Annotated in this window: 231 protein-coding genes, 5 tRNA genes, 1 other RNA gene and 5 pseudogenes (2 of these 242 running past the window's edge); 178 read left to right on the top strand and 64 right to left on the bottom strand. The window is 68.0% G+C overall.

Annotation, left to right across the window (positions count from 1 at the left end):
* The 8 genes from prfB to ssrA all read left to right on the top strand — a co-directional run.
* Positions 1-129, top strand: the end of a protein-coding gene (prfB, locus tag IM25_RS21570; RefSeq protein ID WP_006550345.1) for a peptide chain release factor 2. 990 nt of this gene lie to the left of the window's left edge; only the last 129 of its 1,119 coding nucleotides appear in the window; the start codon falls outside the window, past its left edge; the stop codon is at positions 127-129.
* 21 nt (positions 130-150) lie between these two features.
* The gene (locus IM25_RS21565; protein ID WP_232333366.1) at positions 151-1,038 is read left to right on the top strand and encodes a mechanosensitive ion channel family protein; all 888 of its coding nucleotides are present in this window, start codon (positions 151-153) and stop codon (positions 1,036-1,038) included.
* Entirely contained in the window at positions 1,035-1,487 is a 453-nt protein-coding gene (locus tag IM25_RS21560; protein ID WP_033097115.1) for a hypothetical protein, read from the top strand. The genes IM25_RS21565 and IM25_RS21560 overlap by 4 nt, the downstream gene beginning before the upstream one ends.
* A 108-nt stretch (positions 1,488-1,595) precedes the next feature.
* Positions 1,596-2,285, top strand: coding sequence for a cell division ATP-binding protein FtsE (gene ftsE / locus IM25_RS21555; protein ID WP_033097116.1), 690 nt, complete (start codon positions 1,596-1,598; stop codon positions 2,283-2,285).
* Positions 2,286-2,334: 49 nt separating this feature from the next.
* Complete coding sequence (gene ftsX, locus IM25_RS21550; RefSeq protein WP_006550352.1) at positions 2,335-3,240, top strand: permease-like cell division protein FtsX; 906 nt, start codon at positions 2,335-2,337, stop codon at positions 3,238-3,240.
* A 69-nt stretch (positions 3,241-3,309) separates the two neighbouring features.
* On the top strand, positions 3,310-3,786 hold the full coding sequence (smpB, locus tag IM25_RS21545) for an SsrA-binding protein SmpB (RefSeq protein WP_024101458.1): 477 nt from the start codon (positions 3,310-3,312) through the stop codon (positions 3,784-3,786).
* Complete coding sequence (locus IM25_RS21540) at positions 3,783-4,640, top strand: DMT family transporter (protein ID WP_051121498.1); 858 nt, start codon at positions 3,783-3,785, stop codon at positions 4,638-4,640. The genes smpB and IM25_RS21540 overlap by 4 nt, the downstream gene beginning before the upstream one ends.
* 255 nt (positions 4,641-4,895) lie before the next feature.
* Positions 4,896-5,264, top strand: a transfer-messenger RNA (tmRNA) gene (ssrA, locus tag IM25_RS21535).
* Between the two features lie 31 nt (positions 5,265-5,295).
* Here ssrA and IM25_RS21530 read toward each other — a convergent pair.
* The 4 genes from IM25_RS21530 to IM25_RS21515 are packed head-to-tail and all read right to left on the bottom strand — an operon-like array spanning position 5,296 to position 8,058.
* Positions 5,296-6,591 (bottom strand): site-specific integrase, encoded by a 1,296-nt coding sequence (locus IM25_RS21530; RefSeq protein ID WP_065996396.1) that lies wholly within the window; start codon positions 6,589-6,591, stop codon positions 5,296-5,298.
* Positions 6,591-6,995, bottom strand: coding sequence for a DUF732 domain-containing protein (locus IM25_RS21525; RefSeq protein WP_033097118.1), 405 nt, complete (start codon positions 6,993-6,995; stop codon positions 6,591-6,593). The genes IM25_RS21530 and IM25_RS21525 overlap by 1 nt, the downstream gene beginning before the upstream one ends.
* Before the next feature lie 33 nt (positions 6,996-7,028).
* A complete protein-coding gene (locus IM25_RS21520) occupies positions 7,029-7,469 on the bottom strand; it encodes an ImmA/IrrE family metallo-endopeptidase (protein ID WP_065996394.1) in 441 nt (146 codons plus the stop codon).
* Positions 7,470-7,515: 46 nt separating this feature from the next.
* Complete coding sequence (locus tag IM25_RS21515) at positions 7,516-8,058, bottom strand: hypothetical protein (RefSeq protein WP_052040033.1); 543 nt, start codon at positions 8,056-8,058, stop codon at positions 7,516-7,518.
* Positions 8,059-8,281: 223 nt separating this feature from the next.
* Here IM25_RS21515 and IM25_RS21510 point away from each other — a divergent pair, with 223 nt between their 5' ends.
* The 52 genes from IM25_RS21510 to IM25_RS21270 all read left to right on the top strand — a co-directional run bounded on the left by IM25_RS21510 (position 8,282) and on the right by IM25_RS21270 (position 40,052).
* The gene (locus IM25_RS21510; protein WP_033097120.1) at positions 8,282-8,551 is read left to right on the top strand and encodes a helix-turn-helix transcriptional regulator; all 270 of its coding nucleotides are present in this window, start codon (positions 8,282-8,284) and stop codon (positions 8,549-8,551) included.
* 86 nt (positions 8,552-8,637) lie between these two features.
* Complete coding sequence (locus IM25_RS21505; protein WP_033097121.1) at positions 8,638-8,922, top strand: hypothetical protein; 285 nt, start codon at positions 8,638-8,640, stop codon at positions 8,920-8,922.
* Position 8,923: 1 nt separating this feature from the next.
* Positions 8,924-9,283 (top strand): hypothetical protein, encoded by a 360-nt coding sequence (locus tag IM25_RS21500; RefSeq protein ID WP_065996393.1) that lies wholly within the window; start codon positions 8,924-8,926, stop codon positions 9,281-9,283.
* Positions 9,284-9,479: 196 nt separating this feature from the next.
* Positions 9,480-9,833 (top strand): hypothetical protein, encoded by a 354-nt coding sequence (locus IM25_RS21495; protein ID WP_065996391.1) that lies wholly within the window; start codon positions 9,480-9,482, stop codon positions 9,831-9,833.
* Positions 9,820-9,957: a hypothetical protein gene (locus tag IM25_RS26155; RefSeq protein ID WP_157126978.1), complete on the top strand. Its 138-nt coding sequence runs from the start codon at positions 9,820-9,822 to the stop codon at positions 9,955-9,957. The genes IM25_RS21495 and IM25_RS26155 overlap by 14 nt, the downstream gene beginning before the upstream one ends.
* The gene (locus IM25_RS21490) at positions 9,954-10,214 is read left to right on the top strand and encodes a hypothetical protein (RefSeq protein ID WP_033097124.1); all 261 of its coding nucleotides are present in this window, start codon (positions 9,954-9,956) and stop codon (positions 10,212-10,214) included. The genes IM25_RS26155 and IM25_RS21490 overlap by 4 nt, the downstream gene beginning before the upstream one ends.
* The gene (locus tag IM25_RS21485) at positions 10,211-10,726 is read left to right on the top strand and encodes a hypothetical protein (RefSeq protein WP_033097125.1); all 516 of its coding nucleotides are present in this window, start codon (positions 10,211-10,213) and stop codon (positions 10,724-10,726) included. Before IM25_RS21490 ends, IM25_RS21485 begins: the two co-directional genes overlap by 4 nt.
* The gene (locus tag IM25_RS26540) at positions 10,689-11,381 is read left to right on the top strand and encodes a hypothetical protein (RefSeq protein ID WP_198162516.1); all 693 of its coding nucleotides are present in this window, start codon (positions 10,689-10,691) and stop codon (positions 11,379-11,381) included. The genes IM25_RS21485 and IM25_RS26540 overlap by 38 nt, the downstream gene beginning before the upstream one ends.
* Before the next feature lie 111 nt (positions 11,382-11,492).
* Positions 11,493-11,723 carry a hypothetical protein gene (locus IM25_RS21475; RefSeq protein ID WP_147430390.1) on the top strand — a complete coding sequence of 77 codons (231 nt, stop codon included), beginning with the start codon at positions 11,493-11,495 and terminating at the stop codon, positions 11,721-11,723.
* Entirely contained in the window at positions 11,723-12,043 is a 321-nt protein-coding gene (locus tag IM25_RS21470) for a hypothetical protein (RefSeq protein WP_033097127.1), read from the top strand. The genes IM25_RS21475 and IM25_RS21470 overlap by 1 nt, the downstream gene beginning before the upstream one ends.
* Complete coding sequence (locus IM25_RS21465; RefSeq protein WP_232333365.1) at positions 12,040-12,441, top strand: hypothetical protein; 402 nt, start codon at positions 12,040-12,042, stop codon at positions 12,439-12,441. Before IM25_RS21470 ends, IM25_RS21465 begins: the two co-directional genes overlap by 4 nt.
* A 14-nt stretch (positions 12,442-12,455) precedes the next feature.
* Entirely contained in the window at positions 12,456-12,752 is a 297-nt protein-coding gene (locus tag IM25_RS21460) for a glutaredoxin family protein (protein WP_335739980.1), read from the top strand.
* A 115-nt stretch (positions 12,753-12,867) separates the two neighbouring features.
* Positions 12,868-13,008, top strand: a complete 141-nt coding sequence (locus IM25_RS26145; protein ID WP_157126977.1) for a hypothetical protein — start codon at positions 12,868-12,870, stop codon at positions 13,006-13,008.
* Complete coding sequence (locus IM25_RS21455) at positions 13,005-13,283, top strand: hypothetical protein (protein WP_033097128.1); 279 nt, start codon at positions 13,005-13,007, stop codon at positions 13,281-13,283. The genes IM25_RS26145 and IM25_RS21455 overlap by 4 nt, the downstream gene beginning before the upstream one ends.
* On the top strand, positions 13,280-13,609 hold the full coding sequence (locus tag IM25_RS21450; RefSeq protein ID WP_033097129.1) for a hypothetical protein: 330 nt from the start codon (positions 13,280-13,282) through the stop codon (positions 13,607-13,609). The genes IM25_RS21455 and IM25_RS21450 overlap by 4 nt, the downstream gene beginning before the upstream one ends.
* Positions 13,606-14,013 carry a hypothetical protein gene (locus tag IM25_RS21445; RefSeq protein ID WP_033097130.1) on the top strand — a complete coding sequence of 136 codons (408 nt, stop codon included), beginning with the start codon at positions 13,606-13,608 and terminating at the stop codon, positions 14,011-14,013. Before IM25_RS21450 ends, IM25_RS21445 begins: the two co-directional genes overlap by 4 nt.
* A 287-nt stretch (positions 14,014-14,300) precedes the next feature.
* Positions 14,301-15,071 carry a hypothetical protein gene (locus tag IM25_RS21440; protein WP_065996386.1) on the top strand — a complete coding sequence of 257 codons (771 nt, stop codon included), beginning with the start codon at positions 14,301-14,303 and terminating at the stop codon, positions 15,069-15,071.
* Positions 15,072-15,193: 122 nt separating this feature from the next.
* Positions 15,194-15,919 carry a phage antirepressor N-terminal domain-containing protein gene (locus IM25_RS21435; protein ID WP_065996385.1) on the top strand — a complete coding sequence of 242 codons (726 nt, stop codon included), beginning with the start codon at positions 15,194-15,196 and terminating at the stop codon, positions 15,917-15,919.
* The gene (locus tag IM25_RS21430; protein WP_052040036.1) at positions 15,916-16,251 is read left to right on the top strand and encodes a hypothetical protein; all 336 of its coding nucleotides are present in this window, start codon (positions 15,916-15,918) and stop codon (positions 16,249-16,251) included. Before IM25_RS21435 ends, IM25_RS21430 begins: the two co-directional genes overlap by 4 nt.
* Positions 16,248-16,589 carry a hypothetical protein gene (locus IM25_RS21425; protein WP_157126976.1) on the top strand — a complete coding sequence of 114 codons (342 nt, stop codon included), beginning with the start codon at positions 16,248-16,250 and terminating at the stop codon, positions 16,587-16,589. The genes IM25_RS21430 and IM25_RS21425 overlap by 4 nt, the downstream gene beginning before the upstream one ends.
* 360 nt (positions 16,590-16,949) lie before the next feature.
* The gene (locus tag IM25_RS27395) at positions 16,950-17,084 is read left to right on the top strand and encodes a hypothetical protein (protein ID WP_257785278.1); all 135 of its coding nucleotides are present in this window, start codon (positions 16,950-16,952) and stop codon (positions 17,082-17,084) included.
* Positions 17,081-17,485 (top strand): hypothetical protein, encoded by a 405-nt coding sequence (locus IM25_RS21420; RefSeq protein ID WP_033097133.1) that lies wholly within the window; start codon positions 17,081-17,083, stop codon positions 17,483-17,485. Before IM25_RS27395 ends, IM25_RS21420 begins: the two co-directional genes overlap by 4 nt.
* A 185-nt stretch (positions 17,486-17,670) precedes the next feature.
* Positions 17,671-17,892, top strand: a complete 222-nt coding sequence (locus IM25_RS21415) for a hypothetical protein (RefSeq protein ID WP_033097134.1) — start codon at positions 17,671-17,673, stop codon at positions 17,890-17,892.
* Positions 17,889-18,233 carry a hypothetical protein gene (locus tag IM25_RS21410; RefSeq protein ID WP_033097135.1) on the top strand — a complete coding sequence of 115 codons (345 nt, stop codon included), beginning with the start codon at positions 17,889-17,891 and terminating at the stop codon, positions 18,231-18,233. The genes IM25_RS21415 and IM25_RS21410 overlap by 4 nt, the downstream gene beginning before the upstream one ends.
* Positions 18,230-18,895 carry a hypothetical protein gene (locus tag IM25_RS21405; RefSeq protein ID WP_052040038.1) on the top strand — a complete coding sequence of 222 codons (666 nt, stop codon included), beginning with the start codon at positions 18,230-18,232 and terminating at the stop codon, positions 18,893-18,895. The genes IM25_RS21410 and IM25_RS21405 overlap by 4 nt, the downstream gene beginning before the upstream one ends.
* 257 nt (positions 18,896-19,152) lie before the next feature.
* The gene (locus IM25_RS21400; protein ID WP_033097136.1) at positions 19,153-19,686 is read left to right on the top strand and encodes a helix-turn-helix domain-containing protein; all 534 of its coding nucleotides are present in this window, start codon (positions 19,153-19,155) and stop codon (positions 19,684-19,686) included.
* Between the two features lie 3 nt (positions 19,687-19,689).
* On the top strand, positions 19,690-20,973 hold the full coding sequence (locus IM25_RS21395; RefSeq protein ID WP_232333364.1) for a terminase large subunit domain-containing protein: 1,284 nt from the start codon (positions 19,690-19,692) through the stop codon (positions 20,971-20,973).
* The gene (locus IM25_RS21390; protein WP_198162515.1) at positions 20,970-22,571 is read left to right on the top strand and encodes a hypothetical protein; all 1,602 of its coding nucleotides are present in this window, start codon (positions 20,970-20,972) and stop codon (positions 22,569-22,571) included. The genes IM25_RS21395 and IM25_RS21390 overlap by 4 nt, the downstream gene beginning before the upstream one ends.
* Positions 22,543-22,836 carry a hypothetical protein gene (locus IM25_RS21385; RefSeq protein WP_033097137.1) on the top strand — a complete coding sequence of 98 codons (294 nt, stop codon included), beginning with the start codon at positions 22,543-22,545 and terminating at the stop codon, positions 22,834-22,836. The genes IM25_RS21390 and IM25_RS21385 overlap by 29 nt, the downstream gene beginning before the upstream one ends.
* 18 nt (positions 22,837-22,854) lie before the next feature.
* Positions 22,855-24,045 carry a phage minor capsid protein gene (locus tag IM25_RS21380; protein ID WP_052040039.1) on the top strand — a complete coding sequence of 397 codons (1,191 nt, stop codon included), beginning with the start codon at positions 22,855-22,857 and terminating at the stop codon, positions 24,043-24,045.
* Between the two features lie 98 nt (positions 24,046-24,143).
* Positions 24,144-24,782, top strand: a complete 639-nt coding sequence (locus IM25_RS21375) for a hypothetical protein (protein WP_065996382.1) — start codon at positions 24,144-24,146, stop codon at positions 24,780-24,782.
* Between the two features lie 12 nt (positions 24,783-24,794).
* Positions 24,795-25,730, top strand: a complete 936-nt coding sequence (locus tag IM25_RS21370) for a P22 phage major capsid protein family protein (RefSeq protein WP_033097138.1) — start codon at positions 24,795-24,797, stop codon at positions 25,728-25,730.
* Positions 25,727-26,014 carry a hypothetical protein gene (locus tag IM25_RS21365; RefSeq protein ID WP_157126975.1) on the top strand — a complete coding sequence of 96 codons (288 nt, stop codon included), beginning with the start codon at positions 25,727-25,729 and terminating at the stop codon, positions 26,012-26,014. The genes IM25_RS21370 and IM25_RS21365 overlap by 4 nt, the downstream gene beginning before the upstream one ends.
* A 48-nt stretch (positions 26,015-26,062) precedes the next feature.
* Positions 26,063-26,476 (top strand): hypothetical protein, encoded by a 414-nt coding sequence (locus tag IM25_RS21360; protein ID WP_033097140.1) that lies wholly within the window; start codon positions 26,063-26,065, stop codon positions 26,474-26,476.
* Positions 26,470-26,802, top strand: coding sequence for a hypothetical protein (locus IM25_RS21355; RefSeq protein WP_198162514.1), 333 nt, complete (start codon positions 26,470-26,472; stop codon positions 26,800-26,802). The genes IM25_RS21360 and IM25_RS21355 overlap by 7 nt, the downstream gene beginning before the upstream one ends.
* An 8-nt stretch (positions 26,803-26,810) precedes the next feature.
* On the top strand, positions 26,811-27,125 hold the full coding sequence (locus tag IM25_RS21350; RefSeq protein ID WP_033097141.1) for an HK97 gp10 family phage protein: 315 nt from the start codon (positions 26,811-26,813) through the stop codon (positions 27,123-27,125).
* Positions 27,122-27,319, top strand: a complete 198-nt coding sequence (locus IM25_RS21345; protein WP_033097142.1) for a hypothetical protein — start codon at positions 27,122-27,124, stop codon at positions 27,317-27,319. The genes IM25_RS21350 and IM25_RS21345 overlap by 4 nt, the downstream gene beginning before the upstream one ends.
* On the top strand, positions 27,316-27,753 hold the full coding sequence (locus IM25_RS21340; RefSeq protein ID WP_033097143.1) for a minor capsid protein: 438 nt from the start codon (positions 27,316-27,318) through the stop codon (positions 27,751-27,753). The genes IM25_RS21345 and IM25_RS21340 overlap by 4 nt, the downstream gene beginning before the upstream one ends.
* Before the next feature lie 12 nt (positions 27,754-27,765).
* Positions 27,766-28,275 carry a phage tail tube protein gene (locus tag IM25_RS21335; protein WP_052040041.1) on the top strand — a complete coding sequence of 170 codons (510 nt, stop codon included), beginning with the start codon at positions 27,766-27,768 and terminating at the stop codon, positions 28,273-28,275.
* A gap of 122 nt (positions 28,276-28,397) precedes the next feature.
* Entirely contained in the window at positions 28,398-28,862 is a 465-nt protein-coding gene (locus IM25_RS26140) for a DUF7426 family protein (RefSeq protein WP_157126974.1), read from the top strand.
* Entirely contained in the window at positions 28,745-29,062 is a 318-nt protein-coding gene (locus IM25_RS26135) for a hypothetical protein (protein ID WP_157126973.1), read from the top strand. Before IM25_RS26140 ends, IM25_RS26135 begins: the two co-directional genes overlap by 118 nt.
* Positions 29,063-29,458, top strand: a complete 396-nt coding sequence (locus IM25_RS21320; RefSeq protein WP_033097145.1) for a DUF7426 family protein — start codon at positions 29,063-29,065, stop codon at positions 29,456-29,458.
* Positions 29,459-29,749: 291 nt separating this feature from the next.
* Positions 29,750-33,523 (top strand): phage tail tape measure protein, encoded by a 3,774-nt coding sequence (locus IM25_RS21315; protein WP_065996380.1) that lies wholly within the window; start codon positions 29,750-29,752, stop codon positions 33,521-33,523.
* Entirely contained in the window at positions 33,524-34,336 is an 813-nt protein-coding gene (locus IM25_RS21310) for a hypothetical protein (RefSeq protein ID WP_033097146.1), read from the top strand. It abuts the gene before it with no gap.
* Positions 34,333-35,886 (top strand): Gp37-like protein, encoded by a 1,554-nt coding sequence (locus IM25_RS21305; protein WP_033097147.1) that lies wholly within the window; start codon positions 34,333-34,335, stop codon positions 35,884-35,886. The genes IM25_RS21310 and IM25_RS21305 overlap by 4 nt, the downstream gene beginning before the upstream one ends.
* A gap of 7 nt (positions 35,887-35,893) precedes the next feature.
* Positions 35,894-36,427, top strand: coding sequence for a M23 family metallopeptidase (locus IM25_RS21300; protein WP_052040044.1), 534 nt, complete (start codon positions 35,894-35,896; stop codon positions 36,425-36,427).
* On the top strand, positions 36,424-37,398 hold the full coding sequence (locus IM25_RS21295) for a glycoside hydrolase family 25 protein (RefSeq protein WP_065996379.1): 975 nt from the start codon (positions 36,424-36,426) through the stop codon (positions 37,396-37,398). Before IM25_RS21300 ends, IM25_RS21295 begins: the two co-directional genes overlap by 4 nt.
* Positions 37,395-37,730 (top strand): hypothetical protein, encoded by a 336-nt coding sequence (locus tag IM25_RS21290; protein ID WP_033097150.1) that lies wholly within the window; start codon positions 37,395-37,397, stop codon positions 37,728-37,730. Before IM25_RS21295 ends, IM25_RS21290 begins: the two co-directional genes overlap by 4 nt.
* Before the next feature lie 3 nt (positions 37,731-37,733).
* Positions 37,734-38,156, top strand: coding sequence for a hypothetical protein (locus tag IM25_RS21285; RefSeq protein ID WP_065996378.1), 423 nt, complete (start codon positions 37,734-37,736; stop codon positions 38,154-38,156).
* A complete protein-coding gene (locus IM25_RS21280) occupies positions 38,153-38,500 on the top strand; it encodes a hypothetical protein (protein ID WP_065996372.1) in 348 nt (115 codons plus the stop codon). Before IM25_RS21285 ends, IM25_RS21280 begins: the two co-directional genes overlap by 4 nt.
* Positions 38,500-39,747 (top strand): fibronectin type III domain-containing protein, encoded by a 1,248-nt coding sequence (locus tag IM25_RS21275; RefSeq protein WP_065996370.1) that lies wholly within the window; start codon positions 38,500-38,502, stop codon positions 39,745-39,747. Before IM25_RS21280 ends, IM25_RS21275 begins: the two co-directional genes overlap by 1 nt.
* An 11-nt stretch (positions 39,748-39,758) precedes the next feature.
* Positions 39,759-40,052: a hypothetical protein gene (locus IM25_RS21270; protein WP_033097154.1), complete on the top strand. Its 294-nt coding sequence runs from the start codon at positions 39,759-39,761 to the stop codon at positions 40,050-40,052.
* A 57-nt stretch (positions 40,053-40,109) separates the two neighbouring features.
* Here the strand turns inward: IM25_RS21270 and IM25_RS21265 are convergent, their stop codons facing one another.
* On the bottom strand, positions 40,110-40,478 hold the full coding sequence (locus IM25_RS21265) for a hypothetical protein (RefSeq protein ID WP_033097155.1): 369 nt from the start codon (positions 40,476-40,478) through the stop codon (positions 40,110-40,112).
* A gap of 113 nt (positions 40,479-40,591) precedes the next feature.
* Here IM25_RS21265 and IM25_RS21260 point away from each other — a divergent pair, with 113 nt between their 5' ends.
* The 13 genes and pseudogenes from IM25_RS21260 to IM25_RS21195 all read left to right on the top strand — a co-directional run bounded on the left by IM25_RS21260 (position 40,592) and on the right by IM25_RS21195 (position 50,523).
* Positions 40,592-41,077: a hypothetical protein gene (locus tag IM25_RS21260; RefSeq protein ID WP_033097156.1), complete on the top strand. Its 486-nt coding sequence runs from the start codon at positions 40,592-40,594 to the stop codon at positions 41,075-41,077.
* A 3-nt stretch (positions 41,078-41,080) separates the two neighbouring features.
* Positions 41,081-42,538, top strand: a complete 1,458-nt coding sequence (locus IM25_RS21255; RefSeq protein WP_033097157.1) for an SGNH/GDSL hydrolase family protein — start codon at positions 41,081-41,083, stop codon at positions 42,536-42,538.
* A gap of 511 nt (positions 42,539-43,049) precedes the next feature.
* Positions 43,050-43,400, top strand: coding sequence for a hypothetical protein (locus tag IM25_RS21250; protein WP_157126972.1), 351 nt, complete (start codon positions 43,050-43,052; stop codon positions 43,398-43,400).
* Positions 43,401-44,143: 743 nt separating this feature from the next.
* A complete protein-coding gene (pgm, locus tag IM25_RS21245) occupies positions 44,144-45,772 on the top strand; it encodes a phosphoglucomutase (alpha-D-glucose-1,6-bisphosphate-dependent) (protein ID WP_033097159.1) in 1,629 nt (542 codons plus the stop codon).
* A gap of 60 nt (positions 45,773-45,832) precedes the next feature.
* Positions 45,833-47,050: an MFS transporter gene (locus IM25_RS21240; RefSeq protein ID WP_033097228.1), complete on the top strand. Its 1,218-nt coding sequence runs from the start codon at positions 45,833-45,835 to the stop codon at positions 47,048-47,050.
* A gap of 26 nt (positions 47,051-47,076) precedes the next feature.
* A complete protein-coding gene (locus IM25_RS21235; protein ID WP_006550358.1) occupies positions 47,077-47,568 on the top strand; it encodes a MauE/DoxX family redox-associated membrane protein in 492 nt (163 codons plus the stop codon).
* A 41-nt stretch (positions 47,569-47,609) separates the two neighbouring features.
* Positions 47,610-48,359 carry a DsbA family protein gene (locus IM25_RS21230; protein ID WP_006550359.1) on the top strand — a complete coding sequence of 250 codons (750 nt, stop codon included), beginning with the start codon at positions 47,610-47,612 and terminating at the stop codon, positions 48,357-48,359.
* Between the two features lie 146 nt (positions 48,360-48,505).
* Positions 48,506-48,578, top strand: a tRNA-Ala gene (locus tag IM25_RS21225).
* A gap of 73 nt (positions 48,579-48,651) precedes the next feature.
* Positions 48,652-48,724: transfer RNA gene (locus tag IM25_RS21220), tRNA-Ala, on the top strand.
* Between the two features lie 163 nt (positions 48,725-48,887).
* Positions 48,888-49,028: pseudogene (locus IM25_RS27065) on the top strand (IS256 family transposase); the annotation flags it as partial.
* Between the two features lie 220 nt (positions 49,029-49,248).
* Positions 49,249-49,452: pseudogene (locus tag IM25_RS21205) on the top strand (IS1634 family transposase); the annotation flags it as partial.
* A gap of 156 nt (positions 49,453-49,608) precedes the next feature.
* On the top strand, positions 49,609-50,010 hold the full coding sequence (locus IM25_RS21200; protein WP_006550362.1) for a hypothetical protein: 402 nt from the start codon (positions 49,609-49,611) through the stop codon (positions 50,008-50,010).
* Positions 50,011-50,037: 27 nt separating this feature from the next.
* Entirely contained in the window at positions 50,038-50,523 is a 486-nt protein-coding gene (locus tag IM25_RS21195; protein WP_033097161.1) for a hypothetical protein, read from the top strand.
* A gap of 410 nt (positions 50,524-50,933) precedes the next feature.
* Here IM25_RS21195 and IM25_RS21190 read toward each other — a convergent pair whose 3' ends face one another.
* Positions 50,934-51,875, bottom strand: a complete 942-nt coding sequence (locus IM25_RS21190; RefSeq protein WP_024101449.1) for a GlxA family transcriptional regulator — start codon at positions 51,873-51,875, stop codon at positions 50,934-50,936.
* Between the two features lie 107 nt (positions 51,876-51,982).
* On the opposite strand from IM25_RS21190, the gene IM25_RS21185 reads away from it, so the two are divergent.
* Entirely contained in the window at positions 51,983-52,294 is a 312-nt protein-coding gene (locus tag IM25_RS21185) for a putative quinol monooxygenase (protein WP_006247389.1), read from the top strand.
* Positions 52,295-53,283: 989 nt separating this feature from the next.
* A pseudogene (locus tag IM25_RS26130) lies at positions 53,284-53,448 on the top strand (ISL3 family transposase); the annotation flags it as partial.
* Positions 53,449-53,460: 12 nt separating this feature from the next.
* On the opposite strand, the gene IM25_RS21180 reads toward IM25_RS26130, so the two are convergent.
* From IM25_RS21180 to IM25_RS21170, 3 genes are read right to left on the bottom strand one after another with little or no spacing between them, the layout of a single operon-like run.
* Positions 53,461-55,266: an oleate hydratase gene (locus tag IM25_RS21180; RefSeq protein WP_033097707.1), complete on the bottom strand. Its 1,806-nt coding sequence runs from the start codon at positions 55,264-55,266 to the stop codon at positions 53,461-53,463.
* Between the two features lie 45 nt (positions 55,267-55,311).
* Entirely contained in the window at positions 55,312-56,169 is an 858-nt protein-coding gene (locus IM25_RS21175; RefSeq protein ID WP_006550366.1) for a 3-hydroxyacyl-CoA dehydrogenase, read from the bottom strand.
* Between the two features lie 13 nt (positions 56,170-56,182).
* The gene (locus IM25_RS21170; protein WP_230826274.1) at positions 56,183-56,869 is read right to left on the bottom strand and encodes a TetR/AcrR family transcriptional regulator; all 687 of its coding nucleotides are present in this window, start codon (positions 56,867-56,869) and stop codon (positions 56,183-56,185) included.
* 190 nt (positions 56,870-57,059) lie between these two features.
* Between IM25_RS21170 and IM25_RS25700 the strand changes: the two are divergent.
* A pseudogene (locus IM25_RS25700) lies at positions 57,060-57,260 on the top strand (ISL3 family transposase); the annotation flags it as partial.
* Between the two features lie 350 nt (positions 57,261-57,610).
* Here IM25_RS25700 and IM25_RS21165 read toward each other — a convergent pair.
* Both IM25_RS21165 and IM25_RS21160 read right to left on the bottom strand, forming a co-directional pair.
* Positions 57,611-59,455 carry a siderophore-interacting protein gene (locus tag IM25_RS21165; protein WP_033097708.1) on the bottom strand — a complete coding sequence of 615 codons (1,845 nt, stop codon included), beginning with the start codon at positions 59,453-59,455 and terminating at the stop codon, positions 57,611-57,613.
* 89 nt (positions 59,456-59,544) lie between these two features.
* Complete coding sequence (locus tag IM25_RS21160; RefSeq protein WP_052040091.1) at positions 59,545-61,122, bottom strand: AMP-dependent synthetase/ligase; 1,578 nt, start codon at positions 61,120-61,122, stop codon at positions 59,545-59,547.
* A gap of 167 nt (positions 61,123-61,289) precedes the next feature.
* Here IM25_RS21160 and IM25_RS21155 point away from each other — a divergent pair, with 167 nt between their 5' ends.
* Complete coding sequence (locus IM25_RS21155; RefSeq protein ID WP_006550370.1) at positions 61,290-62,567, top strand: LuxR C-terminal-related transcriptional regulator; 1,278 nt, start codon at positions 61,290-61,292, stop codon at positions 62,565-62,567.
* A gap of 39 nt (positions 62,568-62,606) precedes the next feature.
* Here IM25_RS21155 and IM25_RS21150 read toward each other — a convergent pair whose 3' ends face one another.
* The gene (locus IM25_RS21150; protein WP_019288440.1) at positions 62,607-64,385 is read right to left on the bottom strand and encodes a cutinase family protein; all 1,779 of its coding nucleotides are present in this window, start codon (positions 64,383-64,385) and stop codon (positions 62,607-62,609) included.
* A gap of 333 nt (positions 64,386-64,718) precedes the next feature.
* Here IM25_RS21150 and IM25_RS21145 point away from each other — a divergent pair, with 333 nt between their 5' ends.
* The 3 genes from IM25_RS21145 (at position 64,719) to IM25_RS21135 (ending at position 67,531) form a co-directional block, all read left to right on the top strand.
* Positions 64,719-65,804: an S-(hydroxymethyl)mycothiol dehydrogenase gene (locus tag IM25_RS21145; protein ID WP_006550372.1), complete on the top strand. Its 1,086-nt coding sequence runs from the start codon at positions 64,719-64,721 to the stop codon at positions 65,802-65,804.
* Entirely contained in the window at positions 65,801-66,436 is a 636-nt protein-coding gene (locus tag IM25_RS21140; protein WP_006550373.1) for an MBL fold metallo-hydrolase, read from the top strand. The genes IM25_RS21145 and IM25_RS21140 overlap by 4 nt, the downstream gene beginning before the upstream one ends.
* A 72-nt stretch (positions 66,437-66,508) precedes the next feature.
* Positions 66,509-67,531, top strand: coding sequence for a CobW family GTP-binding protein (locus IM25_RS21135; protein WP_033097709.1), 1,023 nt, complete (start codon positions 66,509-66,511; stop codon positions 67,529-67,531).
* Between the two features lie 48 nt (positions 67,532-67,579).
* Here the strand turns inward: IM25_RS21135 and IM25_RS21130 are convergent, their stop codons facing one another.
* The 4 genes from IM25_RS21130 to IM25_RS21115 form a co-directional block, all read right to left on the bottom strand.
* Positions 67,580-69,019: a DEAD/DEAH box helicase gene (locus IM25_RS21130; protein WP_033097710.1), complete on the bottom strand. Its 1,440-nt coding sequence runs from the start codon at positions 69,017-69,019 to the stop codon at positions 67,580-67,582.
* 223 nt (positions 69,020-69,242) lie between these two features.
* Positions 69,243-69,656: a molybdenum cofactor biosynthesis protein MoaE gene (locus tag IM25_RS21125; RefSeq protein WP_033097711.1), complete on the bottom strand. Its 414-nt coding sequence runs from the start codon at positions 69,654-69,656 to the stop codon at positions 69,243-69,245.
* Entirely contained in the window at positions 69,649-70,647 is a 999-nt protein-coding gene (gene moaCB / locus IM25_RS21120; protein ID WP_024101436.1) for a bifunctional molybdenum cofactor biosynthesis protein MoaC/MoaB, read from the bottom strand. Before moaCB ends, IM25_RS21125 begins: the two co-directional genes overlap by 8 nt.
* Positions 70,644-71,849: a molybdopterin molybdotransferase MoeA gene (locus IM25_RS21115; protein WP_065996367.1), complete on the bottom strand. Its 1,206-nt coding sequence runs from the start codon at positions 71,847-71,849 to the stop codon at positions 70,644-70,646. Before IM25_RS21115 ends, moaCB begins: the two co-directional genes overlap by 4 nt.
* Positions 71,850-71,978: 129 nt before the next feature.
* Between IM25_RS21115 and moaA the strand changes: the two genes are divergently transcribed.
* The gene (gene moaA / locus IM25_RS21110) at positions 71,979-73,037 is read left to right on the top strand and encodes a GTP 3',8-cyclase MoaA (RefSeq protein WP_033097713.1); all 1,059 of its coding nucleotides are present in this window, start codon (positions 71,979-71,981) and stop codon (positions 73,035-73,037) included.
* Complete coding sequence (locus IM25_RS21105) at positions 73,030-73,308, top strand: MoaD/ThiS family protein (protein WP_006550379.1); 279 nt, start codon at positions 73,030-73,032, stop codon at positions 73,306-73,308. The genes moaA and IM25_RS21105 overlap by 8 nt, the downstream gene beginning before the upstream one ends.
* On the opposite strand, the gene nadE is transcribed toward IM25_RS21105, so the two are convergent.
* Entirely contained in the window at positions 73,305-74,141 is an 837-nt protein-coding gene (gene nadE, locus IM25_RS21100) for an ammonia-dependent NAD(+) synthetase (protein WP_006550380.1), read from the bottom strand. The two genes, IM25_RS21105 and nadE, sit on opposite strands and share 4 nt — an antisense overlap.
* A 77-nt stretch (positions 74,142-74,218) precedes the next feature.
* Here nadE and IM25_RS21095 point away from each other — a divergent pair, with 77 nt between their 5' ends.
* Both IM25_RS21095 and IM25_RS21090 read left to right on the top strand, forming a co-directional pair.
* Positions 74,219-75,019: a fructosamine kinase family protein gene (locus IM25_RS21095; protein ID WP_033097714.1), complete on the top strand. Its 801-nt coding sequence runs from the start codon at positions 74,219-74,221 to the stop codon at positions 75,017-75,019.
* Entirely contained in the window at positions 75,016-75,564 is a 549-nt protein-coding gene (locus IM25_RS21090) for a nucleosidase (RefSeq protein WP_033097715.1), read from the top strand. Before IM25_RS21095 ends, IM25_RS21090 begins: the two co-directional genes overlap by 4 nt.
* A gap of 21 nt (positions 75,565-75,585) precedes the next feature.
* On the opposite strand, the gene IM25_RS21085 is transcribed toward IM25_RS21090, so the two are convergent.
* Genes IM25_RS21085 through IM25_RS21075 form a run of 3 tightly spaced genes read right to left on the bottom strand, consistent with a single transcriptional unit; the run spans position 75,586 to position 77,470 of the window.
* Positions 75,586-76,005 (bottom strand): META domain-containing protein, encoded by a 420-nt coding sequence (locus IM25_RS21085; RefSeq protein WP_231912084.1) that lies wholly within the window; start codon positions 76,003-76,005, stop codon positions 75,586-75,588.
* 24 nt (positions 76,006-76,029) lie between these two features.
* Positions 76,030-76,821 (bottom strand): META domain-containing protein, encoded by a 792-nt coding sequence (locus tag IM25_RS21080; RefSeq protein ID WP_033097717.1) that lies wholly within the window; start codon positions 76,819-76,821, stop codon positions 76,030-76,032.
* 4 nt (positions 76,822-76,825) lie between these two features.
* Positions 76,826-77,470, bottom strand: coding sequence for a TetR/AcrR family transcriptional regulator (locus IM25_RS21075; RefSeq protein ID WP_024101427.1), 645 nt, complete (start codon positions 77,468-77,470; stop codon positions 76,826-76,828).
* 128 nt (positions 77,471-77,598) lie between these two features.
* On the opposite strand from IM25_RS21075, the gene IM25_RS21070 reads away from it, so the two are divergent.
* From IM25_RS21070 to IM25_RS21055, 4 genes are all read left to right on the top strand, one after another.
* Entirely contained in the window at positions 77,599-78,156 is a 558-nt protein-coding gene (locus IM25_RS21070; protein ID WP_006550386.1) for an NAD(P)H-dependent oxidoreductase, read from the top strand.
* A 222-nt stretch (positions 78,157-78,378) separates the two neighbouring features.
* Complete coding sequence (locus IM25_RS21065; protein ID WP_051121499.1) at positions 78,379-78,993, top strand: 2Fe-2S iron-sulfur cluster-binding protein; 615 nt, start codon at positions 78,379-78,381, stop codon at positions 78,991-78,993.
* Positions 78,990-79,991, top strand: coding sequence for an FAD binding domain-containing protein (locus IM25_RS21060; RefSeq protein ID WP_024101424.1), 1,002 nt, complete (start codon positions 78,990-78,992; stop codon positions 79,989-79,991). Before IM25_RS21065 ends, IM25_RS21060 begins: the two co-directional genes overlap by 4 nt.
* Entirely contained in the window at positions 79,988-82,111 is a 2,124-nt protein-coding gene (locus IM25_RS21055) for a xanthine dehydrogenase family protein molybdopterin-binding subunit (RefSeq protein ID WP_065996363.1), read from the top strand. Before IM25_RS21060 ends, IM25_RS21055 begins: the two co-directional genes overlap by 4 nt.
* Here the strand turns inward: IM25_RS21055 and IM25_RS21050 are convergent.
* Genes IM25_RS21050 through IM25_RS21030 form a run of 5 tightly spaced genes read right to left on the bottom strand, consistent with a single transcriptional unit; the run spans position 82,091 to position 87,026 of the window.
* Positions 82,091-82,558 (bottom strand): ATP-binding protein, encoded by a 468-nt coding sequence (locus IM25_RS21050; protein WP_082921110.1) that lies wholly within the window; start codon positions 82,556-82,558, stop codon positions 82,091-82,093. The genes IM25_RS21055 and IM25_RS21050 overlap by 21 nt on opposite strands.
* Complete coding sequence (locus IM25_RS21045; protein WP_065996361.1) at positions 82,548-82,883, bottom strand: STAS domain-containing protein; 336 nt, start codon at positions 82,881-82,883, stop codon at positions 82,548-82,550. The genes IM25_RS21050 and IM25_RS21045 overlap by 11 nt, the downstream gene beginning before the upstream one ends.
* Positions 82,880-84,835: a glycosyltransferase gene (locus IM25_RS21040; RefSeq protein WP_033097720.1), complete on the bottom strand. Its 1,956-nt coding sequence runs from the start codon at positions 84,833-84,835 to the stop codon at positions 82,880-82,882. Before IM25_RS21040 ends, IM25_RS21045 begins: the two co-directional genes overlap by 4 nt.
* Positions 84,832-86,070, bottom strand: coding sequence for a PP2C family protein-serine/threonine phosphatase (locus IM25_RS21035; RefSeq protein WP_033097721.1), 1,239 nt, complete (start codon positions 86,068-86,070; stop codon positions 84,832-84,834). The genes IM25_RS21040 and IM25_RS21035 overlap by 4 nt, the downstream gene beginning before the upstream one ends.
* A complete protein-coding gene (locus IM25_RS21030; RefSeq protein ID WP_033097722.1) occupies positions 86,067-87,026 on the bottom strand; it encodes a glycoside hydrolase family 26 protein in 960 nt (319 codons plus the stop codon). The genes IM25_RS21035 and IM25_RS21030 overlap by 4 nt, the downstream gene beginning before the upstream one ends.
* A gap of 393 nt (positions 87,027-87,419) precedes the next feature.
* Between IM25_RS21030 and IM25_RS21025 the strand changes: the two genes are divergently transcribed.
* The 5 genes from IM25_RS21025 to IM25_RS21005 all read left to right on the top strand — a co-directional run bounded on the left by IM25_RS21025 (position 87,420) and on the right by IM25_RS21005 (position 94,909).
* The gene (locus IM25_RS21025) at positions 87,420-87,650 is read left to right on the top strand and encodes a redoxin NrdH (protein ID WP_006550390.1); all 231 of its coding nucleotides are present in this window, start codon (positions 87,420-87,422) and stop codon (positions 87,648-87,650) included.
* Positions 87,651-87,759: 109 nt separating this feature from the next.
* A complete protein-coding gene (gene nrdI, locus IM25_RS21020) occupies positions 87,760-88,212 on the top strand; it encodes a class Ib ribonucleoside-diphosphate reductase assembly flavoprotein NrdI (RefSeq protein ID WP_006550391.1) in 453 nt (150 codons plus the stop codon).
* An 83-nt stretch (positions 88,213-88,295) separates the two neighbouring features.
* Positions 88,296-90,461 (top strand): class 1b ribonucleoside-diphosphate reductase subunit alpha, encoded by a 2,166-nt coding sequence (gene nrdE, locus IM25_RS21015; protein WP_019288422.1) that lies wholly within the window; start codon positions 88,296-88,298, stop codon positions 90,459-90,461.
* Between the two features lie 51 nt (positions 90,462-90,512).
* A complete protein-coding gene (gene nrdF / locus IM25_RS21010) occupies positions 90,513-91,514 on the top strand; it encodes a class 1b ribonucleoside-diphosphate reductase subunit beta (RefSeq protein ID WP_006550395.1) in 1,002 nt (333 codons plus the stop codon).
* 158 nt (positions 91,515-91,672) lie between these two features.
* Entirely contained in the window at positions 91,673-94,909 is a 3,237-nt protein-coding gene (locus IM25_RS21005; RefSeq protein WP_065996359.1) for an arabinosyltransferase domain-containing protein, read from the top strand.
* On the opposite strand, the gene IM25_RS21000 is transcribed toward IM25_RS21005, so the two are convergent.
* From IM25_RS21000 to IM25_RS20990, 3 genes are read right to left on the bottom strand one after another with little or no spacing between them, the layout of a single operon-like run.
* On the bottom strand, positions 94,903-95,376 hold the full coding sequence (locus IM25_RS21000; RefSeq protein ID WP_006550397.1) for an NUDIX hydrolase: 474 nt from the start codon (positions 95,374-95,376) through the stop codon (positions 94,903-94,905). The genes IM25_RS21005 and IM25_RS21000 overlap by 7 nt on opposite strands.
* A gap of 49 nt (positions 95,377-95,425) precedes the next feature.
* Positions 95,426-96,484, bottom strand: a complete 1,059-nt coding sequence (locus IM25_RS20995; RefSeq protein WP_033097724.1) for an iron-siderophore ABC transporter substrate-binding protein — start codon at positions 96,482-96,484, stop codon at positions 95,426-95,428.
* Between the two features lie 46 nt (positions 96,485-96,530).
* A complete protein-coding gene (locus IM25_RS20990; protein WP_033097725.1) occupies positions 96,531-97,538 on the bottom strand; it encodes an ABC transporter substrate-binding protein in 1,008 nt (335 codons plus the stop codon).
* A 269-nt stretch (positions 97,539-97,807) separates the two neighbouring features.
* On the opposite strand from IM25_RS20990, the gene ctaD reads away from it, so the two are divergent.
* The 3 genes from ctaD (at position 97,808) to IM25_RS20975 (ending at position 101,805) form a co-directional block, all read left to right on the top strand.
* The gene (ctaD, locus tag IM25_RS20985; protein ID WP_024101412.1) at positions 97,808-99,568 is read left to right on the top strand and encodes an aa3-type cytochrome oxidase subunit I; all 1,761 of its coding nucleotides are present in this window, start codon (positions 97,808-97,810) and stop codon (positions 99,566-99,568) included.
* Positions 99,569-99,740: 172 nt separating this feature from the next.
* A complete protein-coding gene (serB, locus tag IM25_RS20980) occupies positions 99,741-100,970 on the top strand; it encodes a phosphoserine phosphatase SerB (RefSeq protein WP_033097727.1) in 1,230 nt (409 codons plus the stop codon).
* Positions 100,963-101,805 carry a peptidyl-tRNA hydrolase gene (locus IM25_RS20975; RefSeq protein ID WP_006554579.1) on the top strand — a complete coding sequence of 281 codons (843 nt, stop codon included), beginning with the start codon at positions 100,963-100,965 and terminating at the stop codon, positions 101,803-101,805. The genes serB and IM25_RS20975 overlap by 8 nt, the downstream gene beginning before the upstream one ends.
* A gap of 27 nt (positions 101,806-101,832) precedes the next feature.
* Here the strand turns inward: IM25_RS20975 and glgX are convergent, their stop codons facing one another.
* Positions 101,833-103,995, bottom strand: coding sequence for a glycogen debranching protein GlgX (glgX, locus tag IM25_RS20970; RefSeq protein WP_024101410.1), 2,163 nt, complete (start codon positions 103,993-103,995; stop codon positions 101,833-101,835).
* A gap of 43 nt (positions 103,996-104,038) precedes the next feature.
* Between glgX and IM25_RS20965 the strand changes: the two genes are divergently transcribed.
* Genes IM25_RS20965 through IM25_RS20945 form a run of 5 tightly spaced genes read left to right on the top strand, consistent with a single transcriptional unit; the run spans position 104,039 to position 108,726 of the window.
* Positions 104,039-104,869 (top strand): ABC transporter ATP-binding protein, encoded by an 831-nt coding sequence (locus IM25_RS20965; protein WP_006554577.1) that lies wholly within the window; start codon positions 104,039-104,041, stop codon positions 104,867-104,869.
* Positions 104,870-104,913: 44 nt separating this feature from the next.
* A complete protein-coding gene (locus IM25_RS20960) occupies positions 104,914-105,747 on the top strand; it encodes an NUDIX hydrolase (protein ID WP_033097728.1) in 834 nt (277 codons plus the stop codon).
* 10 nt (positions 105,748-105,757) lie between these two features.
* Entirely contained in the window at positions 105,758-106,537 is a 780-nt protein-coding gene (locus IM25_RS20955) for an enoyl-CoA hydratase-related protein (protein WP_019288413.1), read from the top strand.
* A 53-nt stretch (positions 106,538-106,590) separates the two neighbouring features.
* Positions 106,591-107,568: a class I SAM-dependent methyltransferase gene (locus tag IM25_RS20950; protein WP_019288412.1), complete on the top strand. Its 978-nt coding sequence runs from the start codon at positions 106,591-106,593 to the stop codon at positions 107,566-107,568.
* Positions 107,569-108,726: a THUMP-like domain-containing protein gene (locus tag IM25_RS20945; protein WP_006554573.1), complete on the top strand. Its 1,158-nt coding sequence runs from the start codon at positions 107,569-107,571 to the stop codon at positions 108,724-108,726.
* A gap of 24 nt (positions 108,727-108,750) precedes the next feature.
* Here IM25_RS20945 and IM25_RS20940 read toward each other — a convergent pair whose 3' ends face one another.
* The gene (locus IM25_RS20940) at positions 108,751-110,067 is read right to left on the bottom strand and encodes an outer membrane protein assembly factor BamB family protein (protein WP_033097729.1); all 1,317 of its coding nucleotides are present in this window, start codon (positions 110,065-110,067) and stop codon (positions 108,751-108,753) included.
* Positions 110,068-110,160: 93 nt separating this feature from the next.
* Here IM25_RS20940 and IM25_RS20935 point away from each other — a divergent pair, with 93 nt between their 5' ends.
* Complete coding sequence (locus IM25_RS20935; RefSeq protein ID WP_033097730.1) at positions 110,161-110,919, top strand: acyltransferase; 759 nt, start codon at positions 110,161-110,163, stop codon at positions 110,917-110,919.
* A 34-nt stretch (positions 110,920-110,953) separates the two neighbouring features.
* A complete protein-coding gene (locus IM25_RS20930; RefSeq protein ID WP_033097731.1) occupies positions 110,954-112,456 on the top strand; it encodes an amidase in 1,503 nt (500 codons plus the stop codon).
* 13 nt (positions 112,457-112,469) lie between these two features.
* On the opposite strand, the gene IM25_RS20925 is transcribed toward IM25_RS20930, so the two are convergent.
* From IM25_RS20925 to IM25_RS20910, 4 genes are read right to left on the bottom strand one after another with little or no spacing between them, the layout of a single operon-like run.
* Entirely contained in the window at positions 112,470-113,012 is a 543-nt protein-coding gene (locus tag IM25_RS20925; protein WP_024101406.1) for a GNAT family N-acetyltransferase, read from the bottom strand.
* Entirely contained in the window at positions 113,009-114,256 is a 1,248-nt protein-coding gene (locus IM25_RS20920; RefSeq protein ID WP_065996357.1) for a glycosyltransferase family 4 protein, read from the bottom strand. Before IM25_RS20920 ends, IM25_RS20925 begins: the two co-directional genes overlap by 4 nt.
* Entirely contained in the window at positions 114,253-115,773 is a 1,521-nt protein-coding gene (locus IM25_RS20915; RefSeq protein ID WP_033097732.1) for a 1,4-alpha-glucan branching protein domain-containing protein, read from the bottom strand. The genes IM25_RS20920 and IM25_RS20915 overlap by 4 nt, the downstream gene beginning before the upstream one ends.
* Before the next feature lie 26 nt (positions 115,774-115,799).
* Positions 115,800-116,600 (bottom strand): class I SAM-dependent methyltransferase, encoded by an 801-nt coding sequence (locus tag IM25_RS20910; protein ID WP_006554566.1) that lies wholly within the window; start codon positions 116,598-116,600, stop codon positions 115,800-115,802.
* A 223-nt stretch (positions 116,601-116,823) separates the two neighbouring features.
* Here IM25_RS20910 and IM25_RS20905 point away from each other — a divergent pair, with 223 nt between their 5' ends.
* From IM25_RS20905 to ligA, 8 genes are all read left to right on the top strand, one after another.
* Positions 116,824-117,609, top strand: coding sequence for an electron transfer flavoprotein subunit beta/FixA family protein (locus IM25_RS20905; RefSeq protein WP_006554565.1), 786 nt, complete (start codon positions 116,824-116,826; stop codon positions 117,607-117,609).
* Positions 117,610-117,654: 45 nt separating this feature from the next.
* A complete protein-coding gene (locus IM25_RS20900; protein WP_006554564.1) occupies positions 117,655-118,611 on the top strand; it encodes an electron transfer flavoprotein subunit alpha/FixB family protein in 957 nt (318 codons plus the stop codon).
* Positions 118,612-118,759: 148 nt separating this feature from the next.
* Positions 118,760-119,590, top strand: coding sequence for a GNAT family N-acetyltransferase (locus IM25_RS20895; RefSeq protein ID WP_006554562.1), 831 nt, complete (start codon positions 118,760-118,762; stop codon positions 119,588-119,590).
* An 83-nt stretch (positions 119,591-119,673) separates the two neighbouring features.
* On the top strand, positions 119,674-120,477 hold the full coding sequence (locus tag IM25_RS20890; RefSeq protein WP_006554561.1) for a lysophospholipid acyltransferase family protein: 804 nt from the start codon (positions 119,674-119,676) through the stop codon (positions 120,475-120,477).
* Positions 120,478-120,535: 58 nt separating this feature from the next.
* Positions 120,536-121,771 carry a cysteine desulfurase family protein gene (locus IM25_RS20885; RefSeq protein WP_006554560.1) on the top strand — a complete coding sequence of 412 codons (1,236 nt, stop codon included), beginning with the start codon at positions 120,536-120,538 and terminating at the stop codon, positions 121,769-121,771.
* The gene (mnmA, locus tag IM25_RS20880; protein WP_033097734.1) at positions 121,768-122,847 is read left to right on the top strand and encodes a tRNA 2-thiouridine(34) synthase MnmA; all 1,080 of its coding nucleotides are present in this window, start codon (positions 121,768-121,770) and stop codon (positions 122,845-122,847) included. The genes IM25_RS20885 and mnmA overlap by 4 nt, the downstream gene beginning before the upstream one ends.
* Positions 122,844-123,869, top strand: a complete 1,026-nt coding sequence (locus tag IM25_RS20875) for a methionine synthase (RefSeq protein WP_033097735.1) — start codon at positions 122,844-122,846, stop codon at positions 123,867-123,869. The genes mnmA and IM25_RS20875 overlap by 4 nt, the downstream gene beginning before the upstream one ends.
* 37 nt (positions 123,870-123,906) lie before the next feature.
* Positions 123,907-126,015, top strand: coding sequence for an NAD-dependent DNA ligase LigA (gene ligA, locus IM25_RS20870; protein ID WP_033097736.1), 2,109 nt, complete (start codon positions 123,907-123,909; stop codon positions 126,013-126,015).
* Between the two features lie 37 nt (positions 126,016-126,052).
* On the opposite strand, the gene IM25_RS20865 is transcribed toward ligA, so the two are convergent.
* Positions 126,053-126,694 (bottom strand): hypothetical protein, encoded by a 642-nt coding sequence (locus IM25_RS20865; protein WP_033097737.1) that lies wholly within the window; start codon positions 126,692-126,694, stop codon positions 126,053-126,055.
* Positions 126,695-126,912: 218 nt separating this feature from the next.
* Between IM25_RS20865 and IM25_RS20860 the strand changes: the two genes are divergently transcribed.
* From IM25_RS20860 to IM25_RS20840, 5 genes are all read left to right on the top strand, one after another.
* A complete protein-coding gene (locus IM25_RS20860) occupies positions 126,913-128,148 on the top strand; it encodes an amidohydrolase family protein (RefSeq protein WP_442971906.1) in 1,236 nt (411 codons plus the stop codon).
* 58 nt (positions 128,149-128,206) lie between these two features.
* Positions 128,207-129,082, top strand: coding sequence for a hypothetical protein (locus IM25_RS20855; RefSeq protein WP_033097739.1), 876 nt, complete (start codon positions 128,207-128,209; stop codon positions 129,080-129,082).
* Between the two features lie 3 nt (positions 129,083-129,085).
* Positions 129,086-131,071, top strand: coding sequence for a YhgE/Pip domain-containing protein (locus IM25_RS20850; protein WP_033097740.1), 1,986 nt, complete (start codon positions 129,086-129,088; stop codon positions 131,069-131,071).
* A 54-nt stretch (positions 131,072-131,125) separates the two neighbouring features.
* On the top strand, positions 131,126-132,517 hold the full coding sequence (locus IM25_RS20845; protein ID WP_084295049.1) for a glutamate decarboxylase: 1,392 nt from the start codon (positions 131,126-131,128) through the stop codon (positions 132,515-132,517).
* A gap of 226 nt (positions 132,518-132,743) precedes the next feature.
* A complete protein-coding gene (locus tag IM25_RS20840) occupies positions 132,744-135,227 on the top strand; it encodes a LuxR C-terminal-related transcriptional regulator (RefSeq protein ID WP_232333363.1) in 2,484 nt (827 codons plus the stop codon).
* A gap of 36 nt (positions 135,228-135,263) precedes the next feature.
* On the opposite strand, the gene IM25_RS20835 is transcribed toward IM25_RS20840, so the two are convergent.
* Complete coding sequence (locus IM25_RS20835; protein ID WP_016691181.1) at positions 135,264-135,914, bottom strand: amino acid-binding protein; 651 nt, start codon at positions 135,912-135,914, stop codon at positions 135,264-135,266.
* A 367-nt stretch (positions 135,915-136,281) separates the two neighbouring features.
* On the opposite strand from IM25_RS20835, the gene gatC reads away from it, so the two are divergent.
* Both gatC and gatA read left to right on the top strand, forming a co-directional pair.
* Positions 136,282-136,581, top strand: coding sequence for an Asp-tRNA(Asn)/Glu-tRNA(Gln) amidotransferase subunit GatC (gatC, locus tag IM25_RS20830; protein WP_006554549.1), 300 nt, complete (start codon positions 136,282-136,284; stop codon positions 136,579-136,581).
* Complete coding sequence (gene gatA / locus IM25_RS20825; protein WP_006554548.1) at positions 136,578-138,053, top strand: Asp-tRNA(Asn)/Glu-tRNA(Gln) amidotransferase subunit GatA; 1,476 nt, start codon at positions 136,578-136,580, stop codon at positions 138,051-138,053. The genes gatC and gatA overlap by 4 nt, the downstream gene beginning before the upstream one ends.
* Before the next feature lie 84 nt (positions 138,054-138,137).
* Here gatA and IM25_RS20820 read toward each other — a convergent pair whose 3' ends face one another.
* Positions 138,138-139,418 carry an alpha/beta-hydrolase family protein gene (locus IM25_RS20820; protein ID WP_033097741.1) on the bottom strand — a complete coding sequence of 427 codons (1,281 nt, stop codon included), beginning with the start codon at positions 139,416-139,418 and terminating at the stop codon, positions 138,138-138,140.
* Complete coding sequence (locus tag IM25_RS20815; protein ID WP_006554546.1) at positions 139,415-140,026, bottom strand: hypothetical protein; 612 nt, start codon at positions 140,024-140,026, stop codon at positions 139,415-139,417. Before IM25_RS20815 ends, IM25_RS20820 begins: the two co-directional genes overlap by 4 nt.
* 167 nt (positions 140,027-140,193) lie before the next feature.
* Here IM25_RS20815 and IM25_RS20810 point away from each other — a divergent pair, with 167 nt between their 5' ends.
* The 7 genes from IM25_RS20810 (at position 140,194) to IM25_RS20780 (ending at position 148,480) form a co-directional block, all read left to right on the top strand.
* Positions 140,194-141,360 (top strand): sensor histidine kinase, encoded by a 1,167-nt coding sequence (locus IM25_RS20810; protein ID WP_442971516.1) that lies wholly within the window; start codon positions 140,194-140,196, stop codon positions 141,358-141,360.
* A gap of 11 nt (positions 141,361-141,371) precedes the next feature.
* The gene (locus IM25_RS20805) at positions 141,372-142,049 is read left to right on the top strand and encodes a response regulator (RefSeq protein WP_033097743.1); all 678 of its coding nucleotides are present in this window, start codon (positions 141,372-141,374) and stop codon (positions 142,047-142,049) included.
* Between the two features lie 213 nt (positions 142,050-142,262).
* The gene (locus tag IM25_RS27055) at positions 142,263-143,414 is read left to right on the top strand and encodes a hypothetical protein (RefSeq protein ID WP_156666038.1); all 1,152 of its coding nucleotides are present in this window, start codon (positions 142,263-142,265) and stop codon (positions 143,412-143,414) included.
* Complete coding sequence (locus IM25_RS20795) at positions 143,411-144,616, top strand: DUF4041 domain-containing protein (protein ID WP_033097745.1); 1,206 nt, start codon at positions 143,411-143,413, stop codon at positions 144,614-144,616. Before IM25_RS27055 ends, IM25_RS20795 begins: the two co-directional genes overlap by 4 nt.
* 53 nt (positions 144,617-144,669) lie before the next feature.
* Entirely contained in the window at positions 144,670-145,698 is a 1,029-nt protein-coding gene (locus IM25_RS20790; RefSeq protein ID WP_006554543.1) for a 6-phosphofructokinase, read from the top strand.
* Positions 145,699-145,740: 42 nt separating this feature from the next.
* Entirely contained in the window at positions 145,741-147,249 is a 1,509-nt protein-coding gene (gatB, locus tag IM25_RS20785) for an Asp-tRNA(Asn)/Glu-tRNA(Gln) amidotransferase subunit GatB (RefSeq protein ID WP_006554542.1), read from the top strand.
* A gap of 25 nt (positions 147,250-147,274) precedes the next feature.
* Complete coding sequence (locus IM25_RS20780) at positions 147,275-148,480, top strand: cation:proton antiporter (protein WP_065996354.1); 1,206 nt, start codon at positions 147,275-147,277, stop codon at positions 148,478-148,480.
* Here the strand turns inward: IM25_RS20780 and IM25_RS20775 are convergent, their stop codons facing one another.
* The gene (locus IM25_RS20775) at positions 148,481-149,626 is read right to left on the bottom strand and encodes a PQQ-dependent sugar dehydrogenase (RefSeq protein ID WP_065996353.1); all 1,146 of its coding nucleotides are present in this window, start codon (positions 149,624-149,626) and stop codon (positions 148,481-148,483) included. It abuts the gene before it with no gap.
* A 77-nt stretch (positions 149,627-149,703) separates the two neighbouring features.
* Here IM25_RS20775 and IM25_RS20770 point away from each other — a divergent pair, with 77 nt between their 5' ends.
* Positions 149,704-150,465, top strand: coding sequence for a DoxX family protein (locus IM25_RS20770; protein ID WP_006554539.1), 762 nt, complete (start codon positions 149,704-149,706; stop codon positions 150,463-150,465).
* Positions 150,466-150,543: 78 nt separating this feature from the next.
* On the opposite strand, the gene ilvD is transcribed toward IM25_RS20770, so the two are convergent.
* Entirely contained in the window at positions 150,544-152,385 is a 1,842-nt protein-coding gene (ilvD, locus tag IM25_RS20765; RefSeq protein ID WP_024101385.1) for a dihydroxy-acid dehydratase, read from the bottom strand.
* Positions 152,386-152,524: 139 nt separating this feature from the next.
* A complete protein-coding gene (locus tag IM25_RS20760) occupies positions 152,525-153,046 on the bottom strand; it encodes a PH domain-containing protein (protein ID WP_033097748.1) in 522 nt (173 codons plus the stop codon).
* 266 nt (positions 153,047-153,312) lie between these two features.
* Here IM25_RS20760 and IM25_RS20755 point away from each other — a divergent pair, with 266 nt between their 5' ends.
* From IM25_RS20755 to IM25_RS20730, 6 genes are all read left to right on the top strand, one after another.
* Positions 153,313-155,253, top strand: coding sequence for an acetolactate synthase large subunit (locus IM25_RS20755; protein WP_082920932.1), 1,941 nt, complete (start codon positions 153,313-153,315; stop codon positions 155,251-155,253).
* Positions 155,250-155,753, top strand: coding sequence for an acetolactate synthase small subunit (gene ilvN / locus IM25_RS20750; protein ID WP_006554535.1), 504 nt, complete (start codon positions 155,250-155,252; stop codon positions 155,751-155,753). The genes IM25_RS20755 and ilvN overlap by 4 nt, the downstream gene beginning before the upstream one ends.
* Before the next feature lie 50 nt (positions 155,754-155,803).
* Entirely contained in the window at positions 155,804-156,805 is a 1,002-nt protein-coding gene (ilvC, locus tag IM25_RS20745; protein ID WP_170318577.1) for a ketol-acid reductoisomerase, read from the top strand.
* Positions 156,806-156,922: 117 nt separating this feature from the next.
* Positions 156,923-158,695 carry a SulP family inorganic anion transporter gene (locus IM25_RS20740; RefSeq protein WP_033097750.1) on the top strand — a complete coding sequence of 591 codons (1,773 nt, stop codon included), beginning with the start codon at positions 156,923-156,925 and terminating at the stop codon, positions 158,693-158,695.
* Positions 158,696-158,823: 128 nt separating this feature from the next.
* Positions 158,824-160,416: a phosphoglycerate dehydrogenase gene (gene serA / locus IM25_RS20735; RefSeq protein ID WP_006554532.1), complete on the top strand. Its 1,593-nt coding sequence runs from the start codon at positions 158,824-158,826 to the stop codon at positions 160,414-160,416.
* 80 nt (positions 160,417-160,496) lie between these two features.
* Positions 160,497-161,507 carry a 3-isopropylmalate dehydrogenase gene (locus IM25_RS20730; protein WP_033097800.1) on the top strand — a complete coding sequence of 337 codons (1,011 nt, stop codon included), beginning with the start codon at positions 160,497-160,499 and terminating at the stop codon, positions 161,505-161,507.
* 99 nt (positions 161,508-161,606) lie between these two features.
* Here the strand turns inward: IM25_RS20730 and IM25_RS20725 are convergent, their stop codons facing one another.
* Entirely contained in the window at positions 161,607-162,803 is a 1,197-nt protein-coding gene (locus tag IM25_RS20725) for an MFS transporter (RefSeq protein WP_033097751.1), read from the bottom strand.
* Positions 162,804-162,913: 110 nt separating this feature from the next.
* Between IM25_RS20725 and IM25_RS20720 the strand changes: the two genes are divergently transcribed.
* The 5 genes from IM25_RS20720 (at position 162,914) to IM25_RS20700 (ending at position 165,833) form a co-directional block, all read left to right on the top strand.
* Entirely contained in the window at positions 162,914-163,690 is a 777-nt protein-coding gene (locus tag IM25_RS20720) for a fumarylacetoacetate hydrolase family protein (protein WP_006554529.1), read from the top strand.
* Positions 163,691-163,756: 66 nt separating this feature from the next.
* Complete coding sequence (gene gltX / locus IM25_RS20715; RefSeq protein ID WP_065996351.1) at positions 163,757-165,229, top strand: glutamate--tRNA ligase; 1,473 nt, start codon at positions 163,757-163,759, stop codon at positions 165,227-165,229.
* A 215-nt stretch (positions 165,230-165,444) separates the two neighbouring features.
* A tRNA-Gln gene (locus IM25_RS20710) sits at positions 165,445-165,516 on the top strand.
* An 86-nt stretch (positions 165,517-165,602) separates the two neighbouring features.
* A tRNA-Glu gene (locus IM25_RS20705) sits at positions 165,603-165,675 on the top strand.
* 85 nt (positions 165,676-165,760) lie between these two features.
* Positions 165,761-165,833 (top strand) — tRNA-Glu (locus tag IM25_RS20700).
* A gap of 53 nt (positions 165,834-165,886) precedes the next feature.
* Here the strand turns inward: IM25_RS20700 and IM25_RS20695 are convergent.
* Together IM25_RS20695 and IM25_RS20690 are read right to left on the bottom strand one after the other, a co-directional pair.
* Positions 165,887-166,399, bottom strand: coding sequence for a pyridoxamine 5'-phosphate oxidase family protein (locus IM25_RS20695; RefSeq protein WP_065996349.1), 513 nt, complete (start codon positions 166,397-166,399; stop codon positions 165,887-165,889).
* A gap of 105 nt (positions 166,400-166,504) precedes the next feature.
* Positions 166,505-167,206 carry an IclR family transcriptional regulator gene (locus IM25_RS20690; protein WP_006554526.1) on the bottom strand — a complete coding sequence of 234 codons (702 nt, stop codon included), beginning with the start codon at positions 167,204-167,206 and terminating at the stop codon, positions 166,505-166,507.
* Between the two features lie 116 nt (positions 167,207-167,322).
* Here IM25_RS20690 and leuC point away from each other — a divergent pair, with 116 nt between their 5' ends.
* The 3 genes from leuC to IM25_RS20675 all read left to right on the top strand — a co-directional run bounded on the left by leuC (position 167,323) and on the right by IM25_RS20675 (position 170,262).
* The gene (gene leuC / locus IM25_RS20685) at positions 167,323-168,750 is read left to right on the top strand and encodes a 3-isopropylmalate dehydratase large subunit (protein ID WP_019288377.1); all 1,428 of its coding nucleotides are present in this window, start codon (positions 167,323-167,325) and stop codon (positions 168,748-168,750) included.
* 28 nt (positions 168,751-168,778) lie between these two features.
* Positions 168,779-169,375, top strand: coding sequence for a 3-isopropylmalate dehydratase small subunit (leuD, locus tag IM25_RS20680; RefSeq protein ID WP_006554524.1), 597 nt, complete (start codon positions 168,779-168,781; stop codon positions 169,373-169,375).
* 170 nt (positions 169,376-169,545) lie between these two features.
* The gene (locus IM25_RS20675) at positions 169,546-170,262 is read left to right on the top strand and encodes an HU family DNA-binding protein (protein WP_033097753.1); all 717 of its coding nucleotides are present in this window, start codon (positions 169,546-169,548) and stop codon (positions 170,260-170,262) included.
* A 95-nt stretch (positions 170,263-170,357) separates the two neighbouring features.
* On the opposite strand, the gene IM25_RS20670 is transcribed toward IM25_RS20675, so the two are convergent.
* From IM25_RS20670 to cofC, 3 genes are read right to left on the bottom strand one after another with little or no spacing between them, the layout of a single operon-like run.
* Positions 170,358-171,314, bottom strand: a complete 957-nt coding sequence (locus IM25_RS20670; protein WP_065996557.1) for an NUDIX hydrolase — start codon at positions 171,312-171,314, stop codon at positions 170,358-170,360.
* A 13-nt stretch (positions 171,315-171,327) separates the two neighbouring features.
* Complete coding sequence (locus IM25_RS20665; protein ID WP_065996347.1) at positions 171,328-173,523, bottom strand: RNA degradosome polyphosphate kinase; 2,196 nt, start codon at positions 173,521-173,523, stop codon at positions 171,328-171,330.
* Entirely contained in the window at positions 173,520-174,221 is a 702-nt protein-coding gene (gene cofC, locus IM25_RS20660; RefSeq protein WP_065996345.1) for a 2-phospho-L-lactate guanylyltransferase, read from the bottom strand. Before cofC ends, IM25_RS20665 begins: the two co-directional genes overlap by 4 nt.
* Positions 174,222-174,460: 239 nt before the next feature.
* On the opposite strand from cofC, the gene IM25_RS20650 reads away from it, so the two are divergent.
* From IM25_RS20650 to holA, 14 genes are all read left to right on the top strand, one after another.
* Entirely contained in the window at positions 174,461-175,459 is a 999-nt protein-coding gene (locus tag IM25_RS20650; protein ID WP_024101374.1) for an NAD(P)H-dependent glycerol-3-phosphate dehydrogenase, read from the top strand.
* Positions 175,460-175,464: 5 nt separating this feature from the next.
* Positions 175,465-176,625: a cystathionine gamma-lyase gene (locus IM25_RS20645; protein ID WP_082920933.1), complete on the top strand. Its 1,161-nt coding sequence runs from the start codon at positions 175,465-175,467 to the stop codon at positions 176,623-176,625.
* A gap of 71 nt (positions 176,626-176,696) precedes the next feature.
* A complete protein-coding gene (locus IM25_RS20640; protein ID WP_198162513.1) occupies positions 176,697-177,803 on the top strand; it encodes a D-alanine--D-alanine ligase family protein in 1,107 nt (368 codons plus the stop codon).
* Between the two features lie 48 nt (positions 177,804-177,851).
* Entirely contained in the window at positions 177,852-179,135 is a 1,284-nt protein-coding gene (locus IM25_RS20635; RefSeq protein ID WP_065996340.1) for a glutamate-5-semialdehyde dehydrogenase, read from the top strand.
* 29 nt (positions 179,136-179,164) lie between these two features.
* A complete protein-coding gene (locus tag IM25_RS20630; RefSeq protein ID WP_006554514.1) occupies positions 179,165-180,061 on the top strand; it encodes an AAA family ATPase in 897 nt (298 codons plus the stop codon).
* A 1-nt stretch (position 180,062) separates the two neighbouring features.
* Positions 180,063-181,508 (top strand): vWA domain-containing protein, encoded by a 1,446-nt coding sequence (locus IM25_RS20625; protein ID WP_065996338.1) that lies wholly within the window; start codon positions 180,063-180,065, stop codon positions 181,506-181,508.
* 70 nt (positions 181,509-181,578) lie between these two features.
* Complete coding sequence (gene nadD, locus IM25_RS20620) at positions 181,579-182,241, top strand: nicotinate-nucleotide adenylyltransferase (RefSeq protein WP_019288365.1); 663 nt, start codon at positions 181,579-181,581, stop codon at positions 182,239-182,241.
* Positions 182,238-182,645, top strand: coding sequence for a ribosome silencing factor (gene rsfS / locus IM25_RS20615; RefSeq protein ID WP_024101369.1), 408 nt, complete (start codon positions 182,238-182,240; stop codon positions 182,643-182,645). The genes nadD and rsfS overlap by 4 nt, the downstream gene beginning before the upstream one ends.
* 89 nt (positions 182,646-182,734) lie before the next feature.
* Positions 182,735-183,313, top strand: coding sequence for a histidine phosphatase family protein (locus IM25_RS20610; RefSeq protein ID WP_230810365.1), 579 nt, complete (start codon positions 182,735-182,737; stop codon positions 183,311-183,313).
* Complete coding sequence (octT, locus tag IM25_RS20605) at positions 183,300-184,082, top strand: diglucosylglycerate octanoyltransferase (protein ID WP_006554509.1); 783 nt, start codon at positions 183,300-183,302, stop codon at positions 184,080-184,082. The genes IM25_RS20610 and octT overlap by 14 nt, the downstream gene beginning before the upstream one ends.
* A gap of 5 nt (positions 184,083-184,087) precedes the next feature.
* Positions 184,088-184,927, top strand: coding sequence for a DegV family protein (locus IM25_RS20600; RefSeq protein WP_006554508.1), 840 nt, complete (start codon positions 184,088-184,090; stop codon positions 184,925-184,927).
* A 145-nt stretch (positions 184,928-185,072) separates the two neighbouring features.
* Positions 185,073-185,912, top strand: coding sequence for a ComEA family DNA-binding protein (locus IM25_RS20595; RefSeq protein ID WP_065996335.1), 840 nt, complete (start codon positions 185,073-185,075; stop codon positions 185,910-185,912).
* On the top strand, positions 185,909-188,269 hold the full coding sequence (locus IM25_RS20590; RefSeq protein WP_052040096.1) for a DNA internalization-related competence protein ComEC/Rec2: 2,361 nt from the start codon (positions 185,909-185,911) through the stop codon (positions 188,267-188,269). The genes IM25_RS20595 and IM25_RS20590 overlap by 4 nt, the downstream gene beginning before the upstream one ends.
* The gene (gene holA, locus IM25_RS20585; protein ID WP_006554506.1) at positions 188,266-189,237 is read left to right on the top strand and encodes a DNA polymerase III subunit delta; all 972 of its coding nucleotides are present in this window, start codon (positions 188,266-188,268) and stop codon (positions 189,235-189,237) included. Before IM25_RS20590 ends, holA begins: the two co-directional genes overlap by 4 nt.
* A 148-nt stretch (positions 189,238-189,385) precedes the next feature.
* Here holA and rpsT read toward each other — a convergent pair whose 3' ends face one another.
* Positions 189,386-189,646 carry a 30S ribosomal protein S20 gene (gene rpsT, locus IM25_RS20580; RefSeq protein ID WP_006554505.1) on the bottom strand — a complete coding sequence of 87 codons (261 nt, stop codon included), beginning with the start codon at positions 189,644-189,646 and terminating at the stop codon, positions 189,386-189,388.
* 363 nt (positions 189,647-190,009) lie between these two features.
* Between rpsT and IM25_RS20575 the strand changes: the two genes are divergently transcribed.
* Positions 190,010-190,831: an aquaporin gene (locus IM25_RS20575; protein WP_006554504.1), complete on the top strand. Its 822-nt coding sequence runs from the start codon at positions 190,010-190,012 to the stop codon at positions 190,829-190,831.
* Between the two features lie 27 nt (positions 190,832-190,858).
* Here IM25_RS20575 and IM25_RS20570 read toward each other — a convergent pair whose 3' ends face one another.
* The gene (locus IM25_RS20570; protein WP_019288360.1) at positions 190,859-191,527 is read right to left on the bottom strand and encodes a type II toxin-antitoxin system PemK/MazF family toxin; all 669 of its coding nucleotides are present in this window, start codon (positions 191,525-191,527) and stop codon (positions 190,859-190,861) included.
* A gap of 63 nt (positions 191,528-191,590) precedes the next feature.
* On the opposite strand from IM25_RS20570, the gene lepA reads away from it, so the two are divergent.
* Both lepA and IM25_RS20560 read left to right on the top strand, forming a co-directional pair.
* The gene (gene lepA / locus IM25_RS20565) at positions 191,591-193,486 is read left to right on the top strand and encodes a translation elongation factor 4 (RefSeq protein ID WP_269466037.1); all 1,896 of its coding nucleotides are present in this window, start codon (positions 191,591-191,593) and stop codon (positions 193,484-193,486) included.
* Between the two features lie 35 nt (positions 193,487-193,521).
* Positions 193,522-194,455, top strand: a pseudogene (locus IM25_RS20560) (NAD(P)H-dependent flavin oxidoreductase).
* Between the two features lie 391 nt (positions 194,456-194,846).
* On the opposite strand, the gene IM25_RS20555 reads toward IM25_RS20560, so the two are convergent.
* The gene (locus IM25_RS20555) at positions 194,847-196,793 is read right to left on the bottom strand and encodes a glycoside hydrolase family 15 protein (RefSeq protein ID WP_033097756.1); all 1,947 of its coding nucleotides are present in this window, start codon (positions 196,791-196,793) and stop codon (positions 194,847-194,849) included.
* Between the two features lie 66 nt (positions 196,794-196,859).
* Between IM25_RS20555 and IM25_RS20550 the strand changes: the two genes are divergently transcribed.
* From IM25_RS20550 to IM25_RS20530, 6 genes are all read left to right on the top strand, one after another.
* Entirely contained in the window at positions 196,860-197,066 is a 207-nt protein-coding gene (locus IM25_RS20550; RefSeq protein WP_033097757.1) for a hypothetical protein, read from the top strand.
* Positions 197,067-197,237: 171 nt separating this feature from the next.
* Complete coding sequence (locus tag IM25_RS27505; protein WP_309568822.1) at positions 197,238-197,330, top strand: Ms4533A family Cys-rich leader peptide; 93 nt, start codon at positions 197,238-197,240, stop codon at positions 197,328-197,330.
* A gap of 153 nt (positions 197,331-197,483) precedes the next feature.
* The gene (locus IM25_RS20545; protein WP_019288356.1) at positions 197,484-198,509 is read left to right on the top strand and encodes a sulfate ABC transporter substrate-binding protein; all 1,026 of its coding nucleotides are present in this window, start codon (positions 197,484-197,486) and stop codon (positions 198,507-198,509) included.
* 114 nt (positions 198,510-198,623) lie between these two features.
* Positions 198,624-199,421 (top strand): sulfate ABC transporter permease subunit CysT, encoded by a 798-nt coding sequence (cysT, locus tag IM25_RS20540; RefSeq protein ID WP_016694104.1) that lies wholly within the window; start codon positions 198,624-198,626, stop codon positions 199,419-199,421.
* On the top strand, positions 199,418-200,224 hold the full coding sequence (cysW, locus tag IM25_RS20535) for a sulfate ABC transporter permease subunit CysW (protein WP_065996332.1): 807 nt from the start codon (positions 199,418-199,420) through the stop codon (positions 200,222-200,224). The genes cysT and cysW overlap by 4 nt, the downstream gene beginning before the upstream one ends.
* On the top strand, positions 200,221-201,219 hold the full coding sequence (locus IM25_RS20530; RefSeq protein WP_033097758.1) for a sulfate/molybdate ABC transporter ATP-binding protein: 999 nt from the start codon (positions 200,221-200,223) through the stop codon (positions 201,217-201,219). Before cysW ends, IM25_RS20530 begins: the two co-directional genes overlap by 4 nt.
* Before the next feature lie 34 nt (positions 201,220-201,253).
* Here IM25_RS20530 and IM25_RS20525 read toward each other — a convergent pair whose 3' ends face one another.
* The 7 genes from IM25_RS20525 to IM25_RS20495 all read right to left on the bottom strand — a co-directional run bounded on the left by IM25_RS20525 (position 201,254) and on the right by IM25_RS20495 (position 208,733).
* Complete coding sequence (locus tag IM25_RS20525; RefSeq protein WP_033097759.1) at positions 201,254-202,129, bottom strand: universal stress protein; 876 nt, start codon at positions 202,127-202,129, stop codon at positions 201,254-201,256.
* A 96-nt stretch (positions 202,130-202,225) separates the two neighbouring features.
* Positions 202,226-203,116: a polyphosphate kinase 2 gene (gene ppk2, locus IM25_RS20520; RefSeq protein WP_006554492.1), complete on the bottom strand. Its 891-nt coding sequence runs from the start codon at positions 203,114-203,116 to the stop codon at positions 202,226-202,228.
* A 105-nt stretch (positions 203,117-203,221) separates the two neighbouring features.
* On the bottom strand, positions 203,222-203,965 hold the full coding sequence (locus IM25_RS20515) for a sirohydrochlorin chelatase (protein WP_033097760.1): 744 nt from the start codon (positions 203,963-203,965) through the stop codon (positions 203,222-203,224).
* A complete protein-coding gene (locus IM25_RS20510) occupies positions 203,962-205,296 on the bottom strand; it encodes a sulfate adenylyltransferase subunit 1 (protein WP_006554490.1) in 1,335 nt (444 codons plus the stop codon). The genes IM25_RS20515 and IM25_RS20510 overlap by 4 nt, the downstream gene beginning before the upstream one ends.
* Positions 205,297-205,298: 2 nt before the next feature.
* Complete coding sequence (gene cysD / locus IM25_RS20505; protein WP_006554489.1) at positions 205,299-206,243, bottom strand: sulfate adenylyltransferase subunit CysD; 945 nt, start codon at positions 206,241-206,243, stop codon at positions 205,299-205,301.
* Positions 206,240-206,968, bottom strand: a complete 729-nt coding sequence (locus tag IM25_RS20500; RefSeq protein WP_006554488.1) for a phosphoadenylyl-sulfate reductase — start codon at positions 206,966-206,968, stop codon at positions 206,240-206,242. The genes cysD and IM25_RS20500 overlap by 4 nt, the downstream gene beginning before the upstream one ends.
* A gap of 49 nt (positions 206,969-207,017) precedes the next feature.
* The gene (locus IM25_RS20495) at positions 207,018-208,733 is read right to left on the bottom strand and encodes a nitrite/sulfite reductase (protein ID WP_019288351.1); all 1,716 of its coding nucleotides are present in this window, start codon (positions 208,731-208,733) and stop codon (positions 207,018-207,020) included.
* 392 nt (positions 208,734-209,125) lie between these two features.
* Here IM25_RS20495 and hemW point away from each other — a divergent pair, with 392 nt between their 5' ends.
* Positions 209,126-210,349, top strand: a complete 1,224-nt coding sequence (hemW, locus tag IM25_RS20490) for a radical SAM family heme chaperone HemW (protein ID WP_174556243.1) — start codon at positions 209,126-209,128, stop codon at positions 210,347-210,349.
* 210 nt (positions 210,350-210,559) lie between these two features.
* Here hemW and IM25_RS20485 read toward each other — a convergent pair whose 3' ends face one another.
* Positions 210,560-210,913, bottom strand: coding sequence for a type II toxin-antitoxin system VapB family antitoxin (locus tag IM25_RS20485; RefSeq protein ID WP_006554485.1), 354 nt, complete (start codon positions 210,911-210,913; stop codon positions 210,560-210,562).
* A 157-nt stretch (positions 210,914-211,070) separates the two neighbouring features.
* On the opposite strand from IM25_RS20485, the gene hrcA reads away from it, so the two are divergent.
* The 4 genes from hrcA (at position 211,071) to IM25_RS20465 (ending at position 214,976) form a co-directional block, all read left to right on the top strand.
* A complete protein-coding gene (hrcA, locus tag IM25_RS20480) occupies positions 211,071-212,114 on the top strand; it encodes a heat-inducible transcriptional repressor HrcA (protein ID WP_065996330.1) in 1,044 nt (347 codons plus the stop codon).
* A gap of 48 nt (positions 212,115-212,162) precedes the next feature.
* Complete coding sequence (dnaJ, locus tag IM25_RS20475) at positions 212,163-213,314, top strand: molecular chaperone DnaJ (RefSeq protein WP_006554483.1); 1,152 nt, start codon at positions 212,163-212,165, stop codon at positions 213,312-213,314.
* Between the two features lie 9 nt (positions 213,315-213,323).
* Complete coding sequence (locus IM25_RS20470) at positions 213,324-214,082, top strand: 16S rRNA (uracil(1498)-N(3))-methyltransferase (protein WP_065996323.1); 759 nt, start codon at positions 213,324-213,326, stop codon at positions 214,080-214,082.
* An 81-nt stretch (positions 214,083-214,163) separates the two neighbouring features.
* Positions 214,164-214,976: an alpha/beta hydrolase family protein gene (locus tag IM25_RS20465; protein ID WP_065996321.1), complete on the top strand. Its 813-nt coding sequence runs from the start codon at positions 214,164-214,166 to the stop codon at positions 214,974-214,976.
* On the opposite strand, the gene IM25_RS20460 is transcribed toward IM25_RS20465, so the two are convergent.
* A complete protein-coding gene (locus tag IM25_RS20460) occupies positions 214,920-216,533 on the bottom strand; it encodes an MFS transporter (protein WP_052040097.1) in 1,614 nt (537 codons plus the stop codon). The two genes, IM25_RS20465 and IM25_RS20460, sit on opposite strands and share 57 nt — an antisense overlap.
* Before the next feature lie 181 nt (positions 216,534-216,714).
* Here IM25_RS20460 and IM25_RS20455 point away from each other — a divergent pair, with 181 nt between their 5' ends.
* The 5 genes from IM25_RS20455 (at position 216,715) to era (ending at position 221,359) form a co-directional block, all read left to right on the top strand.
* A complete protein-coding gene (locus IM25_RS20455; RefSeq protein ID WP_170318574.1) occupies positions 216,715-217,317 on the top strand; it encodes a TetR/AcrR family transcriptional regulator in 603 nt (200 codons plus the stop codon).
* Between the two features lie 102 nt (positions 217,318-217,419).
* On the top strand, positions 217,420-218,478 hold the full coding sequence (locus IM25_RS20450) for a PhoH family protein (RefSeq protein ID WP_006554479.1): 1,059 nt from the start codon (positions 217,420-217,422) through the stop codon (positions 218,476-218,478).
* Positions 218,479-218,527: 49 nt separating this feature from the next.
* Positions 218,528-219,070, top strand: coding sequence for an rRNA maturation RNase YbeY (ybeY, locus tag IM25_RS20445; protein ID WP_006554478.1), 543 nt, complete (start codon positions 218,528-218,530; stop codon positions 219,068-219,070).
* Between the two features lie 58 nt (positions 219,071-219,128).
* Positions 219,129-220,445 (top strand): hemolysin family protein, encoded by a 1,317-nt coding sequence (locus tag IM25_RS20440; RefSeq protein ID WP_033097765.1) that lies wholly within the window; start codon positions 219,129-219,131, stop codon positions 220,443-220,445.
* On the top strand, positions 220,442-221,359 hold the full coding sequence (gene era, locus IM25_RS20435) for a GTPase Era (protein WP_024101353.1): 918 nt from the start codon (positions 220,442-220,444) through the stop codon (positions 221,357-221,359). The genes IM25_RS20440 and era overlap by 4 nt, the downstream gene beginning before the upstream one ends.
* 114 nt (positions 221,360-221,473) lie before the next feature.
* On the opposite strand, the gene IM25_RS27050 is transcribed toward era, so the two are convergent.
* The 3 genes from IM25_RS27050 to IM25_RS20420 all read right to left on the bottom strand — a co-directional run bounded on the left by IM25_RS27050 (position 221,474) and on the right by IM25_RS20420 (position 224,439).
* A complete protein-coding gene (locus IM25_RS27050; protein WP_052040098.1) occupies positions 221,474-222,232 on the bottom strand; it encodes a hypothetical protein in 759 nt (252 codons plus the stop codon).
* 231 nt (positions 222,233-222,463) lie between these two features.
* Positions 222,464-223,039 carry a TetR/AcrR family transcriptional regulator gene (locus IM25_RS20425; protein WP_033097766.1) on the bottom strand — a complete coding sequence of 192 codons (576 nt, stop codon included), beginning with the start codon at positions 223,037-223,039 and terminating at the stop codon, positions 222,464-222,466.
* Complete coding sequence (locus IM25_RS20420) at positions 223,030-224,439, bottom strand: amidase (RefSeq protein ID WP_065996319.1); 1,410 nt, start codon at positions 224,437-224,439, stop codon at positions 223,030-223,032. The genes IM25_RS20425 and IM25_RS20420 overlap by 10 nt, the downstream gene beginning before the upstream one ends.
* Positions 224,440-224,542: 103 nt before the next feature.
* Between IM25_RS20420 and recO the strand changes: the two genes are divergently transcribed.
* Genes recO through IM25_RS20400 form a run of 4 tightly spaced genes read left to right on the top strand, consistent with a single transcriptional unit; the run spans position 224,543 to position 227,112 of the window.
* On the top strand, positions 224,543-225,373 hold the full coding sequence (gene recO / locus IM25_RS20415) for a DNA repair protein RecO (RefSeq protein ID WP_072740431.1): 831 nt from the start codon (positions 224,543-224,545) through the stop codon (positions 225,371-225,373).
* A complete protein-coding gene (locus IM25_RS20410) occupies positions 225,330-226,136 on the top strand; it encodes an isoprenyl transferase (protein WP_050993415.1) in 807 nt (268 codons plus the stop codon). Before recO ends, IM25_RS20410 begins: the two co-directional genes overlap by 44 nt.
* Complete coding sequence (locus IM25_RS20405) at positions 226,133-226,558, top strand: hypothetical protein (protein ID WP_033097767.1); 426 nt, start codon at positions 226,133-226,135, stop codon at positions 226,556-226,558. The genes IM25_RS20410 and IM25_RS20405 overlap by 4 nt, the downstream gene beginning before the upstream one ends.
* Complete coding sequence (locus tag IM25_RS20400; protein ID WP_033097768.1) at positions 226,555-227,112, top strand: T3SS (YopN, CesT) and YbjN peptide-binding chaperone 1; 558 nt, start codon at positions 226,555-226,557, stop codon at positions 227,110-227,112. Before IM25_RS20405 ends, IM25_RS20400 begins: the two co-directional genes overlap by 4 nt.
* A gap of 18 nt (positions 227,113-227,130) precedes the next feature.
* Here the strand turns inward: IM25_RS20400 and IM25_RS20395 are convergent, their stop codons facing one another.
* Positions 227,131-227,547, bottom strand: coding sequence for a Fur family transcriptional regulator (locus tag IM25_RS20395; protein WP_006554468.1), 417 nt, complete (start codon positions 227,545-227,547; stop codon positions 227,131-227,133).
* Entirely contained in the window at positions 227,544-227,927 is a 384-nt protein-coding gene (locus IM25_RS20390) for an ArsR/SmtB family transcription factor (protein WP_006554467.1), read from the bottom strand. Before IM25_RS20390 ends, IM25_RS20395 begins: the two co-directional genes overlap by 4 nt.
* Positions 227,928-228,103: 176 nt before the next feature.
* Here IM25_RS20390 and IM25_RS20385 point away from each other — a divergent pair, with 176 nt between their 5' ends.
* Positions 228,104-228,267, top strand: the 5' end (the start) of a protein-coding gene (locus tag IM25_RS20385; protein WP_006554466.1) for a glycine--tRNA ligase. It continues 1,228 nt past the right edge of the window; only the first 164 of its 1,392 coding nucleotides appear in the window; the start codon lies at positions 228,104-228,106; its stop codon lies beyond the right edge, outside the window.

Genomic DNA, 228,267 nt, shown 5'->3' with positions numbered 1-228,267 from the left:
TACCAGATGGTCAAGGACCTGCGCACCGAGTACGAGGTCAACAACCCCTCGGCGGTGCTCGACGGCGACATCGACGGATTCCTCGAATCGGGCATCCGCTGGCGTATGCGAGAAGAGCAGAAATCGTGATCGGAAACAGGAGAGGGGCCTGTGCCGTTTCTTCCCGGAGCTAGACTGCTCGACTGGTTGTCGACGAGCGGGCTGCTGATCGCACTCACGATTCTGGGTGCGGTTCTGATCGCCCGGTTCGTCTCCTGGATCGGCAGCCGCATCACGCGCCGCATCGACGAGCGCTACACGCAGTCCGACGACCTCGTGCGGTCCGAGGCGACGAAGCATCGCCATTCGGTCGCCCAGGTGGTCACGTGGATGGCGATCTCGTTCGTGTACATCGTTGCGACCCTGAAGGTGTTCGACTATCTGCAGCTGCCCATCGGCAGCCTGGTCGCGCCGGCGACCGTGCTCGGCGCGGCGCTCGGCTTCGGTGCCCAGCGCATCGTGCAGGACATCCTCGCGGGGTTCTTCATCATCACCGAACGGCAGTACGGCTTCGGCGACACCGTGCAGATCTCCGTGACCGGTGCGTCCGAGGACGCGATCGGCACCGTCGAGGACGTCACGTTGCGCGTCACCCGGGTGCGTAGCACGGCGGGTGAGGTCATCACCGTCCCCAACGGGCAGATCAACAAGGCCGTCAACCTGTCGAAGGACTGGGCGCGCGCCGTGGTGGACGTGCCGATCCCGGTGACCGCCGACATCGCCGACGTCACCGAGATGCTGCGCGAACTGGGTGTCGCCGCATACAAGGACCCCCGCCTGCGGGAGCTGTTGCTCGACGAACCGAGTGTGATGGGTGTCGAGAGCCTCGAGGTGGATCAGCTCAGCGTCCGCATGGTCGCGCGCACGCTGCCCGGCAAGCAGTTCCAGGTGGGCCGTCTGCTGCGTGCGCGGATCGCGCGAGCACTGCGTGAACGGGGCATCACCGTCACGCCCCAGCTCGACACCGCCAGCGTGGTCGATCGAGTGGAGGCACAGTGACACCGGGTGGAGGGACGTCGGGTGGGGGCGCGGCCACCGAGCCGGAGGAGAAGCACCGCAGGCGCATCCCGTCGCACCTCCTCGGTGGGCGGATCAGGACCACGACCTTCGCGTTGTGCACCCTGTGGCTTGCGCTGTGGGTGACCTACCTGTTCCTCAACCCGCCCGAGGACACCCCCGATGCGCCGTCGACCGCCGTGATCATCTCCGAGACGCCCTACGTGCCGTACGTGCCGCCGGCGACCACGGCCCCGCAGGAGAAGTCCGTGCCGGAGACCACCGACACGCCCTATCCGCCGACGACCTCGTCGACCTTCCCGCCGACGACGGCGACCGGCGTGCCGGGCAGGGAACAGGGCGGGACGCCGCCGCAGGATGCCACGACGACTGCGCCCCCCACCACGACGAACAGGCAGTTCCCGTTCGACCTGCCCACGATCCCGGACTGAACGACCAGCAGGATCCGACGGTGACCGAGGACACCGACGCTCCGTCGTCGTAGAGCACCGACGAGCCGGTGCCGTAGGTCACCGTCCGGTAACGGTTAGCATGTCCACGTGATCCGGCTGGAGAATGTGTCCAAGTCCTACAAGACGTCCACGCGTCCCGCGCTCGAAGGGGTCTCGGTGCACGTCGAGAAGGGTGAGTTCGTCTTTCTCATCGGTCCCTCCGGATCCGGGAAGTCGACCTTCCTCCGGTTGCTCCTGCGAGAGGAGAAGCCCACCACCGGCGACATCCACGTGGCCGATTTCCACGTCAACCGGCTGCCGGCGCGTCGCGTACCGAAGCTGCGCCAGAATCTCGGATGCGTCTTCCAGGACTTCCGGTTGCTCCAGCGCAAGACGGTCGCCGAGAACATCTCGTTCGCTCTCGAGGTGATCGGTAAGCCGCGCGGAGTGATCGAACGGACGGTGCCGGAGGTTCTCGAGCTGGTGGGACTGTCCGGCAAAGCCGACCGGTTGCCCGCCGAACTGTCCGGCGGCGAGCAGCAGCGTGTCGCGATCGCGCGTGCGTTCGTCAACCGGCCGCTCGTGCTGATGGCCGACGAACCGACCGGCAACCTCGACCCCGAGACCAGCCAGGACATCATGCTGTTGCTCGAACGCATCAACCGCACGGGCACGACGGTGCTCATGGCGACCCACGACCACCACATCGTCGACTCGATGCGGCGACGGGTCGTCGAACTCGATCTCGGACGCGTCGTGCGCGACGAGGCACGCGGCGTCTACGGCGTCGGCCGCTAGATCCCGTCACCCGAGCATCCCCACCAGGCAACCGAAGGAATCCCACCCGATGCGTGCCAGCTTCCTGTTCAGCGAGGTCACCACCGGCCTGCGCCGCAACCTCACCATGACCATCGCGATGATCCTCACCACGGCGATCTCCCTCGCGCTGTTCGGTGCGGGGCTGCTCGTGGTCCAGATGGCGGGCAAGACGGAACGGATCTTCCTCGACCGGGTCGAGGTGCAGGTGTTCCTGACCGAGGACATCTCCTCGCTCGATCCGGAGTGCGAGCAGGATCTCTGCTCCACCCTGCGCAGCGACCTCGAGAGCACCGACGACGTGGTGTCGGTCCAGTACCTGAGCCGCGACGACGCCGTCCTCGACGCCACCGATCGTGTCTTCGCCGATCAGCCCGAACTCGCCGAACTCGTGAGTGCCGACAGCTTCCCTGCCTCCTTCAAGATCAAGATGTCCGATCCGGATCGATTCGCGGCGATCCAGGACGATTTCGGTACCCGGCCCGGCGTCGACAGCGTGCTCAACCAGCAGGATCTCGTCGAGCGTCTGTTCGGCGTGCTCGGCGGCATCCGCAACGGCGCGTTCGCCATCGCCACGATCCAGGCGATCGCGGCCGTGCTTCTGATCGCGAACATGGTGCAGATCGCGGCCTTCACCCGCCGCACCGAGGTCGGCATCATGCGGCTGGTCGGCGCGACTCGCTGGTACACGCAGCTGCCCTTCCTCCTCGAAGCGGTGATCGCCGCGATCGTGGGTGCCGCACTCGCCATCGGCGGACTCTTCGTCGCCAAGAGCATGTTCGTCGACGACATGCTCACCGAGGTCTACGACGCGAACATCGTCGCCCGCATCACCGACAGCGACATCCTTCTGGTCTCGCCGTTCCTGGTCCTCGTGGGCGTGGGAATGGCCGCTCTCACCTCGTATGTGACCTTGCGTCTGTACGTGCGTGAATAAGGTGTCGTGCGAGGTTCCTATGCTGGACGGTGTTCTGTTCGATCGATCGTGGACCGGAAAGGCCTGCACGTGAAGGAAAAGGGCCGGAAGGTCATCGCGACCAACCGGAAGGCGCGCCACAACTACACCATCCTCGACACCTACGAGGCGGGCATCGCCCTCGTCGGTACCGAGGTCAAGAGCCTGCGGGAGGGAAAGGCCTCCCTGGTGGACGCATTCGCGACCGTCGACGACGGCGAGGTGTGGTTGCGGGGTCTGCACATTCCGGAATACGGGCACGGCACGTGGACCAACCACGCTCCGCGCCGCACCCGCAAGCTGCTGCTGCACCGTCGCGAGATCGACGCGCTCGTCGGCAAGACCCGGGAGGGCAACCAGACCCTCGTGCCGCTGTCGATGTACTTCTCCGACGGCAAGGTCAAGGTCGAGCTCGCGCTCGCCAAGGGCAAGCAGGACTACGACAAGCGTCAGGATCTCGCCCGCCGGACCGCCGAACGTGAGGTGACCCGCGAGCTCGGCCGGCGAGTGAAGGGCATGAGCCGCTGATCGCGGTCGCGCTCGCGCTCCTCGCGGCGGTCGGGTACGGCCTCAGCGATTTCGCCGGGGGTGCCGCCTCCCGTCGCGCGAGCGCACTCGGCGTCGTCGCCGTCACCTACCCGGCTTCGCTCGTCGTGTCCCTGATCGCCGCGTCGATCGTCGGCGGCGACCTCACCGCGGCGTCCCTCGCGTGGGGTGCCGCAGCGGGCGTGGCCGGCGGCATCGCCGTCTGGTGGTTCTACCTCGCACTGGCGAACGGGCCGATGTCGGTCGTCTCACCGGTCACCGCTGTCGTCGTGGCCGGAATCCCCGTGCTGTTCGGGATCGCGACGGGGGACCGGCCCGGTCTTCTCGCCTATCTCGGCATCGTCGTCGCGGTGATCGCGGTGGGGCTGGTCAGCCGCGAATCCGACGAGACCGTCACCGGTGTCGGACACCCGCGCTTCACGTCGAGGATCGCGTGGTGGACGGTCGGATCGGGCATCGCCTTCGCGTTGTCGTTCATCGGCCTCGGTCAGGTCGGCACCGGCACCGGCCTGTGGCCGCTCGCCGCCTCCCGCGCGACCGCCACCCTCGTGGTCTGGCTGGTGATCGCCTTCTCGTGGCGCACCGTGGTGTGGCCGATCCGGTCGCTCCTGCCGATCCTGATCGGGATCGGCGTGATCGACGTGATCGCGAACGGTGCACTGCTGTTCGCCTACCAGCACGGCCTGCTGTCGCTGGTGAGCGTGATCGCGGCGCTGTATCCGGCGGTGACGGTGCTACTCGCCGTCATCGTGCTCGGAGAGCGCGTGAGCCGGGTGAAACTGCTCGGCCTGCTCGCAGCCGGACTGGCCGTCGCACTCGTCAGCCTGCCCGGCTGATCCGGGGTGGGGTGGGAAGAACACGAATCCTGGAGGCGCTGGACCCGGCATCGTGGAAAGCGCGTCACCGGACGGAGCGCTACGGGTGACACCCGGCGACGCCGGACTCGGGTCACCCCGACCCGGTTCCGTTGCCGGTGAGCGGCGGTGTGAGTAGGCTCATGACCCGGCAACGAATCGTTTTCGAAAATGGGAATGACATCGGGCCTTCGGGTCGTTACAGTAGGTAGTCCTGCGAAGGTCGCAGGCGCGTACGGGGCTGAACGGTTTCGACTGCGTACGTTGAGCAAGGGGAAGCGTGTCGGTGCAGGCAAGAGACCACCGTAAGCGTCGCTGCAACCAATTAAGCGCCGAGTCCACTCAGCGCGAGTACGCCCTCGCTGCCTAAGCGAGCGCGTCTCTGTCAGCCCGGGTTTGCTCTCGACCCGGATCCTGGCATCGACTAGAGAGCTCTACCGTACGGCTCGGTCGCGGAGACGTGCGGGACAACAAACAGCGACTGGGATCGTCATCTCGTCTTGTTCGCGAGAACGGGAGATCCGAGTAGAGACATAGCGAACTGCACACGGAGAAGCCCTCGCGAGGCGGCGGAGGACCCGGGTTCGATTCCCGGCAGCTCCACCAAACCCCAGGTGGGAGACCCAATAAGGATCTCTCACCTGGGGTCCTTTTTTGTCTGAGGGTGCTCGGATGTACCGGAAACGTACCGGTTACTCCCACCAACTACAGCATCGAGCGCATCGGCGACCACCGAGTGCGTCCGGCCGCGACCGAAGTACACATCGGTCGTCATCGACACCTGAGCGTGCCCGAGATGATCGGCCGCCCCCCGAGCCGACAACCCCTCCTCGTCGATGAGCGTCGCCACCGTCTTCCGGAACGTGTGGGTCGTCACCCACTCCAATCCAAGGGCCGCGCGCACCTGCCGCCACTGCCGCGACACCGTGTCGGGATCCCGGTACGTATCGACCGCCGACGGGAACACCATGTCCGCTCGCCGCTCCCGGGCCTCGAGCATCTCGACCGCGAACCCCGGCAGCGGCAACGTGCGCATACCGGCGGCCGACTTGGTGGTGCTCTCCCGGATGATGCCGGCCCGACGGACGCGGATGACCTTCCCGGAGATCGTCACCGACCGGGCCTCGAGGTCGAGGTCCTTCCAGCGGATGCCGAGCAGTTCGCTGATGCGGCAACCGGTCGCGGCGAACATGGTGATCACGTCGGCGAGGTCAGCGCCGTCGCAGTACTGGGCAACCGTGGGGATCTGACCAGGCTTACTGGTGGTGCGCAGCCCCTTCTTCTTCTGCCAGTCGGACAGGACCACCGGGCACGGCGCCGTGGAATGCCGGACGTCGTGGAGCAGCTGCGCGAGCGCGGCCGCGTCCATCGACTTCGAGCGTTTGCGGGCGGTGCGCCGGGACGCCAGGTCGGACACCTCGCGGACGGGGTTGGTGGTCAAGGCCCCGTAGCGGACGGCAATCTTGAACATGCCGGAGAGGATGCCGCGGGTCTTACGGGCGGTGGGCACACCGTGCCGGTCGGCCATCTCCCGCAGGAATCGGTCGAGTTGCTGGGTGCTGGCCTCACGGATGGATTGCTGTCCGATGCCGGCGCAGATCCTGGCGGCGAGCCGGTCGTAGTCCTCCATGGTGGCAGGGGAGCGGTCGCCGTCGACGAGTTGTTTTCGGTATTCGGTCCACAGCACTTCGACCTTGGTCGCTGCGGAGATCTCCCCGTCCTGCGGAAGGCCGCGTTCGAGGAGTGCTTCGAGGAGGTATCGCTCGGCGACGGCTCCGGTGCGGTCGCGTTGGCCGGCGGGGGTCTCGCGGTAGACCTTGCGGGTGACGCCGTCCATGTCGCGGATGCGGCAGCTTGCGCGCCACCGTCCGTCGGGGAGTTGGGTGCGGGCGATCTTGCCGTGGGCCCCGAGGGGCAAGCTCGGGCGGGCCATCAGGGCAGATGCTCCGTGCAGGCGGCGGCGATGGCCTTCGGCACGATGTCGCCGGTGTACTCCTCGGGGTAGCCCTCCTCGTTGAGGAGCTGCACCGCGTCGTAGGGGGAGTTGCCGGCGTCGAGGAATCCGCACATGGAGTCGGCGAACTCGAGGGCTTCGGCGCGGCTCGGTGCGGGTTGGCCGTTGGAGGCGTACATGTCGGCGAGTGCCCGGACGTAGATGTCGACCTGAATGGGTTGTCCGGGTTGGCGTCCTTCGGATTGTGGTGCGGCAGAGCGAGATTCGGATGCGACGGTCGTGGTCGTGGTGGTGGGTTCGGTGGGGGTGCCGGCATTGTCGGATGAGCAGGCCGACAGCGTGAGTATGCAGGCGATGGCAGTGGTGAGTGCGTATCTGCGCATAGTGATTCCTTCCAGGTGGTGATGGTGGGTGGGTCAGTTCGATCGACGGGCGATCTCCTCGTCGAACCACCGTCGTTCGCACGGGGTGAGGGTGCGGAGACGGGTCTGCAGGACGTCGAGATCGACCCACAGCTCGTCGGCCATCTCGTCGTCCACGCGGCCCTGGCACCAGATGTAGGCGTCGACGAGTTCGCGCAGGGGGATGAGTCGGCGGGCGGTGAGCTCTTCTACGGTGCGTTCTTCGCGGAGGGCGAAGTAAGGGTGGCGGGGGGCGGGTCCGCGTTCGATGTGGATCAGTTCGTGGGTGAGGGTGGAGCGTCGTTCGCGTTGCCGTGATCCTTGGTCGATTTCGATGCCGCGGCGGGTGACTCGGCCGAGGAGTCGGTGGGGTCGGAGGTCGACGAAGTGGACGTCGATGTGTGGGTGGTGATCACGCAGGTATCTCCATGGGTGCCATTTCCGGTTCGCTGTCATGCTTCGGATTAGAACACCAGTTCGAACGACATGGAATCAAAATCAACTACATGTCGTCGTGGGAGTTCTCATCCTCGCGCTCGGCCAGTGTCTTTCCCTTGCGGGCAGCGAGCTGCTCGGGGTCGAACAATTCGCCATCGAAGTCCTCGTCATCCTCCTCTTTCGAGTGGCCGACAAGGCTGAGGACTTGGCCGCCCGCATTCAAGTCTTCGTCCTTGACGTCATCGAGAGCGAGACGCTGGCTGACCATCACGCGAAGGAGTTCGACCACTGCTTCGCGCTCCTTCGCGTTGAGGTAGTCCACACCGGGGGGCAGGTCGTCGACGAAGGGTGCCAGAGGGGTTCGGCGACCGGCGGCTGCATAGGCGACTTCTTCGTCGACGCCGGCAAGCCAGGCGATGGCGCGAATGGTGTCGTCGGAGGGCTGCGACTTGTAGGTCCTGGCGCGGATCTTGTTCACCGTGGTGTGAGTCAGGTCGTAGCCCTGTTTCTGGGCGAGCTCGGCGAGTCGCCGGCCCGTGGCGTCGCGGACTTCGGCAGCTCGGTTGATGAGGTCTCGCAGGGACGGCTGGTGATGTTGTTCGGTCACGGCGGTAAAGGTCCCCTCTAGGCATCTACTTGTTCCAGTGCAGCGCATTTTCCAACACAAGTAGAGCGAGAGTAACCGCAGGGTGTGACCCACTTTCCGCTTGTTCTCTTGACAAGTAGTTGACGATTGGTGATGATTCCACTTGTCAACGGAACAAGTAGGGGGCAAGATGAGGAACGCAAGACGAACCAAGGTTCGGCGGATCTACCGAAGGAATGTGTGGATGCAGGTCAAAGACCTCGAACGCCTCAAGCGCGAACGCCAGCGCCGGGGCCTCGCGCAGTGGGAGCTCGCCGCTCTCGTCGGGTGCACCCAGCAGACCATCAGCCTCCTCGAGACCGGCAAGATGGCAAACCTCTCCGAGGAGTTGGCGATGAAGATCGCCAAGAAGCTCGACGCCTCCTGGGACTACCTTTTCGTCGCTCATGAGGTTATCGGCATGACCGAGGTGGCAAATGGAACTGACTCCAACCGGCAGCCGGTCCCGGCATGACGACGCCGAGAACGTCCCTGGACAAGAAAAAGGCCGCCCCGGTGGAGCGGGACGGCCAGACATCAACCACCTGGAAAGGATCGAAGATGCAGCGACAGCTTAACAGCGACGACTTGCTCGCCGCCATCGAGGGACTCTGCGAGTTCTACAACTGCCCGGAAACGAAGCCGATGTGCACGCCGGCGGATTCGGGCGGATGGCTTCTCACGCTTGCCGTGACCGACAGCTTCACGTCTGTGCCGAACGTCTACCGCGGTTCGGCCCGCACGATCATCGCCGTCCGCGGGGAGGTCCTGCGCGACACCCTCGAGGCTCTGCGCGGCGTCATCCTCGCCGCGGCCCCGTCCTACGAGATCCAGCGGGGTTCCTGAGATGTCGATCCTCACCCGCAAGCTCACCGAGCGCGAGCTCGCCGCCGTCGAGAACGAGTCGACCCCCGTGGCGCAGGAGACGTTCTCGCAGATCTTCTCCGTCGACCACGGGCAGCTCGAGGTCCTCGACCCGTTCTCGGCCACGCCTGTCGAGACCGAGTCCGACGAATACAACGAGCAGGCCGACGCACTGTACGCAGAAGGCGAGCGGTGCGACGACGCCGACCGTGATGTCCAGTCCGATGCGGACGAGGACCCCCCGCCGAACCCGATGCGCCTGACCCCGGCTGTAGTGGCCTGGATCGCGACGTACGGCGGCACGATCGGCGCGCTGATCTACCTCGCCGGGGGTGGGCGATGACCATCTTCATCGACGTCTACACCCCGCCGAAGGGTCCGCACGGTCCCTGCACGTGCGGCGGCAGCACGCCCGAGTTTCCGCAGCATGAGGGCTGGTGTGGCCTGCCTGAGCCGGTGGAGTCCGGGTCGTGGTGCTGCGGCTGGACCGACGGCGTGTGCGAGGGCTGCCCCGGCCGGTCGCGGATCTGGGGTGCCCGATGAGTGGGCCGGAGCGGTACATCGCCGAGTCTGCGATCTTCGGGGACACCAACCTCGTCGACTGGACCATCGCACCGGCCATGCGCACGGTCGCGGCCAACGCCAAGAGCGTCGAGGAGGCGCGAGGTCTGCTCGAGATGCTCGGCCTCATCGACCCTCGGCCGAAGTCCGACGCCGAGCCGGTGGTCGCCTGCAAGCGGCGCTGCGCGAGCTGCAACCGGCCCGGCCGGCATTCGAGCGAGTCGCTGCGGAAGTGGCCCGGGACTGTGGCGATCGTCGGCCGTGGGATGTGCCGCGCCTGCTACGACGTCGTGCTCAAGGAAGAGAAGAGGGCGCGCGATGACGTGGCGTGACTGCACCTGCGCCCGCACCGTCTTCGGGCACGAATACGACTGCGCGGCCCTGTTCGCCGACGACAGCGCCGACTACCACGCCGAGCTGTTGCTCGACGCCGAGCGAGAGGACGCCGAGCTGTGAAGCCGGAGAACCTGACCCAGGCGGATGTGCTGCGCCGCGCTCGGCAGCTGCACCTGAAGTTCCGTATCGAGCACGACGAGGACCTCGGCGCGTGGGTGGTGTTGGCGACGTCGAGCAATGTCGCCGAGCCGATCCGCGTCGGGAAGGCCGACACCCGAGAGAGGGCCCAGGCGTTCGTCGACGAGAAGTCCCGGCAGTTGCAGCAGATGCTTCCGGGGATCGTCGAGAAGGTCCAGGGAGAGGAGTTCCCAGGATGAGTGAGATCAGCAGTGCGGTCCGCAATCTGGCGGCCATCGCGGCAGCGAAGCAGCTGCTCGCCAAGGCGGAAGCTGCGGCCAAAGCCGAGTTGTCCGCCGAGTTGAAGCGGGGCACCGTCTACGCGCACACCGCGGCGGGGGAGGAGCTCGGTTACGCGACCGTGCCGAAGCCCTCGAAGCCGAAGCCGAGCATCGAGGTCGTCAACGAGGCGGAGTTGTTCGCCTGGATGGTCGATCAGTTCGGCGACGAGGTCATCGAGACCAAGGTGCAGCTGACCGAGCAGGGGCTGCGGTTGCTTTGGACGCACGTCGAATCGGCGGTCGCCCTCGCGGAACCGTTCGACGCGACGCTCCCTCCGGGGGTCGAGGTGTCCATTCCGCCGGCGAAGGTGCCGACGCCACGGTTCACGCCCGCGAAGAACGTCGTCGAGTTGGTGCAGGGCATGTACTTCCGCGGCGAACTGAACCTCTCCGATGTCCTGGCGCTCGAAGGCGGTGACCGCGATGACTGAGGAGCGTCTCAAGGCCCTCGCGAAGCTGCGGGAGCCGTTCGCCGATCACCAGATCAACGTCCTCCCGAAGCCGTACAGCAAGGACGCGCCGAAGGAGTTCTGCAGGATCTGCAACAGCAGGCACGGGATGCCCGCTGCGCACCTCGATTACGTCGGGCACGCAGCCCTGACCGACCGACTCCTCGAGGTGGACCCCGAATGGTCCTGGGAGCCGTTCGCTCTCGACGACTCCGGCCTGCCGCTCTTCGACCGCAATGGCGGACTGTGGATTCGGCTCACGATCTGTGGCGTGACGCGCATCGGGTACGGCGACATGGGTGGCAAGAATGGCGCCAACGCTGTGAAGGAAGCGATTGGTGACGCGCTGCGTAACGCGGGGATGCGCTTTGGTGCCGCGCTCGACCTGTGGCACAAGGGCGACCTGCACGACGCGGCAGAGGAGCGTGGCCGTGACCCCGAACCGGCGCCGCCAGCGGTCGATGTCGACGCCTTGCTCGTCGAGGTTGAGAACGCACCGGACAAGACGGCACTGCAGGACTTGTGGCGCAAGTCCGGTCCGATCGCCGACGAGGCCCGTAAGGCGGAGGTCCGCGCGCTGATTCAGGCGCGACTGCAGGACCTCGAGCAGCCCGAGCAGCAGACGCTCGACGCCTAACAAGACCCGCCAGGGGTGGTGTGTCGACGGAGTCCTGATCCGGCGCACCAGATGTGCGCACCACACCACCCCTGGCGCACCTACCCGAAACCACCTGAAAGGAACGGCTCGATGCGAAAGAGCCCCAACCCGGCCCACATGAGCCTCGAAGAGGTCGCCGACGCGATCGGCCGACGGCCGGACACGATCAAGAAGTACCGGATGAATCCGAACTGCCATCCGTTCTTCCGCAAGGCATTCAAGACGGGCACCGGCCGGAACTCGCCTCTGCGCTGGTGGCGGCAGGACGTCGACGAGTACCTGCGCACCGAGACCGGGCGTGGAATCGGAGGTGCGGCGTGATGCTCTCCCGGGATGAACTCGCCGACCTGATCGCCGAACAGTTGATGCCGGCTGCGGCGGAGCTGGTGATGGGTCCGGCTATCGAGCTGGCGAACGCGATCCTCGAGGGCTATGCGGTGGTGAAGCTGCCGGAGTCCAGTCACATCGACGAGCACGGTGTGTCGTGGAACAGCGCAGATGGGCGTCCGCTGGTGACGGTGGCGAACGAGGACGTGTGGGCGGGGGACGACATTCTCGACGCGGATGCGGCGGAGGGGGAGGGGCTCGCTCTGTTGGCGGCTGCTCGTGCTGCCCGCGCGTTCCAGGTGAGGCTTCCGTGAGCGTCGAGAAGGTGTGCGGAGTCGAGGTGTTCACTCTCGCGCTGCCGTACACGTCGCCGCCGTTGTCGATGAACGACCGGAAGCACTACATGGCCCGGGCGCGTCTCACGCGGCAGATCCGGTCCACGACGGCGTGGCTGGCGAAGCAGCAGAAGGGCCCGACGGGTCTCGAGCTGGCCGCGGTGTGCCTGCACTACCGGCCTCGGGACAACCGCCGGCGTGATTCGGACAACCTGATGCCGGTGCTCAAGGCCGCGTGCGACGGCCTGGTCGATCACGGCTTGGTGCCGGACGACACCCCGCAGTTCATGACCAAGGCGATGCCTGTCATCCATCCCGCCGAGAAGGGCTCCGAAGGCTCTCTCTGGCTCACCATTTCGATCGGAGATTCCCAGTGACCACCCCCGTTCCCGTGACCCTGTTCGCGAAGACCACCGGCTGTCAGCAGTGCGTGGCGACGAAGAAGCACCTCGACCGGCAGGGCACGCCGTATGCGCTGCGCTATGTCGATGAGGATCCGGCCGCGGCCGATTGGGTGAAGCTCCTCGGCTACCTGCAGGCCCCGGTCGTGATGGTCGGTGACATGCACTGGTCCGGCTACCGCCCGGACAAGCTCAACGCGCTGCAGAAGCTGCACACGATCGCTGCGGACATCGCGGACCTGGACGTCCCCGCCGCCGCGGCCATCGCGAAAGAGAGTGTGGCATGAAGACTCTCGCGACTGTCGCCGGGATCGGCACGTTGTGCACCGCGGGATGGCTGACCGTGGCCGCGATCGTGTGCGACATGGCCGGCACCGCTCTCGTGCACCTCGGTGGCGACTGATGACCACCACGGATAAGGCGGTGCTCGCCGTGTCCCTGCCGTTCACCATCCTCGCCGGGATCATCCTCGGCCGGTTCCTGTTCGTCGCGGCGTGCCTGGTCCTGCACCGGGCGCGCCGCCGGCGCGGAGACATCTCGTGACCACCGCAGAGGTGGGCGGCTGGGGTGACCCGGGGGCTGATCCGCCGCACGAGTGGGAGCGCACCCGCACAAGGCTCGAGGAGGCCGAGTGCGCGCTCGCTGGGATGGTGCACGAGAACAACGAGCTGCGGGCGATCATCCGCCGGGTACGGGAGTACGCGCAGCTGCAACACGACCTTGCGCAGGATTACCGCGACCACGGGGGCCTGTACATGGGGCGGACGCATGACGAGATCGGAACTGCGCTCGAACGCATCATCGGAGACCGGCCATGACCCCCGCGGCACGCCATCTCCCTGTCGCGTGGGACGGGCACCCCATCGAATGGGGCGAGTTCACAGCGGACCCGTTCGTGTGCCAGATCAACGCAGACGGCACCTCGGAGTCGGTCCCGCCGGGCTTGTGTTGGCACTGCGGTGTCCGCGCCGAACGTGTCACCGCCGAGGGGCGGGTCGTCATCCCGAACTGGCCCTATCGGCTCGTCCTACGCCGATGCACCCGCTGCGGTCACGACCAGGTGCGCAATCCGCTGACGGGGCAGGAATGGGATCTCGACGAGTCCGACTACGGGCCCGATGGGTCGTGGGAGGGCGCGTCATGACCCCCGATCAGATCCGGCTGCTCGGCGAGCTCAGCGACCACCTGGTCCTCGGCCTCGTCGACTACCCCGACTACTGGTGCGGCCACATCCGTGAAAGCCAAGGGAGCGGCACTACCCGTGACCAGCAGTGGTGGGACGCGCACCTGTTCCGTAAGACGTATCCGTGGGGCATCGCCATCACCACTGCCGGCGACTACACGTCCCAACGGAAGGTCGCCGATCCAGCGCATGTCGTGACGCTGACCTGGCGGCAGATCACCCGGTGGGTGGAGTCGCTCACCGACACCCAGCGTGCCGAGGCACGTCGGGCCCGCATGTCCAAGGACCAAGGGCAGGAACGCCACGCCGTGGACGCGCTGCTCGGGCGCGTCCCGGCCGAGCCGGTGGAGCTGACGCTGTGGTGACCGAATGCCCGGTGTGCCGTCGCCAGGTCCACGCCTCCGAGTACACGGGACGGGTGCGCCGCCACGACGACACCGCCGATCGAACGTGCCCGATGTCCGGGCACACCATCCCGATCGACCAGCTCGATGGAAGGCGGAATGTTCTCCACTTGTCGCTACGATGATGCGAGGCCGCGCGGTGCTGACACACCTCACGGCCTCTTACCCACTCACTGATCTAGGCAGAGAGGGGATGGCGAAATGCTACCCAACTCAACGCGAGGCGCTGACCGATGGAGGGCCGTCCGATGACGTGGTTCAAGGTCGACGACGCGCTCGCATTCCATCCGAAGGTGATCTCGGCGGGCAATTCTGCGATGGGCCTGTGGGTCCGGGCGGGCGCCTGGTGCAGCGCACATCTCACAGAAGGCGCACTGCCGAAGCACATGATCGGCACACTTGGCGCACAGAATCGCGACGCCAAACGGCTTGTTGAGGCGGGCCTCTGGGGGCAGACCGATGTTGGCTACCAGTTCGTCGACTGGGATGACTACCAGCCGACGAAGAAGCAGGTAGAGGCCGAAAGGGAGGCGAATCGGGAGCGGCAGAAGCGGTTCCGGGACAAGAAACGTAACGCCGTTACTAACGCCGATAGTCACGACGTGAGTGACGGTGCGACTAACGACACCCCGACCCGACCCGACCCGACCCGTCCTTCTTCTAGTGGTTACTTAGAGGGGGGATCTCACGTAAGCGACGCGCGCGAGATCGAACCCCCCTCCTCGAAATGCCCGAGGCACATCAACGAGCCGAACCCGCCGGCGTGCCGCGCCTGTGGCGAGGCCCGCCAGGCTCGTTCGGACTGGGAGGCCCGGAAGGCGAGGGAGTCGTCGCGGGCTCGTTCCGCAGAGGCTCATGCGCGTGCCCAGGAGCGCCGTAGGGCGATCGACGCGTGCTCGTTGTGTGACGGGGAGGGCTACATCGGCACGGACCTGTGTGCGCATGCTCAAGCCCCGTCGTCCCGTCCGAGCCTCAAAGTCCTGTATGCGCAGGCGGAAGCCGAGAAAAAAGCGCTATGACGAGGGGTGGAAAGTGGGTCGCATTCCGCTTTCCAGTCCCGTAGAGTGATCTTCCGACACACAAAAAATTGCCCCTCCGGAGCGGTAACTCCGAGGGGCCGGACACCGAGTTAGGAGCTCGAATGTCACTCACCAACGTTACCGGACAACTCGTCCAGATCGCAGTCCCCGGCACGAACGCCACCATCCCCGCAGCCGAGATCGACGGCAAGCCGATGGTTGCTCTCCGGCCGATGTGCGACGCGATCGGAATCGACGCCGACAGTCAGGCCCGCAAGCTCAAGGCCAGGTCATGGGCAACCACGGTCATGAGCACCGTAGTTGCGGCCGACGGCAAACCGCGCACCATGCTCCTGATCGACCGCCGCACGATGACCATGTGGCTCGCCACCCTCGACGAGAACCGCGTCTCCGAAACCGCGAAGCCGACCGTCGTCGCATTCCAGGCCGAGGCGGCCGACGCGCTCGACGCCTACTTCCACACCGGGCAGGCCACCAACCCGCGCGGAACGGCCCTGTCGACGTTCGACATCCTGCGTGCGCAGATCGACCAGCTCGAGGCCGCGCAGCGCACCGCCAACGAGGCCAAGGCCATTGCAGCCAAGACTGAGGCCCGCCTCGACGCGATCGAGGGCCGCCACGATTGGTTCGCCGCCGTCGGTTACGCCAAGACCCACGACATCCCGAACACCAGCACCCAGTTCCTCGCGAAGGTGGGGCGGCAGGCCGCGTCGATCGCGCGGGCGAACGGTATCGAGCCGGTGCCGGTGCAGCACGCGCTGTACGGCCGGGTGAACACGCTTCCGGCGTGGGTGTGGGAGATCGCATTCGAGGGACGTCAGGCATGAGCGAGTACGTGTGGAAGCTCGACGTCGAATACCCCGAAGGCGCACTCTTCCCCGAGGACTTCAAGCACTCCTTCTACGCAGGCCGGCCGCGCGCCGACTGGAAGCCCGAGGGCTGGGAACCCGACGACGAGTACCTGGAGCGCTTCCAGACCACCAGGTTCATCTGGCCGTCCGTCCGCCGCGTGTACCTCTCCCGCACCGCCGCGGTCGAGCGGGCGTTGCTGCTCGAGCACTACGGGGCGAAGGTGCGCCTCCTCCGGTCGAAGCCGATCGAGTTCGAGGAGCGTTCTTTCCGTCGTCCGCTTCGTGTGATCCAGGGCGGTGCAGCATGAGCGTGAGCGACGAGCTGGCCGCACTGCTGGAAGAGCATCGATTCGACCCTGAGACGCGAATCTGCGCGTGCGGAGTCGAATGCGGAGTGATGTGCGACAACCTGACCTATCTGGAGCATCTCAACCACGCCCTACGTAACCGCTTCTCCGTCGTCGAACTGCCTGAGCCGGACGGATATGCCGAGGAACAGCCCTACTGGGACTCGACCGACTATGTGGAAGCAGAGGACGGTCACGTCTACCTCATCGGGAGCACGGGATACCGCAAGCCCAATGAGGCCCGTGACCTCGCTGCCGCTCTCGTCGCTGCCGCGAACCGAGCGGAGGCGCAGTCGTGAACCACCCATGCCATCGGATAACCCACGAAGCAATGGCATGGCTCGCGCCTGCCCTCGGATTCGCTGAGCGAGCGGAGGCCCACGCATGAGCGACCCGACGACACCCGAAGGCCGAACGATCCGCGTGCAGGTCAGCGTCGATACCGACGAGCTGAAGAAGTGGGCAGACTGGCACGCCGACCACTGTCACCCCGGTGTGGCACAGGTGCTCTACAACGCATCGGACAGCCTAGAGACCCAGGCGTCTGCCCTCGACCGCGTGCGCGAGCTGCATCCGAACTGCAACGACCGGTGCGGGATCTGCCACGTCTGCAACGAGGTTTACCCGTGCCGCACCATCTGCGCCCTGGACGGTGACTCATGCCCCCGCCGCAGTTGGATGCCGGCGCCGCCCGCGAATCCGCCGACCGGCTCGCCAACCTCGCCGACACCCTCACCGGCTGCCACCACACGCCGGCCACCCACACCCCCACCCACACCGGGGAGACCCAATGAGGGAATACCACTGCACCACCTGCGACTTCCACATCACCGGCCCCGCCGATGATGTGGCCGACGAGATCGACGCGCACGAGGAACAGCACCACACCAGCGACACGGCTACCAAGGTCGAGATCACGCCCGAGATCCTGCGAGACGTCGCCGACGAAGCCCGACGCACCGCGCATCTCGGAGCCCACGGCACGATCAACGCGCTACTGAAATGGGCCGATTGGCTCGAACGCGAGCAGGCCGACGAACAACGCATCGACGAACTCGTGCACGCATTCGAGTGGGGTGCTGCGGAGTGGTGGCGCGCCAACGGGCGTCCTGACTTCACGCCCCAGCCGCTCCCCGACTCAGTTCGTGCCGGCATCCGGGCCGTACTCGCCAAACTCGACGAGGATCCCCGATGACCCGGCCACTCGACGGACCGGTCCGCGGCGCCGTCTTCACGCTCCCGTCCGCACTCCTGATCTGGGCGCTCCTCATCGGCGGGTTGGCACTCATACTCGCCGCCACCTGAGACCCCGGCCCCGTGCACAGCTTCCCGTGCACGGGGCCGGACCCACACCAACCACCGCGAGAAAGGACACGCCGGATGCCCGCCGCCTACACCGACATCGACGAAGCCAACGCCCGCATCGACGCACTCGAGCACGAACTCGGCCAAGCCGCCGAAGCCGCCCGCCAGGCACACAAGGCGAACGAGAAGCTGCGGGCCGAACTCATGGAGGTGCGGATGACGGCGCAGGCGGACCCGAGCATGTACCGGCCGTCTCCGGAGCGTGGCACCTACGCGGCCCCGGCAGGTGGACAGTGAAAGACCCCATCGTGCTCGAAGCTCGGATTGAGCAGGCTGCCTGCGCGGAACGGCTACAGGCGCAAGGCGTTGACCCGTACCTCACCGAGGACTTCCGGGATGGAATCGAGCGCGCAGCCCGCATTGCGGTCGGGATGCTCACGCCCCGCACCATCACCACTCACAAAGAACTCGCAGTCTTGCCTGACGGCACGGTGATCATCGGACCTGACGGGCTAGTGGGTGAGAAGCGGGACTGGCCCCTCGATCTCGCTGTCCGTTACGTCAATGGGACACAAGAAGCGAATGCCGACATTCCACTGCCCGCAACCGTCCTGTACGTCCCGGAGGCGCGACGATGAACGGCTACCTCACCAAAGCCGAACTCGCCAAGCTCGACGCCATCCTCAAAACCGTGCCCTGGCTCGCCCACAGGCTCGACGAAACCATCCTCCGACAAGACCGCATCGGCGGCGCCCCCATTCCGTCCCTCGGCGGCAACGACAGCACCGAACAACCCCTGCCCTACAACCACATCGCCAGCAACGTCCGCGACCAGCTGCACAACACGCTCGTCGGCTGGGCACGGCACGTCCTCGAACAGCGCGGCATGTACTACCAAGGCGACACCAGCACCGCCGGCACCTCCCGCTGGCTCCGCACCCACATCGACGCCCTCGCCCTCACCGAAGGCTCCGCAGAAGCGTTGTCCGACATCGACGCCGCCTCCCGATCCGCATGGCGCGTCATCGACCGACCCGAAGAACGCCTACGTCCCATCGACGAGCAGCGCCTCGCCGAAGCTGATCGGATGGTCCTGTCCAAACACGGCATCGCCGACCTCGCACGTCAACTCGGCGACCAGTACAAGACCCTGACCGCCCGACGGGTGCAGCACCTCCGCGATATCGGAGCCGTGCAGCCCATCCAGACAGCCGGACGAGCCCTGCTGTACCTCGTCGGCGACGTACGGCGCGCACATCTCCACCGACTCGAGCTCGAACAACTCACCGCAACAGCGTGACCAGCGACGGAAGATCATCTGATACGCTCAGCGCGTACGCGCGAGATGACCCCACACCGGGGCGCTCGCGCTTCGTCGTTTCCAGACACCCCAATCGTCCATCCTCGAGTGCCGACCCCCTCGCGCCGCTCGGATGGACCCGCCCCGCGTCCGGTTTCGCTACCTGGGAGCGCGGGGCGTCAACTTCCGAAGGAGGGATCGAATGGACCACCCGATGGGACGTCCCAGTCTCGGCCTTCGTGTGCGTGTAGTGGCTCATGGCTGCGTGGACCGATGAGGACAGTCGGCGCCTTCGTGAACTGCATGGGCAGGGCCTGTCGTTGCGTGCGATCGCCGAGAGGATGGATCGGCCGAAGGTCACGATCGGTCGGTGGGCGAAGAAGCTCGAGCTGACGTTCGGGACGGAGCGCACTGCTGAGGCGACGGCGGTGAAGGTGCTCAACGCTCGGGAGCGCAAGGCCGCCGCGGCCGAAGCAGAGCTGCGGATCCTGGAGCTGGCGCAGAAGCAGGTGCTCGACGTGCTCGACGGTGAGGACCTGTGGCCCACCCTGAAACGCGGCGAGGGTGGCTCGGAGCATGAGGTGTATCTGAGATTCATCCCAGCGCGGGATCTGCGGGAACACACCAACGCCCGATCTGGCAGCGCGGCGATCATCGACAAGCTCTCCGACCGCACCGCGGACGCGGCCGGCGCGAAGTCCACACTCGCCCAGATGCACGACGTCCTCACCAACCTCGTCACCAACGTGACACCGGAAGACATCGCCTCGCTCGAACCACCGGAGAAATAGCCCGTGACTGTCGAGGTGCTCGACCCCATCGACCGACTGCCCATCTCCCGCAAACAAGCCCTCTCCGTCGGACTCGCCCAAGCTGATGCAGCCAAGTCGCAGATGAACCTGTGGGAAGGCGCCGTCCGATCCGGCAAGACCGTCGGCTCACTGTTCGCTTACATGATGAAGATGGCGAAAGGCACAGGGGAAGGTGAAGCGGTCATCATCGGCCGCACACGGGACACCGCCTACCGCAACCTCATCAGCCCACTGCAGAACGTCACCATGTTCGGCGACTGGGCCTCGCAAGTGAAGTACAACCGCGGCGCCCCAACAGCCGAGATCCTCGGCCGCACAGTGCACGTCCTCGGCTCCTCCGATGTCCGCTCCGAAGGCATCATCCGCGGCATGACCATCGAAATCTCGTACTGCGACGAGATTACCCTGATGGCCGAAGAGTTCGTCAACCAGCTCAGGGCCCGCCACTCCATCGAAGGCGCCTGGATGGGAGCCACCACCAACCCCGACGGGCCGCGCCACTTCCTCAAGAAGGACTACATCGACCGCCGGCACGAACGCGGACACCGAGTGTTCCACTTCGAGCTGGAGGACAACCGCCGATACCTGCCCGACGGGTACATCGAGAACCTCTCGCAGCAGTACAAGGGCCTGTGGCACGACCGGTTCATCCGTGGCCTGTGGACCATGGCCGACGGCGTCATCTACCCCATGTTCGACCCCAAGGTGCACGTCGTCGACACCCTGCCCACCATGCAGCGCGTCCTCGCGATCGGCATCGACGACGGCGTCAACCACCCCGCCGCGGGCATCCTGTTGGGCCTCGGCACAGATACCCGCCTGTACGCCATGGCCGAGTTCGCGCCCCCCGCCGGCACACCCGCTGACCGAACCCGACTGTTGCGCCGCTTCGAGAACGAACACGGCACACCCGACTATCACTTCGTCGACCCCTCCGCAGCCGCCCTCAAGATGCAGCTCAACCGCGAAGGATTCGTCAACATCGCCAACGCCGCCAACAGCCACAAACTCGGCATCGGTGTCGTCGCATCCCTGCTGTCCACACAGCAGCTCCTGATCCACTCCTCGTGCTCGAACCTGCTCAACGAGATCCCCGGCTACGTATGGGACTCCAAAGCGGCGAAGAAGGGCGAGGACAAACCCGTGAAAGAGAACGACGACTTCTGCGACGCCCTGCGCTATGCAGTCGCGTCGTCCCAGTTCATGTGGCGCTACGCCGTTCCACTACCCGACGATCACCGATTCGAGAGCGAGGCAGCCGCGTGAGCAGCATCCGACCCGGCGTGGCATGGCCGCCCAAAGACATGGCGCCACTGTTCGCCCGAGTCGCCGAATGCCGCGTCCAATGGGAAGGCGCACCCGACCGCCTCGAGGACTTCTACGCGCAGCACCCCAACGGCAGCAACCCCGGCCGCATCCGAGCCGCCTGGAACGCCCTTTGGGGAAAGCCCATCCAGGCCGGACAGGACACCCCCGAACGGCTCCACGCACCCATCCCCGCCGACGTCGCCAGCCTGTCGGCGACTGCCCTGTTCGCCAAGCCGCCCACCATCCTCGCCGCAGCCGAGGCAGGTGAGCAGGTACAGAGGCGCATCGACGACATGTTCAATGCGCCGCGCTTTCATTCCGACCTGTACGCGGCCGGCGAATCCGCGTCCGCCCTCGGAGGTGTGTACGGGCGTGTAGTCCGTGACCGCAAGGTGCAGGACGATCCGTGGATCGAATGGGTCGACGTCGACCGCGCCATCCCCGACTGGCATCGCGGACGGCTACGGGCCGTCACGTTCTTCACCGAACTCGACGGCAGCGACTCGCAGGATGTGTGGCGGCACCTCGAGCGGTACGAGCGCGGCAGGGTCGTGCACGAGCTGTACCGCGGCACCAGCGGCAGTCTCGGACGCCTCATGCCCCTCAATGAGCATCCCGCCACCGCGGGCCTTGATGTGAGTCTCGCCGCCGACGGAGCGTCCTTCGTCGACGTAGGGCTCGATGAGCTGCTCGTCGAATACGTGCCGAACAAGATCCCCAACCCCGAATGGTCCGCAGACCCCGCCCTACGCAACATGGGCGCCTCCGACTGTGGAGCCCCAGACCTCGTACCGCTGTACCACAGCATCGACAGTGTCTGGTCCTCCCTGATGCGCGACGTACGCCTCGGCAAGACCCGCGTGTTCGCCTCCGCTGACGTTCTGCAGCACGGCGGCGCCGGCACCGGACTGACATTCAACGAGGATCAGGAGATCTTCACCCGCGTCGGCACCGGCATCGGCAAGGAAGGCGCCGCAGAGTCGATCTTCGAGTTCCACCAGCCCGAGATCCGGGTGCTGCAGCACGACCAGGTCGGCGAAATGCTGTTGCGTGAGGTGCTGCGCAAGACCGGCTACAGCCCCATGTCGTTCGGTCTGTCCGATCAGGTCGCGCAGACGGCGACGGAAGCGTCGGGCAAGAAGGAATCGACAGTCACCACCACCGAGGGCAAGGCCCGCCACTTCGGTGTGGCGTTGCAGCATCTGACGACGGCGTGCGCGCGCCTCGCCGGGGTGAGCCTGGTCGACCCCCTCGATATCGATTGGCCTCCGTTCGCTCAGGAGTCGGGTCTGGCGCGTGCTCAGACGGTGCAGGCGTGGGAGACCGCGCGGGCCGCGTCGACGCGCACGAAGGTTCGGTATCTGCATCAGGACTGGACGGAGGAGCAGGTCGACGAGGAGGTCGCGCTGATCGAGGCCGCGGGCGCGGTGGAGGCGCCGGTGTTCGGTGGCGACGCACCGCCGTTCGGTGGTCAACCCGCCGGCGACGAGCAGCCCGAAGAGGAGCAGGAGACCGAGGAGGAAAGCGATGGAGCGGTACCGCAAGAAGCCCGTTGAGATCGAAGCGAGGCAATGGGACGGCACGGCTGAACGATTCGCCGAGCTGCAGGAGTGGGGCGGCCTCGACACCTTCGTTGTCGAGTGCACCGCGACCAGCACGGGTGGTGGCGATCCACGGTGGCTCGAACGGCTGATAGTCCCGACGCTCGAAGGGCAGATGCGCGCCGATATCGGCGACTGGATCATCCGCGGCGTCAAGGGCGAGTTCTACCCCTGTAAGCCGGACATCTTCGAAGCGACGTACGAGCCCGTCGAGGAATAATCCGAGGAGGTGTAGCAGGTGGCACTCGACCCTGAAGACGCCCGCAACATCCCCGACGAACTCATCGCCCTCTACACGGCCGCCGAACTCGAACTCCTCACCGCCATGGCCCAAGCCATCGCCACGGGGATCGACACCGACGACTGGCTCACCACCCAAACCGAACAGCAGCTCCTGTTCCGGCAGCACGCCGAACAACTTGCACGCCGACTGCAGGAACGAATGCCGCGGCTCCTCGAGCAGGCCGTGCAGGACGCAGCCGAACTCGGCGAGGAGGCCGCCGATGCCGACACTGACGAATCCGAGACGGACCGCACGCCGACGGCTACCGCGGTCGGTGCTGCTGGCGCGGTCGGGGCGCCAGCAGCACGCCGCCGCAACACAGCCCGCACCGTCGCGCAGACGCAGCAGGCATGGTCGACCCTGGCCCGAGCCACTCAAGCCCTCCCTGCGAACGCAGGAGCTCTGTATTCGCAGGTCGTGACGGAGGTTCAGGTCCGCAACCGCGAAGTGCCGCGCGCGGGCAGGCCGACGGGCGGGATCCTCGGCGCGCCCGCGGCGACTGGCACGCGGTTGGATGCGGCACAGCAGGCCCTCGACATCCTCACCAAGCGCGGCATCACCGGCTTCCGGGACCGCGCAGGCAGGAACTGGTCGCTCACCAGCTACGTCGAAATGCTCTCCCGCACCGTGGTGAACGAGGCGATGCGCGAGGCTCACATCGAACGGGCCCTCGAGCACGGCCACACGCTCATGGTCGTCTCGTCGCACTCGAACCCGGCACCGCAATGCCAGCCGTTCGAGGGCCAGGTTCTCTCCCTGGACGGCCGCACAGGCACGATCACGGTCGAGTCCGCGACGACCGGACGGCCGATCCGGGTGCGCATCAAGGCCACGATGGACGAGGCCATCTCGAATGGCTTCCGGCATCCGAACTGTGGACACGCCCTCAGCCGGTTCGTGCCGGGCGCATCTCGGACGTTCAAGACCGAGCCGGACCCCGAAGGCTACGCAGCCACCCAGAAGCAGCGAGCGATGGAACGCGCCATCCGCGATACGAAGCAGCGCGCCGCCGTCGCCATCACCCCACAGGCCAAACGGGAGGCGAACGCCCGCCTCCGAGCGCAGCGCGAAGCGATCCAGCAGCACGTCGACGAGCATGGCCTGACCCGCCGGCCACGCCGCGAGCAGATCAACCGCGCCCGCTAACCCCCACAGACTTCCGCCCCTGGGCGGACACCCCGACACCGCGACGGTGCCCGGGGCGAACCGCAGCGCGACGCTGCACACCCTCAAGGAGCCCACCAATGCGCCGCACCACCGCACTCGCCCAGATCCTCGGATCCAGACACGGAATCGACCCCTTCGCCACTACGGGCCGTTGGCCCACCCGACAGCCCCCCCGCCGCGACGGCGAGGGGCATGACGGCGGCGACGGCGGCAACACCGACCACAGCGACGACGGTGGAGGCGCAAGCGACGGCACGCCCGACGACAGTGCGGGCAAGCCTGACGACGGTGACGACGAGAAGCTCGGCGAAGGCGGCAAGAAAGCCCTCGAACGCGAACGCGCCGCCCGCAAGGAACTCGAGAAGAAGCTCGCCGAACGCGACAAGGCCGACGAGAAGGCCCGACTCGCCAAGCTCGACGAGAAGCAACGAGCCGAAGCCGAACGCGATGCCGCCGCCAAGGAAGCCGAGAAGGCCCGCGCCGAACTCGCCGTCGAACGCGCCGCCCGCAAGCACGGCATCACCGACGACAAGGACCTCGAACTCCTCGCCGGCGTCCCCGCCGACAAAGTCGAGGCCCTCGCAAAACGAATCGCCGCAGCATCCAAAGGCAAGGACTTCGGAAGCGAAGCCGGAGGAGGCCGCAGCAACAGCTACGAAACCGACCCCCGCAAGCTCGCCGACGCCGCAGCCCAACGCCGCGGCACCTTCTACTAGGAGACAGCCACCATGGCAAACACCATCCTCAAGGCCGCGCAGATCGTCGCGTCCGGCCTCGGCGTCCTCGAACGCGAGATCGTGCTCCCGCGCCTGATCGCCTCCGACGCCAACGTCTACTTCTCCCAGCGCTCCCCGGCCAACGACACCGTGTCGCTGCGCATCGCCGGCCGCACCGTCGCCCGCGACTACGGATGGCGCAACGACCGCTCGACCGCCATCCAGGTCGACGACCTCAACGAGTTCAAGGTCGACGTGAAGCTCGATACGCACATCTACAACGCAATCGGCCTCACCGACGAGGAACTCACCCTCGACATCGAGGACTTCACCAACCAGGTGCTGCTCCCGCAGACCCGCGCGGTCGCCGAACGTCTCGAGGGCAAGATCGCCGACAAGATCTCCGACGCCACCTACCCGGCCGGATCGGTCATCGACATCGCCACCTCAGGCGGCTTCTACAACTCCCTCGTCGACGGCCGCAAGGTCCTCAATGACAACAACGTGCCCGTCGCGGGCCGCATCTGCCTCGTCGGCACCGGAGTCGAGCAGGTCGTCCTCAAGGATGACCAGTTCAAGAAGTTCGACCAGGCGGGCGATCAGAGCGCCCTCCGTGATGCGACCATCGGCCGCGTCGCCGGGTTCACCGTCGTCACCTCGAACAGCATCCCCGAGGACGAGGCATACGTCTTCCACCCCTCGGCATTCCAGGCCGTCTACCGCGCCCCGCAGGTGCCGCGCGGTGTCGCCTTCGGTGAGGCGCAGTCCTACGCCGGCCTCGCGATGCGGTGGATCCAGGACTACGACTCGGACTACCTGCGCGACCGGTCGGTGCTGTCGACTTTCTTCGGCATCTCCGTCGTGGAGGACCCGGACGACTACACGGACGCCGACTCCACGAAGTCGCTCAAGCGCGCCGTGAAGCTGACTCTGGACGCGACGCCGTGAGCGGGCGTGTAGAGGTGCCCCGGTTCACGAAGGGCGAGCCGGGATTCACCGCGAAGCTGAACCAACTGGGCGACGCGGTCCGCCAACTCCAGGACGCCATGCTCGAGCTCGTCGGCAACCCCGACGTCGGCGACGAGGCCACGGGCGCCGCGTTCAACCCGTCCGAGCACGACGTCGACGAGGTGAACGACTACCTCGCCACCGTCGAAGACAGCGACGAACTGAACCGCGTCCTCGAAGCAGAGAAGGCAGGCAAGGCCCGCAAGGGCATCCTGTCCCGCTGAGCCGGTGACGGTGCGCCGCGCGTGCACTGTCGCCACCAGGAGGCCACTGTGCTGATCTACGCCACACCCACCGACTACGAGGAGTGGACCGGCAGCCCGCCTCCACATAACGGCTCGGTGCTGTTGCGTGAGGCGTCCGGGCTTGTCGCGGATGCCTGCGTTGCAGACGTGTACGACACCGACTCGAACGGCCTGCCCACCAACCCATGGAAGCTGGGCGCGTTGCGCGATGCGACGTGCGCCCAGGCTGCATTCTGGGCGCAACACGGCATCGACCCCACCGCGGGCCGTGCCGGTATGGCCGAAGTGGTGACGGCCTCGTCGATCGACGGGGCATCGGTGTCGACGAACGCCGGGGAACTCGAGGCTGCGAAGGCCGAGAGCTTGGACGGGCTCATCCCGTCCGCGGTGCGAATCCTCCGCACCGCCGGTCTCGGCTCGAACCTGGTGCGATCATGGTGAGCGACCCGCTCGCCGTGTGGTGGGCGTGGCCCGTGCGGGTGGCCCGCAAGGTCGCTGACGGGCCGTACGGTCCGGTACACGCCGATCCGGTCACGGTCATGGGGAAAATCACCGCGAAACGCAAGAAAGTGCTCGCACCGGACGGCTCCGAGGTGATCTCAGAGGCCCGCGTCTCCATGCCGGCAACCACCGCGCTGATCCCACCGGGGTCACTGGTGACGCTGCCTGCGGAGTTTGGGGGTCGTGAGTGTGAGGTGCTCGCCGAGCAGCTGCACCACGACGGCCTCGGCCGCACGCCGAACTTCTACTCGATCGACCTCACCTAGGAGGTGTCGTGTCCCTGAACATCAACCTGGCGGCCATCCGCGCCGCAGCACAGCGGGGTCTCGACGACGCCGCCGAGGTCATCAAGCAGGAAGCTATCGAGCGGACGCCGAAGGAAACCGGGGCGCTGCGCAACGACTGCACCACCCACTCCGGGGACCTCGAGGCCGCGGTCTCGTACTCCCTCCCGTACGCGGTGCGTCAGCACGAGGAGTTGGGTTACCGGCACGAGCACGGTGAGGCGAAGTTCCTCGAGAATGCCGTCATTGCCACCCGGCAGACGGTGGGGCAGGTCATCGCCCAGGCGATCAGGAGCGCACTGTGACCGAATCCGAGATGGAGATATCGCGGATCACCATCATCCGCACGATCGACCAAGACGGCCGCGACGGCATCGCGGTCGAATCGTGCAAGCCCGACGGTGAGCCACTGATGATGATCGAAACCCTCGGCCTGCTCGAGTTCGCGAAGGCCCACCTCATCGCCCCCATGGTGCTCGACGCCCCGGAGGACGAATGACCACCGCCCGCGCACCGGCCACTACCGCGGTCGAGGCAGCCATCGCCGAGCACCTCGCCACCCTCGGCCTCGCCCGCTACACACCGACCGGCGTCTACACCGGCACAGGGCCACCCGCGGTCTTCTTCGGCGCCATGCCGGACAAGCCCGACGACGCCCTCGTCATCAACACCTACAACGACGACCGCAGCCGCGACGACCACAACCCCGACATCTACATCCAGATCCGGGGACGACGTGCCGGCCGCAATCCTCGAGCCGTTGATGACCTCATGGATGCGCTGTTCGACGCGCTCCACGACGCCGCCCACCAACAGTGGGGGAGCGTCCGCGTCCTGCTCTGCCGCCGCACCGTCCGCGCCCCGCGCGACCCCGATGCGAACGGCCGCTGGACACGCCCCGACAGCTACGTCATCACCCTCAACCCGTCCTAGGAGGACGACACCATGACTACCCCCACCCCGGTTGCAGCACCTCCGAACAGCTCCTCGCTCGCGACCGCGCTCGCCCGCGACTGGGTGCTGCGCGTCCGCGACGTCGGCGAAACCGACTGGCTGTTCGTCCGTGGCCTGTCCTCGGTCTCCCCGATCTTCGAGGGCGCCGCCCAGGACGCCTCCGACATCGACGGCGAAGGCTTCGGCGCCCAGGTCGTCACCGGCCTCAACTGGCGCGTCGAGGGCTCCGGTAAGCGCAAGGGCGAGAACACCACCGGATTCGTCGACGACCCCGGGCAGAACCTGCTGCGCCGCAAGGGCCGCCGCACCGGCATCGACAACATGGTCGAGTTCCAGATCTACCGGCGCGACGAACTGCCCGACGCCTACCAGGGCCAGGGCCCGGTGATCTGGACGGACACCGCAGCCGGCGACCCCAACGCCCTGCAGGAGTTCTCCTTCCAGCTGATCGGCAACGGCAAGCCGGAAGAGATCACCAAGCCCGCCCCGACGACCCCTTAGTCGGCCCGGCGGCATACGTCACCACCACTGACCTCGACCCCCAGCCAGACGATCTGGCGGGGGGCGAGGCAGTCGACACCGACACGATTGCCGACGGGCCCGAACCCACCGAGGAGGCGTAGGTGCAGGACCTCGACGCGCTCTTCGACCCGGACCTGCACCTACCCATCGCAGGCAAGGACTACCGGATCACCTGCAGCGCCTGGCAAGGCTTGCGCCTGCACCGCCTCATCGCCTCCGGCGCGGTCCTGTCCGACGACGAGGAACGCGCCGAAATCCTGCTCATGCTCGGCGACACCTACCAGCAGATGGTCGACGACGGCGTCCGCTGGCCCACCATCGTGCACGCCGCCCGCACCGCCATGCTGTGGTTCGGCCACTCCGAAGCCGCAGGCGCGGCCCTGTGGGAACGGCTCGGTGCGCCGGGAAATCCGATACCCCCATCCCCGAAGCAGGCACGGATGGGGGAGTGGATCCGAACGATCTTTCGGCGCCCGGCACGTACGGACCGGATGATCCTGGCGGCGGTCCGTACGACCCCGCCACCGGCCTGCGCGAGTGGTACCGCGTCGAACCTGAGAAGCTGAAACCGACCCGGGTCGAACGCAGCATCACCGACTGCCTGCATCACTGGAATCTCATCGAGCTCGACCTACAGGACGCTGGCATCGACGTCGAATCCGGTGTCCTGCGGTCCCGTTCCTGGCGATGGCTGCGCCTGCGCATCGAAAGCCTCGCCGCCGAACCATCCTCCCGCCTGCACAAGGCCCTACTGAGAGGCGTGTGAGTGGCGCTCAAGGACCTCACTGAAACCGGGTTCGACCCTGACCTGCATCTGCCGATCCGCGGCAAGCAGTACACCGTCCCGGCCCCGGACTACGAGACCGCCAAGGCAATGCGCGAGCAGACCACCGCGGAAGGATTGCCGCCGGTCGAGCAGATCGACCAGGCCATCGCCGCGTTGGGTCCGGCACTCGGCGAGATGGTCGCCGACGGCATCCCGTGGCCGATGATCCTGCACGCCGGCCGCACCACCATCCTGCACTTCGGGTTCTCCCCGGACCTCGCCGAAATCCACTGGGCGATGGCTCACCTCGGCCGAATGGTCGACCTCGAACAGGTCTCCGAGCGACTCGGGGACCTCGAGAAGGCGCGACGTAGCGCACGAAAGCAGCAATCCTAGGAGGGCAGAGCTATCGCTCTCGATGTCGGCGAGCTTGTTGCCCGCCTCACTCTCGACGACTCCCGATTCATCCAGGGCACCCAGCGCTCCGAGCAGCAGTCCCGGCAGGCCACCCAGCGCATCTCGAACAGCTTCCAGGACATCACCCGCGCCGCCCAGCGTGCAGGGCAGGCCGCCCAGGCCGTTGAGATCAACGACCAGCTCGAGCGCGAGGCCCGGCGTATTGCCGACCAGATCCAGGAGCTCGAGCGCAACGCCCAGCGCGCCGACCAATCCGTCGACGACATCGTCATGAACTCCAACCTCCTCACGGAGGCGCGGCGGGCAGCGGACGAGATCGAGCAGATCCGCGCAGCCGCACGCCAGGCCGCGGGCGCGATGGACGATATCGAACTCGGCAACCGCCTGCAGGAGGATTTGCGGGCCGCGCAGAACGAACTCGATGACCTCTACCGGCAGGCAGGGCAGGGCGGCGGCCCCGCAGGCGAGCAGGGCGGCAGCAACTTCCTGTCCGGGTTCTCCGACGCCATCGGCAACCTCGGCTCCAAGGCAGGCCCGATCGCAGGCTCACTCATCGGTGTCGCCGCCATCGGCCTCGCTGCCGGTGCCGCGCTCGCCGGGGCGATCAAAGACGGCATGGAAGCCGAACTGCAGCGCGACCTCTTCCAGGCCCAGACTGGCGTCACTACCGCCCAGGCCCGCAAGTTCGCGCAGGCCGCGGGTGAGGCGTACGCCAACGTGTTCGGCGAGTCCGTCGAGCAGAACCTCGACACCGCCCGCCTCGCTATGCAGAACGGGCTCCTCGACCCGGGTGCCACGCAGCGCGACGCCGAGCAGATGATCCAGTCCCTCGACGGCGTGGCGACCATCCTCGGCGAGGACATCCCGCAGGTGGCCCGCGCGGCCGGCAACGCCGTCAAGTCCGGGTTCGCGACCGACGTGAACGACGCCTTCGACCTCATGGTCAAGGGTGCACACATCGGCCTGAACGCCTCCGAAGACCTGATGGACACCATCATCGAGTACTCGGTGCAGTTCGAGAAGGTCGGCCTCACGGGCGCGCAGGCGTTCGGGCTCATGAGTCAGGCAGTGCAGGCGGGGGCGCGCGACACCGACACCGCAGCAGACGCGATCAAGGAGTTCGCGATCCGTGCGATCGACGGATCGACGGCCGCGGCGGATGCCTACCAGGCACTCGGGTTCAACGCCGAAGAGATGTCGGCGCGAGTCGGCCAGGGCGGCGAAGAAGGCGCCGCCGCGATGGAAGAGCTCCTGACGCGCATCCGTGAGACCGAGGACCCCCTCGTTCGTAACGCGGTCGCCGTCGGCCTGTTCGGAACCAAAGCCGAGGACCTCGGCAACGCGATGAATGAACTCGACCTCACCACCGCGGTGCAGGCGATGAACGACTACGAGGGCGCCGCCAAGCGGGCCATCGATGTCATGGGCAACAATGCCTCCACCTCGGTCGAGGGCGCTATGCGCGCCATCTCCCTCGCCGCCGACGGACTCAAGGCATCGCTCGCGGAAGCCTTCGGCCCCTACATCCAGCAGTTCGCCGACACCATCTCCAACAATCGGGCCGGTGTCATCCAGTTCTTCATCGACATCGGAAACACCGCCTTCGATGCAGCGGAGAAGGTCCTGCAGTTCGTCTCCGGTGGTATGCGTGGGCTCGGCGAGTTCGCCCAGGCGGGCTCGCAGATGTCCGCCTCGTTCCTCGAATCCCTCGCTGGGATGGTCGCCGGACTCGATGCCTTCATGGGCCCGTTCGACGAACTCATCCCCGGAATGCCGGACTTCGGGGACATGGCGGGCGATATCGCGAAGTTCGCCGACACCGCCCGCAGTGGTGGGACGTCGATCTCCGAGGCGATGAACGCCGGCGCCGACGCCATCGACAACAAACTCATCCCCGCACTCGGAGTCGGGCAGGAACGGTTCAACGAGTTCGCCGGGAATATGAAGCTCTCGGCCGCCTTCAACGACGAAATCCAGAAGGTGAACAACTCGATCGCTTCGGTGGGCGTCACTGCCGACGGCACGCAGATCAAGATTCAGGGCTGGACGGGCTCGCTCGACCAGGCGAATTGGGCGCAGAAGCAGATGCACGACACTCTGTCGGCGCTCCCCGCTGCGTTCGAGGCGCAGAACCGCACCGGCCTCGAGGCGGGGGCCACCGTCGAGGAGCTCACCCGGCAGTACGCCGCGAACCGGGACCAGTTGATCCAGCAGGCCATGCAGATGGGCCTGACCAACAAGGAAGCCGTGGCGCTGATCAACAGCTACGGCCTCGTTCCGGATCTGGTCAATACGCAGATCAGCCAGCCGGGGATGCCCGAAGCGCAGTACGCCCTCGACGTCCTGCATGGCAAGGTGCTCGACGTCCCGGACAGCAAGACTATCCACACGGAGGCGTTGACCCAGGACTCGATGGACAAGCTGGCAGCTCTCGGGCTGAAAGTGGAGACCCTGCCGGACGGCACGGTGCTCGTCACCGCGGACACCGACGACGGTCAGAACGCCATCGACAACTTCATCGCCCGCAACAACGGCAAGTCCGTCGACATGTACGTCGAGATCCAGGCGCGGCGTCGAGCGGGTGGTGTGGCCGATGACTTCGTCGGCCCGACGATCTACGACGCGGGCATGGCCGACGGTGGTGTCCGGCAGCGCGCGAACGGCTCCCTCGACCAGGCGCACATCGCACCCGGCCGCGGGAACGGCACCCTCACCTCCACTCCGCTCGGGCCCGTTCGGTACGCCGAAGGGGAAACCGGGTGGGAGGCGTACATCCCCGGCGCACCGTCGAAGCGCAGGCGGTCGGAGAAGATCCTCGCCGAAACTGCGAAGCGAATGGGGTTCGGGCTGCTCAAGCTCGACGACATCCTGCACATGGCGAACGGCGGCGTCGTCGAGGGGATGCAGTCGACCGTGGCTGCGAACTTCCCGGCGCTGTCGATGACCTCGGGGTACCGCAACACGAACGACCACCACGGGTCCGGGCTCGCTGCGGACTTCAGCAACGGGTCAGGGAACACCGACGAACAGCTCGCGCTCGCGAACTGGATCGCCGACAACTACCCCGATTCCCTCGAGCTGATCTACTCCGACCCTCGGTTCGACCGGAATATCAAGAACGGGCAGTTCGTCGACGGCTCGTTCTACGGCGCGGCGACGATGGCCCAGCACGAAAACCACGTCCACTGGGCACGCTCCTCGCCGCCTTCTCCGGGGGGGAGCGCGGAGGCGCAGGCACGCGCGGAACAGGAAGCCATCGATCGGGGTATCAGCACGATCGAAGGTCGCACGGGCACGTTCTCCAAGGAGGATCTGACCAGCGACCTCACGAAGGGCTCCACCTCGACCGGGGTGGCGATGTCCACGGACGGGCAGCGGGTGTTCGTCACCAACTGGCCCGACAGTCTCGGCGGCAAGACCACTGAGAAGCCGGCAGAGGAGGAGCGGCAACCGATCTGGTCGGCGTCGATTCGGGCGTTCGATCAGGGTGGTTTCCGGGACGCGCACATCGCCCCGGACGGTGCGGACCTGATCCGCTACGCGGAGAAGGGCACGGGTGGGGAGGCATACATCCCACTCTCCGCGGCGAAGCGCGGCCGGTCGGTCGGGCTGACCCGCGAGGTCGCGCACCGATTCGGGTTCGAGCTGGTGCCGATGGAGAACGGCGGACTCACCGGCTTCGGCGGGGATATCGGCGACAAGGGCTCCACCTTCGATGTGCCTCTCACTGCCGAGGGCTGGGCGAATATGTCGCCGAACAAGCGGCGGGCCACGATGTACAACCTCGCGGCCCTCGGTATCGGCGGGGCTTTCGCCATCGCCTCCGGGTTCGACGAGAACGGCGCGTTCACCGGCCAGTTCGACACCGGCGCCAACTCCCACCCCGGTTTGGAGAAGGCGTTCGGGGACTGGGCGGACCGGATCGCCGAGCAGCTCGAGGCGATCAAGAAGGCCGCCGAGAATCCCAACCCCGTCGACGTGCAGGTCGACATCGACAGTGGTTCCCGCACAGCACAGATCGAGATCACGAAGCGAGGTTTGTAGATGGCGGGGAGGCGGTACGTCCTCGAATGCTGGGACGGGCAGGTGTGGGACTTCACTGACCCCACCTGCCCGCTCTCGTTGCGCACCGATCCGACAGGTCTCGAGGGTGCCGGCTTCGCTTTCGATGACCAGAAGAACGTCGATCAGGCGGGCGTGACGATGCGCGCGCGCATGGACGAACCGAACCTCATCGGCCTCGACGTGAAGATTACCGAACCGGTCGCTCACCGACGCATCGAAACACTGCGCCGGTGGCGGCATTCCCTCGGCCGCGGTAAGCAGATCCACCGCTTCCATACCATCACGGACTTCGGTGGGGACCGCTTCCAGGACGTGCGCCTCGGAAGCAAGCTCGAGCCGCCGAATCTGACGTTGATGAAGGACGCCGGGGTGATCCTGTCCGACCCGGTGACACTGCGGTCGGACGAATCGTGGTGGCGGCGCCGCCCCGTCGTGAAGACGTTCACCCCGGCCGAGTTCGCGGGCGCGTCGATCGACTCGGACAGCGACGAGCCGGTGTGGCCGCACATCGTCATCACTGGCCCCGTCACACTGCCCACGATCGGCTGGCAAGGCGAAGCGGTGCCACTGCCGACCATCGCAGCGGGGGATCGCTGGACCATCGAGACCGACCCGGACTTCTTCCAGATCAACGACAGCGCCGGCACAGACCGGTCGTGGATCGGACGCCGCTGGTACAAGCAGATCCCCGCCGGCCGTAGGACCGTGCCGATCACCATCACCGGCACCGGCACCTCCTCGACGACGAAGGTAGAGATCACTGTGCCTCAGCTGCATTGGGCGGCCCTATGACCATCGTCTACGAGCCCGGCTATGCCCGCCCCAACACCGACGCCCCGGTCGGGTTCGACATCGAGATCGGCAACCCGATGGCGACGGCGTGGCGGCCTCTCGGTGGCTACATCGGCGCCGAGTTCGAGTGGGACTGGAACAAGCCGACCTCGGCCACGATCCGCATCAAGGGTGATCACCCGATGGCGGGGTATCTGGTCGACTGCCGGCGCAAGGTCATCCACGTCCGCACCGAACACAACGGCATCCCTTGGGATGGTCGTGTCCTGCGCGCGAACGTCAAGGGCAAGCCCGGCCGCGAGATCATCACCCTGACCTGCATCTCGAATCTGGTGTGGCTGATGTCGGGCCTGGTGTGGGTGAACAACACCCTGCCACCCGAGTTTCAGATCAACATCACGGGCAAGCAGAACGTGAAGTGGGGACCGTTCGACATGGTCTCCAAGCTGTACCTCGCCGAGGTGATGACCCGGCTACGCAAGCCCGTCTACGGCAAACTCCCGGTGCGCCGGACCGTGCCGGAGCTGCCGGACCTAGACGACATCGACACCCTCGACGACCTGCTCGACATCGCCGCCGAAGCGCTCGACGAGATGTGCGTCCTGCAGGCCCGGGCAACGCAGCTCGACGAGCTGTTCGACCAGACGGTGCAGATGCAGGAGATCGGCCTGTCCTGCCACCTGTGGTCGATCGCGGACGGCAAGCCCTCGCCGAAGGTGTTCAACACCGACACGATCGCTCAGCTGCAGTCGGTCATGGACTACACCTCCGATAACTTCCTGAACTTCACCAACCCCGGGAACATCCTCGGCCTGCAGGACCCGTCGACATGGAACAAGATGACCCGCTCCGGGTACGTCTTCGACACCCACGCCAAACGCGACATGCGGAAGATCCAATTCCGCACCGACTCGACGCAGGTGGAGTACTACGAGCGGGACGTCGCGCACGCCACCGCCCACAAAGTGCTCATCGGCGGCAAGGCACCCGAGATCATGAACCAGGTCATCGAGTGGGGCGCCAACTTCGCACTGCAGCTCCTACTCAATGCCCTGTTCCCGGGGCTGAATCTCGGAACGATTCTTGTCGGTGACCTGTTCGACGATGTGTTTTTTGCCTTCCAACAGTTCTGGGACCCCGACCTCGAGGACGACCTCGGCGAGCACGGCCTCGGCGAGAAGTTCGGGGACAACACCGCAGCCTGGTCGCTCGACGCCTGGGCGAACGGGCAATCGACGCTCAAGGAGAACTCCGGCTCCGACACCGTGAAAATCCAACTCTCGTCCGGCACCCCCGATGGTCGCGGCTACTCCATGGGCGTGGATGACGGCACCGGCCGGCGCTTCCAGGTCGGCGACATCGTCACGCTGTGGGATCGGGGCACCACGGTCGAGCAGTGGATCTCGAACGTGCGGGTGGCGGACAACGGTGAGCGGATGGTCGAGACGGTGACGCTCGGCCAGGACCGCGCGAAGGACGGGTGGGAGCGCGTGTTCGCGCACCTGCAGAACTACGCGGGCATCTTCCGCGGCATCGCCAACAGTCTCTAGGAGCACCATGGCACCCCGATATTGGCCGCTCAAACGCGGCCACATCGTCACGTCCGCATTCGGAGCCCGATGGGGCGGAATGCACTTCGGCGTCGACTTCGGATGGAACGGCGGCTCCGGTGGCCTACCCATCTACGCCGTCCAAGGCGGCACCGTCGTCAACGTCGGCCCTGCCTCTGGATTCGGGCAGTGGATCGTGATCGATCATCCGACCGCCGACGGCTCAGGCACCACGGTCTACGGGCACATCATCCCCGAAGTCCGGTACGGCCAGCGCGTCGAGGCAGGTCAGCGGATCGGGCACATCAACCCCGACTCGAACACGAACGGCGGCGTGGCCCCGCATCTGCACCTCGAGTGGCATCGGGCTGTGTGGTCACCGCCGGGTCCGAACCGACTCGACCCTCTTCCTCTCCTCGCCGGGGCGCTGTTCCCGGACGCGGCACCCCCGACGCCGGCGCCCACTGCGCAGCGTGAGGGTTACTCCGACTACGTGCGGGAAGGGTTCGCGCAACTCGTCCCACCGAAGGGAAACCGATGACCCTCTACGGCATCGACGTCAGCAATCATCAGGGCAACTTCGATTTCGCCGCGGCCAAGCGTGAAGGATTCGTGTTCGCCACCCACAAGGTCACCGAGGGCGACGGCTACCGCGACCCGTACTGGCCCCGCGCCCGCGACCAGATGCGCGAGCACTTCCCGGGCCTGTTCGGCGGATACCACTTCGCACGCAACAACATCGACCCCGACCGGCAGGCCGACGCACTACTCGCACATCTCGGCGACCCGTCGATCCCGGTGCAGCTTGACTACGAGGACACCAAGACACGGGGCTCGATCGACAACATGAAGGCCCTCATCCGGGCCATCGAGAAGCGCGGGATGCGGGTGTTCGCGAACTACCTGCCGCGCTGGTACTGGACCGGCCACATGGGCGCACCCCGACTGGACGGCACCCCGCCGATCTGGAACAGCCACTACGTGAACGGAACCGGCTACGCCTCCGTCCTCTACCCGGGCGACGGACACGCCGGATGGGCCGAGTTCCACACCGGCGCACCACCAGTCGTCCTGCTGCAGTTCTCCGAACGCGGACAGGTCGCCGGCCAGTCCATCGACGTCAACGCCTTCCGAGGCACCGAGCAAGAACTTCGCGCGCTGTTCGGCAGCGCCCAACCCAAGGGGGAACCCGTGACCGACATCGTCGAGCAAGGCGCCGGGCAGCTGCATCCACAGCCCGGCCGCCTGCGCCCGATCCAGCGTCCGCAGAACGTCAACCCGTCGACACGCCCCCCGGACGAGCCGTGGCCGTACGACGTGTGGTGCGACCTGTGGAATGAATCGGTGTGGGACGGCTACGACATTCGGCCGGAGTACGCCGACGTACCTGACGAGGTTGGCCGCTCCCTGGTGTCGCTCCTGCAGACCGTCGCGGCCCGGCAGGTCTGCGAGCGCGCACAGCTCGACCGCATCGAATCCAAGCTCGACCGACTCCTCGGGGGGGAGCAGTGAAGAACATCGTGAAGAACTACCCGGCTATCCGCCAGGTGATCTACGGCATTCTGACCATTCTCGGCGCGATCGCCGTGGGCGCCGGCCTGATCACCGAGAGCGAATCGGCCGAGTATCTCGGGTACGCCACGCTGGTGCTGACCACTCTCGGCAACTTCCTCGCCGGATTCTTCGTCGAGCGCACCTCGCCCGCGCAGGAGCAGAAGATCGAGCAGGCCGTCGAGGTCGGGTTCGAGCGTGCTGCCCAGCGCGCGCAACCGCACGTGCAGGCAGGCATCGATCACATCAACGATCTGCGGGAGCAGTACGTCGATCCGTTCATCCGGCGGTGATCCGTGCGTGAGATCAGCTGGCGCACCAGGCCCCAGCACCGAAAACTGCGTATCGCCGTCCTCCTCACCGCGGCCTGGTGCTCCCTTCTTCGCGGCATCGCCTACCTGCCCAGCACCGACGGCAACCCCATCTACCTCACCTACGTCGACTGGTGGCTCCCCATGCACGCCTGGGCTGTCCTGTGGATCACCGGCGGAATCGCCCTCGCTGGTGCCCCCGTCTACCCCCGGCTCGCGGTGCCCGCCATGTCCGTCTTCGTCGGCATGACCACCTTGTGGTCCGTCAGCTACCTCATGTCGTGGATCTTCCTGGACTCTCCGTCGTCGTGGCTGACCGGATCGACTCTCGCGGGGATGGCGGTGTTCGCCGCGATTCTCACTGCCCTCATCGAGCGCAGGGTACCGAGCCCGGAGGGGACCGAATGACATGGCAGGGGGCGGTGATCACCGGCCTGTTCGGTGTCGTCACGGCGTTCCTCACGGCGTACTTCGCGATGAAACAGCGCCGCCCCGAACAGAAGACGGCGGACTGGTCGTCGTTCACCCGCGAGATGCGGGAGTGGACCGAGGACCAGCTGCAGGAGCGGGATCGGCGGATCGAGGAGATCCGCCAAGAGCTCGAGACGGTGAAGTTGTCGCTGGCCGAGCTGCGCATCAAGTACCGGGCAGCGATCGATTACGTCCGCTACCTGGTGGGGATGTTGCGGCAGCACCGGGACCCGTCGGAGATCAATCCTCCTCCGCCTGAGATTTCCGAGGATGTGCACTGATGGAGAAACTTCCACGCCGACGCCCGTCGGGGCATACGGAGCGGACGCAGCAGACCGCCAACATCCCCGGCTTGATCATCGACTACGCGATCCAGCAGGTGAACAACTTCATCGGTGATCTGCTCGACGCCCTCGATGGCATCACGTTCGGGATCTTCAATCTCGACGCTCTCGCGGACCGATTCCGAGGTACCGAGTCCCGTCTCGAACGTGAGGTGGTGCGTCTCGACAATCGTATCGACACGCTCGCCGACGAGCTGGGCGTCGTGCAGATCGCGACGTTCGGATACTCGGGCCGCTGGTGGAAGCCTGCGGGTGCGTACGGCGACATCGTGCTCGACTGCATCGCCGGGGCGTCCGGCGGTGGCCGGTCGAACAACGGCGGCTCGGGCGGCACCTACCGCGGGGGCCTCGGTGGCTGGTCCGGCGGTTGGCAGAAGGTCATCATCCCGTACGACCAGTGCCCGCCATACATCGACATCGTCGTCGGCGAACCCGCACCGGGGGCCACGAGCGACGGCGGACACGGCACCACCGGAAAGACCACCACGTTCTACGCCCCGGACGGCACGATCCTTGCTCAGGCCACCGGGGGAAGTTCGGTGGACCGCAAATATGGTGAGGGAAACAACACGTACCGGGTGCGCGGCGGCAATGGCGGTGGATCCGGCAGTGCTGCCGATGGAACCAGTGGGTCGTCGGGATCCTTCGACCCTGGCGGTAAAGGTGGTGTGGGGTCTGGTGAAGGGGAGAATGGTGCCAGTGTCCCGGCAGGAAAAATCGGCGTCGGCTCAGGTGGGGGCGGCGGAGCGCGAGCGGATCTAACCGGCAACGGTGCCCGCGGGGGTGACGGGGGCTGGCCCTCGGGACCTGGAGGCGGTGGCGGTTCGTACGTCTCGTTCGGTTTCGCCGGCAACGGCGGGGGTGGGGCGGCGGGCGCCGGCTACATCTCCACCCGCATCAGCGACACCCGCGTCGTCCCACCCTCGGTTCCCGCCGGACTCGCCGCGACGGCGGTCACCGGCACGACGGCGACGATCACCTGGGCTCCGTCGACCGACGACTTCGGCGTCGACCAGTACGAGGTGCTCGTCAACAACGTCGTGCGCGGCTACACCGAAGCCACCAGCTTCCCGCTGACCGGCCTCACCCCATCGACGGCGTACGCGGTGAAGCTGCGCGCCGTCGACGACAACGGCAACTGGTCGGCCTTCTCGACCGTCCTGAACTTCACCACGACCGCATAGGAGAGCACTCGATGCCTACAGCACTACAGGTCGCCGACGGGCTCGGCGGATGGGCTGGGCCCGCGACCCTCTACCGCGTCGACCCGCCCATCGAGGGTAAGGATCATCTGCTGCTGTTCCATCAGCCGCCGATGTACGGGCAGGTCGGGAAGATGGTCGTGCTGCTCGCCGATGAGGACGCGCAGGTGAAGGACTCCCGCCCGACTGTGGGTTCGCACGAGACGAACGATCCGAATCATCCGTTCACATTGCAGATGGCCGGCGGGTATCGGCTCGTGCAGTCCGTCGATGAGATGGGGGCGTGATGGGCGAGCGCGTCGAGGTTGTGCCCGGCACTGTCGGGGCGGGTGGCGCTGGCGCGGCTAATCCGTATTGGTGTCTACATCTATCGGGATCGAGACCGAGCCAACCACGATGGAATATCGACCATCCTGCGGGACCTGAAAAGTCACCCGGGCGAAGAAGAATCCGGAATGTGTTCCGGTTCTGGTGATCTCCGGTATCGGGAGGTCGCCTCGCTGGACGTTCCCATCGGGCCCGTAGATCTCGATAGGCACAGACTCAGTGGCGTCACCGTCCTCTGCCTGGGTGAGAACCACCAGCATGGGCATGATCACGGGTGAGTGTTCAGGGCTGGGCCTGGTGAAGGACGTGAGTACTCCGCCCCAGACGTAAAGCTTTCCGTCGGCCGCAGTCGCATCGTCGGCGAGGAACGCGCCAGTCACTATCATCGATTTATCGACTCCTCAGTAGTCGGTCATACCCCCGGAGAGTGGCTGCTCTCGCGGGGGGTTCGCATTTCAGGAGGCTACATGCTCACTCCGTCAATACACGGAGGCTCGTGATGACGCGCATTACCGGCACGGTCGTCGACATCTCCGGCCGCAACGCCGACGGCATCCTTACCGTCTCCGCGCCCGCCCTCCGGCACAGCGCAGACGGCAAGGTCGTCGACCGCATCCGTGTCGACATCGGAATCTCGGGCGGCGCCATCGCCACCCACAGTCTTGATCCTGGCCCCGCGAAGCTCGTGCTCGACACCGGCGGCGGGTGGCAGGAGTTCGAGGTCGTCATCCCGGACGTCGCCACGATCGACTTGTACGACCTCGTCTCGCAGTACGTCGCCTACGACCCGCCGGTCGTATCCGAGGTTGCCGAGTTGGTGCGTCGCGCCGAGGAGGCCGCCGACCGCGCCGAGCAGGGCGGCGGCACTGGGGGTGGTGGCATCTTCCTCGACGCCGACGGCGTGCCCTACTTCGACACCACCGCGACCGGTGGCGGATCTATCGCTCTGGACGTCGACGGCGTCCCCTACGTGACGGGAGTCTGATCCATGACATCACCAGGTACTCGGCCGGCGTCACAGCGCCTGGTCACCGAGGAGACGGTCGACGACCACATCACACGGGTCGGGAACGCCACTTATGCCCCGGTAGATGCGGTCGATTCCAAGGTCGACAAGACCACGAGCAACGTCCGCCTTTACGGCACCGACGGGCTCGGAAACCAGGCCACGGTCGGCTACGGCACACCCGCGAACGCGAACACCATCGCCTACCGCACCACCAACGGACGGCTCAAGGTCGGCGCCCCGACCGACGCCGACGACGCGACCACGAAGGCATACGTCGATGCGCTGGGCGGAGGGGGCGGAGCAAGCTCGCTCGGTGAGCTATCTGTCGCATCGGCGCCGATCCCCGCGCCGTACGGTCCGCCGATCACCATTACCGAGGCAGCGGCGTCGACGACCAGCATCACCGACGGCGTGCTCACCGCGCGCGACAATCCCCTGTTCCGCTACGTCGGACTGAACAATCGTGGCGACACCGGATCGCACTACTACTTCGCTCGTCTCACAGGCTCCCCGGCCGGCACCGCCTCGAATCCGTGGCTGGTGATGTTCGACTACGAGGGCTCCGAGTTCGAGATCAAGGCATGGACCGCCAGCTCTCCGCGTGGCGAATACCGACTGTGGATCGACGGGCAGCCGACCACTCCGATGCTCACGGCGCTCGGGGCTTCGGGTGCGTGGGCGATCAAGGTGAGAATGCCGAATGCGCAGCGACGGCGCATCGTCCTTGAGGTCGACTCGGGTTTCAACTTCGGTGGCATCTGGACCCCTCCCGGTGCGACACTCTCGGCGTCCTCGGTTCCGGTGGGGGCGAAGAAGCTCGCCGTCCTCGGGGACTCGCTTGTCTGGGGCGCGGGCATCGTCGCATCCGGGCAGCAGGCGCTCGGGTTCGCCTTCCAGCTCGGGCGGCTGCTCGGCTGGGATGTGACGAACTTGGGCATCGGCGGTACCGGTTGGGCGACCGACGTGACCACCGGGGTCACCGCAGTGCGGTTCTCGCAGCGCCTCGCCGATCTCTACACGGCCGCTCCCGATGTGGTGCTCATCCCTGGATCACAGAACGACAAGGCTGCGGCAGCTGGTGCGATCAACACCGAGGTTTCCGCGTCGATCGCGGCGATCAAGACGAACCTTCCCAATGCGAAGATCGTCCTCGCGTCCACGCTGTTCCCTGCCACTCCGACCACGGCACGTGGCGGGTTCGACACGGCCCGGCGTGCAGTGATGGACGCGGAGGTCAAGAGTGCGGTCGACGCCACCACGGGCGTGTCGTACATCGACGCTTCCGGCTGGTTCACTGGCACTGGCCGGGTAGGTACCCCGGACGGGGGTAATGCGGATTGGTTCCGTACGGCGCTGGACTGGGCGCACCCGTCGGCGGAAGGGCACACCTACCTGGCACGTCGATTCGCTGCCGAACTGAAGCGAATCGTCGGCTAGCGGTTCGACCTCTGGTCGAGCAGTCGGTACATGTGGAACGGGTGGCTGCATCCGCAGGCTTCACCCCATCCGCTCGGACCCTCGACGCCCTCTGCGCACGCTGATGCGATGTGACGTTGGTAGAAGGGTCCGAGCAGGGGGATGCGGGATAGCCACGCGGGGGGAGGTTTCCCCGGCAGGTGTCCGCAGCGCGGGCACCTGGTGGAGTTGATCATGCAGTCTGTATCGCGTAAACAGACTGGTCGTTACGGGTCTTTGGTCCCCTGTTTACCTTCCTGGCATCGGGATGCCTCCAGGAAAGTTGAGCAACAGGATGACGAGGCCGACGAAGAGGCCGCCAGCGAGACCGATGAGAACTTCCTTCTGCCATTCCTTCACGTCGGACATTCTGGCGTAGTGGTGATCTTGGCGCAGAGTTTCCCGACCCGCCCGTAACGCATCCCTATGTGCGCCCCACGCCTGAACGGTGGGGCGCCTTTTCATGCCCCTCCGAGAGGAGGTGATCGCCCCCATGTGGCGATACATCCGCACCGCGCTCTTCGGCGAGGTGCTGTCCATGCTCGACCAAATCAGGAGGCTCACCATGAGCAACCAGGAACGCATCAACCGAATCGCCGACCAGCTCGACAAGGCCCACGGCGAAATCGTCGGAGGCATCGAGGACCTGAAGGCTCAGGTCGAACGCGGCGAGGAGCTCGACTTCTCCCGCCTCGAAGCCGGTGCCCAGGCCCTCGACGACCTGCACGCCGACGCCGAACCGGAACCGGAGCCCCCGGACGACCCAGCCGAGCCCGGACCGGCGCCGGCTCCCGAGCCGACCGACCCCGGTGGCGTCGAGGACGACACCGACCCCGCGGCCTGACGCAACAGAACAGCCCCGCCTCGATCCGGAGGCGGGGCTGTTCGTCGTTCCTATGGAAGGCGCGCGGGCGGTGCTTCCCGGGACCTTGGCCCCCACCGCCCGCGCGCCATCCACGGTACTCAGTGCACGATGCCCGCGCGATGTACCGGATACGTACCGGTAATTCGCGACACCGGTCGGAACGACCGGACGCGACGCGGAACTACATGGAATTGCCCGCTCGGAAAGTGACAACCCCACACCGAACCACTTGCCACTAGCCGACGTTGCCGGACCGTAGAAGCCCTCGCGAGGCGGCGGAGGACCCGGGTTCGATTCCCGGCAGCTCCACCATCGACCCGGGTAGGTGATCGACCATCGATCACCTACCCGGGTTTCTTGTTGTCCGGGTGAGCCTGATCGGCAGCTTCGGGAAACGGCAGTGCCCGCCGTCGAGACTCAGAGGGTGAGTGTTCTCGACGACGGGCACGGTCGCTGTCGGTCCCGGAGACGTCGGAGACGGCGCCGAAACAGCGAGAGCGAAACGAAGAAATGTCCTCCCCGGCATCGTCTTCATTTCGTTCACTGAAGTTAGCCCACCTAATTGTGAACGCCAATACTACTTTCGGGTCAGAAACTCTGGTCCCATGGCCGTGATGACCTTTTCGTCAGTATCCGTACCGACGCGCGGATCGGGGTACTCATCCCGCGCGTGCCGCGGATCGGCGGCAAGATGAGAACACCACCATCGACGAGGAGAGCACATGGCGCACGAACGAGCGGGACAGCCGGCCACCGCGGCGGATCTCGAAGATCTCGCACACCTTGTCACCGCCTACTACACCGTGCAACCGGATCCCGAGAACGCCTCGCAGCAGGTGGCTTTCGGCACGTCCGGTCATCGCGGCTCGAGCCTCGACGGTGCGTTCAACGAAGCCCACATCCTCGCGACCACCCAGGCCATCGTCGAATACCGCGCCCAGCAGGGCACTTCGGGCCCGCTGTTCTTCGGCCGCGACACGCACGCCCTGTCCGAACCGGCCTGGACGAGCGCGCTCGAAGTGCTCGTCGCGAACGGCGTCGAAGTGGTCGTCGACTCCCGCGACCGCTACACCCCGACTCCGGCCGTCAGTCACGCGATCCTGCAGCACAATTCCGGCTCCGGTGCCCGCGCCGACGGGATCGTCGTCACCCCCTCGCACAATCCTCCGCGCGACGGTGGCTTCAAGTACAACCCCCCGTCGGGTGGTCCGGCCGACAGCGACGCGACGTCGGTCATCGCCGCTCGCGCCAACGAACTGCTCGCCGCCGGACTCGACGGGGTGAAGCGGGTGCCGCTCTCGTCGGCGCTCGCGTCCGCCGGACGACACGACTTCCTCGCCGCCTACATCGACGATCTGCCGAACATCGTCGATCTCGACGTCGTCCGTGCTGCCGGGGTACGGATCGGCGCCGACCCGATGGGCGGTGCGAGCGTCGACTACTGGGGCGAGATCGCCGAACGGCACGCCCTTGACCTCACCGTCGTCAATCCGCTCGTCGACGCCACCTGGCGGTTCATGACGCTCGACACCGACGGGAAGATCCGCATGGACTGCTCGTCGCCGAACGCCATGGCATCGCTGATCGGCAACCGCGAGGCCTACGACCTCGCGACCGGCAACGACGCCGACGCCGACCGGCACGGCATCGTCACCCCCGACGCCGGTCTGCTCAATCCGAACCACTATCTCGCCGTCGCGATCGACTACCTGTTCCGCAATCGCCCCGGTTGGGCGGAGTCGAGCAAGGTGGGCAAGACGCTCGTGAGTTCGTCGATGATCGACCGGGTCGCCGCCGGCCTCGGCCGCGACCTGCTCGAGGTGCCGGTGGGCTTCAAATGGTTCGTTCCCGGGCTGAGCGACGGTTCGCTGGGCTTCGGCGGGGAGGAGAGCGCCGGTGCGTCCTTCCTCCGGCGCGACGGCGCGGTGTGGACCACCGACAAGGACGGCATCGTCCTCGCCCTGCTCGCGGCGGAGATCACCGCGGTGACGGAGAAGAGCCCGTCCCGCTACTATGCCGAACTCGTCGATCGGTACGGCGACCCCGCTTACGCGCGCGTGGACGCCCCGGCGACGCGCGAGCAGAAGGCGGTGCTGTCGAAACTGTCGTCCGAGCAGGTCGGCGCCACCGAGCTCGCCGGCGAACCGATCACCGCGACGCTCACTGCGGCACCCGGCAACGGTGCCGCGATCGGTGGCCTGAAGGTCACCACCGAGAACGCGTGGTTCGCCGCCCGCCCGTCCGGCACCGAGGACGTCTACAAGATCTACGCCGAATCGTTCCGCGGCCCCGACCATCTCGCCGAGGTCCAGCAGGCGGCACGCGAACTCGTCTCGTCCGTCCTGTCCTGAGCCCGCTCGCCCACCGCGCGACCGGGCGAGGTCGTGCGCCTCGCTAACATCGTGGGCATCATGCGGACACGTGATGCGGCTTTGCCGCGGGAAATCTGGGTTCTGGTCGTCGCGAGTTTCGTGATCGCGCTCGGCTTCGGTCTCGTCGCTCCCGCGCTGCCCCAATTCGCGCGAAGCTTCGACGTCGGTGTGACGGCGGCGACGGTCGTCGTGTCGTCGTTCGCGGCGATGCGACTGCTCTTCGCACCCGCGAGCGGGTCGCTGGTGCAGAAGTTGGGGGAGCGGCCCGTCTACATCACGGGCCTGCTCATCGTCGCCCTGTCGACGGGCGCGTGCGCATTCGCGGCGAGCTACTGGCAGCTGCTCGTCTTCCGGGCCCTCGGCGGCATCGGGTCGACGATGTTCACGGTGTCGGCGCTCGGTCTGCTCGTGCGGATCGCGCCCCCGGACGCCCGCGGGCGTGTGTCCGGCCTGTACGCGACCAGCTTCCTCATGGGCAACATCCTCGGCCCGCTCTTCGGCGGTGCCCTTATCGGACTGGGGCTGCGCGCACCCTTTCTCATCTACGCCGTGGCGCTGCTCGTCGCGGCCTCGGTCGTGGGGATCAGCCTGCGCTCGTCGGAACTCGCCCGTCCCGACAGTGGGGACGGCGTGCCCGTCATGCGCCTGCGCGACGCGCTGCGCTCGCCGGTCTACCGCGCGGCGCTGGGATCGAACTTCGCCAACGGCTGGGTGGTGTTCGGGGTCCGCGTGGCGATGGTGCCTCTGTTCGTCGTCGAGGCGCTCGACGAGGGTGAGGCGTTCGCGGGTGTCGCGCTGACCGCCTTCGCGGTGGGCAACGCACTCGTCCTCATCAAGTCGGGCAAGCTGTCCGACCGGTTCGGGCGGCGACCCTTCGTCCTGGCCGGTCTGGTGGTGTGCGGGGTCAGCACGATCGCCATGGGATTCACCGAGAGCGTCGTCTGGTTCCTCATCACCTCGTTCGTGGCGGGGATGGGGTCCGGGCTGTCGAATCCCTCGCAGCAGGCCGCCGTCGCCGACGTCGTGGGCAGCAAGGCCCGGGGCGGGCCGGTGCTCGCGACCTTCCAGATGGTCGCCGATGTCGGCGCGGTGATCGGTCCGGTCGCCGCAGGCTTCCTCGCGGACCGGTTGTCCTACTCGACGGCCTTCGCGGTCACGGGTGTGATCATGCTAGCGGCGACGCTGCCGTGGTTCGTCGTCGGACGCCCCCGGGTCGTCGAGCAGGCGACACAGGTGACCGACGACACGGCGCGGTGAGACGACCGCCCGGTATTGTCGCCGGCATGTGGGTCGGTCTCGTCTCCACGCTCGCCCGATACGGTCTGGCGGCGGTGTGGCTCGTCTCCGGTTGGGTGAAGTTCTCGGATCCGACGCAGACCGTCGTGGCGGTACGGGCGTACCAGATTTTGCCCGCCGGCTGGGTGCGGCCGTTCGCCGCCGCCTTCCCCGTTCTCGAACTGGCCCTGGGCCTGGTCCTGCTCGTCGGTCTCGCGACGCGCTTCGCAGCGCTCGTCAGCGCCTTGGGGCTGGTCGCGCTCGTCGCCGCGATCGCCTCGGCGTGGGCGCGCGGCCTGTCGATCGATTGTGGCTGCTTCGGGGGAGGAGGTGTGGTCGAGGGCGTCGACGGCCGCGACTACGCGATCGAGATCGCCCGCGACGTCGGCTTCCTGGCGATGTCGATATGGCTGGTCGTCCGGCCGCGCACCTGGTTCGCGCTCGGTCCGGGTTCATGTGCTTCCCTCTCAGCGGCCCCTCAGCCGTCGATGGCAGAGTGAGATCGTCCTTCCCCACCGACGAGCAGTAGAGGGCAGCATCCGTGAGCGCGAAGAAGGTCTCATCCGGCAAGTACACACCGCAGCCGACGTCGAACAGGGTCACCTACATTCTCGGCGGCATCGCGATCCTGGTGATCGGTGCGCTCGTCATCGGTGGTGTCCTGTGGTCGTCGGGCAGCGGCGATCCCCGCAACGATGGTTACGGCTCCGTGCAGAACGGCGCGGTGGAAGTGTCGATCGAGGACGACGGCGCAATCCTGCTGGGCCGCCCCGACGCCCCACGGACCGTCGACCTGTTCGAGGACCCGCTGTGCCCCTACTGCGCCGAACTCGAACACAAGCACTCGCAGGAGCTCGCCCAGGCGATCGACGACGGCCAACTGGCGATCCGGTACCGGATGCTCGCTTTCCTCGACCGGGCGTCGAGCAGCGGCGACTACTCGACCCGCGCGGTGGCGGCGGCGCAGTGCGTCGCCGAGAGCGGCGATGCCCGCGCGTTCTCCGCATTCCACGACGCCCTGCTGTCGCCCGACAACCAACCGGCCGAGGGTGGCGACGGTGACATCGACAACGCGGGTCTCGCGCAGATGGCGCGCGACGCGGGTGCCTCCGAGGACGTCGCGCAGTGCATCACCGACGGCGCCCGGATCGATCAGGCCTCGGCCGACGCGGAGGCGGGACGCCGTCTGCTCGCGACGACCGGAGCGGCCGGCACGCCGGCTGTCGTGTACGAGGGGACCGTTATCGACGCCCTCGGCGACGAGAACTGGGTGACCGAACTCGTCGGATAGACGGAGCGGTGGCGGGAGCTGCGCACGGTGCGTGCTCCCGCCACAGTCACGCTGTCTACCAGCCGATTTGTTGGCGTCGAGCGCGATGGTGTAGTTTTCTTTCAGCGCGAAGGGGTCAACCGGAGCGCAACGGTACAACCGAATACGGGGCTATGGCGCAGCTGGTAGCGCACCACACTGGCAGTGTGGGGGTCAGGGGTTCGAGTCCCCTTAGCTCCACAAGATCGCTACAGGCGAGAGTTCACGCTCTCGCCTGTAGTCTTCGGTGGCGGTCCCCGTCAGGGCCGTGCAAGGGGCTATGGCGCAGCTGGTAGCGCACCACACTGGCAGTGTGGGGGTCAGGGGTTCGAGTCCCCTTAGCTCCACGTAAGTTGAGAAAATCGAAACCTGCCCCGCCTGAGTGCGGGGCAGGCTCGTTTCTGCGGTCACCGGCTCGGGGATGTCGGTGTTGACGTGATCCGGGTCGGCCTGACACGCCGAGCAGCGAGCTTGGCGGAAGGATCGACCATGACGGAAACACTGGAGCCCATGGCGGACGAGGTGAACCAGCTGGAGTTGGCGCAGCAACTACTGGCCCAGGCCGAGGAACAAGGCGTCTAACTGATGGGCCCGAACGGACTGCTCGGGCAGTTGACGAAGACCGTGCTCGAAACCGCACTCGACGCTGAGGAACGAGCCGACGAGAGTGTCGACGCGGTCGAGGTTCAGCCCGGCGACGAATTCGTCAAACGGGTGCAGGGCATCAGCGAGGATCACCCCGTGTCATACCTGAGTTCCACAAGTTGACGTCGTTTCTAGCCAATTCGTTAGGATCGCTGCAGGTCACGAGTTCGAGCATGTGGCGCGCGGGTCACTAATCGAGCGGAGTATGGAGGTGGTGGATCTGTACGTGGTGCAGTCCAAGACCGCCTCCGGGGCCATCGGCGTGCAGATGTGGGAGAAGATCCGCGGTCGGCGCCAGATGATCGCGCACATCGGCTCGGCCCACACGCCCGGCGAGCTTGCGGCATTGATCGAGATTGCTAACCAACGAATCAACGCTAACCAGCACGAACTCGATCTCGGGCTGGAGGATCGAGCCTCGGCGGTGGTCCGAGGTGAGATAGTTTTGAGCCACCCACCGGATGGCTCTCGGGCATCAGAAGTTACCGTTGGATACAGTTCACTTGGCCCCCCGAAACCATAACCGAGAGATTCAAAAACGAGGCAAGCCAGACGTTTAGCCGATCAAAGATAAAGTGATACAGCAATGCCAACCACATTGACAGTTGATAACGAAACAGTCGAAGCTCTTGTCGAGAAACTCGCCAACGACCGCTATTTTCTCGCCGAGTATCCCGCAGACCACGCTGCCTTTATCCTCTTTTACGAGTCAAACACAATAAAACTCCTTGCCGCCGCTTATGGGCCTCAGCGTGAGGATAACGTCGGCGACATCCACCCCAAGACGTTTGGGATTCTAAAAGCGGTAGTCAACAACACTTGGCTCGACAACCGGGAAGACCAACCCGGCGAACCTGTCGCAGGGGTGATCCAGTGCGACCTCGAGGCGAAGTCCGCAACCGTGACCTACCACCTCGGCAACGAAGCCGAGGCCTGGCGCTTCAACGATGACAACTCCATGGAGCTTCGAGCCGCGCTGGCCCCCTGACCCGACCCCCACTGAGAGGACTTGGCAATGCCCGCTCCCCAGACGACTGACCCGACAGCGCTGCTCGGCCGGTGGGAATTGACCGGCTTCTCCGAACAGGACGCCGGACACCGCTCGGGCAGCTACGCGATCATCTTCCGCGACCGTTCGCTCTACACCCCGGAAACCATCTCCCCCGCCGGAGGCGAAACGCTCGAGATCACCGACTCCGACGGCGAGGTCCACTTCTCGATGCGAGGCGGCGCCAAGGTCCCCTGGACCTCCGCCGAGAAGGAGCAGGGCGTCCTGACCGACTCGATCGAGGACCAGGACGGACGCATCGTCAGCAGCGTGGCGCCATACCTCCGCATGGAGCGACTCGTGGACGGCACCTGGGTGAGCAAGTACTCCGACAGCGACCTCGACATGAACAGCAACCTGTTCACCGACGGCCCCGACCTCATCCTGATGGTCACCACCATCGTCGACGAACTCTACGTCACCAAATACTTCTACCGCTTCTCCCCAGCCTGAGCATTCCGTGCGACCATTACAGGCTCTTCCCAGATGACGGTGTAGGTCGGCCGGGCGCGTCGGTCCGCAGATAGACGTCGAGGTCTCCCGACGATGGAGGTTCCTACGCCATCCATCCGAAAGACCTCGACGTGTCCGACGCTACCCCGCCGGCCGGCTTCGGCCGCGCTGACCGCCTTCGCGGCTCATCCCAATCGACCCTGATCGGGTCTGCTGACCCCCTCGACGAGAACGTAGCGACACCACAGCCACCCGACCCCGACCGTCCGGGAAGCCGGGGCACGTCACATGGCCGGTGCTGCGGGCGTGTCGAGTGGGTCGTCCAGGGGCGACGCAGGAGCGTCGACGCGACGTGCTGAGAGGTGGTTCCAACCGAGCGCTAGGACACCGGCTACAGGCATGGCGATAGGTCAGGAACGGCGTCGCTCCCTGCGCAGGAGGGAGCGCAGAGTCTCGGCGTTCGCGTAGCCGACCCGTAGCGCGATCTCGGCGGAGGTGAGGTCCGTGGTTGCTGAGAGGTGCCGAGCTCGTTCGATGCGAAGCCGTTGGACGAAGCCGAGCGGAGTGAGGTTGAGCGCCGCACGGACTCGTCGTTCGAGGGTGCGCCGGCTGGTGCCGAGCGACTGCGCGACGAAGGCGACGTTGAACGGTTCGTCCAGGCGGGCGCGCACGAAGCGTTCGAACTCGACGACGATCGGGTCCTCGTGCCGGAGATGTTCGTAGGCGACGAAGGCCGCCTGCGACGGACGCTCGTCGATGATGAGGAGCTTGGCGACATGTTGGGCCAGGTCGGGGCTGATCGATCGCACGAGTGAGAGCGCGAGGTCGATGTGGGCGAACGCGGCGCCGGCGGTGACGAGGTTCCCGTCGACCACGACCATGGTGTCGAGATCGAGGGCGACGGTCGGATAGCGCTTCAGGAACTCCGGCCCCAGGAACCAGCTGGTCGTCGCCCGCCGATGATTCATCCGTCCGGTCTCGGCGACGGCGAACACGCCGGTGCACGCCGCGGCGATCCGGGTGGTCGCGTCGTCGAGGCGCCCGAGTGAGGCGATGACCGAACGTGCATCTCGGCTCTGGAGGGCGTCGTTGGTAGCGGCGGCCGTGAGGGTTCCAAGCGCAGGGACGATGACCACGTCGAACTCTCCGGACTCCGACAGCGGGTGGTCTACCGACAGGGTCATCGATGCCGTCGTGGTCACTCGCCGTTTCGGTCCGAGGATGGCGAGTTCGATCGGGTCGATCCGCGGGTCGACATCGCCGCGGGCTCCGTCGGCCACCCGCACGATGTCGATGACCGACGCGACAGCCGAACCGAAGCAGCCGTCGATCGCGATCAGTCCGATACGCATGGCGCGAACAATAGCAATACTGTCGTATACGCCACTCCCCACCGGCCCTCGCTCGTCATACGCTGAACTCGCCCCACGAAGAACCCCGACTTCAAGGAGAACCCCTCATGTCCACACCAGCATCACTTCCGTATGCATTCGTCGCCAAGATCGTCGCGGCCGATGGACAGCACGACGCGCTCGCCGATCTGCTCGCCGGCGCTGTCGCACTCGCCAACGAAGAAGTAGGAACGATTGTCTGGTTCGCGGCTAGGACCCACGCCGACACCTTCTGGATCTTCGATGCATTCCCCGACGAGGCCGCTCGCGACGCCCACGCCAACGGCGCCATCGTCGCAGCCCTGATGGCCAACCAGCACCTCCTCGGCGCAGCACCCGAGATCCTGGCGGCCGACGTCCTCGCGTCCAAGCTCCCGTAGTCCGCCAACGCACGAGACGATCGCGCCCCGCCGAGCCGTCGGACCCGACCGCCTCGACACCCGCACCACGTTGACGATCCCCGACGGGCCGATCACGAGGAGGCCAGGCAACACCAGGCGCAAGCCTGGAGCGGCACTGTTTCACCGGTGGTCGTCGAGAGAGCCAGCGCGGTTCCATGGCAGCGCAACTGTGTCAACTTGCCCTCCGTCCCGCGAGGCGCCGTGGGCGGGTCGTGGTTGCGATCCGTTGCCGTGACGGGAGACGCTTTGCGCGTCGCAGCGATGACGGGTCGTTGGCGTCCCGGGGCGTTGCGTTCGTGCGCGCCGCGCGTGCGGCATGGAGCATCTCGCTGCGCACACAACGATCGCTGCGCCGACGCACCGTTGACACCTCGCAGTTCAAGTCGCGACACAACGCCACGCCGCGTTGCCGAGCGGAGCGAGGCCTATCGGCACACGGGCAGGATGCCGGCCGCGAGCGCTCAGCCGGCGAGGGGTCCGTCGCAGAGGAGAGCGACGTCGGTGTCGGGCAGAGCCGTGAGGCCAGCGCATCGCGCGACCACCAGAACCGAACCGCCCCTGCCCTGCGTTTGCGCAGGTCAGGGGCTGTTTGCCGGAGCCGCCTGTCGGAATCGAACCGACGACCTAGTCACGTCGGCTTTGCGCCTATCGCTTGATGCGCCCACTGGGCGAACGAGCCGCTGACCTGCGCAAACGACGAGCGTGGCGGACGCTGCCATCCGGTGGTGACCGACGACGACCGACCAGTACCGACCATTTTACCGGAGCTCGCGGCGGCGTCGAAGCCGAGCAAGCTCCATTCTTTAGTTCACCGCGCCTTGCTCCTCGCCGGTCCCGTCGTCGTCGAAGACGTTTCAGGGCTCTTCCCAGATGAGGGTGTAGGTCGGCCGGGCGCGTCGGTCCGCAGATAGACGTCGAGGTCTCCCGACGATGGAGGTTCCTACGCCATCCATCCGAAAGACCTCGACGTGTCCGACGCTACCCCGCCGGCCGGCTTCGGCCGCCCTGACCTGACCGCCTTCGCTCGACTCGACGGCCTCGGTCTGAGCGTGACCGGGGAACGACTTGAACCGGATCGTGCGGTCCTTGCGTGCCGCGTGGTGGAACCAGATCAGTGGTGCCGACGGTGCGGCAGCGTCTGCGGGTCAGGCTCCGGCGTCATCGGCACGGACTCGTTTCGTCGTGCCGTCGAGCTCGGGGATGAGTCCGAAGTCGGTGAGGAGTTGTCCGATCTGAGTGTGGTCGAGGTGCTTGATGATGCGGTTGCCAACGAACTTCGGGCCGGGGAGCTCTATCTCCTCGCCGTCGCGCAAGCGCGCGGTGGCCTCGAGCAGGAACCTGAGATCATAGGTGGAGTTGAACACCTCCGGCACGCCGCGATCGATGCCCAGCAGCTGGTAGGCGGCCTCCATCGCAGTACGCACCGAGTACTCGGTGGTGAAGATCGTGTCGCGCGTGGTTTCGGCGAACTGGCCGATGAACGCGAAGTTCACTGCGCCCTCGGGCACCACGTCGGGGCGGTCACCGGCGGTGCGGGGCATGAAGAACGAGGTGACGTAGGGCATCATCACAGGCACGGTCTTCGCGCCGTTTGCCGCGAGCTCCGGGATGTCCTCGACGGGCACACCCAAGTGATAGAGCCATTCTTGGGTGATCTCTTCGCCGGTCGACTCCTGCATTGTCTTGCCGGTGAAGTCGCCGGGCACGTCTACGAACAGGCCGTAGACCCACACGACGATCTCGTCGGGTGCTTGCGCTTTGAAGTGCGGCTGGCGGTTGACTGTCCAGCTGAGCAGCCAGGACGAGTCTTTCGCGGTGACGATGCCGCCGGTGACGATGTTGCCGGAGAACGGGTCGCGCTTGGCGATCTTCTTGATGTACCTCGGGATCTCAGGGCCGATGGTGGTGACCGTCGCTGACTCCCACTTCGTCTTCGAGATGTCGCCGCAGAACACCTCGGGGCGTCCGAAAGAGGGGTGCTTGGCCGCGATGCGCCGCCACAGGTCCCACGCCGGCGCGGGACCTTCGTCGAGTCTGGCCGCATTGTGGTGGGTGCCGTCGTCGGAGTTCTCTGTGAGCGAACCGATCGTGGCGAGCACGAGGTCGTCGGTACCGAGGTCGACGCCGCCGGGCACGCCGCCCTTTGTCCAGTGGATGCGGGTGGCCTGTTTACGGTCGCCGTCGAAAACGAAGTCGATGTCGGTGACCTCGGTGGAGAACTCGAATCTCACGCCCTGGTCCAGGAGCCAGCGGTACATGGGCAGCACGAGCGATTCGTACTGGTTGTACTTTGTGAACTTCAGCGCCGAAAGGTCGGGGAGCCCGCCGATGTGGTGCACGAACCGGTGCAGGTAGAGCTTCAGCTCGAGTGCGGAGTGCCAGTTCTCGAACGCGAACATCGTCCGCCAGTAGAGCCAGAAGTTGCTGCTCAGGAACTCTTCACCGAAGATCTCGTCGATGCGCTTGTCTTCCATCTCCTCACGCGAGGCGAGAAAGACCTTGACCAACTCCTTCTGAGCTTTCTCGCTCAGGCCGAACTCATTGTTGGTGACGAACTCCTCGCCCTGCCGGTGTGTGACCCGGTTGAGTGAGTAGTTGGGGTCGTCTTTGTTGAGCCAGTAGAACTCGTCGAGGACGGATCCGTCGACCTCGAGCGACGGGATGGTGCGGAACAGATCCCAGAGGCACTCCATGTGGTCTTCCATCTCGCGCCCGCCGCGGATGACAAACCCTTTGTCCGGCTTCTTGATACCGTCCAGCGCGCCGCCGGGCAGGTCCAGGCGCTCGAGGATTGTGATCTTGTCGCCGGAGAGTTGCCCGTCGCGGATCATGAACACCGCCGAGGCCATCGAGGTGAGCCCGGCGCCGACGAACCAGGCGGTCTTGTTCTCGACTCCCTCGGGCTTGCGGGGGCGGGCGAAGGCTTCGTAGTTTCCACTGCTGTAGTACATCTGGCTTGCACGTCCTCTCGTGGACTGTTCTGCCGCGGTCGTGGGTCAGTTGTAGGTGTAGAAGCCCTCGCCGGTGGCGACGCCCAGCTTGCCGTGGTCGATGTACTCGCTCTTCAGCCAGGCCGCGAGCGCCTGGTCCTCCTCCCCGCCGTGGGCGAGGATGTTGTACGGGGTGACCAGGCCGATGACATCGGTGATCTGGAAGGGGCCCATCGGCGCTCCCGTGCCGATCCGCCACACGTTGTCGATGTCCTTCGGCTCGGCGTATCCGCCGGCGGCGAGTGCGTACCCGGCGTTGAGGAACGGCACCAGTAGCGAGTTGAGGACGTAGCCGGACTTCTCCTTGTACACGGGGATCGGAACCATCCCGATGTTGCCGGCGAAGGCGACGACCTCGTCGAACACGGCCGGATCGGTGTCGGCGGTGCCCATCACCTCGGCGGTGTTGAACTTCCAGACCCGGTTCGCGAAGTGCAGCGCGAGGAACTTGGCGGGGCGTCCGGTGGAGTCCTTGAGGTCGCTGGGCAGAAGTGTCGACGAGTTCGTTGCGAAGATCGTCTTCTCCGGTGCGAGCTCGCCGAGCCTTCGGTAGGTGTCCTGCTTGATGGACAGTACCTCGGGGATCGCCTCGATGACCAGATCCGCGTCCGCGACCGCGTCGGCGAGGTCGGAGGAGAACCGGACGCGGGTGAGCGCCTCGTCCGCCTTCCCCTCGGCTGCCCCCGCGACTCCGTCGTCCTTGTAGGTGGTGACGAGAGCGTCGAACCGCTTCTTGGCTGCCTCGATGGCATCGCTGCTGATGTCATATGCGGTGACCTGGAAGCCGCTGTAGGCGGTCTGGAAGGCGATCTGGGTGCCGAGGACTCCGGTTCCCAGGACGGTCACGTGTGTGATGTTGCTCATTGTTCTGTTTCCTTCATTCCTTCTCGGGCGGCGGATCCGGCCGCCGGGGTGTGTGCAGCACGCCGGTCACGATGAGCGTGACCTGACGTCTGAGGTCGTCGATCGCGTCAGCCTCGGGGATGTCCGAGGCCGTCATCCGAGCGATCGCGAGATGAGTGACGGCGAACAGCGAGGATCCTGCGACGCGTGCCTCCCCGTCGCTGAGGGTCGGAGCGGCGCGTCGTAGCGTGTCGGAGAGGGACGCCTCGAGCTCGAAGATCAACGCCATGCCCTCGGCCCGGAACTTCGCGTCGTGAGGGCCGAACAGCAGCTCCCGCTGGTACGCAGCACTGTTCTCCGGCTCACGTGCGGCAGCGACGACGAGGGGGTGCAGGCGGGCGAAGACCGCGGCGGCAGGATCCGGCGTCAACGCCGCACGCGCGGCGCCCTCATCTATCGATGCCCGGAGTGCCTCGTTGTAGACCATGAGCAGCAACTCGCTCTTGGTCGCTGCGTACCGGAACAAGGTCCCCGCTGCGACCCCGGCCGCGGCGGACACCTCCTGCGTCGTCACCGCGGAGAACCCGCGCGCACGCAACAGATCGGACGCGGCGCGAAAGATTCGCTCCCGCTTGAGCCGCATGTTCTGCTCGCGGCGGGACTCCATCTCCCGAACGCCCGGGCGCCGTCCGCGCTCTGAAAGCTGCTGCACCTCGCTCACATTAATGAGTGTACTCATTTTCTTGCGGACCGCAAAGGGCGTACGCACGCGATCGGCGACAGGTGTGGCCGGTGTTGTGGCTCTTCGCAGTTGAGGGGGTGGGTGGCTGAGCGCGTCGGTCGCCGGATGAAAGTCGAGGCCTTCCGATGATGGAAGTTCTCACACTGACCATCCGCCGGAAGACCTCGACGTGCACCACGCTACCTTCGCGCCCCCCGACCTGACCGTCTTCTGACACCTCGACGAGCTCGGTCTCGTGGCCGTCGGTCAGCTGCTCGAGCCGGATCGCGCGGTGATCGAGTGCCGCGTCGCCGAGCCGGACCCGTGGTGCCGGGGATGCGGTAGCCGGGCGCTCTCGCGCGGGACGGACACGCGGCGTCTCGCCCACGAGACATCCTCGCGTTCTTCGACCGGACCGGCACGTGCAACGGCCCGACCGGGACCGTCAACGGGTGCCTGGAGCGCCTCCGCGGCTCGGCCCTGAACTTCCGGAACCTGACGAACCTCATCCGGTCGAGACAGCTGAGGAAGGCTCCGCCTCGGTGCGCCTGGTGGACACGCACGCTTCGAATGGCCCTGTGGCTCGCGACCATCCGTGCCAGCGCTGGGGCAAGTTTCGACAAGCCTCCCGCTAGGTCCACCGTTCGGAAGACATTCCTCGCGGGAGACTTCCTCGCAGCAGCTCTTCTCGTCGTTCTGCAGCGGCCCCGCGCGTCGCGAGGCCGCTGCATTCTCACGATCTCAGCCCGCCGAGCCGGTGGACGTGTACAGCGTCATGCCCCAACCCACCGTCGTGCGCTCGGGTTCCGCGAGGCCGGCTGCCTCGAACAGTGCCAGGTGGTCCTCGTGCGTACGACCACCGCCGCCGCTGAGTGCGAAGTCGATGAGATCGTCCTCGTAGTCGTGCTCACCGGCGATGTCGTCGAGCACAGTGCCGAAGACGAGGACCCGGCCGTCCGGATTCAGTCCCGCCGCCGCCTGCTGCAGCACGTGCACGGCGTCGGCATCGGGCAGTTCGTTCAACCGCCCGGTCAGCAGCACCGCGTCGACCGGTTCGGGGCGGGTTTCGAGCATGCTGCCCGGCGTATAGGCGACGCGCTCGTGCTCGCCGTGGACGCGACGCAGGACCTCGATCTCCGACGGCGCGGCCACCACGGTCGCCCGTACCGACGGATTCGCCGTGACGAGGGCGTGGGCGTAGGAACCGGCGGCCTCACCGGAGACCGCGATCGTCGAGACATCGGAGGGCACCTTCGCCGCGAGGGCACTGGCGAAGTAGACGGCCATTTCGGCTTCCTGCTCGTACCGATCCGTCAGGAGAGCGGTGTCGTCTGTGACGCGCTGCGCGAAGCTCTTGCCGAACCGATGTGCGTCGTCCCCGCGACCCGTGCGGACGGCAGCGAGCAGTGCGAGCATGCCCGCCAGTTCCCGCTGCGCGTGCACACCGTCGAGTCGCAGTTCCTCGAGGTGGTGGTCGTCCTCGAGTTCACGGCCGACGCCGGTGAGCCGGAACCGGCCCTCGCCCAGATCCTCGGCCACCCCCACGGCGACGAGATAACGGAGAAGTTTGCCCAGACCGGTGCGGTCGGTCCCTGTCTTGGCCACGAGTTCGTCGAGGGTGCGCGGCGACGCGTCGAAGGCCGTCGCCAGTCCGATGGTCGCTGCGACCCGCAGCGCGAAACCCGGTGCGATCTCGGTCAATTCGTCGAAACGGTCGCGTTCGTCCTCGGTCGTCTCGAAATCGGGCAGGGAGGCGTCGGCCTCCGACACCGCGACTTCCTGACGACGCCAGTAGCCGGTGACCTCCACCTGTTCCTTCGGCAGGCCCTTCTCATTGCGCAGCCACCGCCGGATCGGGGTGAGCGTGAGGGCTTCACCGGCCACCCACGCGAAGACCGTGCCGTCCCACCACTCGGCGGCCCGGAGGGCATCGAACAACAGGGTGGTCGTGCCCGGCTCGGCGCCGTCGCGGCTCAGCCAGGTCAGCTCCACACCGGCGGGAACGGGAAGATCCTGCCGATTCGAGTCGTCGGCGATCTCGACGAAGATCCGGCCGCGTGCACCCTCCGGCCAGTTCTCGAGCCAGCGCCCGATGGCCGGCAGCGCCGTCTCGTCGCCTGCCACGAGCGTCCAGTCCACGCCCTGCGGGTGTCCGGCCGACGACTTCGGTCCGGCGATCTGGATGGTCTCACCGGGTTCCGCGCGGTACGACCAGCTCGACGCGGGCCCCACGCCGTGGCGCACGAAGTCCACGTCGATCTCGCCGGCGGCCGGATCCCAGCGCCGGACGGTGTAGGTGCGCATGAGCAGCTTCGGATCGCGCGGCCAGTTCACCACGCCGTCGGCCTGGGTGGGGCCGAGGGCCTCGTCGAGTTCGGGATGCTTGAACATCAGCTTGAACTCGTCGTCCACACCGTCGGACCGGAACGCCTCCACCGGGAATCCGTTCGGCGCGACGTGCGCCCGCAACTGTTCGCCCCCGAGGGTCACCCGCCGCATCCCGGGGCTCACGTCCGTCACGCGGAGCACCTTCAGGTACCGCGTGGTGATCGGGAAGACCTCGAGGGGGCGAAGACTACGGGCCATGGGTGCGTTCTCCTCGGCAGGGGATCGTGGACGGCGGAACGACCGGTCTCTCCGCCCGCGCGGTGACCTGCGTTTAGGCGAACCTTACTTCAGAGGGCATTCGTCTGCCGCGACCCGTCCTGGCCCGCGCGACGACCGTTCGCGTACATCTCGTCGACGAGACTGGCGTACCGGGCGAGCACGCGATCCCGGATCGGACGCCCGGCCGGGTCGAGATCGTCGGTCTCCGGCGGCTCGCTCACCGTGACGAAACGGCGGATGCGTTCCCACGGATCCGATCGGGCGTCGAGCTGTTCCAGCGCGGCCGCGACGACCGGTTCCGGCGCGGTGGTGAACACGAGACCGACGCAGTACGGGCGCAGCTCCCCGGCCACGACGAGTTCGCTGCCCGGACACATCCGGCGCCAGCGGTCGGCGAGCGCGGTGGGGCCGACGTACTTTCCGGTGCTGGTCTTGAAGGTGTCCTTGCGGTGCCCTGTCACGACGACGAATCCGTCGGCGTCGATCTCGGCGAGATCGCCCGTGTGGAACCAGCCGTCGGCGTCGAGCGCGGCGGCACTCTCCGCGGGATCGTCGTGGTAACCGGTCATCACTCCGGGACTCCGAATGAGGAGTTCGCCGGTGTCGGCGATCCGGACCTCCGTGCCGCGCAGTGGTCGGCCGACCGTGCCGGGGCGGTGCGCGCCGAGCAGGTTCGCGCACGACGGTCCGGAGGTCTCCGTGATCCCGTAACACTCGAGCACCGGTACACCGAGCTGCTCGAACCGCCGGGCGACGTCTTCGGACAATCGCGCCGATCCGGAGACGACGAAGCGGAGCCGACCCCCGAGCTCGTCCCGTTCCAGCCGGGCGATCTTCTCGAGCACGTGCGGGACCGATCCCAGGAAGGTCGGCCGGACCGTGCGCAGATTCGCGGTGACGCGGTCGGCGCGACCGTCGACGGCGGTGCTCACACCTGTGTGCATGGCCATGAGCAGCAACGACCGGCCGAAGACGTGCGCGAGCGGCAACCACAGCAACTGACGGTCGGACGACGAGATCATCCCGGTCTGCGCGACGGCACGGGCGCCGTAGGTCGTGCCCCGGTGGGTCAGGCACGCGCCCTTGGTGCGGCCGTCCTCGCACGCCGTGTATATCAGCGCGGCCTCGTCGTCCGGGGACAACGCCGCGATCCGTCGCTCCACGACGTCGGGGTCGGTGCGCAGCAGACGGCGCCCTTCGTCGGCGAGCTTGTCGAGTCCGTCGATGCCCAGGACGTCGGTGGCGGCGACCGGCCGGTCGGCGACGGTGAGGACGGTGTGCGCACGCCGGATCTGCGACCGCACCTCGTCGTCGCGGGTCGCCGGGTAGATCGGGACGGTGACGCCGCCCGCGCACGCGATCGCGAGGTCGGCGACGACGGTCCGATAACAGGTCGTCGCGCAGATCGCGACCCGCGATCCGGCTCCCACACCCCGACCGATCAGTCCCGCCGCGAGGTCGAAGACCTCGCGGCGTACGTCCGTCCACGTCGAAGGACGCCACCGTTCACCGTCCGGGCACAGGTAGGCGACGGAGTCGGGGGAGCGGGACACCCGGTCGAGCAGCAGACCCGGCACGGTCGCGGGGAACCCGTCGCGACCGTCGATCGCGGTCGCGGTGCCCGTCGTCGCGCGGGGGTCCGCCACTGTTCGCAGCACCTCCCACGGACGAGGAATCGAAGTCGCCCCAGTGGTCGGAATGTTACCGCCGGCCGGGGTCCGAGGGGCCGAAGTGGCGCAGTACGCGATGCACGCGTCGGCAGGGGCCGGGGCTCCTCCGGGAAGGCGCCGGTGGACGCCGATATCGTGGGCATGTGAGTCCCGCTGCCCGTCGCCCTGAGGTCCTGATCGCCGAGCTGCGCGACGTCCTCACCGGTCCGCTCGCGGAGATCGCGCAGCGATTCTCCACCTATGTCGACGACCTCGCTCCGCACAGTGCCCTGGTGATCTTCACGAGGGAATGCACCGGCCGGCCGCGGAAGGTGGCCGGCGACCCGTCGATCGTCGACCGGGTGACCATCGCCGAGCTGGACCGGGTGCGGAACGACCTCGTCGCGGGGGAGATCCGCCGCGGCAGCTTCCGTCTCGCTGGTCGCGATCGTGAGGTGTGCGCGATCCTCGACAGCACCGACACGCTCCTGGTGTTCGTGCCTCGCGGGGCCCGGGCCACCTCCGCGGCCCTCGTTCTCGTGCGGGCGGCGTTCGGCGTGGTCGCGACCGGCATCCGGTTGCAGGTGCACACCGCCAGCCCGGCATATCTCGCGGAATCGCGGGCCGCCTCCGCGGAGCGGGCCCGCACCGTCGCCGAGCTCACCGAATCCCATGCCGTGACCCTCGAGACGATCCTCGCGACCCTGCGGTCGAAGGATCTCGACGACACCCGTGCCCGGACCACGGCGCGGGAGACGGCGACCGAGGCCCTGATCGGCCTGCGATCGGCGGTGGACCTGCACCGCGAACTCGCGGAGGAGGCACTGACCACCGCGTTCGCGCGACTCCACGGTGAACTGCGCGATCTGGTGCGGCACCGCCCGCTCGACCTGCAGATGGTCGCTCCGCCGGTGGGTGGACGGGGACTGCCCGGAGAGGTCGCGCACGCGGCCCGCGCGATCGCCCGGGGCGCCGTGCTGGCGATGTCCGGTCAGACCGACGTGACGCGGGTGCGCGTCGCGTGGACCTGCGACGACTCGACCCTGCTGGTGGACGTGCGTGACGACGGCAGCGGCGAGATCGACGTCGTCGAACTCGGGCGCCAGCTCCGCGACCGCGTCGAAACCCTCGGCGGTGGAATCGAATCCGAGTCGACCCCCGGCTGGGGCACACGGATCGCGGTGAGCTTCCCGCTCGACCTGCCGATCGCTGCGACGGACGGACCCGCTCTCGATGCGCTCGCCGCGCTCGCGCCCCGGGAGATCGAGGTCCTCGAACATCTCGTGGCCGGACGGCGCAACCGCGTCATCGCCGAACGTCTCGGCGTGAGCGAGTCGACGGTGAAGTTCCACGTGGCCGGCGTACTACGAAAACTCGGCGTCAGCACTCGCGGTGAGGCCGCGGCTCTCGGTGCAGAGGCCGGGGTCCGCGCCGCGGGCTGACGCCGAGCTCTCGGTCGGCGGGTGGCCCGTCGAGGACGGTCAGGCAGCCGGTGCCGGCGACGTGGTCGTCGGGGCGACGGTCGTCGTGGGCGTTCCGGAGGAGGTGGTCGACCCGGCGCCCGTGGTGGTCTCGCCCGTGGCCGGAGTCGTGGTCTCCGACGGGGTGGAGACCGGAGCCGTGGTGGTCATCGGGGTGGGCGTGGCTGTCGTCACGCCCGCTTCGGGTGCAGCCGGGGCCACCGGTGCAGCGGGGTCGCCTGCGGGAGCCGGGACAGCGTCGACGGGGGTGGGCACGCTGCTGTCGGCGACCGTCGCATCGTCGGTCACAGTCGAGGACGGCGAGGTCTCCGGCGTGGTGGACGCCTCGGCGGTCTCGGCCTTCGCCGTCTCCTCGGCGATCATCAGCACCGCGGCCTTGTCGACCTTGTTCGCATCGACCGCGTTGCCCTCCTTGGCCTGGCGGGCCAGGTGCTCGAGCCAGGCGGCGGCGTACTCGACGGTGGACGTGCCCTTGCCGTCGATGTCGTCGTCCCAGTAGTCGAAGTGGTGCCCGTAGTGGTCGTCGTTCTCACGGTCGTAGCCGAAGGTCTGGTCGTACGGGTCGGCAAGCACGACCGCGAGGGTGTTCTGGTTGCTCCGGATGAACCCGACGACCTCCTTGACGATCTTCTCCGGCAGGTACGCGAGGTTCGACAGACGCTCCGCGGGGATCGGCGCCTCGGCCCCGTCCTCACGGGTGGCGCCGGAGTCGGCGTCGGCAGCCACAGGCGTGGTGGGGCGGGCGGCGGGATCGTAGCTCGGGTCGGAGACCTTGATCAGCACCTCGAGGAAGGTCTCGTCCGACCGCATCCAGTCCGGATTCGCCGAGATGTCGGCGAGGGCGAGCAGCGCGACCCGGCCGACGACCTGGGCCAGGTCGGCGCCGGTCGCGGGGGTCAGTCCCTCACGCTCGAGGGCGTCGCCGTTGACCTGACGACCCACGTTCGCGAGCAGTTCGATCAGCGCGATGTTCTCGGGTGCCGAGCACGTGAAGTCGCCCTCGGAGCAGAACGAGGCGACCTTGCCGGCGAGATGACCGAAACCACCGTTCGTGTCGGGGAGGACACCGCGTCCGGAAACGGCGTCGCTGCCCGGCTGGTAGGGGCGATCGAAGCCGTCGGGGTTCGTGCCGTTTTCCGCGCCGGGGAAGAAGCCTTCTCCGGCCTCGCGGCCCGCGTCGGAGAGGATGACCACGCCGCTGACGGCGTCGGGATCGATGATCTCCCAGGAACCGTCCTCGCTCTGCTCCTGCGCACCGATCTGCATCGCGGCGCGGCGCGCGACGTCCGCGCCCTCGCTGAACCCGACGATGGCGAACTGGGTGTCGGGGCAGGACCGCCGGATGGCCTTCATGACCTCGATGGTGTTCTCGGCGCCCTTGTTCACGGCGTTCTCGTAGCTGGCGAGGTCGGCCGGGTACTCGATGTAGATGGCCGCGTAGCCGTCGCCGGCCTCGTGGTTCTCGAGCGGTGCGCTGATGACCGGCTCGACCCAATGGCTGCGGTAGGCGCCCTGCTGGGCGGCGGGAAGGCGGTTGCCGTTCTCGTCGACGAGCATCTTCGACTCGTCGCGAGGGATGTCACCGCGACCGCCGATACCCAGGCTGACCATGTCGTGACATTCGGTGGTCTTCGCCAGGCCGGCGAGGTACGGGTCGGCAACGGTGGGGGTGTCCTGTTGCGGAAGCACGATCGCGGCCGCTGCCACGACTCCGAGCGCGGTGGGGGCGAAGACGCCGGCGAGAATCCGCCGACGCGACAGCGACTTTCGAAGTGCCATGGGCCTCTACCAATCCGTTTCTGACCGAGGAATTGCCGGCCCGCCGAAGTGCGGCGGGTCGTAACGGATTTCGTGAAGGTCGCTCGCAGCGTTACATCGACACGGGTTTACCGAGGTGGCGACGGAGAAATGCAGGCGCGAACACCGAGCCGCGAAATCCAAGGGAAATGCGCCAATCGGACAATTCGAGTTCGCCGCTCAGCGACTGGCCGTTCGGCTGGGTCGGGCCCGCCGAACGATCAGGAGCAGAGCGCCGCGGGAGTGGCTAGGGTCGGAATCACCGGAAGTCGGAAACACCGGATACTGCCGGTCGCATCACGAAACGGAGACAGCATGTCGCAAACAGTCCGCGGAGTCGTCGCTCGCTCGAAGGGAGCGCCTGTCGAGGTCGTGCCCATCGTGATCCCCGATCCCGGCCCCGGTGAGGTCGTCGTCGCGATCGCCGCGTGCGGCGTGTGCCACACCGATCTGCACTACCGCGAGGGCGGCATCAACGACGAGTTCCCGTTCCTGCTCGGCCACGAGGCCGCCGGTGTCGTCGAATCCGTCGGTGAGGGCGTCGACTCGGTCGCCGTGGGCGACTTCGTCGTCCTGAACTGGCGCGCGGTGTGCGGCCAGTGTCGCGCATGCAAGCGCGGTCAGCCGCAGTACTGCTTCGACACTTTCAACGCCACCCAGAAGATGACACTCGAGGACGGCACCGAACTCACTCCGGCGCTGGGCATCGGCGCGTTCGCCGACAAGACCCTCGTCCACGCCGGTCAGTGCACCAAGGTCGACCCGAGCGCCGATCCGGCCGTCGTCGGCCTGCTCGGCTGCGGTGTCATGGCCGGTCTCGGTGCCGCCGTCAACACGGGCGGAGTCACCCGCGGCCAGTCCGTCGCCGTCATCGGCTGCGGCGGTGTCGGCGACGCCGCGATCATGGGTGCGCGCCTGGCAGGTGCCGTCACGATCATCGCCGTCGACCGCGACGACAAGAAGCTCGAGTGGGCCACCGACCTCGGTGCCACCCACACCGTCAACTCCAGCGGGGTCGACGCGGTCGAGGCGATCAAGGAGCTGACGGGCGGTTTCGGTGCGGACGTCGTCATCGACGCGGTGGGCAGGCCGGAGACCTACAAGCAGGCCTTCTACGCCCGCGACCTCGCCGGCACCGTCGTCCTCGTCGGTGTACCCACCCCGGATATGACCCTCGAGATGCCGCTGATCGACTTCTTCTCGCACGGCGGCTCGCTCAAGAGCTCGTGGTACGGCGACTGCTTGCCCGAGCGCGACTTCCCGACCTACGTCGACCTGTACCAGCAGGGACGCCTGCCGCTCGAGAAGTTCGTCACCGAGCGCATCGGCATCGACGACGTCGAGAAGGCGTTCGAGACGATGCACCGCGGTGAGGTCCTCCGTTCGGTGGTGGTCCTGTGAGCACCTCGCCGATTCGCGTCGACCGGGTCGTCACGTCGGGCACCTTCGCGCTCGACGGCGGCGAATGGGAGGTCGACAACAACATCTGGCTCGTCGGCGACGACTCCGAGGTGGTCGTGATCGACGCCGCGCACACCGCGCAGCCGATCATCGACGCCGTCGGTGGACGGAAGGTCGTGGCGATCGTGTGCACGCACGCACACAACGACCACATCACCGTGGCGCCGGAGCTGTCCGAGAAGCTCGACGCGCCGATCCTGCTCAACCCGGCCGACGACGTGCTGTGGGAGATGACCCACCCGGGTGTCGCGCACGGCACGCTCGAGGACGGGGAGCGGATCCGGGTGGCCGGAACCGACATCCAGGCGATCGCCACGCCGGGTCACTCGCCGGGTTCGACCTGCCTGTACCTGCCGGAAGCGGGTGAGCTGTTCACCGGCGACACCCTGTTCTCCGGCGGACCGGGCGCGACGGGCCGCTCGTTCTCGGACTTCCCGACCATTATCGGGTCGATCCGCGACAAGCTGTTCGTCCTGCCCGCGGAGACGAAGGTGCACACCGGTCATGGCGACGGCACCACGATCGGCACCGAGTCGCCGCACCTCGAGGAGTGGATCAAGCGCGGCAGCTGATGCTGCCGATGCGCGGTTCCGGCGGCGGTTGCCGTCGGAACCGCGTACGAGCGCACGGCTAGTCTCACCACCATGGCGAAGAAGCAGATCCCGGTGATCGTGGTGGCCGGATTTCTCGGCGCGGGGAAGACGACGCTGCTCAACCACCTGCTGCGCAACACCCGCGGTGCGCGGATCGGTGTGATCGTCAACGATTTCGGTTCCGTCAACATCGATTCGATGATGGTGGCGGGGCAGGTCGACTCGATGGTCTCGCTGAGCAACGGATGTCTGTGCTGCGCAGTCGATGTCAGTGACATGGACGCGATGCTCGACAAGCTCGCCCACCGCTCGTCCGATCTCGACGTGATCGTCGTCGAGGCGAGTGGACTCGCCGAGCCCCGCAACATGATCCTGCTCGTCGCCGGTTCGGAGAACGAATACGTCTCCTACGGTGGCCTCGTGCTGGTCGTCGACGCGGTGGAGTTCGACGCGACCGCCGAGCAGCATCCCGAGCTCGAACAGCACGTGGCGCTCGCCGATCTGGTGCTGATCAACAAGACCGACCGGATCGACGGTGAGGCCCACGACGATCTGCTGACGCGCCTGTGCCGGCTCAACTCCCGCGCCGCGGTCGTCTCGACCGATCACGGCCGCATCGACCCGGCGTTGCTGTTCGACATCCCGGAGCGGCCGGGTCCGCAGCCGGGGGAGCAGCTCACCCTCGACCGGTTGCTCTACGAGCAGGACGACCACGAGCACACCCATCTGCACGACGGCTACGACGCGATCACCTTCGAGTCAGCAGATGCACTGCACCCCCGCGTGCTGGTCGATCTCCTCGAGAACCAGCCCGCAGGGGTGTTCCGTATCAAGGGATACGTGCGAGTCGCTGCCGGACTGGACACCGGCACCTATCTGTTGCACACCGTCGGCGACCACATCAGGTTCGAACCGGCGGGTCGCGGCGACGACGTGCCCGACGGGACGCAGCTCGTCGTCATCGGGGCCGATCTCGACTCCGACGACGTACGCGAGCGCCTACGCCGCTGCGTGCCGACCGAACCGGTGTCCGCGGACGCGATGTACGCGATACACCGATTCACGCCCCGCTGAGGCGGAAGGCCGATTCATCCCGCTGAGGCGGAAGGCAGGCCCTTCGGCTCAGCGAGCGGCGGAGGTACGGCGCTGGGGACGACGACGGCCACCGGTGGCAGCTGCGGCGCCCTGACCGGCCGAACGCTGACCGCCGGCCGCGCGCTGCCCACCCGAGGAGCGCTGCCCACCCGAGGAGCGCTGACCACCGGCGGAACGCTGTCCGCTCGACGAGGAACGCTGACCCGAACCGGAGCCCTGGCGGGGAGCCGACGAACGGCGGCTGCCGCCGTTGCGCTGCGGACGCGACGGCGCGGAAGCCTGCTTCGGTGCCGGCGCGACGTACGGCGCGATCTCGCCGACGAGCTTCAGCACGTGCTCGGAATCCGCCGTCACCTTGATGGGGGTGACGTCGATGGCGGCCTTGCGCATGATGGCCGCGAGATCCCTGCGCTGGTCGGGTAGGACGACGGTGACGACGTCGCCGGTGCTGCCGGCGCGGGCCGTGCGACCGGAGCGGTGCAGGTACGCCTTGTGCTCGGCCGGGGGATCGACGTGCACGACGAGTTCGACGTCGTCGACGTGGACACCACGTGCGGCGACGTCCGTCGCAACGAGCACCCGCGCCTCACCCGACGAGAACGCGGCGAGATTGCGGTCGCGGGCGTTCTGGGAGAGGTTGCCGTGCAGGTCCACCGCTGGGATGCCGGAGTCGGTGAGTTGCTTGGCGAGCTTGCGGGCCTGATGCTTGGTGCGCATGAACAGGATTCGGCGACCGGTTCCCGATGCGAGGGTGCGGACGAGGTCCTTCTTCGTATCCATGCCCGCGACGTCGAAGACGTGGTGGGTCATCGCGGCGACGGGGGAGGTGGCCTCGTCGACCGAGTGCATGACCGGGTTCTTCAGGAACCGCTTGACGAGCTTGTCGACGCCGTTGTCCAGGGTGGCCGAGAACAGCAGGCGCTGACCGTCTTTCGGTGTCGCCGTCAGGATGCGGGTGACGCCGGGCAGGAAGCCGAGGTCTGCCATGTGATCGGCCTCGTCGAGCACTGTGACCTCGATGTCGTCGAGCACCACGAACTTCTGGCGCATGAGGTCCTCGAGGCGGCCCGGGCAGGCGATGACGATGTCGACGCCGCGGCGGAGGGCCTCGACCTGGCGCTTCTGCGACACGCCGCCGAAGATCGTGGTGACCTTCAGACCCGACGAATGCGCGAGCGGTTCGATGGCCGCGGCGATCTGGGTCGCCAGTTCGCGGGTGGGAGCCAGGATCAGGCCACGCGGACGGCCTGCCGCCCTGGTGCTCCTGCCTGCGAGGCGAGCGGCGAGCGGGATCGAGAAGGCCAGGGTCTTACCGCTACCCGTGCGTCCGCGTCCGAGCACGTCACGACCGGCGAGGGTGTCGGGGAGGGTGTCCACCTGGATGGGGAAGGGGCTGGTGATCCCGGCGTCGTTCAGCGTGGCGACGAGCGGGCGGGGCACCCCGAGATCGGAGAAAGATGTGGTCATGGAACAGCGCTGCCTTTCGATGCGGCGTGTGTGCACTCGACGGACCGTGTGCCCGTGGTGCTGTGCGATCGCCGCAAGGAAGGCCGGTGCATCTGTGCGTACTGCATCTGTGCATGCGGGCCGGGCACGATCCCGGTCCGCCGGTATCCCACGACGGTGGGCGTCGTCGTGACGCCCGAACCATGTCACCCTACCGCACGGGGTGCGTCAGTCCCTGATGTGACTACAGACCCACCCACTCCGAGGCACCCTCGGTGAAGTGCTGACGCTTCCAGATCGGCACTTCGGCCTTGATGCGTTCGACCAGTTCGGCGCAGGTGGCGAAGGCTTCTGCGCGGTGTGGGGCGGCGACCGCCGCGACCAGCGCGAGATCGCCGAGGGTGAGATCGCCCACTCGGTGCACCGCCGCGACCGGGAGCCCGGACTTCGCCGCGACGTCCTCGCAGCACCGCCGCAGGAACGTTTCGGCATCCGGATGTGCCTGGTACTGCAGCGCGGTCACCGACTGTCCACCGTCGTGATTGCGGACGACACCGGTGAAGAGCACCACCGCACCGTGTTCGGCGCCTGCCACCGCGGCGTCCACCGTTGCGGGATCGAGCGGTTCCGAGGAGATCCGGGCCAGTAGTTCACTCATGAGCGCCGCCTCCTGCGACTTGTGCCAACAGATGGTCGAGGATCGGGTCGAGGGCGGCGAGACCGTCCTTCACCCCGCCGGGCGAGCCGGGCAGGTTCACGACGACCGTGTGGCCGACGAGACCGGCGACGCCGCGCGAGAGCACGGCGTGCGGGGTGGCCTCGAGTCCGCGCTGCCGGATCGACTCCGCGATGCCGGGCAGTTCACGATCGAGCAGGGCGAGAGTCGCTTCGGGGGTCGCGTCGGTCGGCGACGCCCCGGTTCCGCCGGTCGTCACGACCAGGGCAGGGCCCGGACGGACCGCGTCGGCGAGACCGGCTGCGATGTCGGCGTCCGCGTGGACGAGGGGACCGCGGACCGCGAATCCCTTGTCCTCGAGCCACGACCGGATGAGCGGTCCGGTGCGGTCCTCGCGGGTGCCCGCGGCGACACCGGTCGACGCGACGACCACGGCGGCGGAGCGTCCGGTCTTCTCCACGGGCTGTTCGCCGGCCCCGGGGGTCCCGTCCCGGCCGGGTGCGTCGTCACGGGTCCAGTGGCCGCGCTTGCCGCCCTCCTTGGAGATCAGCCGCACGCCGTCGAGAACGGCGGCCGGATCCACGGCCTTGACCATGTCGTGCAGGGTCAGGCCGGCGACGGCGACCGCGGTGAGCGCCTCCATCTCGACTCCGGTCGGGCCCTTGGTCTTCGCGGTGGCCTCGATCGTGATCGAGGTGTCGGTGAAGTCGAACATCACCTTCACCGACGACAGCGCCAGCTGGTGGCACAGGGGGATGAGCTCCCAGGTGCGTTTCGCCGCCGCGATGCCGGCGATGCGGGCCGTGGCCAGGACGTCGGCCTTGGGCATGTCGTCGGCGCGGACGAGCGCGACCACCTCGGGAGTGGTGACGAGTTCGCCTGCCGCCACGGCGATCCGTGTGGTGTCGGTCTTCGAGGAGACGTCCACCATGCGGGCGCGTCCCTGGTCGTCCAGGTGGCTGAGGTCGGTCACAGGATCCGTACTTTCACGAGGTCTCCGGCTTCGAGGGAGGTGGTGTCGGCGGGGATGTCGAGGAGCACGTCGGCGGCGGCGAGTCCGGCGACGAGATGCGACCCGTGCCCGCGGAAGGGGGTCACCCCCTTCTCGTCGAGTCGCCCGCGCAGGAACTGCCGGCGTCCCGGGATCGACGTGAGATCCTCGGTGAGCGGCAAGCTCTCGCACACGACGGGCGGATAGCCGGCGGCGGCCCGCAGTGCGGGTCGCGCGAACACCTCGAACGAGACGAGCGCGCTGACAGGATTGCCGGGGAAGGTCAGGATCGGCACGCCGTCGACCACGGCGGTGCCCTGAGGGCCGCCCGGCTGCATCGCCACCGAGACGAACTGCCCGCCCCGCGGCGCGAGCGTGTCCTTCACGACCTCGAAGTCGCCCTTCGACACTCCGCCGGAGGTGAACACGACGTCGGCGACGCCCACGGCATGTTCGAGCATCGTCACGAACTCCTCCGGATCGTCGTGGCAGTGGTCGATGGTCACGACGTCGGCACCGTTGGCCGACGCGCTCGCGGCCAGCGCCGGTCCGTTCGAGTTGAAGATCTGGCCCGGCCCGAGTTCGCCCCCCGCCGTGACGAGTTCGCTGCCGGTCGAGATGATCGCGACCCGCGGCCGTGCACGGACGGAGATCGAGGTGAGGCCGACGGCGGCGAGCGCGGCGATGTGTCGGGCGGCGAGGACCGTGCCCGCGGGAAGCAGCAGATCGCCCTTGCAGACGTCGGTTCCCGCCTCACGCACATAGGTTCCGGGCGTGACGCTGCGCTCGACGGTCACGCTGCCGGCGCCGTCCGAGTCGGGGGTGGTCGCACGGGTGTCCTCGACCGGGACGACGGCGTCGGCGCCGTCCGGGACGGGAGCGCCCGTCATGATCTTCAGAGCGTGCCCCGGTTCGAGTGCCGCGACGGTGTCACCCGCGGCCAGCACGCCCTGGACGGGCAGGTCGGCGGGGGTCGACGCGAGATCGCCGGCGCGGACGGCGTAGCCGTCCATCTGGGAGTTGCGGAAGGGTGGCAGGTCCAGCGGCGACTCGACGTCCTCCGTGAGGGTGCGGTGCAGCGCGTGCGCGAGCGGCACACGCAACGGGCTCTTCTTCCGCAACGGGTCGAGCAACGCCGCCACGTGCTGTTCGTGTTCCTCCACGGACCGCCTGCCGCTCGTCATGCCGCCATCCTAGGCACACGAGGGCCGTGCCCCGCCGTCCACGACGCGCCGCGTGTGCCCCGTCTGTCCGGATGCGATGTCACGATCGGCGGTTGTGGGCATACTGGGCTGTATGAAAGCGATGGTCGTATGACAGCGGTGGACATGGGCATCCCGGTCGTGCGCGATCGCGCAGACGACGCGTCCGATCGGCCCGACGTGCCCGAGCTTCTCGATCGCTTCGGTCGCATCGCCCGCGACCTGCGCGTGTCCCTCACCGAGAAGTGCTCGTTGCGCTGCACCTACTGCATGCCGGCCGAGGGACTTCCCGAGATTCCGCGCGACCAGCTGCTCGCGAGCGCCGAGATCGTGCGTCTGGTGGGCATCGCGACCGGTCGACTCGGTGTCCACGAGGTGCGCTTCACCGGTGGGGAACCGCTCATGCGCCGCGATCTCGAGGAGATCGTCGCCGGATGCGCGCAGCAGACGCCGGGGCTGCCGATCGCGCTGACCACCAATGCGGTCGGTCTCCGGCACCGTGCGCGGGCGCTGGCGGACGCCGGACTGACCCGCGTGAACATCTCCCTCGACACCATCGACCGCGAGCACTTCGCGCGGCTCACGCGCCGCGATCGGCTCGATTCGGTGCTCGACGGTATCCGCGCCGCGGTGGCCGCCGGACTGGGTCGGGTCAAAATCAACGCTGTCCTGATGCCGGAAACCCTCGAAGGTGCGGCCGATCTGCTCGCGTGGTGCCTGGACGAGGGCGTGGAACTGCGGTTCATCGAGCAGATGCCTCTCGACGCCGATCAGAACTGGGCGCGCTCGCAGATGGTGCCGGCCCAGCAATTGCTCGACGTGCTCGGGCAGCGGTTCACGCTCACGGAGACCGAACGCGAGGACCTGTCCGCGCCGGCCGAACGCTGGCTCGTCGACGGCGGACCGGCGACCGTCGGGATCATCGCGTCGGTTACGCGGTCGTTCTGCAGCGACTGCGACCGCACGCGGTTGACGGCCGAGGGAACGGTCCGGTCCTGCCTGTTCAGCGACCGGGAGACCGACCTGCGCGCCGCTCTGCGGGGCGGCGCCACCGACGACGAACTCGCCGCGCTGTGGCGCGGGGCGATGTGGAACAAGTGGGCCGGACACGGCATGGACGCGGCGGACTTCGCGCCGCCGCAGCGGAGCATGGGAGCTATCGGTGGCTGAGGTGACGACGGGGATCGAGGTGCGGTACTTCGCGGCCGCAGCAGATGCGGCCGGACGCGAGAAGGACACGATCGACCTGCCGGAAGGCGCCGATCTCGGCACGCTGCGTGCCGTCCTCGTCGATCGTTACGGCGCCGATATGGAGCGGGTCCTGTCGGTGGCGGCCTTCCTGCTCGAACCCGGCGACGGCGGCACGGGCGAACTCACCCGGGACCTCGGCCGGCCGGCCGGGTCCCGAGTGGACGTCCTGCCGCCCTTCGCGGGTGGTTAATCCTCACGCCACCAGGTGTCGAAGGGCCCCACGGGCATCACGCGCTTGTGCCGCGTGTCGAGGAACTTGGCCTCGAGGCGCTTGGCGAGGTCGTCGGTGACGTCCTTGCCCTCGAGATAGTCGTCGATCTCGCTGTAGGCCATGCCGAGCGCTTCCTCGTCAGGCAGCGCGGGACGGTCGTCCTCGAGATCGGCGGTGGGGATCTTGATCCAGGTGCTCTCGGGTGCTTCGAGTTCGCGCAGCAGCGCCGCACCCTGCCGCTTCGTCAGACCGGCCAGGGGAGTGATGTCGACGCCGCCGTCGCCGTACTTGGTGTAGAAACCGGTCACCGCTTCGGCGGCGTGGTCGGTGCCGACCACGAGGTAGCCGAGTTCTCCGGCGATCGCGTACTGGATCATCATGCGTTCGCGGGCCTTGATGTTGCCGCGCACGAAGTCGCGCAGACGCGTCTCGGTGCCGTACAGCGCGCGAGCCGCTTCCGAAGCCGTCGCGTCGGCGCCGGGCTTCACATCCACACCGAGAGTGCGATCGGCTCCGATGAACTCCAATGCGACGAGGGCGTCGTGCTCGTCGGCCTGCTTGCCGTAGGGCAGGCGGACCGCGACGAACTCCGCCGTGTGGCCCTCGGCGCGGAGCTTCTCCGCGGCGAGCTGGGCGAGCTTGCCGGCGAGGGTGCTGTCCTGCCCGCCGCTGATGCCGAGCACGAATCCCTTCGCGGGAGTGCTGCGCAGGTAGTCGGCGAGAAACTGCACCCGCGCGTCGATCTCGGCGCGCGGGTCGATGGAGGGTTTCACCCCGAGTTCTTCGATGATCCGATCGCGAAGGTTCGTCATCTTCACGACCCTAGCGTTCCTGTGTTACTGCTGCGATACAACGGAGAAGAGGGTGGGCGAAGAGGGCGGGACGAAGTGTGCGGTCGGGCAGACTCTTCGGGGTGAGCACCGGAGACGTCTTCCGCAAACACGACCCGCACACCCATCCTGATTTCTTCCGGGCCGAGGCGGCCGGTCTGGCCTGGCTCGCCGAGGCCGGTATGCCGGTGGTGGCGGTGCGGTCGGTGAGCGAGCACCACATCGAACTCGAGCGGATCGCCGAGGCATCCCCGTCCGCCGAGGCCGCACGGGAGTTCGGTGCGGCACTCGCCCGGATGCACGACGTGGGCGCCGCCGGTTTCGGTGCGGCACCCGACGATTACGACGGGCAGCTGTTCATCGGCCGCCGCCCCATGAGCCGCACCGTGCACGACACCTGGGGATCGTTCTACGTCGCAGAGCGGGTGCTGCCCTTCCTGCGCATCGCGGTCGAGGCGGGCAGCGTCACCGGCCGTCAGTGCCACGACATCGAGGCCGCCTGCGATCTCGTCGCCGCCGGAGCCTTCGACGACGAGGATCCGCCCTCGCGCCTGCACGGAGACCTGTGGAACGGCAACGTGCTGTGGTCGCAACGCGGCGTCGTCCTGATCGATCCGGCCGCGCACGGCGGCCACCGCGAGACGGATCTGGCGATGCTCGCGCTCTTCGGTTGCCCGCACCTGGGCCGGGTCGTCGACGGCTACGAGGCGGCGCATCCGCTACGCGTCGGGTGGGAGCAGCGGGTGCCCGTGCACCAGCTGCATCCACTGGCGGTGCACGCCGCGGGATACGGTGCCGGGTACGGGCGGGAGCTGCACCGGGCGGCACTCGCGACCCTCGAACTCGGAGGCAGTACGTGAACGGGATCCTCGTCGTATCCGCGACCCGCGCCGAGGCGGCGCACGTCCCGGAACGCTACGAGACGGTGATCACCGGGATCGGGAAGGTCGACGCAGCGGTGGCCGTCACCGCGGCGCTCGCGGGGTATCCGGCCGACGCGCGGCCGCTCGTCGTGAACATCGGCACCGCCGGCGCATTGCACACCCACCATTCGGGACTGTTCCTGCCGTCCGCCGCGATCAACCACGACATCAGCAGCGAGATCCTGAAGAGCCTCGGTCATCCCGTGCAGGACGTCGTGCAGATCGACGACGGTGACGGCAGCGTGCTCGCCACCGGTGATTCGTTCGTCTCGGACGCCCAGATCCGCGACGCGCTGTCCGCGCGCGCCGATCTCGTCGACATGGAGGGTTTCGCAGTTGCCTACGCCGCCCGCCGCATGGGCGCGCCGTGCCGACTCGTCAAGCACGTGAGCGACCGGGCCGACGATTCGGCGCTCGACTGGCCGAAGCAGGTCGACCGCAGCGCACAGGAACTCGCCCGCTGGCTCGTCGAGCGTTACTGAACGATTCCATGACGAACGATCTCAGCGCCCGTCCGTACGTTCGGTGAGGGTGACGGTCACCGCGCCGGTGGTCAGGGTGAGCACCTCCCCGTCGAGAGCCCACCGGGGTGTGCCCGCGAACAGCGTCCGTACCCAGTCGTCGGCGCCGTCGCGCGGGGGAGGACACGCCATTCTCGTGGACGCGAGCGTCCCGGCGCGGATCCTGCTCCCGGACAGGTCGGCGGTGCCGGTGAACCGGTTGCATCCGGCGGACGCCGCGACCCGCTCCCGAGCGGGGAACGACAACTGGAGCGGACCGCCGCCGGGGATCGGCCGCCCCTCGACCTCGGTCGAGATGTAACGGCGACCGATCGGGTCGGACGGCGACGACCCGAACATTCCGCACCCGGACAGCAGCGCACCCAGTGCGAGGACGACGACCACGCGGACTGCTCCCGGCATGGGTCTCACGGTACCGAGGAGGGATCAGCGGGCCGTGAACTCCAGTCCGTCGGTGCCGTTCGCTGCGGTGAGAATCATCGACGAGCCCCGGACGATGTAGGTGGTCTCACCTGCGAGCACGTTCAGGACGTGCGTCTCGATGTCGGCGAGCTCGGGATCGGCGCAGGCCGCGCGGGTCATGGTGAGCGGTTCGAACAGGATGACATCGTCGCCCACCTCGGCGCTGCCGCCGAACTCGTTGCACCCCGTGTTCCCGGTGAGGGTGCCGTCGTCGGCCAGGGTGAGCGTCGGCGCGGCGTTCTCCAGGGCGACCGACCTGACGACGGCGTCGGCGGTGCGCAGCGAGGTCACCACCCACTCGGTGCCGGTGATCGGCAGATCGGGGTCGACGACCTTCTCGTCCTCGAGCGAGACCGTGATGTCGTCGCCGGTGAGCATGAAGGTGTCCCCGTCGAGCGACCAGCGCGGCTCGGCGTCGAACAGCGTGGTGAGCCAAGCGTCTGCTCCCTCGCGTTCCGGCAGGCAGGCCATCATCGTGCTCGCCAGGTCCGATGCCTTCACTCGGCCGTCGGCCAGGTCCACGCCGCCGACGAAACGGTTGCAGCCGGCGGTCGCGGAGATGCGTCCGTCCTCCGGGAACTCGACGACCATCGGTCCGTCGCCCGGGATCTGCGTGCCGGTCACGCTCGTCGAGACGAAGGTGCGGCCGGTGAGGTCCTCCGCGGAGTTGCCGTCGGCCGAATCCGAATCGGTGCTGCACGCGGCGGCCACCGCTGTCAGGGAGACCAGTGCGAGCACCCGGAATGTGCGAATCATGCCGTTACGGTACGGCGCTCGACCCAGATTTGCGGCTACCTCGACCGGTCACGACACGGTGTGCGAGTTCGGCCCAGTTGTCGGCGAGTCGGCGGAGCGGATGTCCCAGCTCGCGCCACTGGTGGAGCACGAGGGTGGCCTCGAGCGACGCGACCAGCGAGGTCGCCAGCAATCGGGTGTCGCCGGTGACTCCGGCGGCACGCAGCAGTGCGTCGACGTGGGCGAGCGAGACCAGGTGGGCGGGAGCGGTGTAGTGGGAGTCGGTGGCGGATTCGGCCGCGCGGAGCAGTTCGCCCTGCACCTCGACGAGTTCGATGCGTGCACGACCGAAGGCGATGAGCCGGTCCAGGGCCTCGGCGTCGGGGCCGAGCGGTGGCGGGCCGAACAGGAAGCCCTGCTGGAACTCGCGCTCGCTGTGGTCGAGCAGTGCCCGGACGAGCCCGGCGCGGGAGCCGAACCTGCGGAAGACGGTGCCCTTGCCGACCCCGGCCCGCGCCGCGACGGCGTCCATCGTCACGGCATCGACGCCGCGCTCGGCGACGAGCAGGGCGGCGGCGTCGAGCAGACGGGAACGATTGCGCGCTGCGTCGCCCCGTTCGGAGAGTCGTTCGTCCGCCAGGGGGAGAGCCCGGCTGTTCGCCGCAGACAGCGCCCGACCGTCCGCGTGCGGGAGGGGGCGAGTGTTCACAAGGTCACACTCTAGCGGGGCAGGGAATAAAGCGGACCACGGTCCGTTTAAAATTGCGTAGTCAACCACTTCGACCCGAGGATGTTCCCATGACCCGAGTTCTCGCCCTCGTCGGCAGCCTGCGTGACGGCTCCGTCTCCCGCCAGCTCGCCGAGACCGCCGCGGCGGTTGCTGCCGAGAACGTCGAGGTGACCCTCTACGAGGGCCTCGCCGACGTTCCCTTCTACAACGAGGATCTCGACGGCGAGGCTGCCCCCGCTGCTGCCGTGGCTCTGCGCGACGCCGCTGCCGAGGTCGATGCCGTGCTGATCGTCACGCCCGAGTACAACGGCACCGTCTCCGCGGTGCTCAAGAACGCCGTCGACTGGCTGTCGCGCCCCTACGGTGCCGGCGCACTGAGCGGCAAGCCCGTCGCCATCGTCAGCCAGTCGCCCAGCCAGAACGCTGCGAAGTGGGCGCTCGAGGACGCGGTCAAGGTCGTCGGAATCGCCGGCGGCAAGGTCGTCGACGCCGGCTCGCTGTCGGTCGGCGAAACCTTCGGCAAGTTCGGCGGCGAGCACGCCAAGGAGCACGCCGAGACCGCGCAGCAGGTCGCAACGGTCGTCGCCGCACTGGCCGACGCCACCAAGGTGCTCGCCGACGCCTGATCGAGACGTCCGTCGTCCCTGCCGGTACCGCCGGCACCGAGAGCGGCCGGCGGACCGACCGACACCCCCGGTGCCGGAGACCCGTGAGGTCTCCGGCACCGCGTATCCGCAGGGTCCGGCCGAGCCGCGGACGCTCCCCTCGTCGCTCGTCGCATCTCGACGGTTCGATGACGCCTGCAGCGGGAATGCCCCGAACACAGCCCACTGTTCGGAGGTTTGCCCATGACAAGCGGGGACACGAGGACCGATACCGGCCACCGACCCGATCTCGACATAGTTCTCCACGTCGACGGGGTGGAGCGTCGCGTCCCGATCGACGTCCGCACCACCGTGCTCGACGCACTGCGCGACCGCCTCGGGATCACGTCCCCGAAGAAGGGATGCGATCTCGGTCAGTGCGGAGCGTGCACCGTGCTGATCGACGGCCGGCGCACCCTCTCGTGCCTGGCCCTCGCCGCCTCGCACGACGGCGCCGAGATCGTCACCGCCGCCGGACTCGGCGACGGGGAGATGCATCCGCTCCAGGCGCAGTTCATCGAGGACGACGCCTTCCAGTGCGGCTACTGCACCCCCGGCCAGATCTGTTCGGCCGTCGGCATGCTCGACGAGTTCGCCGACGGGGCGCCGAGTCACGTAACGGCCGATCTCGAACAGGCACCCGAACTCGACGACGACGAGATCCGGGAACGCATGAGCGGCAATCTGTGCCGCTGCGCCGCCTATCCCAACATCGTCTCGGCGATCCGCACCGTCGCCACCGGCGACAGCCGAATCGGTGCAGGCGACAGCCGAATCGGTGTCGGCGACAGCCGCCTCGATACGGAGGAGACGCGATGAGCCCCCTCCGCTACGAGCGACCGGCAGATCCCGCCGCCGCCGTCGCCGTCGTGCACGAGACACCGGGTGCGGTCTTCCTCGCGGGCGGCACGAATCTGGTCGACCACCTCAAACTCGGCGTCGCGACCCCCGATCTCCTCGTCGACGTCTCGCATCTTCCGCTCGACGCCGTGGAGGAGACGGCCGACGGGGGAATCCGGGTGGGCGCCAACGTCCGCAACAGCGACCTCGCGGCGCATCCCTTCGTGCGGCGCAACTACCCGGTGCTGTCGCGCGCACTGCTCGCCGGTGCCTCACCCCAGCTCCGGAACACCGCGACCACCGGCGGCAACCTGCTCCAGCGCACGCGGTGCTCGTACTTCCGGGACGTGAGCACCCCCTGCAACAAGCGCGAACCCGGCAGCGGCTGCTCCGCCATCGGCGGATACACCCGCTACCACGCGATCCTCGGCGCCTCGGAGCACTGCGTGGCCACCCATCCGTCCGACATGGCGGTCGCCCTGCTCGCGCTCGACGCCGAAGTCCTGGTCCTCGGCCCGGACGGCGAGCGCGCCATCGCGGTAGAGGACTTCTACCGACTCCCCGGCGACACACCCGAGCGCGACACCGTGCTCGAACGCGACGACCTCATCGTCGGCGTGCAGATCCCCGCGGCGCAGAGTTCGCTGTCCACCTATCGCAAGGTGCGCGACCGGGCGTCCTACGCCTTCGCGTTGGTCTCCGTAGCGGCCGAGATGACCGTTGCGGACGGGACGATCACCGGGTGCCGCATCGCATTCGGTGGGGTCGCACACCGGCCCTGGCGGGCACACCGCGCGGAGGAAGCACTCCTCGGGCAACAACCCTCCGATGAGGTCTTCGCTGCGGCGGCCGAGGCCGAACTCGCCGACGCGAGTCCCCTCGACGGCAACGCCTACAAGATCCCGCTGCTGCGGCGAACCGTGGTGGCGACCCTGCGCGAACTCGACGAACGACGGGAACGAGGTGGATCCGCATGAGCCCCGAGCCGATCCGAGCAGGTGGACGCTCCACCGCGCGCATCGACGGACCGGCGAAGGTCGCCGGGACGGCACCGTACGCCTACGAGCACCCGGTCGACGATCCCGCCTACCTCGTACCGCTCACCTCCACCATCGCCCGTGGACGCGTCGACCGCATCGACACCGCCGCCGCAGAAGCGGTGCCCGGGGTGCTGAAGGTCCTCACTCCCTGGAACGCCCCACGTCTCACCGAAGAGGCCGAGGGCGAGTACTCCGTCCTGCAGACACCCGACGTGCTGTACCGGGGTCAGATCATCGGCGCGGTCGTCGCGGAGAGCTTCGAGATCGCCCGGGAGGCATGCTCGCTCCTGAAAGTCGAGTACAGCGAGGAACCGCACGACGCGCTCTTCCGCGCCGACCATCCCGACGCGTACACACCCGAGACCGTCAACGGCGGCTACGAACCCGACACCGAGCGAGGCGACGTCGACGCGGCGTTCGCCCGCGCCGAGACGGTGATCGATCAGTGGTACTCCACCCCTGAGGAACACAACAATCCACTCGAACCGCACACCGTGGTCGCGATCTGGCGGAACGACGTCGTGCCGTCGAACAGTGAGACCGACGGATACACTCTGACGCTGTACACCTCGACGCAACATCCGCACGGTGTCGTCGAGACCCTCGCGCCGGTCTTCGGTCTCGACGCGGCCCGGATGCGGGTGGTCTGTCCGTACATCGGTGGGGGATTCGGTTCCAAGGGCGGTCCTCACGCGCACGACGTCCTCGGTGGACTCGCGGCGCGGGCCCTGGCCGGGAAAGCGATCAAGTTCGCGGTCTCCCGACCAGACATGTTCGGTTACGTCGGGTACCGCGCTCCGACCGCCTCGCACATCCGGCTCGCGGCCGACAGTGACGGCAAGCTCACCGGTCTCGTGCACGAGGCGTTCGCCCAGTCGTCCCGGGTCACCGAATTCGTCGAACAGGCGGGGGGGCCGCTGCGCAATCTCTACGACGTCGCCAACGCCCGCACGTCGCATCGCGCGATCACTCTCGACGTGCCGGCGCCGTTCTGGATGCGCGCGCCAGGTGAAGCGCCGGGCATGTTCGCCGGCGAGGTCGCGATGGACGAGCTCGCCGCCGAACTCGGGATCGACCCGATCGAACTGCGCATCCGCAACGAACCCGAGTCCGATCCGGAGACGGGGAAGCCGTGGTCGTCGCGCCGGCTCGTCGAATGCCTCCGCGGAGGAACACAGCGATTCGGGTGGGATCCGTCCGACCGCGAACCCGGCACCCGGCGGCAGGGCAACACCCTGATCGGTACCGGCATGGCGGTCGCGACCTATCCCCACATGGTCAATCCCGGCTCGGAAGCCCAGATCCGGTATCTCGGGGAGGGGCGCTACTCCGTCCGCATCGGAGCCACCGACCTCGGTACGGGTGCGTGGACGGCCCTGACCCTCATCGCCGCCGACGCACTCGGATGCCGACCGGAGGACGTCGACCTCGAGATCGGCGACAGCGCACTGCCCAACGGCACGGTGGCCGGCGGATCGTCGGGCACCTCGTCCTGGGGAACCGCGATCGTCACGGCCGCAGAACAATTCGGTAAACGCTTCGGCGACGATCCGCCGGTGGGTGCCGAACTGTCCGCGTCGGCAGCCGAGAACCGCGAACTCGAGCACTACACCGCGCAGTCCTTCGGTGTGCACTTCGCCGAGGTGCACGTCGACGCCGACACCGGCGAGATTCGGGTGCCCCGGATGTTCGGTCTGTTCTCCGTGGGACGGGTGATCAATCCGCGAACCGCGCGTTCGCAGGTCATCGGCGGGATGTCCTTCGGGATCTCGATGGCGCTCTTCGAGGAGAGCATCCGCGACGCGCGTTTCGGGCACGTCGTCAACCACGATCTGTCCGAATACCACGTGCCGACACACGCTGACATCCGCCGGGTCGAAGCGGATTGGCTCGATGACGAGGACCTGCATGCGACACCCATGGGGTCGCGGGGGATCGGTGAGATCGGGATCGTGGGCAGCGCCGCGGCGGTCGTCAACGCCCTGTGGCACGCGACCGGAGTGCGGATCCGGAACCTACCGGCCCGCCTCGACGACCTACTGCCCGGACTGCCCTGACGCGTCGGACCGGTGACAGACCAGCAGCCAGCGATTGGTGCCGGCCTGTCGCCGGTACCGCAGCTCGTCGAGCGCGGCGAGGGCGATGGCGAGTCCTCGACCGCGCTCGGCGAGGGCATCCGGGAGTTCGACCGAACGCAGATCCACACGTGCCGGGGCCCCGTCGTCGATGAATACTGCTTCGAGACGATCCGGGTGGAGCTCCAGCGTCAGCGTCACCGAGACAGCTTGTCCCCGGCCGGTGTGCTCGATGATGTTCGCGGCGATCTCCGCGACCGCGATCTCGAACTGCACGCGGTCGGACTCGTCGAGTTCCTCGGCGGCGAACATCTCCGCGACCAGATCCATGATCCGGTCGAGGGTGCCCTCGCTCGTCGGGGCGGACAACTCCCACCGGCAGGGCGCCCCGTCGGACGGCTGCGCGTCGGACGGGGCGTCAGTCGCCATCGAAGGCCGCGTCCGCGGAGTCGTGGGTCGCCAGGACCCGATCGAGGCGGGTCAGCGCGAGCACGCTCTGCACCTGCGCCGTGGGCGAGGCGATCCGCAGGTCGCCGCCGGCCTGCCGCGCCGCCTTCAATCCGGACACGAGTGCGCCGAGCCCGGACGAGTCGATGAACTCGGTCGTGCTGAGGTCGACGAGGAGCCGATGGGATCCGTTCTCGACGAGATCGCGCAACTGCTCGCGAAGACGTGGCGCCGCAACCATGTTCAGACGACCGGTGGGTTGCACGACGGTACTCGTTCCGACCGTGCGGGTTTCGTAATGGCTCATCGAACTCCTTCGTTCTCGGGTCCACGGTAGCGAGCCGCGCCGATCACCACCGACAGAATCAACAGGTCGAAGACGACCCAGACGAGGTTCGCGGTCACGCCGAGAACCGAGATGTCGCCGAGGAACAACCGCACCGCGCCGACGACCGCCGCCACGACCAGCAGTGCCATGACGAGCAGTTGCTGACGGAACAGATACCAGGGGACGCCCTCGCCGCCCTGGCGTGTCTTCGGGGTGACCGCGAAATCGAGCGGTTTGTCGAAGTACACGTTGAGGAAGGCCGTCCAGCATGCCTTGATCCACACCGGGAACAGCGCGAGGCTGTACTGCTGGCCGCGCCAGGTCGGCGTGCCGCGGCCGACGACGAAGAACAGCAGCTGACTGAGGATCAGGAACGGGACGAGCCGCGCGAAGAAGTCGAGACTGTAGGCTTCCACCGGCAGGATCCCGAAGACGAGATAGATCATCGGCGCCGCGAAATAGGCGAGGGCCGCGAAACCGGAGAGATAGCTCCACATCGTCGCCCAGTACATGAGGCGCTGCGCGAGGGTCATGCCCTTCTGGACGAGCGGATTCTCCCGCAGCATCACCTGGATCGTGCCCTGCGCCCACCGGAGTCGCTGCGTGACCATCGTCTTCGGATCCTCCGGTGCCAGTCCGTAGGCGAGGATCTCGTGGTGGTAGACGGACTTCCAACCCGCGCCGTGCAGACGCATGGAGGTGGCCATGTCCTCGGTCACGGAGATCGTGGCCAACGCGAGCATCGGCTCGGCCTCCTCGGCGCGGTCGACGTCGACGGCCCGGATCATCGCCCGGATCGATTCGAGCGCGCCGAGCGGCGACCATTCGCGGTCGGCGAGGCGGTCGAGCACGGTCTCGTCGATGGTGAGCGCGTCGGTGCCGTGCGCGTCGAGGGCGGCGATCTCCTCGAGATCGGCTCGGATACCACCGAAGTCGGCATCGACGATGCTGCGCGCGGCGGCGTCGACCGCCTGCTGGAAGCGGAAGGTGACGTCGGCGAGCGCCGCGCCGGCCCGCCGTTCGCCGCGTGCTGTACGCACGGCCTGTCGCACCGAATCCAGTGCCGCGGCGACGTCGGGCTGGTCGGCGGGCACCTTCCGGCGTGCGCGGTCGACCACCTTTCCTGCGGTGCGCAGGGTGCGTTCGACTCCGTCTTCGACGGCTTGGACGTAACCGGTCAGGCCGAGCTGCATGAGCGCTTCGCGTCGGAGGATTGCGTTGGACCCGCAGAAGAAGGCGGCGTTCCAGCCGTCCTTGCCCTGCTGGATCGGGCCGTAGAACAGCGGGGCCTGGCTGCCGAGCGGGTCGGACTCGGGAACGTTGGTGAAGTACTGCGGTGTCTGGACCAGGGCGGTGCGGTCGTCGGTGAAATATCCGAGTGTGCGGTCGAGGATCTCGGGTTCGGGCACCTGGTCGGCGTCGAGGATGAGCAGGAACTCGCCGTCCGAATGCAGCAGCGCGTTGATCAGGTTGCCCGCTTTGGCATGGCGTGGCTTGTTCGTCCAGCTCGCCGCCCGCGTCATGTAGTCGACGCCGAGTTCGGCGGCGGCTGCGGCGAGTTCGGGCCGGGATCCGTCGTCGAGGATCCACGTCCGGTGCGGATACCGGATACGCTTCGCTGCCGTGGCGGTCCGCAACACCAGATCGACCGGTTCGTTGTAGGTGGTGATGAAGACGTCGACCGTCATCCCCTCCGGCGCTGCGGGTGGTTCGGGCCGTCTCCTCAGCCGCCACATCGTCAATGCGAAGAGCAACGAGTCGATCAGGCTGTAGGTCTCGGCCAGCACCAGCGGAACCGCGATCCACCAGGCATCCCAGTTCACCGAGAACAGCCAACGCCAGACGATGTAGTTCAGGCCGACGACGACCGTGAGGACGATGAGGACACGCAGGAACGGTGACGGGTAGCCCTCCTTCGTGACGGCCTTCACGACATCTCGTTCCGTCGTATCGCGACGACCGTGACGTCGTCGAGCGGAGGTTCGTTCACCGTCAGGGCACGTGCTGCGGCCACCAGCGCCTCCGGGGTCGGATGGCCGGCGACGAAACGGCACAGTGCCGCCGGGTCGCTGTTCTCGTCGAGCAGGTCGAGCAGTCCGTCCGAGCAGACCACCAGCATGTCGCCGGGCGCGAGGTGCGCGGTCTCCGATGTCCATGTGGTGGCGGGGAACACTCCGAGCGGGGGACCGTCGCCCTCGAGGGGTTCGACCCCGCCGTCCGCGCGACGGATCGCCGCGAGTCCGTGCCCCGCATCGGCGTGGTCGACGTCTCCCGTGGAGAACTCGATCGCAGCGACGAAGGAGGTGGCGAACGTTCCCGTGTGCTCGAAGTCGTCGGCGAGGTGCTCGGCGCCGAGGGTCAGCGCCATCCCGGTGTCGAGGACGCCGACCGGACGACGTCCGAAGCGCTCGAGCACCCGGCCGGCACCGCGCAACGAGGAACGCACGCCCGACGCCAGGATCGCCGCGCCGAGGCCCTTTCCCATCACGTCGGCGACGGAGATCACGACGCCCTCACGGAGCCGGTAGTGGTCGTAGAAGTCGCCACCCACCACGAAGGCGGGCAGGCAGACGGTGGCGATCTCGTAGCCCGGAAGGTCGGATAGCGGCCGGGGGAGGAGCTGCTTCTGGATCTCGGCGGCGCGGTCGAGTTCGTCGGACCGGTCGAGTTCGCGCTGGGTCCATTCGGCCAGCTCCGCGAAGGTGTCGAGCTGATCCGGGTCGAGGTTCCTCTCCTCGGTGTCGTAGATGCAGAAGGTGCCCACGGGATGACCGGCCGGACCGAACAGGGGGTAACCCGCGTAGAACCGGATCCCACCCTCACCACCGATACCGGGGATGTCCATGAAGGCGGGATCGGTTGAGGCGTCGGGAAGGACGAGTGCGGGGTCGTCCGGCCGCTCGTACGCGCGCGCGATGGTGGTGCGGCACACCGTCCTCTCGCGAGGAACTTCGGAGAGTTCGAGTCCGAGGATCGACTTGAACCACTGCCGGTCGTGGTCCATCAGCGACACCGACGCCATGGGGACGCCGAACACGCGGCACGCCATGCGGGTGATCTTGTCGAAGCGCTCCTCGTGAGGGGTGTCGAGCAGCTCGAGTCGCTCGACGTCGCGCATGCGCTCGTCCTCGAGATGGTCGGGGAGCAGCGACGCCTCGGATGTCATCGTGCGGTGTGTCTCCTGTGCAGAGCGTCGTCCAGGGCCGCCGCGCACTCGGCCGTGCTGGTCAGGCGCCAGTCGGTTTCCTTGTTGTGATGGAACCACACGAACGTCGTCACCGCGGGGTGACTGTCCAAGTAACCCACCAGATCCCGGATCCAGTCCGGCTTCGACCCACCGGCCTCCGCGCTCGCGACCTCGGTGACCGCGACGGGACGACCCGGGGCGATCCGGCCGAGCTCGTCGAAGGTCGGTCCGAACAGATCTTCGGGGGACTGCCAGCGACTCCACGGCCGGGTGGTGCCCCAGTTGTAACCGTCGACCCCGACGACGTCGACGTGGTCGTCACCGGGATACAGGGGTGCGATGGGACTGCTGCCCTCGTGCGGGACGTTGACCGTCCAGATCCAGCGCACGTTGTCGGCCCCCTTGGAAGCGAACAGTTCGTGCACGTGTCGCCACGCCGCGACGTAGGTCTCCGGTGGGGTGCCGCCGGCGGGACCCCAGGGATACCAGTCCCCGTTCGGCTCGTGTGCGAAGCGCAGGTACACCGTCCCGCCCCAGGCGGTGAGTTCGTCCGCCCACCGGTAGAGATGGTCGTCGTGGATCCCGGCGGCGATGTCGGCCATCGTGATCGACGTCCGGTCGTATGTCCCGTCGCCACGCTGCAGCCACGGTTCCCACGTGACGATCGGGTCGGCTCCCGAGGCGCGCACGATGTCGAGGGCCCCGACGGGTGGTGGGGAGAGGAAGTCGACGAACCACAGCACCGCGCCGGGTGCGGTGCCGACCGCCTCGGTGACCGCGCGGTACTCGTCGACGGCCACCGGGCCGCCCGGGGTGCTGATGCCGAAGCGGGGACACGCGGTGCTCGTCTCGTCGAGCGGGGCGGAGATCGGTTCGCACTCACGGCGCGAGTCGCAGGCGGCGCACAGGGACAGTGCCAGCAGTGCGGCGAGCATCGCGCGAACCGGGTGCACGAGGAGTCATTCTTCCCGCCCGGAGCTCCCCGCGCAGGCCCTTCGGAGGGTGTTCTCGCGGTGCCCTCGCGAAGTTGTCGGTGGCACCCGCCACACTGTGCTCGAGGTCTCTCTCGTACGCGCTGCGGCGACACGCCGGGACACGCCCGAAACGCCGTGGAGGGAGGGTCGCGACCTGGGAATATCACCTTTGTAAGTCACAACATCCTGGGTTCTGTGTATCCGATGGACACAAGGTGTAGTGTCTAGACCGCTGGAGGGCCACAAGTGCCGACGATCTCTCGGGGAAGCGGGATCGGACGGATGAGTGGGCTTCCGGGTAACGCACAGCAGTCAGTCGTCAGGCCGCCCACGGCCGTCGGAAAAGGGGCATTCATGAACATCACCGTCTATACCAAGCCTGCCTGCGTCCAGTGCACCGCCACCTACCGCGCCCTCGACAAGGCCGGCATCGAGTACGACGTCGTCGACATCAGTGAGAACCCCGAGGCCCGCGACTACGTCATGGCGCTGGGATACCTCCAGGCGCCTGTCGTCGTCGCCGGCGACGACCACTGGTCGGGCTTCCGCCCCGACCGCATCAAGGCGCTTACCGTCGCTGCCTGAGCCCGGGCCGCGTTCGCGGCGGCCCGATCGTCGTCGTCTCCGGGCGGACGTGTTCTTCCGTGTCCGCCCGGGCCGGTCTTCGCAATCGAATGAAGAGTGGTGACTACCGATGGCTTCGCTGGGGTCGATCCCGGGAACATCGCTGGTGTACTTCTCGAGTACATCCGAGAACACCCACCGATTCGTGCAGAAACTCGGGATTCCGGCCAGCCGTATCCCATTGCACGATCGTGAGGGAAATTTCGAGGTCCACGATCCGTACGTGCTGATCGTGCCGACCTACGGTGGCGGGACGACCGCCACGGGCCGTGATACCCGCTATGTTCCCAGGCAGGTCATCCGATTCCTCAACAACGAGCACAATCGGGGCCTGATCCGCGGTGTCATCGCGGCGGGTAACACCAACTTCGGCGACTCGTACTGTTTCGCGGGAGACATCGTCTCGCGCAAGTGCAAGGTGCCGTATCTGTACCGGTTCGAGTTGATGGGCACGACCGACGACGTCGAGCGTGTCCGCGACGGTCTCGCCCGATTCTGGGAGTCCGTGCTCCAGAACGCCTGAGCCACATCCGTATCCGTATTCGACGCGCGTCGCGGACGTGACTGCGCGGCCGTTTCCTAACTCCGACAAGTGGGGACAGCACTGTGACCATTACCGATCCCGCTCCCGCCACGAGCGCACACCTCGACGATTCGCTCAAGGATCTCGACTACCACGCGCTCAACGCGATGTTGAATCTGTACGGCCCCAACGGCGAGATCCAGTTCGACAAGGATGTGGCCGCCGCCCGTCAGTACTTCCTGCAGCACGTCAACCAGAACACGGTCTTTTTCCACAACCTCGACGAGAAGCTCGACTACCTCGTCGAGGAGAACTACTACGAGCCCGAGGTGCTCGAGAAGTATTCGCGCGCATTCGTCAAATCGCTGTTCGAGCACGCATATTCGAAGAAGTTCCGGTTCCCGACCTTCCTCGGTGCGTTCAAGTACTACACCTCGTACACGCTCAAGACGTTCGACGGCAAGCGCTACCTCGAGCGTTTCGAGGACCGTGTGTGCATGGTCGCGCTGACGCTCGCCGACGGCGACGAGATCCTCGCCCGGCACCTCGTCGACGAGATCATCTCGGGTCGTTTCCAGCCGGCCACCCCGACCTTCCTCAACTCGGGCAAGAAGCAGCGCGGCGAGCCCGTTTCGTGCTTCCTCCTTCGCATCGAGGACAACATGGAGTCGATCGGCCGCTCCATCAACTCCGCACTGCAGCTGTCCAAGCGCGGTGGCGGTGTCGCCTTGCTGCTCAGCAACATTCGTGAGCACGGCGCTCCGATCAAGAAGATCGAGAACCAGTCCTCCGGCGTCATCCCGATCATGAAGCTGCTCGAGGACTCCTTCTCCTACGCCAACCAGCTCGGTGCCCGTCAGGGTGCCGGTGCGGTCTACCTGCACGCGCACCACCCCGACATCTACCGCTTCCTCGACACCAAGCGTGAGAATGCCGACGAGAAGATCCGCATCAAGACCCTCTCGCTGGGCGTCGTCATCCCCGACATCACCTTCGAGCTGGCGAAGAAGAACGAGGACATGTACCTGTTCTCGCCGTACGACGTCGAGCGCGTCTACGGCAAGCCCTTCGCCGACATCGACGTCACCGAGAAGTACTACGAGATGGTCGACGACAAGCGCATCCGCAAGTCGAAGATCAAGGCGCGCGAGTTCTTCCAGACCGTCGCCGAGCTGCAGTTCGAGTCGGGCTACCCCTACGTCATGTTCGAGGACACGGTGAACCGGGCCAACCCGATCGCCGGCAAGATCACGCACTCGAACCTGTGCTCGGAGATCCTGCAGGTCTCGACTCCCTCGGAGTTCAACGACGACCTGTCCTACAGCCATGTGGGCAAGGACATCTCGTGCAACCTCGGCTCGCTGAACATCGCGAAGACGATGGACTCGCCCGACTTCGCGCAGACCATCGAGGTCGCCATCCGCGGCCTGACGGCCGTCTCCGACCAGACGACGATCTCGTCGGTGCCGTCGATCGAGCGGGGCAACAACGAATCCCACGCCATCGGCCTCGGCCAGATGAACCTGCACGGCTTCCTCGCCCGCGAGCACATCTTCTACGGGTCCGAAGAAGGCGTCGACTTCACGAACATCTACTTCTACACCGTGCTGTTCCACGCCCTGCGTGCGTCGAACAAGATCGCGATCGAGCGCGGCTCGTACTTCAAGGGCTTCCCGGAGTCGAAGTACGCCTCGGGTGAGTTCTTCGACAAGTACACCGATCAGGTGTGGGAGCCTGCCACCGAGCGGGTCCGTCAGCTGTTCGCCGAGTCGGACATCGCGATCCCCACGCAGCAGGACTGGCGCGAGCTGAAGGAGTCCGTGCAGAAGCACGGCATCTACAACCAGAACCTGCAGGCGGTTCCGCCCACCGGTTCGATCTCGTACATCAACCACTCGACGAGCTCGATCCACCCGGTCGCGTCGAAGATCGAGATCCGCAAGGAGGGCAAGATCGGGCGTGTCTACTACCCGGCGCCCTACATGACGAACGAGAATCTCGAGTACTTCCAGGATGCATACGAGATCGGCTACGAGAAGATCATCGACACCTACGCTGCTGCGACGCAGCACGTCGACCAGGGGCTGTCGCTGACACTGTTCTTCAAGGACACCGTCACCACCCGCGACGTGAACAAGGCGCAGATCTACGCGTGGCGCAAGGGAATCAAGACCCTGTACTACATCCGCCTGCGGCAGATGGCGCTCGAGGGCACCGAGGTGGAGGGTTGCGTCTCCTGCATGTTGTGACCCTGCTCCACGACAGTCTTTGCATCAGCACACAATTCAGGTAGGTAACCGATGACTGCAGCAGCACACTCGCCGGCCGACGGCGTGCGCGTCAAACTCATCGATCGCGTCTCCGCGATCAACTGGAACCGCGTCCCCGACGACAAGGACGCCGAGGTCTGGGATCGTCTCACCGGCAACTTCTGGCTCCCGGAGAAGGTGCCGGTCTCCAACGACATCCAGTCGTGGGGCACGCTCACCGAGTACGAGCAGGAACTGACGATGCGGGTCTTCACGGGCCTGACGCTGCTCGACACCATCCAGGGCACGGTCGGCGCGGTCTCGCTCATCCCCGATGCGGTGACCCCGCACGAGGAAGCGGTGCTGACGAACATCGCGTTCATGGAGTCGGTGCATGCGAAGAGCTACTCGCAGATCTTCTCGACGCTGTGCTCGAGCCGCCAGATCGACGACGCCTTCCGCTGGTCGGAGGAGAACGAGCACCTGCAGCGCAAGGCGCAGATCATCCTCGACTACTACAAGGGCGACGACCCGCTCAAGCGCAAGGCCGCCTCGACGCTGCTCGAGTCGTTCCTGTTCTACTCGGGCTTCTACCTGCCGATGTACTGGTCGTCGCGGGCCAAGCTCACCAACACCGCCGACATGATCCGCCTGATCATTCGCGACGAGGCCGTCCACGGCTACTACATCGGCTACAAGTACCAGCGCGGGCTCGAGACGATCACGCAGGCCGAGCGCGACGAGCTCAAGGACTGGGTCTTCGAACTGCTCTTCGAGCTGTACGACAACGAGACCCACTACACGGCCGACCTCTACGACCAGGTCGGGCTCACCGAGGACGTCAAGAAGTTCCTGCGCTACAACGCGAACAAGGCGCTGATGAACCTCGGTTACGAGGCGCTGTTCCCGAAGGACGAGACGGACGTCAACCCGGCCATCCTGTCGGCGTTGTCGCCGAACGCCGACGAGAACCACGACTTCTTCTCGGGCTCCGGCAGCTCCTACGTGATCGGCAAGGCCGTCGTCACAGAAGACGACGACTGGGACTTCTGACGTAGACGTTCTCTGTCACCGGCCCGAACGCATCGATCCCGTACACCGGCGCAGCAGCGCCCGTGTGCGGGATCGCGTGCTTTTCGCGGCCCGGCCCGTCCCCGATAGCATCGCTCCTCGTGACCGAGACAAGAGAAGCGTCGGGCTCGCCTCGGCCGGTGACGATCGAACGCGTGCCGTCGGGCGGGCGGGCAGTCGAGCAGCGGACCCGTCTGTGGGCGGTGCTCGCCGCCGTCGTGGGGATCGTCGCATCCATCGCGATGCCGTTCCTGCCCGTGACGCAGACCACTGCGACCATCGACTGGCCGCAGAGCGAGAGCAACGCAGGCATCTCGGCGCCGTTGGTGTCCTACGCACCGGTCGATCTCGACGCCACGATCGAGTGCCGGTCCGTGCGCGACGCGCTGCCGGACGGCGGCACCGTCTTCTCCACACTTCCCGCAGGAGCTCCCGACCGTGAACGCTACGGGCTGATCGCCCGTGTCCGGCCGGCCGGTGACGACGGGCCGGCGGTGTTCGAGGTGATCTCCCGCAACACACTGCTCGCCTCCGCGCCGGTGGACGACCTGGCCGGGGACTGCTCGGTCACCCTGTCCTCGAACTCGGAACGCACCGTCGCCACGATCACCGGCTCGGCCGCGGCGTCAGGGGCGCGGACCTTCGACCGAGACCTGCGGCCCCAGCTCGTCGGCATCTTCACCGACCTGCCCGGTCCCGCACTCGACGGTGTCTCGATCACCGCGACCGTCGACACCCGCTTCACGACGTCTCCGACGGTGCTGAAGATCGTCGCGATGATCGTCGCGGTGGTCGCCACGGCACTGGCGTTGTGGACGCTGGCCCGGCTCGACCGCGCCGACGGTCGTCGCCACCGCCGCCTGTTGCCGGCGTCGTGGTGGTCGTTCACCCGCATCGACGCGCTGGTCGTCGGAACGCTGCTCGTCTGGCACGTCATCGGGGCGAACACCGCCGACGACGGTTACCAGCTCGGAATGGCTCCCGCCGCGGGCGCGGCCGGGTACATGGCGAACTACTTCCGGTGGTTCGGTGTGCCCGAGGCACCCTTCGGCACTCCCTTCTACGACGTCCTCGCCCTGATGACCCAGGTCTCGACGGCGAGCATCTGGATGCGGCTACCGGCACTGACCGCCGGAATCCTGTGCTGGTGGGTGCTCAGCCGCGAGGTCGCTCCACGTCTCGGCGTCGCACTGCGTCGCAACCGGCTTCCGCTGTGGACCGGGGCGCTGGTGTTCCTGGCGTTCTGGCTGCCGCTCAACAACGGACTGCGCCCGGAACCGATCGTCGCGACGGGCGTCGTGCTCACCTGGTGCTCGGTCGAACGCGCGATCGCCACCCGGCGTCTGCTGCCCGCGGCGGCCGCGATCCTCGTCGCCGCGCTCACCGTGACCGCGGGACCGTCGGGCATCATCTGTTTCGCTGCGCTGATCGCCGGTGCCCGCCCGATCGCCCGCATCCTCCATCGGCGTGCGCAGACCCTGGGATGGCTGCCGGTACTTACGCCGATGCTCGCGGCCGGACTGGTGATCCTGGTGCCGGTCTTCGCCGACCAGACCCTCGCGGCGGTGCTGGAGATGCAGCACGTGCACGGCGTCGGTCCGAACGTGCCGTGGTTCCAGGAGTATCTGCGCTACCAGTACCTGCTGCAGATCACCGTGGACGGCTCGCTGGCCCGCAGGTTCGCGGTCTTCACCCTGGTGTTGTGCCTGGCGGTGGCGCTCGTGGCGATGCTGCGCCGCGGTGGGCACATCCCCGGCACCGCGCAGGGACCGTCCCGCCGCATCGTCGGCATCACCCTCGGCGCGCTGGTGCTGATGATGTTCGCGCCCACCAAGTGGACCCACCACTTCGGTATCTACGCCGGTCTGGCCGCCGCGGTGGCGATGCTCGCCGCCGTGGCCACCGGACCCGCGGTGTTGCGTTCGCGACGCAACCGCGCCCTGTTCGCCGCGGCGGTGTCGTTCGTGGTGACCATGTCGTTCATCGGCCCCAACGGCTGGTGGTACGTCTCGAGCTACGGGGTCCCGTGGTGGGACAAGCCGCCGTCGGTCGCCGGATTCGGTTTCTCCACCGTCTTCTTCGCCGTGACGGTCGTCGCGTTGCTGCTGGCCGCGTGGTGGCACATCCACCCCGTCGCCTCCACCCGCACCGACACCCCGTCGCGGTTGTGGGCGGTGCCGCCGTTGACCGTCGCCGCCGCGGCGATGGTGCTGTTCGAGGTGCTGTCACTGGCCAAGGGTGCGATCTCGCAGTACCCGGGCTATTCGGTGGCACGGTCCAACGTCGACACGCTCACCGGCAACTCGTGTGCGCTCGCGAACGACGTGCTGCTCGAAACGGATCCGAACGCCTCGGTGCTCACCCCCATCGGCGCCGACGCGGCCTCCGCTCTCGATGCCGGGGGAGGGGACGGGTTCACGCCGGGTGGTGTCGCGCTCGATCTGACCCCGGACGACGACTCGGCCTCGGCCGGCACCGCCAACACCGTCGACACGAACGACGACCAGAGCTCGACCGGCGGTACCGGTGGCACCGGCGGCGGTACCGGCAGAGTCGGAATCAACGGCAGCACCGTCGCATTGCCGTTCGGCCTCGATCCGGTGACCACGCCGGTGCTGGGCAGCCACGGATCGTCCCTCGGCGACGTCACGAGCGCCTGGTTCCGGCTGCCCGAGCCCGACGCGACCGGATCGCGTGGGGATCTCGTCACGATCGCCGCGGCCGGCCGGATCTTCTCCGTCGACGCCGACGGCACCGAAACCTACGGTCAGCGACTCGAACTCGAATACGGAACCACCGCTGCCGACGGCAGCGTGACCGCGCTGGGACGGGCGTTGCCGATCGACATCGGTCCGTCGCCCTCGTGGAGGAATCTGCGTGTCCCGATGGACACGCTGCCGGCCGAGGTCGACGCGGTGCGGATCGTCGCCTCCGACAACGATCTCGCGCCCGAACAGTGGCTGGCGTTCACCCCGCCGCGCGTGCCGCAGACGCAGACTTTGCAGCAGGTCGTCGGGAGCGACACACCGGTCCTGCTGGACTGGGCTGTCGGTCTCAATTTCCCGTGCCAGCGGCAGATGGTGCACCGCAACGGCATCGCCGAGATCCCCGAGTACCGGATCCTGCCGGACCGGATCGGTGCTATCTCCACGGATCTGTGGCAGGACCACAACGGTGGCGGTCCTCTCGGCTGGACCGACCAGCTGTTGCGGGCCCGCACGATCCCGTCGTATCTCGATCACGACTGGGACCGCGACTGGGGAGCGATCGAGCAGTACACACCGATCGATCCGTCGACGGAGACCGCGGAACTCGACACCGCCACGGTCACGCGCAGCGGTCTGTGGAGCCCGGGTCCGATCAACACTGCCTACTGACGGAACCAGGCCTCCGCACGCCCGGCGAGCGCCTTCCCGAGCCGCAGACGCGACGTCTCGGTGAGTGGCTCGGGGAGGTCGTCCGGCGCGAACCACGCCACCTCGAGGTTCTCGTCGTCGGCAACGCGTGCGTCCCCGCCGGTCGCGCGGAGCAGGAAGCACACGTCGAGGTACTGCGCGACGTCGCCGTTGGGATAGGTGATGGGTGCGGTGACGTCGACGCTCGTCAGCCGCACGATCTCGGCGGCGACACCCGTCTCCTCGAGCACCTCCCGGACTGCGGCGACCGCCGGTTCCTCTCCGGGTTCGAGGATGCCGGACACCACGGCCCACATGCCGTTGTCGGCGCGGCGGGTGAGCAGGACGCGGTCGTCGCCGTCCGTGACGATCGCGCTCACCCCCGGCAGCCACAGGGGTGCGGTTCCTACGTGTGAGCGGAGCTGGACGACGAAATCGGGTATCGGCACGCCCTCGTTTCTATACCGGCAGGCGTGCTGCCGCCGGTCGAGCCGGCGATCAGTTCGAATATCCGTTGAGGGTGTGCGTCAGGTCGGTGAGGATCGCCCGCGCGGCGACCGGTCCGGGGGTCGACCACACGTCGTCGGTCACGGAGAACAGACGGTTGTCGCGCACGGCCCCGAGGTCGAGCCACTCGTCGGTCTGCATGTAGTCCTTGCCGGCCTCGAGCCCGTCCTCACCGGCGAAACGGACGAAGATCACATCGCCGTCCGCCGGGGCAGGGTCCTCCGTGTCGACGGCCTGCCACGGTTGTCCGTCGACGACCGCGAACCGCTGGGCCGGGGGCCGGGCAGCGCCGACGTCGCCGAGCACCTGCCCCGCGAACGACGCGGTGCCCTCCACGGTCGGGCCGTCGGCCGTGAACCGGACGATCGACGCCTGCGTCTGGGACGACACGAGCTCGCGGCCCAGATCGCGCGCGGCCGTCGCGTAGTCGTCGAGCACGCGACGTGCGGCCTCCGTGCGCCCGAGCGCCTCACCGACCCGGACGAACTGTTCCCTCCAGAAGACCGGATCGGACCCGACCAGCACGGTGGGTGCGATGCCGCTGAGGGAGGCGTAGACGTCCGGGGCGGTGGAGGAGCCGAGGATCATATCCGGCTGTGCGCGCTCGATCGCCGCGACGTCCGGGTTGCCCGCGGCACCCACGGGCGGGAGTTCGCCGATCCCGTGACCGAGATATTCCGGCCGGCCGGTGAGCTCGGCGCTCGCTCCCACGACGCGCTCCCACAGCCCCAGGGCGCACACCGCGTCGAGCGCCGCGGGGTCGAGGACGACGATCCGCTGCGGGTCGGCGGGCACATCCGACCGGCCTGCGGTGTGCAGGACCGGCCGGGTGCCGGTGGTGGGCTGTCCCGGATCGAGCGGGGAGGGGAGTGCGCACGCGGTCGACGTGTCCCGGTCGATGCCCACGACCGACGCACCGGCGATGCGGGTCGTGGTGCGCACGATCTCCGATGCGTCGTCGTCGGGAGGTGTGGAGCATCCGGCCAGGGCTGTCGTCACCGCAGCGACGGCTGCGACGAGCACTGCTCGTGACCGGTGCACGGAAAACACGTCGGACCAACTCCTGTAGGACGCTGCTCGGATCGGACGGCTCAGGCTATCCGGTCGTGTGACGGTCGACGCCGAAGGTGTCCGCGAGGTCGTCGAGGATGCGGTGCGCACCCTGGATGCTCACCGGCATCATCCACACGCTGTCGTCGACCTCGACCTTCCGTCCCTGCAGGTTCTCCCACAACGGATTGGTGACGAAGGGTTCGGCCGCCGCCTGCGCCTTGCCGTCGCCGAGGTCGTAGGTGGTGACGAAGATGACGTCCGCCTCGGCCTCGGTGATCAGTTCGGGGCTGATGGCGTTCATGATGCTCGACGGATCCGACGGATCGGGACCCTGGCTCGCGGGGCGGGCGAGACCGGCGTCCTCGAGCACGATGCCGCTGAACGAGGTGGTGCGGTACAGCCGGGCCGTCGGTTCACCGGCGAAGCGGACGATCGAGATCGTCGGGTTGCCGGCCTTTTCGTTGATGTCCGCACCGATGGCCGCGGCGCGCTCCTCGTACTCTGAGATCTTCTGCTCGGCGAGGTCCTCCTTGCCGATGGCCTGCGCGACGAGGCGGATGTTGTCCTTCCACGTCGGTCCGGTCGACTGGGAAAAGACGGTCGGGGCGATGGCGGACAGTTCCTCGTAGTTCTCTCCGTCGCGCACCTCCGCCGAGAGGATGAGGTCGGGTTCGAGCGCGGCCACCTGTTCGAGGCTCACGTCCGCGGTCTTGCCGACGGACACGGCGTCGGTCGCGTGCTGCCGCGAGTCGCCGAGATAGTCGGGGAATTCGTCGGTGCGGTAGTCGACGTACCCGACGAGAGGTGCCTCGAGGAGAAGCACGGCGTCGGAATAGCTCGTGTCGAGCGCGACGATGCGGGTCGGCTCGCTCTCGATCGTGGTGGAACCGCGGAAGTGTTCGACGGTCCGGGGGAAGCCGGCGGCCGAGTCGGACGCGGTGTCGGTGGTCGCGTCGTCGGAGGTGTCGGCCGAACTGCAGCCGGCGACGAGGAGTCCGGCGGTCAGCAGTGCTGCCGCGAACCGGGCTGGTCGGGAGGAGAGAACAGGCACGGGTCGTCCTTCTGTGATTGCGGGGGGAAGTGCACCCTAACCCGTGCTGTTCGCGCGTGGTGGGGTCACCTGCTGTCGCCCTGCGTGTGAAGTGCAGCACAAAATCCGATTGTGGTTGTCCGCTCCGCTCCAGGTAGCCTCGCGAGTCGAGTACGACAGTGAGTAGGACCCGGAGGGCGACCGTTTCGGGCAGGGGCTACGATTCGATGAGCGCAAGCCAGAGACCGTTCGCCTCCAGCCCGAGGTCGAGCGCGCATTCAGGAGGATTAGTGACTGCCGTAGCGCCCCAGCCAGTCCCAGAGATAGCTGCAGCAAGGCCGTACCCGCCGCGGCAGGGACCCAAGGGTTCGTTCATCTACAAGATGATCACGACCACAGATCCCAAGATGTTGGGGATCATGTACATGGTCACCTCGTTCGCCTTCTTCCTCATCGGCGGCCTGATGGCCCTGCTGATGCGCACCGAGCTCGCGGTCCCCGGCCTGCAGTTCCTGTCGAACGAGCAGTTCAACCAGCTGTTCACCATGCACGGCACGATCATGCTGCTGATGTACGCGACGCCGGTCGTGTTCGCCTTCGCGAACTACATCCTGCCGCTGCAGATCGGCGCCCCCGACGTCGCCTTCCCGCGCCTGAACGCCTTCAGCTACTGGCTGTACCTGTTCGGCGCGACGATCGTCATGCTCGGCTTCGTCACCCCCGGCGGTGCCGCGGACTTCGGTTGGACGGCGTACACGCCGCTCACCAGTGAGATCCACTCCCCGGGTGTCGGTGCCGACTTCTGGATCCTCGGCCTCGGCGTGATGGGTCTGGGCACCATCCTCGGTGGCGTCAACTTCATCACCACCGTGGTGTGCATGCGTGCACCGGGCATGACCATGTTCCGGATGCCGATCTTCACCTGGAACATCCTGATCACCAGCCTGCTGATCCTGCTCGTGTTCCCGCTGCTGACCGCCGCCTTCATGGGCCTGTTCGTCGACCGTCACCTCGGTGGCCACATCTACGACCCCGCCACCGGCGGTGTGCTCCTGTGGCAGCACCTGTTCTGGTTCTTCGGTCACCCCGAGGTGTACGTCATCGCGCTGCCGTTCTTCGGCATCGTCTCGGAGATCTTCCCGGTCTTCTCCCGCAAGCCGATCTTCGGTTACACCGGTCTTGTCTACGCCACGATGGCCATCGCGGCGCTGTCCATCGCCGTGTGGGCGCACCACATGTACGCCACCGGCGCCGTGCTGCTGCCGTACTTCTCGTTCATGACCTTCCTGATCGCCGTCCCGACCGGTGTGAAGTTCTTCAACTGGATCGGCACGCTGTGGAAGGGCCAGATCACCTTCGAATCGCCGATGCTGTTCTCGGTCGGCTTCATCGTGACCTTCCTCTTCGGTGGTCTGACCGGTGTCATCCTCGCGAGCCCGCCGCTGGACTTCCACCTGCACGACTCGTACTTCGTGGTCGCGCACTTCCACTACGTGCTCTTCGGCACCATCGTGTTCGCGACCTACGCCGGCATCTACTTCTGGTTCCCGAAGATGACCGGACGCATGCTCGACGAGCAGCTCGGCCGCTGGCACTTCTGGCTGACCTTCATCGGCTTCCACACCACCTTCCTGGTACAGCACTGGCTCGGTAACGAGGGCATGCCCCGTCGCTACGCCGACTACCTGCCGTCCGACGGGTTCACCACCCTGAACACGATCTCCACCATCGGTGCGTTCGTGCTCGGTGCCTCGACGCTGCCGTTCCTGTGGAACGTCTTCAAGAGCTACCGCTACGGCCAGGTCGTCACGGTCGACGACCCGTGGGGTTACGGCAACTCGCTCGAATGGGCCACCAGCTGCCCGCCCCCGCGGCACAACTTCACCGAGCTGCCGCGGATCCGTTCGGAGCGTCCCGCCTTCGAGCTGCACTACCCGCACATGGTCGAGAAGATGCGCGCCGAAGCGCACGTCGGCCCGGGCAGCGACAAGCACAACGTCAACGTCCTCGAGGGTGCCGACCGTACCCCCGGCGACCATCCGCGCGCCTGAGCGCAGATCGACGATCGACCGAAGCCCCACCCGTTCACCGGGTGGGGCTTCGGCCTTTCCGTGGGTCCGGACCCGCGAACGGGAGCGGCGGTTCGCCCTGCAACAATGAACGAGCGAGCCGGTACGCGCGTGCGTCCGTGTGTACCTCGACAGACAAGCGATCGGAGGCGTAGTGGCGTCTGACAGCACGGTGCTGGTGACCGTGACCGGACCTGACCATCCCGGCGTGACCTCGGTGCTCTTCGCAGCGCTGACGCGGCACGACGTCGACCTCCTCGATGTGGAACAGGTCGTGATCCGTGGCCGGCTCACCCTCGGTGTCCTCCTCGTCTGCCCGACCGATGTCGAAGCGTTGCAGGACGAGGTCGAGTCCGCGATGGCCACCATCGGCATGCACGCCGACGTCCAGATCGGTGCCGAGCGCGGCGCCCGCACCGTCTCGACCCACGCCGTCGTCGTGCTGGGCAGCCCGGTCAGTGCCAAGGCGCTGCGATCGGTGGGCCGCACCCTCGCGGCCCAGGGCGCGAACATCGATTCGATCCGCGGCATCGCCGACTACCCGCTCACCGGCCTCGAGCTGATGATCACCGCGCCCGACACCAGCGTCGAGGCCGACGCCGCGCTGCGGCACGCCCTCGTCGAACTCGCCGCGGTCCTCGACGTCGACATCGCGGTGGAGCGCGGCGGTCTCGCCCGTCGTTCCAAGCGCCTGATCGTCTTCGACGTCGACTCCACGCTCATCCAGGGCGAGGTCATCGAGATGCTCGCCGCGCACGCCGGTGTCGAGGACAAGGTCCGCGAGGTCACCGAGGCTGCGATGCGCGGTGAGATCGACTTCGCGCAGTCCCTCGAACAACGCGTCGCGACCCTCGCGGGTCTGCCGGCGACCGTCATCGACGAGGTCGCCGAGCAGCTCGAACTCACTCCCGGTGCCCGCACCACGATCCGGACGTTGCGTCGGCTCGGCTTCCGCTGCGGCGTCGTCTCGGGCGGCTTCCGCCAGGTGATCGACCCGCTCGCACACGAACTCGAACTCGACTTCGTCCGCGCCAACACGCTCGAGATCGTCGACGGCAAGCTCACCGGGCGAGTGGTCGGCGACATCGTCGACCGCGCCGCCAAGGCACGCGCCCTCCGCGAGTTCGCCGACGAGGCGGGCGTGCCGGTCGAGCAGACCGTCGCGGTCGGCGACGGTGCCAACGACATCGACATGCTCTCGGCCGCGGGCCTGGGCGTCGCGTTCAACGCCAAGCCGGCCTTGCGCGAGGTCGCCGACACCGCCCTGTCGTATCCCTACCTCGATGCGGTGCTCTTCGTCCTCGGCGTCACCCGCGAGGAGATCGAGGCGGCCGACCGCGTCGACGGAACCCTGCGCCGCGTCCCGATCGACGGCAGTGTCTGAGCTGGACCCCGACTTCGCGGACACGGCGCCCGAGCCGGTCTTCGAGGCCGCACCCGATCGGGTCTTCGACCCGGCCTCGGATCCGGGTTTCGCCGAGCGCCACGGCGTACTCACCCGCGGTTACGGGCACCGGCCCGACCCGGAGGATCCGGCGAAGGTGCAGGCGATGCCGATCGTGCTGCACATCCCCAAGGTCGATCCACCCGCCCGCAGTGCGGTGCTCGAAGCCGCCGCGATGGCCACCGTGGCACTGTGTTTCGACCCGCGGGTCGGTCCCGGCCCGGACGGCGAACCCGGTCCGTGGCAGGAACCCTTCCTCGCATGGAACGACGCGCGGATCCGGAAGGTCGCCCGCCGCGCCCGCGGAGCGCACTGGCGTGCCGCGCAGGACGTCGACGGAGTCACCGTCGACCACGCCGGTGCCCAGGCCCGGGCGTTCGTGCCCGGCCCGGTGGGGGAACTGGACCCGCGCATCTCCCGCCTGCAGATCGGTGGCACCGACCTGCCCCACGACGATCCGCCCCCACCGGCGGACGGCGTTCCGGTCCTCTGGGTGCAGAAGGACCTCGAGATGACCGTCGGCAAGGCGGCCGCGCAGGTCGGTCACGCCGCGATGCTGTTCGCGGGGGCACTGGACGTCGACACCGCACGCGCCTGGGCTTCCGACGGATTCCCGTGTGCCGTCCGCGATGCGGACGAGGCCACCTGGCGCGAGCTGCTCGCCCGCGTGGAAGCCGGCACGGCCGTCGCGGTCCGCGACGCGGGCTTCACCGAGGTGGCCCCGGGTTCGATCACCGTGATCGCGGTGCCCGGCACGGTCGACGAACGAGCCTGACCTCCACCGGCGTCGTGCCGCCGTGGATCATCCTTGCTCGATGGGTCCGTCGTCCGCGATCCAGAAGATCAGCACCGTCGGACCGTCGACCGGGTACGAACTTCCCACCCGCATCGGGGAGGTGTCCGCGGGCCTGCCGTCGGGGGCACTCGAATCGAAGACGCACACGATGTTGCCGCGATACCACTCGGGTCCGGCGAGGGTCACCGTGGCGGCGTCGCCCGAATGCAGAACGAACAGCCCGCTGCTGTCCTCGAGAGTGACGCCGGTGCGGGTCACGGTGCCGAGTTGCGAGCCGTCGACCCAGCCCTGCAGCGTGCGGCGACTGTCGTCCTGCCACGCATCCTCGTCGAGTTCGATCCCCTCGATGCCGAACCACACGAGATCGGGATAACCCACGGACCGGGCGCGGCCCTCGAAGAAGCGTCGCTGCCGCAGCACCGGGACGCGCGTGCGCAGGCGGAGCAGTTCGCGCACGTAATCCGTTCGCGCACGGTCGGCGTGCTCCCAGTCCAGCGGCCAGGCGTCGCGGACGGGGACGTCCTCGGGGACGCAGTAGGCGTTGTTGTTGCCGTTCTGCGTGTGCCCGAACTCGTCGCCGGCGAGCAGCATCGGTGTGCCCGTCGACAACAGCAGCGTCGCGAGCATCGCCCGGATGTGCCGGTCGCGGGCGGCGAGGATCTCCGGATCGTCGGTCGGCCCTTCGACCCCGTGGTTCACCGACTCGTTGTTGTTCGACCCGTCCCGGCCCTCCTCACCGTTCTCGTCGTTGTGCTTGCGCTCGTACGAGACCGCATCGGCGAGGGTGAAACCGTCGTGGGCGGTGACGAAGTTGACCGACATCCACGGCTGCCGGATGTTCCTGTCGTAGAGGTCCTCCGAACCGGTGAGCCGCGACGCCATCTCGCGGATCCCGGAACGTCCCGCCCAGTAGCGGCGGACCGTGTCGCGGTAGCGGTCGTTCCATTCGGCCCATTGCGCGCCGAAGTTCCCGAGCTGGTAACCGTGTGCGGTGGCGTCCCACGGTTCGGCGACGAGCTTGACGTCGCAGAGGACGGGATCGGTGACGATCGCGGTGAGCAGTGCCGCTCGCGGATCGAAGGCCCCACCGCGGGGACGGGCCAGCGCACTGGCGAGGTCGAAGCGGAAGCCGTCCACCCCCATCACGTCCGCCCAGTACCGGAGGCTGTCGCACACCATCCGCACGACGATCGGTGAGGACGCGTCGAGGGTGTTGCCGCACCCCGTCAGGTCGATGTCCCGTCCGTGCGCGTCGAGCAGGTAGTAGCCGGGCGCGTCGAGACCGCGCCAGGACAGACTCGGACCGTCGACCGATGCTTCGCACGTGTGGTTGTAGACGACGTCGAGCAGCACCTCGAGCCCGGCGCTGTGGAAGGCGTCGACCATCGTTCGGAACTCGGCGATCTCGTTGCCGGGCGTGACGGCGTAGGCGGGATGCGGCGCGAAGTACGAGGCGGTCGAATAGCCCCAGTGGTTGCGCATCCCCCGCGCACGCACCGACGGCTCGGTCACGAAGGCCTGCACGGGGAGCAGTTCGACTGTCGTCACTCCCAGCCCCACCAGGTGGTCGATCACCGACCGGTGGGCGAGTCCGAGATAGGTGCCGCGCAGTTCCGGCGGCACGAGCGGGTGACGGGCCGTGTACGAACCGACGTGCAGTTCGTAGACGACGGTGTTCTCCCACGGCACGCGGGGTTTGTCGTGCATGGGCGTCAGGACGGGGGTCACCACCGACAGAGGTGTGTGGCCGAGCGAGTCGGTGCTCGACATCGCACCGAACGGGTCACCCTGGTGGGGGATCAGCCGGTCCGGATCACCGACGTCGCCGACGATCCGCCGGGCCCACGGGTCGAGCAGGATCTTGTGCGGATTGGTACGCAACCCCCACTGCGGCTGCCACGGCCCGTAGGCGCGGTAGCCGTACCGTTGCCCGGCGCCGACGCCGGGGACCACCCCGTGCCAGACCCCGTAGGTGCGGTCGGGCAGGTCCACGCGGTGTTCGTTCCCGTCGTCGTCGACGAGACAGACCTGGACGCGGTCGCTGTGCGGGGCGTGGACGGCGAAGCGTGTCCCACCGTCGACCGGGGTGGGGCCGAGCGGGAAGGCGGCCCGGTCGGGGAGCGCGACCGAGCCGGACACGACAGCAGATTCGGATGCGGAGGACGACACGGGAACCGATCCTGCCGCGTTTCGGGCTCGGGCGTAAGAGAAGATGGTCCGCGTGGCACAACCTGATCCCGATTTGCTCATCGAATTCGACGACGTAGTGGTCCGACGCGGCGGGAACGTCCTCGTCGGTCCCGTGACCTGGAAGGTGGAACTCGACGAACGTTGGGTGGTTCTCGGACCCAACGGGGCAGGAAAGACCTCGCTGCTGCGGGTCGCGGCGGCCGAGACGTTCCCCACCTCCGGCACCGCGCACGTCCTCGCGGAGACGTTCGGAAAGACGGATCTGTCCGAACTACGACCCCGGATCGGATTGTCCTCCGCGGCCCTGGCCAACCGGGTGCCGAACGACGAGAAGGTCACCGATCTCGTGCTCTCCGCGGGCTACGGCGTGCTGGGCCGGTGGCGCGAGCAGTACGACGACATCGACACGAGCCGCGCGGTGGAGATGCTCGAGAGCCTCGGCGCGGAACATCTCGCCGACCGTCTGTACGGGACGCTGTCGGAGGGTGAACGCAAGCGTGCGCTCATCGCCCGGGCGCTCATGACCGACCCCGAACTGCTGCTGCTCGACGAGCCCGCGGCCGGTCTGGACCTCGGCGGTCGCGAGGAACTCGTGGCCCGGCTCGGGACGCTCGCGGCCGACCCGGATGCCCCTGCGATCGTGCTCGTCACCCATCACGTGGAGGAGATCCCGCCGGGCTTCACGCACGCGCTGCTCCTGAAGGAGGGCGGTGTGGTCGCCCAGGGCCTGCTCGACGACGTGATCACCGCCGAGAACCTCAGCGCGGCGTTCAGTCAGTCCATCTCGCTCGACAAGGTCGACGACCGGTTCTTCGCCCGCCGCACCCGCCAGGCGGGACGGCACCGCCGGTGACTCCGGGTCGGGTGGTGCCGGGACCGATCGGTTAGGTTGAGGCCATGGCCAACAATCGCTCGGCATCCACCTTCGATCCCACCGCGGTACCCATCCGCGACGCGTCCACCGTGATGCTCGTGCGGGACTCTGCGCGCGGCGTCGAGGTGTTCCTGCAGCGTCGTGTCGTCGGCATGGACTTCGCCGGCGGCATGACCGTCTTCCCCGGCGGCGGTGTCGACACTTCCGACACCGACGCCGAGGTGCGGTGGACCGGACCGGACGTGACCTGGTGGGCCGAGCGGTTCGGTATCGGCGAGGCGCAGGCCCGTGCGCTGGTGCTCGCGGCCGTGCGCGAGACCTTCGAGGAGTGTGGCGTGCTGCTCGCCGGACCCACCGAGGATTCGGTGGTGGCCGACACCGGTGACTACGCGGAGGCGCGTCGTCTGCTGGAATCGCGCGAGTTGTCCTTCGGCGACTTCCTGGAGAAGGAACAGTTGGTGCTGCGCGCCGACCTGCTGCGTCCCCACGCGAACTGGATCACCCCGCTGGGGGAGCGGCGCCGCTACGATACGCGTTTCTTCGTCGCCGCGGTACCGGAAGGACAGCGGGCCGACGGCAACACCAGCGAGACCGATCTGGTGCAGTGGCAGACCGCGGAGGAGGCCCTCGCCGACTGGCGGTCGGGCCGGTGCATCCTGCTCCCGCCCACGTGGAGTCAGCTGTCGATCCTGTCTGGCTTCGCCACGGTCGCCGACCTCATGGCAGCGGATCCGGTCATCGAGCCGATCCTGCCGATCATCAGCCGTCGCGACGGGGCGGTCCACATCGCGTTCGACGGGGACGAGGCCTACTACGAGGTCGGTACTCATCCGTGGGCCCAGCGCTCCGACATCTAGGCTGAGGACCATGGCTGAATTCGTGACCCTCGACGTCTCCGACGGCATCGGCACCATCCGTCTCGACCGCCCTCCGATGAACGCGTTGAACCGGCAGCTCCAGGAGGAGATCCGGGCCGCTGCGCGCGAGGCGACCGTCCGGTCCGACGTGAAGTCGGTGATCGTCTACGGCGGCGAGAAGGTGTTCGCGGCCGGCGCCGACATCAAGGAGATGGCCGACCTGAGCTACGTGCAGATGAGCGAGATCGTCGGCGACCTGCAGTCGGCCCTCGGGTCGATCGCCGACATCCCCAAGCCCACCGTCGCCGCGATCACCGGCTACGCCCTCGGTGGTGGCCTCGAACTCGCCCTCGGCGCCGACCGGCGCATCGTCGGCGACAACGTCAAGCTCGGCACGCCCGAGATCCTGCTGGGCATCATCCCCGGTGGCGGCGGCACCCAGCGACTGGCTCGGCTCGTCGGCCCGGCGAAGGCGAAGGATCTCGTCTTCACCGGTCGTTTCGTCGGCGCCGACGAAGCCCTGTCGATCGGTCTGGTCGACGAGGTCGTCGCCCCCGACGACGTCTACGAGGCTGCGCGTCGCTGGGCCGGGCAGTTCACCGGCGCCGCCTCGCGCGCGCTCGCCGCTGCGAAGGCCGCGATCGACCAGGGCCTCGACACCGATCTGGATACGGGTCTGAAGATCGAACAGCACGTCTTCGCCGCGCTGTTCGCCACGAAGGACCGCACCATCGGCCTCGAATCGTTCATCGAGAACGGGCCGGGCAAGGCGAAGTTCGTCGGCGAGTGATGCCGACCGGCACCTGCACTTGTCCACAGCTTACCGATGAGTAGGATCACCGCATGACTGCCAGCAGGACCGACGGGGTCGACCCCGCGCCGAATCCGCACGCCACTGCCGAAGAGGTCGCAGCCGCGCTCGAGGACACCAAGCTAGCCCAGGTGCTCTACCACGACTGGGAAGCCGAGACGTACGACGAGAAATGGTCCATCTCGTACGACGAGCGGTGCATCGACTACGCCAAGGGGCGGTTCGTCGCCGCGGCCGGCGATCAGCCGCTGCCCTACGAGCGCGCACTCGAACTCGGCTGCGGCACGGGCTTCTTCCTCCTCAACCTCATGCAGGGTGGGGTCGCGAAGACCGGTTCGGTGACCGACCTGTCGCCCGGCATGGTGAAGGTCGCGCTCCGCAACGCCGAGAATCTCGGCCTCGACGTCGACGGCCGCGTTGCCGACGCCGAGACCATTCCGTACGACGACGACACCTTCGACCTCGTGGTCGGCCATGCCGTGCTGCACCACATCCCGGACGTCGAGCAGTCGCTGCGCGAGGTGCTGCGCGTGCTCAAGCCCGGCGGCCGTTTCGTCTTCGCCGGTGAGCCCAGCACGATCGGCAACTTCTACGCCCGCATGCTCGGCCGGGTCACGTGGGAGGCCACCACCAACATCACCAAGTTGCCTTTCCTGCGCGACTGGCGTCGTCCGCAGACCGAGCTCGACGAGTCGTCCCGCGCGGCCGCCCTCGAGGCCGTCGTCGATCTGCACACCTTCGATCCTTCCGATCTCGAGAAGCTGGCCTCCTCGGCCGGAGCCGTCGAGGTCAAGGCGTCGAGCGAGGAGTTCGCCGCGGCCCTGCTCGGCTGGCCGGTGCGCACCTTCGAGGCCGCCGTCCCGCAGGAGAAGCTGGGCTGGAACTGGGCGAAGTTCGCCTTCGGTGGCTGGAAGGCGCTGAGCTGGGTCGACGAGAACATCCTCGAGCACGTCGTGCCCCGTAGCTTCTTCTACAACGTCATGATCACCGGTGTGAAGCCCGGCAAGTAGTTGGGTTACGACTTCACCCTCGCCGACGTCGAGTACCTGACGTCGGACGACGGCCGCGACGCTCTCGCGAGCGTCGCCGACCGGGAGCTGTCGACGCGTACGCGCCTCGCCGACATCGGCTGGGCGCGTACGCGTTTCGGCGATCGTGCCGGAATGCTGGTCGAAACCGTCATCCTGCGGCGCAAGACGGAGGCGAAGATCGCCGGCGGCGGCGAGTGGGTGCTCACCGACGACGCTCTGCAGCAGTCCACGCCCACGCGCGTCGCGGCCCACCGCGCGAAGCGGTTGCGAGGGCGCACAGTGCACGACGTGACGTGTTCGATCGGCGCCGAGCTCACTGAACTCGTCGGGGTCGCCGAGACCGTGATCGGCAGCGATCTCGACGACGTGCGGCTGGCGATGGCCGCGCACAACGTCCCCGGGGCGTACCTCCTGCGCGCCGACGCCCTGCGTCCGGTCACGCGAGGCACCACCGTCATCGCCGATCCCGCACGCCGTTCGGGCGGGCGACGGACCCACGATCCGGCCGCGCTGCAACCACCGCTGCCCGATCTCCTCGACGCCTACGCGGGCCGCGATCTCGCCGTGAAGTGCGCACCGGGACTGGATTTCGACTCGTTCGACTGGGCCGGTGAGGTCGAGGTCGTCTCGCTCGACGGTGGAGTCCGCGAAGCGTGCCTGTACTCGCCGGGATTGAGCACTCCCGGCGTGCGCCGACGGGCTGCAGTACTGCGTTCGGACGGAACCGGTTTCGAGATCACCGACGCCGCGGACGACGACATTCCGGAACGGGAGCCGGGGGAGTGGATCGTCGACCCCGACGGCGCGATCGTGCGCGCCGGTCTCGTCCGCCACTACGCGGCAGCCCACGGACTGTGGCAACTCGACCCGCGGATCGCCTATCTCACCGGCGACAGCCTGCCCGACGGAGTACGGGGTTTCCGGATCGTCGAGCGTCTCAAGTACAGCGAGAAGACACTCCGTCAGGCGCTCGCCCGCCACGACTGCGGCGCGGTCGAGATCCTCGTGCGCGGCGTCGACGTCGACCCGGCGGTATTGCGTCCGCGCCTGAAACTGCGCGGGTCGGCCTCGCTCAGCGTGGTGCTCACCCGCATCGGCCGGACGCCGGAAGCCTTCGTCTGCACGCCGTCGCGCTGACCGCCCTCACACGGGCGGCCGTCCTCACACGGACTGCGGTTCGCGCAGCACCACCACGTCCCCGTCGAGGGTCGTGATCACGAACTCCCCGCCCGGGCCGACGCCGGTGCCGACCGGCAGTCCGGTGGCGGGATCGAGGGGTTCCTCCTCCATCGTCGCTCCGTCCGCGAGATCGAGCACCGCCGCTGCGAGACCCCGATCGCCGTCGACGACCACATAGGCCCGGCCGTCGGCGGTCACCGCCGGCGCACCGTACGGAGTAACGTCCGCCCGCTCCCACTCGACTTCGACGCTGTCGCCGCCGTCGCGCAGGGCCGTCAGCGGGGCGCTGCCGTCGGCCGACGCGAGGAGCAGCAGTCCGTCCTCGGTGACGGCGGGACCGAGCGCCGTGGGACGGCCGGTCTCGTGGGTCCATCGCGCTTCGCCTGTCTCGGCGTCGAGCGCCCACAGGGCACCCTCCCCGTCGTGGACGTAGACGGTCGAACCGTCAGCAGACAGAACCGGACTCGTCACCGCACCTCCGGGGAGGTCGGGTACCGACCACTCCTCGATGACCACGGCGTCGTCACCGGCCGTGTAGCGCAGCGCCACGAGCGCCGACCTGTCCGAACCCGGACGCCACACGGTGACGAAGACACGGTCGGTGGCGGTGTCGACGGCCGGGGTGGTGGCGACCGGGCAGTCCTCCGAGCCCCCGAAGCAGGCGGGGAGGCCGTGATCACTCGCGAGTCGCGGCAGGTTCTGCCCGTCCTCGAGGGTCGGCACCGGCACCAGATCGAACAGCGGTGCCTCGAGTTGTCCCGTCTGCGGGTCGACGACGTTGACCTGACCGAAATGCGTGACCACCAACAGGCTTCCGTCGGAGGTGAACTGTGCGCTGCGGGGGCTGCCGCTCACGGGAATGCGCCAGCGACGCTGGCCGTGCTCGTTGAACGACAGCAGTCCGCCGTCCTCACCGACGTAGATGTTCGCGACGCCGTCGGAGACGGGGGTGATCGTCGTGACGGCCGGGGCGAGACGCGTGCACCAGCGCTTGCGGCCCGTGTCCATCTGGAAGGAGAACAGATTGCATCCGGCCTCCGTCGCGGCCGCCACCGAGACCTGGCCGTTGGCCGCGATCCCGGCGGGGGAGCCGACCGGGCCGCCCAGCGGACGCGTCCAGCCGGGCGCGAGGTCGTCGACGCTCTCGGCGGTCGCGGTGTTGCTGTTGCGGGCATCGGAGTGCCGTCCCGGCCAGCCACCGCTCGACAACACGTCGTCGGTGCCGGCCCCACCGCCGCACGCGCTCAGCGCGAAGACCACCGTCAGCGCCGGGACCGCGGTCCGCAGGACACCCCGCATCACTCAACTCCTCCACAGGCGAACGATTCGACGTGTCAGCGTATCGGGCCGGGGGTCGTGAGCCGCGAACGAGGCGGACCGTAGGCTGCCCCTATGACGAGCATGTGGGGTGCACCTCTGACGGCGAGGTGGCGCGGGTCCCGTCGGAGGGATCCCGAACAGGTACGATTCCTGACGCTGTCCTCTCTGAAATGGGTGCTGGACAACAAGGCGTACACGCCCTGGTACCTGGTCCGGTACTACCGCCTGGCGAAGTTCCGGCTGGCCAATCCGCACGTGGTGCTGCGCGGCATGGTCTTCCTGGGCAAGAACGTCGAGATCCACGCGACGCCCGAACTGTCGCGCCTCGAGATCGGCCGCTGGGTCCACATCGGCGACGGCAACGCCATCCGCTGCCACGAGGGTTCGCTCCGGATCGGCGACAAGGTCGTCTTCGGCAAGGACAACGTCGTCAACACCTATCTCGACATCGAGATCGGCGCGTCGACGCTGGTCGCAGACTGGTGCTACATCTGCGACTTCGACCACCGCACCGAGGACATCACCTACCCGATCAAGGACCAGGGCATCGTCAAGAGCCCCGTCCGGATCGGTCCGGACACCTGGATCGCCGCGAAGGTCACCGTGCTCCGCGGCACCCGGGTCGGCCGCGGTTCGGTGCTCGGAGCGCACGCGGTCGTCAAGGGAGACATCCCCGATTTCAGTATCGCGGTGGGTTCGCCCGCCAAGGTCGTGAAGAACCGTAAGGTGGCGTGGGAGAGCGCCGCTGCCGAGCGTGCCGCCCGGGAAGCGGCGCTCGCAGATATCGCACGGAAGAAGTCGGTAGACACGCCCGCGGGCGTCCCCCAGTAGCGACGCGGGCCGGGACACTGTCGGGGGACAGCAGATGGACTACTCGGAGTATCGGAGTCACGACGCGACCGGCCTGGCCGAACTCGTCGCGACGGGGCAGGTATCGGCGAGCGAGTTGCTCGAGACCGCGATCGCGCGGCTCGACACGGTCGAACCGACACTGAACACCGTCGTCCGCAGGCTCGACGACAAGGCCCGGGTCCTGGCACGCGAACCGCTCGACGGTCCGTTCGCCGGGGTGCCGTTCCTGCTCAAGGATCTGGGGCAGGATCTGGCCGGTGAGCCGACCTCGTGCGGGTCCCGTGTCCTCGCGGACCTGCCGATGGACGAGAACTCGGTGATCGTCGACCGGTGGCTCGGAGCCGGCCTGGTCCCGTTCGCCAAGACCAACACCCCCGAGTTCGGGGCGAAGGGCATCACCGAGCCCGAGGCGTTCGGGGCCACCCGAAACCCGTGGGATCCGTCGGTGACGCCGGGCGGGTCATCGGGTGGTTCCGCCGCGGCGGTCGCGGCCGGCGTCGTTCCCGCGGCGGGAGCGAGCGACGGCGGCGGCTCCATCCGCATTCCCGCCGCCTGCTGCGGGCTCCTCGGGCTCAAGCCCGGACGCGGACTCGTGCCCACCGGTATGCGCGGCGGGGAACCGCTGCACGGCGCGGCTACCAACGGGGTGATCTGCCGGACGGTGCGCGACGCCGCTGCCTTCCTCGACGTCATGGCGGGCCCGTACGCGGGTGGGCCGTATCTCGTCGAGCGTGCCCGGTCGTACGCGGAGGCCGCGCGCTCGGCGCCGAAGCGGTTGCGGATCGGATACGAGACCGCGTCACCGATCGGGACGCCGGTCGATCCGGAGGCGAAGGCCGCGGTGGACGCTGCCGTCGCGGTGCTCGAGGAACTCGGCCATCACGTCGAACCCGCCTCGACGGGTATCGACGAACGGCGTCTCGCAGAGGACTTCCTCATCATGTGGTTCGCCACGGCTGCCGCGGAGGTCGCCGAGGCCTGCCGCCTCACCGGAGCACGACCCGAGGACTTCGAGTTCGACACCCGCATCATCGCCGCCGTGGGCAAGGCGACCTCGGCGTCGGACTACATTGCGGCCCATGCCCGCTGGGCCGAGTACGCGAGCGGTCTCGCGCAGTTCCACGAACGCTACGATCTGCTGCTCACGCCGACACTCGCCTTCCCGCCGTCGCGCATCGGCGAACTCGACACGCCCCGCTGGATGCGGCGTGCCGGCGAGGCGCTCCTGCGTACCCGCACCGCGTGGATCGCGACCCGGGCCGGTTTCATCGACCGGGTGGTGGACGACAATCTGGGGCGCACCCCCTACACGCAGCTGGCCAATATCACCGGGCGCCCGGCGATCTCGGTGCCGTTGCACTGGACGGTGTCCGGTCTGCCGCTCGGGGTGCAGTTCGTCGGCCCACTCGGTGGGGAGAGTGTGCTCCTCGCCCTCGCAGGCGAACTCGAACAGGCCCGGCCGTGGTTCGATCGGCAGCCGCCGCTCGCTCCGGCCGAGTTGTCCGCTACCTCGTGAGTCGAAGGTCGACTCAGGGTCGGCCCAGTGGCTTCCGGTAGACGACCGTTTCACATAGGACCGCAAGAGCCGGAACGAGTTCCGGATGGCGCGTATCGAGCGGCGCGGGCTCCTCCGGCACGTACCCGAGCCGGGTGTAGAGCCGGTCGAGGAACACCTTGGACTCGTGTGAGGTGTCGCGCGGACGGATCACCTCGAGTTGCATTGCCTCGAAACCTCGCTCGGCGAACTCCGTCTCGACGGTGTCGATCAGGACGCGGCCGACGCCTGTGCCGCGGACCTTCGGGTCGGAGGCGAGCATCCCGAACTCGGCCGTCGTCGCGTCGACCGGGGTCACGCGGATACAGCCGACCACCCGGCCGTGCGAGCGGGCGATGCGAATGCTGCCCTCCCGCGCATATCGGGTGATCTCGTCCGTGTCGGTCCGTGTGGTGCCCGGTACCCACATGCCGTCCTCGGCCACCGCGTAGACCGCGTTGAGCAGTGCGGTGACGGCGACGATATCGGATTCGTGCGGTGCCAGGCGCTCGATTTGGAGCGTGTGCTGCTCGTTCATCCGCGGTCCGGGAGGGGACGTTGGGGGACAGTGGGGCGTGCGAGCGGGTGACGCCCCCGCCGCTTCGCCGACGAGTAGACCTGCGCGGTTTCTTCGGCGACGCGGCGCCAGTCGAAGTCGTCGGTCAGTCGTGCCCGGGCCGCCCGCGCGCGCACTCGGGCGGCCTCGGGATCGTCGAGGGTTTCCCGGACGGCCGAGACGAGTCCGGCCACGTCGCCGGGCCGGAACGACAGTCCGGTCACGCCGTCGACCACGGCTTCGCCCAGGCCGCCGGCGGTGGACGCGATGAGCGGGGTACCCGCTGCGGCGGCCTCGAGGGCGATGATGCCGAACGGCTCGTAGCGGCTCGGCAGCACGATCGCGTCGGCGCCGTGCAGCCAGCCGAGCAGTTCGGTGTGGTCGAGGTTGCCGAGGAAACTCACCGAGCGTGCGACGCGGTGTACGCGTGCCTGCTCGCGCAGCCACTCGAACTGGGTGCCCTCACCGGCGACCACGAGGGTCGTGCCGGGATGCGAGCGGCGGATGCGGGGGAGCGCGGCGATCGCGTCCTGCACACCCTTCTCGTATTCGAGGCGGCCGACGTACAGCAGTCGTGCCGGCCCGGGACGCGGTTCGCGGTCGCGGTACGACCAGGTGGTGATGTCGATGCCGTTGCGGATCACGGAGATCTCCGGCAGGTCCGGACCGTACAACTCGGTGACCTCGTCGTGCATCGACGCCGAACACGTGATGAGACGGTCGGATTCGTTGGCGAGCCACCACTCGACGGAATGCACCTGGCGGTTGATCCGGCCCGACAGCCAACCGCTGTGGCGACCGGCCTCGGTCGCGTGCAGGGTCGACACGAGCGGCACGTCGAAGTACTCGGCCAGCGCGATCGCGGGGTGGGCGACGAGCCAGTCGTGGGCGTGGACGACGTCCGGATACCAACCTTCGCCGATGCCGCCGCGGGTCAGCCCGATCCCGGCGCGGACCATCGCGTGGCCCATCGCCAGCGTCCAGGCGATCATGTCCTCGCCGAAGTCGAAGTGGGGTGCGTCCTCCGCGACCGCCACCACGAGCACGCCGTCGGCGATGTGGCTGATCGTGGGGTGGGTCGACGCATCGGTGCCGGTCGGGCGACGTGACAGCACCACCACCTCGTTGCCCGCCGCGGCGAGTTCGGTGGCGAGATGATGGACGTGTCTGCCCAGGCCGCCAACGACGACGGGTGGGTACTCCCATGAGACGAGCAGAATCTTCATCGCGGGCCTCCGTGGCGTCCGGGCAGTCGTCGGGCGTCGAGTCCTGGGAAGAGATTGTCGGCGCGGTTCCATCCGTCGGCCAGACGCCGTGCCGTCTCGGTGCGTCCGGAGTCGACCGCCTCGGCGATCTCACGCAGGGCGTGGGCGTGTTTGTGCGCGCGGTCGCGGGCATAGGCGGCGGCGGTGTCCTTGCTGACCATGAACGCCCAGTCGCTGGAGACCGTCAGCAGCGCTTCGCGCACCATCTGGTCGTGCACGCGGTTGCGGAGCGCGACCGACGACGTGCTCTGCTCGCGGGACTTGTCGATGCTGTCGAGGGTCGTGCGCACCACCTCGTCGTTGAGACGCACGAGATCGGCGACCTGGTCGCCGGCCCAGACCCGCCAGTCCTTGCCCGAACCCCACGACGAATTCTCGAGATCGACGGAGGCGCCGACGTATCCGCGGTCGCGGGCATCGGCGAGGGTTCCCACCTCGATGCCGGCCTCGGGAAGCGCGCGGAGCAGTCGTTCGAGGAAGATCGGACCTTCGAACCACCAGTGGCCGAACAGTTCCGTGTCGAAGGCCGCGACGACGAGTGCGTCCCGGCCGATGCGGCCGGATTCGCTGCGCAATCGCTGCCGGACGGTCTCGACGAAGTCGGCGACGTGCTGGTCGACGGCGTGCGACGCGAGTTCGGGATCGTAGGGCGCCTTCTCGTGCGAGGGCACCGTGCGGCCCGTGACGCGGGACGGTTTGAGTCCGGTGTCGTGGCAGTAGGTGTGGAAGTCGCGGTAGGCGGAGTGGCCGGGATAGCCGGACTTCGGCGACCACACCCGGTACGAGACCTGCAGGTCGCGGCCGAAACACACGACGTCCGAGTCGCGGACCGTGTGGCCGAGCGAGGTGTCGCCGCGCAGCGCAGGACCGTCGACCATGAAGTGCTCGACTCCCGCTGCGGCGTAATCGTTCTCCATGCCCGGCGTGTAACCGCATTCCGGGCCCCAGATGCCGCGGGGGCGATGGTTCCAGCGGGCGTGCGCGTCGGCGAGACCTTCGGACAACGAGAAGGTGCGCAGTCGCGGGTCGAGGAGGGGCTGGAACGGATGGGCGAGAGGCCCACCGAGCAGTTCGATCGCGTCGGCGTCGATCAGCTGCCGCACGACGGGGGATCCGCCGTGGCGCCATTGGGTTTCGAAGTCCTCCAGTGCCGCGGTGGCGGCGCGGTGCTCGCGGGCGCCGAGTGCGCGGTAGGACTCCTCCCGCATGCCGGCCGCCTCGTGCGCGCGCAGTTGCCAGTTGCCGAGCCAGTGGTGCATCCCGGCGAGGCAGTGCGGGTCGTCGAGTTGCGCGGCCAGTACCGGGGTGATGCCGAGTGTGAGCATCCGGGTTCGGCCTTCGGCGGCGAGCCGCCGCAGCACGTCGGTGACGGGCAGATAGGTCGCTGCCCACGACTGGTAGAGCCATTCCTCGCCGACGGGCCACCGGCCGTGGTGGGCGAGCCACGGGAGGTGGGAGTGGAGGACGAGCGCGAACATCCCGGGTTCGCGGGACGATGCGGCACTCACGGAGCGGTGTCCTTCGCTGCGGGGTCCTTCACGGCGATCGCGACCAGATCGAGGCTCGCATCGATGTTCTCGGGGACGATGGCGAAGTCGTCGGTGGAGACCATCGCGACGTCGGCGGTGAGATCGTCCGGCCACGGCTGCCCGGCGAGGGCGCGCTCGATCTGGGCGTCGATGAACGATCCGCCGTGCTTGGCATCGAGTGCGCGCAGCGTGGGGCCGTGGTGCACGCCGGTCATGAGTTCGACGCGGAAGCCGGCGTCCTCGAGCAGTTCGGTCAGTTCGGCGGCGTTCAGCTCACGGGTGTGGAAGGGGTTGAGCGGGGTGTCGCGGCCGGGGGAGAAGGTGATCCGGTTGGGAGTACTGATGAGCAATTCACCGCCGGGGGTGAGAACGCGGTGACATTCGCGTAGGAACTGTGTCTGATCCCACAAATGCTCGATCACCTGGAAGTTCACGACGGTATCGACCGATTCGTCCTCGAGGGGAAGTTCGGCGAGGTTTCCGTGCCGGATGTCCACGCGGGGGTAGCGCGCGCGGATGTGTGCGACGGCGCTCTCGTCGTAGTCGAGGCCGATCACGCGCGTCGCCACATCGGCGATCATGTCGGCCCCGTAGCCTTCGCCGGCGCCGGCCTCGAGCACGGCCCGGTTCACGCAACGGGGGAGAAAGTTCTGGTAGACGACCTCGTGACGTCGGAACCAATAGTTCTCCTCGGCGATGCCGGGGACCGTCCGTTCGCCGGTGAGGGGGAGGGCGTGCGCGTCATCGGCGCGGGCGGGGGTGTCGCTCACCGCCACGACATTAGACCTCTCCCCGGAGGGGTGGTCTCCGGTGTTCCAGATCACAGGTTTCGTCGTCCTTCCGTACGGCTATGGTGAACCGGGAATCCCGTCAAGTTACTGACTGGTAACTTAGCGGCTGATAATCTATCGCACACGCCGTGCGAAAGACACGAGTGCTCGGTTCAGGCAGCGCCTTGCCGACCAAAGGCAGCTACACACAGGAGGTCGACGCAGACCCATGACGAACATCGTCGTTTTGATCAAGCAGGTCCCCGACACGTGGTCCGAGCGCAAGCTCAGCGACGGCGACTACACGCTCGACCGTGAGGCCGCCGACGCCGTGCTCGACGAGATCAACGAGCGCGCCGTCGAGGAAGCTCTGCTCATCAAGGAGCGCGACGGCGGTGAGGTCACCGTTCTGACCGCCGGCCCGGACCGCGCCACCGACGCCATCCGCAAGGCGCTGTCCATGGGCGCCGACAAGGCGATCCACCTCAACGATCCCGCCATGCACGGCTCCGACTCGATCCAGACCGCGTACGCGATCGCCGCTGCGCTCGGCCAGATCGAGGGTGTCGAGCTGGTCATCGCCGGTAACGAGGCCACCGACGGTCGCGTGGGCGCCGTGCCCGCGATCATCGCCGAGTACCTGGGCCTGCCTCACCTGACGCACCTGCGCAAGCTCACGATCGCGGACGGCAAGGCCGCCGGCGAGCGCGAGACCGACGAGGGCGTCTTCGGCATCGAGGCTCCGCTCCCCGCCATCGTCTCGGTCACCGAGAAGATCAACGAGCCCCGCTTCCCCTCCTTCAAAGGCATCATGGCCGCGAAGAAGAAGGAAGTTCAGACCCTCACCCTCGCCGACATCGGTCTCGATCCCGAGATCTTCGGTGTTGCGAACGCTGCGTCCACCGTCACCGGTGTGACTCCGAAGCCCCCGCGCACCGCGGGTGAGCGCGTCACCGACGAGGGCGACGGCGGCAGCAAGATCGCTCAGTACCTGGTCGGCCAGAAGATCATCTGATCGCGCCCCGCGACAACATCTGACATATCTAGGAGAGAAGTAGTAATGGCAGAAGTACTCGTGCTCGTCGAGCATGCCGAGGGCGCGCTCAAGAAGGTCAGCACCGAACTCATCACCGCCGCGCGTGTGCTCGGCGAGCCCTCCGCCGTCGTCGCAGGTGCCCCCGGCACCGCCGACGCGCTGCAGGACGCCCTCGCCGCCGCCGGTGCGGTCAAGGTCTACGCCGCCGAGTCCGAAGACGTCGACAACTACCTGGTGACCCCGAAGGTCGACGTCCTCGCGTCGCTCGTCGAGTCCACCAGCCCCGCCGCCGTCATCACCGCCGCGTCCGTCGAAGGCAAGGAGGTGTCGGGCCGCCTCGCCGCCCGCATCGGCTCCGGTCTGCTCGTCGATGTCGTCGACGTCAAGGCCGACGGCTCCGCCGTGCACTCGATCTTCGGTGGCGCGTTCACCGTCGACGCCAAGGCCAACGGTGAGGTCCCCGTGATCTCCATCCGCCCGGGCGCCATCGAGGCCAAGCCCGAGGCTGCCGCCGCCGAGCGTGTGGCCGTCGAGGTTCCGGCCCAGGAAGAGAACGCCGTGAAGATCGTCTCGCGCGATCCGATCGTCGGCGGCGACCGTCCGGAGCTGACCGAGGCGTCGATCGTCGTCTCCGGTGGCCGCGGTGTCGGTTCGGCCGACAAGTTCTCCGTCGTCGAGGAGCTCGCCGACTCGCTCGGTGCCGCCGTCGGTGCTTCCCGCGCCGCCGTCGACTCGGGCTACTACCCGGGCCAGTTCCAGGTCGGTCAGACCGGTAAGACGGTCTCCCCGCAGCTGTACGTCGCGCTCGGCATCTCCGGCGCCATCCAGCACCGCGCCGGCATGCAGACGTCGAAGACCATCGTCGCCGTCAACAAGGACGAAGAGGCCCCGATCTTCGAGATCGCGGACTACGGCGTCGTCGGCGACCTGTTCAACGTCGCTCCGCAGCTGACCGAGGAGGTCAAGAAGCACAAGGGCTGATCCGCTCCGGCAGATCGATCCCTGCGCGGCCCCGCTCCTTCGAAAGGAGCGGGGCCGCGTGCATTCTGCGGGAGTGTTCATCGGCGATGCATCGCCGCGACACCCCGTCGCCGCCGGCGCGCCTCCCACGGTCGTTACACCTTGGGGCATGACCACATCGCCGGTGCTGTACCGCCCGAGTGGGTTCACCGCTCCCGTCCTGTCCGGCCCCCGCTACTCCCTCGTCGTGTCGACGGAAGCGTCGGATCGCCTGGCTGCGCAACGCCTTCGGTACCGGGTTTTCTCCGGTGAACCCGGCTTCCGGATCCCCGATGCGGGGGGCGGATCCGACGCCGACCGGTTCGACGAGTTCTGCGACCACGTGCTGGTGCGCGATCGGGTCACCGACGACGTCGTCGGCTGTTACCGGATGCTGCCGCCCGAAGCCGCCCGCGAGGCCGGTGGGTACTACACCGCCACCGAATTCGATCTCTCCGCACTCGACCCACACGGGCGCGGCCTGGTGGAGATGGGCAGGGCCTGCGTCGATCCAGCCCACCGTTCCGGATCGGTCCTCACCCTGATGTGGGCCGGCATCCTGCACTATCTCGAGGCGACCGGACACAACGAGGTCGTCGGATGCGTCTCGGTGCCCATGCGCACGACGCCCGACGAACCCGAGGCGTCGAACGTTCGGGCCGTGCGCGACCTGCTGCTCGAACGACACGCCGTCGAACCCGCAGCGCGGGTCCGACCGCTGAATCCCGTGATGGTCGAAGGCCACCCGCTCGACGAGATCGCTCCGTTGCCGCGTCCCGTGGTCCCGCCGCTCCTGCGCGGATACCTGCGGCTCGGTGCCCGGATCTGTGGTGAACCGGCCCACGATCCGGACTTCGGGGTCGCCGACTTCGTCGCGATACTAGCCGTGGACCGGGCGGACACCCGCTATCTCGCCCGCCTGCGCGCGGCCGCCGAGCGTGCCGAGCGGGGGTCGCGGTGACTCGGGTCGGTACGACACGGGTGCACGCGTGGATGCCGTCGAGTCCGTGCGGGATCCGGTGCCTGCCGGACGGGACGGATCGTGTGGGTCTGCCGACGGTGTGGTTGCGCATCGCGACGGTCGCGGTCGTGCTGACGGTGGTGCCGCTCCTGCTGGCAGGACGGATGATTCCCGCGGCGCGTCGGGAGAGCACGGTGCGGCGCAGTGCGCGCCTGTTGTTGTGGTGCGTAGGCATCCGTCCGACGATCGACGATCGGCGTGACCGACGGGCGCGCGCAGGGGGCGTGCTCGTCGTTGCACCGCACATCTCGTGGACGGATGTCCTCGTCCTCACCGCAGTCGCTCCCGCGGAGTTCGTCGCACGAGCGGACCTGCTCGACTGGGGCCTGCTGGGCGCGCTCGCACGCCGGATGCGTGTCATCCCCATCGAACGGGAACGACTGCGACTGCTGCCCGCCGTGATCGAGCGAGTACGCACCCGCTTGCTGGAGGGCGGGTGCGTCGCCGTCTTCCCCGAGGGCACGACGCGATGCGGACGGTCCCACGGCGGTTTCCGCCCCGCCCTGCTGCAGGCGGCCGTGGACGCGCAGTGCCCCGTCCAGCCCGTCGGCCTGCGATACGGCGAGCGCGGGGGAGACCTCACCGCCGCGCCGGCCTTCGTCGGTGACGAGACGATCGGTTCCTCGATCCGGCGGATGATCCGGAACCGCGGTGTCGTCGTCGAAGTCGTGCTCGCTCCGCTCGAACATCCGGGTCGGGACCGGCACGATCTCGCAGCCCGATGCGCCCGCGCGGTCCGTGCCGAGCGCCCGGTCGAGGCCGTGACATTCCTGCCGGTCGGCGGCTCACCGGCCGGTGGAACGGCACGGACGGTGGACGCCGCCTGACGGGCGACCCCCCTGAGCGCGGCGGGCACCTGCGCCGACCCGCTATCCTGGATCGGTCATGACCTCGCCCGCCGCCGGTCCCTCCGGTACCTCCACGACCGTCTACCTCGATCACGCCGCGACGTCGCCGATGCTTCCTGCGGCCGTCGAGGCGATGACGTCGGTCCTCGCCACCGTCGGAAACGCGTCCTCCCTGCACGGATCGGGGCGCGCAGCGCGCCGGCGCGTCGAGGAGTCGCGGGAGTCGATTGCGGCCGCCCTCGGCGCCCGGCCCTCCGAGGTGATCTTCGTCTCCGGTGGCACCGAGGGCGACAATCTGGCCGTCAAGGGCATCTATTGGGGTCGCCGCGCCCAGGACCCCCGGCGTCGCCGGATCCTCGCGAGCGCGGTCGAACACCACGCCGTGCTCGACGCCGTCGAATGGCTCGTCGAGCACGAGGATGCCCAGGTGACGTGGCTGCCGGTGGACGGCTCCGGCCGCGTCGATCCCACCACGCTCCGCGAGGAACTCTCGCGCCACGCCGACGAGGTCGCCCTCGTGTCCGTGATGTGGGCGAACAACGAGGTCGGCACCGTCATGCCGATCACCGAACTCGCTGCGGTCGCCGCCGAGTTCGACGTCCCGATGCACAGCGACGCCGTGCAGGCGGTCGCGCATCTCCCAGTCGATTTCACCGCGAGCGGACTGTCGGCACTGACCCTGGCCGCTCACAAGTTCGGTGGTCCGCAGGGAGTGGGAGCGCTGCTGCTCGGCAGGCAGGTACCGTGCGTGCCGCTCGCCCACGGTGGGGGCCACGAACGCGACGTGCGGTCCGGGACGCAGGACACCGCGTCCATCGTGGCGATGGCCGCGGCGTTGCGCGAGGTCACCTCGGATCTGCCCGGCCGCACCGCCGAACTCGCGCACCTGCGCGATCTTCTTGTCGCGGGTGTCGAGGCGGCGATCCCCGACGCGATCCTCAACGGTCCTCGCGAGGTCGGACGACTGCCCAACAACGCGCACTTCACGTTCCCCGGATGCGAAGGCGACTCGCTGCTGATGTTGCTCGACGCGGCCGGTATCGAATGCTCGACCGGTTCGGCGTGCACCGCCGGGGTCGCGCGCGCGAGTCACGTACTCGTCGCGATGGGGGCGGACCCGATCACGGCACGCGGTTCGCTCCGATTCTCGTTGGGGCACACCACAACCCGCAGTGACATCGACAAACTGATCGAAACTCTCCCTTCCGTGGTGGACAGGGCTCGCGCCGCCGGACTGGCGAGCGCCGGTGGACGAGGAGGTGACCGGAGATGAGGATTCTTGCGGCAATGAGCGGCGGTGTGGACTCGGCGGTCGCCGCCGCCCGCATGGTCGAGGCCGGACACGACGTCGTGGGAGTGCATCTCGCGTTGTCGGCCGCGCCGGGCACACTGCGCACCGGCTCGCGCGGATGCTGCTCGAAGGAGGACGCCGGCGATGCTCGCCGCGCCGCCGACGTGCTCGGAATTCCCTTCTACGTCTGGGATTTCGCAGACCGCTTCAAGGAGGACGTGATCGACGACTTCGTCGCGTCCTATGCCGCCGGTGAGACCCCGAACCCGTGCCTGCGTTGCAACGAGAAGATCAAGTTCTCGGCGCTGGCCGACCGTGCCGTCGCGCTCGGCTTCGACGCCGTCGCCACCGGTCACTACGCGCAGTTGAACGACGGGGTGCTGCGCCGCGCCGTCGACGCCGACAAGGACCAGTCGTACGTACTCGCCGTGCTCACGGCGCAGCAGTTGTCGCGCGCGGTGTTCCCCGTCGGCGACACCCCCAAGAGCCGGATCCGCGAGGAGGCCGCCGAGCGCGGACTCGCTGTGGCGAACAAGCCCGACAGCCACGACATCTGCTTCATCCCGTCGGGCGACACCCGCGCCTTCCTCGGTGCCCGCATCGGTGTGCGTCCCGGCGCCGTCGTGGACGACCGTTCGGGTGAGGTGCTCGCGCAGCACGAGGGCGTGCACGGTTTCACCATCGGCCAGCGCAAGGGACTCGGTATCGCCGGGCCCGGACCGGACGGACGCCCCCGCTACGTCACCGCGATCGAACCGGAGAGCGGCACCGTCCGGGTCGGCAGCGCCGAACAGCTGAAGGTCGAGTCGATCCGGGCCGAACGCGCCGTGTGGACCTCCGGCACCGCTCCTGTCGGACCGATCGAGTGCGTCGTCCAGGTCCGCGCTCACGGTGGCCTGGCCCCGGCCGTCGCCGAAGCGGTGGGTCCGGGCATCGAGATCTCGCTGCGCGAACCGCTCACCGGTGTCGCCGCCGGTCAGGCCGCCGTGCTGTACCGGTCCGACGCTGCGGGCGACATCGTCCTCGGCAGCGGAACCATCGCGGCAGGGGACCGGTGACGGCACCTGCCACCGGCCGCGAGGTGTGGTCCGGTCTCGCGACAGGCATCGGTTCGTGGCCCGGGACGGACCCGCGCGAGGCCGCGGCGGTCGTCGTCGGCGAACTCACGGATCTGCCCCACCTCGTCGAACTGCCGGCACGCGGCCTCGGTGCCGACATGATCGGGCGGGTCAGCGCCCTGCTCGTCGACATGTACCTCGACACCTCGACCACTGGTTACCGCCTCGTGTCGCGACGCGGCGGTGTGGCCGCCCGGGCGCGCGACCTGCTCGCCCAGGACCTCGATGCGCTCGAGGAGGCCTGGGAACGCGCCGGGCTGGATGCCGGCCGCCCCGTGAAGGTGCAGGCTGCCGGGCCGCTCACCCTCGCCGCCCACGTCGAACTCGCCACGGGACGCCGGGTGCTCACCGACCGCGGCGCCGTTCGTGACCTGGCCGAATCGCTCGCGGAGGGCCTGGCCCGACACGCCGCCGAGATCACCCGCCGGCTCGGGGTTCAGGTGGTCGCGCAACTCGACGAACCGTCGCTGCCGGATGTGCTCGCCGGAACGCTGAAGGGCCGGACCGTCCTCGAGACCGTCCCTGCCGTGCCGGACCCGGAAGCGCTGGACGTGCTCGACACGACGATTCGGGGCACTGGGCTCTCCGTCGCGGTGCACTGCTGCGCGGGCACCTTCCCGGCCGACTTCCTGCGGCGCAGCGCTGCCGACGCTGTGGCCTTCGACGTCGGAGGCGTGCGACGCTCCGACCTCGACGGACTCGGGGAACTGTTCGACTCGGGCACGGTCCCGATACTCGGACTCGTGCCCGCCACCGCACCGGCCTCGACGGGCTGGCGCGAGTACGCGGCACCGACCGTCGAGCTGATCGACCGGCTCGGGTTCCCCAGGAAGGTGCTGCAATCGGTGGCGGTGAGCCCGGTCTGCGGGCTGGCCTCGGCCTCCACGGAGGGGGCACGGGCCGCTCTGCGTTCGTTGCGCGACGTCGCGTCGGCCTTCGCTGAGGAAGCCGACACGCTCTGAGTATTCCGGTCGGTCCCCTCGACTAGGCTTGCAGGCTGTGAGTGAACCGACGGACGCACCCATCACCGCTCCTCCGGAGGCGCGTGAGCGCTGGCAGGATCTCGCCGAACAGGTGCGCGAGCATCAGTTCCGTTATTACGTGCGCGACGCCCCCATCATCTCCGACGGTCAGTTCGACGCGCTCCTCGGCGAACTGCAGGCACTCGAGGATCAGTACACCGAACTCCGCACGCCGGATTCGCCCACCCAGCTGGTCGGCGGCGGCTTCGCCACCGAATTCGGTGCCGTCGAGCATCTCGAACGGATGCTCAGCCTCGACAACGTCTTCGACGAGGACGAACTGCGCGCGTGGCTCTCGCGCGCCGAGGTCGAGACCGGCACTCACCCCGATTATCTGTGCGAGGTGAAGATCGACGGCGTGGCGCTCAGCCTCGTCTACGAGAACGGCAAACTCGTCCGCGCGGCCACCCGCGGCGACGGACGCACCGGGGAGGACGTCACCCTCAACGCCCGCACGATCGACGACGTTCCCGAAAAGCTCACCGGCACCGCCGAATACCCGATCCCGACGTTGCTCGAAGTGCGCGGCGAGGTGTTCTTCCGGCTCGAGGACTTCCAGACCCTCAACGCCGGGCTGGTGGCCGAAGACAAGCCGCCCTTCGCGAATCCCCGCAATTCCGCCGCCGGTTCCCTGCGGCAGAAGAACCCGGCCGTCACCGCGCGCCGGCGTCTGCGCATGTACTGCCACGGCTACGGCCGCATGGAGGGCTTCGAACCCCGCTCGCAATCCGACGCCTACGCGGCCTTCGCGGCCTGGGGCCTGCCCGTCTCACCGCACACTGTTCGCGTGCAGGGCGCCGAGGCGGTCGTCGAGCGGATGCGCTACTGGGGCGAACACCGCCACGACATCGAACATGAGATCGACGGCCTGGTGGTCAAGATCGACGACATGGGGCTGCACCGACGCCTCGGTGCCACGTCCCGCGCCCCACGGTGGGCGATCGCCTACAAGTACCCGCCGGAGGAGGTCACCACCAAGCTCCTCGACATCCGCGTCAGTGTCGGGCGCACCGGACGCGTGACCCCCTTCGCCTACATGGAGCCGGTCACCGTCGCCGGGTCCACCGTCTCGCTGGCGACGCTGCACAACGCGTCCGAGGTGGAGCGCAAAGGCGTGCTCATCGGCGACACCGTGGTCATCCGCAAGGCCGGCGACGTGATCCCGGAGGTCCTCGGCCCGGTCGTCGACCTGCGCGACGGTTCCGAGTACGCCTTCGAGATGCCCACGCAGTGCCCCGAATGCGGTACCACCCTCGCCCCGGCGAAGGAGGGCGACGTCGACCTGCGCTGCCCCAACTCGCGGTCGTGCCCGGCGCAATTGCGCGAGCGGGTCTTCCACGTCTCGGGCAGGGGAGCGTTCGACATCGAAGCCCTCGGCTACGAGGCGGCCACGGCGCTGCTCGAGGGGAAGATCATCGCCGACGAGGGCGACCTGTTCTCGCTCACGAAGGAAGACCTCGAACGCATCGCGTTTTTCCGCACCACCAAGGGCGTGCTGTCGAAGAACGGCGAACGTCTGCTGCAGAACCTCGACAAGGCGAAGGAACAGCCGCTCTGGCGCGTGCTGGTCGCCCTGTCCATCCGGCACGTCGGACCGACCGCTGCGCGTGCGCTGGCCACCGAGTTCGGCAGCCTCGACCGGATCCGGGCCGCGTCCGTCGACGAGCTCGCGGCCGTCGAGGGCGTCGGACCGACGATCGCCGCGGCGGTGACCGACTGGTTCACCGTCGATTGGCACGTCGCGATCGTCGACAAGTGGGCGGCAGCGGGTGTCCGGATGGCCGACGAACGCGACGAATCGATCCCGCGAACCCTCGAAGGACTGTCGATCGTGGTTACGGGCACGCTCGCGGGATTCTCCCGCGACCAGGCCAAGGAGGCCGTCCTCGCGCGCGGAGGCAAGGCCGCCGGATCGGTGTCGAAGAAGACGGCTTTCGTCGTCATCGGCGACAACCCGGGTTCGAAGGCCGACAAGGCCGCCGATCTCGGAGTACCCGTGCTCGACGAGGACGGTTTCCGGATCCTGCTCGACGAGGGGCCCGACGCCGCTCGCGCCTATCTCGAAGGGCGCGAAGGGGAGGACTGAGACGCTCTCCGCCGGCAGGTGCCCTGCCGGCGAATTCTCAGGAGGCCGTTGCGGATTCCGGTTCCTCGGCGCTGCGCCTCCCGAGGAATACCGCCGCGGCGAGCAGGAAGCAGATCGCCCCGACGAACGTGCCGGCGTTGGCAAGGCTCGGGTCGAGGGTGTTTCCGTCGTCGAGGACGAACGAACCGACGGCGGAGACCCCGAAAGCGATCGACCCGAGCATGTTCAGCCACCCGCTGATCCAGTCCTTCGAGCGCGGCGCCCAATGCGAGCCCGCTCGCCAGAGGACTGCACACGCGATCGCGCTCGACACCAGAAAGCACAGGGAACCTTCGAGATTGGGGTTCCACACCAGGTGCTCCTCACCCTTGACGGTGTGGGCGTGCAGTGCGGCTCCCGTGCTGACGTTGAACAACAGCGTACCGATGAACTGGATCAGCGACGCGAGCCAGTCGGCGCGGATCGCCGGGCTGCCCTTGTCCGTGACGGTGGCCGGCCCACTGAGCATCAATTGGACGAATGCTGCACCCGTGAAGAACCAGGAACCCACGAAGAACGAAGTATTTGCACCGGCGGTGCCGAGAAGCGTCGCAATTCCGGGCGCCGAACCCAATGCGAACAGGGCGGCGCCGATGACGAATCCCCAGGACTGCATGCGCAATGTCGGGTGAATCAGCATTGGCGCAGTGTAAGTCGAAGATCGGAAATTTTTGTGTTTTCAAAAGAAACTATCCGATCGAATAGGTGCAGCTCAGAACGAACTTTCGAAAAGGGTGAACGGTTGGGGTGAATTGGTTCGGGATCCTTTCGGTTGATCGGAAGTCGTGTTCGATGCGCGTTAGCGTCCCAGCCATGACGGAAACCGGTAAGTCCACTCAGCGCCTTCTTTTTCGTAATGTGCGAGTTTTCGACGGAGTTTCCGGAGAGCTCGTCACCGGCGACGTACTGATCGACGGAGACCGCATCGTCGCCGTATCCGAATCGCCGATCGGCGACGAACCCGGCCGCGAGACCGACGTGATCGACGGCGGCGGGCGGGTCCTCATGCCCGGCATGTCCGACGCGCACGTCCACCTCGTCGGTAACGCGAACTCCTACATCGACATGGTGATGGGCAGTGAAGCGCACATCGCGCTCAACGGCCTCGCCGAGGCCCGCAACATGCTGCTGCGCGGCTTCACCGCCGTCCGCGACATGGCCGGTGACACCGGCAGCATCAAATCGGTGATCGACCGGGGATTGTTCGACGGTCCCCGCATCTACCCGTCCCAGGCCGCGATCTCGCAGACGTCCGGGCACGGCGACTTCGGCTTCGTCTACGAATGCCCCACAGCCCTCGGTGGGGATCAGGCCCGCGCCGAACAGATCGGCTTCATGCGGGTCGCCGATGGTGAGGACCGGGTCCTCGCAGCCGTGCGCGAGCAACTCAAGAAAGGTGCATCGCAGATCAAGCTGATGGTCGGCGGCGGAGCGGCGTCCATGTACGACCCGCTGTACACCGTCCAGTTCATCGACAGAGAACTGCGTGCCGCCGTCCAGGCCGCATCCGACTACGGCACGTACGTGGCCACCCACGTCTACAACGTCACCGGGATCCGCCGCGCGGTCGCGGCCGGGGTGAAGTCGATCGAGCACGGCCACCTCGCCGACGAGGAGACCGTCGCACTGCTCGCGGAGAAGGAGGTGTGGTTGTCGATGCAGCCCTTCGCGCTCGGCGACCACCACTATCCCGACCCGGATCGCGCGGAGAAGGACAAGCAGATCTGCACCGGCACCGACCACGTCTACGAGTGGGCGCAGAAGCACGGCGTGAAGACGGCCTGGGGACCCGACCTGCTGCTCGAGCCGCAGATCGCGCCGCGCCAGAGCGAGATGGCCGCGCGGCTCGGCGACCACTACAGCAACCTCGACGCGCTGCGGATGCTCACCTCCGGAAACGCCGAACTGTTCCGGCTCGCAGGCGAACGCGATCCCTACCGTCAGGCCCGATGGGGTGTGATCGACAAGGGCGCCTGGGCGGACGTGCTCCTCGTCGACGGCAACCCGCTCGAGGATGTGAGTCTGATCGCCGATCCGGCAAAGAACCTGTCGGTCATCGTGAAGAACGGCCACGTCGTCAAGAACAGCCTGTGACCGTGGCAGCGCATCGGACACGGCACCACACCCCACTCGCTCGGCGCAAGGACAGTCGGTGACTCACTACGGGCAGCACAGCGACGCAGAGGCCTGGGACGAGTTGTCGGACGAGCAGCTCGAGGATCCCTTCGTCGTGAACGGAAACTACGGCGGAACACCGGTGGGCACAGCCGAACCGGATGATGTCGGGACTCCGCCGTACGGCGCTCCGGTCGTGCAGCGGGCAACCGCCCGGCAGACGCCGGGCACACTCGTGTCGGCGCGCGGGATCGAACTCCACGGACCCTGGGGCCATGTCTTCGGCCCCCTCGACCTGGACCTCGACGCCGGGGGAGTGACGGTTCTGGCCGCGCAGGCCGGTGCTGCGCGTACCGCGTTGCTCATGGCTCTGTGCGGTCGCATGCGACTGACCCGGGGATCGCTGACGGTTCTCGGCGAGGACAGACCGCAGAAGATCATCGCGCGGTCGGCGATTGCGTGCATGAACGAGCTCGACGAGGTACGCCCGTCGGTCACCGTGCGCGATCTCGTCACCGAGCAGAAGCGGTGGGATTCCCCGTGGTACAAGTTCGTTCCGCGGGTCCGTGAGGACGGTATCGCCGAGATGTGCGAGGAGATCTTCGGCGACGTACCGCTGCCACCGCTCGAGGCGTTCGTCGACGACCTCCCCGAACTCCAGCAACTGCTCCTGCGGATCTCGGTGGCGAACACCCGGCGTCCGCCACTGCTGGTGGTGGGCCGGATCGATCGGATCGCCGACGACGTCGAACGTGCCACCCTGCTCGGCCGGCTCGTCGCGCTCGGTGAGAACCAGGCGGTGATCATCGGCGACGTGAATCCCGTCGACCCCGATAGCGGGGTACGGGCCGTGGTGGACATGCACGATCTGCTCGGACCCGGTGACATCGGCGTCCTGACGAAGAGGAAGTGACGAGTGCTCGCAGGCGTCTCTCTCGGTAGCGACTCGAAGCGATACTTCCGCGGCACGATGCCGCGCATCGCGATCGCGACGATCATTCTCATGCCGTTGCTGTACGGGGCCATGTACCTGTGGGCCTTCTGGAATCCGTTCGGTGCGGTGAACAAGATTCCCGCGGCGATCGTCAACAACGACACCGGTCGTTCGTCGACGGGGGAACAGGTCGACGCCGGCGATCAGGTCGTGAAGTCCCTCATCGCATCCGGTCAGCTCGATCTGGCGGAGGTGTCGGAAGAGGACGCCGTCGCGGGTCTGGCCGACGGAAAGTACTACTACACCATCACGATTCCGGAGAATTTCACCGAAGCGGTCGAATCCCCCAACGGCGACAACCCGGAGAAGGCGAATCTGGTCTTCACTTTCAACGACGCGAACAACTATCTCGCGACGATCATCGGGCAGGACGCGTCCGAACAGGTGATCGGACAGGTGAACTCCACGATCGGTGCCCAAGGTGTCGGGACCGTGCTCACCGGTCTCGAGAGCGCCGGCTCGGGTCTGAAGCAGGCCGCCGACGGTGCCGGGCAACTCGCCGACGGCATCGACACGGCCAAGAGCGGCGCGGACCAGCTCGCTTCGGGATCGCAGGAGCTCGCGACGAACATGGTCACGGCGCGAGACGGGTCGGCGCAGCTCGCTACCGGCGCGAACGAACTCGCCACCGCGATCGACGGCGTGACGGGTCCGCTGCTCAGCGCGCTCGACAGCGGTGCCCTCTCGGGTGTCGCCGGGCAGGCAGCGGAGCTGCGGGCCTCGCTCGACGCCCTCGAATCGCGGGTACCGCAGACCACGCAGTCGACGGTGAACCAGGCCGTACAGCAGGTCGTCGACATCCTGAACCGGAGCTCCGATCCGGTCGTGCAGCAGGCGATCACCGCGTTGACACCGCTGACGGCGCAACAGGCGGCCTCCGATGCCGACGCCCTACGCGCTGAGATCATGCGTCTGCAGGCAGGCGCCGAACAACTCGAGTATCAACTCGGCAACCCGAACAGTCCGCTACAGGGAGCCCTGGCGACGTTGTCGAACGGGGGACTGGCGGCGGACGTGAACCGACTCCGCAGCGGTGTCGACGAACTGAGCTCCGGTGCCGCCACGCTGAACTCCGGTCTCGTCCAACTTACCGACGGCAGTGTCCAGTTGGCCGACGGAGCAGGAGAGCTGTCCTCGGGCATGGTCGAGTTGCAGTCGGGTTCGCAGGAACTCGCGCAGGCCCTGAGCCAGGGTGCCACCCAGGTGCCGAACTGGACGGACGAACAACGCACCGCCACCGCCGAGACGTTGTCGACTCCGGTTGCTCTGCAACAGAACTACACGAACGAGGCACCCACCTTCGGTACCGGTTTCGCCCCGTTCTTCCTGTCGCTCGCCCTGTTCGTCGGCGGCATCATCACCTGGATGCTGCTCACCCCGTTGCAGTCGCGGCCCACCGTCGCGGGACTCGGTGCCTACCGCACGGTCCTCGCGTCGTACTGGCCGGCTCTGCTGGTAGGCATCCTGCAGGTGATCGTGATGTACACGGTCGTCCATTTCGGCGTCGGACTGGACGTGAAGCACGTCGTGGGGACGATCCTGTTCCTGATGTTGATCTCCGCAACGTATCTGGCCATGATCCAAGCGTTCAATGCGATCGTCGGCGTCGCCGTCGGTCGGGTGGTGACCTTGGCCTTCCTGATGCTGCAACTGGTCTCGGCCGGCGGTATCTACCCCGTGCCGACCACGGCGAAGCCGTTCCAGTACATCCACCCGTTCGACCCGATGACCTACACCGTCAACGGTCTGCGGCAGCTCACCGTCGCCGAGAACATCGATTCGCGATTGTGGATCGCAATCGCTGTCCTGGCCGGAATCCTGCTCGTATCGTTGACGCTGAGTGCCCTGTCGGTTCGGCGCAACCGCCGCTACACGATGGAGAGGCTGTACCCGCCGATCGAGGTGTGAGAGCCGCCCCGTATGTCCTGAAGTCACCGGATCGACGAGTGTTCGATGCGGGAAATGGAGGAAACCATGTCAGAGTCCAATGCTCCAGCCGAGACACTCGCACCTGCCTTCACCGGCAGACTCGGTACCGACCCGATTCCTGCTCTGCGACTTCCCAAGTCGGAGACCGATCCGGAGGCGACGTACCAGTTCATACACGACGAGTTGATGCTCGACGGCAGCTCGCGGCTCAACCTGGCGACCTTCGTCACCACGTGGATGGATCCGCAGGCGGGTCGTCTCATGGCCGAGACGTTCGACAAGAACATGATCGACAAGGACGAGTATCCGGCCACGGCGGAGATCGAGACCCGCTGCGTCAACATGGTCGCGGCCCTGTTCCACGCCGAGAACCTCGATCCGGCCGATCCGTCGTCGGCCACCGGCGTCTCGACGATCGGTTCGTCCGAGGCCGTCATGCTCGGCGGTCTCGCGCTCAAGTGGCGCTGGCGTGAGGCCCGTAGGGCCGCCGGCAAGGACGCGTCGAAGCCGAACCTGGTGCTCGGCAGCAACGTGCAGGTGGTGTGGGAGAAGTTCTGCCGCTACTTCGACGTCGAGCCGAAGTCCCTGCCGATGGAGCCCGGCCGTTACGTCATCACCCCCGAGCAGGTCCGTGAAGCGGTCGACGAGAACACCATCGGCGTCGTCGCGATCCTCGGCACCACCTTCACCGGTGAACTCGAGCCGGTGGCGGAGATCGCCGCCGCGCTCGACGAGCTCGCGGCCTCCGGCGGTCCCGACGTCCCGTTGCACGTCGACGCCGCCTCCGGTGGCTTCGTGGTGCCCTTCCTCCATCCGGACCTCGAATGGGACTTCCGTGTGCCGCGGGTCGTGTCCATCAACGTCAGTGGTCACAAGTACGGCATGACCTATCCGGGTATCGGTTTCGTCGTCTGGCGCTCGAAGGAACATCTGCCCGAGGACCTGGTCTTCCGGGTCAACTACCTCGGTGGCGACATGCCGACGTTCACGCTCAACTTCTCGCGTCCTGGTAACCAGGTCATCGGCCAGTACTACAACTTCATTCGGCTCGGTGTCGCCGGGTACACGCAGATCATGGAGACCCTGCGCGACACCGCGCTCATGCTGTCGAAGCAGATCTCCGAGATCGAGAACATGGCGATCATCACGGACGGCTCCGCCATCCCGGTCATCTCCTTCGAGGTGACGGGCGACCCCGGCTTCACGGTGTTCGACATCTCCCACGAATTGCGGGCCCGCGGATTCCAGGTTCCGGCCTACACGATGCCGGCCGACGCGGAGGACGTCGCGGTCCTGCGAATCGTGCTTCGCGAGGGCTTCAGCCGGGACATCGCCCACAAGCTCGGTGAAGACATCGCCGATGTAGTCGGATATCTCCGCGAGGGTGTCGGTCGCGGCCACACCGACCAGGCATTCGCACACTGAACGAAGTCGCAGCGGGGGAGAAGCTCACCGAGTTTCTCCCCCGCCGACGTGAAATCCGTTCGTGGACCGTGTGAATGGAGGTGCGGAGTTACTTCGATGTGATTCCTGGCGCGCGATCGGAATCCCGGCGAAATCCGTCATTTCCCCCGCCGGCTGCTAATATTTGCACATACTTGTGAGTCCGTTTCGAGGGCGATGCTGCCCGGATGCGAAAGGGATAGTGGACGTGCCGAGAACACTGCCTTTGTCCCGTCGCCGATTGTTCTCCGTTCTGTCCGCGCATTCCGAACTCGCCGTGATCCTCGGTGGCCCCTTCTCCGGCAAGACGACCCTCGTCGACACGTGGCTGGCGACCGACCCGTGTCCCGAGTGGGCGCCGGTGGTGATTCCCGAACCCGCGCACGACGTCACACCCGAGACCTACTGGGCGACGGTGTCATCGTTGCTGTGCACCTCCCTCGGAGTCGACGAACCCGTTGCGGCGGAAGGCTCCTTCGACTCGTTGTGTTCGATACTGGTCCGGCACCCCCGGCCCGTGATGTTCGTGCTCGACGGTGTCCGGTCGGTCGAAGCGATCGAAGACCGGGTCGGGCAGTTGCTGCGGCTCGGGCCGCAGGGGCGGATGGTGGTCACCAGCAGGGCCGCAGGCTCGTGGGCCGAACTTGTCGACGGACACCCGCACAGGACGATCGTCGGCGACGACGACCTGGCGTTCACCGTGGACGAGACCGCTGCACTGTGCCGGCTCTTCGGACTTGCGCGGGACCAACGCACCATCGAGTGGATCCCCCGCCGCACCGAAGGATTCGCCGCATTCGTCGCGGCGGTGTGTGCGACGCTGCGCGCCGAGAAGCCGGATCGGGTCTACGGCACCGACGCCCTCGACGTCCTGGTCGACTCGACCGTCGATCTCGTCGTCATGCATGTCGTGGCCGCGGATCCCTCACTGGCACTGTCCTCCCGCTCGGTCCTCGTCTCCGCCGCACCCAACACGGTGACGGAGTCGTCGATTTCGGCTCTACCGCACATCGACGACAGCGACGCCTTCCTCACCGCGCTGACCGAGTCGGGACTGATCGAGGCCTGCTCGACGGACGAGGACTCCACGGACGGCGAGACCGCCTGGCGCTATCCCGAGGTCGTCCACAGATCACTCCTGCGGGTGGGCAGCGCCGAATACCCGAAGGAGCTGTGGGATGCGCGGTCGGCTCTCATCGACTACTGGTTGCAGCGCTCGCGTCCGGACATCGCCCTCGAACATGCCGTGGAGCGGCGCGACTGGCGATGCGCGATCGACATCGTCGAGAAGAACTGGGTGGCACTGTACGGAAGCGGATCGCTCCGCTCCCTGGGGATCGTGCTGCTCGAGCTGCTCCCCGACGACATGACGACCAACGATCGCACCGTCGCGTCGCTGCGGACGATCACCGGTGCCCGGAACAAGGCGGGAGAGCCGGAACAGTGGGCCTTCCCTCGATCCTTCGAAACGATCCTTCGCCTCGGAGGTCTCCGGATGCAGGGTGCCTACGACGAGGCGATGGAAGTGTGCGACGGCCTGGCCACCGAACCCGTGCCGAATTTCGAGACGCTGGACGGCACGACCCGGCACGCCCACGGACTGAAATACCTCAACTTCGGCACCGTCTACCTCCTCGGCGGACGCACCACCGATGCCGGAACGATGCTGCGCCGTGCCCACACGGCGGGTCGCGGTGTGTTCGTCGAGCGAGAGGCCGCGGGCAAACTCGCGCTCCTCGAAGCCCTCCGGGGCCGGACCCACGAGGCGACCCGGTGGATCGAGGAGGAGCTCCGGCATCCGCCGATCATGGGAGAGGCCGAGGCCCTCATCCGTACGGCGGGCCTGGTCGCCACCGCGCTCGTGGCCCTCGACAGGCTCGACACCGGCACGGCCTTCCGCGCGCTCTCCGAACTCGGCACTCCCCGCCACACGGAAGAGTTGTGGGCGGCCGTCATGTACGCGCGGGGGCGACTGGCGCTGCTGAGCGGTGTGCCCGCCGACGGCCTGCTGTACATCGATTCGGAACTTCAGCACTTCTCCCATCGCCTCACCGGTATCTCCGCGGTGTTGGTCGATGCCGCGCGTGCCGACCTGCACCTCGCGCTCGGCGAGGCCCGCGCGGCGCGCGAGCTGGTCGACAGCTCGACGCACCCCCTCACGGCTCCGGCCCGTGCGCGATTGCGTCTGCTCGGCGGCGATCCCGGAGGCGCGGAGGTGATCGTGCATCGTGGGGATGCCGCCCGTGAGCACTGTCCGGCCGTCGGTGCGGAACTCGCCCTGATCGGATCGGTGGCGTCTCTGAGACTCGGTCGCCGCACCGATGCGCGACGGCATCTCCAGCGGGCCGTGGTGCTGGCGGAACATGCCGGGGTGACACGGCCGTTCGTCGGAGTCCCGCCCTCGGCCGTGCGCGACATCCTGTCGCTCGGGGTCGACCTGCCGATCGATCTCGACCCGGCGATGGCCGAGTACGGCATCTTCCGCGAGATCCGTGTCGTCGTACGGCTGACCCCACGCGAGCGCGCGGTCCTCGACGCATTGCTCGCCGGCGGCACGGCGAGCACGATCGCCAAGGAACAGTTCGTCACCCTCAACACCGTCAAGACCCAATTGCGTTCCCTCTACCGGAAACTGGGCGTGCATTCGCGTGAGGAAGCGATCGCGCAGGCGCACAGGCTCGTCGTCGGCTGAGACCCTTTCCCGAAGCTGCGACCGGAACCCGGGGGACTATCGGAGGACGGTGCCGACGATGCCCGCGAAGTAACCGATGCGTGCGATCTCGGACGGACGGAACTCCGGTCCGCCGGGGCGGCCGAGGACGAGGACGCGTTCGGGCGAGCCGAGGGGCGCGGCCGCGAGCATCGTGTCCATGTCGCGCCAGAGTTGCGGCACCCACTCACCGTCGTGGTCGAGCAGGGTGGCCTCGGCGAGCGGCATCCAGGGCACGCCGTTGAGGTGGGTCTCCGGCGAACCGGGGCTCCCCGCGATGCGGAAGATGCCGTTCGGGCCGACTCCGAGCACGGTTGCCCAACCCACGCGGAGCACCCGGGGAGCGCCGTCGACGAGGATCTGGATGCGGTCGTCGCGGGCGGCGGCGACGTGATCGATCAGTTCGAGTTCGCGATGGGTGTCGAGGATTCCGGCGTAGGGCCGGATCGAGTCGACCGTCACACCGGGCAGGGCCTCGGCCGCGGTGAGGAGCGTGTCGGGGAGCTTGCCCGGCTCGACGTCGACGACGAGATCGTCGATCGCGAAGTCCGTGCCGCGTTCGACGACGTCGAGCGACAGGATGTCGGCGCCGACCGAACCGAGCGCCAGGGCGAGCGAGCCGAGGCTACCGGGACGATCGGGGAGCCTGACACGCAAGAGGTACGACACGTGAGTCCTTTCCCCAGTCGGTTTCGTGCCGTCGACGAACGCCACATCGACGGCACATGGTGCGCCGGCATCCGAGTGCCGGCCCAGGGGCCCGTGTCGACCTCTGGCAGACCACATCCTTGCACCTCGGCGCCGGCGTCCGGGACGGCGCAGATCCGAAATTATGCCGACCCCATCGATAATCCCCGGTCGCGACGGTGCATGTCACACGAACGCAACACAGCGTTGCGAAGCTTGCAACATCGGCGGACGGGACGCGACGCCGACCGGGCGACGAGTGATGTCGCCGAACCGCGTGCGCCGTCGCTTCCAGGACGCATTACCCTGGACAGGACGTTCACTCTCCATCGGAAAGGGGCCATTCACGGTGCCTGCCATCTCCCGTGACGAGGTCGCGCATCTCGCCCGGTTGTCCCGGCTTGCGCTGACCGATGCCGAACTCGACGAGTTCGCCGGTCAGTTGGATTCGATCCTCAACCACGTCAAGGCGGTGTCGGAGGTGGCCGCGGACGATGTGGCTCCCATGGCGAACCCGAACGCCGTCACCAACGTGACGCGACCCGACGTCGTCGTCCCCGGTCTCACACCCGAGCAGGCGCTCTCCGGTGCGCCGGCCGTCGAGGAGGATCGCTTCTCGGTCCCGCAGATCCTGGGAGAGGGCGAATGAGCACGGATACGACACGCCTCGACGCCGCGACTCTGGCGTCGAAGATCCATGCCGGCGAACTGTCGTCGGTGGAGGTCACCCAGGCCCACCTCGATCGCATCGCCGAGGTCGACGGTGAGTACAACGCCTTCCTGCACGTCGCCTCCGAGCAGGCGCTCGCCGCCGCGGACGAGGTCGACCGTGCCGTCGCCGCGGGCGAGAAACCGGCCTCGGCGCTCGCCGGTGTGCCGCTCGCGCTCAAGGACGTGTTCACCACCACGGACATGCCCACCACGTGCGGTTCGAAGATCCTCGAGGGCTGGGTCTCGCCCTACGACGCGACGCTCACCACGAAGCTGCGCGAGGCCGGGATCCCCATCCTCGGCAAGACCAACATGGACGAGTTCGCGATGGGTTCGTCCACCGAGAACTCGGCCTACGGCCCCACCCGCAACCCGTGGGACACCAGCCGTATCCCGGGTGGCTCGGGTGGCGGTTCCGCTGCGGCGCTCGCGTCGTATCAAGCACCCCTCGCGATCGGCACCGACACCGGTGGCTCGATCCGCCAGCCCGCCGCTGTCACCGCCACCGTCGGCACCAAGCCCACCTACGGCACGGTCTCTCGGTACGGCCTCGTCGCCTGTGCGTCGTCGCTCGACCAGGGTGGTCCCTGCGGCCGCACCGTCCTCGACACGGCGCTGCTGCACGAGGTCATCGCCGGGCACGACCCGCGCGACTCGACGTCGGTGAACGCCCCCGTGCGTCCCGTCGTGGAGGCGGCGCGCCAGGGTGCGGCCGGCGACCTGAAGGGCCTGAAGGTCGGCGTGGTCAAGGAGTTGCACTCCGACAGCTACCAGCCCGGCGTGCTCTCGTCGTTCGATGCGGCGGTCGAGACGCTCACGAAGCTCGGTGCGGAGGTCGTCGAGGTCTCGTGCCCGCACTTCGAGTACGCGCTCGCCTCGTACTACCTGATCCTGCCGTCGGAGGTCTCCTCCAACCTGGCCCGCTTCGACGCGATGCGGTACGGCATGCGCGTCGACGACGGCACGATGAGTGCCGAGCAGGTCATGGCCGCGACCCGCGCCGCCGGTTTCGGCAAGGAGGTCAAGCGCCGCATCATGATCGGCACCTACGCGCTGTCCTCCGGCTACTACGAGGCCTACTACGGTCAGGCACTCAAAGTCCGGAGCCTCATCGCGCAGGACTTCGACAAGGCCTACGAGCAGGTCGACGTGCTGGTCTCGCCCACGAGCCCGTTCACGCCGTGGAAGCTCGGCGAGAAGGTCGACGATCCGCTGGCGATGTACCTGTCCGACCTGTGCACGCTCCCGACCAACCTCGCGGGGCACTGCGCGATGTCGGTGCCGTCCGGCCTCTCGGCGGACGACGGTCTCCCCGTCGGTCTGCAGATCATGGCCCCGGCTCTGGCCGACGAGCGCCTGTACCGCGTGGGTGCGGCCTTCGAGGCGGCACGAGGACCCATCGTCGCCTGATCCTTTCCCACACCACGACCCGTCGTGCCGTTCGTCGGCCGGCGGGTCGCGGTGTATCCGGACGCCGATCCGTGTGGGCGCGATCTACCCGTCGGCGGAGATGCACCGCGCCTGATCGTCGCCGTAGCGATGACCGTGACCGGGTGCCGCCTCGAGCGAGGTGAGCAGGTCCACCGTTGTGTTCACGAACGACACCACCGGCAGCCACGGCGGGGTCGGGGCATCGGCGCGCGCATGCGACAGATCGGGCGGCGACCACAGCAGCGACGGCCGCCACCACACCACCGGGTCGGAGGTGTTCGCCCGGACACTCGCACCGGCGGTGCGGACCCCCGCGGGTGGCCCCGCGAGGAACAGTGCACACGGCTCCGGTTCGTCGTCGAAGACGGCGCTCGCGCCGGACGCTCCCAGAGACTGCCCGTAGACGTGCAGGGCGGGGCGTCGCTCGTCGGGCAGCGTGGACAGGTACGCCCGCAAGGCGGTGACGAGCGCGCGGGCCTCCTCCTCCGCAGCACCGCGATCGAGGACGAAGGTCACCCAGCTCGGCATGTCCGAGTACTGCTGGGCGACGATGGCGACATCGTCGCCCCACCGGTCCTCGAAGCCGCGAACCGCAGCGGCATCGACCCAGCCCGAGCCGGTCGGCACGGCCACCACGAGATGCGGTCGGTCGAAGGCTCTCGCCCGGCGGAGTTCGTCCACCGCGAACTCGGCGCGCGCAGACGGATCCGGCGCGGCCGACAACGGTATGTAGATCCGGATCGGTGACCCCTCGGAGGGCAGGGACACGAACTTCTGCCCTTCTCGACCCAACCGGTTCCACAACACCGCCGATCCCACGCCACCCGACAATCCCGCCGAGAGCGCGGTGGGGGAGGCGACCGTGTCGACCGCCCCTCCGGTTGAGAAGGCCGCCGTGGTGCCGATCCCAACCGTGGCGCCGATTCCCAGCGTCGCGGCGACGGCCACCGCCACCCCGCGTCGCGACAGGAGGTGCACGAGGCGCGGAAGGGCGAGCAGCGCCGCGACGACCACGATCGCGACTGCCAGTGCCTCCAGCCACCAGCGCACATCCAGCGCCGGGACCGCCATCGCCTCCCGCAGACCGTTCTGCCACCGATGCGCACCGGCGGCCGTGACCAGAACGACGGATCCGCCGACGAGGCCGACGGGCACACGCAGTTCCGGTCTCGCCGGCCGCGGAGCCCGACCGGTCCGCCGCCTCGCGGTCACGACGAGACGGAGAACGGCCAGCGCGACCACGACGAACACCCCTGTGACGACGCCCTGCACGACCGACTGTCGCGGCAGCAGGGGAGGGGCGAGGGAGATCACCGTCGCGAGAACCACCGTGAGGATCGTCATCGCCGTACCTTTCGTGCCGTGAAGCCCAGAGCGACCGAGCCCGCAGCGACGGCCAGGGCCCACGGCGATTCCGCGACAGGTGTCCGGTGACCCTGTCGCCACGAGTTGAATTCCACTGCTGCAGAAGAAATCCCTGCGATCGGCGTGCAGGAGGGGATGCCGGGTTCGGAACGGCAGACGGTGTCGAGATGCCGTGCGAACAGACCGTCGAGGTCGCGGCGGGCACCGGTGTCCAGCTCGCCACCGGTGGTGTGGGCGTACCGCAGGAGGTCGTACCCGAGATCGTGCACCCGGCATGCCGATTCGAACGCCGCCGGCAGCGGCACCGGGGCGGAGCAGTCACCTTCGGGGTCGGCGAGCACCGTCGTCCCGTCCGCCCACTGTTCGACGATCGGCGCATACCCCATCACGGCGGTGAAATCGGCCGGCAGGGACGACAGTGCTCCCTCCGCGTCGTCGGCGACGAGCGCCGTCACCGTCGCTGCGGCCGCGGCGTCCTCCGTCGGGGGCGCGGCGGAGTGGGCGAGCGCCCCCGGCACGGCGGCATATGCTGCGGTGGCGAGGAAGGCGACCGACGCGACTCGGACCGCTGCGGATCTCACTGTCATGCCGGTGACGCTAGGAACGCGCAGCCCTGCACCGGACCCCGCGACGGAGCGATCTCGAGGAGGCCGACACCACCCGCAGAGCTATGCGGATCTCACCCCCAGGTATGAGGACAGTCGAGACCCCGGCTCCTAGCGTGGGTGAGGTGAAAGAGCTTGCGAAGTCCGGCGTGAGAACCGCGGGACGCCTGGGCCGGGGACGGTGGAGCGTTATCACCGTGGTCACCGTGACGTTGATCCTCTATGCGATCGCGTGGCCGACGCTGCCCCTGACCCACGACGTCTCCCCACCCCTGTTGCCGCTGATCTCGGGGATGGCGGTGTTCCCGTTCCTCCTCGTGCTCGTCCGGCCGGCGCTCGGGTGGGCGGTGGCCGCGGCGGCGGGACTCGTCATCCCGATAGCGTTCGACCTGGTCCCCGGCTACGACTATCCGTGGCAGGTCGTGCACATCATGGTGATGCTCGCGCTGGTGTTCGCCGTGGCGATCCGCGAGGAGATCCGGATCGTCCTCGTCGTCTGGGTCTCGACGGTTCTGCTCTTCGCGGCCTTCGTCCCCGGCAGCGACGGCTGGGGCTGGGGGATCGGGATCAGCGCGCTGGTGGTGTTCGGGCTGTTGGTGCGCTGGCTGGTGATCTCCCGACGGCAACTCGCCCAGCAGGAGGAAGCCAGCGAGCTCGAACGTGCACGGCGCGCCATCCTCGAGGAGAAGGCGCACATCGCACGCGACCTCCACGACATCGTTGCCCATCACATGTCGATGATCGTCGTGCAGGCGCAGAGCGCGCCCTACCGGCTCCCGGACGTGAACGACGACGTGCGCGCCGAATTCGACGCCCTCGGTGCGACCGCACGGGAGGCGCTGAACGAGGTCCGCACCCTGCTCGGAGTACTCCGCAGCGACGGGCAGCTCCCCGAACACGAACCGCAGCCCGACATCGACCGCATCGGTGAGCTGTTCGAGTCCTCCCGCCGAGCCGGGATGGCGCTCGAGACGGAGACGGTCGGCGTCCCCGCACCCGTCTCCGACGGTGTCGGACTCACCGTCTACCGGATCCTGCAAGAGTCTCTGGCGAACGCGGCCCGGCACGCACCCGGCACCCGCGTGTCCGCACGACTGCAGTGGGAGCCGGCGACCGTCACGGTGGAGGTGACCAACGGGCCGGCCTCGCCCGGTCAGGTCGACACCACCGTTCGGCAGTCGGACCGCAGCGGCGGCAACGGAATCCTCGGCATGGTCGAACGTGCGTCCGTCGTGGGCGGGCAACTCGTCGCCCATCCCCGCCCCGGCGGCGGATTCGAGGTCCGAGCGGTTCTCCCGGTGCTGACCGGGGCCTAAGGTGGGTGCCGATGACCGAACCGCACCCTCCCATCACCGTGTTCATCGCCGACGACCAGGCAATGGTCCGGCAGGGCTTCGGAGCACTGCTCGGAGCCCAGCCCGACATCAGCGTCGTCGGCGATGCCCCCGACGGTCGAGCGGCTGTCTCGGAGGTCGCGCGACTGCGGCCCGACGTCGTCCTCATGGACGTGCGCATGCCCGAGATGAACGGTCTCGACGCGGCGCGGCACATCCTTGCCGACACCCGTGAGCCGCGGTCGAAGGTGCTCATGCTCACCACCTTCGACCTCGACGACTACGTCTACGAGTCGCTCGGGATGGGAGCAAGCGGGTTTCTGCTCAAGGACGCCCCCGCCGACGAACTCGTGCGGGCCGTGAGGGTGGTCGCCGATGGTCAGGCACTGCTCGCGCCGACCGTCACCCGTCGCCTCATCGCCGACGTCACCAGCCGGCGCCGGCCGGCGAGAGGGCGCGACCGCGTCCTCGATCCGCTGACCCCGCGCGAACTCGAGGTGCTGGAACTGATCGCACACGGCCTGTCGAACACCGAGATCGCAGAACGATTGTTCGTCGCCGAGCAGACCGTGAAGACCCACGTCGGCAAGGTTCTCGCAAAACTGCACCTGCGCGACCGGGCACAGGCCGTGGTGCTCGCCTACGAGTCCGGTCTCGTCACACCCGGCTAAAGACATCGATACAGGTCGGTCGACATGGAGTGAAGACTCGTCGATGTAGGTGTGCCTGTCAGGATTCGTCGTCGATCTTGTGGTGTATCAAGAGGTATGGCACGACGACGTGGGTTCTTCGCCGAACTCCAGCATCAACAGCGGCTGGCTGCGCAGCGACAAGCGCAACAGCAGAGGGCAGCAGTCCGGGAGCACAACCGGACCGTTGCTGCCATGCAACGAGCCGCACGTGAGCGAGAACGCGCCGAGGCAGCAGCACAGCGTGCGGCAGCTGCCGATCGTGCCAGGTTGGAGAAGGAAGCGAAGGTCGCATACGTAGCGCAGCGAGAGGCGGAGGCAGCCCAGGAAAACGCGCTGATCGCCACGCAACTCGAGGACATCGAGGACTTGCTGGCAGCCACCCTCGATGTGGACGATTGGGTCGATCTCGAAGCGCTGAAACAGTCGGTCGAAAGGCGAAGCTTTCACCCTCCGGGCGATTTGCAGACGCCCACGCAGCAACCTCAGTACTTCGCACTACCCGATCAACCGCGCTTCGTGCCTCCGAGCACGCCGTCGGGACTCGCCGCCGCGTTGGGAGGAAATCGCCGATACAACGCTGAACTCTCCGCGGCTGCAGAAGTCCACAGGGAGCACATGCGTGGCTGGTGGGATGCCTTCCAGGAGACATTCCGACAGAACGCAGTCCTTCGTGACCGCTGGCGCACCTACGAACGCGAACGCTACCGGCGGCTCGAACAGTCGATGCGCGCGCACGAGGCCGCCGAAGAACGCCGTCTACGCGATGTGGAGGTTGCCAACGAGAAACTCGACAGATTGATTGCCGGGTTGCGCCGTCGCGAACCTGCCGCGCTGGAGGAGTACGTCGGTATCGTTCTGGCGAATTCGGCTTATCCCGAATGCTTCGACGTAGTGCACGAGTACAGCTACAACTCCGAGGATCTGGAAATGAAGGTTTCGGTTGCCGTTCCTGCACCTAGGGAATTTCCGTCCATCAAATCGGTTCGATATGTGAAGGCGAGCGACGAGATCGTTCGGACTCCGCTCTCCGCAACCGACCTGAAGCGGCGGTACAACAACGCGGTGAATCAAGTGGCGCTGCGAACCGCACACGAAGTGTTCGAGGCAGACCGTGAAGCCGTGATCGACGCCGTGTCGCTCACCGTTGTGGCGGATGCCGTGGACCCCGCTACCGGGCGTGATGCCACAGTGGCACTCCTGCAATTGGCTGTGGACCGAGAAACGTTCATGGCTCTGGATCTGTCACGCGTGGAGCCCGCCCAGACGTTGAAGCATCTGTCTGCTGCAGTGTCGAAGAATCCGTACGGGCTGGTGCCCTTGGCCGGGACGGGAGTTCGAGGATGACCGACGCTCAGGAAACGATCACTGCTCTCCGTCGCACGTTGATCGCCAAGGAGCGGGAGGCAGCCGAACTCGTCGACCGTGTGGCGGAGTTGACCGCTCAATTGTCGGCGCGGCCCGTTTCCCCATCACAAGGCGCACCGGTCGGAAGAGATCTTCCCTCGGACGATCGGTTGATCACCGTCGAAGACGCCCTCGTGCTTCAGGAGGTCGGTCTCTACGAGTATCACCACCCATTGGAGAACGCCGCTGCCTACCAAGAGCGATTGGAGGAACTGCGGGACGAGATCCGGTCGTCGATCACAGACGGTCGCGCCATCGAGGTGGGCAAACAGTTCAGCTTCAACAATTCCCTCGCAGAAGGCCGTCGCCTCACTCGTGATCTCGGCAAGTTGATGCTGCGCGCATACAACGCAGAGGCCGAGAACTGTGTCCGCGCGATTCGGGCTGGGAATCTGCAGACCGCGATCAAGCGCCTGGACAAGGCCGCTACCGATATCGAGAAGCTGGGCGCCTCGATGCAGATGCGGATCGACCCGGCATATCACCGTCTCCGCATCACCGAGATCGAACTGACGGCCGACCATCAGATGAGACTCAGCGAGGAACGCGAGGCCGCCCGAGAAGAGCGCGAACGACTTCGCGAAGAACGCAAGGTCGAGCAGGAACTCGCTCGCAGGAGGCAGGAACTCGACAAAGAGCGGGAACACTATCGAAACGTGCTTGCTCGCATCCAGGATCCGGCCCAGCGTGCCGATGCCGAGCGAGAGATCGCCCGGTTGGACGCAGCGATAGCCGACAACGACTACCGCGCGGCGAATATCCGGGCCGGCTATGTGTACGTGATCTCGAACATCGGTGCTTTCGGACGAAACGTCGTCAAGATCGGACTCACGCGTCGGCTCGACCCCATCGACAGAATCCGAGAACTGAGCGGTGCCTCGGTACCGTTTCCGTTCGATGTACACGCTCTGTACTTCTCGGACGATGCCGTCGCGTTGGAGAACGAACTCCACAAGGAGTTCTCGAAGTACCGGGTCAACCATGCGAACGTGCGCCGCGAGTTCTTCTTCGCGAGCCCGGAACAAGTCCGCGATGTACTCGCGACCAAGGTCGGTAACCTGCTCGAGTACACCACCGAACCCGAAGCAACCCAGTACTTCCAATCCGTGCGATATTGGCCCGAGTCTCCACTGCGGTCCTAGCTCTCGAAAGGCAGGATTGGTACCGGCACGAAGTCGAGTCCATGGAGGTATGGATGACGAGGATCGGAATTCTCACCAGTGGCGGGGACTGCCCCGGGCTCAACGCGGTCATCCGCGGTGCGGTGCTCAAGGGCACCGAGGTCCACGGACAGGAGTTCGTCGGATTCCTCGACGGCTGGCGCGGTCTCGTCGAGGGCGATGTGATCCCGTTGGACCGCAGCCGTGTTCGCGGTCTCGCCCAGCAGGGTGGCACGATCCTCGGCACGAGCCGGTTCGGTCCGTACCAGGGACCCGACGGTGGGGCACAGAACATCCAGAAGACCCTCGGCCGCCTCGGGATCGACGCGGTGATCGCCATCGGGGGAGAGGGCACCGCTGCCGCCTCGAAGCGACTGTTCGGTGAAGGGATCCGCATCGTCGGTGTGCCGAAGACGATCGACAACGACCTCAGCCACACCGACTACACCTTCGGTTTCGACACGGCCGTCGAGATCGCGACGGTGGCGATCGACCGTCTCCGCACCACCGGCAACTCCCACAAGCGGTGCATGGTGCTCGAGGTCATGGGCCGGCACGCCGGATGGATCGCATTGCACGCGGGTACTGCCGGTGGTGCACACGCCATCCTCATCCCCGAACACCCCGAGAGCCTCGAACAGATCTGCGAGTGGGTGACCAGCGTCCGCGACCGCGGGCGTTCGCCGATGGTTGTCGTCGCTGAGGGCTTCACACTGCCCGAGATGGAGGAGGCGTACTCCACCAAGGGGCTCGACGGATTCGACCGGCCGCGTCTCGGCGGTATCGCGGAGGTGCTCGCGCCGCTCATCGAGAAGCACACCGGCGTCGAGACCCGCGCGACGGTGCTCGGTCACATCCAACGGGGCGGTGTCCCCACGGCATTCGACCGGGTGCTCGCCACGCGACTCGGCATGGCGGTGACCGATCTCGTCGCCGAGGAGGATTGGGGGCGCATGGTCGCGCTGCACGGCACCGACATCGCTCGGGTCGATTTCGACGAGCTCGCCGAACCGAAGTACGTGCCCGACGAGCGCTATCAGGAGATGCGGATCCTGTTCGGGTGAGGCGGCGCGTCGGCACTGTCGGCGCCGTCTAAAATCGACACCATGACTGCCTCCGTGTCCGCTGACCTGCTCGCCTACGACGACGTGCTCGCGAAGTTCGAGCCCGTGATGGGCATGGAGGTGCACGTCGAGCTGCACACCGCCACCAAGATGTTCTGCGGCTGCCCGACCACCTTCGGCGCCGAGCCCAACACGCAGGTGTGTCCGGTCTGCCTCGGTCTGCCGGGGGCGCTGCCCGTCGTCAACCAGGCCGCGGTCGAGTCCGCGATCCGCATCGGCCTCGCGCTGAACTGCTCGATCACCCCGTGGGGTCGCTTCGCGCGTAAGAACTACTTCTACCCGGATCAGCCGAAGAACTACCAGATTTCGCAGTACGACGAGCCGATCGCCACCGACGGATATCTCGATGTCGTACTCGATGACGGCACCACCTGGCGGGTCGACATCGAGCGCGCGCACATGGAGGAGGACACCGGCAAGTCGCTGCACGTCGGTGGCGCCACCGGTCGCATCCACGGTGCGAGCCACTCGCTGCTCGACTACAACCGCGCCGGTGTGCCGCTCGTCGAGATCGTCACCAAGCCGATCGTCGGTGCCGGCGAGCGCGCCCCCGAGGTCGCCCGCGCCTACGTCACCGCCCTGCGCGACCTGCTCGAGGCACTCGACGTCTCCGACGTCCGCATGGACCAGGGTTCGATGCGGTGCGACGCGAACATCTCGCTGATGCCCATCGGCGCGAAGGAGTTCGGTACCCGCACCGAGACGAAGAACGTCAACTCCCTCAAGTCCGTCGAGGTGGCCGTGCGCTACGAGATGCGGCGCCAGGCGGCCGTACTGGTCTCCGGTGGTGAGGTGATCCAGGAGACCCGGCACTTCCAGGAGGCCGACGGCACCACCTCGCCCGGTCGCCGCAAGGAGACCGCCGAGGACTACCGCTACTTCCCGGAGCCCGACCTCGAGCCGATCGCGCCCGACGCCGCCTGGGTCGAAGAGCTGCGCGCGACGCTGCCCGAGCTGCCGTGGCTGCGCCGCGCCCGCATCCAGGCCGACTGGGGTGTCTCCGACGAGGAGATGCGCGACCTCGTCAACGCCGGAGCGCTCGACCTCGTCATCGCGACCACCGAGGCCGGCGCCCCCGCCTCGGAGGCCCGCTCGTGGTGGGTCGCCTACCTGGCCCAGCAGGCCAACACCCGCGGTGTCGAACTCGCCGAACTGCCTATCACACCCGAACAGGTCGCCCGCGTCATCGCGCTGGTGGCCGACGGCAAGCTGACGAACAAGCTGGCCCGTCAGGTCGTCGACGGTGTGCTCGCCGGTGAGGGCGAGCCCGACGAGGTGGTCGCCGCTCGCGGTCTCGAGGTCGTGCGCGACGATTCGGCGCTGCAGGCCGCGGTCGACGCCGCGCTGGCCGCCAACCCCGACATCGCCGACAAGATCCGCTCCGGCAAGGTTCAGGCGGCCGGCAAGATCGTCGGCGACGTCATGAAGGCCACTCGCGGACAGGCCGATCCGGCGCGCGTGAAGGAACTCGTCATCGCTGCGTGCAGTTGATCTTGCGCGGCTAGAGTAGCGGCGCATGGACGCTGCTGTCGCCACCTCGCTGTTCTGGATCGCCGTCGCGGCGGTGCTGGCACCGCTGATCGCCGGCGCCGTCCCGCGTCGGCTGGTGCCCGAGGTCGTGCTGCTGCTGGTGACCGGTGTCCTCATCGGCCCCTACGCGTTCGACCTCGCGGAGACGGGCAGCGAGATCGGCATCCTGCGCGAACTCGGCCTGGGGATGCTCTTCCTGCTCGCCGGATACGAGATCGCCCCCGCCGAGTTGCGCGGGCGGGGTGGGCGCCGCGCGATGCTCACCTGGTGCGTGTGCATGCTGTTGGCGCTCGGTACCGTCGCCGCCCTGGGAGCGGTCGGCCAGGTGCACGCCGAGATTGCCGTGGCGATCGCCCTGACATCCACAGCGCTGGGGACGCTCCTGCCGATCCTCGCCGACCGCGGGCTCGTCGCGACCCCACTCGGACGCTCGGTGCTCAACCACGGGGCGTTCGGAGAGCTGCTGCCCGTCGTGGCCATGGCGACCCTGCTCGGTGCGCGCGGCGCACTCGGCTCGCTGATCGTCCTGCTGGCGTTCGCGGTCGTGGCCGTCGCCGTCGCCGTGCTGCCGACCTGGATCCTGCGGGAGGGCTCACGGTTCACCCAGTTCGTCCGGCTCGGCTCCGACACCACCGCCCAGATCCCGGTGCGCCTGACGATGTTGCTGCTCGTCGGACTCATCGCCGTCGCGGCCGTCTTCGATCTCGACATCATTCTCGGGGCCTTCGCGGCCGGTTTCATCCTGCGCCGCACGATCCCGGCGGGCGACGAGCGGCTCGAGAAGAAGCTCGACGGTCTGGGCTACGGCTTCCTCATCCCGATCTTCTTCGTCACCTCGGGCATGGCGATCGACGTCGGTGCCGTCGTGAGTGCCCCGGGGATCCTGCTGGCATTCCTCGGACTGCTCGTCCTGGTGAGGGGTGTACCGGTGTTCGTCGCATCGCGCCTCGAACGCGACGAGACCGGCAACCGCATGTTCGGAACCGCCGAACAACTGCAGATCGCCCTGTACTCCACTACGGGTCTGCCACTGATCGTCGCGGTCACCGGCGTCGCGGTGAGTGCCGATCAGATGACGAACGCGAGCGCGTCGATCCTCGTGGCGGCGGGCGCCGTCACCGTCCTCGTTCTCCCGATGCTCGCGGGGCTGCTCCACCACCCCGCTGCGGCGGAGACACCGGGGCGGGCATGATCAGTCGAATCCGCCGCCACCGACCGGGAACTGGATGCGGATGACGCGGTCGTCGTTCGGTCCCGGTTCGGCGCCGGACTTGTTGACCGTCGAGACCCACAGCAGGCCGTCGGGCGACGAAGAGGCGCCGCGCAGCATGCCGTAGCGGTCCTCCGCCGCGAGGACGGGGGACGCCGTGACCGCGCCGGTCCCCGGATCGGTAGCAACGACCGCGACGGCCTTCGCGTCGGTGAGCGAGATCGCGATCCCGTCGGGAGCCGCCGCGCACCCGGCGACACCGGGCCGCTCGGGCCACGTCCAGGCCGGGCCGGTGCCGGTCGAGCCGTCGACCCCGACACGTTGGAGCCGGTCCTCGAGGGGAGTGCGGTCGGTGATCCACAGGTTGCCGTTCGGATCGCGGCACACATCGCCCGCGGTGCCGATCCCCGACAGCATCACCGAGGGAGTGGGTGCTGCGCCGGGTGCCGGGAGCGGCAGGGTCAGGAGCTTGCCGGACAGGACGTTCGGATCGTTTGCGGCCGCTGCGTTTCCGGCGTCGCCGGTCAGGACGGCGAGCTCGGTGGGCGAGACGAATTCGATGGCGCCGGAATTGCCCGTCGCGCCGCGCGGGATTCCCGTCAGCACGTCCTTGGGAGTGTCGCCCGCGGCGATGCGGACCACGCGGTTGTCCGAGGCCGTGGTGATGTAGGCGTAGAGCAGTCGGTCCTCGGCGAAGGTGGGGGAGAGTGCCACGTCCAGGAGCCCACCGTCCCCGGATCCATCGACCGGGATCGTCGCGATCTCCACCGGCTCGGTCTCCGGCGCGACCTGCAGTATCCGACCCGTCCGGCGCTCGGTGACGAGCGCGGAGTTGCCGTCGGGCATCGTCACCAGGCCGCCGGTGACGTCGAGGCAGGTCGCGATCACGGACGGGTCGGGATCGACACACGGCCCCGGAGGCTTGGGGGAGGCGCTCGGCGTGGTCGTCTCGGTGGGGTCCTGGGGCCCGACGCCCGGTCCCGGATCGAAGGTGGGTTCGGGAGTGAACGGGCTCGATGCGGAGTCGTCGAAGCGGGCGCAGGACGGGACGGCGAGGACTCCGACGGCGAGCGCCGCCGCTGCCGCACGTACGCCCCACGAACCCGTCCACCGCGTACCCCGTGTCATGCCGCAAACGTTACCGGCACGACGCGCGCACCCGCGGATGCCGGGTGTGGGGGCAGTCACGGGCCTAGGCTGGGAGCGTGGCCGACAACAAGAACGGTGGCATACCGGACGCGGGTTCGAGTTCCTACGGAAACCAGCCCGACGAGCACACACTCGAGATGCACCGACCACGCGAGTCGTATCTCGGATCCGACGATGACTTCGGCGCAGGCGGAACTCCCCTCGGCAGCGACGCCTACGCCGCTCCCACCGAGCAGATGTACCGGCCGGAGCCGGTCTACGGTGCGGATACGGGCGGCGCGGTGGTCGCCGGCGAACAGGCCCCGGCGAAGGTGCGCCGCGGAACGCTCGACCTCGGTCTGTTCGTCCTGCGTGCGGCGGTCGGGGCGATCCTCGTCGCCCACGGACTGCAGAAGCTGGTGGGTCTGTGGAACGGGCCTGGACTCGACGGTTTCGAGTCGTTGCTCCGCGATGCGGGATACCAGCAGCCCGCCGTGCTCGCGATCGTCGGCGCGGTCGGTGAGATCGCAGCCGGAGGACTGCTCGTCCTGGGTCTGCTCACCCCGTTCGCCGCTGCCGCGATCGTCGCGATCATGGTCAACGCGGTGCTGTTCAAGCACGAACTCGAACCGGGCGTCCAGTTCTTCGCCGCCGAATCGTCGGGCTTCGAATTCGAGGCCCTCCTCGTCGCCTGCGCGGTGGCGATCACCCTCACCGGACCGGGACGCATCGCGATCGACGGACGACGCGGGTGGGCGACGCGTCCGTTCCTGGGCTCGTTCGTCGTGCTGCTGCTGGGTGTGGCGGCCGGCGTGTGCCTGTGGATCTTCGGACGCTGACATACGAAGGACGGACACCAGGCGAGGGCCCCGCGATCGGGATGATCGCGGGGCCCTCGTTCCTGCTGTCGTGAGGTGTTACGGCACGCGCCGGACGGCACCCTTGTCGGCGGAGGTCGCCAGAGCGGCGTAGGCGCGCAGTGCCTTCGAGACCGTGCGCTCACGGTCGACGGGCTGCCACGGACGCTCGGAGGCCTCCATCTTCGCGCGACGATCCGCGAGCACCTCGTCCTCGACGAGCACCTCGAGGGTGCGGGTCGCGACGTCGATGCGGATCCGGTCGCCCTGCTCGATCAGGCCGATCACACCACCGGACGCGGCCTCGGGGGAGACGTGCCCGATGGACAGACCGGAGGTGCCGCCCGAGAAGCGACCGTCGGTGATCAGGGCACACACCTTGCCCAGACCGATGCCCTTGAGGAAGGAGGTCGGGTGCAGCATCTCCTGCATGCCGGGGCCGCCGGCCGGGCCCTCGTAGCGGACGACGACGACGTCGCCGGCCTTGATCTTCTTGCCGAGGATGACCGAGACGGCCTCCTCCTGCGACTCGACGACGTAGGCCGGGCCCTCGAAGTGGAACAGATCCTCGTCGATACCGGCGGTCTTGAGGATCGCGCCGTCCGGTGCGAGATTGCCGCGCAGCACGCACAAGCCGCCCTCGACGGTGTAGGCGTGCTCGATGTCGCGGATGCAACCGTTCGCGGCATCGGTGTCGAGCGACGACCAGCGGTTGTCCGTCGAGAACGGTTCGGTGGTGCGCACACCGCCCGGTGCGGCGTGGAACAGTTCGAGGGCCGTCTCGGACGCCTTGCCGGAACGGATGTCCCAGGTGTCGAGCCACTCGTCGAAGCTCTTCGTGTGGACCGTGGAGACGTCGGTCTCGAGCAGACCACCGCGGCGCAGCTCGCCGAGGATGGCGGGGATTCCGCCGGCGCGGTGCACGTCCTCCATGTGGTAGTCGGAGTTCGGGGAGACCTTCGCCAGGCAGGGCACCCGGCGGCTGATCTCGTCGATGGTGGTGAGATCGAAGTCGACCTCACCCTCCTGCGCGGCGGCGAGGGTGTGCAGCACGGTGTTGGTGGAACCACCCATGGCGACGTCGAGCGCCATTGCGTTGCGGAAGGCGGCCGGGGTGGCGATGTTGCGCGGAAGCACCGACTCGTCGTCGTCGCGGTAGTAGCGCAGGGCGGCCTCGACGATCGTCCGGCCGGCGGTCTCGAACAGTGCGCGTCGCGCCTCGTGGGTGGCGAGGGTCGAACCGTTGCCGGGCAGCGCGAGACCGAGAGCCTCGGTGAGGCAGTTCATCGAGTTTGCGGTGAACATGCCCGAGCACGAACCGCAGGTCGGGCACGCGCTGCGCTCGACCTCGTCGAGTCCCGCGTCGTCGACGGCCTCGCTGGCGGAGGCCGAGATGGCGGTGATGAGGTCGGTGGGGGCCTGCGCGACACCGTTGACGACGACCGCCTTGCCGGCCTCCATCGGACCACCGGAGACGAAGACCGTCGGGATGTTCAGGCGCATCGCGGCATTGAGCATGCCCGGGGTGATCTTGTCGCAGTTCGAGATGCACACCAGTGCATCGGCGGTGTGCGCGTTGACCATGTATTCGACGGAGTCGGCGATGATCTCGCGGCTCGGCAGCGAGTAGAGCATGCCGCCGTGGCCCATGGCGATGCCGTCGTCGACTGCGATGGTGTGGAACTCGCGCGCCACGCCGCCCGCTTCGCGCACGGCCTTCGCGACGATCTCACCGACGTCCTTGAGGTGGACGTGACCGGGTACGAACTGCGTGTAGGAGTTCGCGATGGCGACGATCGGCTTGCCGAAGTCGGAATCGGTCAGGCCGGTGGCGCGCCACAGGGAGCGCGCTCCCGCGGCGTTTCGTCCGACGGTGGTGGTGCGTGACCTCAACGGGGGCATGGGCTGACTTCCTTGACGGTGACTGGTGCGCAATCGGCCGGGCCGCGTCCGGGCGCCGGGCTGGGCGGATCCGGGCAACGGCACCGACGAATCTACTCGCGTGCTTCCGGATGCCTCTATTCGCACCCGGTCGCGAGGATCAGGAGGAGCGGTCCCCCTTCTTCTCGACGGTGACTGCGTCGTCGGTGGTTTCGGCATCCGGACCGGCTTCGGCGGCCGCCTTCTCGCGGAATGCCTTCTCCTCGGCGAGCTGTGCGGCCGCGTACGGATCGGTGATGCGGCCTCCGCTGGCCTCCGACAGCTGCGGCAGCCGGCCGAAGGTGACGACCGGCAGTGCGACCTCGCTGCCGTCGGTGAGCCGTGCGCGGGCCCAGCCCCGCTTCGGGAACCGGAGGCCGTCGAGTTCGTCCCACTTCAGGTTCGTCGTCTTGAAGGTCGCTCGCGCGACGATGCCCTCGGGGCCGACGACGGTGCGTACCCGCACGACCCAGGCGGCGACGAGGAACGGGATGATCAGCGTCCATGCGAAGGCCTCCGGCCACGCCAGCGCGGGGGAGGCGAGGGCGAGGAACAGCAGAGCGCACGCGAGGAAGGACAGTCGCGAGATCTGGATGACCTGCGTCGTCGAATCGGGCGTGTGGGATGATGGGGGCGGTGGCACGGGCTGCTGGGAAGATGACACCTCTACATCTTCGCACTGCAGCCGCGGCATCTCACATTCTGGGACAGTGGACCGCACCAAGTTGACTGTCTGGACACCATGCGCCTACCGTCGAGCGCGTGAATCAGAATGGGTTGCTCGTAATCGGCCGGCGCGTCGTCGCCTGAGCCGCATTTCGCAACTCGCCCACGACGCGCCACCCTCGTACAGCAGACTTGCTGACGAGGGTTTTTTGTTGCCCGGAGCCAGAATCAGAGGAATTCGCAGTGAGCGCACCAACCGCACGGCCTCAACCCTCGCCGCGAAAGCCGGGGTCCGCCACCCCGACTCCCGCAGCTGCCGCGACGCAGCCCGCCAATCGACGCCAGGTCGCCCCCGAGCGGGTCACCGGCGCCCAGTCGGTGGTCCGCGCACTCGAGGAACTCGAGGTCGACACGGTATTCGGCATTCCCGGCGGCGCGATCCTGCCCGTCTACGACCCGATCTTCGATTCGCGGCGCGTGCGCCACGTGCTCGTCCGTCACGAGCAGGGCGCCGGGCACGCTGCCACCGGTTACGCCCAGGCCACCGGCAAGGTCGGCGTGTGCATGGCCACTTCCGGTCCGGGCGCGACGAACCTCGTCACCCCGCTCGCCGACGCGCAGATGGACTCCGTGCCCCTCGTCGCGATCACCGGCCAGGTCGGTCGCCCGCTCATCGGTACCGACGCCTTCCAGGAAGCCGACATCTCCGGCATCACGATGCCGATCACGAAGCACAACTTCCTGGTCACCGACGGCGCCGACATCCCGCGCATCCTGGCCGAGGCGTTCTATCTCGCCTCCTCGGGCCGACCGGGCGCGGTCCTCGTCGACATCCCCAAGGACATCCTCCAGGCACAGACCACCTTCAGCTGGCCGCCGAAGATGCACCTGCCCGGCTACCGCCCGGTGACGAAGCCGCACGGCAAGCAGGTCCGCGAGGCCGCGCGACTGATCGCCGACGCGAAGAACCCGGTGCTGTACGTCGGCGGCGGTGTCATCAAGGCCGAGGCGTCGGCCGAGCTGCTCGAGCTCGCCGAGCTGACCGGCATCCCGGTCGTTACGACGCTCATGGCCCGCGGTGCGTTCCCCGACAGTCACAACCTGCACTGCGGCATGCCCGGCATGCACGGCAACGTCGCCGCGGTGGCCGCACTGCAGAAGAGTGACCTGCTCATCACCCTCGGTGCCCGCTTCGACGACCGCGTCACCGGTCAGCTGGACTCCTTCGCGCCCGACGCCAAGGTCATCCACGCCGACATCGACCCGGCGGAGATCGGCAAGAACCGGCACGCCGACGTGCCGATCGTCGGTGACTGCAAGGAGGTCATCGTCGAACTGCTCGAGGCGATCCGCGCCGACCTGGCGACCGGCACGAAGCTCGACTACACGGCATGGTGGGCCTACCTCGACGACATCCGTCGCACCTACCCGCTGAGCTACGACCGTCCCACCGACGACACCCTGTCGCCGCAGTACGTCATCCAGGCCGTCGGTAAGCTCGCCGGTCCCGACGCGATCTACTGCGCAGGCGTCGGTCAGCACCAGATGTGGGCGGCGCAGTTCGTCGACTACGAGAAGCCGCGCACCTGGCTCAACTCCGGTGGTCTCGGCACCATGGGCTACGCGGTGCCCGCCGCGATGGGCGCCAAGATGGGTTGCCCCGACACCGAGGTGTGGGCCATCGACGGCGACGGCTGCTTCCAGATGACCAACCAGGAACTCGCGACGTGCGCCGTCGAGGGTGTGCCGATCAAGGTCGCGCTCATCAACAACGGCAATCTCGGCATGGTCCGGCAGTGGCAGACCCTCTTCTACGAGGAGCGATACTCGAACACCGACCTGGCGACGCACTCGCTACGCATCCCCGACTTCGTCAAGCTCGCCGAGGCCCTCGGCTGCGTGGGCATCCGCGTCGAGCGCGAGGAAGACGTCGAGCCTGCGATCCGCCGGGCGCAGGAGGTCAACGATCGTCCCGTCGTGATCGACTTCATCGTCGGCAAGGACGCGCAGGTGTGGCCGATGGTCGCCGCCGGCACGAGCAACGACGAGATCATGGCGGCTCGCGACATCCGGCCGCTGTTCGACGACGACGCCGCTGCCGACGATCCCGCCGTCATCCACGAGACCATCGACGCGCTCGAAACCCGCAGCGAGAACGCTGCGGCCCAGGAGGAGACCAAGTGAGCACGAGTCACACCCTCAGTGTTCTCGTCGAGGACAAGCCGGGCGTGCTCGCCCGAGTCGCATCGCTGTTCTCGCGACGCGGCTTCAACATCGAATCCCTTGCCGTCGGTGGCACCGAGGTGCCCGACATCTCGCGGATGACGATCGTGGTGACCGTCGACGAGTTCCCGCTCGAGCAGGTCACCAAGCAGCTCAACAAGCTCGTCAACGTCATCAAGATCGTCGAGCAGGAGGACGAGGCGTCCGTCGCCCGCGAACTCGTGCTCATCAAGGTGCGCGCCGACGCGAGTGTACGCACCCAGGTCATCGAGACGGTGAATCTGTTCCGCGCCAAGGTGATCGACGTCTCGCCCGAGTCGCTGACCATCGAGGCGACCGGTACGCGGTCCAAGCTCGACGCGCTGTTGCGCATGCTCGAACCGTACGGAATCCGCGAGATCGTCCAGTCCGGTGTCGTCGCCGTCGGACGCGGTCCGAAGTCCATCACGGCTACCCGTTAGCCTTAACACACCCATACTTGCTGAAAGAGGTAATCACTGTGGCAGTCGAGATGTTCTACGACGACGATGCCGACCTGTCGATCATCCAGGGTCGTAAGGTCGCCGTCATCGGCTACGGCAGTCAGGGACACGCGCACTCGCTGAGCCTGCGCGACTCGGGCGTCGACGTTCGCATCGGTCTGAAGGAGGGCTCGAAGTCGCGGGCCAAGGCCGAGGAAGCCGGTCTCACCGTCGGCACCCCCGCCGAGGTCTCCGAGTGGGCCGACGTCATCATGATCCTCGCGCCCGACACCGCCCAGGCGTCGATCTTCACCAACGACATCGAGCCCAACCTGAAGGACGGCGACGCGCTGTTCTTCGGCCACGGCCTCAACATCCACTTCGGTCTCATCACCGCTCCGGAGAACGTGACCGTCGCGATGGTCGCCCCCAAGGGCCCCGGCCACCTCGTGCGTCGTCAGTTCGTCGACGGCAAGGGCGTTCCCGCGCTCATCGCCGTCCATCAGGACCCCAAGGGTGAGGGCCAGGCGCTCGCGCTGTCCTACGCCAAGGGCATCGGCGGCACCCGGGCCGGCGTCATCAAGACCACCTTCAAGGAAGAGACCGAGACCGACCTCTTCGGCGAGCAGGCCGTGCTCTGCGGTGGCACCGAGGAGCTCGTCAAGACCGGCTTCGACGTCATGGTCGAGGCGGGCTACGCCCCCGAGATGGCCTACTTCGAGGTTCTCCACGAGCTCAAGCTCATCGTCGACCTCATGTACGAGGGTGGCATCGCCCGCATGAACTACTCGGTGTCCGACACCGCGGAGTTCGGCGGCTACCTCTCCGGCCCGCGCGTCATCGACGCCGGCACCAAGGAGCGCATGAAGGAGATCCTGAAGGACATCCAGGACGGCACCTTCGTCAAGCGTCTCGTCGCCAACGTCGAGGGCGGAAACAAGGAGCTCGAAGGTCTGCGCAAGCAGAACGCCGAGCACGGCATCGAGGTTGTCGGCAAGCAGCTGCGCGACCTGATGAGCTGGGTCGATCGCCCCATCACCGAGACGGCGTGACAGCCACCTGATCCGGTCACGGCGGCCCGGTACCCCTACGGGGTGCCGGGCCGCCGTCGTCGGTGCGCGTGAGCGATGTCGCAGCCACGGGCCGAGGCCGCGGAGGATACTTGGCTGATGTGGCTCCTCGCCGCGTTCGGGCGGCTCCCGGGTGTCGCCACCGCACGGTCCTACCGGCGGGGGTGGCTGCGGGGCGACGTCACGGCGGGTCTCGCGCTCAGCGCCCTGCTCGTCCCCACCGGCATGGGATATGCCCAGGCGGCGGGACTGCCGCCCTACACCGGTCTCTACGCGACAGTGGTGCCGATGCTCGTGTACGCGGTGGTCGGTCCGTCCCGGATCCTCGTGCTCGGACCGGATTCCGCGCTCGCCCCGCTCATCGCGGCCGCGGTGATCCCGCTCGCCGCCGACGGTGACCCGCAGCGTGCGGTCGCCCTCGCCGGTGTGCTCGCCCTCCTCGTCGGGGCGATCCTCCTCGTCGGGGGGATACTCCGCTTCGGATTCCTGACCTATCTGCTCTCCACACCGATCCGGGTCGGTTTCCTCAACGCGATCGCGATCATCGTCATCGTCGGGCAGCTCCCGCTCCTGCTGGGCACCTCGGCCGACGAATCCGGTGTCGTCGCCGAGGTTCTCGACGTCGTCGACGACGTCTTCGAGGACGGTGTCGAACCGGTCGGACTTCTCCTCGGCGCCGGCACCCTCGCTGTGATCCTCGTGCTGCAGAAGGTCGTTCCCCGCATACCCGCGGTGCTCGTCGCGGTGGTCGCCGCCTCCGCGGCGGTCGAGGTGTTCGGGCTCACCGATCGGGTGGAGATGGTGGGGGCGCTGCCCTCCGGGATCCCCGCGCCCGTTCTGGGCGGTATCGAACGGGGAGACGTGATCGAACTGCTCGCACCCGCGGTCGCGGTCGCCGTCATCGCGTTCGCCGACACCGCGGTGCTGTCGCGCTCGTTCGCGCTCCGACGGGGCGAGGACGTGGACGGCAGTTCCGAGATGCGCGCCCTCGGTGTGGTGAACATCGCAGCCGGTGCGACGGGCGGATTCCCCATCTGCGGCAGCGGCAGTCGCACTCCCGTCCTCGAACAGGCCGGAGCGCGTACCCAGCTCGCGGGTGCCTTCGGAGCGGTGACGGTCGCGATCTTCCTGCTCGCCGCGCCGGGGGCGACGGCGTACCTGCCGCAGGCCGCGCTCGCTGCCGTCGTGATCGCCGCGGCGAGTGCGCTCGTCGATGCGAAGGGGCTCGGTCGCCTGTGGCGGGTCAACAAGATCGAATTCTGTTTGTCCTTCGCCGCATTCGTGGCGGTCGGTCTCGCCGGTGTGTTGAGGGGTGTACTCGTCGCGATCGCATTGTCGTTGGCGGTCGTGATCGTGCGTGCCTGGCAACCCCACCGGACCGAACTCGTCGAACTCGAGAACATCGCCGGATATCACGACCGGGAGCGGCATCCCGAGGGCCACCGCATCCCGGGTCTCGTGCTCGTGCGATTCGACGCTCCGCTGTTCTTCGCGAACGGTGTGATCCTCACGAAGTTCGTCCGTGAACTCGTCCGCGAACGCGAGGACCGTATCGAGTGGGTGGTACTCGCGGCCGAACCGATCACGGATCTAGATATCAGCGCCGTCGAGGAGATCGAACGTCTCGACGACTACCTCGCCCACAGGGGGATACGGCTCGCCTTCGCCGCGATGAAGGGGCCGGTCAAGGACAAGTTGCACCGGATGCAATCGGGGAATCGCTTCGGGGCCGGTCGATTCCATCCGACCGTCCGCACTGCCGTGGTGGCCTTCCGGCACCGGAACCAGCCCGGCATCGAGCGCAGTGTGCTCGACGCACCCCCGCAGGACATCGTCCCGCCCCCGCGGAAGGATCGGCCCGCACCACCGTGATCCCGGTCCCGGTGGCCCCGTGGGAGGGGCCGGGGCACTAAACTGTGGGCGGTCGCGGGTGCCCACGCATGCTGTCGGGCGCGAGCGCCGTCGACCACTCACACATTCACGACACAGGGAGTCCGCACGTGAGCCAGAATGGCCGTCCAGTAGTCCTGATCGCCGACAAGCTTGCGCAGTCGACCGTCGATGCGCTCGGTGACGGTGTCGAGGTGCGCTGGGTCGACGGCCCCGACCGCCCCGCCCTGCTCGCGGCCGTGCCCGAGGCCCAGGCGCTGCTGGTCCGCTCCGCGACCACCGTCGACGCCGAGGTGCTCGCTGCGGCGCCCAACCTCAAGATCGTCGGTCGCGCCGGTGTCGGCCTCGACAACGTCGACATCGCTGCTGCCACCGAGCGCGGTGTGATGGTCGTCAACGCGCCCACCTCCAACATCCACTCCGCCGCCGAGCACGCGGTCGCGCTCCTCATGTCCGCGGCGCGGCAGGTTCCCGCCGCCGACCGCACCCTGCGTGAGCGCACCTGGAAGCGGTCGAGCTTCAACGGCACCGAAATCCTCGGCAAGACGGTCGGCGTCGTCGGCCTCGGCCGCATCGGCCAGCTGTTCGCCCAGCGTCTCGCGGCGTTCGAAACCCACGTCATCGCGTACGACCCCTACTTGCCGGCCGCCCGCGCCGCACAGCTCGGCATCGAGCTCGTCGACATCGACGAGCTGGTCGCCCGCGCCGACTTCATCTCGGTGCACCTGCCCAAGACCAAGGAGACCGCCGGCCTGATCAACGCCGAGCGTCTGTCCAAGGCCAAGGACGGCGTCATCATCGTCAACGCCGCCCGCGGTGGCCTGATCGACGAGGACGCGCTGTACGACGCGCTCGTCGAAGGCAAGGTCCGCGCTGCCGGCCTCGACGTCTTCGAGACCGAGCCGTGCACCGATTCGAAGCTGTTCGACCTCGACAACGTCGTCGTCACCCCGCACCTCGGTGCATCCACCGCCGAGGCCCAGGACCGCGCCGGTACCGACGTTGCCAAGAGCGTGCTGCTCGCCCTCGCCGGCGAGTTCGTGCCCGATGCCGTCAACGTCTCCGGTGGCCCCGTGGGCGAGGAGGTCGCGCCGTGGCTCGAGCTCGTTCGCAAGCTCGGTCTGCTCGCCGGCACCCTCTCGCCCGAGGCCGTGCAGAACGTGCAGGTCGTCGTCAGCGGTGAGCTCTCGGCCGAGAACACCGACATTCTCGGCCTGGCCGCCCTCCGCGGCCTGTTCTCGGCGAGCAGCGACGAGCCCGTCACCTTCGTCAACGCCCCCAAGCTCGCGGAGCAGCGCGGCGTGACGGTCGAGGTCGAGAAGGTCAGCGAGGCCACCACGCACCGCAGCGCCGTCGAGGTCCGCGCCGTGGCGCCGGACGGACACGTCACGTCCGTCGCGGGTGCGCTCACCGGCCTGCAGCAGGTCGAGAAGATCGTCAACATCAACAGCCGCAGCTTCGACCTCCGCGCCGAGGGCCACAACCTGATCGTCCACTACCAGGACCGTCCGGGTGTCCTCGGAACGCTGGGCACCGTGCTCGGCAACGCGAGCATCGACATCCAGGCCGCGGCGCTGAGCCAGGACGCGGAGGGCCCCGGCGCCACCGTGATCCTCCGTGTCGACCGCGTCGTCGGCGACGCCGAGGTCGGACAGATCACCGAGGCGCTCGACGCGCGCGTCGCCCAGGTCGACCTGTCCTGATCCTTCGGTTCTCCATCATCCGGTGGCCGCGACCGTCTGCACGGTCGCGGCCACCGTCGCACAGGAAGTGAGTAGTGCTCATGAAACTTGCGGTCATCCCAGGTGACGGCATCGGTGTCGAGGTCACGGCGGAAGCTCTCAAGGTGCTCCGCGCCCTCGTCCCGGATCTCGAGACGACCGAGTACGACCTCGGTGCCCGCCGGTACAACGCGACCGGCGAACTCCTGCCCGATGCCGATCTCGCCGCGATCCGCGAGCACGACGCGATCCTCCTCGGTGCCATCGGCGATCCGTCGGTCACGCCGGGCATCCTCGAACGCGGTCTCCTCCTGAACATGCGGTTCGCACTCGACCACCACGTCAACCTGCGGCCGTCGCGCCTGTACCCGGGCTCGAAGTCGCCGCTCGCCGCCGACCACGAGATCGACTTCGTCGTCGTCCGCGAGGGCACCGAGGGCCCGTACACCGGCAACGGGGGAGCGATCCGCGTCGGCACCCCGCACGAGATCGCCACCGAGGTCTCGGTGAACACCTGGTTCGGAGCCGAGCGCGTGGTCCGCTACGCCTTCGAGCTCGCGCAGACCCGCCGCAAGCACGTCACGCTCATCCACAAGACGAACGTGCTGTCGAACGCCGGCGCCATCTGGACCCGCGCCGTCGAGACCGTCGGCAAGGAGTTCCCTGAGGTCACCACGGCCTACTGTCACATCGACGCCGCGACCATCTACATGGTCGACGACCCGTCGCGCTTCGACGTCATCGTCACCGACAACCTGTTCGGCGACATCATCACCGACCTCGCCGGCGCCGTAACCGGCGGTATCGGCCTTGCCGCGAGCGGCAACATCGACGCCTCGGGCACCAACCCGTCGATGTTCGAACCGGTCCACGGCTCGGCACCGGACATCGCCGGCAAGGGCATCGCCGATCCCACCGCGGCGATCCTGTCCACCGCCTTGCTGCTGCGCCATCTCGGGCGCGAGGAGGATGCTGCACGCGTCGAGCGGGCCGTCGAGGCCGACCTCGCGAATCGTGGTCCCGGTCCGATCGTGACCACCGAGATCGGCGATCGGATCGCTGCTTCTCTTTGATCTCTGAGCGCGGATTCTCTCCGGGCACCGAGTTCTTCGGCACAAACGCGCGTGGCGCCGGCGGGTACGTCCCGTCCGGCGCCACGCGCGTTTCGCGTATCAGTCCTTCGGTATCACCGGGACCGCCGCTGCGGGAGCGATGGCGGACAGGGCGAAGGCCGCGGGGAATCCGACCGCGGCGATGAGCCCACCGAAGACCGGTCCGACGGCCGCGGCGAACACGAACTGCCCGGTGTTCTGGATCCCGAGTGCGCGGCCGCCCCAGAACGGGCCGGCGATCTCCGCGACGGCAGTGAATGCCAACCCGTTCGGCGCCGAGGTCAGGATCGACGCGACGAGCAGGACGCCCACCGCGATCGCCGAATCCGTCCACGCCGTGACGGAGAGCGCGACCATCGACACGACGACCGATGCGGCGACGAGGCGCATCGGTCCCAGCCTGCTGCCCACCCGATCGGACCAGGCCCCGGTGACGACACGTCCGAGGGCGCCGAGGATCTGGGCGGCGGTGATGACGAGACCGGCGCCGACCTCGTCCCAGCCGCGGTCGGCGATGAGCCAGACCAGGGCGTAGGTCCACACGACGTACTGCGGAACGACGAGCAGGATCGACGCGAGATGGATCCGCGTGAGGGACATGGAACTCCGGTAGGGATTGCCGAGCACGCCTGCGCGCTCGGCCTCCACCCGTCCGGGTCGGGGCGGATCCACCACGCCGACCGCGCAGACGACGGCTGCGAGCCCGCACGCGAGCATGGGAAACGAGAGCGCCCAGGCGATCCCGTGGTCGCCCGCGAGAGTGGGGATGACGAGTGCGCCCGCGGCGACACCCAGCGGCACCGACATCTGCCGGATGCCCATCGCGAGGCCGCGCTGGTGCGGCGGGAACCATCCGACCACCACGCGACCGCTCGCCGAATTGGCGCTCACGGCGCCGGCTCCCGCACACATCAGCAATAGGCCGAGCAGTGCTGCGGAGGTGGTGCGGGACAGGTCCAGTGAGGTGGTCGCGCTCGCGAGTCCCATCGAGACGGCCGCGATCCCGAGTCCGGCGGCCAGCGCGAGACGTTCGCCGAACCGGTCGGCGATCGCGCCCCACACGACGAGCGTGAACACGCCGCCGAGGATCGGTGCGCCGGCGAGGGTTCCGGCCTGGGCGAGGGTGAAGCCACCCTCCTGGTTCAGGGTTGGGATGAGGAAGGCGACGCCGTTGATGACGGTGGCCTGGGAGGCCTGGGCGAGGACGCCGAGGGCCAGGATCAGCCATCGGCGCCGACCGATGTCCGGAGTGTCCATGAGTCCCACTATCTGAGAAAGTTGTACCGTTATATGAAATCTTGGTCGGACTCTATACCCGCGGCACCCGGGCGTCGATCGCAGTGTGCGCGCACCGTTAGACTCCGGACATGCGCCTTGGTCGAATTGCCAGCCCGGATGGTGTCGCGTTCGTGAGCATCGAAGGGGAGGGGAAGTCCGCGACGGCGAAGGAGATCGCCGAGCATCCTTTCGGGAACCCCACCTTCACGGGCCGGAGTTGGCCCCTCGCCGACGTGCGGATTCTCGCCCCGATCCTCGCCACCAAGGTGATCGCGGTCGGTCGCAACTACGCCGCCCACGCCGCCGAGTCGGGCAACGAGGTCCCCGACGAGCCGATGATCTTCCTCAAGCCCAACACGTCGATCGTGGGCCCGGGCGCGCCCATCGTGATTCCGCCCACCACCTCGCTCGTCCATCACGAGGCCGAACTCGCCGTGGTCATCGGGCGTCCCTGCAAGGACGTCCCCGCCGCGAAGGCCCGGGAGGCGATCCTCGGCTACACGATCGCCAACGACGTGTCCGCGCGCGACCATCAGCGCAAGGACGGCCAGTGGGGCCGAGCCAAGGGCCACGACACCTTCTGCCCGCTCGGTCCGTGGATCGAAACCGACATCGACCCTTCCGATCTCGAGATCTCGGCGGAGGTCGACGGGCAGATCCGCCAACGCAGCCGCACCTCGAAGATGGTGCACGACATCCCGAAGCTCATCGAATGGATCTCCGGTGTCATGACCCTGCTGCCGGGCGACGTCATCCTCACCGGCACTCCCGAAGGTGTCGGACCGATCGAGCCGGGCAACACAGTCTCGATCACCGTCGAGGGCATCGGAACGCTCACGAATCCGGTCGTCGCCAAGGGATCCTGACCGGAGCTCGCTGCGGGGCGGATAGCCTGGGAAGGTCTCCCGTCGATCCTCAACCCTGAGCGAGTCATGACCACCAGCGAAGTACGCGTACGTTTCTGCCCGTCACCGACCGGAACCCCGCATGTGGGTCTGGTGCGCACCGCCCTGTTCAATTGGGCTTTCGCGCGTCATCACGGCGGCACCTTCGTGTTCCGCATCGAAGACACCGACGCCGCACGCGACACCGAGGAGTCGTACCAGGCGATCCTCGACGCCCTCCGGTGGCTTGGTCTCGAATGGGACGAGGGTCCGGAGGTCGGCGGACCGTACGAGCCGTACCGGCAGTCGCAGCGACGCGACCTTCACCTCGAGATCGTGCAGAAGCTCGTCGACTCCGGTGAGGCCTACGAGTCGTTCTCGACGCCGGAAGAGGTCGAGGAGCGGCACAAGGCCGCCGGCCGCGACCCGAAGCTCGGCTACGACAACTTCGACCGCGACCTCCCCCCGGAGCAGCGGCAGGCATTCCTCGACGAGGGGCGCAAGCCGGTCGTGCGACTGCGCATGCCCGAAGAGGACCTCACGTGGAACGACCTGGTCCGCGGCGAGACCACTTTCAAGGCGGGCTCGGTGCCCGACTTCGCGCTGACCCGCGGCAACGGCATCCCGCTCTACACGCTCGTCAATCCCGTCGACGACGCGCTGATGAAGATCACACACGTCCTGCGCGGCGAGGACCTGCTGTCGTCCACCCCGCGTCAGCTTGCGCTGTACGCGGCGCTGCAGCGCATCGGCGTCACCGATTTCACGCCCGAGTTCGGCCACCTGCCGTTCGTGATGGGGCAGGGCAACAAGAAGCTCTCCAAGCGCGACCCGGAGTCCAACCTCTTCCTGCACCGCGATCGCGGGTTCATCCCTGAGGGCCTGCTCAACTACCTCGCTCTGCTCGGCTGGGGTCTCGCCGACGACCGCGACGTGTTCTCCCTCGACGAGATGGTCGCGGCCTTCGAGATCTCCAAGGTCAACTCGAACCCCGCCCGGTTCGACCAGAAGAAGGCCGACGCCATCAACGCCGAGCACATCCGCCTGCTCGAGCCGGAGGAGTTCGCGACCCGGCTGAAGGCGTACCTCGTCGAGCACGGCCGGATCGGGGCCGACGTCGACGACGCGCTCTTCCGGACGGCCGCCGACCTCGTACAGACCCGTATCGTCGTTCTCGGGGACGCGTGGGACCTGCTGAAGTTCCTGTTCGTCGACGACGCCGACTTCACGCTCGACGAGGTCTCAGCGGCGAAGAATCTCAAGGAGGATGCCGCGCCCGTGCTCGACGCCTCCGTCGCCGCCCTCGAGGGCCTGACCGAGTGGACCACGCCGGCGATCGAGGAGGCGCTCAAGAGCGCACTGATCGAGGGGCTCGAACTGAAGCCGAGGAAGGCCTTCGCTCCCGTGCGGGTCGCGGTGACGGGCTCGCACGTCAGCCCGCCGCTCTACGAGTCGATGGAACTGCTCGGCCGTGAGCGCACCCTTGCACGACTGCGTGCCGGGCGGGCGCGCATCGCCTGACCCCTGCATGGTCGCTCTCGGCCCGTCGTCGGCACCCGCCGGCGACGGGCCGAACTCCCTCCGGGCTCGATTTCATGCCACCGAGTTCGTCCTGAGCTCGATTGCACTCCTCTGACCAGCCGATTTGTAGTTGGTGGCGGGGTTGGTGCTAATCTTCTTCTCGGTTCGGAACGGAGGCCACAACGCCCGCAGGGCAGGCCGAAGGAACAAACCATTGGGGTATGGTGTAATTGGCAACACAGCTGATTCTGGTTCAGCCATTCTAGGTTCGAGTCCTGGTACCCCAGCTGAGACGCGGCGGTTTGCCCGCAACGTCTCAGCCAGCTATGCTGGCTGAGCTTCCTTCGGGAAGCGAAGAGAAGAAGTTCCATAGGCCCCCGTCGTCTAGCGGCCTAGGACGCCGCCCTCTCACGGCGGTAGCGTGGGTTCGAATCCCATCGGGGGTACAACGGACTACCCACCGATCTCCGGGTCGGTGGGTGTTCTTCTCTCGGAGGCGTCGGCTCGTCGATTCCTCGGAAAGTTCCATAGGCCCCCGTCGTCTAGCGGCCTAGGACGCCGCCCTCTCACGGCGGTAGCGTGGGTTCGAATCCCATCGGGGGTACAACCACGAAGGCTCTCCGATCATCGATCGGAGAGCCTTTCGCGTATGGGCGGTCAGTGCGCGGCGGACGGAAGATTGGCGGCCGTCGTGCCGCCGATCTCCATGGCAGGCATCCCGAGCTTGCAGTGATCCCACGAACGCACCCGCGCGGGCACCACACGGACGGCCACCCGTTTGTGCATCATCTGCTCCACCGCGGGGCGCGCCTCCTCCGTGTACGGGGCGGTGTACCGCTCCCATACGTCGCGGCAGACCTCGAACAGGCGGTCGTGGTCGTCCACGATCCCCGCCCGCCCCTCGATCGAGACGCCACGCAACTGGTCGTAGGTGTCGCCGGCCTCGACGAGGACGGTCACGCGATCGTCGCGCCGGAGGTTGACGACCTTCTGCGATTTCGCCTTCGTCTCGAACCAGATCTCCCCGTCGAGCACCGCGTACCACATGGCGACGAGGTGCGGGGTGCCCGTCGGTCCGAGGGTCGCCAGGTTCGCGACCCGGCTGCGGTGGAGGAACTCGTCGATCTCCGACTCCGTCATCGTGATGCCTGCGCGGCGGTTGGTTCCCATGCGAAGCACTCTGGCAGAGCGTGGGGCCGCACGGCTGTCTTCCTCCCGCCCCGCCCGTGTCCCTCCTGGGCTCCACCCGGGAGGGACACGGGCATGCGGTCGGCCTCAGAGACGCTTCTGGAGCGCTTCTGCGGCGGCGAGGAGGTCGGCGGCCCAGCGGGCGCCCGGTCGGCGGCCCATGCGGTCGATGGGGCCCGATACGGAGATCGCGGCGATCACGCCACCGCTGCTGTCGCGCACGGGTGCGGCGACCGACGCCACACCGGGTTCGCGTTCGGCGGCGCTCTGCGCCCAGCCGCGGCGGCGGACCTCGACGAGCACGCGTTCACCGAAGGCCGCGTCGGGGAGGATGGCGCGCTGGGTCGCCGTATCGGCCCACGCGAGCAGAACTTTCGCGCCGGAGCCGGCCGTCATCGGAAGGCGTGCGCCGACGAGGACCGTGTCGCGCAGACCGGTCGGCGGTTCGAGAGCGGCGACGCAGACCCGCTGGGTGCCCTCGCGGCGGTACAACTGCACGCTCTCGCCGGTGATCTCGCGCAGACGGGGGAGGACGAGCGAGGCGGCCTCGACGAGCGTGTCGCCTGCGCCCGCGGACAATTCGGCCAGTCCGGGGCCGGGACGCCACTGTCCGTCGCTGTCGCGCATGAGGAGGCGGTGGACCTCGAGGCCCACGGCGAGACGGTGCGCCGTGGCACGGGGCAGGCCGGTCCGCGCGCACAACTCGTTGAGGTTGCACGGCTGTTCGGCAACCGCATGGAGGACTGTCATCGCTTTGTCCAGCACTCCGATCCCGCTATGCTGTCTCATAGGTCGATACCTCCGTCTCGCATAATGGGAAGCATATCGCATGCCGAGAACGGTGGGGACGACACCATACGCGGCCGGACAGCCCCCGGGATCCCGCGTTCGTCACGTACGACAAGGTGGAGAAGATGGCTGGAAAGACTCTGGCGGAAAAGGTGTGGGACCAGCACGTGGTCGTGCGCGGTGAAGGAGAGGGATCGGCGCGACAGCCGGACCTGATCTACATCGACCTGCATCTCGTACACGAGGTGACCAGCCCGCAGGCCTTCGACGGTCTGCGGCTGGCAGGACGCCCGCTGCGGCGTCCCGACCTCACGATCGCCACCGAGGACCACAACGTCCCCACGGTGGACATCGACAAGCCGATCGCCGACCCGGTCTCGCGCACACAGGTCGAGACCCTGCGCCGCAACTGCGAGGAGTTCGGTGTCCGTCTGCACCCCATGGGCGACCTCGATCAGGGCATCGTCCACGTGGTCGGCCCGCAGCTCGGTCTCACGCAGCCCGGCATGACGGTGGTGTGCGGCGACAGCCACACCTCCACCCACGGCGCCTTCGGCGCACTGGCGATGGGCATCGGCACCAGTGAGGTCGAACACGTCATGGCGACACAGACGTTGTCGCTGCGGCCGTTCAAGACGATGGCCATCAACGTCGGCGGCACCCTCGCGCCGGGAGTGACGAGCAAGGACCTCATCCTCGCGATCATCGCGAAGATCGGCACCGGCGGCGGACAGGGCTACGTCCTCGAGTACCGCGGCGAGGCGATCCGCGCACTGTCGATGGAAGCGCGGATGACCATCTGCAACATGTCGATCGAGGCGGGCGCCCGCGCCGGCATGATCGCCCCCGACGAGACCACCTACGAGTTCATCAAGGGCCGCCCGCACGCCCCGAAGGGCGCCGACTGGGATGCTGCCGTGGAGGCGTGGGAGCAGCTGAAGACCGACGACGACGCGGTTTTCGACGCCGAGGTCCACATCGACGGCAGCGCTCTGACCCCCTTCGTCACGTGGGGCACCAACCCGGGCCAGGGCGCTGCGCTCGGGTCCAGCGTTCCGGTACCCGAGGAGATCGCCGACGAAACCGAGCGGTCTGCAGCGGAAAAGGCGTTGCGCTACATGGATCTCGAACCGGGCATGCCGCTGCGCGACGTGAAGATCGACACCGTCTTCGTCGGCTCGTGCACCAACGGCCGCATCGAGGATCTGCGTGCCGTGGCGGATGTCCTGCAGGGCCGCAAGGTCGCCGACGGCGTCCGGATGCTCGTCGTGCCGGGTTCGATGCGGGTGCGCGCGCAGGCGGAGGAGGAGGGTCTCGGCGAGATCTTCACCGCCGCAGGGGCCGAGTGGCGTCAGGCCGGGTGCTCGATGTGCCTGGGCATGAACCCCGACCAGTTGGCGCCGGGCGAGCGTTCCGCGTCGACCTCGAACCGGAATTTCGAAGGACGGCAGGGCAAGGGCGGACGGACGCATCTCGTCTCGCCGGCCGTGGCCGCCGCAACCGCGGTGCGGGGAACGCTTTCCGCACCCGCGGATCTGGACTAGACCACAGGACCGACGAGGAGAATTTTCGATGGAAGCCTTCACCACCCACAGGGGCATCGGCGTCCCGCTGCGCCGCTCCAATGTCGACACGGATCAGATCATCCCGGCCGTGTACCTGAAGCGCGTCACCCGTACGGGATTCGAGGACGGTCTGTTCGCCGCATGGCGCAACGACCCGTCCTTCGTCCTCAACACCCCGCCCTTCGACCGCGGCAGCGTTCTCGTCGCCGGACCGGATTTCGGCACCGGCTCCTCGCGTGAGCATGCCGTGTGGGCGTTGTCGGATTACGGATTCCGGGTCGTGATCTCGTCCCGCTTCGCCGACATCTTCCGGGGCAACGCCGGAAAGGCCGGTCTGCTCGCCGCTCAGGTCTCGCAGGACGACGTCGAACTGCTGTGGAAGCTCATCGAGCAGCAGCCCGGACTCGAACTGGAAGTGGATCTCGAGAACCGGACGGTGACCGCCGGAACCACCGTGGTGCCGTTCACCATTGACGACTACACGCGGTGGCGTCTGCTGGAGGGTCTCGACGACATCGGATTGACATTGCGCCAGGTAGACGCGATTTCCGAGTACGAAAAGTCAAGGCCGTCATGGAAACCGAGTACCCTTCCGGCGCCCTGAAAACACCCCCGAACGCGCCTTCTCCGGGTCCGGTCCGACGCTCCCGTCGGGCCGGGCCCGGAGGTTATTTGCATGAGAATCCGCGTGGCACATAGACTCTTGCCCGTTTGCGGGTCTACCGTGGACTGGAGTCGGTCTGACGGTGGACCGTGTATGTGCGGAGGAAATCAATGAACAAGGCAGAACTGATCGACGTTCTGACCGAGAAACTCGGTTCGGACAGGCGCACCGCCACCGCGGCCGTCGAGCACATCGTGGACGCGATCGTTCGCGCCGTGCACGACGGTAAGAGCGTCACCATCACCGGATTCGGTGTCTTCGAGAAGCGTCGTCGGGCCGCGCGTGTCGCGCGGAACCCGCGCACGGGTGAGACGGTCAAGGTCAAGCCGACCTCGGTGCCGGCCTTCCGTCCCGGCCAGTCCTTCAAGAACATCATCGCGGGCACCCAGAAGCTCCCGGCTTCGGGTCCGGCCGTGAAGCGCGGTGCAGCTGCAGCGGCCAAGAAAACCGCGGCAGCGAAGAAGGCGGCGAAGAAGACCACGGCGGCGAAGAAGACCACGGCGACCAAGTCGACCGCGGCGAAGAAGACCACCGCGGCGAAGAAGACCACCGCGGCGAAGAAGACCACCGCCACCAAGTCGACTCCGGCGAAGAAGACCACCGCGGCGAAGAAGACCACGGCGGCCAAGTCGACTCCGGCGAAGAAGACCGCCGCCACCAAGTCGACCGCGGCGAAGAAGACCACCGCGGCGAAGAAGACCACGGCGGCCAAGTCGACTCCGGCGAAGAAGACCGCCGCCACCAAGTCGACCGCGGCGAAGAAGACCACCGCGGCGAAGAAGAGCCCGGCCAAGAAGACCACGGCCCGCAAGAGCACCAAGAAGTAACACCCACCCGCGATGCGGCTCGCACACGTGCGAGCCGCACAGGTGAGACGACGGCGGCCGCCGGACATCCGGTGGCCGCCGTCGTGTGTACTCGGTCAGATGCTCTCGTCGTCCGCCGGTGGACGGCCCGTGGGAAGAGGGCTGTCGATGTGGTCGGCCGCGACGAGACGATCGCCGCGCAGCGACAACACCCACATGCTCGCCTTCCGGTTCCGCGCCGGAGGCAGCACGAGACCGTCGCGCTCGGCCCACCACTCCAGGAGCGGCGGGGTCACCCTGCCCTGACTGGAAATCACGGGAGTGCCGGGACCGGACGCGATCTCCAGCGCCCGCTTGCGGCCGCGGTCCGGATCGGCGCGGTACTCCTCCTCCGACAGGGCCGGCTCGATGGCGATCTCGAGCCCGTGCCGGGAGGCGAAGGGTTCGACCGTCGCGATGCACCGCGTGCGGTCGGCGGACACCACGCTGTCGCCGCCGAACGCCGTCAACTGCGGAACGAGCGCCTCGGCCTGTGCCCGTCCGGACGCATCGAGGGGCCGGTAACGGTCGTCGCCCTTGTACTTCTTCCGACTACCCGCCTTGGCGTGCCGCACGATCAGCGCCATGGTCGTGTCCAGCGGCACCCGGCGGAACCGGCGCAGGACACTGCGGTCCATCGGATAGGACAACAGATCGAATGCCTCTTCGGGGGGCACCCAACGCAATTCGTCAACCTCGTCATTGGGCGCGAACTGCCCGTCGAGGCACCGCGCAGCCCAGTAGTCCACCCGCTTGAGCTTGCGGTGACCCGGAACGGGGTAGACGACCTTCCCGAGACTACTGCCGAGCGCGGAGCGGAATCCGGTCTCCTCCTCGATCTCCCGCACCGCGGCAACCACGGCCGTCTCACCCGCGTCGAGCTTGCCCTTCGGAAAGGACCAGTCGTTGTAGCGCGGGCGATGCACGAGCGCGACCTGCACATCGTCCGGAGCGTTCTCGTCGACAGGACGCCACAGGACCGCGCCCGCCGCGAAGATGTTGGCCTTCACGGGCTTGTCGCGTGATTCGGTCAACGTTCCCTCCACCTCAGGACGCACGACTACGCATGAGTTCGACCTGGTGGTCGCGGGCAGCGGTTCCCGGCTCGGGGGGCGCCGTCCAGGTGCCGTCGCCCTCGAGAATCCAGCAGCGGGTGACCGGGTCGAGCGCGGAATCGAAGATGCCGTCCAGCTGCGCTGCGAGCCGGGTGTTCTTCACCTGCACCATCACCTCGACGCGACGGTCGAGGTTCCGGTGCATCATGTCGGCGCTACCGATCCAGTACTCGTCGCTGCCCCGGAAATGGAACAACCGCGAATGTTCGAGGAACCGCCCCAGAATCGAGCGCACCGTGATGTTCTCGCTCAGGCCGGGCACGCCCGGCTTGAGGGCACAGATCCCGCGCACGACCACCTCGGTCCGCACCCCCGCCCGCGACGCGCGGTAGAGCGCGTCGATCACCTGCTCGTCGACGAGGGCGTTGGCCTTGAGCCGGATCCCGCTGGGGCGACCGGCCGCGTGGTGCTCGATCTCACGCTCGACGCGTTCGATGATGCCCTTGCGGACTCCGTGCGGTGCGACGAGCAGATTGCGGTACTGCGCCTTCCGGGAGTATCCGGTGAGGGTGTTGAACAGGTCGGTGAGGTCGGCGCCGATCTCGGGTGACGACGTGAGCAGGCCGACGTCCTCGTAGAGACGCGCGGTCTTCGGGTTGTAGTTGCCGGTGCCGATGTGGCAGTAGCGGCGGATCGTCGAACCCTCGCGCCGCACGACCAGACAGGTCTTGCAGTGTGTCTTCAGACCTACGAGTCCGTATACGACGTGGACACCGGCCTGTTCGAGCTTGCGCGCCCACTTGATGTTGGCCTGCTCGTCGAAGCGTGCCTTGATCTCCACGAGCGCGACGACCTGCTTGCCCGCTTCGGCAGCGGCGATCAGGGCGTTGACGATGGGGGAGTCGCCCGACGTCCGGTACAGCGTCTGCTTGATCGCGAGGACCTGGCTGTCGGCGGCGGCCTGCTCGATGAACCGTTGCACGCTCGTGGAGAACGAGTCGTACGGGTGGTGGACGAGGATGTCGCCCTCGCGCAGGGTGGAGAACACGCTCTTCGGTGTCTCTCGCTCGCCGAAGGCGGGATGGGTCGCCGGCACGAAGGGGGCGTCCTTCAGATCCGGTCGGTCGACGGCGTGCCCCTGCCACAGCGACGACAGATCGAGCAGCCCGGGCAACTGGACGACGTCCACCCGATCGACGTCGAGTTCGCGCAACAGGAGGTCGAGCATGTGCTCGGTCATGTCGTCCGACACCTCGAGCCGCACGGGAGATCCGAAGCGCCGCCGGGCGAGTTCGCGTTCGAGGGCTTGAAGGAGATCCTCGTCGCGGTCCTCCTCGACCTCGAAGTCGGCGTTGCGGGTGACGCGGAATGCGTGGTGCTCGACGATCTCCATGCCCGGGAACAACACGTCGAGATGGGCGGCGATCAGCTCCTCGAGCGGGAGGAAGGCCGGCAGTCCGTGCGACGAACCCGCGCGATCGACCCGGACGAACCGATCGACGTTGTCGGGCACCTTCACGCGCGCGAAGTGTTCACCGGACGACTGCGAATCCTTGACCGTGACAGCGAGGTTCAGGGACAGGCCGCTGATGTACGGGAAGGGGTGTGCGGGATCGACCGCGAGCGGCGTCAGGACCGGGAAGACCTGGTCGGCGAAATACTGTGTCAGTCGTCGGCGTTCGTCCTCCGTCAGATCCGCCCATCGGATGATCGAGATGCCTTCGGCCGCCAGGGCGGGCATGACCGAGTCGAGGAAGACCTGCGCGTGGCGACCGGCGAGTTCGCGCGTGCTCGACGCGATGAGCGCGAGCTGGGCGCGCGGGGTCAGTCCGTCCGCGGACCGGACCGACAACCCCGTCTCGGCGCGACGTTTCAGCCCGGCGACCCGCACCATGTAGAACTCGTCGAGATTCGACGCGAAGATCGCGAGGAACTTGGCGCGTTCGAGCAACGGCTGCGAGGTGTCCTCCGCGAGCGCGAGAACGCGGGCGTTGAAATCGAGCCAGCTCTGTTCGCGGTTGAGATAGCGGTCGACGGGAAGTGTGTTGTCGTGATCGGTCCTCGACTGCAGTCCCGTCGCGGCCGGAGGGGCGCTGGTGGCGGTCGCTACGCGACCGGCGGGTCGTGCGGCACCGGATGGTGCCGCGTGCTCGGAACTCGTGGGATCGGGGGAATCGCCGTTGGTCACGAGTTCATTGTTGCAGAGCGACGGCTCCCTGCAGCGCTGTCGCACGGGTGGCACAGGGGGAACTCGACCGTGTCGAGCACGGCCGCGGTGGCCGGTCCGACGCCGAGTTGCAGTGCGGCGGCAAGATCGTCCGGTGTGTCCACATCGAGTCGCAGTCCGGGGAGGGCGTCCGGTACCGGGTACGCACCGGCATCGATGTGGCGACCGGCCGATCCCGGACCGAACGACAGTGGCGGCAGGGGGCCGCTCACGCAGTGCAGCAACGCCGTCGTACCGCTCGCCGTGTGGTCGACGACCACGGCCGTTCCGGTCCGCCGCGCAGTCTCGCGTGCGAGCACGAAATCCTCGGGCCGCAGGGACGGAAGGTCGGCCTGCAACGCCACGAGTTCGGCGCCGGGTGCGTGCTCCCGCGCCCGGCGGGCCGCTGCGAGCAGTGCGGAGTTCAGTGGGTCGGGGGAGTCGGTACGCACCGGATCGGGGAGGACGTCCGCGCCGCAGTCCAGCGCCGCGGCCGCGACCCGCTCGTCGGCGGTGACGACGGTGACCGTCACGTCTCCGGCGGACAGCGCCGCCGTCACGGTGTCCTGCAGCATCGCAAGCACCAGTGATTCCCGTGCTGCCGGGGCGAGGACGTGCGAGAGCCGCGATTTCGCCAGGCCGAGGGCCTTGACGGGAACGAGCACGTGCGTCGCGGGCATTGCCCGATTGTGCCATCAGTATCGAATCGCACGGTCGTGCGAGGTGACGAACCGCACGAGCGCCCGGTGCGACCGGGTCGTGTGCGGTCCGTCCTCCGACCCGGCGCGGTGTCGGTGGAGCCTGCGCGATACTGGGTGCGACCGTGGGTGGTGACCGCCCGGACCGAACCGGTCGCGACCGCCCGCTCCGGGCCGATCGCGAGCGTGAGTGCCGGGCATCGGATGAGAGTGAGGATGGCGTGACCACAGCAGCAGTTCTGGGCGCGGGTTCGTGGGGGACGGCGTACGCCAAGGTGCTGGCCGACGCCGGAACGGACGTGACGATCTGGGCGCGGCGCGAGGAGGTGGCGCGTGGCATCGCCGAGCGGCACGAGAACTCCGACTATCTACCCGGTGTGGAACTGCCGCACTCGTTGAAGGCGACGGCCGATCATCGGGTGGCCCTCGAGGGCGCCGATTTCGTGGTCCTCGCCGTCCCGAGTCAGACCCTGCGTACCAATCTCGAGGAGTGGAAGGCAGATATCGGACCGGACGCGACACTTCTCAGTCTCGCCAAGGGAATCGAGAGCGGCACCCTGATGCGCATGAGTCAGGTGATCGGTCAGGTCACCGGCGCCGAGCAGAATCGCATCGCCGTGCTGTCCGGCCCCAACCTCGCCCGTGAGATCGCCGAGGGGCAACCGGCCGCGACCGTCATCGCGTGCCCCGATTCCACCCGCGCCATGGAGATCCAGAAATCCTGCGCCACAAAATATTTCCGTCCGTACACGAACTCCGACGTCATCGGCTGCGAGGTCGGCGGCGCCTGCAAGAACGTCATTGCCCTCGCGTGCGGCATGGCCGCCGGAGTCGGGCTCGGTGAGAACACCGTCGCGAGCATCATCACCCGCGGTCTCGCCGAGATCACCCGGCTCGGAACCGCCCTCGGGGCCAAGCCGGCCACGCTCGCCGGTCTCGCCGGTGTCGGCGATCTTGTCGCCACATGTACGTCCCCGTTGTCCCGCAACCGTTCGTTCGGCGAACGACTCGGCCGCGGTGAGTCCCTCGAGAGCGCGCAGGAGGCCACCCACGGTCAGGTGGCCGAAGGGGTCAAGTCGTGCACCTCGGTCCGCGCCCTCGCAGCGAGTTACGACGTCGAGATGCCGCTCACCGACGCCGTGCACCGCGTGTGCCACGAAGGCATGTCGGTGCAGGACGCGATCGGGCAGCTGCTCGGACGCCGGATCAAGCCGGAATGAGTGGCATGACGGGCGATTCGACTCGCTGTGTGAAGGCAGTTGCACACGAGGGTGTTCCGGGCTCCCCGCTGCAGGCGGGACCGGTCTTCGCGGCGCCGTATCTCCTCGGGGAGGACGAGCGCGACGACGTCGACACCTATGCGCGGGCCTCGAATCCCGGCTGGCGCGCACTCGAATCGGCGCTCGCCGACCTCGAGCACGCCTCGGCCGCCCGCGTCGTCGGCTCGGGAATGTCGGCGATCACGGTCGCCCTGCGATCCCTCGTGGCCCCGGGCGGCACGGTCGTCGTCCCCTCCGACGGTTACTACCAGGTGCGCACGTACGCGCAGGAATTCCTGGCGCCGCACGGAGTGAAGGTCGTCGAGATGTCGGTCGCGGAGTTCGGTGACGGCACCCTGACCGACGTTCTGGTGACCGCTCCCGACAATTCCGTCGTACTGGTCGAGACCCCGTCGAATCCAGGCCTCGACACCGTCGACCTGCGCGCGATCGCGACCGCGTGCCACGTCTCCGACGCGCTCCTGCTCGTCGACAACACCACCGCCACACCCCTGGGCCAGCTGCCCCTCGATCTCGGCGCCGACGTCGTGGTGGCCAGCGGGACGAAATCGCTCAGCGGACACAGTGACCTGCTGTGCGGATACATCGCCGTCGCGGATCCCGAACTGCTGCCCGCGATCGACCGGGAACGACTGTTGTCGGGAACCGTGCTGGGACCCTTCGAGACCTGGCTCGCGCACCGCAGCCTCGGCACCGCCGGACTGCGCTTCGAACGGCAGTGCGCCAACGCGCTCGCCGTCGCCGGGATGCTGCTCGAGCACGCCGCTGTCACGGACGTCCGCTATCCCGGACTCGCCGGCGACCCCGCCCACGCCGTGGCGGCCGGCCAGATGAGCCGCTTCGGCCCCCTCGTCACCTTCCGGCTACCCGGCCGCGACGAGGTGCACCGCTTCGTCCGCGCGGCCACGCTCGTCGCACCCGCCACCAGCTTCGGCGGTATCCACACGACAGCGGATCGTCGCGCACGATGGGGCGATGCGGTGCCGGAGGGATTCGTCCGGTTGTCGTGCGGAATCGAGGACACCGCGGATCTGCTCGCCGATCTCGACGCGGCGCTGAAGGAGACGACCCTCCACCGAGGGAGACCGGAGCCCGCGGAGACATAGCAGGGTGTCCGGCCCCACCCGCGTAGGACTCGCTCGACACGCGGAGATCGCCACCCGGTACGGTTCGACACGTGAGTATGCCCCGAACCCGGGTGGCCGTCGTCTTCGGTGGTCGCAGCAACGAACATTCCGTCTCCTGCATCTCGGCAGGGAGCATCCTGCGCAACCTGGATCCGGAGAAGTACGAGGTCGTGCCCATCGGCATCACTCCCGAGGGCGCATGGGTCCTCGGCGACGCGGACCCGGCCGGCCTCGCCGCGGCCGGTCGCGAACTGCCCGTCGTCGCCGGCGACGGCTCCGATCTCGTCCTCACCGCGGATCCGACCCGCGGTGGCGACATCGTCGCCCTCGACGAGGGCTCCTACGGCCGGGTGCTCGCCTCGGTCGACGTGGTGTTCCCGGTCCTGCACGGCGCCTACGGCGAGGACGGCACCATCCAGGGTCTGCTCGAACTCGCGGACATCCCGTACGTCGGTCCCGGGGTTCTTGCCAGCGCCGCCGGGATGGACAAGGAGTTCACCAAGAAACTGCTCGCGGCCGAAGGCCTGCCCGTCGGCTTCCAGATCGTCCTGCGTCCCGGCACCGCGACCCTCACCGAGGAGCAGAAGCCCCGCCTCGGCCTGCCCGTCTTCGTCAAGCCCGCCCGCGGCGGATCGTCCATCGGCATCAGTCGCGTGGCCGACTGGGCCGCCTTCGACGACGCCGTCGCGAAGGCCCGGCAGCACGACCCCAAGGTCATCGTCGAGTCCGCGATCATCGGCCGCGAGGTGGAGTGCGGCGTGCTCGAGTTCCCGGACGGCGACGTCCGCGCGAGTGTCGTCGCCGAGATCCGCATGCCCGACACCTCCGACGACCACGAGGCGTTCTACGACTTCGACACGAAGTACCTCGACGACGTCTGCGAGTTCGACGTCCCGGCCAAGCTCGACGAGGAGACCTCCGACCGGATCCGCGAACTCGCGGTCCGGGCGTTCCGCGCCCTCGACTGCCACGGCCTGTCCCGCGTCGACTTCTTCGTCACCGAGGACGGACCGGTGATCAACGAGATCAACACGATGCCCGGATTCACCTCCATCTCGATGTACCCGCGGATGTGGGAGGCCACCGGCGTGGAGTACGCCGAGCTGCTGTCGATCCTGGTGGAGACGGCGCTGGCGCGGGGCACCGGCCTGCGCTGACGGCACACGGCCTGTCGGCTTCCGCGAGGATCCGACTAGGCTGGATACATGACTGCCGTGACCCCCGACTCAGCTGCGACCGACGCCGGCACGGACACCCGTGAGGCCGTCCACGAGGCCGCGCGTCGCGCCCGCGTGGCCTCCCGTCGTCTCGCGTTGCTCACCACCATCGAGAAGGACGCGGCTCTGCACGCCGCGGCCGACGCTCTGCTCGCCGCCGCCGACACCGTCCTCGCCGCGAACGCGGAGGACATCGAGGCCGCCCGCGCCGGTGGCACCGAAGAGGCCATCCTCGACCGGCTGCGCCTGACCTCCGCCCGGATCGACGGGATCGCCGCCGGCCTGCGCCAGGTGGCCGGACTGCCCGACCCGATCGGCGGCGTCGTCCGCGGCTCGACGCTGCCGAACGGTCTCGAGCTGCGCCAGGTGCGCGTCCCGCTCGGCGTGGTCGGCATGGTCTACGAAGCACGGCCCAACGTCACGGTCGACGCATTCGGTCTCGCCCTGAAGTCCGGCAACGCCGCGCTGCTGCGCGGCTCGTCGTCCGCGGCCCGCTCCAACGCCGCGCTCGTCGAGGTGCTGCGCGCCTCGCTCGAGAGCCGGGGCATCCCCGCCGATGCCGTGCAGCTGCTGCCGAGCGCCGACCGCTCGTCGGTCACGCATCTGATCCAGGCCCGAGGCCTGGTCGACGTCGTGATCCCGCGCGGTGGCGCCGGTCTGATCGCCGCGGTGGTGCGCGACGCGACCGTCCCCACGATCGAGACGGGCACCGGCAACTGCCACGTCTACGTCCACTCCGCGGCCGATCTGGAGATGGCGGAGAAGATCGTGATCAACGCGAAGCCCCGCCGGCCCAGCGTGTGCAACACCGCCGAGACGATCCTCGTCGACGAGGCGATCGCCGACACCGCCGTCCCGAAGCTCCTGCAGGCATTCCAGCAACACAGCGTGACGGTCCACGGCGACCTGCCCGGCCTCGTGCCCGCGACCGACCAGGACTGGTCCGACGAGTACCTCTCGCTCGACGTCGCCCTCGCGGTGGTCGACGACCTCGACGCGGCCGTCGACCACATCGACCGTTACGGCACCGGCCACACCGAGGCGATCGTCACCTCGGACCTCGCCGCTGCTCGGGAGTTCACGACGCGCGTGGACGCCGCAGCCGTTATGGTCAACGCTTCGACGGCGTTCACGGACGGCGAGCAGTTCGGATTCGGCGCGGAGATCGGCATCTCCACCCAGAAGCTGCACGCTCGCGGCCCGATGGGTCTGCCCGAACTGACGTCGACGAAGTGGGTGGTGTGGGGCGACGGCCACACCCGTCCCGCCTGATCGAGACCGGCCCGACGAAAGGAACCAGTGTGGATCGTGCGCTGCCCACCACCCCGCCGATCTTCGCGGACGTCCAGGACGTCGTCGATCGTCTGGCCGGTACCGGTTATCTCGCCGACAAGTCCACCGCGACCGCGGTGTTCCTCGCCGATCGCCTCGGCAAGCCGTTGCTGATCGAGGGACCCGCGGGCGTGGGCAAGACCGAACTTGCCCGCGCCGTCGCCGAGACCTCCGAGGCCGAACTCGTGCGCTTGCAGTGCTACGAGGGTGTCGACGAGTCCCGCGCACTGTACGAGTGGAACCACGCCAAGCAGATCCTGCGCATCCAGTCGGCAGGGGCGACCGCCGCGGCGGGCGAGTCGTGGGACCGCACCAAGGAAGACGTCTTCTCCGAGGAGTTCCTGCTGTCGCGGCCGCTGCTCACCGCGATCCGCCGCGAGGATCCGACCGTGCTGCTCGTCGACGAGGTCGACAAGGCCGACGTGGAGATCGAAGGCCTGCTGCTCGAGGTGCTCAGTGACTTCGCGGTCACGGTGCCCGAACTCGGCACCATCCGGGCCACCCGCAAGCCGTTCGCGGTGCTCACCTCGAACGCCACCCGCGAGTTGTCCGAAGCGCTCAAGCGCCGGTGCCTGTTCCTGCACCTGGACTTCCCCGACGCCGACCTCGAACGACGCATCCTCGCCAGCCGGGTCCCCGATCTGCCCGACGCGCTCGCCGACCAACTCGTACGCACGGTCCGCGTGCTCCGCGGCATGCAACTCAAGAAGGTGCCGTCGGTGGCCGAGACGATCGACTGGGGTCGCACCCTGCTCGCACTAGGACTCGACACCCTCGACGACACCGCGCTGCGCAGCACGCTCGGCGTGATCCTCAAGCACCAGTCCGACCAGATCCGCGCTGCCGCCGAGCTCCGGTTGAACTGACATGGCCGCCGCGCACCTTCCCGGATCCGAGGCGCCCCCGGCACCCCACGGACTGCCCGGGCACCTGGTCGGATTCGTCGAGGCGCTGCGCCGCCGCGGCATCGCGGTCGGGCCGTCCGAGACGGTCGACGCCGGACGGGTCATGACGGTGCTCGATCTCCTCGATCGGGAGGCCCTCCGCGAAGGCCTCGCGTGCCCCCTGCTCCGCCGGTCCACACACCGGCCGACCTTCGACGCCCTGTTCGACCTGTGGTTCCCGCCCGCGATCGGACGCCGCGAGGCCACCGACCCTCAGGCGAGCATCCCACGCACCCCCACGGGGGAGGTCGACTTCGAGGCCCTACGCGATCTCATCGCCGAGCTGCTGTCCGACGAGTCGCCGGAGGCACTCGAGGCCTCCGAGATGCTCGTCTCCGCCATCGTCGAGGAACTCGGCCAGTATGCGTCGTCGAACGGCCCGTCCTTCTCGGCCTATCAGGCGCTTCGCGACGTCTCCCCGGACACCCTGCTCACGAAGATCCTCGAGGGACTGCTCGGCAACAGCACCCGCGAGGAACGCGACGACGCCGCCTACGAGAGCGAGGTCGCGCGGCGCACCGCCGCCCAGCGCATCGCCGATTTCCGGGCGATGGTCGAACGGGAGACCCGGCGACGCACCGCCGAGCAGCTCGGCCGCGAACGCGTCGAGAAGTACGGGGTGCCCAAGCTTGCCGAGGAGGTCGACTTCCTGCGCGCGTCCGACGCGGAACTCGTCGCCCTGCGCCGCAGCGTCATGCCGCTCGCGCGTCTGCTCGCGAGCCGTCTCGCGGCGCGCCGCCGGCGCGCTCGTGCCGGCGCCATCGACCTGCGGCGCACACTGCGCAAGTCCATGTCGACCGGTGGCGTGCCCATCGACCTGGTCAACCGCAAGCCCCGTCCGGCGCGTCCCGAACTCGTCGTGCTCTGCGACGTCTCCGGCTCCGTCGCCGGCTTCTCGCACTTCACGTTGCTGCTCGTGCACGCCCTACGCGAACAGTTCTCCCGCGTGCGCGTGTTCGCGTTCATCGACACCGCCGACGAGGTCACCCATCATTTCGCCGCAGGGTCCGATCTGGGCGAGTCCATGTCGCGGATGCTGAAGGAAGCGGAGCTGATCACCTACGACGGTCACTCCGACTACGGACACGCCCTCGGCGGCTTCGCCGAGAACCACGCCCACGCCCTCACCAGCCGCAGCTCGCTGCTGATCCTCGGCGACGGCCGCACGAACTACCGCAATCCGAACCTCGAAGTCCTCGAACATCTCGTGTCCGTCGCACGGCACGCGCACTGGCTCAATCCCGAGCCGAAGGGACAATGGGGTTCGGGGGATTCGGCCGCCAGGGTCTACAGCGAGGTCGTCACGATGCACGAGTGCCGGTCGGCGCAGCAGCTCGCAACGGTGGTGGCGAGTCTGCTCCCCGTGTGAACCCGTAAGCTGGACAACCGTGCATCAGCCAACGGATCGGCCCTCGGCCCCCAGGCGCCGCCTGGGCGTCATGGGTGGAACGTTCGACCCGATCCACCACGGACACCTCGTGGCGGCCAGCGAGGTCGCCGCGAGCTTCGACCTGGACGAAGTGATCTTCGTGCCCACCGGGCAACCCTGGCAGAAGACCGGACGCGACGTCAGCCCCGCCGAGGACCGTTACCTGATGACGGTGATCGCGACCGCATCCAACCCGCGGTTCTCCGTCAGCCGCGTCGACATCGATCGACGCAAACCCACCTATACCGTCGACACCCTGCGCGATCTCAGCGAGCAGTATCCCGACGCGGATCTGTACTTCATCACCGGCGCGGACGCACTGGGATCGATCCTGTCCTGGCAGGACTGGCAGACCCTGTTCGACCTCGCCCGCTTCGTCGGGGTGTCCCGACCCGGATACGACCTTCACGCCGAACACCTGGCACCGCATCTGGACGAACTCCCGGCCGAGGCGGTGAGCCTGGTGGAGATCCCGGCACTGGCGATCTCCTCCACGGACTGCCGCAGGAGGGCCCGCGAGAACCGTCCCGTCTGGTATCTGGTCCCCGACGGAGTGGTGCAGTACATCAGCAAACGCCGGCTCTACCGCACGAATACGCACCCCGACGGAGATCCCGTCCCGGTGTTCGACGGAAACACCCCCGGCACCATCGAGAGAAAGAGCACGCAGTGAGCGCAACGGCAGAAGCCACGGAGATGGCCCGAATCGCAGCCCTGGCCGCCGACGAGAAACTCGCCACCGACGTCGTGGTGCTCGACGTGTCCGAGCAACTGGTGATCACCGATTGCTTCGTCATCGCGTCCGCACCCAACGAGCGTCAGGTCAACGCCATCGTCGACAACGTCGAGGAGAAGCTGCGCGAGGCCGGCCACAAGCCCGTCCGCCGCGAGGGCACCCGCGAGGGACGGTGGACGTTGCTCGACTACGTCGACGTCGTGGTGCACATCCAGCACGAGGACGAGCGCAACTTCTATGCCCTCGACCGCCTGTGGAAGGACTGCCCGACCATCGAGGTCGACGGTGTGGGTGGCCCCCGTTCGGCGATCGACGCCGCCGACTCGCCGGAGGACGTGTGAGTCGTCCGGAGGAGGGTTCGCAGAGCCCGCGGGTGCGGCAGCTGGTGCTGCTGCGCCACGGCCAGACCGAGTACAACGCCACGCGGCGGATGCAGGGCCAGCTCGACACCGACCTCTCCGAGCTCGGCCGGCAGCAGGCGCTCGCCGTCGCCGACGCGATCGCCCGGTTCGATCCGCTCGCCGTCGTCTCGTCCGATCTGCGCCGCGCCTACGACACGGCGACCGCGCTCGGCGATCGCATCGGGCTGCCGGTCGCGATCGACACGCGGCTGCGCGAGACGCATCTCGGCGAATGGCAGGGCCTGACCCACACCGAGGTCGACGCCGTGGCCCCGGGCGCGCGCAGCGCGTGGCGCGCCGACGCGACCTGGGCACCGCCGGGTGGCGAGAACCGGATCGACGTCGCGCGGCGCAGCATGGCCGTCGTCGGCGAACTGCTCGACAAGTACGAGGACTGGAGCGATCGGCCCATCGTGCTGGTCGCACACGGGGGTCTGATCGCCGCGCTCACCGCCGCCCTGCTCGACCTGCCCGTCGATCGGTGGTCCGTCCTCGGCGGTCTCGGGAACACCGGCTGGGTGCAGCTCAGCGGATACGGCGAGGTGCCGTCCTGGCGCCTCGACGTCTGGAACGCGTCGGCCACAGTGGCGCCCGATGACGTCCTCTGAACCCACGCCGATCGGAACCGACGCCGCCCCGCAGCGCCCGGTCCTGCTGGTGATCGGTGACTCCCTGAGCTACTACGGCCCGAAGGGCGGCCTGCCCGCCGACCATCCGCAGATCTGGCCCAACCTGGTCGCGGCCGAACTCGGATGGGACGTCGAACTCGTCGCCCGGATCGGGTGGACCACACGCGACGCGTGGTGGGCCATGACCCAGGACCCGCGGGTGTGGGCCGCGATCCCGCACGCCGGAGCCGTCGTCCTGGCCGTGGGCGGGATGGACACCCTCCCGTCCCCGCTGCCCACCGCACTGCGGGAGGGCCTGCGCTACATCCGCCCGCCGGCCCTGCGTCGCGCGGCGCGTAACGCCTACGGGTGGTTGCAGCCGCGACTGTCACCGCTCGGGCGACCGGTGGCGCTCCCACCCCGGGTCAGCGTCGAGTACCTCGAAACGATCAGGGACGCATTGGCATACATGCGCCCCGATCTGCCCGTCATCGGCACCATGCCGTCGGTGCACCGCAGCGAGCAGTACCGGTCGGTGCATGCCGGCCGGCTCCCCGCGGCACGCGCGATCACCCGCTGGGCGGCCGAGAAGTCGGTTCCCCTCGTCGATCTCGCCGAAGCGGTGCGGGAGAACGTCTTCTCCGACGACGCCAATCCCGACGGGATCCACTGGGGTTGGGAAGGACACCGCCGTGTCGCCGCCGCTGTCGGCGACGCGGTCCGGATCGTGCATCGGGATGCGGAAGTCCCGGTGGAGGGCCTACGGTAGGCGTCGTGTCCGTCGTCGTCGTCACAGATTCGTCGAGTTGTATCGACCCTGAACTGGTCCGTCGGTACGACATCCGTGTTGTGCCACTGCACATCATCGCGGGCGGACGCGACCTCCGCGAGGGCGTCGACGAGTTGCCGGAGGACCTGTCGACCGTGACGACCTCCGGTCCGTCTCCCGCAGAACTGACCGACGCCTATACCGAGGCGCTCGAGGACAGTGGAGGAGACGGCGTCGTAGCCGTGCACCTCTCGCGGGTGCTGTCCGGGACATGGGACGCAGCTCGGCACGCCGCCGAATCGCTGGGCGACCGGATCCGGCTCGTCGATTCGCGGAACACCGCCATGGGTTCGGGTTTCGCCGTCCTCGAAGCGGTGCGCGCCGCACGGGCCGGAGAAGACCTGGCCCGGGTGTACGAGCGGGCCGTGGAGGTCGCGGCGTCCGCCCGGACCCTGCTCGTCGTCGACCGGCTCGACCACCTCCGTCGCGGTGGCCGGATCGGCACGGCCACAGCGCTGTTGGGTACCGCGCTCGCGATGAAGCCCGTGCTGCACATCTCCGACGGCAAGCTCGTCCTGCGGGAGAAGACCCGCACGATGACCAAGGCGATGGCCAAGCTCGTCGACGGAGCCGCGACCGACGTGGGCGACGAACCGCTCGTCGCGGTGCACCACCGTGGGGCACCCGAGCGGGCGCGCAGCCTCGTCGATCAGCTCGCACAGCGCCTTCCGGAAGGCACCGAGATCGTCGTGTCCGAACTCGACGCGGTTCTCGGCGCGCACGTCGGGCCGGGTGCGGTCGGTGTGGTCGTCGCCTCCGCGGCGACCGGTGTCTCCGAGGACTGACCACCTACACCACCTCCCGGCCCGGATGATGCCGGTGGAGGCCCCCTCCGGGCATTCATCCACAGGGGTGCGGGTCATCCACAACCCCGGCCGAATCGGCGCCGACACCGAATCCGGCGGTCGCGGCCGCGGCTAGCGTCGCGGCATGGCGAGCAGTGACCACCGTGATCTCGCGCGCCCCCGCCTCGGCGCGATCACGCGTTCCTCGGCGATGCCCGCGGAACCGCCCTGGACCGACGACAGGTCGGCGAACGACCACCCCTGGGCGGATCCGGACGACGGCGACGAACCCCTCCACAGCGGTCCCGGCCGGGAACGATTCGTCGATCGGCTGACCGCAGCGCGATGGGACACCGGACGACGGGGAACCGCTGCACTCGCCGCGATCGGAGTACTCGCCGCCGCAGTGGCACTCGTCGTCGTGTGGCGCGACCGGCCGGTCCCCGAACCGGTACCGCCGCTGCCGAGAGTCGAAGTCGTGGACACGGCAGAGCCGTCCGCCGCGAGGGAGACGGACACGGCACAACCGGATTCCGCCGATTTCGTCGTCAGCGTCGTGGGTGCGGTGATACGCCCCGGGCTCGTGCGGCTGCCGGCGGGATCCCGTGTGGCCGACGCGCTCGACGCTGCCGGCGGTGCCGTCGACGGCGCCGACCTCATCGGCCTGAATCTGGCCCGGCGGGTCGCCGACGGTGACCAGATCGTCGTGGGAATCGCCCCGCCCCAACCTGTTCCGCAGGCCAGTGGAATCGTCGGGGCGCAGACACCGGGCGATGCTCCACCGGAGGCAGGCGGACCGGTGGATCTCAACACCGCCGACGAGACCGCGCTCGACGCGCTGCCGGGCGTCGGTCCCGTCACGGCAGCGGCGATCGTCTCGTGGCGCGACACCAACGGACCGTTCACGGACGTCGAACAACTCGGTGAGGTCGACGGGATCGGACCGGCGCGACTCGCGAGGCTGCGTGAACTGGTGACGGTGTGACCGGACGGAACGACGGGTCCGACGCCGCAACGGTTCTCGATGCCCGGCTGGTGCCGTGCGCGCTGGCCGCGTGGGCCGTGACACTTCTCGGGTTGTACACGGGATGGCGGATCGTCACCGCCGTGGCGGTCGCGGCCGTCGTCGGGTGCGCCGTGACGGTCCGTCTCGTCGCGACCGGTCGCATCCCACGCGGAGGTGCGCGGATCCTCCTCGCCGCACTGGCCGTCGTCGCGGGATTCGGGCCGGCCGCCGGTCTACGGATGTGGGCCGCCGACCAGCACCCGATCGCCTCCGCAGCGGAAAGGGGAGCGTGGGCCGGCGTCGTCCTCCTCCCCACCGACGACCCGCGACGCATCCGGGCCGCGGCCTTCGACGACACACCCCGGGTACGCATCCCGGCCCGGCTCGAGCACGTGATGGTCGGTGGACGATCCATGGACACCGGGGGATCGGTGGTGGTGCTCGCCCCGGCCGACTCGTGGGGAGATCTCCTGCCCGGGCAGTCCGTCACCGCACGCGTGCGGGCGGCGCCGCACACCGGGCCGGGCACCACGGTGGCGGTGCTCCACGCGGAGAACGCACCCACGGTCGTCGGCCCGCCCCCGGTGTGGCAGCGATGGGCTGGCACGGTACGCGACCGGCTCGCGCAGGTGGGTTCCGCGGTGCTTCCCGCCGATCGGGCCGGCCTGCTGCCCGGTCTCGTGGTGGGCGACACCACGGCGCTGACCGACGAGGTGCGGGAGGACTTCCGGGTGGCCGGACTGACGCATTTGACGGCCGTGTCCGGAGCCAACGTCAGCATCGTCCTCGGAGCGGTACTGCTCCTCGTGCGCGCGGTAGGACTCGGACCGCGTTCCGGGACCATCCTCGCCGCGACGGCTCTCGTCGCCTTCGTCGTCGTGGTCCGTCCGTCGGCGAGTGTGGTGCGCGCGGCCGCGATGGGATCGATCGGGTTGCTGGCATTCGTGACGGGTCGTGAGCGACAGGCACTTCCCGCCCTGTGCACCGCGGTGGGCGTACTGCTCGTACTCCTGCCCGACCTCGCCGTCGACGTCGGGTTCGCGCTGTCGGTGTCCGCGACGGCGGCACTGATCGTCGCCGCGCCACCTGTCGTGACCCGGCTCGTGGATCGCGGGTGGCCGCGTCCCATCGCGGAGGTCGCGGCAATGTCGCTGGTCGCGTTCGTAGCGACCGCACCTCTCGTCGCGGCGGTGAGCGGGACCGTGAGTGTCGTGTCGGTCGCGGCCAATGTCCTCGTCGCCCCGGTACTTGCGCCGCTGACGGTCCTCGGTTCGCTGGTCGCGCTGGGCGCCTCCGTCGTCCCGTGGGTTGGGGAGGTGCTCGCGCGCGGCACCGGGCCGTTCCTGTGGTGGCTGATCACGGTGGCCGACCGGGCGGCATCGTTGCCGTCGGCCGAACTCGAGGTGCCGGACGGGCCGGTGGGGGCAGTGGTCGCGGCGGTGCTGGTCGCGGTGGCGTGGTCGGTGGCTCGTCACCGGCGGGTGCGGATCACGGCTCTCGTGATTGCGGTGGCCGTCGCGGCGGTGTGGCTGCCGGTGCGGATGCTGCGACCGGGCTGGCCCGGAGCCGAATGGGTACTCGTCGCATGCGATGTCGGTCAGGGCGATGCGCTGGTGCTGGCGACGGGGGACGGGCGCGCGGTCGTCGTCGACACCGGACCCGAACCGGAACCCGTCGATCGGTGCCTGCGCCGGTTGAGGATTCGCCGTATCGCACTGCTCGTCGTGTCACACCTGCACGCCGACCACGCGGGTGGGATCCGCGGTGTCCTCACCGGGCGCTCGGTCGAGATGGTCGTGGTCGGGCCGGGTGCTGCCGGTGACGACGCGGCGGGGGTGCTCGACGCGGCGACCGGGGTCGGTGTCGTGGTGCGGGAAGCGGGTGCCGGTGCGACCCTGCGTGCGGGCGATCTCGACATCCGGGTGCTGGGCCCGGCCGGGCGACGGACAGGCGGTTCCGAGAACGACAACTCGCTCGTCCTGGCGGTCGACACCGTCGTGGGCCGGGTCCTGTTGCCGGGAGACGCGGAGGAGGCCGCGCTCGACGCACTCGTGCGGTCGGGCACCGACGTGCGTGCGGACGTGTTGAAGGTGCCGCACCACGGCTCGCGCACCACACCCGCACGCTTCCTCACCGCTGTGCGGCCGAGCGTCGCCCTCGTCAGCGCCGGGCGAGACAACCTGTTCGGGCATCCCCATCCCGAGATCGTCTCCACCCTGACCGGAATCGGGGCGCGGGTCCTGCGGACCGACCTGCACGGCGACGTTGCAGTGCTCCGTGCCGCCTCCGGGGCGCTCGCGGTGGTGTCGGACGTGCGTGGCACGATCGAACCGTGAGCGACGCGTCCCTGCATCTGATCCTCGGTGAGGAAGAACTGCTCGTCGACCGTGCCGTCGCGAAGATCGTGTCCGATGTCCGCACGCGCAGCGAAACTCCCGGCGATCTCCCCGTCTCCAGGCTCCGCGCCGGCGACGCGGGCGTACCCGAACTCGCCGAGCTGCTGAGTCCGTCGCTGTTCGCGGAAGAACGCATCGTGATCCTCGAATCCACCGCCGACGCCGGGAAGGACGCCGCGGCGCTGATCCTCGATGTCGCGGGCGATCCGCCTCCGGGCGTGACACTGGTGATCCTCCACAGCGGCGGGGGACGCACCAAGGCGATGGTGCCCGCGCTGCGCAAGCGCGGCGCCGAGGAGCACATGTGTGCCGCTCCCGCGAAGGCGGGGGAGAAGGCGGCGTGGGTGCGGACGTTCGTCCACAAGGAGTTCCAGGCTGCGGGGGTGCGAGTCTCGGGCGATGTCGAACAGCTCGTCATCGAGGCGGTGGGTTCCGACCTGCGCGAACTCGCTGCGGCGTGCAGCCAGCTCGTGGCCGACACCGGCGGCAAGATCGATGCTGCGGCCGTGCGACGCTACTACTCGGGCAAGGCCGAGGTGTCGGGATTCGACGTAGCCGAGAAGGCCGTGGCCGGCGATACGGCCGGTGCGCTCGAAGCGCTACGGTGGGCGATGCACCGCGGTGTCGCCCACGTGCTGCTCGCCGATGCTCTCGCCGACGCCGTGCACACGATCGCCCGGGTCGGCTCGGCCGGTCGCGGCGACCCGTTCTCCCTCGCGTCGTCGCTGGGTATGCCGCCGTGGAAGGTGAAGAAGGCGCAGGCGCAGGCGCGCACGTGGGCGCCGGCGTCTATCGGGACCGCACTCACGGTGGTCGCTGCGCTCAACGCCGACGTCAAGGGAGCCGCGGCCGATCCGGACTACGCCCTCGAGCACGCCGTGCGGGTCATCTCCGAGCTGGCGGCCTGAGGCTTCTCCGCCGTGCCCGTGCTCGTGCCCGCGGCCGATTCCGGGCGGGCGGCATCATTTCTGTCGTTCAACACCACGAAGGCCGTCCCCGGCAGGGGGACGGCCTTCGTGAAGCAGAGCCTGCGTCTACTACCTCGGAGCGATGAACTCAGAGCTTGTTGGCAAGCTTCGCGAGAGCAGACTTCTTGTTGGCAGCCTGGTTGGGGTGGATGACACCCTTGCTGGCAGCCTTGTCGAGCTGACGGCTCGTGGCGACGAGGAGCTCGTTGACCTTGTCCTTGTCGCCAGCGGCCGCAGCCTCGCGGAACGAACGGATCGCCGTACGAAGCGACGACTTCACCGACTGATTCCGGAGTCGGTTGCGCTCGTTGGTGCGAATCCGCTTCACCTGGGACTTGATGTTGGCCACGCGTAAAATCCTGTCGTCTTGCTGGTAGCTGGTAGGAAAGCTCTGGGTGCATCTGAGCACCGATGGACAAGGTTACCAAGAACGGATCGCAAAGCCCAAACCGGCGGTCGAATCACCCTTCTCACCGGCCTGATCGTTTCGGCCAGGACTACGCGCACCCGACTGTTGTTGTTGCGTGCCGCCGCGGGAGGGCATCTACATGGGCGGACACGCCACGGTGCACGATGTCGTTGTCGAGGTCACGGCGCATGCGTAATCTCCCTCACAGCGCGAACGACGAGTTCGCGGCTGCGGTGCATCGACTCGAAGTGTTCTACCACCAGGTTCCGCCTGCGAGCGGGACCACGAACATCGAGGTGACCCATGGAACCCCCACGCGATCCCGAGTCCCGAATCGACGAAGATCTCGCACGCCAGACCTCCCTGGAAATCAGAGACCCCGGTGAGTTCTCCGATCTGCGGAAGTACGTGGCGGAGGCGATCGGAACCTTCCTCCTGGTGTTCTCCGCGGTGGGTACCGCGGTGTTCGCCGGAACCTATGTCGGTCAGCTCGGCGTCGCACTGGCGTTCGGCCTGACCCTGCTGTTCCTCGTGTACACCATCGGCCCGATCTCCGGGTGTCACGTGAACCCGGCGGTGACGCTCGGGCAGCTCATCGTCGGTCACGTGACGCCGGTGCGCGCCGTGGGTTACTGGATCGCGCAGGTCGTCGGCGGTCTGGTCGCCGGTCTGACGCTCTACGCGGTGGCGTCGTCGTTGCCGAGCTACGACCGTGCCGCCGACGGCCTCGGGGCGAACGGCTGGGGCGCGCACAGCCCCTCGGCGGTGCACGGTCCGCTCGGCGGCGTGCTCGAGAACGGCTACGGCATCGGCGCGATGATCGTCGTCGAGGTCCTGCTCACGGCCGTGCTCGTCTTCGTGGTGCTGGGTGCGACCGATCAGGTGGCCGACGCGCCGATCGCCGGCATCGCCATCGGCTTCACTCTCGCGGTGATCCACCTGATCTCGATCCCGATCGACAACACGTCGGTCAATCCCGCCCGTAGCCTCGCCGTCGCCTTCTACCAGGACGGTGCGCTCGGGCAGCTGTGGGCATTCATCGTGTTCCCGCTCATCGGCGGAGCGCTCGGAGCGCTCGTCTACACCTTCCTCTTCGGGCGGCGGTACGGGCTCCGGGCCTCCTGAGGGCCTGCGGTCAGGGCGCGGCCCGATTCAGCTCCAGCCGAAATCGGTACGGAGCCGGGTCGCGACCTGATCGAATCGTGCGCGGGGGAGGATCGCGCCTTCGCGGCGGATGCCATCCTCGGGGACGTCGAGCACGCGATCGAGGCGCACCCAGCTCGGGCGGTTCTCCGCGTCCCACGGTCCGGAGCCGATTCCGAGCCAGTCGCGGTGACCGTCGCGGTCGGAGTTCGACGAGAGCATCAGCCCGAGCAGCGTCCTGTCGTCGCGGCCCACGACGAGCACCGGGCGGTCCTTGCCCTCCGTCGGATCTTCTTCATAGGCCACCCAGGTCCACACGATCTCGCCCGGATCGGCGCGACCGTCGAGGTCGGGGGAGTACTCGAGGCGGCGGGCACGCTGCGCCGTGGGCGTGGTGCGCGACGCCACCGGGCGACCGGGGGCCGGACGCTTCGTGCCGGACTGGGTCTTCGCGGCACCTGGCTTCGGCGCCGTGGTCCCGGACGCGCCCGGCTTCGGTGCCGCAGTGGTACCGCTCCCCGAGGTTCCGCTCGCTGCGCCGGTCCGGCCGGCCGCGTTCAACGCGGCGCGCGCCTTGTCGAGCGCCCCGGACTGCTGCAACTGCTGGTAGATCTTCGGACCCTGGTCGACGGCGAGACGCCCCAGCTGCCTGCCCAACTTCTTCCATGTACCGGCCACGGGAACCGAGCTTAACCGGACCTGACCCGGGCGAAATCCCGGCCGTCGCCCGACTTGGATATTCTGCAGGGTGACCGCGGTCTGCTGGCCGCTGCCAGTCCGAGTCAGGAGCACGACATCAGCACCTTCGCCGACACCACGTTCACGGACCCCGCAAAGATCCGGAACTTCTGCATCATCGCGCACATCGACCACGGAAAGTCGACGCTCGCGGACCGGATGCTGCAGCTCACCGGGGTGGTCGAGGAGCGGCAGATGCGCGCCCAGTACCTCGACCGCATGGACATCGAGCGCGAGCGTGGCATCACGATCAAGGCGCAGAACGTACGTCTGCCGTGGAAGCTCGACGGCGAAGACTATGTGATGCACCTGATCGACACCCCGGGCCACGTCGACTTCACCTACGAGGTCTCCCGCGCGCTCGAGGCGTGCGAGGGCGCGGTCCTGCTCGTCGACGCCGCGCAGGGCATCGAGGCGCAGACCCTCGCCAATCTCTACCTTGCGCTCGACAAGGACCTGACGATCATCCCGGTCCTCAACAAGATCGACCTGCCCGCGGCCGATCCCGACCGCTATGCCGGTGAGATCGCGAACATCATCGGCTGTGAGCCGTCCGACGTGCTCCGGGTCTCCGGCAAGACCGGCGAGGGCGTCCCCGAACTCATCGACGCCGTGATCCGCCAGGTGCCGCCGCCGGTCGGTGACGCCGACGCGCCCGCCCGCGCCATGATCTTCGACTCCGTCTACGACACCTACCGCGGCGTCGTGACGTACGTGCGTGTGGTCGACGGCAAGATCGTGCCCCGCGAGAAGATCAAGATGATGTCGACGGGCACGACCCACGAACTGCTCGAGGTCGGCATCGTCTCGCCCGAACCCAAGGCCACCGCCGGTCTCGGCGTCGGCGAGGTGGGCTATCTCATCACCGGCGTGAAGGACGTGCGCCAGTCGAAGGTCGGCGACACCGTCACCCCCGCCCGCCACGGTGCGGAGGAGCCGCTCACCGGCTACCGCGAACCGCGCCCGATGGTCTACTCCGGTCTGTACCCGGTCGACGGCTCCGACTACCCGGTGCTGCGCGACGCGCTCGACAAGCTCCAGCTCAACGACGCCGCGCTCACCTACGAGCCCGAGACGTCCGTCGCTCTCGGGTTCGGTTTCCGCTGCGGCTTCCTCGGTCTGCTGCACATGGAGATCACCCGCGAGCGCCTCGAGCGCGAGTTCGGCCTCGACCTGATCTCCACGGCTCCCAACGTCGTCTACCGCGTCGTGCTCGAAGGCGGCCAGGAAGTCGTCGTGACGAACCCGTCCGACTGGCCCGAGGGCAAGGCTCGCGAGATCTACGAACCGATCGTCAAGTGCACCATCATCGCGCCGAGCGAGTTCATCGGTTCGATCATGGAGCTGTGCCAGTCGCGGCGCGGTGAGCTCGGCGGTATGGACTACCTGTCCGAGACCCGCGTCGAGCTGCGGTACACGCTGCCGATGGCCGAGATCATCTTCGACTTCTTCGACTCGCTGAAGTCGCGCACCCGCGGCTACGCCTCGATGGACTACGAGGAGGCCGGAGAGCAGGAGGCCGCGCTGGTCAAGGTCGACATCCTGTTGCAGGGCGAGGCCGTCGACGCATTCAGCGCGATCGTCCACAAGGACGCCGCGGCCGCCTACGGCAACAAGATGACGACCAAGCTCAAGGAACTCATCCCGCGGCAGCAGTTCGAGGTGCCCGTCCAGGCCGCGATCGGCTCGAAGATCATCGCCCGCGAGAACATCCGGGCGATCCGCAAGGACGTTCTCGCCAAGTGCTACGGCGGCGACATCAGCCGTAAGCGCAAGCTGCTCGAGAAGCAGAAGGAAGGCAAGAAGCGGATGAAGACCATCGGCCGCGTCGACGTTCCGCAGGAGGCGTTCGTCGCCGCGTTGTCGTCCGAGGCCTCGTCCGACAAGCCGAAGAAGTAGTCGCTCCTGCTGCGACGCCCACCGGAAGGATTCGCGTGCTCGACACCTGGCTCACCCGTGAACTCGGAATCTCCGTTCCTCTGCTGGGTGCGCCCATGGGTGGCCGGGCCGGTGGGCGGCTCGCCGGCGAGGTGACGCGGGCCGGCGGACTCGGCCTGATCGGTGCCGCCCGGTACAACACCGCCGAGTGGATCGAGGGCGAGGTGCGCACCGCCCGCGAGATCGGTGGTGGGGCCGTGGGATTCGGTCTGATGACTTGGGCGCTTGCCGACGACGACAGCCTCCTCACCGCGGTGCTCGAGTACCGCCCGCAACTGGTCACGCTCTCGTTCGGCGATCCCGCTCCCTACATCGAGCGCGTCCACGAGGCCGGGGCCGTCGTCCTCTCGCAGATCAACACGGTCGACGATCTGCGCGTGGTCGAGGCAGCGGGTGTCGACGCGGTGATCGCGCAGGGCCATGAGGCCGGTGGGCACACGGGCAGGATCGGTACCCTCCCGTTGCTGCAGGAGGTGCTCGAGTCGACGTCGCTGCCCGTGCTCGCCGCAGGTGGCATCGCCACGGGTCGCGGTCTGGCAGCGGTGCTCGCAGCCGGTGGGCAGGGCGCCCTGGTCGGGACGGCGCTGCTCGCCAGCCCGGAGACCGTCGGCCCCGACTACGCCCGTGGCCGGCTCGTGGAGGCCGGCAGCGCCGACACCGTCTACACCGACGTCTTCGACAAGGCCCGGCACCAGCCGTGGCCGGCGCGATGGGGCGGACGCGCCCTGCGCAATGCGTTCACCGAGGAGTGGCACGGCCGGGGCGCCGACGAGGACACCCTCGCCGCGGCGTACACCGGTGACGATCCCGACATCGGGGTGGTCTACGCGGGGGGAGGCCGCCGGTCTGGTGCGCTCCGAGCGACCCGCGGGCGAGGTGATCCGGGGTATCGCCGAACAGGCGGAGACCCTGCTGTCCCGCTTCCGTTGAGCACTGCGCCGGCACACGGACGTCCACATTCGAGCTGAGGTGAGCCTCACCTGAGGTGGAGGTCGCCCATGCGCCGAGTCGTTCTCTCCGCGGTAGCGCTCGTACTGTTCGTCGCCCCGACCCTCGTGGCGTGTTCGTCGGACACCGATGACACCGCGACCGCCGGCGGCGAGACCGTCACCGTCGAGCACTCCTACGGCACGACGACGATCGAGGGCACACCCGAGCGGATCGTCGCGACCTCCAGCCAATGGCTCGACGCTCTCGTCGAACTCGGGGTGCAGCCCATCGCGTACTACAGCGCCGGCTCGTACGGCGACGAGCGCGGCCTCTATCCGTGGCAGACCGACGTCTCCCCGGATGCGGTGGCGCTGAGTCGCCTGAGACCGGCTCACGGTCCGAGATGCGCGGGCCGGAAGTTGCCCGCTCCGATCTCCCGCTCTGCGCGGATGACATGGACGACGGCATTGATGAGCGCCAGGTGGGTGAACGCCTGCGGGAAGTTCCCCAGATGACGTCCGCTCTCGGTGTCGATCTCCTCGGCATAGAGCTTCAGGGGGCTCGCGTAGTCGAGCAGGCGCTGGCACAGTGCGGCGGCTCGCTCGACCTCGCCGATCTCGACGAGCGCCGAGACCAGCCAGAACGAGCAGATGGTGAACGAGCCCTCCTTGCCCGCGAGCCCGTCGTCGGTGGTCTCCACCCGGTAGCGCAGCACCAGCCCGTCCTCGGTGAGTTCGTCGGCGATCGCCAGCACCGTGGCCCGCACCCGGGGGTCGTCTGCGGGCAGGAAGCGCAACAAGGGGATCAGCAGAGCCGACGCGTCGAGTGACGGGTGGCCGTACCGCTGGGTGAAGACGCCGCGTTCGTCGACGCCGTGTTCGAGGACGTCGGCCTTGATCTCGTCGGCCATCGCCGCCCACTTCCGGGCGTAGTCGGGACGACCCTGCAGTTCGGCGAGTTTCGCGCCGCGATCGAGTGCCACCCAGCACATGACCTTCGACGACACGAAGTGCTGGGGTTCGCCGCGCACCTCCCAGATGCCGCGATCGGGCTTGCGCCAGTTGGCCGCTGCCTCCTCGACCTGCCGGCGCAGGGTGTGCAACAGCGTCTGGGGGAAGTGCCCGCGGGACTTGACGTGCAGGTACACCGAGTCGAGCAGTGTGCCCCAGATGTCGTGTTGCCGTTGGTGATAGGCGTCGTTGCCGATGCGGACCGGGGTGGCGCCGTCGTAGCCGCTCAGATGATCGAGGGTCGACTCCGGCAACTCGCGCTCACCGCCCACCCCGTACATCACCTGGAGCGGATAGCGGACGCCGTCCGCGTCGCGCGAGACGTCGAGGATGAACGAGAAGAAGTCGTCGGCCTCCCGGTCGAACCCGAGGGTGTACAGACCCCACAGTGCGAAGGTCGAATCGCGTACCCACGCGTAACGGTAGTCCCAGTTACGTTCTCCGCCAGGTGTTTCGGGGAGTGAGGTCGTCGACGCTGCGAGCAGCGCCCCGGTCGGGCTGTAGGTCAGTCCCTTGAGCGTCAGAGCGCTGCTCTGCAGGTAGGTGCGCCACGGGTGATCCGGGAAGCGGCCCGTCGTGATCCACTCGCGCCAGTAGTCCTGGGTGGCGGTCATCTTGACGGCGGCCTCGTCGAAGGTGTGCGGCATCGGGCGGTCCGACCACGACAATGCGACGAAGGCCGTGTCGCCCTTGTGGAGTCGACGTCGCGCGCGGACCTCGCGGTCCTCGATTCCGAGGCGCAGATCCGTCGTCATGCGCAGCGTCGGATGTTCGTCCGGCGCGTTCCGGCACACCGCGGTGGCCTCCTCGTAGACCTTGCCGGTATAGCTCCATTCGGTGCGGCCGCGGTGGTAGTCGAAGGCGGGTTCGCAGCTGACGTACAGGTCGACCGTCCCGTTCACGCAGCGCACCGTGCGCAACAGCATGTGCTCGGCCTCCCAGTCGGACGGGGTCCGGCGATGCGTGGTGGAGCGTTCCTCGACGTCGTACCAGGGTGACATGACCAGCGCGTCCCGCACGATCATCCAACCCGTGTCGGTCTGCCAGGTCGTCTCGAGCACCAGACCGCCCGGCAGGTACCGGCGTGCCGCAGGAACGGTGCGGTCGTGCGGCGACAACCGGAAATGTCCCGCGCTGCGGTCCAGCAGCGACCCGAACACACTCGGGGAGTCCGGACGGGGCACGCACATCCACTCCACGGTGCCGTCACGTGCGATCAGGCAGGTGCTCTCGCAATCCGAGAGGAATGCGTAGTCGTCGATCGGCGGGAACGGACTCCGTCGGAAGGGTGCCCCCGACAGCGGTGAGGAGGAGTGGTAGTGGTCCATCCCTCCATGATCACCGCGGGCCGGGCGGATCGCAGCGCGGTTGCCGAACCTACTAGGGTGTAGGCAATGGATCGGGTGGCTTCGTGGTGGGACGGCTTCGAGCTGTGGCTCGCGGGCCTGTCCTTCGTCCCCCAGGCGGCCCTGGTGCTCGCAGTGCTGGTGCCGGCCTGCTCAGGGGTCGCATGGCTGCTCGATCGGGCGATGGCCGGTGTCTTCGGACTGCTCGGCCGCGGAGAGACGGACTCGCCCGCCACGACGACGGAGGATTGCTGACATGCCGCGTTCGCGCGTAACCCTGGCGCTGATCGCGCTGCTGATCATCGTCGTCGTCGCATGGCTCGTCTCCATGTGAGCACGCCGCTCGCGCATCCGGTTCGGTGCTCGACGTCCGATGTCCGAATCGTCGATTTCGGTCGACCCTCGACCTCTGCTAATCTCTGCCGCGTGTCCGCGACCACTCTGCCCCGCCTCCGCCACGAGTTGGCGTTGATCGCTGTGGGCATGCCATCGGTCGCCGACATCGACTGTTGTCGCTGAATCCTCCTTCTCTCCGCGGTCCCCGTCTTCCGGATCCTCTCGTCCGTCGGTGCCGCATCCTCGCGAATCCCGGCCGGTCCGATTCCGGCAGCCCCTCGTCCGGTGCCGGTCGCGTTCATCCCCCCCTCGAAACAGCCCCTCAGGAGGCTCGTCATGAAACGTTCCAGGTTCGTTGTCGCGGCGTTCGCTGCGGTCACCGCACTCTCCCTCACCGCCTGCTCCGGTGGTTCGAGCGACACCGTCGGAGCCGAGAGCGGCGGCGACGGATCCGGCGGCACGGTCAACCTCTACGCCTACGCCGTGCCCAAGGTCGGATTCGACTCGCTGATCCCCGCCTTCCAGGAGACCGAGGAAGGCGAGGGCGTCGTCTTCCAGCAGTCCTACGGCGCCTCCGGAGACCAGTCCCGCAAGGTGCGCGACGGCGCCGAGGCGAACTTCGTGAACTTCTCCGTCGAGCCCGACATCACCCGTCTCGTCGACGCGGGACTCGTCGACGAGAACTGGAACGACAACGCCTACAACGGGATACCGTTCGGATCGGTCGTGACCATCGTCGTCCGTGAGGGCAACCCGAAGAACATTCGGGACTGGGACGACCTGCTCCGGCCGGATGTCGAGGTTGTCACCCCCAACCCGTTCAGCTCGGGTTCGGCGAAGTGGAACCTGCTTGCGCCGTACGCCGCGAAGAGCAACGGCGGCGCCGACCCGCAGGCCGGCATCGACTACGTCACCGCACTGGTCACCGACCATGTGAAGGTACAGCCGAAGTCCGGTCGCGAGGCCACCGAGACCTTCCTGCAGGGCACCGGCGACGTGCTGCTGAGCTACGAGAACGAGGCACTGTTCATCGAGCGCAACGGCGACCCCGTCGAGCACGTCACCCCGCCCGTCACTTTCAAGATCGAGAACCCTGCGGCGGTACTGAAGAACGCGAAGGACGTCGAGGTCGCGCAGGCGTTCAACGACTTCCTGTACACCCCCGAGGCCCAGCGCCTGTGGGCCGAAGCCGGTTTCCGGCCCGTCGATCCGACCGTCGCCGAGGAATTCGCCGATGAGTTCCCGCAGCCGGAGAAGCTGTGGACCGTCGCCGATCTCGGCGGCTGGGAGACCGTGAACGAGGAGCTGTTCGCCGACAGCACCGGCACCATCGCGGTGATCTACGACAACGCAACGAAGTAGAGCACGCGCGTGACCGTTTCGGAACACACCGCCGGGTCGGGAGATTCGTCTCCCGCCCCGGCGGGTTCGCGTCGCCGGCCGTCCGCCACGGCCCCCGCCCGACCACGACGCCGGATGTTCACCGGCGCCGTCGGGCCCCTCGGTATCGGCATCGCCACACTGTGGTTGAGCCTGATCGTCCTGCTTCCCCTCGCGGCCCTGGCCTTCCACTCCGTCTCGGACGGTCTCGGGACGTTCGTCGATGCGATCACCGCTCCGGCCGCCCTGGCGACCCTACGGATCACCGTCGTCGTCTCGCTGGTCGTCGCGGCGATCAACGCGGTGATGGGCACGGTGATCGCCTGGGTGCTCGTCCGCGACGAGTTCCCGGGCAAGAAGTTCGTCAATGCCCTGATCGACCTGCCCTTCGCGCTACCGACGATCGTCGCGAGCATCGTGCTGCTCTCGCTGTACGGGCCGCAGAGCCCGATCGGTGTGCAGCTCAACGCGACCGAGCCGGGACTGGTGGTGGCGCTGGCGTTCGTCACGCTGCCGTTCGTGGTGCGCTCGGTGCAGCCGGTGCTCATCGAGGCCGACCGTGAGGTCGAGGAGGCCGCCGCCTCGCTCGGCGCCGGCAACTTCACGATCTTCCGCACGGTCGTGCTGCCCGTGCTCGCGCCGGCGGTCCTCGGCGGCACCGGCCTGGCATTCGCCCGCGCCATCGGCGAGTACGGCTCGATCGTGCTCATCGGCGGCAACATCCCGTACAAGACCCAGGTCGCGTCGCAGTACATCCAGCAGCAGATCGAGATCGACCGGCCGGTCAACGCCGCCGCGGTCTCCGTCGCGCTGCTGGTGATCGCCTTCGTCGTGCTGTTCGTCCTGCGCCTGGTCGCGAATCGGGGGTTGCGCCGAGAGGAGGACGACCGGTGAAACCGTCCCTCGCATCCCGACTGTCGCTGCGCTTCGTCGCGCTCGCCTACCTGTTCGTACTGTTGCTCGTCCCGATCGGGGTGATCCTCTACCGCACCTTCGAGAACGGCATCGTGGCGTTCGCCGAGTCGATCAGCACCCCGGCGGCGATCTCGGCTCTGAACCTGTCGCTGCTCATCGTCGCGATCGTCGTGCCCGTGAACGTGATCTTCGGCATCGTCGTCGCGCTGGCGCTCGTCCGCGGCAGATTCCCGGGGAGGGGACTGTTGCAGGCCGTCGTCGACCTGCCCTTCGCGGTCTCGCCGATCGTCGTGGGTGTCGCCCTGATCATGTTGTGGGGCGCCAACGGCTGGGTCGGTGCCGTCGAGGATCTCGGCTTCAAGGTGATCTTCGGCCTGCCGGGCATGGTGCTCGCGACGATCTTCGTGACGCTGCCGTTCGTCGTGCGCGAGGTCGAACCGGTGCTGCGCGAGATCGGTGAGGAGCAGGAGCAGGCCGCCGCGACCCTCGGCGCGAACACCTGGCAGACCTTCTGGCGGATCACGTTGCCGGCGATCCGCTGGGGCCTGACCTACGGCATCGTCCTCACCGTCGCGCGGGCCCTCGGCGAGTTCGGCGCCGTCATCATGGTCTCGTCCGGCTTCCCCGGCGTCTCCCAGACCCTGACGCTGCTCGTGCACGCCCGGTACATCGACGACCACAACACCTTCGGCGCCTACAGCGCCGCGACCCTGCTCATGGCCATCGCGGTGATCGTCCTGCTGCTGATGACCCTGCTCGACCGGAAGAGGACCACCGAATGATCACTGTTACCGGGGCGCGCAAGAACTACGGAGATTTCGCCGCACTCGCCGACGTCGACATCGACATCCCGTCCGGCTCGCTCACCGCCCTGCTCGGACCCTCGGGTTCGGGGAAGTCGACGCTGCTGCGTTCGATCGCCGGCCTCGAGACCCTCGACGCGGGCACCGTCCACATCGCCGGTAAGGACGTCACCGGCGTCACCCCGCAGAAGCGCGACATCGGTTTCGTCTTCCAGCACTACGCCGCGTTCAAGCACATGACCGTGCGCGAGAACGTCGCCTTCGGACTCAAGATCCGCAAGCGGCCCAAGGCCGAGATCACGAAGCGGGTCGACGACCTGCTCGATATCGTCGGGCTCGGCGGGTTCCAGCGACGCTATCCGGCGCAGTTGTCCGGTGGCCAGCGTCAGCGCATGGCGCTCGCCCGTGCTCTCGCCGTCGACCCGCAGGTGCTGCTGCTCGACGAGCCGTTCGGTGCCCTGGACGCGAAGGTGCGCGCCGACCTGCGGACCTGGCTGCGCCGCCTGCACGACGAGGTGCACGTGACCACCGTGCTCGTCACGCACGACCAGGAGGAGGCGCTCGACGTCGCCGACCGCATCGCGGTGATGAATGCCGGACGTATCGAACAGGTCGGAACGCCGGAGGAACTCTACGATCGCCCGGCGAACAGCTTCGTGATGTCGTTCCTCGGGACGGTGTCCAAGCTCAACGGCGTGCTGGTGCGGCCGCACGACATCCGGCTCGCCCGGCAACCTGCGCTCTCCGACACCTCCGGCGGCTCGGTCGGTGTCACGCGGGCGACCGTCGAGCGTGTGGTCCGGCTGGGCTTCGAGGTGCGCGTCGAACTGCGCAACGACGCGACGGGTGAGCAGTTCACGACGCAGATCACCCGCGGCGAAACCCACGACCTGGGGCTCGTCGCGGGCGACACCGTCTACGCGCACGCTCCGGCCGCGTCGGAGACCGCCCCGCTCGGTACCGCCGCGCAGTAACCGAGCGGGGGACTCGAGGGTCACGCGGGTCGGCTCAGTGGGCCTCGGTTTCCGATCGTTGGTGGGCCCGGCAGATCATGACCGGACAGCAACTGTGATGGATGAGTCCCTGACTGCTCGAGCCGACCACCGCAGCGGCCAGCGGGCTCCGGCCGTGGCTGCCCACCACCACGAGCTGGGCACTCTTGGATTCCTCGAGCAGGACGATGTCGGGCTTGCCCCGCGCGACCCGGTAGGAGACCGCGACGTCGGGGAACCGTTCGGTGTGCCCGGAGGTATGCGACTTCATCTCCTCCCTCCGGTGCTCGACGTAGGCCGTCCAGTCCGTGAACCGTGACCCCTCGCCGTAGGTGAGCGTGGACTGCTCCGTCCAGGTGTGGATCGCGACGAGGGGTGCCTCGAGCGCCGCGGCGGTCGCGAACGCATGCTCGACGGCGGACTCGCTGACCTCGGTGCCGTCCACTCCGACGACGACCGGGCGCCCGTCGGGCGGTTGGAATCCGTCGCGGCTGCGCCACGTCACCACCGGGCATTCCGCGTGGTTGGCCACCGACACGACGTCGGAGCGCCGGATCATCGACTCCCACTCCGTGGTGGTCGTGTGGCCGAGGACGATCATCCGTGCCTCGCGCGACAGGTCGGTGAGCACTCGATCCGGCTTGCCCGACGGAGTGGACCGCCGGACCTCGACCCGGTCGACCGCGCCCCGAACTGCCGCTTCCGCGGCGGTCAGAACGGCTTCCTCCGACGGGTCGGTCCCGTCGCCGGAGGTGGGGGGATGAACGTGGACCAGGTCGATCGGTTCGCCGAGACGTCGGGCGACGCAGGCGGCCCACCGGGCCGCATCGAGTGCGCTGTCCGATCCGTCGATGCCGACGACGATTCCGTGACCGACATTGGCTGTGCCCATGCTGCCTCCTCGCGTCACCATCCAGTGTGGTACGGATCGCAGTCTGGGCGCCAGTCCTGCGCACCTCGGCACGCCCGGAGCACGACCTCCCGGCAGCTAGTCGCCGACGGCGTCCTTGCCGCGCTGCACGATCCTCGGGTCGGCCGGGAAGACGATCTGACGGTCCTTGTCGTCGTACTCGAACTGGTTGAGGAAGAACCGCATCGCGTTGACCCGGGCCCGCTTCTTGTCGTTGGACTTGATGGTCGTCCACGGCGCCCAGTCGGTGTCGGTGCGCCGGAACATCTCTTCCTTCGCGTCGGTGTACTGGTCCCACTTGTCGAGCGATTCGAGGTCCATCTCCGACAGCTTCCACCGCCGCACCGGATCGAGCTGGCGGATGGCGAAGCGCGTGCGCTGCTCCCTCCGGGTGACGGAGAACCAGAACTTCGTCAGGGTGATGCCGGCGTCCACGACGAGCTTCTCGAACAACGGGACGTGCTCCATGAAACGTTCGTACTCGTCGTCGCTGCAGAAACCCATGACCCGTTCGACGCCGGCTCGGTTGTACCAGGAGCGGTCGAACAGTACGAGCTCACCGGCGGTGGGGAAGTGCTGGATGTAGCGCTGCATATACCACTGGCCCTGCTCACGGTCGGACGGCTTGTTCAGCGCGACGGTCCGGGCGTGCCGGACGTTGATGTACTCCTGGAACCGCTTGATCGTGCCGCCCTTGCCGGCGGCGTCGCGACCTTCGAACACGATGATGTGCTTGGAGCCGTTGTCCTTGGCCCACGACTGGAACTTCAGCAGTTCGATCTGCAGGAGATACTTCTCGACCTCGTAGGTGGCGCGGTCCATCCGGGTGTCGTACGGATAGTTCTCCCGCCAGGTGTCGACGGCCCGGCCCTCGATGTCGATCAGATCGGGGTCCTCACCGTGGTCGTCGCGCACCGAATAGCCCTCCGTGCGGAGCCGATCGATGTAGCGCCGAAGTTCGTTCTGCACGTGAGGCCCTCCCGGATCACCGATGTCGTCGGACGACGACCGTGACTCCGTTGTAGCGGAGGAATGCAAATCGTGCGTGAACTCGGGTGGAGATCCGGAAGTGACTCAGGCCACGCGCAGTCCGCGCCGCCGGTGCACGGCCTCGGTGTAGCGCTCGGTGATCACCCGCGCGACGGCATCGTGCCGGGTGAGGGTCGGCGCGACCCGCACGTGCCCGAGGCTGTCGGCCTCGGCGCAGGCACGGTCCCACAGCAGCCCGGGGGCGAGGATCCACGGTGTCAGCACGACGGTGCGGGCACCGCGGGAGGTGAGGTCGGCGAGGGTCGTCCCCACGGACGGACCGGTCGTGGCGAAGCACGCCGCGGCCTGCGTCCACGCCGTGCCGACGAGAATGCGGGGCACGACCAGCCCGGTCGCCCGGTTCGCTTCGGGGCGTCGCGATCCCACCGCGCACACTGCGATACCGACGGACGGATCGTCGGCCGACACCCCCGTGGCCGTGATGAGATCGCGAGCCGCGTCGACGAGGAGATCGTCGTCGCCGAGGATCGGCGAGCACAGCACCTCGAGCAGCGGATGACGTTGCTGCGCTTCGTGCAACAGGGCCGGCAGATCGACCCGCGCGTGGAAGGCGCTGCCGAGCAGCAGCGGCACCACCGCGACCTGCCGGTGCCCGTCCGCGGCGAGCGCGTCGAGAGCCTGACCGACCGACGGGGTGTTCAGGTCGAGGAACGCGAGTCGCACGTCCAGACCGGGGTTCTCGGCCCGGACGGTGTCGAGCGCGGCAGCCACGGCCTGCGCCGAACGCGGGTCGCGACTGCCGTGCGCGACGGCGACGAGCGGCATCATGCCGGGACGCGGTCCCCGAGCTCGATGTCGGCGAGTCCGTCGCCCACGAGACCCGCGGCGAGGGTGTTGCCCCCGGCCGGATCGATCAGCAGGAAGCTGCCGCTGCGGCGGTTGATGCGGTAGTCGTCCGCGGCGATCGGCTCGGCCACACGCACCGTGATGCGCGCGATCTCGTTGAGCTCGATGCTCTCCGGGCTCGGGACGGAGGAGAGATCCTGCTCGTCGAACCGCTCGTCGATCGTCCCGACGATGGCCTGCGTGATGCGGGTGCCGTGCTTGAGCAGCAACCGGGCGCCCGGGCGCAACGGCTTCTCGGCGAGCCAGCACACGGTGGCCTCGAACTCCGACAGCGGCTCGGGTGCCGCCTCCGGGGTGGCGATGATGTCGCCGCGGGAGACGTCGACGTCGTCGGCGAGCACGAGGGTCACCGACCGGCCGGCGTGCGCGACATCGAATGCGCCGTCGGCACTGTCGATGCGCTCGACGGTGGTGCGGACACCGGACGGCAGCACGACGACCTCGTCACCGGGGCGCACGGACCCTGCCGCGACCTGACCGGCGTAGCCGCGGTAGTCGGGGAACTCGGCGGTGCGGGGACGGATCACGTACTGCACCGGGAAGCGCAGACCGGTCTCGTGCCGGCCGTGCACATCGGCGTCGACGGGAACCGACTCGAGGTGCTCGATGAGCGTCGGGCCGTCGTAGTAGGGGGTGCTCTCGCTGCGCACGGCCACGTTGTCGCCGTGCAGCGCGGAGACCGGGATCTCCTGCACGTCCTCGGGTGCCCAGCCGAGCGAACTCGTCAGTTCCCCGAACTCGGCGGAGATCTGCGCGAACACCGAGGCCGGATCCTCGACGAGGTCGATCTTGTTGACCGCGAGGACGAGCTTCGGCACACCGAGCAGGGCCAGCACGGCGGCGTGCTTGCGGGTCTGCGAGACGACACCCTTGCGCGCGTCGACGAGCAGGACGACGAGCTGCGCGGTGGACGCACCCGACACCGTGTTGCGGGTGTACTGGACGTGACCCGGGGTGTCCGCGAGGACGAAGCTGCGCTTCGGCGTCGCGAAGTAGCGGTACGCCACGTCGATGGTGATGCCCTGCTCACGCTCGGCGCGAAGGCCGTCGACGAGCAGCGAGAGGTCGGGGGTGTCGAGGCCGCGGTCGACCGACGCGCGGGTGACGGCGTCGATCTGGTCGGCGAGTACGGACTTGGTGTCGTAGAGCAGTCGTCCCACCAGGGTGGACTTGCCGTCGTCGACCGAACCGGCGGTGGCGAGGCGCAGCAGCTGCGTGTCGCTCTGCACGCTCTGCTCGTGAAGGTCGCTCATGATCAGAAATAGCCCTCTCGCTTGCGGTCTTCCATCGCCGCTTCGGAAACCCGGTCGTCGCCGCGGGTGGCGCCGCGCTCGGTCAGTCGTGATGCCGCGACCTCGGCGAGGATCTCCTCGTTCGTGGAGGCCTCGGACAGGATCGCGCCGGTGGTCGATCCGTCGCCGACGGTGCGGTAGCGCACCGAACGCGTCTCGGGCTCTTCGCCCTCGGCCGGACCGCCCCAGACACCCGGGGTCATCCACATGCCGTCGCGGCGGTAGACGGGGCGCTCGTGCGCGTAGTAGATGCTCGCCAGTTCGACGTTCTCGCGGGCAATGTAGCGCCAGATGTCGAGCTCGGTGAAGTTGCTCAGCGGGAAGACACGCACGTGCTCCCCGGGTGCGTGCCGCCCGTTGTACAGATTCCACAACTCCGGACGCTGACGCTTCGGATCCCACTGGCCGAATGCGTTGCGCAGCGAGAAGATCCGCTCCTTGGCGCGCGAACGCTCCTCGTCGCGGCGGCCGCCACCGAAGACGGCGTCGAACCGGTTCTCCGAGATCGCGTCGAGCAGCGGCACGGTCTGCAGCGGGTTGCGGATGCCGTCGGGACGCTCGGTGAGCCGGCCGTCGGCGAGGTAGTCCTCGACACTCGCGACGTGCAGTCGGAGGTTGTACTTTTCGACGACGTGGTCGCGGAACTCGAGGACCTCGGGGAGGTTGTGGCCGGTGTCGACGTGCAACAGCGCGAAGGGCAGCGGCGCGGGCCAGAACGCTTTGATGGCGAGGTGCAGCAGGACGGTGGAGTCCTTGCCTCCCGAGAACAGGATGACGGGGCGTTCGAACTCGCCCGCGACCTCGCGGAAGACGTGGATCGCTTCCGACTCGAGGGCGTCGAGGGTGTCGAACCGGTTGCCGTCCAGCAGCGTCCGGGTCTCGGTGGGATTCGTATCGGTGAGTGTCATGAGGCGTGCAACCCGCATTCGGTCTTGGCTCGGCCGGCCCAGCGCCCGCTGCGCGGATCGGCTCCGGGAAGTGGTTTGGTGGTGCACGGGGCGCACCCGATGGACGGGTAGCCCTCGTCGACGAGCGGATTGACGAGGATCCCGTGTTCGTCGATGTAGTTCTGCATGTCCTCGTCGGACCATGCCGCGATCGGATTGATCTTCACCAGTCCGAACGCGTCGTCGAACGAGATGAGCGGTGAGTTCGCGCGGGTGGGCGCCTCGACACGGCGGATTCCGGTCACCCAGGCGCGGTAGCCCTTCAGGCTCTCCTTCAGCGGCACCACCTTGCGCAGGCGGCAGCACTCGTTCGGGTCGCGGGCGAACAGATCCTTGCCGAGCAGGGCGTCCTGCTCCGCGACGGACTGCTGCGCCCGGGCGTTGACGATGTTCACGCCGTACACCTGCTCCACCGCATCGCGCGTGCCGAGCGTCTCGGCGAAGTGGTAGCCGGTGTCGAGGAACAGCACGTCCACGCCGGGGCGCTGCTGCGCGGCCAGATGGACCAGGACACCGTCCTGCATGTTGGACGCGACGATGTACCCGCTACGTCCACCGTCGGTGGTGGGGGTACCGAAGGTCTCGTCCGTCCACCGCAGGAGTTCCTGCGCCGACGCACCTTCGAGTTCTGCCGCCCCCTGCGCGGCAATACTCCGGAGCTCGTCGATGTTCGTATCGATCGTCATCGCGTCCCTTCCCGATCCGTCTTCGTGTCGACCGCTGCAGCAGTGCCCGTCATCGCAGGTCTGCCTCCTCGGCGCGGACGACCCATTCGCCGAAGCGCTCGCCGGGCGTGCGCTCCTTGACGAAGGTGCGCACCACCCGCTCGATGTAGTCGCCGAGCTCGGCACTGGTGACCTTGTGCTGGCGCAGCTTGCGTCCGAACTTCGCGTCGAAGCCCAGCGCACCGCCGAGGTGCACCTGGAAACCTTCGACCTGGTTGCCCTCACCGTCGTCGACGAGTTGACCCTTGAAGCCGATGTCGGCGATCTGGGAGCGCGCACACGAGTTCGGGCAGCCGTTGATGTTGATCGTCACCGGGACGTCGAGCTGCGCGTTGATGTCGGCGAGACGCTCCTCGAGCTCGGGCACGAGGGCTTGCGAACGCTTGCGCGTCTCGACGAAGGACAGCTTGCAGAACTCGATTCCCGTGCACGCCATGAGATTCTTGCGCCACGGCGACGGCGAGGCCGGCAGACCCAGCGCCTCGAGCTCGGTGACGAGCTGCTCGACCTTGTCGTCGGCCACGTCGAGCACGATCAGCTTCTGGTATGGGGTGAACCGGATCCGGTCGGAACCCGCACGTTCGGCGGCGTCGGCGACCTTCGACAGGATCGTGCCCGAGACACGACCGGCGATCGGCGCGACACCCACGGCGTTGAGGCCGTTGCGTAGCTTCTGGATACCGACGTGATCGATGGGACGCTCCGGTGCGGCCGGGGCCGGGCCGTCGATGAGCGGACGCTTCAGGTACTCGGTCTCGAGCACCTCGCGGAACTTCTCGATGCCCCAGTCCTTGATGAGGAACTTCAGGCGTGCCTTGGACCGCAGCCGCCGGTAGCCGTAGTCGCGGAAGATCGCGACGACGCCTTCCCACACATCGGCGACCTCCTCGAGCGGCACCCAGGCGCCGACCCGCTGCGCGAGCATCGGGTTGGTGGACAGGCCGCCGCCGACCCACAGGTCGAAGCCGGGGCCGTGCTCGGGATGCTCGACGCCGATGAAGGCGACGTCGTTGATCTCGTGCACGACGTCCTGCTGGCCGGAGATCGCGGTCTTGAACTTGCGCGGCAGGTTCGAGTACTCGGGGTTGCCGATGTAGCGGCGCACGATCTCGTCGATCGCGGGGGTGCCGTCGATGATCTCGTCGAGGGACTCACCGGCGAGCGGCGAACCGAGCACGACGCGAGGGCAGTCGCCGCACGCCTCGGTGGTCTTCAGTCCGACCGATTCGAGACGACGCCAGATCTCGGGGACGTTCTCGACCTCGATCCAGTGGTACTGGACGTTCTCGCGGTCGGACAGGTCGGCGGTGTCGCGACCGAACTCGGTGGAGATACCGGCGATCGTCCGCAGCTGCGCGAGATTCAGGGCGCCGGCGTCGCAGCGCACCCGCATCATGAAGTACTTCGCCTCGAGCAGGTCGATGTTCTCGTCACCGGTGTAGGTGCCGTCGTAGCCCTGCTCGCGCTGGGTGTACAGACCCCACCAGCGGAAGCGGCCGCGCAGATCGCTCTTGTCGATTCCGTCGAAACCGGTTTGCGCATAGATGTTCTCGATACGCTTGCGGACGTTGAGCGGGTTGTCGTCCTTCTTCGTCTGCTCGTTGGCGTTGAGCGGCTCCCGGTAGCCGAGGGCCCACTGGCCTTCGGCGCGACGCTTGGCGGGACGCGCGCGGCGGGCGGGAGTGGCCGACTCGTCGGCGGGCGTGACGTCGGTGATCGACGACATACAGGGTCTCCTGATACTCGCTGGAACCGGATCGACGAGCGCAGGAGGGAGCTGACCTCGTGCACGCATGCTTCGACCCGGCGGGATCTGGGATGTGCCGGGGAGTGCCGACTAGAGACAGTCGGCGCAGAGACAAGCGGCGCAAGGCAGACAACAGGATGCGCAGACGCGTTTGAAGTCGACGTGGCGTCGCGCCACGAGTCGCACTCCGTGTCCTGTCATGCGGACCATTGTGCCATGTCACCGGGGCGATTCCGAATTGCGGGCGGTATTTCCACCCGATTTTCGGGAAATGTCGAGGTAGGGGCGTCGCGCGCGGAGCCGCCCTTCAGGTCTCTGGAACACTGGAGGGCGTGAACAGCACTGAGATCGGTCGACGCACCGGCACGGAAATCGGTATCGCGGGTCGTCCGGCCGGTCTCGAACTTCCCGCTTCGGCACTCGCAGGAGTGGGGACGCGACCGTTCGGTGTGTACGTGCACGTGCCCTTCTGCGCGACCCGCTGCGGCTACTGCGACTTCAACACCTACACGGCCGGGGAACTCGGCAGCGCGGCGTCGCCGCAGTCCTGGCTGGAGGGTCTGCGCCGCGAACTCGACGCCGGTGCCCGGCTGCTGTCCGAATCCGGACGACGGACTCCCGCTGCCGAGACGGTCTTCGTCGGCGGCGGAACACCCTCGCTGCTCGGCGCGGACGGTCTCGCGCAGGTGCTCGACGCGATCCGCGACTCGTTCGGGCTCGCTCCCGGCGCCGAGGTGACCACCGAATCGAACCCGGAGTCGACCTCCACGGAGTTCTTCTCGTCGATCCGCGAGGCCGGATACACCCGCGTGTCGCTCGGCATGCAGTCCGCGGCGCCCCACGTGCTGGCGGTCCTCGACCGCACCCACACACCCGGGCGTCCCGTCGCGGCGGCGAAGGAAGCGCGCGCGGCCGGTTTCGGCCACATCAACCTCGATCTGATCTACGGTACTCCCGGCGAGCGCGACGCCGACCTCGACGCCTCCCTCGACGCCGTGCTCGAAGCGGGGGTCGACCACGTCTCGGCGTACGCGCTCATCGTCGAGGACGGCACCGCCCTCGCTCGCCGTGTCCGTCGCGGCGAGCTGCCGGCTCCGGACGACGACGTGCTCGCATCGCGGTACGAGCGGATCGACGCGCGACTCGCCGACGCCGGGATGACCTGGTACGAGGTGTCCAACTGGGCGAAGGCCGATGATCCGTCGGCGCGCTGCGCCCACAACCTCGGTTACTGGGACGGCGGCGACTGGTGGGGCGCCGGGCCGGGCGCGCACAGCCACGTCGGTGGCGTGCGCTGGTGGAACGTCAAGCATCCCGCCCGTTACGCGTCGACCCTCGCCGACGGAGTCCTGCCCGTCGGGGGCAGCGAACACCTCACGGCCGAGGACCGGCACACCGAACTCGTCATGCTCACCGTCCGGCTGCGCACGGGCCTGCCGTTGTCGGAGCTCGACGACGGTGAGCGCGAGGCAGCAGAGACGGTGGTCGCCGACGGGCTCGCCGTGGAGCGCGACGATCAGCTCGTGCTGACCGACCGGGGCCGGCTGCTCGCCGACGCGGTGGTCCGCACCATCCTGCTCGGCGCGGACGACTGACCGTCCGGTCGCGTCATGCTGCTCCGACCGACCGGTCGCGTCATGCTGCTCCGATGCGCTCCGAGTCGTAGACCGACAGCCGCCCACGGTTCTCGACCACCGACACCTAGTACTTATCCGACTCGGTCCGGCCGTCGACGGTGACGAACGTGAGGGTGACGATCACACTCGACACATCGCGGGGCTCCACGGTATCCACCCCTGATCGGGCTATGCGGGCGACGGGCCCCGAACCTCGGCGCCCGGGTCGGGCACGCCACCGGGAATCAGCACGTCGTACTCGAAGACACGCACGTGCAGCACCGTCCGGTTCCGCAGCGCAGACTGCACGGCACGGTGGAGTCCGTCCTCGAGGTACAGCACGCCCTGCCACTGGACGGCGTGTGGGAACAGATCGCCGTAGAACGTCGAGTCCTCCGACAACAGCCGGTCGAGTTCGAGCACCTTCGTCGTCGTGACGATCTCGTCGAGGCGCACCTGGCGGGGCGGAATCCTCGACCAGTCGCGCAGAGACAGTCCGTGATCGGGATACGGCTTTCCGTCCCGGACGCCCTTGAAGATCATGTGAACACATTACGGGGGACGCGCCGAAGGCGTCGCTTCCGGTTCGGGGTGGTATCGCACACGTGCCCGACACCTTCGAGGTCGTCGCGCGATTAGACTGACAGGGTACGGCCCCGAGAGGTGCAGTCCTGCAGGCGGCGGAAACGGAGGTGGCGGGTTGTCGAGTACCGAGGAGCGGAGATTCACGGTCTTGCGCGCCATCGTGGCGGATTACGTGTCCACCAAGGAGCCGATCGGCTCCAAGACTCTCGTCGACCGGCACAATCTCGGAGTGTCCAGCGCCACGGTCCGCAACGACATGGCTGTGCTCGAAGCAGAGGGATACATCACACAGACCCACACGAGCTCGGGACGCGTGCCCACCGACAAGGGCTACCGCCAGTTCGTCGACAGGATCGCGGAGGTCAAACCGCTCTCGTCGGCCGAGCGCCGCGCAATCCTGCAGTTCCTCGAATCGGGCGTCGACCTCGACGACGTGCTGCGCCGCGCGGTGCGGTTGCTCGCGCAGCTCCCCCGCCAGGTCGCGGTCGTGCAGTACCCGACGCTCTCCGCGTCGTCCGTGCGACATCTCGAGGTGGTCGGGCTGACACCGGCGCGGCTGCTGCTCGTGCTCATCACCGACTCGGGCCGCGTCGATCAGCGCATCGTCGAACTCGGCGACGTGATCGACGAGGACGGCCTGTCGCGGTTGCGTGAGCTGCTCGGCGGGGCATTGACCGGCAAGCGGCTCGCCGCGGCCTCCGTCGCAGTGACCGAGCTCGCCGACAACGCACCGGACGATCTGCGCGACGCGCTCATCCGGTGCACCACCGTGTTGGTGGAGACCCTCGTCGAGCACCCCGAGGAGCGTCTCGTGCTCGGCGGCACCGCCAATCTCACCCGCAACGCCGCCGACTTCGACGGCCACGGCATGCTTCCGGGCTCGTTGCGTACGGTCCTCGAAGCCCTCGAGGAGCAGGTCGTGGTGCTCAAACTGCTCGCGTCCAGCCAGGACGCAGGCCGGGTCACCGTCCGCATCGGTGAGGAGACCCAGTTCGAGGAGATGCGCACCACCTCGGTCGTGTCCACCGGTTACGGGGCCGCGGGTACGGTCTTCGGTGGTCTGGGGGTGCTCGGCCCCACCCGGATGGACTATCCGGGAACCATCGCATCGGTCGCCACCGTTGCGAGATATATCGGTGAGGTGCTCGGCGAACGCTGAGCACCGTCCATTTTGCTCTGTAGAACGACGTAAGGACGAGAACCAAACGTGGCACGGGACTACTACGGGACGCTCGGCGTGTCCAAGAACGCGACCGACCAGGAGATCAAACGGGCGTACCGCAAGTTGGCGCGCGAGCACCACCCGGATGTGAACCCCGACGAGTCGGCGCAGAAGCGTTTCCAGGAGATCTCGGCCGCCTACGAGGTGCTGTCGGATCCCGAGAAGCGACGCATCGTCGACCTCGGCGGCGACCCGCTCGAACCCGGTGGCGGCGGTGCGGGCGGCTTCGGCGGCGCCGGCTTCGGTGGCGGCCTCGGTGATGTCTTCGAGGCGTTCTTCGGTGGTGGGGCCGGCGGTTCCCGCGGTCCGCGCGGCCGCGTCCAGCCCGGCGCCGACTCGCTGCTCCGCACCCGCCTGACCCTCGAGGAATGCGCTCGCGGCGTCACCAAGACGGTCACGGTCGACACCGCGATCCTGTGCGACGCGTGCACCGGTTCCGGCACCCACGGCGATTCGAAGCCCGTGCGCTGCGAGACCTGCGGTGGCGCCGGTGAGGTTCAGTCCGTCCAGCGTTCCTTCCTCGGCCAGGTCATGACGTCCCGCCCGTGCCCCACCTGCCGCGGTGTCGGCGAGACGATCCCGGATCCCTGCCGCAAGTGCGGTGGTGACGGCCGCGTGCGCGCCCGCCGCGAGGTCACCGTCAAGGTGCCCGCCGGCGTCGGCAACGGGATGCGCATCCGCCTCGCGGCCCAGGGCGAGGTCGGCCCCGGCGGCGGTCCTGCCGGCGATCTCTACGTCGAGGTGCTCGAACAGCAGCACGAGGTTTTCGTGCGCGACGGCGACGACCTGCACTGCACCATCCGCGTGCCCATGGTCGACGCTGCGCTCGGCACCAAGGTGACGATCGAGACCATCCTCGACGGCCCCACCGAGATCACCATCGATCCCGGCACCCAGCCCGGTTCGGTCTCGGTGCTGCGCGGCCACGGCATGCCGAAGCTGCGCTCGGGTACGCGCGGCGACCTGCACGCGCATCTCGAGGTCGTGGTGCCGAGCAAGCTCGATCACAAGCAGACGAAGCTGCTCGAGGACCTGCGCCGGCACAGCGACCGGGAGCATGTCGAGGTCGTGACCACGGGTTCGCAGAACACCGGCGGCCTGTTCTCGCGCCTGCGCGACGCGTTCAGCGCCCGTTAGGTCGCTCGGGTGGCCGCGACACTGTTCTACCTCGACCCGCTGCCCGACGAGGGGCGGACGGCCGTGCTCGACGGCAAGGAGGGCCGGCACGCCGCGACGGTGCGCCGTATCGCGGTAGGCGAGCGGCTCGTGTTGTCCGACGGTGCCGGTGAGGTCGCCGACGTCGAGGTCACGGCGGTCGCGAAGGACCGGCTCGAAGCGCTCGTGCTCGGTCGTCGCGTTGTCGCCCCGCCGCGTCCGAGCGTGACCGTCGTGCAGGCGCTGCCGAAGTCCGACCGGTCCGAACTCGCCGTCGAACTGGCCACCGAGGCCGGCGCCGACGAGTTCGTACCGTGGCAGTCGGTGCGCTGTGTCGCCCGGTGGGACGCCAAGGCGGACAAGGGTGTTGCCAAGTGGCAGGCGGTCGCGACGTCCGCGGCGAAGCAGTCGCGGCGCGCGCACGTGCCGACGGTGGCCGGGTTGCACCGCACACCCGAGGTCGTCGCACGGGTCCGCTCGGCCGTCGAGCGCGGCGACGTCGTCGCGGTGCTCCACGAATCCGCCACGATCCCCTTCGCCGATCTGCCCGTGCGCGACGTCGATTCGCTGACGCTGATCGTCGGTCCCGAAGGCGGACTCGACGACGCGGAGGTCGAGGCCCTCGTCGACGCGGGCGCGGTGGCCGTCGGTCTCGGCCCCACGGTGCTGCGCACCTCGACCGCCGCGGCCGTCGCACTCGGCGCGATCGGTGTGTTGACCGACCGGTGGCGTACCAGGCCCCTGCACTAGGGATCGCTTGCGGGTCCCGATTCTCTGTGCTGCGGGATCGCTTGCGGGTCCCGACCATACGTATCGAAGGAATTTCCTCTCTTGGCTCGTACGAAGATCGCCTACGGCACCCACTCGCAGCAGTTCGGGCACGTCTTCCTACCCGACCCCGCGACGGTGACGGGGCCCGTTCCCGCCGTCATGGTCGTTCACGGCGGTTCGTGGCACGGCCGCTACCAGCTCACCCTCGGTACGGCGCTGTCCGTGGAACTCGCGCGTCGCGGTGTGGTGGCGTGGAACGTCGAGTACCGCCGTCTCGAGGCCGGTGGCGCGTGGGACGAGATGTCCGCCGATGTGGTCGCGGCGTACGAGACGATCTTCACCGAGGTCGTTCCGCACGCGCAGCGCGGCGGTGTCGAGGTCGATCTCGACCGTGTGCGGCTCGTCGGTCACTCTGCGGGAGGCCAGCTGGCGGTGTGGCTCGCGGGTGAGTGCACGTCGGTGCGACCGGAATTCGTGGTTTCGCAGGCGGGTGCGCTCGACCTCGTCACCGCCGGGGAGCGCGGTCGTCGCGTGGAGGCGTTCGAGGCGCTCTTCGGTGCGTCCTACGCGGAGGCACCCGAGTGTTATCGGTCGGCCTCGCCGACGCCCCGGCCGCCGATCGGTGTGCCGGTCGCGGTGCTGCACGGCACCGCCGACGAGCAGGTGTCGGTGAGTGTCGCGCACCGTTACGTCGACGCGGCCGACGCGGCAGGAGATCCGGTGTCGCTGGAGCTGTTCGACGGTGAGGATCACGTCGCCTTCCTGAACCGGAGCACCCGGGCCTGGGCGCGATCGCTCGACCTGCTCACCGTCCGGTCAGTGGCCGATCTCGGCCTCGCTGCCGGTGCGGGTGTGGAGTCCGCGGGGGAGTAGCGTGGTGACCGCCGCGGCGCCGATGAGCAGGACGATGCCGGCGACGAGGCTCGCGGACGAGATCGCCTCGGCGAACGCTGCGGACGACGCGTCGAGCAGCGGTTGTGCGTACGACGCCGCGAATGGGTTCGCTGCGAGTTCCTCCGCGACGATCGCCGCACCGCCCACCGAATCGCCGGCCGCCTCGATCGCCATCGCGGCCTGATCGGCCATCGGACCTGTCAGGTCCGCCAACGGCAATCCGTCGAGGAACCCGGAGATCTCGCGGTGATAGGTGGTCGCGAGGATCGAGCCGAGCACGGCGATGCCCAGAGACCCGCCGAATTCCACTGCGGTGTCGTTCAACCCGCCCGCCGCTCCGAGGTCCGAGTCGGGGAAGCCGCCCATGATCAGGTCGGTGGACGGGGATGTGGCCAGGCCGATGCCCAATCCGAGCAGCAACAACGAGATCAGAAAGGGCGTGAAGCCGGAGGCGCCGGCCGTGACGGTCAAGGTGAGGATGCCTGCCGCAGCGGCGACCATGCCCGTGCCCACGAGGGCCCGCGCACCGAGTCGGGGCGCGAACCGGCCGCTCAGCGCCGCGCCGAGCGAGACCGTCACCGCGAGGGGAAGCAGACGCAGACCGGTCTCGAGCGGGCCGTAACCGAGCACGAACTGGAACTGCTGCGCGACGAAGTAGATGGCGCCGAAGGCGACGAGGAAGAGCAGTAACACCGACACGCACGCACCGCCGACGGTCCGGTCCGCGACCCGACGCACGTCCAGCAACGGCCGGGGGTGGCGAAGTTCCCACACCACGAAGAGCACCGCGGCGATCACCGAGCCGATCGAGGTGGCGATCACCCCGGTGCCCCAACCGAAGTGGAACCCCTCGATGATCGCGTAGACGATTCCGCCGAGAGCAGCGACCGACAGGGCGCCGCCGACCCAGTCGGTGCGGGTGAGATCGTCCGCCTTCGAGGCCGGCACGAGGATCAGGGCCGCGATCGCCGCGAATGCCGCGATCGGCACGTTGATGAGGAAGGTCGAACCCCACGAGTTCGATTCGAGGAGCCATCCGGCGAGCAGGGGACCGAGCGCAATGGCGAGTCCGGACGTGGCGGCCCAGGCTGCGATCGCGCGGGCACGCTCGTGCACGGGGAACATCGCGACGAGCAGCGACAGTGTCGCAGGCATGATCACGGCGGCGCCCACCCCCATGACGATGCGCGCGACGATCACGTCGCCGGCGCTGTCGGCGAACGATCCGTAGACCGCGCCGGCGGCAAAGACGACCAGGCCCGCCAGCAACGCGCGACGTCGTCCGTATCGATCGCCGAGCACGCCGAACAGCAGCATCAGCGCGGCATAGGGGACGGTGTAGCCGTCGATGATCCACTGCATGTCGGCGCTGGTGAGTTGCAGTTCGCGCAGCATGCCGGGTGCGGCGACGATGAGCGAGGTGTTGGCCATCACGACGATGAGCAGGCTCAGGCACAGCACCGCCAGTCCGGCCCAGCGCAGCCGGTAGGGTTCCTTCGCTGCGGTCCCTCCTGCGAGGGTCACGGCAGTGGGCATGGGCTCTCCTCGGGTGCGACACGGGCCGGGACCTGAGCCCCGATCTACACGGTGGTGTGCAAGTTACGCAGCTGCACATCCGTGTGCAACTAAAATGAAAGACAGATCACAGTCGGCGGAAGAGGGCGAGAACGTGGAGAACTCGGTCACACGACCGCGAACCCGATTCAATGCGAACCGCATGCGCATACTCGACGCTGCGGTGATGTGCTTTGCGGCCGACTCCGACGCGAGCATGGACGATGTCGCCAAAGCCGCGGGTGTCGTCCGCCGCACCGTCTATGCGCACTTCCCCAACCGGGAAGCCCTCGTCGAGGGGATCGTCGACGACGCCTCGACCGCACTCGCCGAGGCTCTCGACCACCCCGAGCCGGACGATCCCGCGGTCGCGCTCGCGGTCGTGGCGTTGCGGACCTGGCCCATCGGCGACCGCTACCGCGTGCTGCTCTCCTTCGCCCGCAAGGAGATGGGAGAGCAGCGCATCGCCGAGCTGGTCTCCCCGGTGCGCTCACGTGTCCTCGGGCACGTCGAACGCGGCCTCGCGCAGAGTCAGCTCTCCGACTACCTCCCGGCGCCCGTGCTCGTAGGGATGATGGAGGGCCTGACGATGGCCACACTCGAGCAGGCCAATCTCGGGCTGGTGGACGACTCGGGCGACACGATCGTCCTGGGCAATCTCGTGCTCGGTGGGGTCTCACCCGACCGGGCACCCGGGATCCTCGCCGAGGCACGGCGGTGGCTCGCGGAGGCGGGTTCTGGTGAAGGCGGAATCCAACCCCGCTGAAACTCCCTGTTGCGGGAGGGTGCGCTTCGTCCGGCGCTAGACTGGCACGAACACGACGACCGTCGTGCAGGAGCCGAACCGAAAGCAGGACGTACCGTCCACGTGAGTGAACCAGACCGACCCCACGAGCCCCCCGAATTCGAGCCGACCACGGTCAAATCGAGCCTCGACCTCCCCTCGGAGGCCGCAGCGCCCCTGCTCGGAGCCGCGGACGAGAATCTGATCGCCCTCGAAGCCCTCCTGGCGGCGGACATCCACGTGCGGGGCAACACCGTCACGCTGACCGGAGCGCCCGCCGACGTCGCCCTCGCGGAACGTGCGCTCGCCGAACTCGTCACCATCGTCCGTCGCGGACAATCGCTCGCGCCCGACGCCGTGCGTCGCACCGTGGGCATGCTCACCCAGGGGCTCTCCGAGTCGCCGGCCGACGTGCTCAGCCTCGACATTCTGTCGCGGCGCGGGAAGACGATCCGGCCCAAGACCCTGAACCAGAAGCGGTACGTCGACGCGATCGATGCCCACACCATCGTTTTCGGTGTCGGACCGGCTGGTACGGGCAAGACCTATCTCGCCATGGCAAAGGCCGTGCAGGCGCTGCAGACCAAGCAGGTCAACCGCATCATCCTCACGCGTCCCGCCGTCGAGGCAGGGGAGCGGCTCGGCTTCCTGCCGGGCACCCTGCACGAGAAGATCGACCCGTATCTGCGTCCACTGCACGACGCGCTGCACGACATGATGGATCCCGAGGCGATCCCGAAGCTCATGCAGGCCGGGGTCATCGAGGTCGCACCCCTGGCGTACATGCGTGGCCGCACCCTGAACGATGCGTTCATCATCCTCGACGAGGCGCAGAACACCACCGCCGAACAGATGAAGATGTTCCTCACGCGTCTGGGCTTCAATTCCAAGATCGTCGTGACGGGCGACATCACGCAGATCGACCTGCCCGGCGGCGCCCGTTCGGGTCTCGCCGCCGCCACCGAGATCCTCGACGGCATCGACGACATCCACATCGCGCGACTCGACAGCAGCGACGTCGTGCGGCACCGGCTCGTCTCCGACATCGTCGACGCCTACAGCCGTTTCGAGGCCACCCGCGACGGCGACGGGATCCCCGGCAACCGTGCTCAACGTCGCGCGCAGCGGGTGCAGCGTCGATGAACACCCTTGTAGATCAACCGAATACCGTCGTGCAGAAGGAACTCCAGTCATGAGCATCGAGATCTCGAACGAATCGGGAATGGACGTCTCGGAGGAGGAGCTCCTCGACGTCGCCCGTTTCGTGATCGCCCGGATGGATGTGCATCCGGCGGCGGAGTTGTCGATGGTGCTCGTGGACCTCGACACCATGGCCGATCTGCACGTGCGGTGGATGGACCTTCCCGGCCCCACCGACGTGATGTCGTTCCCCATGGACGAACTCGAGCCCGGGGGGCGTCCGGACGCTCCCGAACCGGGACCGTCGATGCTCGGCGACATCGTGCTGTGTCCGCAGTTCGCCGCCGACCAGGCGGCGAAGGCCGGTCACCCGGTGGCCCACGAACTCGCCCTGCTCACCGTGCACGGCATGCTCCACCTCCTCGGCTACGACCACGCCGAACCGGAGGAGGAGAAGGAGATGTTCGGCCTGCAGAACCAGCTCCTCGCCGAGTGGTACGAGGAGATCCGCCGCGCCGAGCACGAGGCGCGGCTCGCCGCCCGCGACCGGAAGTTGCTGGGCAAGGCCGGTTTCGTCGACACCCCCGAATCATGAGCGGCGACAGTGCGAGCCATCGTGATCGGACGGCACCGATCGAGGGAGTGACGATCGCGTGAGTACCGTGCCCCTCGTCGTCCTGGCGGTCGTCCTGGTGGTGCTCGGCGGCCTGTTCGCCGCTGTCGATTCCGCGCTCAACACCGTATCCGCGGCGCGCGCCGAGGAACTCGCGAAGGAGGGCCGCCCCAGTGCGCGCCGCCTGCTCGGTCTGCTCGACGATCGGCCCCGCTACGTCAATCTGACGGTGCTGCTGCGCATCCTCTGCGAGATCACCGCCACCGTCGTGCTCGTCGGTGCGTTGCTCGCCGTGCTCGACCGCACATGGGCGCTCGTCGTGGGCGCTACGGTGATGGTGATCGTCGACTACGTCGTGATCGGGGTCAGCCCGCGCACGCTCGGACGCCAGCACGCGTACCCGATCGCGCTCGCCGCCACCGGACCGCTGCGGGTACTCGGTGTCCTGCTCGGTCCGATCAGCCGAATCCTCATCAGCGTAGGCAATGCGGTCACACCCGGTCGCGGTTTCAGGAACGGCCCGTTCTCCAACGAGATCGAGCTGCGCGAACTGGTCGATCTCGCTCAGGAGAGCGGGGTCGTGGCCGACGAGGAACGCCGGATGATCCAGTCGGTGTTCGACTTCGGCGACACCACCGCTCGCGAGATCATGGTTCCACGCCCCGAGATGGTGTGGATCGAGGAGACCAAGACGGCCGGTCAGGCCACCTCGCTCGCCGTCCGCAGCGGGCACTCGCGGATCCCGGTGATCGGTGAGAACGTCGACGACATCCGCGGTGTCGTCTACCTCAAGGATCTCGTCCAGCAGACCTACTACCACCGCGACGGCGGACGCAGCGTCTCCGTCGCCGACGTCATGCGACCGGCGGTCTTCGTGCCGGATTCGAAGCGCCTCGACGATCTGCTCGCCGACATGCAGCGCGACCGCAACCACATGGCGATCCTCGTCGACGAATACGGCGGCATCGCCGGTCTCGTGACGATCGAGGACGTCATCGAGGAGATCGTCGGCGAGATCGCCGACGAGTACGACACCGGGGAGATCCCCGACGTCGAGGAACTCGGCGACGACACCTACCGCGTTTCCGCGCGACTTCCCGTCGAGGACCTCGGCGAACTGTTCGACATCGACATCGAGGACGACGAGGTCGACACCGTCGGCGGACTCCTCGGCTACGAACTCGGCCGAGTTCCTCTGCCGGGTGCGGAGGTACGGACCCACGGCCTGCTGCTCCGCGGCGAGGGCGGACCGGACGTCCGCGGGCGGGTGCGTGTGAGCACCGTCTTCGTGCAGCGCGTCAGCCCCGAAGAAGAACCCACCGATACCGATACGGCCACCACCGAGGAGCATGCATGACCGACACCGACTTCCGTTCCGGCTTCATCTGTTTCGTCGGCCGGCCCAACACCGGGAAGTCGACGCTCACGAATGCGCTCGTCGGCAGCAAGATCGCGATCACCTCGTCGCGCCCGCAGACCACCCGCCACACCATCCGCGGCATCGTCCACCGCGACAACGCCCAGCTCATCCTCGTGGACACCCCGGGACTGCACCGCCCGCGCACCCTGCTCGGCCAGCGGCTCAACGACCTGGTGCAGGACACCTACTCCGAGGTCGACGCGATCGGCATGTGCTTCCCCGCCGACGAGAAGATCGGCCCCGGCGACCGCTGGATCCTCGAGCAGGTGCGCCACATGGCGCCGAAGACCCCGGTCATCGGCATTGTCACGAAGATCGACAAGGTGGGCAAACAGCAGGTCGCCGCGCAGTTGCTCGCCGTGTCGAAGCTCCTCGGCGAGAACTGCGAGGTCGTGCCGGTCTCCGCGGCCTCGGGTGAGCAGGTCGAGGTCCTCGTCGACGTCCTCGTCTCGCACATGGAACCCGGACCGGCCTTCTATCCCGACGGCGAGCTCACCGACGAGCCGGAAGAGACCCTCATGGCCGAGCTCATCCGCGAGGCCGCCCTCGAAGGTCTCGGCGACGAGCTGCCCCACTCGCTCGCCGTCGTGATCGAGGAGATCACCGAACGCGAGGGTCGCACCGAGAAGCAGGGCGAGATGCTCGACGTGCACGCCCTGCTCTACGTCGAACGGCCGAGCCAGAAGGGCATCGTCATCGGCAAGGGGGGCGCGCGGCTGCGCGAAGTGGGCACCGCCGCACGCACCCAGATCGAGAAGCTCCTCGGCGTGAAGATCTACCTCGACCTGCACGTGAAGGTCGCGAAGGACTGGCAGCGAGACCCCAAACAGCTGGGCCGTCTGGGATTCTGACGCCGAGCCCTACGGGGTGGACGCGGTGATCGGCCGGGCGACCCACATCGACGCGAGGTAGGTCGGTGCCGACGAACGCGCTGAAGCGGTCGATCAGTTCCGCCGGCCGCGGTGTCATGGCGACGGCGGCGGAGACGTCGAAGCGGCGACAGCGGCGACGAGCAATCCGCTCACCACCGGGATCGCGAGTCGTCGCACGAGATCTCCGACCGGGACGCGGCAGAAGCCCGCGGCCACGATCAGCGACGACCAGATGACGCGGGTGCCGCCGCCGGTCCAGGTCGCGGCGTTCTGCGCAAGGGCGGCAAGCGTTGCGGTGTCCGTTCCGGCCTGCGGGGCGAGCGCAGCGGCGATACCACCGGTAAGCGGCAGACCGGCCCAGCCGGAGCCGTCCAGACCGATGAGCATGCCGATCAGGATCATGCTGAACGCGGCGAAGAGACCGTTGTCGGGAATGCGGGTCTGGATGCTCTCGACGGCGTCGAACAGGAAGGCCGGCCCGGTGCCGTCCTCGAGTCCCAGGATCGAACCGGAGTAGTCGGGGATGCCGGGGTACACGAATCCGGCCACCGGCAGGATGATTCCCATGGCCTTGAACGCGTGGACCAAGCCGTCGACGAAATGGGTGGCGCAATGTTCGAGGGCCACGCCCTGTCCGGAAATCGCGAGGGCGATCAAGGCCGAGCGGCGGCAGCCCGGCCTTGATCGCCGCCGGGAGCAGCCCGGCCTTGATCGCCGCCGGGAGCAGCACGGCACCGATGATCGCGAGAGCAGGTGTGGGCAGAAGAACAACGACAGCAGATAGGTGACGACGAACAGCACGACGTAGGCGATACGGCCGTTGATCATCCAGCGCCCGAAGGGACGCACCATGAGTTCGTCGGCGCCGATGGTGCAGCATCGCCGCGAGCATCGATGGGCGGCACCGCCGTCGTCGGCCGGAACATGTCGATCTCGAAGAGTCGGACAGGACTCGGCAATCGGCCGACGAACCACTCGCGACGCGAAAGAACTGTGCACACGGCATGATTCGTGACGGTGGTGTTTCGTCGCGGACGCGGATGTGAACGCGTCGTCACGCCGGGGCCGGTGACCGAAGGGAACTCAGCGACGCGTGGCCGCCGCGCCGTGCAGCAGCAGCAGAACGGCCTCCGACAGATCCGGCTCCGTACCTGTCGACAGGCGGCGCAGTTGCAACCCGGTGATGGTCGCGACGACCGTCGGGGCGATCGTCTCCGGATCCGGCACTCCCAGCGCGGAAAGGACGGAGGCAGTCAACGCGTCGTAGGCACGCCAGCAGCGTTCGGCGACCCGCCGCAGTTCCTCGTCGCGCCCCGCCTGCACATAGAGCTCGAAGGGGGCAATGCGTTCGGCCGTGAAGGTCAGGTCGTGGGCGACGCGTTCGGTGAGTTCGGCGGCCTCCGTCAGCGACAGGGCCCGGGATCGATACTGCTCGGCGAGTTCTCGCAGCCGCTCGGTCTCCTCGTCGACGAAGAACTCGAGCGCGGCGCGCAGCAGGTCGGCCTGGGTGGGGAAATGGTAGGTGATCGAACCGAGCGACACTTCGGCGCGCGCCGCGATGCGCCGGTTCGTCACCCCGGCGACCCCGTCGGTGCCGACGAGGTACAGGGTGGCGTGGACGATCCGCGAGCGGGCGTCGTCGCGCGTGGTCACCACCATCGCTCCGGGGTGTGTTCGTGCCAGCGCAGCACCGATTCGAGTTGGGAGGCGAGGGACACCAGCAGCGGTTCGGAGTTCGCCGGGCCGAGCAGCTGGGCACCCACCGGCAGTCGCTCCTCGGTGAAACCCGCGGGGACGTTGATCGCGGGCCAGCCCAGCACGTTCCACGGCCACGCGTAGGGGCATGCGCCGGTGATGACCTTGTCGGTCGCCCAGCCGCCGATGCCGTCGATCGCCGTCACCGGCAGCGGCGGTGTGGCAGTGGTGGGGGCGAGTACGACGTCGAACCGGTCGAAGATGCGGCCGACCCGACGGTGCAGTCGCGGTTCGACCGCGCGCGCCGCCCGCAACGGATAACCGTGCAGGAACCGGCCGGTGCGGGCGTTGGCGCGGGTGCGCACGTCGGCGAGGGACGGGTCGGGCAGGCGGTACAACCAATCCTCGATACCGGCCATGGATCGAGGGAGGAAGGTGAGACCGAACGTCATTCCGTAGTCGGGATCGGCGAGCGTCACCTCGTGGCCGAGATCGCGCAGTACCGCGGCGAGTGCGGCGATGCGGGTGCGGACGCGGGCGTCGAGGCTGGTGGGTGTCGCGGTGAACGGGATCTTCAGCGACAGAGCGATGTTCAGTCTGCCGGGATCTCGTCCCACGGCGTCGGAGACGGTCAGCGGCGCGCACGCGTGCCGGTCGCCGGGGTGGTTCCCGGACACGACGTCGAGGAGCAGGGCCGCGTCGGCGACCGTGCGGGCGAGTGGGCCGTGCGTGGTGAGTCCGTTGAAGGATTCGGCGTCGGGCCACATGGAGATCCGGCCGCGTTGGGGCTTGATGCCGACGAGATTGGACCACGAGGCGGGGATGCGGACCGATCCGGCGCCGTCGGATCCCAGGGCGGCCGGCACGAGTCCCGCCGCGACGGCCGCGGCGCTGCCACCCGACGAGCCGCCGGGGGTGTGGTCGCGCGACCACGCGCTGCGGGTGTGCCCGAAGGCGTCGCCGCCGGTGAGCGGCCACTGGCCGAGTTCGGGGGAGTGGGTCTTGCCGACGATCCCCGCGCCGGCGGCCCGCAGGCGACGCACCACCTCGGCGTCGGTGTCCTTCGGGGCGAAGGTGCCGGCGCAGCCGAACATCGTCGTCTCGCCGACGATGTCGGTGTCGTCCTTGATCGCGATGGGGACACCCAGCAGGGGGAGGCGTTCGCCGTTCGCGCGGCGCCGGTCGGCCTCGCGGGCCTCGTCGAGTGCGGTGGTGCGGCGCACGACGCGGAAGGCGTTCAGGTGCGGTTGCGATTCGTCGATCCGGTCGAGGCTCGCACGGACGAGGTCCGTGGAGGTGGTCTCGCCGCGGTCGAGTGCCTCGACGGTCGCCTTCAGGTCGCGCAGGTCGGTTCGAGCGTCCATTCGTTCCCCCGTTCGTTCGAACGAACAATAACGCGTTCCCGTTCTGGGTGTCGAGTCCCTTCGTGGACCGTCCCGTGTCACCGCGACATGACAGACTCGGGGAGTGAGGCTTTATCGGGACAACGCGGTGGTGCTGCGCCAGCACAAGCTGGGCGAGGCCGACCGCATCGTCACCCTGCTGACGCGTCGGCACGGTCTCGTGCGGGCCGTCGCGAAGGGCGTGCGCCGGACACGCTCCAAGTTCGGCGCACGGCTCGAACCGTTCGCCCACATCGACGTCCAGCTCCACCCGGGCCGCAGTCTCGACGTCATCACCCAGGTGCAGACCCTCGACGCCTTCGCGGTGGGTATCGTCGACGACTACCCCCGCTACACCACCGCGTGCGCGATCCTCGAGACCGCCGAACGCCTCGCCGGTGAGGAACGCGCGCCCGTGCCGCGCCTGCACGCACTCACCGTCGGCGCCCTCCGCGCGGTGTGCGACCGCACCCGGCCACCCGAACTCGTACTCGACGCCTATCTGCTGCGGGCCATGGCCTACGCGGGATGGGCGCCGGCGATCACCCACTGCGCGCGCTGCGACCGTCCCGGCCCGCACACCGCCTTCCACGTCGCCGCCGGTGGTGCGGTGTGCGTGCACTGCCGTCCGCCGGGGGCGGCCACCCCGGCCCCGGGTGTGTTGGCGCTGCTCGACGCGCTCAACCACGGACGCTGGGCCGACACCGAGGCCGCCGACACGGCGGTGCGTCGCCAGGCCAGCGGGCTCGTCGCCGCGCACCTGCAGTGGCATCTCGAACGGCAACTGCGTTCGCTGCCCCTCGTCGAGCGCGGTCGCACCGAACCTGCGACGGGGAACCGGGTTGATGACGTCGCCCGGGGTGTCCGGCAGGATGGGGACCGTGATTCGACGACGTACCACGCCCCCATCGCCTGAGCGGGTGATCCGGCCGCCCGACCCGCATCCGTCGGGCGCGCGACCTCCCGTGCTGCAACCCGAGCTGATCCCCCAGCACGTGGCGCTCGTGATGGACGGCAACGGTCGCTGGGCGCAGGAGCGCGGTCTGCCGCGCACCGCCGGCCACGAACGCGGCGAGGCCGTGCTGATGGACACGGTGTGCGGATGTATCGAGATGGGCGTCGAGTGGCTCTCGGCCTACGCCTTCTCCACCGAGAACTGGAAGCGCAGCCCCGACGAGGTCCGCTTCCTCATGGGCTTCAACCGCGACGTGATCCGCCGCCGCCGCGACGAGATGCACGAGATGGGGGTGCGCGTCCGGTGGGCCGGTCGCCGTCCCCGCCTGTGGCGCAGCGTGATCAAGGAACTCGAGATCGCCGAGGAACTGACGAAGGACAACGACGTCATGACTCTCACGATGTGCGTCAACTACGGCGGTCGCGCCGAGATCGCCGACGCCGCACGGGAGATCGCCCGCCGGGTCGCGGCAGGGGAACTCGATCCCGAACGGATCACGGAGTCGACGATCGCGCGGTATCTCGACGAGCCCGACATGCCCGACGTCGACCTGTTCCTGCGGCCCTCGGGCGAGCAGCGCACCTCGAACTTCCTGCTGTGGCAGTCGGCCTACGCCGAACTCGTCTTCCAGGACACGATGTTCCCCGATTTCGACCGGCGCGATCTGTGGGCGGCGTGCGTCGAATACGCCTCCCGCGACCGGCGGTTCGGTGGTGTGAAGTGACCTCGCTGCGCGAGCGGATCGCGGGCGCGCTGACGCCCTTCGTCGAGGTCCGCACCCCGTCGTCCGCCGCCGACGGCGACGGCTCGTTCGGATTCGACTACGGCGCCGTGCCCTTCGCGCTGCAGGTCGTCACGCTCACCGAAGGACTCGACGTGGTCTCCGTCACCGGAGTGCTCGCGTGGGATCTTCCGCTCGACGACGCCGTGCGCGGTCGGGTCGCGGCCGCCGCCGACGCCCTGCAGTTCGGCTCGGTCCACCTCATCGAACGCGAGACCGACGCCGACGTCGTGCTGCGGTACTCGTTCCCCGCGACCGGGCTCGACGACACGGCGCTGACCACCATGCTGTTGCTCGTGCTCGACGGTGCCGCCGACGCGCGTGGCGCCGTGGCCGGCACCCCCGATCCCAAGGAGAATTCGTGACCACCACCGACATCGACGCCGAGACCACCACCGAGGAGGTCGTCGCCGCCGACGGGACGCACGCCGTCGCGATCCCCACCGAGGACGACGACATGCTGCGCGCCGCTGTGGTGGAGACGCTGTCCGAGATTCTCGAGGAAGCGCCCGAGCCCGACGAGGACGGCGAGATCCCGATCTGGATCGACGACGTGCTCACCTACGCGACGGTCGACGCCGAGGGCGGCTTCGTGCTGCTCACCACCTACCTGGTCGAGGGCATCACGGGCCGCACCCGCGCCGCCGAGGTCCTCGGCGACCTGCAGGTCGAGTTCCCCGAAGTCAAGTTCGTCCTCGACAAGGACCGAGTCACCGTCGAACTGCGGGTCGCGGCGTCGCCGCTCGTCCCGATCCATCTCGTGCGGGCCGTCGCGTCGCTCGTGCCGGTCGTCGAGCAGGCACGCGCATTGGCGCAGCGTCTCGGCGGAGAAGCGTCGGTCTTCGACGGTGAGGCCGAGGACGGCGAGGAGAACCTGCTCGCCGACGGCTGCGGCTGTGATGACTGCGATTGCGGCTGACGGCCGCGGGCCGTCGGTTCAGCCCTGAGCGAGGGCGCACTCGCGGCAGTTGCCGAAGATCTCCACGGTGTGGCTGACGTCGACGAAGCCGTTCGACTCGGCCACCTCGTGCGACCAGCGTTCGACCTCCGGGCCGTCCACCTCGACCGTGAAGCCGCAGTGGCGGCACACGAGATGGTGGTGGTGCCCGGAGGAACACCGCCGGAACAACGACTCGCCGCTGTCGGTGCGCAGCACGTCGACGCTGCCGACCTCGGCGAGCGACTGCAGGGTGCGGTAGACGGTCGTCAGGCCGATGCCCTCGCCGCGCTTGCGCAGCTCGTCGTGCAGGTCCTGGGCGGACCGGAACTCCTCGGTGTTGTCGAGCAGGTCGACGATGGCGCTGCGTTGACGGGTCGAGCGGACCCCCACGAGAGGTTTGCGGGCGGAGGTCACTGCGATCGTCCTTCCTGGGCGTGAGCGACGGCGTCGACGACGATGCGGGCGAGATGGTCGTCGGCCAGGTGGTAAAGCACTTCGCGTCCCGAGCGTTCGCCGCGCACGACGCCCGCGGTCTTGAGCACGCGGAGATGCTGGCTGATGAGCGGCTGGGTGACGCCGAGGGCGCCGACGAGCTCGTGCACGCAGCGGGCCGACTCGCGCAGTTCGAGCACGATCGAGATGCGGACGGGTGCCGACAGTGCGCGCAGCAGCTCACCGGCCGCGATCAGGGCGCCGGGGGAGACATCGACCGGGGACGGCAGGGCGTCGCTGCCGATCGGGCCGCGGGCGCGCTCGCCCGTGCTGCACTCGCGTGGATCGGCGTCGATGCTCACGGGGCTCCTCGGGGCAGGGGCGGCCGCCGGTCGGCGGGCCTTATTGCAAATCGATTCCATTTTGATATGCACGGTTGTGCATGTCAACCGGCGCGAATTCGAGCTGCGAACGAGGAGCGATAGGCTTACAGATCGACGCATGCTGCGAAAACCCGCATCGAAGATGGAGAAACCGAGTGGCACCCAAATCCAAGATCGATACCGTCGCCAACCTCGCCAAGCGCCGGGGCCTGGTCTATCCCTGCGGTGAGATCTACGGCGGCACCAGGTCCGCGTGGGATTACGGGCCGCTCGGCGTGGAGCTCAAGGACAACATCAAGAAGCAGTGGTGGCGCAACAT

The sequence above is a fragment of the Rhodococcus sp. p52 genome, assembly GCF_000763325.2.
Taxonomy (GTDB): Bacteria; Actinomycetota; Actinomycetes; order Mycobacteriales; family Mycobacteriaceae; genus Rhodococcus; species Rhodococcus pyridinivorans.
The sequence above is the reverse complement of the archived record's forward strand: the minus strand, read 5'-3'. Positions and strand labels throughout refer to the sequence as shown.

What these genes read in the sequence shown, in the direction of transcription:
- IM25_RS21185 (WP_006247389.1), top strand. Translation starts at nt 51,983, where the DNA reads ATGTCCACACCAGCATCACTTCCGTATGCATTCGTCGCCAAGATCGTC.
- IM25_RS21190 (WP_024101449.1), bottom strand. Translation starts at nt 51,875, where the DNA reads ATGCGTATCGGACTGATCGCGATCGACGGCTGCTTCGGTTCGGCTGTC.
- IM25_RS20930 (WP_033097731.1), top strand. Translation starts at nt 110,954, where the DNA reads ATGGACTACTCGGAGTATCGGAGTCACGACGCGACCGGCCTGGCCGAA.
- IM25_RS20425 (WP_033097766.1), bottom strand. Translation starts at nt 223,039, where the DNA reads ATGGTGGTGACCACGCGCGACGACGCCCGCTCGCGGATCGTCCACGCC.
- IM25_RS20845 (WP_084295049.1), top strand. Translation starts at nt 131,126, where the DNA reads ATGGAGGAAACCATGTCAGAGTCCAATGCTCCAGCCGAGACACTCGCA.
- IM25_RS21375 (WP_065996382.1), top strand. Translation starts at nt 24,144, where the DNA reads ATGCGCCGCACCACCGCACTCGCCCAGATCCTCGGATCCAGACACGGA.
- IM25_RS21250 (WP_157126972.1), top strand. Translation starts at nt 43,050, where the DNA reads ATGTGGCGATACATCCGCACCGCGCTCTTCGGCGAGGTGCTGTCCATG.
- IM25_RS20780 (WP_065996354.1), top strand. Translation starts at nt 147,275, where the DNA reads ATGGACGCTGCTGTCGCCACCTCGCTGTTCTGGATCGCCGTCGCGGCG.
- IM25_RS21240 (WP_033097228.1), top strand. Translation starts at nt 45,833, where the DNA reads ATGCGGACACGTGATGCGGCTTTGCCGCGGGAAATCTGGGTTCTGGTC.
- IM25_RS21035 (WP_033097721.1), bottom strand. Translation starts at nt 86,070, where the DNA reads ATGACATCCGAGGCGTCGCTGCTCCCCGACCATCTCGAGGACGAGCGC.
- IM25_RS21355 (WP_198162514.1), top strand. Translation starts at nt 26,470, where the DNA reads ATGGTGAGCGACCCGCTCGCCGTGTGGTGGGCGTGGCCCGTGCGGGTG.
- IM25_RS20720 (WP_006554529.1), top strand. Translation starts at nt 162,914, where the DNA reads ATGCGCCTTGGTCGAATTGCCAGCCCGGATGGTGTCGCGTTCGTGAGC.
- mnmA (WP_033097734.1), top strand. Translation starts at nt 121,768, where the DNA reads ATGAGGATTCTTGCGGCAATGAGCGGCGGTGTGGACTCGGCGGTCGCC.
- IM25_RS21055 (WP_065996363.1), top strand. Translation starts at nt 79,988, where the DNA reads ATGAGCCCCGAGCCGATCCGAGCAGGTGGACGCTCCACCGCGCGCATC.
- IM25_RS20635 (WP_065996340.1), top strand. Translation starts at nt 177,852, where the DNA reads ATGACTGCCGTGACCCCCGACTCAGCTGCGACCGACGCCGGCACGGAC.
- IM25_RS21430 (WP_052040036.1), top strand. Translation starts at nt 15,916, where the DNA reads ATGAGCGAGTACGTGTGGAAGCTCGACGTCGAATACCCCGAAGGCGCA.
- IM25_RS20510 (WP_006554490.1), bottom strand. Translation starts at nt 205,296, where the DNA reads ATGAGCGACCTTCACGAGCAGAGCGTGCAGAGCGACACGCAGCTGCTG.
- IM25_RS21275 (WP_065996370.1), top strand. Translation starts at nt 38,500, where the DNA reads ATGGAGAAACTTCCACGCCGACGCCCGTCGGGGCATACGGAGCGGACG.
- IM25_RS20515 (WP_033097760.1), bottom strand. Translation starts at nt 203,965, where the DNA reads ATGATGCCGCTCGTCGCCGTCGCGCACGGCAGTCGCGACCCGCGTTCG.
- IM25_RS21500 (WP_065996393.1), top strand. Translation starts at nt 8,924, where the DNA reads ATGTCGATCCTCACCCGCAAGCTCACCGAGCGCGAGCTCGCCGCCGTC.
- IM25_RS20740 (WP_033097750.1), top strand. Translation starts at nt 156,923, where the DNA reads ATGTGGCTCCTCGCCGCGTTCGGGCGGCTCCCGGGTGTCGCCACCGCA.
- IM25_RS20900 (WP_006554564.1), top strand. Translation starts at nt 117,655, where the DNA reads ATGGCAGAAGTACTCGTGCTCGTCGAGCATGCCGAGGGCGCGCTCAAG.
- IM25_RS20905 (WP_006554565.1), top strand. Translation starts at nt 116,824, where the DNA reads ATGACGAACATCGTCGTTTTGATCAAGCAGGTCCCCGACACGTGGTCC.
- IM25_RS20935 (WP_033097730.1), top strand. Translation starts at nt 110,161, where the DNA reads ATGACGAGCATGTGGGGTGCACCTCTGACGGCGAGGTGGCGCGGGTCC.
- pgm (WP_033097159.1), top strand. Translation starts at nt 44,144, where the DNA reads ATGGCGCACGAACGAGCGGGACAGCCGGCCACCGCGGCGGATCTCGAA.
- IM25_RS20725 (WP_033097751.1), bottom strand. Translation starts at nt 162,803, where the DNA reads ATGGACACTCCGGACATCGGTCGGCGCCGATGGCTGATCCTGGCCCTC.
- IM25_RS21520 (WP_065996394.1), bottom strand. Translation starts at nt 7,469, where the DNA reads ATGACAGCGAACCGGAAATGGCACCCATGGAGATACCTGCGTGATCAC.
- nadD (WP_019288365.1), top strand. Translation starts at nt 181,579, where the DNA reads ATGGGTGGAACGTTCGACCCGATCCACCACGGACACCTCGTGGCGGCC.
- IM25_RS21255 (WP_033097157.1), top strand. Translation starts at nt 41,081, where the DNA reads ATGACATCACCAGGTACTCGGCCGGCGTCACAGCGCCTGGTCACCGAG.
- nrdF (WP_006550395.1), top strand. Translation starts at nt 90,513, where the DNA reads ATGACTGCAGCAGCACACTCGCCGGCCGACGGCGTGCGCGTCAAACTC.
- cysT (WP_016694104.1), top strand. Translation starts at nt 198,624, where the DNA reads ATGTTCACCGGCGCCGTCGGGCCCCTCGGTATCGGCATCGCCACACTG.
- IM25_RS21135 (WP_033097709.1), top strand. Translation starts at nt 66,509, where the DNA reads ATGGCGAAGAAGCAGATCCCGGTGATCGTGGTGGCCGGATTTCTCGGC.
- IM25_RS20805 (WP_033097743.1), top strand. Translation starts at nt 141,372, where the DNA reads ATGACCGAACCGCACCCTCCCATCACCGTGTTCATCGCCGACGACCAG.
- IM25_RS21195 (WP_033097161.1), top strand. Translation starts at nt 50,038, where the DNA reads ATGCCCGCTCCCCAGACGACTGACCCGACAGCGCTGCTCGGCCGGTGG.
- IM25_RS21495 (WP_065996391.1), top strand. Translation starts at nt 9,480, where the DNA reads ATGAGTGGGCCGGAGCGGTACATCGCCGAGTCTGCGATCTTCGGGGAC.
- ilvD (WP_024101385.1), bottom strand. Translation starts at nt 152,385, where the DNA reads ATGCCCCCGTTGAGGTCACGCACCACCACCGTCGGACGAAACGCCGCG.
- IM25_RS21115 (WP_065996367.1), bottom strand. Translation starts at nt 71,849, where the DNA reads ATGACGAGCGGCAGGCGGTCCGTGGAGGAACACGAACAGCACGTGGCG.
- octT (WP_006554509.1), top strand. Translation starts at nt 183,300, where the DNA reads ATGACGTCCTCTGAACCCACGCCGATCGGAACCGACGCCGCCCCGCAG.
- IM25_RS20820 (WP_033097741.1), bottom strand. Translation starts at nt 139,418, where the DNA reads ATGACGATCCTCACGGTGGTTCTCGCGACGGTGATCTCCCTCGCCCCT.
- IM25_RS20575 (WP_006554504.1), top strand. Translation starts at nt 190,010, where the DNA reads ATGGAACCCCCACGCGATCCCGAGTCCCGAATCGACGAAGATCTCGCA.
- IM25_RS20775 (WP_065996353.1), bottom strand. Translation starts at nt 149,626, where the DNA reads ATGACACGGGGTACGCGGTGGACGGGTTCGTGGGGCGTACGTGCGGCA.
- IM25_RS21420 (WP_033097133.1), top strand. Translation starts at nt 17,081, where the DNA reads ATGAGGGAATACCACTGCACCACCTGCGACTTCCACATCACCGGCCCC.
- IM25_RS20940 (WP_033097729.1), bottom strand. Translation starts at nt 110,067, where the DNA reads ATGCGGGGTGTCCTGCGGACCGCGGTCCCGGCGCTGACGGTGGTCTTC.
- IM25_RS21445 (WP_033097130.1), top strand. Translation starts at nt 13,606, where the DNA reads ATGACCCCCGATCAGATCCGGCTGCTCGGCGAGCTCAGCGACCACCTG.
- IM25_RS20525 (WP_033097759.1), bottom strand. Translation starts at nt 202,129, where the DNA reads ATGGGCACAGCCAATGTCGGTCACGGAATCGTCGTCGGCATCGACGGA.
- IM25_RS21130 (WP_033097710.1), bottom strand. Translation starts at nt 69,019, where the DNA reads ATGACCACATCTTTCTCCGATCTCGGGGTGCCCCGCCCGCTCGTCGCC.
- IM25_RS21070 (WP_006550386.1), top strand. Translation starts at nt 77,599, where the DNA reads ATGACCCGAGTTCTCGCCCTCGTCGGCAGCCTGCGTGACGGCTCCGTC.
- IM25_RS21525 (WP_033097118.1), bottom strand. Translation starts at nt 6,995, where the DNA reads ATGCGCAGATACGCACTCACCACTGCCATCGCCTGCATACTCACGCTG.
- IM25_RS21180 (WP_033097707.1), bottom strand. Translation starts at nt 55,266, where the DNA reads ATGTACTACAGCAGTGGAAACTACGAAGCCTTCGCCCGCCCCCGCAAG.
- IM25_RS20545 (WP_019288356.1), top strand. Translation starts at nt 197,484, where the DNA reads ATGAAACGTTCCAGGTTCGTTGTCGCGGCGTTCGCTGCGGTCACCGCA.
- IM25_RS27050 (WP_052040098.1), bottom strand. Translation starts at nt 222,232, where the DNA reads ATGGTGCGTCCCTTCGGGCGCTGGATGATCAACGGCCGTATCGCCTAC.
- IM25_RS21270 (WP_033097154.1), top strand. Translation starts at nt 39,759, where the DNA reads ATGCCTACAGCACTACAGGTCGCCGACGGGCTCGGCGGATGGGCTGGG.
- IM25_RS21175 (WP_006550366.1), bottom strand. Translation starts at nt 56,169, where the DNA reads ATGAGCAACATCACACACGTGACCGTCCTGGGAACCGGAGTCCTCGGC.
- IM25_RS20955 (WP_019288413.1), top strand. Translation starts at nt 105,758, where the DNA reads ATGGCTGAATTCGTGACCCTCGACGTCTCCGACGGCATCGGCACCATC.
- IM25_RS21530 (WP_065996396.1), bottom strand. Translation starts at nt 6,591, where the DNA reads ATGGCCCGCCCGAGCTTGCCCCTCGGGGCCCACGGCAAGATCGCCCGC.
- IM25_RS21510 (WP_033097120.1), top strand. Translation starts at nt 8,282, where the DNA reads ATGCAGGTCAAAGACCTCGAACGCCTCAAGCGCGAACGCCAGCGCCGG.
- IM25_RS27395 (WP_257785278.1), top strand. Translation starts at nt 16,950, where the DNA reads ATGCCCCCGCCGCAGTTGGATGCCGGCGCCGCCCGCGAATCCGCCGAC.
- IM25_RS27055 (WP_156666038.1), top strand. Translation starts at nt 142,263, where the DNA reads ATGCAACGAGCCGCACGTGAGCGAGAACGCGCCGAGGCAGCAGCACAG.
- IM25_RS21125 (WP_033097711.1), bottom strand. Translation starts at nt 69,656, where the DNA reads ATGAGTGAACTACTGGCCCGGATCTCCTCGGAACCGCTCGATCCCGCA.
- gatA (WP_006554548.1), top strand. Translation starts at nt 136,578, where the DNA reads ATGAGCACGGATACGACACGCCTCGACGCCGCGACTCTGGCGTCGAAG.
- IM25_RS20865 (WP_033097737.1), bottom strand. Translation starts at nt 126,694, where the DNA reads ATGCTGATTCACCCGACATTGCGCATGCAGTCCTGGGGATTCGTCATC.
- IM25_RS21440 (WP_065996386.1), top strand. Translation starts at nt 14,301, where the DNA reads ATGACGTGGTTCAAGGTCGACGACGCGCTCGCATTCCATCCGAAGGTG.
- IM25_RS20815 (WP_006554546.1), bottom strand. Translation starts at nt 140,026, where the DNA reads ATGACAGTGAGATCCGCAGCGGTCCGAGTCGCGTCGGTCGCCTTCCTC.
- IM25_RS20410 (WP_050993415.1), top strand. Translation starts at nt 225,330, where the DNA reads ATGGGGACCGTGATTCGACGACGTACCACGCCCCCATCGCCTGAGCGG.
- IM25_RS20485 (WP_006554485.1), bottom strand. Translation starts at nt 210,913, where the DNA reads ATGATCTTCAAGGGCGTCCGGGACGGAAAGCCGTATCCCGATCACGGA.
- nadE (WP_006550380.1), bottom strand. Translation starts at nt 74,141, where the DNA reads ATGACGAACCTTCGCGATCGGATCATCGAAGAACTCGGGGTGAAACCC.
- IM25_RS20595 (WP_065996335.1), top strand. Translation starts at nt 185,073, where the DNA reads ATGGCGAGCAGTGACCACCGTGATCTCGCGCGCCCCCGCCTCGGCGCG.
- ilvC (WP_170318577.1), top strand. Translation starts at nt 155,804, where the DNA reads ATGTTCTACGACGACGATGCCGACCTGTCGATCATCCAGGGTCGTAAG.
- IM25_RS20960 (WP_033097728.1), top strand. Translation starts at nt 104,914, where the DNA reads ATGGCCAACAATCGCTCGGCATCCACCTTCGATCCCACCGCGGTACCC.
- IM25_RS26540 (WP_198162516.1), top strand. Translation starts at nt 10,689, where the DNA reads ATGTCCTGGCGCTCGAAGGCGGTGACCGCGATGACTGAGGAGCGTCTC.
- IM25_RS21080 (WP_033097717.1), bottom strand. Translation starts at nt 76,821, where the DNA reads ATGATTCGCACATTCCGGGTGCTCGCACTGGTCTCCCTGACAGCGGTG.
- IM25_RS21295 (WP_065996379.1), top strand. Translation starts at nt 36,424, where the DNA reads ATGACCCTCTACGGCATCGACGTCAGCAATCATCAGGGCAACTTCGAT.
- IM25_RS20790 (WP_006554543.1), top strand. Translation starts at nt 144,670, where the DNA reads ATGACGAGGATCGGAATTCTCACCAGTGGCGGGGACTGCCCCGGGCTC.
- IM25_RS21235 (WP_006550358.1), top strand. Translation starts at nt 47,077, where the DNA reads ATGTGGGTCGGTCTCGTCTCCACGCTCGCCCGATACGGTCTGGCGGCG.
- IM25_RS21280 (WP_065996372.1), top strand. Translation starts at nt 38,153, where the DNA reads ATGACATGGCAGGGGGCGGTGATCACCGGCCTGTTCGGTGTCGTCACG.
- IM25_RS21315 (WP_065996380.1), top strand. Translation starts at nt 29,750, where the DNA reads ATGAACTCCAACCTCCTCACGGAGGCGCGGCGGGCAGCGGACGAGATC.
- IM25_RS20550 (WP_033097757.1), top strand. Translation starts at nt 196,860, where the DNA reads ATGGATCGGGTGGCTTCGTGGTGGGACGGCTTCGAGCTGTGGCTCGCG.
- cofC (WP_065996345.1), bottom strand. Translation starts at nt 174,221, where the DNA reads ATGCCCGCGACGCACGTGCTCGTTCCCGTCAAGGCCCTCGGCCTGGCG.
- IM25_RS21025 (WP_006550390.1), top strand. Translation starts at nt 87,420, where the DNA reads ATGAACATCACCGTCTATACCAAGCCTGCCTGCGTCCAGTGCACCGCC.
- IM25_RS20555 (WP_033097756.1), bottom strand. Translation starts at nt 196,793, where the DNA reads ATGGACCACTACCACTCCTCCTCACCGCTGTCGGGGGCACCCTTCCGA.
- IM25_RS21060 (WP_024101424.1), top strand. Translation starts at nt 78,990, where the DNA reads ATGAGCCCCCTCCGCTACGAGCGACCGGCAGATCCCGCCGCCGCCGTC.
- IM25_RS21200 (WP_006550362.1), top strand. Translation starts at nt 49,609, where the DNA reads ATGCCAACCACATTGACAGTTGATAACGAAACAGTCGAAGCTCTTGTC.
- IM25_RS20885 (WP_006554560.1), top strand. Translation starts at nt 120,536, where the DNA reads ATGACCTCGCCCGCCGCCGGTCCCTCCGGTACCTCCACGACCGTCTAC.
- IM25_RS20500 (WP_006554488.1), bottom strand. Translation starts at nt 206,968, where the DNA reads ATGACGATCGATACGAACATCGACGAGCTCCGGAGTATTGCCGCGCAG.
- IM25_RS26145 (WP_157126977.1), top strand. Translation starts at nt 12,868, where the DNA reads ATGACCACCACGGATAAGGCGGTGCTCGCCGTGTCCCTGCCGTTCACC.
- IM25_RS21435 (WP_065996385.1), top strand. Translation starts at nt 15,194, where the DNA reads ATGTCACTCACCAACGTTACCGGACAACTCGTCCAGATCGCAGTCCCC.
- IM25_RS20915 (WP_033097732.1), bottom strand. Translation starts at nt 115,773, where the DNA reads ATGTTCGCGCTCGTCCTCCACTCCCACCTCCCGTGGCTCGCCCACCAC.
- IM25_RS21385 (WP_033097137.1), top strand. Translation starts at nt 22,543, where the DNA reads ATGGAGCGGTACCGCAAGAAGCCCGTTGAGATCGAAGCGAGGCAATGG.
- IM25_RS20795 (WP_033097745.1), top strand. Translation starts at nt 143,411, where the DNA reads ATGACCGACGCTCAGGAAACGATCACTGCTCTCCGTCGCACGTTGATC.
- IM25_RS21415 (WP_033097134.1), top strand. Translation starts at nt 17,671, where the DNA reads ATGCCCGCCGCCTACACCGACATCGACGAAGCCAACGCCCGCATCGAC.
- IM25_RS20965 (WP_006554577.1), top strand. Translation starts at nt 104,039, where the DNA reads ATGGTCCGCGTGGCACAACCTGATCCCGATTTGCTCATCGAATTCGAC.
- IM25_RS20695 (WP_065996349.1), bottom strand. Translation starts at nt 166,399, where the DNA reads ATGGGAACCAACCGCCGCGCAGGCATCACGATGACGGAGTCGGAGATC.
- IM25_RS20495 (WP_019288351.1), bottom strand. Translation starts at nt 208,733, where the DNA reads ATGTCGTCGATCACCGACGTCACGCCCGCCGACGAGTCGGCCACTCCC.
- IM25_RS20690 (WP_006554526.1), bottom strand. Translation starts at nt 167,206, where the DNA reads ATGAGACAGCATAGCGGGATCGGAGTGCTGGACAAAGCGATGACAGTC.
- IM25_RS21370 (WP_033097138.1), top strand. Translation starts at nt 24,795, where the DNA reads ATGGCAAACACCATCCTCAAGGCCGCGCAGATCGTCGCGTCCGGCCTC.
- gltX (WP_065996351.1), top strand. Translation starts at nt 163,757, where the DNA reads ATGACCACCAGCGAAGTACGCGTACGTTTCTGCCCGTCACCGACCGGA.
- IM25_RS26155 (WP_157126978.1), top strand. Translation starts at nt 9,820, where the DNA reads ATGACGTGGCGTGACTGCACCTGCGCCCGCACCGTCTTCGGGCACGAA.
- leuD (WP_006554524.1), top strand. Translation starts at nt 168,779, where the DNA reads ATGGAAGCCTTCACCACCCACAGGGGCATCGGCGTCCCGCTGCGCCGC.
- IM25_RS21505 (WP_033097121.1), top strand. Translation starts at nt 8,638, where the DNA reads ATGCAGCGACAGCTTAACAGCGACGACTTGCTCGCCGCCATCGAGGGA.
- IM25_RS20920 (WP_065996357.1), bottom strand. Translation starts at nt 114,256, where the DNA reads ATGAAGATTCTGCTCGTCTCATGGGAGTACCCACCCGTCGTCGTTGGC.
- IM25_RS21485 (WP_033097125.1), top strand. Translation starts at nt 10,211, where the DNA reads ATGAGTGAGATCAGCAGTGCGGTCCGCAATCTGGCGGCCATCGCGGCA.
- IM25_RS21050 (WP_082921110.1), bottom strand. Translation starts at nt 82,558, where the DNA reads ATGGCGACTGACGCCCCGTCCGACGCGCAGCCGTCCGACGGGGCGCCC.
- IM25_RS21065 (WP_051121499.1), top strand. Translation starts at nt 78,379, where the DNA reads ATGACAAGCGGGGACACGAGGACCGATACCGGCCACCGACCCGATCTC.
- IM25_RS20730 (WP_033097800.1), top strand. Translation starts at nt 160,497, where the DNA reads ATGAAACTTGCGGTCATCCCAGGTGACGGCATCGGTGTCGAGGTCACG.
- IM25_RS20625 (WP_065996338.1), top strand. Translation starts at nt 180,063, where the DNA reads ATGGCCGCCGCGCACCTTCCCGGATCCGAGGCGCCCCCGGCACCCCAC.
- era (WP_024101353.1), top strand. Translation starts at nt 220,442, where the DNA reads ATGACCGACACCGACTTCCGTTCCGGCTTCATCTGTTTCGTCGGCCGG.
- ftsX (WP_006550352.1), top strand. Translation starts at nt 2,335, where the DNA reads ATGCGTGCCAGCTTCCTGTTCAGCGAGGTCACCACCGGCCTGCGCCGC.
- IM25_RS20645 (WP_082920933.1), top strand. Translation starts at nt 175,465, where the DNA reads ATGACGGGCGATTCGACTCGCTGTGTGAAGGCAGTTGCACACGAGGGT.
- IM25_RS20610 (WP_230810365.1), top strand. Translation starts at nt 182,735, where the DNA reads ATGCAGGGCCAGCTCGACACCGACCTCTCCGAGCTCGGCCGGCAGCAG.
- nrdI (WP_006550391.1), top strand. Translation starts at nt 87,760, where the DNA reads ATGGCTTCGCTGGGGTCGATCCCGGGAACATCGCTGGTGTACTTCTCG.
- IM25_RS21030 (WP_033097722.1), bottom strand. Translation starts at nt 87,026, where the DNA reads ATGCTCGCCGCACTGCTGGCACTGTCCCTGTGCGCCGCCTGCGACTCG.
- IM25_RS20530 (WP_033097758.1), top strand. Translation starts at nt 200,221, where the DNA reads ATGATCACTGTTACCGGGGCGCGCAAGAACTACGGAGATTTCGCCGCA.
- IM25_RS21400 (WP_033097136.1), top strand. Translation starts at nt 19,153, where the DNA reads ATGGCTGCGTGGACCGATGAGGACAGTCGGCGCCTTCGTGAACTGCAT.
- IM25_RS21335 (WP_052040041.1), top strand. Translation starts at nt 27,766, where the DNA reads ATGACTACCCCCACCCCGGTTGCAGCACCTCCGAACAGCTCCTCGCTC.
- IM25_RS21150 (WP_019288440.1), bottom strand. Translation starts at nt 64,385, where the DNA reads ATGGCACTTCGAAAGTCGCTGTCGCGTCGGCGGATTCTCGCCGGCGTC.
- IM25_RS21165 (WP_033097708.1), bottom strand. Translation starts at nt 59,455, where the DNA reads ATGGCCCGTAGTCTTCGCCCCCTCGAGGTCTTCCCGATCACCACGCGG.
- IM25_RS21405 (WP_052040038.1), top strand. Translation starts at nt 18,230, where the DNA reads ATGAACGGCTACCTCACCAAAGCCGAACTCGCCAAGCTCGACGCCATC.
- IM25_RS21260 (WP_033097156.1), top strand. Translation starts at nt 40,592, where the DNA reads ATGACGCGCATTACCGGCACGGTCGTCGACATCTCCGGCCGCAACGCC.
- IM25_RS20460 (WP_052040097.1), bottom strand. Translation starts at nt 216,533, where the DNA reads ATGCCCACTGCCGTGACCCTCGCAGGAGGGACCGCAGCGAAGGAACCC.
- ybeY (WP_006554478.1), top strand. Translation starts at nt 218,528, where the DNA reads ATGAGCATCGAGATCTCGAACGAATCGGGAATGGACGTCTCGGAGGAG.
- IM25_RS21305 (WP_033097147.1), top strand. Translation starts at nt 34,333, where the DNA reads ATGACCATCGTCTACGAGCCCGGCTATGCCCGCCCCAACACCGACGCC.
- IM25_RS21340 (WP_033097143.1), top strand. Translation starts at nt 27,316, where the DNA reads ATGACCACCGCCCGCGCACCGGCCACTACCGCGGTCGAGGCAGCCATC.
- IM25_RS21475 (WP_147430390.1), top strand. Translation starts at nt 11,493, where the DNA reads ATGCGAAAGAGCCCCAACCCGGCCCACATGAGCCTCGAAGAGGTCGCC.
- IM25_RS21045 (WP_065996361.1), bottom strand. Translation starts at nt 82,883, where the DNA reads ATGAGCCATTACGAAACCCGCACGGTCGGAACGAGTACCGTCGTGCAA.
- IM25_RS21085 (WP_231912084.1), bottom strand. Translation starts at nt 76,005, where the DNA reads ATGCCGGGAGCAGTCCGCGTGGTCGTCGTCCTCGCACTGGGTGCGCTG.
- IM25_RS21265 (WP_033097155.1), bottom strand. Translation starts at nt 40,478, where the DNA reads ATGATAGTGACTGGCGCGTTCCTCGCCGACGATGCGACTGCGGCCGAC.
- IM25_RS20420 (WP_065996319.1), bottom strand. Translation starts at nt 224,439, where the DNA reads ATGGACGCTCGAACCGACCTGCGCGACCTGAAGGCGACCGTCGAGGCA.
- gatB (WP_006554542.1), top strand. Translation starts at nt 145,741, where the DNA reads ATGACTGCCTCCGTGTCCGCTGACCTGCTCGCCTACGACGACGTGCTC.
- moaA (WP_033097713.1), top strand. Translation starts at nt 71,979, where the DNA reads ATGACAGCGGTGGACATGGGCATCCCGGTCGTGCGCGATCGCGCAGAC.
- IM25_RS21470 (WP_033097127.1), top strand. Translation starts at nt 11,723, where the DNA reads ATGCTCTCCCGGGATGAACTCGCCGACCTGATCGCCGAACAGTTGATG.
- IM25_RS20895 (WP_006554562.1), top strand. Translation starts at nt 118,760, where the DNA reads ATGACCACATCGCCGGTGCTGTACCGCCCGAGTGGGTTCACCGCTCCC.
- IM25_RS20950 (WP_019288412.1), top strand. Translation starts at nt 106,591, where the DNA reads ATGACTGCCAGCAGGACCGACGGGGTCGACCCCGCGCCGAATCCGCAC.
- IM25_RS20455 (WP_170318574.1), top strand. Translation starts at nt 216,715, where the DNA reads ATGCGCATACTCGACGCTGCGGTGATGTGCTTTGCGGCCGACTCCGAC.
- IM25_RS21425 (WP_157126976.1), top strand. Translation starts at nt 16,248, where the DNA reads ATGAGCGTGAGCGACGAGCTGGCCGCACTGCTGGAAGAGCATCGATTC.
- IM25_RS21145 (WP_006550372.1), top strand. Translation starts at nt 64,719, where the DNA reads ATGTCGCAAACAGTCCGCGGAGTCGTCGCTCGCTCGAAGGGAGCGCCT.
- IM25_RS21310 (WP_033097146.1), top strand. Translation starts at nt 33,524, where the DNA reads ATGGCGGGGAGGCGGTACGTCCTCGAATGCTGGGACGGGCAGGTGTGG.
- IM25_RS21300 (WP_052040044.1), top strand. Translation starts at nt 35,894, where the DNA reads ATGGCACCCCGATATTGGCCGCTCAAACGCGGCCACATCGTCACGTCC.
- IM25_RS21450 (WP_033097129.1), top strand. Translation starts at nt 13,280, where the DNA reads ATGACCCCCGCGGCACGCCATCTCCCTGTCGCGTGGGACGGGCACCCC.
- cysD (WP_006554489.1), bottom strand. Translation starts at nt 206,243, where the DNA reads ATGACACTCACCGATACGAATCCCACCGAGACCCGGACGCTGCTGGAC.
- IM25_RS20925 (WP_024101406.1), bottom strand. Translation starts at nt 113,012, where the DNA reads ATGAACGAGCAGCACACGCTCCAAATCGAGCGCCTGGCACCGCACGAA.
- IM25_RS20675 (WP_033097753.1), top strand. Translation starts at nt 169,546, where the DNA reads ATGAACAAGGCAGAACTGATCGACGTTCTGACCGAGAAACTCGGTTCG.